We start from the raw sequence: 230686 nt of genomic DNA, 5'->3' as shown, positions 1-230686 counted from the left end.
CGCGCCTTCAGCGACGGCGGATAACGACTGCCCGCGAGCATCTGCACGTCATGATTGCATTCGAGCACGAGCGCATCGCAGCCACTCAGCACCGCGCTGATATGCGGCGTGGAGGTGCCCACGTCGGTGAGCACGCCAAGCCGGCTCGCGCCGTTCGAGAACACGTATTGGAGCGGTTCGCGGGCGTCGTGCGGAACGGTATAAGGGAGAACGCTGAGCTCTCCGATCGATACCGCCTCGTCGCCCCACAGCACCTGCAGGTCAACATCGGCTTCGTCGGCGCCCACCGCGCGCGCGGTGCCCCAGCTCATGTACAGCGGAATCGACCACTTGCGCGCCAGCGTCAATGCGCTGCCGATGTGATCGCTATGTTCATGCGTAATCAGGATCGCGTCGAGGTGCTCGGCACTCGCGCCGAGCCGCGTCAGACGCCGCTCGACTTCGCGCGCGGAAAAACCGCAATCGAGCAGCACACTCGTGGTGACCGCACCGCTGCGCGCCTCCACCAGCAGCGCATTGCCTTCACTGCCGCTGCCGAGACTTGCGAAGCGCACGACCCGCCTTAGTTCAGTTGCGCGTGCAGCAGCGACACGATGCGCTGCGCGTCCGACGACGTGTCGATCTGCCCATTCGCGTCGACGACCGCGACCTGCGTCACCGCGTCGCCCTTCGCGCGCACGTTGACGAGGAATTCCTGGCCCGGCTTGCGCGTCGAATTGCCGCTGTAGAACAGTTTGCCGAACAGGCCTTCTTTCTTCAGTTCCTGCATCGAATCCGCGTAGCGCACGTAGTAGATGCCCTTCTCGCGATCGCGGTTGTCGACCGTAAAGTTGGTGCGATCGAGCGCGAGGCCCACACGCAGCCAGGCACGGTCGAACGACTCCTGCAGATCGAGCGTCGACGCACCCGCGTTCTGCTCGATCGTGGTCGGCGCGGCGGCGGTGCGCGCGTCGGTCAGCAGCTGCTTCGATTGTGCTTCGGTCAGGCCGAACTTCTGCATCAGCTTGGCGAGAAACAGCGCCTCGAGCGCCGGATCACGCGGACGCTCTTCCCAGCGCGAAGACGTCTTGTCCTGCCCGGTCATCACCTCTTCCATCGCGCTGTGCGTGATCGAGATATCGGTCGCGCCGTCCGGACCGCGCGATACCAGCGTGCGGAAACTGTCGCGGGTGCCCGACGAATAGGCGAAGTCGATGACCTTGCCGATCGTGCGGCGGAACCAGTCGTCCGGAATGTTCGCGCGGTTTTCCGCCCAGTCGGTCGTCATGATGCCGGTGGCCGGCGCATCGGTCTTCAGCACGAAGCCGTTTTCCTGCCAGAACTCCTGCAGCTGCGGCCAGAGCTGTTCCGGGGAACGGCCGTCGACCACCAGCCAGCGACGGTCGCCGTCGCGCTCGATATGCATGCCGAGCGGATCCTGCGCGTTCGGCTGACCTTCGGTCGCGTTGCCGGCCGCCGTGACAGCGCGCGTCGGCGTGCCACCAAGCGCCAGATTGGCCGGCGGTGCCACATAGCGCTGGTCGTTCGGCGACGTGCTCAGATCGCTCGGCACGGCGAGCGGCGGCGCGCTCGAGGTCGCCTTGTAGTTGACGCGGTCGGAAGCGAACCAGTCGTTCAGCGTGTCACAGCCGGCGAGCGTCGACAGGGCAAGCGCCAGCGCCGCCATGCGGGTTGCGTGGAGGGAAAGTGCGGAACGTTTCATGAGGTCCTTCGTGATGCTGGAACGCGATGCCTCGTTCGATCTGCCGGGAACGTGGGCTGAAGCGACGTCGGTTAATGAAATGCCGGTGGCGGTCTTGCGTGGGCGGCGGGACGGTCTCGGCCCGTTCAGCCGAGCAGGCCCGCTTCGCGCAGCGCGCCGCGCACCACTTCGTGGTATTGCGCGTCGAGCGGCGTGAGCGGCAGGCGGATGCCGCCCTGCACACGCCCCAGTTGCTGCAGCGCCCACTTCGCCGGAATCGGATTCGCTTCGGCAAACAGGTACTTGTGCAGTGACAGGAGTTTCAGATGAATCTCGCGCGCGGTCTTCACGTCCGCGGCGAGCGCGGCCTTGCACAGTTCGCTCATTGCGCGCGGCGCGACGTTCGCGGTGACCGAAATATTGCCGTGACCGCCGAGCAGCATCAGCGCGATCGCGGTGGGGTCGTCGCCGCTATAGATGCCGAAATGCGCCGGCGCCGACTTGATCAGATGCGCGGCGCGGTCGATGTTGCCCGTGGCCTCCTTCACGCCGACGATGCCCGGCACCTGCGCGCAGCGCAGGATGGTCTCGTTGCTCATGTCGGCGACGGTGCGGCCCGGCACGTTGTACAGAATCACTGGCAGATCGACGGTTTCGGCGATCTTCGCGAAATGGCGGTAGATGCCTTCCTGGGTCGGCTTGTTGTAGTACGGCACGACCTGCAGCGTGGCATCCGCGCCGACGTCCTTTGCGTGTTGCGTGAGTTCGATCGCCTCAGCGGTGGAATTGGCACCCGCGCCCGCGATGACAGGAATGCGTCCAGCGGTGTGCTCGACCGCGGTCTTGACCATCAGCACGTGTTCTTCGACCGACAGCGTGGCCGACTCGCCGCTCGTGCCGACCACGACGAGCGCATTCGTGCCTTCCTCGACGTGCCAGTCGATCAGTTTGCGAAACGCCGGCAGATCGAGGCTGCCGTCTTCGAGCATCGGAGTGATGATGGCAGGAATGCTGCCGCGGATCTGAACGCCGTCCTGGTGACCGCTGTGGTTGCCGTTAGTCATGAAACGCCATGAATATGATCAGGTAAACCGCGATTGTAGCGGATTAGCCAGCCAACTCGTAACAAGGTGGCGCTGTTGCCCGTGCGGGATCATGCGCCCGGGCCGTTTCCCGAACCGCGCAGATGCGCTGAACGTAGGCCGGACGCGGCTCGGCGAGAAATCCGTCCTGAAATGCGATCACCCGCAGGTGGCCCCGCACGGTGTCGAGCAGCTCGCCAGGCGCGAGCAAAAACGCCGGATTGGAGGGTTTGCCGACGCTTTCGTTTCCTTGCGCGAAGGTCTCGTAAACCAGTACGCCGCCGGGCGCGAGCGCGCGCAGCAACTGCGGAAAAAGCGGCCGGTGCAGGTAGTTGGTGACCACGACGGCGGCGAACGCCGCATCGGCCGGTAGTGGCCACGTCGCGCCTTCGAGATCGGCCACGAGAGGTGTGACGAGCGGCGCGTCGCGCAGCAGGTCGAGAGCAGCCGCGTCGCGATCGATCGCGGTGACCGGATGGCCGAGCGACGCAAAAAAGCGCGCATGCCGCCCGGCCCCCGACGCGACGTCGAGCACCGCGCCGCCCGGCGCGATCAGGTGCGCCCAGTGACGCACCCAGCGCGACGGTTCACCGAGGCCATGCAAGCCACTGGTAACGGGCGTGCTCATCGCTGCACCGCGGTGCGTCGGGTGCGCATCAGTTGTACGACAGCCCCATCGCCTCACGGACGTCGCGCATCGTTTCGGTCGCGAACCGGCGTGCCTTGTCGCAGCCATCGGCGACGATCGCGCGCAACAGCGACGGGTCGTCCATGTACTTCTGCGCGCGCTCGAGCATCGGCTGCTGCTCGCGCAGAATCCCTTCGACGACCGGCTGCTTGCAATCGAGGCAACCGATGCCTGCCGAGCGGCAGCCCTTCTGCACCCACTCGTGGGTCGCTTCGTCGGTATAGACCTGATGCAATTGCCACACCGGGCACTTGTCGGGATCGCCCGGATCGGTGCGGCGCACGCGCGCGGGGTCAGTCGGCATCGTACGGACCTTCTTCGTGATGGTTTCCGCGTCTTCGCGCAGGCCGATCGTGTTGCCGTACGACTTCGACATCTTCTGGCCGTCGAGACCCGGCATGCGCGACGCCTCGGTCAGCATCGCCTGCGGCTCGACGAGGATGATCTTGCGCGAACCTTCGAGATAGCCGAACAGGCGCTCGCGATCGCTCATCGACAGGCTTTGCGATTCCTGCAGCATCGCCCGCGCGCGTTCGAGCGCTTCGTCGTCGCCTTCCTGCTGATACGCGTTGCGCAACTCGTGATACAGCTTCGAGCGCTTGCCGCCGAGCTTCTTCGCGGCTTCGTTCGCCTTCTCCTCGAAGCCCGGCTCACGGCCGTACAGGTAGTTGAAACGACGGGCGATTTCGCGCGTCATCTCGACGTGCGGCACCTGGTCTTCACCGACCGGCACGAGCGAGCCGCGATACAGCAGAATGTCCGCCGCCATCAGCACCGGATAGCCGAGGAAGCCGTAGGTGGACAGGTCCTTGTCCTTCAGCTTTTCCATCTGCTCCTTGTAGGTCGGCACGCGCTCGAGCCAGCCGAGCGGCGTGCTCATGCCGAGCAGCAGCGCCAGCTCGGCATGCTCGGGCACCTTGCTCTGGATGAACAGCGTCGCCTGCGCCGGATCGATGCCGGAAGCGAGCCAGTCGATCAGCACGTCCCACACGTTCTTTTCGATCACTTCGGGCGTTTCGTAGTGCGTTGTCAGTGCGTGCCAGTCGACCACGCAAAAGAAGCACGGGTATTCGGACTGCAGCCGCACCCAGTTTTTCAGCACGCCGTGATAGTGGCCGAGGTGCAACGACCCGGTGGGCCGCATGCCGGAGAAGATACGGTCTGGGAACATGGTTATTTAGAAAAGCGAAACAAGTGGAGTCAGAATTGCGGTGATCGCGCTATACCCGAGCGTCACGAGTGGCCTCAACCAGAAACGCGTGAGCGTACCCGTCATCACCAGCGCCATCACGATGAAAAAGCCGTACGGCTCGAGCCGCGACAACGCGATCGATTGCTTCGGCGGCAACAGGGCCATCACCACGCGGCCGCCATCGAGCGGCGGCAGTGGAAACAGGTTCAGCACGCCGAGCACGAGATTGACGCCGACGCCCGCGCCCGCCATGCGCGTGAAAAACGGTTCGTTGACATTGAGCCCCGCGAGCGCAACGCCGAACACGCCCCAGAACAGCGCCTGGATGAAATTGCACACGGGCCCGGCCGCCGCGACCCATAGGCTGCCCCAGCGCGGGTTGCGCAGATTGCCGAACGCGACCGGCACCGGCTTCGCATAGCCGAACACGAACGCGCCGCTCGTCGCGAAGTACAGCAGCAGCGGAATGGCGATCGTGCCGAGCGGATCGATGTGCCGCATCGGGTTCAGCGACACGCGGCCGAGCACGTACGCGGTGTTGTCGCCGAGCCAGCGCGCGACGTAGCCATGCGCAGCCTCGTGCAGCGTAATCGCGAAGATCACCGGCAGCGCGTACACCGCAATCGTCTGTATCAGGGAAGAATCCATAGCTCGCTATTGTAACAATGCGCTCGCGCGTGTCTGTCCGCTTTCGCTCACGACGCTCACGCCGTTTCCTCGAGACCGAACGGCGCGAGCGAGCCGCGCCCTGCCCGCACCAGCACCGGCTCCGAGCCGGTCAGATCGATTACGGTGGACGGCTCGCACACGCACGCGCCGCCGTCGATCACCAGATCGAGCTGCTTTTCGAGCCGCGCGCGGATTTCCTCGGGGTCGTTCAGCGGCTCGGTTTCGCCGGGCATGATCAGTGTCGAGCCGAGCAGCGGCTGGCCGAGCTCCTCGAGAATCGCGAGCGTGATCGCGTGATCCGGCACGCGCAGGCCGATCGTCTTGCGCGACGGATGCGACACGCGCCGCGGCACTTCCTTGGTGGCCTGCAGCACGAACACGTACGGACCCGGGGTCACCGACTTAAGCAGCCTGTACTGCCAGTTGTCCACCATAGCAAAATTGGCGAGCTCCGACAGATCACGCACGAGCAGCGACAGTAGTTGCTTTTCGTCGAGTCCGCGGATGCGCCGCAGGCGTTCGACCGCATCCTTGTCGTCGAGACGGCAGGCGAGCGCGTAGGTCGAATCGGTCGGCAAGGCGACCACGCCGCCGCCGTTGATGATCTGCACGGCCTGCTTGACGAGGCGCGGTTGCGGATTGTCGGGGTGAAGCCGAAAGTATTGGGACATGGAGACTCACGATGGCGGCAGACGAACTGCGGCGGATGGGCTGCGGCGAGCAGAGCGCGTGCCGCATCCAGCCGGCCCCCGCGCGCGCCGTGCCGCTCCGGCACGGCGCGCGGTCACAGCCAGCGTTCCCAAACGGGCTTCAGATCGGCGGGTAGCGGCGGCAGTGCACCGAGTTCGACGCGGCCTTCGCCAGGCGCATGGAAGTCGGAACCGCGCGAGGCCTCGAAGCCATAGCGACGCGCGACGTCCGCATATTCGCGGTACTGGTCGGGCGTGTGGCTGCCGGTCACGACCTCGATCGCCTCGCCGCCGAGGTCGATGAATTCGCCAAAGAACGCGTCGAATTCGAGTTGCGAATATGCGTAACGACCGGGATGCGCGACGATCGCGACGCCGCCCGCGGCCTGGATCCAGCCGAGTGCGTCGGCGAGCCTGGCCCAGCGGTGCGCGACGTAAGCCGGCTTGCCGTCGCCGAGATAGCGGTCGAACACTTCCTGGGTGTTTGCGCAGTGGCCGTGCTCGACCAGGAAGCGCGCGAAATGCGTGCGCGACATCATGTCGGGATTCGATACGTAATGCAGCGCGCCCTCGTACGCGTCTGGAATGCCGAGCGTGGCCAGTTGCTCGCCGATTGCTTCGGCGCGCGCGGCGCGGCCGTCGCGCGTGCGGGCGAGACCGTCGATCAGGATCTGGCTGCCCGGATCGATGCCGAGTCCGACGATGTGCACGGTGCGCCCCGCCCACGTGACCGAAATCTCGACGCCGCTCAGGTAATCCATGCCGAGAGCCTCGGCCGCGGTGCGCGCCTCGTGCTGGCCGCCCACTTCGTCGTGATCGGTGAGCGCCCACAGCGTCACGCCGTTAGCGTGCGCGCGGCGCGCGACGTCGGCCGGCGCGAACTGGCCGTCGGAAACGGTGGAGTGGCAGTGAAGATCGGCGTTCATCGTGGTCCTGGAAGGGTTCTGGGGGCATTTTACTGCAATGCAGTAAGGGGCCGCAGGGGTATCTCGCGACGCCAGTGCCGGTTGCCGGCGTGCCGCGAGGTCAAGACCAGTCAGCGCCGATCCCGCGAGCTCCGGGCGACCCACGAGCGCCGTTTCAAACGTAGCTTCAGGCGCGGTGTCAGGTGCAGAACCCCTCGATCAACGCGGCGATCTGCTCCGGCTGGTCGTGATGCAGCATGTGCCCCGCGCCGTCGATGATCTTCTCGCGCCAATCGGGAAACGCCTGGAAACGCGCCTTGAATTCGGCGAGCGGAATGTCGCCGGCGATCTGCGCGAGCGTCGGCGAGCCGGCGGCCTCGACGTGCAGCACCTTCGCGCTGACCTTACGCCACACCGCCATCACCTCGTCGAGGCGATACAGCGTCGGGCCGCGGACCTTGTGCGCCGGATCGGCGAGCAGCATGAAGCGCCCTTCGCCATCCGGCTTCGACCAGTGCTGCGCGAGAAATTGCGCACGCCGCGGATCGAGGCGCGGATTGGTTTTGATCAGGCGCGCGGCGACCTCGTCGAGCGACGCGTAGCGCTTGAGCTGCGGTGGATCGCGCAATTCGTCGAGCCAATTGAGCAGGCGCTTCGGCGCCTGCGCCGAATGCGATCGCGCGAGCCCGAAGCCTTCCAGATCGACCACGCGCCGTACCCGCTGCGGCCGCACGCCCGCATACAGGCACACGACGTTCGCGCCCATGCTGTGACCGACGAGGTTCACCTGGCCGTCGGGCGCGTAGTGGTCGATCAGCGCGTCGAGATCGCCGAGATAGTCCTGCACCCAGTAGCTGCCGCCGCCGCGCTCGGCGACCGGCCAGTCGGACAGACCGAAGCCGCGCATGTCGGGCGCGATCACCTGCCAGTCGCCACCGAGCGCATCGACGACGAACTGGAACGACGCGCCGACGTCCATCCAGCCGTGCAGCATGAACAGTATCCGCGCATCGGAATGGCCCCAGCGCCGCACGTGCAGCCGGACGCCGCGCGCGGCAACGAACTCAGAGCGGGATGTATTCATGAACGGCGCACCCGTAAAAAAGAATGGTCGTTCGATTATAGGAACAGCGGAGCAAGAAGTGGTAACGGTTTATTGACGCGATGCTCGGTCGTCCGTTGCCTGCATGGCTTGCTGCGCATCCTGACTCGCGAGCGCGGCGAGTTCGGCATCGTCGAAACCAGCGTCGCGGCGCGCTTCGAAATTGAACGGGCCACGCAGTTTCGGCGCGTGATACTGGTCGGCGAGACGCAGATAGGTGTGGTGCGGATCGAGGCCGTCCGCGTCGCATAGGTGCCGAAACCAGCGGTTGCCGATCAGCACGTGGCCGATTTCATCGCGCAGGATCACGTCGAGAATCGTCGCCGACGCGTGATCGCCGGCCTGCTGCAAACGCGCGCGGATCGGCGGCGACGCGTCGAGGCCGCGCGCTTCGAGCGTACGCGGCACGAGCGCCATGCGCGCGAGCACGTCGCCACGGGTGCGCTCGCACATGTCCCATAGGCCGCCGTGCGCCGGGAAGTCGCCGTACGCGTGGCCATATTCGGCAAGACGCGCGGCGAGCAGCGAGTAGTGATACGCCTCTTCGGCGGCGACTTTGAGCCAGTCGGTATAGAACCCGGCGGGCATGCCGGGGAAACGCCAGACGGCGTCGAGCGCCAGATTGATCGCATTGAACTCGATGTGCGCGAGCGCGTGGAGCAGCACTGCGCGGCCCTGCGGCGACTGCATGCTGCGTCGACCGAGTTGGCGCGGTTCGACCAGTTCGGGCCGTTCGGGGCGGCCCGGCAGGGCAGCGGGCTCGGCGAGATCGAGGCCGGAGTCACAAAGCGCGCGACCGTCGAGTACCGCAGCGTACAGCTCGCGGGCCGCCGCGGCCTTCGCGGCCGGATCCCGCTCGCGCAACGCGGCGAGCGCGGCGCGGCGCGCGCACGGCGGCTCGTCGTGAGAATTCGATGCGGGAGAAGCGACAGAAACGGGCGAAGCGGCGGACGTCATGACAAACAGATCGGCGTTGGAGGCGGTAAAGACGGCGGAAAGACGGCGGCTGAGCCGCGCGCGAGCGGCCGAGCGGCTCATGCACACAACCGTTTACAATACCCGATTCGACCAACCGGCGCGCTTTCGGGCACGCCCGTCAGTTGGCGACGCAAGACCGCCAACCTCGCACCGCGCCGGCTGCGCGCCGTCCCGCCCATGCGTGGCAACCGATCAGACCATCATCGTGCACAGGATCGGAGTCACCGAAGGCCCGGCTCTGACCAACAAGGAGACATTGTGACGATTTACAAGCTGGGCGAAGCCGCCCCGATCATTCATGAAAGCGTGTTCGTCGCGGATTCGGCGAACATCATCGGCAACGTAACGCTCGAGGAGAACGCGAGCGTGTGGTTCGGCGCGACACTGCGCGGCGACAACGAGCCGATCACGATCGGCGCCGGCAGCAACGTGCAGGAAAGCGCGGTGCTGCACACCGACCCCGGCTATCCGCTGACGGTCGAGTCGAACGTGACGATCGGCCATCAGGCGATGCTGCACGGCTGCACGATCAAGGAAGGCGCGTTGATCGGAATTCAGGCGGTGGTCTTGAATGGCGCGGTGATCGGCCGCAACTGTCTGGTCGGAGCGGGCGCCATCGTCACCGAGGGCAAGGTGTTTCCCGACAATACGCTGATCCTCGGCGCGCCCGCGAAGGCGGTGCGCGAACTGACGGAAGCGGATATCGCCAACATGCAGCGCGGCGCGGCAAGCTATGCCGGGCGCCGCGAGTATTTCAAGGCGCAGCTCGTACGCATCGGCTAGACGGCCGGCGCGCGGTGCGCAAAGGCGCGGCGTCATGCCGCGTCATTCCAGCGAGGAAAAGTTGTGAGCGACCAGTTGCAAAAATTCATGTTCAGCGCGGCGCCGGTGCGCGGCGAGATCGTTTCCCTGCGCAATACCTGGCAGGACGTGCTGACGCGCCGCGATTATCCGGCGCCCGTGCGAACGATTCTGGGCGAAATGATGGCCGCGTGCGCGCTGCTGTCGGCGAACCTGAAGTTCGACGGCACGCTCGTCATGCAGATTTTCGGCGATGGCCCGGTCAAGATGCTGGTCGTGCAGTGCAGCTCGAACCTGACGATGCGCGCCACCGCGAAGCTGTCCGGCGAAGCCGCCCATACGATCGACGACACGACCTCGCTCATCGATCTGGTGAACGCGAGCGGCTACGGCCGCTGCGTGATCACGCTCGACCCGACCGCCAAGCAGCCCGGCCAGCAGCCGTACCAGAGTATCGTGCCGCTGTCGGGCGTGGATGGAGCGCTGAAGTCGATCGCCGAGGTGCTCGAGCACTATATGCATCACTCCGAGCAGCTCGACACGCGCATGTGGCTCGCGGCGAACACCGAACGCGCGGTCGGCATGCTGCTGCAGAAACTGCCGGGCGACGGCGGCATCGTCCCGCATCCGGGCGAGCTCGACGCGGATACGTGGGAACGCGTGTGCACGCTCGGCGGCACGCTGTCGCACGACGAGCTGCTGAAGGAAGAACCTGAGACGGTGTTCCGACGCCTGTTCTGGCAGGAAAACGTCCAGCATTTCGAGCCGGTTACCGCGCGCTTCGAATGCACGTGCTCGCGCGAAAAAGTCGGCGCGATGCTGAAGATGCTTGGCCGCGATGAAGTCGACAGCGTGATCGAGGAACGCGGCCACGTCGAGATTCACTGCGAGTTTTGTAATCAGCGCTACGAGTTCGACCCGGTCGACGTCGCGCAACTTTTCGTGGCCGGCGGACTCTCACAAGGTGTGACGCCGGCGGCCGCGCAGCGGCACTAGACCGCGCTTTCGCCGAAGCGGAGTACGTGCCCGTGAACTGATCGGGCTCTTCACCGCAAGTCCTGACCGCGCCGCCCCATGCCTCGTCACGGCTCGGGCGGCGCGTTGCTTTTGAGCGCGGCGTCGATACTTTGGAAGGATGCATGCGGCGCTGCGCTTTGGAAGACGCTTGCTCGAGCCTCGGACCGATGGAGATTCGACCATGAAGCACACGCTTTCGTTGATGCTTGCCGTCCTCACGGGCAGCGCGGTGCTGGCCGGCTGCTCGATCGATCCGCGTGGCCCAGCGCCGATTCTGAGCCGTCTGCCGCCCGATCAGGCCGAAGCCATCAGTCATACGCAGACGCTGACACCGGAGGAACGCGCGCGCTATGACGCGATCGAGCAACAGGTCATGTTCGAACAGAATCAGACGATGGCCGCGGACGCCGCCGCGCAAGCCTGGTCGCGCTATTACTCGCGTTCGCCGCCCGTGAGGTTTTCCGCGGGCTTCTCGAGCGGCGGCTGGGGACGTGGCTGGGGAACCGGGATCGGCGTCGGGTTCGGGCCGTATTGGGGCTGGTAGGGCGAACACGGCAGCATAAAAACAAAAAAGCGCGGTTCAAGATGAACCGCGCTTTTTTTGCGCCTTCCTGCGAGGCCGATACGAAATATCGAACCTCAGTGCACCGGCTTCTTCTCCTTCGCAGCCGCTGCCTTCCCGCCATGCTTGCGATCCGGCTTCGCGCGCGACTCCGGATTCGGCACCACATGCAGCGGCGCGACCGACACCTCACCGCGCGTCGAGGTGTTCGCCGACGGCGTATTCGCCAACGGCAACGGCTGGTTCGGCGACACGAACTGCACGAACACTTCGCCGTCCTTGACCATGCCCATTTCGTAGCGCGCCCGCTCTTCGACCGCGGCCGTGCCATTCTGCAGGTCCTGCACTTCGCCCTGGATGCGCTCGTTGCGCAGCTTCGCGTCGACATTCTTCTGCAGTTGCTGCGCGAGTTGTCCCTGCAACTCATGCACGCGCAGCCAGCCGCCGTGCCCCCACCAGAGCGGGTACTGGATCAACGCCAGCAGAACGATCAGGACAGCAGTGACAAGCCGCATGAAGTAAGCACAATAAATACGCGCCGCCCTGCGCTATACGCAGGGCGGCGAGGTCAATCAGAAACGAAGGATAACCGGCTCATCGATCGGCGTGAACAATCTGGCGAAGACCGCTTAGCGCAGATTGTAGAAGGCCGACTTGCCCGGGTAGCTCGCGATATCGCCGAGATCTTCCTCGATACGCAGCAACTGGTTGTACTTCGAGATGCGGTCGGAACGCGACAGCGAACCTGTCTTGATCTGGCCGGCGTTCAAACCGACTGCGATGTCCGCGATCGTCGAGTCTTCAGTTTCGCCCGAACGGTGCGAAATCACCGCCGTGTAGCCCGCGCGCTTGGCCATTTCGATCGCCGCGAAGGTTTCCGTCAGCGTGCCGATCTGGTTGATCTTGATCAGGATCGAGTTCGCGATGCCCTTCTCGATGCCTTCCTTCAGGATGCGCGTGTTCGTCACGAACAGGTCGTCGCCGACCAGCTGGACCTTGTTGCCGAGCTTGTCGGTCAGCGTCTTCCAGCCTTCCCAGTCGCTCTCGTGCATGCCGTCTTCGATCGACACGATCGGGAACTTGTCGGCGAGGTTCGCGAGGTAGTCCGCGAATTCCGTCGACGACAGCTGCAGGCCTTCGCCCGCGAGCTGGTACTTGCCGTCGTGGTAGAACTCGCTGGCCGCGCAGTCGAGCGCGAGCAGCACGTCTTCACCGGCGCGGTAGCCTGCTTTCTCGATGGCTTGCAAGATAGTGGACAGGCATTCCTCGTTGCTGCCGAAGTTCGGTGCGAAGCCGCCTTCGTCGCCGACTGCCGTGCTCATGCCGCGGTCCGACAGGATCTTCTTCAGCGCGTGGAACACTTCGGCGCCGCAGCGCAGTGCTTCGCGGAAGCTCGGCTGGCTGACCGGCACGATCATGAATTCCTGGATGTCCAGGCTGTTGTTCGCATGCGCGCCGCCGTTGACGATGTTCATCATCGGCACCGGCAGTTGCATGGCGCCCGAGCCGCCGAAGTAGCGGTACAGCGGCAGACCGGCCTCCTCGGCCGCGGCCTTCGCGACGGCCATCGACACGGCCAGCATCGCGTTCGCGCCGAGGCGCGACTTGTTGTCGGTGCCATCGAGCTCGAGCAGCGTCTTGTCGAGGAACGCCTGCTCGGAAGCGTCGAGACCCATGATCGCTTCGGAGATTTCCGTGTTGATGTGCTCGACGGCCTTCAGCACACCCTTGCCGCCGTAGCGGCCGGCTTCGCCGTCGCGCAGTTCGATCGCTTCGCGCGAGCCGGTCGACGCGCCTGACGGTACGGCCGCGCGCCCCATCGTGCCTGACTCGAGCAGCACGTCGCATTCGACGGTGGGGTTGCCTCGCGAATCGAGAATCTCTCGACCGATGATGTCTACGATAGCACTCATGGTTTCCTCAAAGGATGACGTTGAATTCTTTACTGTGACCTTGCATCGCGCTGTCGAACCGGAGTTGGCGCTTTAGCGCCTACTCCGGTCCCATGCAAAGCGCCTGCCGGTCCCCCCGACAGACAACTCGCGCGCCGATACGTTCGACGACCATTATGCGAAAACGCCGCGGGTCGATTATCGAGTGCGATCGTGACACGCGGCGCACACCTGAATCAGTTGAAATCGCTTTCGAGGAACGGCCCGCGCTTGACGGCCCGGTCGAGCGTGACGAGCGTCTCGAGCAGCTCGGCCATGCGATTGAGCGGCACCGCGTTCGGCCCGTCCGACTTCGCTTGCGCCGGATTCGGGTGCGTTTCCATGAACACACCGGCGACGCCGACCGCGACCGCGGCGCGCGCGAGCACCGGCACGAATTCGCGCTGGCCGCCCGAGCTCGTGCCCTGACCGCCCGGCAACTGCACCGAATGCGTCGCGTCGAACACGACCGGCGCGTTGGTCTCGCGCATGATCGCGAGCGAACGCATGTCCGACACGAGGTTGTTATAGCCGAACGACACGCCGCGCTCGCACGCCATGAAACGGTCTTCGGACAGACCCGCTTCACGCGCGGCGTCGCGCGCCTTGTCGATCACGTTCTTCATGTCGTGCGGCGCGAGAAATTGGCCCTTCTTGATGTTGACCGGCTTGCCCGAGCGCGCGCACGCGTGGATGAAGTCGGTCTGACGGCATAGGAACGCGGGCGTTTGCAGCACGTCGACGACCGACGCCACCTGCTCGATCTCGTGTTCGGCGTGCACGTCGGTCAGCACCGGCAGACCGAGCTGGCGCTTCACTTCCGACAGGATGCGCAGACCTTCGTCCATGCCCAGACCGCGAAACGACTTGCCGCTGCTGCGATTGGCCTTGTCGTACGACGATTTGTAGATGAACGGAATGTTCAGCTTCGCGCAGATTTCCTTCAGGCGGCCGGCCGTGTCGATCGTCATCTGTTCCGATTCGACGACACAGGTACCGGCGATCAGGAAAAACGGCTTGTCGAGCCCGACGTCGAAATCGCCCAGTTTCATGCTTTCTCCTCGACCCTCGACTGCTGATGCGCGAGCGCCGCTTCGACGAACGACTTGAACAGCGGATGACCGTCACGCGGCGTAGACGTGAATTCAGGGTGGAACTGGACGCCGACGAACCACGGGTGCATGCTGCGCGGCAGCTCCATCATTTCCGGCAAATCCTCGCTCGGGGTACGGGCGCTAATGATAAGGCCACCGCCTTCGAGCTGGGGCACGAAACGGTTATTCACCTCATAACGGTGACGGTGGCGTTCGTTCACATCGGTGCCGTAGATCTCTTCGGCGAGCGTGCCGGGCTTGATCGGGCAGCGCTGCGAGCCGAGGCGCATCGTGCCGCCGAGATCCGACTCTTCGGTACGCTTCTCGACTCGGCCTTCGCGGTCGTACCACTCGGTGATCAGCGCGACCACGCGGTTCTTCGTTTCCTGATCGAATTCGGTGCTGTTCGCGTCCTTCAGGCCGACGACGTCGCGGGCGAATTCGATCACGGCGAGCTGCATGCCGAGGCAGATGCCGAGATACGGCACCTTCGCTTCGCGCGCATAACGGATCGCGGCGATCTTGCCTTCGGTGCCGCGACGGCCGAAGCCGCCCGGCACGAGCACCGCGTCGAGATGCTTGAGGCTCCCGACGCCTTGCGTTTCGATTTCTTCGGAGTCGATGTACTCGATATTCACGCGCGTCGACGTATGCATCGACGCATGACGCAGCGCTTCGATCAGCGACTTGTACGACTCGGTCAGATCGACGTACTTGCCGACCATGCCGATCGTCACTTCGTGCTTCGGGTTCTGCAGCTTCTCGACGAGGTCCGACCACATGGACAGGTCCGCCGCCTTCGGCGTGAGCTTCAGCTCTTCGCAGATGATCGCGTCGAGACCCTGGTCGTGCAGCATCTGCGGAATCTTGTAGATGCTGTCCGCGTCCCACACGGAAATCACCGCGTCTTCGGGCACGTTCGAGAACAGCGAGATCTTCGCGCGCTCGTCGTCCGGAATGCGGCGGTCGGCACGGCACAGCAGCACGTGCGGCGAAATGCCGATTTCGCGCAGCTTCTGCACGCTGTGCTGGGTGGGCTTGGTTTTGAGTTCGCCGGCCGTGGCGACCCAGGGCACCAGCGTCAGGTGCACGAAGCACGCGCTGTTGCGGCCGAGGCGCAGGCTCATCTGGCGCGCGGCTTCGAGGAACGGCAGCGATTCGATGTCACCCACCGTGCCACCCACTTCGACGATCGCGACATCCGGCTCGCCGCACGTCGCAGACGCCGCGCCGCGCTCGACGAATGCCTGGATTTCGTTCGTGATGTGCGGGATGACCTGCACGGTCTTGCCGAGATAATCGCCGCGGCGTTCCTTGCGGATTACCGACTCGTAAATCTGGCCCGTGGTGAAGTTGTTGGCCTTGCGCATCTTCGTGCTGATGAAGCGCTCGTAGTGGCCGAGGTCGAGGTCGGTTTCCGCTCCGTCTTCCGTCACGAACACTTCGCCGTGCTGAAACGGGCTCATCGTGCCGGGGTCGACGTTGATGTAGGGATCGAGTTTGAGGAGGGTGACTTTAAGACCGCGCGATTCGAGGATCGCGGCGAGGGAAGCGGCGGCAATACCCTTGCCGAGGGAAGATACTACGCCGCCGGTGACGAAAACATATTTGGTCATCGCTGGATGCTCGCGGGAAAAACGGATTATACCGTAAAGGATGGTCCCGACCCAGCAAAAAACGGCCGACCCACGCGTGCCGAGGCCGCCTCGCGTGGCAGCCGGCGCAGCGGTTTGGGGCCCGCTTAGTGCGCGCAGCACGTCAGGCGGTTCGCTCCAGCTCACGCAGCATGCGTTGCACCGCGCGCGCGGTTTCGATCGGCTTTTCCATCGGATACAGATGGCTGCCCTCGATCCACTCGACATGCCCGCCGGTCGCGCGTCGCGTCGCGTCGAGCCCGGCCTGGCGGATTTCCTTCGAGCGTGTCCCGGCGATGAACCCGACCGGCACCGGCGCGCCGCGCGCGAGCCGCGCGCCGAGCGTATGCGGCAGCGTCCGGTAGATCTGGTATTCGATGCGACGATCGAACGCGAGCACCCGGGTGCCGTCGGGCGAACTCTGCAGAATGCCGAAGTCGATGTAGTCGGACAGCATGCGCTCGTCCCAGCGCGCGAACGCGGGCTTCGAATGGAAGTGCCGCCATGCTTCGTCACGGCTCGTCCATTGCGTGCGCCGCTTGCGCGTCGCGGCGGCGGGCGACAGCCGCTCGTCGAGCCCGGTCCATTGCGACACGCGCAGCATGCTGCTGCGCCAGCCGGCGATCACCGGCGAGTCGAGCATCACGACGCCCCTCACCCACTGCGGCTTTTTCAGCGCCGCCATCAGCGACAGATAACCGCCGAGCGAATGCCCGACGAGCCACACCGGCTGCTCGTACTTGCGGGCGATATCGTCAAGCAGTTGCTCGACCAGATGGGGCCAGTCCTGCGTGACCGGAAAGCGCGGATCATGGCCGATCCGCTCGATCGAGCGCACGTCGTAGTCGTCGGAGAGCTCGGCGAAGATCGTCCGGTAAGTCGAGGCCGGAAAGCCGTTCGCATGCGAGAAATGGATGATGTTTTTCAACTGCGGCGATCTCCGTTGTGTTTTTTACGCGTGGGCGGTGCTTTGCCTGTGCCGCTGCTTATACCGCTGCTTGCGCCTGTTGTCTGCGCTGTTGCACTCATCGGGCCGCGACGCGCTCAGGGCTCCATCCAGTAGCGGCGCTGCGTGTCCCGATAGCGCTCGAGCGTGAGCGCGGCGCCCTCCTCACCGCGCGCGCCCGGATCGACGTCGACCCTCACGGCGCCATCGCGATCGCTGCGCCCGAGTTCGATATGACGCGCCGCGTAGCGCGCGAACACGCCCGCATTCGGATGATGGAAGCGATTCTCGTAGCCTACCTGAAATAACGCGATGGACGGATCGATAGAGTCGAGGAACGGCTCGGTCGACGACGTTTTGCTGCCATGATGCGGCACCATCAACACTTGCGCGCGCAGCATAGCGGGATCGCGCGCGAGCAGCGCGCGTTCGGTCGGCGCTTCGATGTCAGCGGTCAGCAGGGCCGTGAAACGCGGCGCGTTCGCACCGACGAACGCCGCCGCCTGGCTTGCGTTGGTGAGCGGCAACGTGCTGACCCTCAACACGCAGCAATGCTCGTTCGCCTTGCCCGTGAGTGCCCCGACGTCAGGCCACAGCACGGCGAACTCAACACCATCCCACTGCCAGCGCTGCCCCGCCACGCACGGCAGCGTCTGCGTGCCATGCTGTTTTGCCTTCGGCCACAGCGGATTGTCCGGCTCCAGAGCAGCCACCAGCTGACGCACCTCGATCGCATCGAAAACGGCAGGGGCGCCGCCCGCATGATCCGAGTCGGCGTGACTGATCATCAGCGTATCGAGCGTCGTCACGCCTTGCGCCCGCAGGAACGGCACCACCACGCGCTCGCCAGCGTGGCTCGATTCCGGACCGGGACCCGCATCGAACAGCAACGCGTGATGCGCGGTCTGCACGAGCACCGACGAGCCCTGCCCGACATCGAGCGCAGTCAGACGGAACGCGCCTGATGGCTCGGCGAGTGCGCCGCTTGCGCTGGGCATCAGCAGCGGCAGCCACGACAGCGGCGCCGCCCAGCGCAGTGGCCAGCCGCGCGGCGCGAGACACCACAGCACACCGAGCGCCGCCGCGGCCAGCGCCCACGCATGCGGCTGCGGCAGCCACCACAGCGTCCAGCGCGGTCCCGACGCCAGTTGCAGGCCGGCCGCGAGACCATCGAGCAGCGTGTGCGCGGCGCGCCACGCGAACGCATCGAGCGGCGCGGGCATTGCGACGCCCGCGAGCACCGTCGGCGTGACGAGCAGGCTCACCCAGGGAATCGCGAACGCGTTCGCGAGCGGACCGGCGAGCGGAATTTGCGCGAACCAGTAGGCGGTCAGCGGCGCCAGCGCGACCGTCACCGCGAACTGCGCGTGAGCGGCGCTGCGCAACCGTTCGGCGAGCACGCGCAGACGCCGGATCGATACGGGACGCGCCGCGCTGCGCTCCTCGTCTTCATGATGACGGGACGCCAGTGGAACCCGCACGCGCGGCCGCCCCGACATCGCGAACAGGATCGCGCCGACTGCGCAAAACGACAGCCAGAATCCGGCCGACACGACCGCCCACGGATCGACCAGCAGCACGAGCCCGAGCGCCCACGCGAGCACCGTGGAGCGCGCTAGCTGCCGGCCGCCGACGAACGCCAGCGCGACGAGCGCGGCCATCCACAGCGCGCGTTGCGCTGGCACGTTGAAGCCCGCGAGCGCGGCATGCAGTGCGGCGAACATCGCACCGGCCGTCACGCCGACGAGCTGCGCGGGCAAGCGCAGCGGCCAGTTGCGGCCGAGCCACCCCGAACGCCTCCAGATTGCCGCCGCGAGCCAGCCGGTCAGCCCCGCGACCAAGCCGAGATGCAAGCCCGAAATCGCCACCAGATGACTCGTGCCGGTGCCGCGCATCAATTGCCAGTCGGCGGGGCTCACTTCGTCCTGCGCGCCGATCGCGAGCGCGACGACGATGCCGCGATGCGGCGCATCGGCAAGCACCGTGTCGATACGCGCACGCAACCCGGCGCGCCAGCGGTCGACCAGCACGGCGAGCCCGCGCGCGTGACCGGTCAGGCGCCGCGCATGGTCCGGCACGCTCACGTAGCCGGTCGCGCGGACGTTGCGCGCGAGCAGACTCGCCTCTGCATCGCGCACGCCGAAATTCGCGTTGCCGTGCGGGCGCTTCAGGCGCACGGTCAGACGCCAGCGTTCGCCCGGTTCGAGCCGCGGCGCCGCGGCGTCGCGCGCGATCCAGGCTAGCTGGATCACGCGCGGGAAAGCGGCGAGCCGCGCACCGTTCGTATCGACGTCGAACAGGAAGCGCGCGCCTTTGTCGTCACGCGTCGGCAATCCCTTGATCGTGCCGACCACCTCGATATCGCGCCCTTCCCACTCGTGCGGCAGGCTCACCGCGAGCCGCGTTTGCGCGCGCACGGCCGCGTAGCCGAAGCCGACGCAGATCGCCGCGCACCACACCGCGCCCCAACCGGCCACCCGCCGCATGCGAGCGTCGCGCCATACGCGGCTAGCGAGCTGGTGCGAGAAGCCCCGCTCGTATTCGCGCTGGAGCGCCGCACCGGCCGCACCTGTCACATCTGTCACACCTGTCACACCCGCCGCCGCAGCCGCTGCGCCGCCACGCAAACCCCACACCGCAACGCCGGCCGCCGTGCAGCCGACCAGTATCAACGCGCACCATGCGCCTGTATCCGGCAACACCGCCTGTCGCTGCAGCCAGACCACGCCCAACGCAAATCCACACCAGACCGCCCTCATCCGCCCTCCGTACCCGTTGGCGCCGGGCCTCGTCACCGCGCCAGCGAACGGGCAGCAGCGAGCCCGCCGGGCGAGGGGATCGCCCGACGCGAACCCTTTCGATCAACGGAATCGATTATGCAGAGGAAAGCGCGAGTCGCGGCAGCGCGGCGAGCGCGTTAGCCGTTGTGCCAAGGGCGGCTGCGTCGGAAGTGACACCGCGCAGTCGCGCGAGGCTCGCGCCGATCGCCGGAATCTGCTCGGGTGAATTGCGCTGCCTGTACATCCACGACGGCGCGATATCCGGCGCGTCGGTCTCGACGACCAGCGCATCGAACGGCAGCTGTTCGGCGAGTCGCCGGATCTGCCGGGCGCGCTCGAACGTGAGGTTGCCGCCGAACCCAAGATGCATGCCCTGATCGATGTACGCCTGCGCCTGCTGGAAACTGCCATTGAACGCGTGCGCGATGCCGCGATGAATCTGATGCCGGCGCAGCCCTTTGATCACCTGATCCTGCGATTTGCGCACATGGCAGATGACCGGCAAATCGAATTCGCGCGCGAGCTGCAACTGGCCGTTGTAGAAAAACTGCTGGCGCGCATCGTCGAGACCGTCGACGAAATAGTCGAGCCCGATCTCGCCGATGCCGACGAAGCGCGGATCGTCGAGACTCGCCTCGATCTCCATGCGCAACAGGTCGAGGTCGGCATCGACGGCGTGCGGCGTGAACAGCGGATGAATGCCGAGCGCGTACGCGCCGCCGTCGACGCGATGCGCGAGCTCGCGCACCGCCGCGAAGTTCTGTCGCCCGATCGCCGGAATCACGATGCGCGACACCCCCGCATGGCGCGCGGACGCCGCAACCGCATCACGGTCGGCGTCGAACTCCGAAGCGTCGAGATGGCAGTGCGTGTCGATCCACATGGGTTATCTCGCTGGCAAGAGGACGGACCGTGCCGGCCCGCACTCAGACCGGCACTGGCGGCTCTTCGTGCAGCACGCCGTCGCGCAACCGCATGATGCGATCACAGCGGCCCGCCAGCTCCGGGTCGTGCGTGACGATCACGAAGCTCGTCTCGAGCGTGCGCGACAGTTCGAGCATCAGGTTGAAGACCGTGTCGGCGGTGCCGCCGTCAAGGTTACCGGTCGGCTCGTCGGCGAGCACGCAGGCGGGCTTCGTGACGAGCGCACGCGCGATCGCGACACGCTGACGCTCGCCGCCCGACAGCTCGCCCGGCCGATGCTTCGCGCGATGCCCCATGCCGACGCGCTCCAGCACCGCCATGGCCTCGCGGCGCGCGACTTCGGTCGTCTCGCGACGAATCCGCAGCGGCATCGCGACGTTATCGAGCGCGGAAAACTCCGGCAACAGATGGTGAAACTGATACACGAAACCGAGCGCGCGATTGCGCAGGTCGTTGCGCTCGCGCTCGGAGAGCTTCGTGAACGGCTTGCCGAGCACCGACACGTGGCCCGCGCTCGGGTCGTCGAGACCGCCGAGCACGTGCAGCAGCGTGCTCTTGCCGGAGCCCGACGCGCCGACGATCGCGAGCTTCTCGCCGCGCCGCACGGCGAGTTGCGCATTGTTGAGCACCTGCACGTTCAGCCCGCCCTGCACGAACGCTTTGGAAATGCCGGTGGCTTCGAGCACGAACGGATGCGACGCGGAGTCCTGAGCGGTCATGGATGAATCGGTTGAGGGATGGACGAGGCGGTCATTCATAGCGCAGCGCCTCCGCCGGACGGACCTTCGCGCCGCGCCAGCTCGGATAGAGCGTCGCGAGCGCCGACAGCACGAACGCGATGAGGCCGATGCGCGCGACGTCCGCCGGAACCAGCTCGGACGGCAGCTCGCTGATGAAGTACACCGACGGCGGCAGGAATTGCACGCCGAGCAGATGCTCGATCATCGGCACGAGCCACGGAATGCTCCACGCGATCAGACAGCCGAGCACGACGCCGGTCGCCGTGCCGATGAAGCCGATCGTCACGCCCTGCACGACGAAGATCTTCATGATCGAGCCGGGCTGCGCGCCGAGCGTGCGCAGGATCGCGATATCGGCCTGCTTGTTGGTCACCGTCATCACCAGCGACGACACAAGATTGAACGCGGCCACCGCAATGATCAGCGTCAGGATGATGAACATCATGCGCTTCTCGATCTGCACCGCCGAGAACCAGGTCTTGTTCTGCTGGGTCCAGTCGCGGATGTACAGATCGCCCGACAGCGTGCGCGCGAGCTGATGCGCGACTTCCGGCGCGCGCTGCATGTCGGTGAGGCGCAGCCGCACGCCGGTCGGTGCGGGCAGCCGGAACAGCGCCTCTGCGTCCTTGATGTTGATCAGCGCGAGCGTGCTGTCGTATTCGTAATGGCCCGACTCGAAGATGCCGACCACCGTGAACTGCTTCAGGCGCGGCAGCATGCCGGCCGGCGTGATCGTGCCTTCGGGCGCGACGAGCGTGATCTTGTCGTTCAGCTGCACGCCGAGATTGGCCGCGAGATCGGCGCCGAGCACGATGCCGAAGCCGCCGGGCACGAGGTCGGCCAGCTTGCCGCCCTTCATTTCCTTGCCGATGTCCGACACTTCAGGCTCGAGCGTCGGCTCGATGCCACGCAACGCGACGCCGCTCACCGCGTCCTGGCGCGTCAGCAGCGCCTGGGCCTCGACGTAGGGCGCCGCGCCGATCACCTCCTTGTTCTGGCGCGCCTCCTTCGCGGTCAGCTGCCAGTCGGGCATCGAACCGGTCGGCGAAAAGATCTCGACGTGCGCGAGCACCGACAGCATGCGGTCGCGCACCTCTTTCTGAAAGCCGTTCATCACCGACAACACGACGATCAGCGCCGCGACGCCAAGCGCGATGCCCGACATCGACACCAGCGCGATGAACGAAATGAAGCCGTTACCGGTCGTGCGTTTGCCGGCGCGTGTGTAGCGCCAGCCAATCTGCCATTCGTAGGGAAATTTCAAGCGAATCCTTTTGTGCGTTCTTCGACTGTATGTCGGGACCGGCGGACATCGACGTCCGCCGTGCGGCCCGAGCGTCGTGATCGTTGGGCTCGCGGCGGCGCGGATCGTTCCTCGCGCGCCCGGCCGCTGTGCGGCTCTGCCGGCGCATAGAGGCGCCGCGCCGCGGTGCGCCACCCTGCCGGGTCCGGCGATCAAGCGCGAAGTTTGCCACACAATGCCGCCGGCTCGTCCAAAGGACATGCCTCGGCCGCGCCATCGACGAACCGGCCGCGCTTCGTCGAAATACTCGCACCGTTTGCCCTACAATGCGCAGCATCATGCCTGCCGACCGCCTCCATCTTCTGCTGCCCTTCGCGCTGCCTGCCGCGGCCAACGCCTCCACCGCGCTTCACGACATCCAGTGTCCCGCTCTCGACAGGCTGATCGCGCGCGCGACGCTGATCGAACGCGTGATCGGCGAGGATTTTCAGCGCACGCTGCCGCACGAGCGCTGGGTCGCGCGACAATTCGGCGCGCTGCCCGACGGCGCCTCGGCCGCCGCCGACGAAGCCCCGCTCGCGCCCTACATGCTGCGCGCCGACGGCGGCGAACCCGGCAACGCGACGTGGGCCTGCGTGCAGCCGGTACACGTGCACATCGCGCACGACCACCTGGTGCTGATCGACCCGGCGTCGCTCAATCTGTCGGACGCCGAAGCGAGCAGGCTGCTCGCGCTCGCGCGTCCGCTGATCGAGGAACTCGGCGTGCGCATCGAGGCGCCCAAGCCAATCCGCTGGTATCTGTCGAGCGACGCTTTCGGTTCGCTCGCGGGCGCGTCGCCGTTGCGCGCGAGCGGCCGCAACATCGAGATCTGGTTGCCGCACGAAGCGCATTCCGGCGAACGCTCTCGCGCGTGGATGAAGCTGCAGAACGAAGTGCAGATGGCGTGGTTCGAGCATCCGGTCAACGAAGCGCGGGAGGCGCGCGGGCTGCCGGCCGTCAACTCGATCTGGTTTCACGCGCAAGGCGCCGCGCGGAGCGTGCGCAGTCCGTTCGCGCAGGTGCTGTCCGATGCCGCCGCAACGCGCGGTCTCGCGCTCAGCGCCGGGGTCGCGACAGGCGCGCCGCCGGCGTCGTATCGCGAACTGGCCGCGGCGCTGCGCGGCACCACCAACGGCAGCGGCGCAACGCTCGTCGAACTCGACCCCTTCTCCGCGCCCTACATCGAACAGGACTGGGCGCGCTGGAACCAGGCATTCGCCGCGCTGCAGACCGACTGGTTCGCGCCCGCGCTCGCGGCATTGCAGTCGGGCGAACTCGTCGAGCTCGGCCTCACGCTGTGCGGCGACACCGGCTCGGTGACGCTGACGGTCACGCGCGGCGATCTGCGCAAATTCTGGCGGCGGCGCGTGCTGGCCTCGCTTTTCATCGAATGATCCACGGCCCTTCCGCATGACCCGAATCGTTACACGCCCCTGCTCCCCCGTCGACGCCGAAGTGTTGACCCGCTGCGGCCTGCATCCGGTGCTCGCGCGCCTGTACGCAGCGCGCGGCGTGTGCCTGCCCGAGGACGTCGAAACCGGCCTCGCGCGGCTCGTGCCGCCAGCCGAACTGAAGGGCTGCGACGCGGCCGCCGCGCTGCTCGCCGACGCGCTCCAGCAGCAGCGCCGCATGCTGGTCGTCGCCGACTACGACTGCGACGGCGCGACCGCCTGCGCGGTCGCGGTGCGCGGGCTGCGCATGTTCGGCGCGCGCATCGACTACCTGGTGCCGAACCGCATGGAGCACGGCTACGGGCTCACGCCGGACATCGTCGAGCTGGCGGCGCGTAGCGCGGCCGGCAAGCCCGATCTGCTGATCACCGTCGACAACGGCATCGCGAGCGTCGACGGCGTCGCGGCGGCCAATGCCCTCGGCATCGACGTGCTCGTCACCGACCACCACCTGCCCGGCGACGAACTGCCCGCCGCGCGCGCAATCGTCAATCCGAACCAGCCGGGCTGCACATTCCCGAGCAAGTGCCTCGCCGGCGTCGGCGTGATGTTCTACGTGCTGCTCGCGCTGCGCGCCGAACTGCGCCGCCGTGGGGCATTCGGCGACGCGCTGCCAGAGCCGCGCCTCGACGGTCTGCTCGATCTGGTCGCACTCGGCACCGTCGCCGATGTCGTCAAACTCGACGGCAACAACCGGGTGCTGGTCGCGCAAGGTCTGCAGCGCATCCGCCGCGGCCGCATGCAGCCGGGCATCGCCGCGCTGTTTCGCGCCGCCGCGCGCGATGCGCGCAACGCGTCCGGCTTCGACCTCGGCTTCGCGCTGGGACCGCGCCTGAACGCGGCGGGACGGCTGTCTGACATGTCGCTCGGCATCGAATGCCTGACCACCGACGACGTCGGCCGTGCCTGGGAACTCGCGCAGCAGCTCGACACGATGAACCGCGAGCGCCGTGAAATCGAGGCCGGCATGCAGCAGCAGGCGCTGGACGACCTGTCGACGGTCGATCCCGACGGCGCGACCACGATCACGTTGTTCAATCCGGGCTGGCATCAGGGCGTGATCGGCATCGTCGCGGGACGGCTGAAAGAGAAGTTCCACCGCCCGTCGTTCACGTTCGCGCCGGCCGACGGTACCGGCGTGCTCGTCAAGGGCTCGGGGCGCTCGATCGCGGGCTTCCATCTGCGCGACGCGCTCGATCTGATCTCGAAGCGCGAGCCGGACCTGATCGTCAAATTCGGCGGCCACGCGATGGCCGCGGGCCTGACGATCGCCGCCGCCGACGTGCCGCGCTTCACCGCCGCGTTCGAGGCGGTCGGCCGCGAATGGCTGTCCGCGCAGGCGCTCGCACGCACGATCGAAACCGACGGCGAGCTCGAAGACGCGTACTTCACGCCGCAATTCGTCGAAATGCTCGACGCGGCCGTCTGGGGCCAGGGTTTTCCGGCGCCGGTGTTCTCCGGCGAATTCGAGGTCGCCTCGCAGGCGTTGGTGAAGGACAAGCACCTGAAGCTGCAACTGCTGCGCGGCCGCCAGCGCTTCAACGCGATCTGGTTCAATCACACCGACACGCTGCCCGCGCGCACCACCGTCGCCTACCGGCTCGCGAGCGATACATGGAACGGCGTGTCGCGCGTGCAACTGATCGTCGAGCACGCGGTGAGCTGAAATCTTCCGCAAAATCAATCGCGAACACGCGCTGGGTCGCCCGCGAGGCTCCGGCGCGGCGTGCCGATCGGCTATAATTTCTGCTTTTTACGCAGAATAGAAGATCGACATGGAAGCGGAACGTCTCAACGCGATCGAAGCCTCTCTGGCCGACCTGCGCAAGCGCGCGGACGACCTACGGGGGTATCTTTGACTACGACGACAAAGCACTGCGTCTAATCGAAGTCAACCGGGAACTCGAAGACCCGGACGTCTGGAACGACTCGAAGCACGCCCAGGCGCTCGGTAAGGAAAAGAAGCTGCTCGACGACACGGTCGGCAAGCTCACGTCGATCACGAACGACGTGCGCGACGCGCAAGACCTGTTCGAGATGGCACGCGAAGAAGCCGACGACGACACGCTGCTCGCCTGCGAGGGTGACGCCCAGGCCATCGAGGCACGCGTCGCCGACATGGAATTCCGCCGGATGTTCGCGAACCCGGCCGATCCCAACAACGCCTTTCTCGACATCCAGGCCGGCGCCGGCGGCACCGAGGCGTGCGACTGGGCGTCGATGCTGCTGCGCCAGTATCTGCGTTATTGCGAGCGCAAGGGCTTCAAGACCGAAGTGCTCGAGCAGACCGAAGGCGACGTCGCCGGCATCAAGAACGCGACGATCAAGATCGAAGGCGACTACGCGTACGGCTTCCTGCGTACCGAAACCGGCGTGCACCGGCTCGTGCGCAAGTCGCCGTTCGACTCGTCGGGCGGTCGTCACACGTCGTTCTCGTCGGTGTTCGTGTACCCGGAAATCGACGACTCGATCGAAGTCGACATCAACCCGGCCGACCTGCGCATCGACACGTACCGTGCTTCGGGCGCGGGCGGTCAGCACATCAACAAGACCGACTCCGCGGTGCGTATCACGCACATGCCGTCGGGCATCGTCGTGCAGTGCCAGAACGACCGCTCGCAGCACCGCAACCGCGCCGAAGCCATGGCGATGCTGAAATCGCGCCTGTATGAAGCGGAAATCCGCAAGCGTCAGGCCGAGCAGGACAAGCTGGAAGCCGGCAAGACCGATGTGGGTTGGGGCCATCAGATCCGTTCGTACGTGCTCGACAACAGCCGCATCAAGGATCTGCGCACCAACGTCGAAATCAGTAACACGAAGAGCGTGCTCGACGGTGACCTCGATCCGTTCATCAGCGCGAGCCTGAAACAGGGCGTCTAGGCGCGCACGGCGCCGCCCCGTTCACCGATCGGGACCGCGCCTTCTTCGTTGGCGCCTTTGCGTTGCTTCCACGCTATTTGTTCGCCGTTTTTCCAGTACCGCCTGAGGTTTTTACACTGACTGGCTTCCCGCCAGCGGAGCACTCCGCGGCGGGCCACCGAATACCAAATCATCATGACTGAACCGACCCAGCCGACTGTCGTGCCCGAAGCGGACGACAACAAGATCATCGCCGAGCGCCGCGAAAAGCTGCGCGAACTGCGTGAGCGAGGCGTCGCCTATCCGAACGATTTCCGTCCCACGCACCACGCTGAAGATCTGCAGGCGCAGTACGAGCACACCGACAAGGAAGCACTCGAAGCGAATCCGCTCGAAGTCGCGATCGCCGGCCGCATGATGCTGAAACGCGTGATGGGCAAGGCAAGTTTCGCAACCGTGCGCGACGGCTCGGGTCAGATCCAGTTCTTCATCACACCGGCCGACGTCGGTCAGGAGACCTACGACGCGTTCAAGAAGTGGGACATGGGCGACATCGTCGCCGCGCGCGGCGTGCTGTTTCGCACCAACAAGGGCGAGCTATCGGTGCGCTGCACGGAGCTGCGTCTGCTGTCGAAGTCGCTGCGTCCGCTGCCGGACAAGTTCCACGGTCTCGCCGACCAGGAAATGAAGTACCGCCAGCGCTATGTCGATCTGATCGTCACGCCGGAAACGCGCCGCACGTTCGTCGCGCGCACGAAGGCGATTTCGTCGATCCGCAAGTACATGGCCGACGCGAACTTCATGGAAGTCGAAACACCGATGCTGCACCCGATTCCGGGCGGCGCGGCGGCCAAGCCGTTCTCGACGCACCACAACGCGCTCGACATGCAGATGTTCCTGCGCATCGCGCCGGAGCTGTACCTGAAGCGGCTGGTGGTGGGCGGCTTCGAGCGCGTGTTCGAGATCAATCGTAATTTCCGCAACGAGGGCGTATCCGTGCGCCACAACCCGGAATTCACGATGATCGAGTTCTACGCGGCCTACACCGATTACAAGTGGCTGATGGACTTCACCGAGCAGTTGATTCGCCAGGCGGCGATCGATGCGCTCGGCACGGCCACCATCACGTATCAGGGCCGCGAGCTCGATCTGTCGAAGCCGTTCCATCGGCTCACGATCACGCAGGCGATCCAGAAATACGCGCCGCAATACACGAACGAGCAGCTCGCCGACGGCACGTTCCTGCGCGCCGAGCTGAAGAAGTTCGGCGTCGATGCGTCGCAGCCGCAGTTCCTCAACGCGGGCGTCGGCTCGCTGCAACTGGCGCTGTTCGAAGAGACCGCCGAGTCGCAACTGTGGGAGCCGACCTACATCATCGACTACCCGATCGAGGTGTCGCCGCTCGCGCGTGCGTCGGACAAGGTGGCAGGCATCACCGAGCGTTTCGAGCTGTTCATCACCGGCCGCGAAATCGCCAACGGGTTCTCGGAGCTCAACGATCCGGAAGATCAGGCCGCGCGCTTCAGGAAGCAGGTCGACCAGAAAGACGCCGGCGACGAGGAAGCGATGTTCTACGACGCCGACTACATCCGCGCGCTCGAGTACGGCATGCCGCCGGCGGGCGGCTGCGGTATCGGCATCGATCGTCTGGTCATGATGCTGACCGATAGCCCGAGCATCCGGGACGTGATTCTGTTCCCGCATCTGCGTCGCGAAGACTGAGCGACGCTGGGCGCGAGCGCTCGTTGTGCTTCGCGCGCAATGCGATGGTTTGAAGAGCGCCCGGTTGATGCCGGGCGTTTTTTTGCGCGCGTTTTCGCTTTGCGGGACCGTTTTCTGCTCCTCCTCGTTTGTAACCAGCGGTAAAAGCTTCACGACCGCGCGCAAGTCGCCGTGGTCGCAACAATCTTAAAAGCTTGCTGAGACCAAGGCGCGCCACGTAGAGGCGACCGATCCACACCCCTGGCCGCCACCGGGCCGGTTACAAATAGAAACGCTGCCCGGATCGAATTGCCCCACACTCAGTCTCACAAGAAGTCGGCTCTGTCAGAAACGGAGGCCCTACATGGACACCCCTACTCATCAACCCACGCAGCCACGTCGTCTTCATCCCTTGATCGCGGTGGCCGCCGGCGCGGTGCTCGTCGCGAGTCTCGTCGCTACCGCGGCGATCACCGGCGTGTTCCCGAAGGCGTCGGGCAACGGCGCACAGAACGATCAGACGCAGGCCGCGCAGGTCAGCACGCAAGCGCCGGGCGTCGTCGATTCGGCCGCGCCGGTCAAGCCATCTGCGCAACAGCGGCAGGATCAGGCTCAGCAAGCGGTGCCGGCCGCCCCTGCCGCCGCTCCGACCCAGCAGCAATACGCGCAGCAACAGCAGGCACAGGCCGCGCCGCAGTATGCGCCACAGCCCGAGCCGCAAGCGGCGCCGCAGTATGCGCAGCAGCCGGCGCCGCATGCCGCTTATTGCTCGACTTGCGGCACCGTCGTCGCGATCTCGGCGGTTCGGCATGAAGGACATGGCACCGGCATTGGCGCGGTCGGCGGTGCGGTGGCCGGGGGCGTCGTCGGTAATCAATTCGGCGCCGGCGGCGGGCGTACCGCGATGACGCTGCTCGGCGCGCTGGGCGGCGGGTTCGCCGGCAACTCGGTCGAAAAACATCTGCGCAGCACGACGTCGTATTCGGTGCGCGTGCACATGGAAGACGGCAAGACTCGCTACTTCACCTATAGCGAGGCGCCGCCGTTGCGCGACGGCGAGCGCGTGCGCGTTCAGAACGGCGGCCTCGTCGCCGACTGAGCTGAGCTCGGCGCCCAACGTTCGTCGACGCGCCATGAAAAAAGGCGATTCCATCGGAATCGCCTTTTCTTTGGAGTTCAATGCACCCGTTCGAACACGCGTTCAATAATCCGCGTCTTCGATCCATGCCGCCTGAATCGCTTCGAGAATCTTTTCGCTCGAACGGTTAGGATCGTCGTCGAAGCCTTCGAGCTCGGTCACCCAGCGGTGCAGGTCGGTGAAACGCACCTGCTGTGGATCGACGTCCTGATGCTTGTCCGTCAGAGCCATCGCGATGTCTTGCGTATCGGTCCACTTCATGGCGGCACCCTCCTGTTAGTGGTTTTCCTTCGCGTGATTGATCGAGTAACGCGGAATTTCGACGACCAGATCCTGCTCGTCCGGCATGACCGCCTGACACGACAGGCGCGAAGCCGGTTCCAGCCCCCATGCCTTGTCCAACAGATCGTCCTCGTCTTCCTCGGATGGCGTCAAGGCGGCGAAACCCTCACGCACGATTACGTGGCAGGTCGTGCACGCGCACGACTTCTCGCACGCATGCTCAATTTCGATACCGTTATCGAGCAGGTTGTCGCAGATGCTCTTGCCGGGAACGGCGTCGATCACCGCGCCTTCCGGGCACAGTTCGACGTGAGGCAGCACAACGATTTGAGGCATACAGTTTCCGTTTGGGTCTGAGGCACGGCGGCTGCCAGCAATGCCGGGTGCAGGCTCCGTACCATTTTACTGGCGCCGCGCGGACTTTTTAAGTCCGCGCGGGCGCGATCGGTGGTTCGTGGGGGGCGCAGTTCGTGCGTGGCCTGAGCGCGCGTCGCGTGCACGTTGCTGTCGCTACGCTCGCCCGTTCAGATCTCGTCGAGCTTGCGGCCCGACAGCGCGCGGCGAATTCCCTTGTTCATGCGGCGCGCGGCGAATTCGTCGGTGCCTTCGGCGAGCGCCTTCGTCGCAGCTTCGATCGCGCCGACGTCTTCGCCTGGCGCGACGTTGCGCAGCGCGGCGAGCAGCGCGTCGAGTTCGGCACGTTCGCTGTCGTCGAGCAACTCGGCGTCGGCGGCGAGCGCCGCGTCGGTCGCTTCGACGAGACGCTGCGCTTCGACCTGCGCCTCGCGCAATGCGCGCGCGCGCATGTCGATTTCAGCGGTCGAAAAGCTGTCTTCGAGCATGCGCGCGATGTCGTCGTCGGCGAGGCCATACGAAGGCTTCACGACGACCGATGCCTCCACGCCCGACGCCAGCTCGCGCGCAAACACCGACAGCAGGCCGTCGGCGTCGACCTGATAGGTCACGCGAATGCGCGCGGCGCCGGCGGCCATCGGCGGAATGCCGCGCAGCTCGAAGCGCGCGAGCGAACGGCAATCGCTGACGAGCTCGCGCTCGCCTTGGACGACGTGAATCGCCATCGCGGTCTGGCCGTCCTTGAAGGTCGTGAAATCCTGCGCGCGCGCGACTGGAATCGTCGAGTTGCGCGGAATGATCTTTTCGGTGAGGCCACCCATCGTCTCGACGCCGAGCGACAGCGGAATCACGTCGAGCAGTAGCCATTCGTCGCCTTCCGCCCCGCGGTTGCCGGCCAGCAGATCGGCCTGGATCGCGGCGCCGAGTGCGACGACCTGATCCGGATCGAGATTGACGAGCGGCGGCTGGCCGAAGAACGCCTCGACCGCGCGGCGGATCACCGGCATGCGCGTCGCGCCGCCGACCAGCACGACGCCCTTGATTTCCTTCGTGGTGACCTTCGCGTCGCGCAGCGCCTTTTTTGTCGGGCCCAGCGTGCGTTGCACCAGCGCGGCCGTGATGGTCTCGAAAGTGGCCTCGTCGATCGTCAGATCGAGCGCGGTGCCCTTGGCAAGCGTGAGCTCGAGGGTAGTTTGCGACGCGCTCGACAGCGCCTCCTTGGCCTCGCGCACGCTATCGAGCAGCAGGCGCACGTCGTGCGGCGCGAGCGTCTGCGACGCGATGCCGGCCTGTTCGAGCACATGGCGATATAGCGCATGGTCGAAGTCGTCGCCGCCGAGCGCGGAATCGCCGCCCGCCGCGAGCACTTCGAAAACGCCCTTGGTGAGCTTCAGGATCGACAGGTCGAAGGTGCCGCCGCCGAGGTCGTAGACCGCGTACAAACCTTCCGCGCCGTTGTCGAGACCGTAGGCGATCGCCGCAGCGGTCGGTTCGTTGAGCAGACGCAGCACGTTCAGCCCCGCGAGGCGCGCGGCGTCCTTGGTCGCCTGGCGCTGCGCTTCGTCGAAGTAAGCGGGCACCGTGATTACCGCGCCGACGAGCTCGTCGCCGAGCGTGTCTTCGGCGCGCTGGCGCAGCGTCGCGAGAATTTCAGCCGATACCTCGACCGGGCTCTTCACGCCGTCGACGGTGCGGATCTGCACCATGCCGGGTGCATCGACGAAGTCGTACGGCGCGTTTTCGGCGCCCTCCACCTCGGCCTTGCCGCGGCCCATGAAGCGCTTGACCGACACGATCGTGTTGCGCGGGTCGGTCGCGGCTTCGGCCTTCGCCCGGCGGCCGATGCGACGGCCGCCCTGCTCCAGGTAACGCACCACCGACGGCAGCAGCACGTGCCCGTCTTCGTCGGGCAGCACATCGGGCACGCCGCTGCGCACAGCGGCGACGAGGGAGTTGGTGGTGCCGAGATCGATACCGACCGCCAGACGCCGCTGGTGAGGCGCCGGCGCCATGCCGGGTTCGGAGATTTGCAGTAAGGCCATCTGGATCTTCTCGGGGACGTTGTGCCCCGTCCTGAATGTTCGCGTTGCTGGGGTGATGCCGCGGCTCGCGGCCGCTCTGGTTTTTTGTTTGTCGCCTACTACGTCGCTGCCTACTGTTGCTGCTTGCCCGCGCCGCGCTTTTGCGCGCGTCGCGCGAAACCGCGCTAGCCTTCGAGCCGCTCGATCTGGGCATCGATTTCCGACGCGACGCGTTCGATGAACATCAGCTGCCGCACCGCCTCGCCCGCCGCCTGATTCGCGCCGTGATCGAGCGATGCGCCGAGCTTGTCGAAGCGCCGACGCTCCTCGTCGCGCAACTCGATGAGCAGCGCGTCGAGCGCGTCGACGTTCTTCGCCGCGGCCGCGTCCTCGATGTTCTCGCGCCACTCCATCTGCTGCATCAGGAACGCGGGCTCCATCGCCGTGTTGTTCTCCGCGCCGACGTTGATGCCGCGCAACGACAGCAGATAGGTCGCGCGCTTGAGCGGATCGCGCAGCGTCTGATAGGCCTCGTTCGCGCGCGTCGCCCACTGCATCGCGATGCGCTTTTGCGCATCGCCGGCGGCCGCGAAGCGATCCGGATGCACCTGCGCCTGCACGGTGCGGTACGCGTGATCGAGCGTGCTCGCGTCGAGCGCGAATTGCGCCGGCAGACCAAACAGATCGAAGTGGCTGTCGTTCAGCGAGGCCATCGGATTAAAGTCCGTTGATGAAAACTGGTATGGAGATGTCGGGCCTTGTCAGGCGCGACCGGTTCAGTGGAGCGCGGATCAAACTAAAAAGGCGGCCCGCGCCGCCTTTTATCCGCCGCACGCGGAAGGTAACGAATCTAGACGCGGAACGACTCGCCGCAGCCGCATTCGTCTTTCACGTTCGGGTTGTTGAACCTGAAGCCTTCGTTCAGCCCTTCGCGCGCGAAGTCGAGCTCCGTGCCGTCGATATACGCGAGACTCTTCGGGTCGACGACGACCTTCACGCCGCCCGTCTCGAACACCTGGTCTTCCGGCGCGAGTTCGTCCACGTACTCGAGCTTGTAGGCGAGGCCCGAGCAACCGGTGGTGCGCACGCCGACGCGCAACCCGATGCCTTTACCGCGGCGGGTCAGATACCTCTGGACGTGCTGTGCTGCCTTTTCGGTCAACGTAATTGCCATAACGTTTCTCAGTTGCCAGAGTGCGCGGCGCGCGTGTTCGCGCCGCGCTCACCGGTTGCTTCTTTCTTACCCTGTTGCTCAGGCGGCCTTGCCGTCTTCGACAACCGCTGCTTCGCCGTGGCGCTGCTTGTAGTCGGCGACCGCTGCCTTGATCGCGTCTTCCGCGAGGATCGAGCAATGGATCTTCACCGGCGGCAGTGCCAGTTCTTCGGCGATCTGCGTGTTCTTGATCGACATCGCCTGGTCGAGCGTCTTGCCCTTCACCCATTCGGTGACGAGCGAGCTCGATGCGATGGCCGAGCCGCAGCCGTAGGTCTTGAACTTCGCGTCTTCGATGATGCCGTCCGCGCCGACGCGGATCTGCAGCTTCATCACGTCGCCGCAGGCCGGCGCGCCGACCATGCCGGTACCGACCGTGTCGTCGTCCTTCGCGAAGGAACCGACGTTGCGCGGGTTTTCGTAGTGGTCGAGGACCTTGTCGCTATAAGCCATGATTACACTCCTTGATTCGTTTCAACCTGCAATGCGATGAACGTTCGATGTCCGCTTCGTCCAGCCGGCGCGTCAGTGCGCGGCCCAATGGATGGTCGACAGATCGATCCCGTCCTTGTGCATTTCCCACAGCGGCGACAGATCGCGCAGCTTGGAAATCTTCGACTTCAGCAGGTTGATCACGTAGTCGATTTCCTGCTCGGTCGTGAAGCGTCCCACCGTGAAGCGGATCGAGCTGTGCGCGAGTTCGTCGTTGCGGCCAAGCGCGCGCAGCACGTACGACGGCTCCAGCGACGCCGATGTGCACGCCGAGCCCGACGACACCGCGACGTCCTTCACCGCCATGATCAGCGACTCGCCTTCGACGAAATTGAAGCTGATGTTCAGGTTGTGCGGCACACGCTTTTCCATGTCGCCGTTCACATACACTTCCTCGATTTGCGACAGGCCTTTCAGCAGCCGGTCGCGCAGCATGCGGATGCGCTCGTTTTCGGTCGCCATCTCTTCACGCGCGATACGGAACGCTTCACCCATGCCGACGATCTGGTGCGTGGCGAGCGTGCCCGAACGCATGCCGCGCTCGTGACCGCCGCCGTGCATCTGCGCCTCGATACGGATACGCGGCTTGCGACGCACGTAAAGCGCGCCGATGCCCTTCGGGCCGTAGGTCTTGTGCGCCGAGAACGACATCAGGTCGACCTTCAGCTTCTGCAGATCGATCTGGATCTTGCCGCTGGCCTGCGCCGCGTCGACGTGGAAAATGATGCCCTTCTCGCGCGTGATCTCGCCAATCGCCTCGATGTCCTGGATGACGCCGATCTCGTTGTTGACCGACATCACCGACACCAGAATCGTGTCCGGGCGCAGCGCCGCCTTGAACGCGTCGAGGTCGATCAGACCGTCGTCCTTGACATCCAGATAGGTGACTTCGAAGCCTTCGCGCTCGAGCTCGCGGGTGGTGTCCAGCACCGCCTTGTGCTCGGTCTTCACCGTGATGATGTGCTTGCCTTTGCTCTTGTAAAAGTGCGCGGCACCTTTCAGAGCGAGGTTGTCCGACTCCGTCGCACCCGAGGTCCAGATGATTTCGCGTGGATCGGCGTTCACGAGCGCGGCCACCTGCTCGCGCGCTTCCTCGACTGCGCGCTCGGCGGTCCAGCCATAAGCGTGACTACGCGACGCGGGATTGCCGAACTGCTCGCGCAGATACGGGATCATCTTGTCCACCACACGCGGATCGATCGGCGTCGTGGCGCTGTAGTCCATGTAGATAGGCAGATGGAGAGAGTCGTTATTCATCAATTGCTCCGGGGACGTCATGTGCTCTGGCTTCTGGGTTCGATATGGGCCTGCGGCGAGGGTTTTCTATTGCGTGCCGCGCTTCACGAACCGGCCATGTTGAAAACGGAATTGGGACCCTTGGGCGCCACGCGCACGGGTTCGGCCGCCGGCGCGTCGTTGCGCCTGTCGCGCAGCACGGCCGGCGTGCCTTCGCGCGAACGCTGCTGATCCACCAGATCCTTCAGCGAAACCGAATCGAGGTATTCGACCATTTTCTGGTTCAGCGTCGACCACAGCTCATGCGTCATGCAGTGGCCGTCGTGCTGCTTGGTGCCTTCGCATGTGCCCTTACCGCCGCACTGGGTGGCGTCGAGCGGTTCGTCGACCGCGATGATGATGTCGGCCACCGTCACCTCTTCGGCACGGCGCGCGAGATTGTAGCCACCGCCCGGTCCGCGCACGGATTCGACGATTTCATGACGGCGCAGCTTGCCAAACAGCTGCTCGAGATACGACAGGGAGATGTGTTGGCGCTGGCTGATACCCGCAAGCGTCACCGGGCCCTGCTCCTGGCGCAGCGCCAGGTCGATCATCGCCGTGACGGCGAAACGGCCTTTCGTGGTGAGTCTCATATGATGTGGGAACCGCAATTCTCGACAAGTTTGGTCAAGTATAAATACATGAGCGATTTAGTCAAGTATGGGCGGTAAATTTTGTGTCATTCGCTTAATTGATCGCCATACGTCGACGCCGCGCCCCAACCCGTGTGGTGCGTCTGCGTTCTTCGCCCGATGCCTACGCGAGCAACTGCGGGCGCAGCGCGGTGATCAGCCCGCGGCAGGCTGCTTCGCACTGATCGAGCACCAACTCGAAGCCTTCCGCGCCGCCGAAATACGGATCGACAACCTCTCGCGCGCTGCTCCAGCGGCCATCCGACTCAGGCACGAACTCCATCAGCAGACGGATCTTGTCGCGCTGTGCGGGCGGGCACAGTTGACGCAACGCGGCGACGTTTCGGTCGTCCATGGCAATCAGCAGATCGAAGCGCTCGAAGTCCGCGACCGTGATCTGGCGGCCGCGCAGCGCGTCGAGCGCATAGCCGCGCTGGCGGGCCGCGTGTTGCGCGCGTTCGTCGGGCGCCGCGCCGATGTGCCAATCGCCGGTGCCGGCCGAATCGATCAGGATGCAGTCCGCAAGCTTCGCCTCGTCGACCAGATGACGCATCACGCCCTCCGCCGTCGGTGAACGGCAGATATTCCCGAGGCAAACGAAACAGATGGACACAGTTTTCATCAGGGATTTTCGACGCCCGAGGCGCCGCGCGTGAGGTCGTCAGACAGTCAGCCGACTGCGCCGCGATTATACAAATCTCGACAGATTCGCGCCGAGCGGGGCGCAGCCAGCAAGATCAGCGGCTTCGGACCGTCGCGGTCCGCCGCGCCGGCTTACGATGCCTCGGCGAGCGGCGTCGCCGTGGCGGCACGCATCGGCTTGGCCGGCAATGCCGACGCCGTGTCGATCATGCCGTACGACACCGCGCGTGCGAGTTCGGCGGTCAGATGGTTGGCGTCGAGCGGCATCTGCGAAGCGCGCGAAGCGGTTTGGCCGTTGACGTGCAGAAAGGCGAGCACCGCGAGCGGTACAACGATGGCTAGGGGCCAGTACACCGATATTGTCTTTTTCATGATGTGTTCTTCAATTAGGGGCGCATGAGCTTATGACGCACTATGCCCTAACGAAATGCTATAGGAATTCACAATCGGGGAAAACCCGCCCGCGCGAGATAGATCGTTGCTTGATACGAAACAGTCAAGTGAGTCCTCTTTCGGGAACGATTGGCGCATCGCTGGCACACAAAGTAAAGCTTACAAACGCATACAAAGCCGCCGCGACGGACGGCGACAATGACGGTCTTATTCTTACCCTTACATTTCTTTGCACCACAAAATGAAACGCATTGCACCTCCCGTCGGCCTGATGGCCGCCGCGCTGCTCGGCGGCTGCGCGGTCTATCCGGACGGCACGCCGATGTACGGCAACGGCTACGGCGCCTATAGCGGCTACAACGGTTATGACGTTTCCGCATACGCGCCGGGTGCCGCGGTCGTGCCGCAAACCAATGTGTACCTGGGCTACGGCGATTACGGTCCGGGACGCTACTACGGCCCGGCGCCGGGCTCCGGCTATCGCGGCTATCCGGATCGCGGTCATCCGAACGACAACGACTGGCACCACGGCGATCACGGCAACGGTCATGGCAACAATGGCGGCGGTCCTGGACAACCGCACGGCGGCCCGCCGCCGCAGGGCGCAGCGGTCGGTCCGCACGGCCCTGGTGGCGCCAATGGCGGCCCGCACCCCGGCGCGGGCGGCCAGCCGCAAGCCGGCAACGGCGGCGGACGAGGCAACGATTTGGGGAGAAATGCGCCCGCGCGTCAGCCGGGGCAGATGACCGAACATTGAAGACGGAGCGGCGCTGAAGTATCCCGCCGGCTTCTTCGCCCGTTTCGACGGCTGCGCGAGCGCGCAGCCGTCAAACCAATCCCAATGCCGCCCGCTCAGCCAATATGGCTGCGCTGCGCGGCATACAACTCGCGGAACGTACGACCCACCGGCGCCGGCATGTCGCGCGTATCGGTCCAGCCCGCGCCGCCGAGCGGCAGTTTGGCGATCGACCGATTGCGCCCACCCATGCGCTCCAGCACGCGCACGGCGAGTTTGGTAAAGAGCGCATAGGCATCGGGATGCAGCGCGAGCCAGCCCCACAGCGCCAACCCGGCGCGCTCCTTCCACGGCCGCAGGTGTCGCTCCATCTGCTTTTCGCGCAGCTTGCGCAACAGATCGGACAGGGGGATACCGACCGGGCACACGCTATTGCATTCGCCGCATAACGTCGCCGCTTGCGGCAGGTCGAGCGCCTTGTCGATGCCGACATAGCTCGGCGTCAGCACCGACCCCATCGGCCCCGGATAGACCCAGCCATACGCGTGCCCGCCGACCTTCTGATACACCGGGCAATGGTTCATGCACGCGCCGCAGCGGATGCAGCGAAGCATCTCCTGGAAGTCGCCGCCGATCAGCCCTGTGCGGCCACCGTCGACGAGCACCACGTACATATGCTCGGGCCCATCCTGATCGCCCGCGCCACGCGGCCCGGTCAGCATCGAAAAATAGTTCGAGGTGGCCTGGCCGGTTGCCGAACGCGGCAGCAGGCGCATAGCCGTCGCGAGATCCTCGAGCGTCGGCAGCACCTTCTCGATGCCGGTGACAGCGACATGCACGCGCGGCATCACCGTGCACATACCTTCGTTGCCCTCGTTGGTCACGACCGCGACCGAGCCCGTTTCCGCGATGATGAAATTGCCGCCCGTCACGCCCATGTCCGCGCTCAGAAAATGCGGCCGCAGCATCTCGCGCGCCTCACGCGTCATGTCGGGAATCTCGGTGAGCCGCGGCCGGCCGTGCGTCTTCGCGAACAGGTCGGCGATCTCGTCCTTATCCTTGTGAACGACCGGCGCGATGATATGGCTTGGCGGCTCGTTGTCGTTGATCTGCAGGATGTATTCGCCAAGGTCGGTTTCGATCGACTGCACGCCCATCTGCCCGAGCACTTCGTTCAGGCGCATTTCCTCGGTGACCATCGACTTGGTCTTGATCACCTTCTTCACCTCGTGCTTGCGCGCAATGTCGCCGACGAGCCGCGCGGCCTCCTGCGTGGTCTCCGCGAACAGCACAGTCACGCCGCGCCGGGTCGCCTCGCGCTCGAAGGTTTCGAGCCACACGTCGAGATTCTCGAGCGCGCGATCACGGCGCTCCTTGAGCGCGGCCCGCGTCGCGGGGAAATCGATCGCGGTCATCGCGCTCGCGCGCGCCGACACGAACTTCGTGGACAGCTTGGTCAGGTTCTGCTGCAGGCGCTGGTCGGCGAGTTTCTGACCGGCGCGAGCCTTGAACTGCATCGATTGGACTTGCATGGCGCCCCTGATGAGATCGGATTGAAACGCGCGGCGCATTCGCGCCCGACGCAATGCGTGACAGACAAGATAAACGTGACGCGAACAATAGCGGTGTTCGCCACGCGGGGATTACACGTCGCCGGCCAGCACCTGTGCGATATGCAGCACGCGCGTCGTCGAGTCGCCGTTGCGGCGCAGCCGCCCTTCGATATTCAACATGCAGCCGAGGTCGCCGAGCACCACCGCACCGGCGCCGCTCGCGGCGATGTTCGTGCACTTTTCGTCGACGATCGCGGTCGAGATATCGCCGTATTTGACCGCGAAAGTGCCGCCGAAGCCGCAGCAATGCTCGCAGCCTTTCATCTCGGTGACCGCGACGCCGACCTGCGCGAGCAGTTCGCGCGGCTGTTCCTTGACGCCCAGTTCGCGCAAGCCCGAACACGAGTCGTGATAAGTCACCTGTCCCGCGAACTCGCCCGGTTGCAACTGCACCTTCGCGACGTTGACGAGGAAATCCGTCAGCTCGAACACCTTGCCGCGCAGGCGGCCGAAACGGTTCATCAGCTCGGGATCGTCGCGGAACAGGTCGCCGTAGTGCGCGCGGATCATGCCGCCACACGAGCCCGACGGCACCACCACATAGTCGAACTGTTCGAACTCGCGCAGCGTTTTCTCGGCAAGGTCGCGCGCGAGGCGGCGGTCTCCCGAGTTATACGCAGGTTGCCCGCAACAGGTTTGCGCGGGCGGCACTACGACCTCGAAACCGGCGCCTTCGATCAGCTTGATGACGGAGAAACCGATCTCGGGACGCATCAGGTCAATCAGGCAAGTGACGAACAATCCGACTCGCATGAGCCCTCCTTGCGGGGAAACGTCCCTGATTATCCGCTGTTTGCCGGTGCAATACCAACGGCCGGAAGGCATAGGAAGCACGCCGCGCCGGATTGGAAGCGCGCCTCGAAGCGTTCGCTTTTTTCACAATACGAGATACAATCAGTTTTCGCTGTTTGACGCATCCACCGATTCTCATATGAGCGATACGAACCCGGATCCCAAAACTTCGATCCAGGTGATCGAACGCATGATGCGCCTGCTCGACGCACTGGCGGCGCATAGCGACCCGGTCAGCCTGAAAGAACTGGCCATCCGCACGGAGCTGCATCCATCCACCGCGCACCGCATCCTGAACGATATGGTGATGTGCCGGCTGGTCGACCGTTCAGACCCCGGCACCTACCGTCTTGGCATGCGCCTGCTCGAACTGGGCAATCTCGTCAAGGCGCGCCTGTCGGTGCGCGACGCGGCGCTCACGCCGATGCGCGAGCTGCACCGCGAGACCGGGCAGACCGTGAACCTGTCGGTGCGTCAGGGCGACGAAATCGTCTATATCGAACGCGCGTATTCGGAGCGCTCGGGCATGCAGGTGGTGCGGGCGATCGGCGGGCGCGCCCCGCTTCATCTGACCTCGGTCGGCAAGCTGTTCCTCGCGGCCGACGAAGCCACCCGCGTGCGTGCCTACGCAACACGCACCGGTCTGTCGGGCCACACGCAGAACAGCATCACCGATCTCGCGAAACTCGAGCGCGAGCTGTCGCATGTGCGCCAGCAGGCCTGCGCGCGCGACAACGAGGAACTGGAGTTGGGCGTGCGCTGCATCGCCGCCGGCATCTACGACGATACCGGCAAGCTGGTCGCGGGACTGTCGCTGTCGGCGCCGGCCGATCGTTTGCAGGATTCATGGCTCGGGCAGTTGAGCCAGACCGCGTTGATGATTTCGGAATCGCTCGGCTACCGGCCGCAGCCACAGCAGGACCATGCGCACGGCGGGCACGGCTCACATGGCTCGCACGGCCAGCATTAGTGAAGGGGGCGGCCGCCCAACCGCCGTTGCACCCTTTGCCCTCCCGCCGGCGCCATGAAAAGAGCCTCGCATCCGCGAGGCTCTTTCTTTGCACGTCAGCTGCTGCCGGACTGACTACCACCGGCTGAGTATGCGTTGCGGCTTCAGGTACCCGGACCGCCGGCATCGGCGCTCGTGATACGCGGCTGGTCGCCGCCGTTGTCGAGCCACGTACGCAGACGCGTCGCGTCCGCGAAACGCGAGTACTTGCCCGACGAATCGAGCAGCACCAGGATCATCGGCCGGCCGTGGATGGTCGCCTGCATCACGAGACACTCGCCCGCTTCGTTGATGAAGCCGGTCTTCTGCAGACCGATGTCCCACGTCGGGTTGCGCACCAGCGCGTTCGTGCTGTTGTACGCGAGCGTGCGCTTGCCGGTGTACACCTCATAGCTGTGATCGGTCGAGAACTTGCGGATCAACGGGTACTGATACGCCGCGTTGACCATCTTCACGAGATCGCGCGCGCTCGACACGTTCATGCTCGTCAGACCGGTCGGGTTCTCGAAGTGCGTGTCGTTCATGCCGAGCTGCCTCGCCTTCGCGTTCATCGCCGCGAGGAACGCCGGACGGCCGCCCGGGTAGTAGCGCGACAGCGCCGCCGCCGCGCGGTTTTCCGACGCCATCAGCGCGATGTGCAGCATGTCCTCGCGCGACAGCACCGAGCCCACCGACAGACGCGAACCGGTGTTCTTCTCGTAGTCGCGGTCTTCGTCGGTGACTTCGATCTGATCGGTCATCGGCTCTTTCGAATCGAGCACCACCATCGCCGTCATCAGCTTGCTGATCGATGCGATCGGTACCACCGCGCGCGAGTTCTTGTCGAACAGCGTCTCGCCGCTGTTCTGGTCGATCACATAGGCGACGCTCGAGCGCAGCATCAGCGCGTCCGGCGTCTCGTGCAGACCAAACGCCTGGCCGACGCTCGGCTGGCGCGGCTCGTACGCGACGCGTCGCATCACCGAACGGTGTCGGCCGTTCGCCGTGAACGTGACGCGCTTGCGTTTGACGCCGGCGTGCGGGGCGTCTTCATCCGCCGCAGCGGCTTTCACGGCCTCACCCTTGCCGGCTTTCGCCGCATGGCTCGACACCTTTGCGGTGGCGGCCACCTGCGCAGGCTTCCTGGCAGTTTTAGCGTGTTTGGAAGTTTTTGCGGATGCAGCAGACGTAGCTGCAAAAGTGCTGACAGGCGTAGCGAACGCCGCTGCGACGGCCAGCGAGACGGCCACCGATAGAGCGGTGCTGCGCGCCGCGCCGTGGAGCACTTTTAGCGACGAAAACATGTCGGTTTTCATGGGTGTTCGATAGGGAGCGGCGAGAGGTTTCCGCAAGTGTAGTAAAGCAACGAAAAATTAGCAATTTGAAGCACTTATACGCGCTCCTTAAACCGGCTTGTCAGCTCCGATCGCGAAAACACGAATAAGTGCCGCGCCTCGATCGAAAAAAACGATCGTCGCCAGCAAGCCTCGCCATCGCCGCCCGGCCCAATCGAGCAGGTCATTGCAGGATAACGGCAATTTTGAGACAACCTTGATCCGGGGAAATACTGTCAGAGCACAGGCGGAAACTACTGCGCCGCGCCATGAAGGCGTTGCGAGCGTGCGACGGACTTTTTTAAGTGTCCGACGAAAGTCGCTAACGCGCGTTCGACTGCCATCGTTCTTTAACGTTCCTTGTCATCTTGTGGTTTACATCGAATTGATGATGATCGGTTTTTCAGGGAGAATTGCTGCCACACGGAAAAATAATCTCCCGACGGCCTGCTGAACGGTTGGTTTATGTCGCACCGGCACGGTGCAACGAGCAATCGTTCCGCGTCATATGAATGACATGCCTACTGTATAACCTATTGTTTTGTCGGCATTTTCTCAACATTGTGCGATGCACAAAAAACGCTTGACATTCCTTGTAGGCATCCTAAAATGGGAACCATTGCTGCGATGCACAATACATCGCGGTCCGGTGAGACGATGAACCTGCGTCTCGCCACCCACCCAATGCGGTCCGCACAGACCGGCCGCAATCCAGGAGCGTAAACCATGACTCTGCTGACCCCTGAGCAATTCGCCGCAGCCCAGAAAGCCAACTTCGAAACCCTGTTCGGCCTGACGACCAAAGCATTTGAAGGTGTCGAAAAGCTGGTCGAGCTGAACCTGCAAGTTGTGAAGTCGACGCTCGCCGAAAGCCAGGAAAATGCCCAACGCGCGCTGTCCGTGAAGGATGCGCAGGAACTGCTGGCACTGCAAGCAAGCCTCGCCCAGCCGGTGGCTGAAAAGGCGCTGTCGTATGGCCGCCATGTGTACGAAATCGTTTCGGCAACGCAGGGTGAATTCACCCGCGTCGCGGAAGCGCAATTCGAAGAGCAAAACCGCAAGGTTCAGGCGCTCGTCGAAAACGTCGCCAAGAACGCACCGGCCGGTTCGGAAACCGCTGTCGCCGTGATGAAGTCGGCTATCACCGCCGCCAACACCACGTACGAAACGGTCCACAAGGCAACCCGCCAGGCTGTCGAAATCGCCGAAAGCAACTTCAACGCAGCTGCAACGGCCGCTTCGAAGGCAGCTTCGCAAGCCGCTGCGCAAGCATCGCGCGCCGCCGCCAAGAAGGCCGTCTAAGCTTCGCGCGTCAACACGCAAGGCTTTATGCCTCGCATCGTCTTTCACGCCGGCCCAGCCTATGCGCTGCGCCGGCGTTATCGCAAGCAACAGCGTCGTGCCGTTGCCGCTTATACGGTTTGATGAGCCGAACGCTCCGATACGTTGCAATGGCGTATCGTTTGCCCGGCCGCCAAGCCGGGATTTTTTTGCCCGCCACTGGCCGCCACGAAAACAGAAACGGCGCAGAAACGGCGCGCTCCGACATGGAGCGCGCCGTTTTTCTTTGCCGTACGGCTCGACCGGCTTTGCCGCGCCCGCATGTCGTCATGCAGGCGCGGTGCACCGCGTTACTTCTTCTTGACGGGCGGCAGATCGGTACAGACGCCTTCATACAACTCGGCCGCCATGCCGATCGATTCGCCGAGCGTCGGATGCGGATGGATCGTCTTGCCGATATCCGTTGCGTCCGCGCCCATCTCGATCGCGAGACAGACTTCGCTGATCAGGTCGCCCGCGTTCAGACCGACGATACCGCCGCCGATCACGCGATGCGTTTCCTCATCGAACAGCAGCTTCGTGAAGCCCTCGTCGCGACCGTTGGCGATCGCGCGACCCGATGCGGCCCACGGAAACACCGCCTTGCCGAACTTGACGCCTTCGGCTTTCAGTTGGTCTTCCGTCTTGCCGGCCCAAGCCACTTCCGGATCGGTGTAGGCCACCGACGGAATCTGCAGCGCGTCGAAGTACGCCTTCTCGCCATGCGCGGCTTCCGCCGCCACGTGGCCTTCGTGCACGGCCTTGTGCGCGAGCATCGGCTGACCGACGATGTCGCCGATCGCGAAGATGTGCGGCACATTCGTGCGCTGTTGCCTGTCGACTTCGATGAAGCCGCGATCCGTCACCGCGACGCCGGCCTTTTCCGCGCCGATCCGCTTGCCGTTCGGCGAGCGGCCGACGGCCACCAGCACGAGGTCGTAGCGTTGCGGCTCGGCCGACGCCTGCTCGCCCTCGAACGACACGTAGATACCGTCGTCCCTCGCTTCGGCGGCGATGGTCTTGGTCTTCAGCATCACGTTCGCGAAACGCTTGCTGTTGTACTTCTCCCAGACCTTGACCAGATCGCGGTCCGCGCCGGCCATCAGGACGTCGAGCATTTCGACCACGTCGATGTTCGCGCCGAGCGTCGAGTACACGGTTGCCATTTCGAGACCGATGATGCCGCCGCCGATCACGAGCATGCGCTGCGGAATCTGGCGCAGTTCGAGCGCGCCGGTCGAATCGACGACCCGCGGATCTTCCGGAATGAACGGCAGCTTCACCGCTTCCGAGCCCGCTGCGATGATCGCCTGGTTGAACCTGACGACCTTCTTGCCGCCCTCGGTCTGCACTTCCATGTGGTTCGGATCGACGAACGCACCCGTACCGACCACCACTTCGACCTTGCGCGCCTTCGCCATGCCGGCGAGACCGCCGGTCAGCTTCCTGACCACGCCGGACTTGAAATCGCGCAGCTTGTCGAGATCGATCTGCGGCTTGCCGAACGTGATGCCGTGGGCGGCAAGATCAGCCGCTTCGTCGATGACGAGCGCGGTGTGCAGCAGCGCCTTCGACGGGATGCAGCCGACGTTCAGACACACGCCGCCGAGCGTCGGATAACGCTCGACCAGCACGGTCTTCATGCCGAGGTCGGCGGAGCGGAACGCGGCCGAATAACCGCCGGGGCCCGAACCGAGCACGAGCATGTCGCACTCGATGTCGGCGCTGCCCGAATAGCTGCCGGCTTGCGTAGCCGCTGCGGCGGCCTTCGGCGCCGCAGCGGCAGGCGCCGGCACGGGAGCCGCCTTCTCGGGCGCTTTCGGCTCCGCAGCGGCCGCAGCCGCGCCGCCCGCCGTTGCCTCGACGAGCGCGATGACCGTGCCCTGCGAGACCTTGTCGCCCGGCTTGATACGCACTTCCTTGACGGTGCCGGCGGTATCGCTCGGCACTTCCATCGACGCCTTGTCGGATTCGAGCGTCAGCAGCGACTGCTCTTTTTCGATGGTGTCGCCCGGCTTGATGTTGACTTCGATGACGTCGACGTCCTTGAAGTCACCGATGTCCGGCACTTTTACTTCGACGAGACTCATGGTGTCCCCTTCTCTTATTGATCGATGATGAGCGCGCCTTCGCGCACAGCGCACAGCGCACGTGAGCGCGAACGCGCGGACGGCGCGACGCGGATCGGTCGAAACCATCCGCGCCCGCGCCGGCGGACCTCACCAGCCGGTCAAAGAATCACACGCCGGAAATCGGCAAGAATCGAACCGAGGTATGCGTTGAAGCGCGCGGCTTCCGCTCCGTCGATCACGCGATGGTCGTACGACAGCGACAGCGGCATGGTCAGGCGCGGCTCGAACTGCTTGCCGTCCCACACCGGCTTCATCGCGCTGCGCGACAGGCCGAGAATCGCGACTTCAGGCGCATTGATGATCGGCGTGAAGTGCGTGCCGCCGATACCGCCCAGCGACGAGATCGAGAAGCAGCCGCCCTGCATCTGGTCCGGCTTCAGCTTGCCCTCGCGCGCGGCCTTCGACAGGTCGGCCATTTCCTTCGCGATGTCGACGAGGCCCTTCTTGTCCGCGTCGCGAATCACCGGCACCATGAGGCCGTTCGGCGTGTCAGCGGCAAAACCGATGTGGTAGTACTGCTTGAACACCAGGTTGTCGCCGTCGAGGCTCGCGTTGAAGGTCGGGAATTTCTTCAGGGCCGCCACGCAGGCCTTGATCACGAACGCGAGCATCGTGAACTTGACGCCCGCCTTCTCGTGTTCCTTGTTCAGCTTGACGCGCAGCGCTTCGAGCTCGGTGATGTCCGCTTCGTCGTTGTTCGTGACGTGCGGAATCATGACCCAGTTGCGATGCAGGTTCGCGCCCGAGATCTTCTTGATGCGCGACAACGGCTTCGGATCGATCGGACCGAACTTCGTGAAGTCGACCTTCGGCCACGGCAGCAGATTCAGCTCGCCACCGCCGGCGGCCGGCGCGGCCGCACCAGCCGGCGCCGCGCGCTGGCCCGTCATCACGCCCTTCACGAACGCGGTCACGTCGGCCTGCGTAATGCGGCCCTTCGGACCGGTGCCCTTCACCTGGCCGACGTCCACCCCGAGTTCGCGCGCGAACTTGCGCACCGACGGCGACGCATGGCTCGGATGACGCGAGCCGCCTTCTCCAGCCGGGATCAGCGGCGCCTGCGCGAGCGCGGACGGCGCGGCCGGTGCCGGGGTCGGCGTGGCCGGCGCGTCGAACGGCTTTTCAGTCGGCGCCTTCGCGGCCGGTGCCGGCGCAGCGCCGCCTTCCGCTTCGATCACGACGATGACCGAGCCTTCCGACACGGTATCGCCAACCTTGACCTTCACTTCCTTGACGACGCCGGCGGTCGAGCTGGGCACATCCATAGTCGCCTTGTCGGATTCGAGCGTGACGAGCGATTGTTCCTTCTCGACACGATCGCCGACCTTCACCGCGATCTCGATCACGGGGACGTCTTTGTAGTCGCCGATATCCGGCACCTTGATTTCCTGCACGCCGCCGCCTGCCGCCGCGGGCGCGGGCGCCGCAGCGGGAGCTGCCGCCGGCGCAGGAGCCGGAGCCGGTGCGGCAGCCGGCGCGGGCGCCGCGGCAGCGGCGTTGGCGCCTTCGAGCACGATGATCAGCGTGCCTTCGGACACCGCATCGCCGACCTTGACCTTCACTTCCTTGACGACGCCGTCGGCCGAGCTCGGCACGTCCATCGTCGCCTTGTCGGATTCCAGCGTCACGAGCGATTGCTCTTTTTCGACGGTGTCACCCGCCTTCACCAGCACCTCGATCACAGGGACGTCCTTGTAATCGCCGATGTCCGGCACCTTGACTTCGATCGCTTGACTCATTGTTAGTGTCTCCTGGGCCGCGCACGCCGCCGGCCCCTCGCGATGAGGAGCAAGCGCGTGCATCGTGGCACACGGGTGATGCCTTAGACGGTCATCGGGTTGGGTTTGGCGGGATCAAGGTTGTACTTCTTGAGCGCCTCGGCGACCACCTTGCGTTCGATCGTGCCTTCGTCCGCCAGCGCGTTCAGCGCGGCGACCGTGACCCAGTAGCGATCGACTTCGAAGAAGTGACGCAGCTTCTCGCGCGTGTCCGAACGGCCGTAGCCGTCGGTGCCCAGCACGACGAACTTCTGCGGCACCAACGCGCGGATCTGCTCGGTCAGCGCGCGCACGTAGTCGGTCGATGCGATGACCGGACCCGGCGCATCCTTCAACAGCTTCTCGACGTGCGACAGCTTCTTCTCTTCGGTCGGGTGCAACAGGTTCCAGCGCTGCACTTCGTGACCTTCGCGCGCGAGCTCGGTGAAGCTCGGCACGCTCCACAGGTCGGCGTTGACGCCCCAGTCGTTTTTCAGCAGGTCGGCCGCGGCGATCACTTCGTTGAAGATCGTGCCCGCGCCCATCAGCTGCACGTGCGGCGCCTTTTTATCGGCTGCGGTCTTGCTGAACGAGTACATGCCCTTGATGATGTCGGCCGCCACGGTCTCGCCCTGCGGGATCGCCGGGTGCTCGTAGTTCTCGTTCATCACGGTGACGTAGTAGTAGACGTCTTCCTGGTCGGCGACCATGCGGCGCAGACCGTCCTGCACGATGACCGCGAGTTCGTAGCCGAACGTCGGGTCGTAGCTGATGCAGTTCGGCACCGAAGCCGCCCACATCAGCGAGTGGCCGTCTTCGTGTTGCAGGCCTTCGCCGTTCAGCGTCGTGCGGCCCGCCGTGCCGCCCAGCAGGAAGCCGCGCGAGCGCATGTCGCCAGCGGCCCATGCGAGGTCGCCGATGCGCTGGAAGCCGAACATCGAGTAGAAGATGTAGAACGGGATCATGATCTCGCCGTGCGTCGAGTACGACGTCGCGGCCGCGATCCAGTCGGCCATGCCGCCGGCTTCGTTGATGCCCTCCTGCAGGATCTGACCGGTCTCCGACTCACGGTAGAACATCAGCTGGTCGGAATCTTCCGGGACGTACTTCTGGCCGTCCTGATTCCAGATACCGATCTGACGGAACAGACCTTCCATGCCGAACGTACGCGATTCATCCGGCACGATCGGCACGACGCGCTTGCCGAGCGTCTTGTCCTTCAGGAGGATGTTCAGGATCCGCACGAACGCCATCGTCGTGGAGATCTCGCGGCCTTCGCCCGTGCCCTTCAACAGCGGCTCGAATGCCGACAGTTCCGGCACCGGCAGCGACTCGGCCTTCTGACGACGCGCCGGGAGATAGCCGCCCAGGTCCATGCGTTTCTGACGCATGTACTCGAGTTCCTTCGAGCCTTCCTCGAACGTCAGGTACGGCACATCGACGATCTGCTCGTCCGTGATCGGCAGACGGAACTGGTCGCGGAACTTCTTCAGCTGCTCCACCTGCATCTTCTTCTGCTGGTGGGTGATGTTCATCGCCTGGCCGGCTTCGCCCATACCGTAGCCCTTGATCGTCTTCGCGAGGATGACGGTCGGCTGGCCCTTCGAATTCGTCGCTTCCGTGAACGCCGCGTAGATCTTGTGCGGATCATGGCCGCCGCGGTTCAGATTCCAGATGTCGTCGTCGGACCAGTCGGCGACCAGCGCCTTCAGTTCCGGCGTGTTGAAGAAGTGTTCGCGCACGAACGCGCCCGACTCCGACTTGTACGTCTGGTACTCGCCGTCGACGACTTCCATCATGCGGCGCATCAGCGCGCCCGACTTGTCGCGCGCGAACAGCGCGTCCCAGCGGCTGCCCCAGATGACCTTGATCACGTTCCAGCCGGCGCCGCGGAATTCGCTTTCGAGTTCCTGGATGATCTTGCCGTTGCCACGCACCGGACCGTCGAGACGCTGCAGGTTGCAGTTGATCACGAACACGAGGTTGTCCAGACGCTCGCGACCGGCCATGCCGATCGCGCCGAGCGATTCCGGCTCGTCCGTTTCGCCGTCGCCGAGGAAGGCCCAGACCTTGCGGCCGTCGGTCTTCGCGATGCCGCGCGCCTGCAGGTACTTCATGAAGCGCGCCTGGTAGATCGCCATGATCGGGCCCAGGCCCATCGACACGGTCGGGAATTGCCAGAAGTCCGGCATCAGCCACGGATGCGGATACGACGAGATACCCTCGCCGCCGACTTCCTGGCGGAAGTTGTCGAGCTGCTTGTCGGTCAGGCGACCGAGCAGGAACGCACGCGAGTAGACACCCGGCGACGAGTGGCCCTGCACGAACACGAGGTCACCGCCGTGCTCGGCCGACGGTGCGTGCCAGAAGTGGTTGTAGCCGACGTCGTACAGCGTGGCGGCCGATGCGAACGACGCGATGTGGCCGCCGACGTTGGTTTCCTTGCCGGCGCGCAGCACCATCGCCATCGCGTTCCAGCGGGTGTACGAGCGAATACGGTGTTCGATGTCCTGGTCGCCGGGGTTCTTGGCCTGGCGCGCGACCGGAATCGTGTTGATGTAAGGAGTGTTAGCGGAGAACGGCAGATGTTCGCCGTGCACGCGTGCGAATTCGATCTGTTTTTCGATCAGGTAGTGGGCACGGTCAGGGCCTACTGCAGAAATCACGCCATCCAGCGCTTCCAGCCATTCGCCGGTTTCCTGGGGATCGTCGTCTTTATCGGCGGCGACATATTTCATGACTTCGTCGGGTACAGCGGACATGCTCGTCTCCTAGGTATGGGGAACGCACTTTGAACAGACGACGCGGACGCAGGAACGGCCGCGGCAGCTCCGGCCGATTGTAATAAGGGTCCCGACGTCAGCGCAACCAAATTTTCAAATTACGAGATCAATTCTCATAATGCGGAAAATTGCTGCAACGCAACCTGGTTTGACTGCCGATCGACTGATCCGCCGGCTAGTTTGCACCGATTAACTGCACTTTCCGTGCTTTTTTGCGCCATTTGTCGGGGACGTGCTGAGCTACAATGCCACGCATGTTGACCGAACGGCTCTTCTCTCGCTCGGCGCGCACCGCGGGTTCGCCGGCGGATTCGTCGCCGTCCTCGCGCTGGCACCACGGACCCTGGTGGTCCAATTCCTATTTGCTGACGCCGCTCCTGTCGATCCTGGTGTTCCTGGTCGTCATGAGCCTGATTCTGTGGAGTCTGAACCGGCGCGAGCAGCAACAGCAGGAAGACACGCTGTACCGCAACGTCGCGTGGGCGCAGCAGCAGATCCGCCTGTCGATGACGGGCGCGCAAGAGCAGATCCAGGCACTCGCGCGCGACCTCGCCGCCGGCCATGCCGACGAGCATTCGTTCCAGGTGAGCACCACGGACATCATGCAGGGGCATCCTGAGATCCTCTACATGAACTGGTACACGGGCCAGCAGCAGCCGCGCTGGCCCAACGCCGCGCCGCCGGTGCTCGGCCAGCGGCTCGCGCGTCCGAACGACGCGCAGATGGACGAAGCTGTCAAGGCCGGCTTCGCCGAGGCGCGCAACACCCGCCGCCAGGTGTACTCGCCGCTCATCTACGACGACCTCGGCAACGGCTTCATCACGCTGCAAACGCCGATCTTCCGCGACCGCGATTTCCTCGGCACCATCGCCGCGGTGTTCTCGGTGGAAGGCATTCTGAAGCGCGACATCCCGCCCGAGCTGTCGGCCAAATACAAGATCTCGATCATCGACGCGAACAACCGCGAGTTGACCACCACGTCGACCCGCCCGCGCCTGCCGCGCGACATGTTCTACGACCTGCCGCTCGACCCGCCGGGCCAGGGCATTTCGGTGCGCGTGTACGCGTTCCCGCAGATCACCAACTTCACGAACAACACGCTGGTGTGGCTGGTGGCCGGCCTCTCCTGCTTCGTACTGTGGAGCCTGTGGAGTCTGTGGAAGCACACGCGCCAGCGCTTCGAGGCGCAGCAGGCGCTCTACGCGGAAGCGTTTTTCCGCCGCGCGATGGAAAACTCGGTGCTGATCGGCATGCGCGTGCTCGACATGCACGGCCGCATCACGCACGTGAACCCGGCGTTCTGCCGCATGACCGGCTGGGACGAAAGCGACCTCGTCGGCAAGAGCGCGCCGTTCGCCTACTGGCCGCGCGACGCGTACCCCGAGATGCAGCGTCAGCTCGACATGACGCTGCGCGGCAAGGCGCCCTCGTCCGGCTTCGAGCTGCGCGTGCGGCGCAAGGACAGCTCGACGTTCCACGCGCGGCTCTACGTGTCGCCGCTGATCGACAGCTCGGGCCGCCAGACCGGCTGGATGTCGTCGATGACCGACATCACCGAGCCGAAGCGCGCGCGCGAAGAGCTCGCCGCCGCCCACGAACGTTTCACGACCGTGCTCGAAAGCCTCGATGCGGCGGTGTCCGTGCTGGCCGCCGACGAAGCCGAGCTGCTGTTCGCGAACCGCTATTACCGGCATCTGTTCGGCATCCGCCCGGACGGCCACCTCGAACTCGCGGGCGGCGGCTTCGACGCCTCGCAGGCGTCGTCCGATTCGATCGACATGGTCGACACCTTCGTCGGCCTGCCCGCCGCCGCGCTGACTGAAAGCGCCGCCGACGCGCAGGAAATCTACATCCCCGGCATCCAGAAGTGGTTCGAGGTGCGACGCCAGTACATCCAGTGGGTCGACGGCCATCTCGCGCAGATGCAGATCGCGACCGACATCACGACCCGCAAGCGCGCGCAGGAACTCGCGCGCCAGCAGGACGAAAAGCTGCAGTTCACGAGCCGCCTGATGACGATGGGTGAAATGGCCTCGTCGCTCGCGCACGAACTGAACCAGCCGCTCGCCGCCATCAATAACTATTGCTCCGGAACCGTCGCACTGGTTAAATCCGGTCGAACGACGCCCGACAATCTGCTGCCGGTGCTCGAAAAGACCGCGCAGCAGGCGGTGCGCGCCGGCATGATCATCAAGCGTATCCGCGAGTTCGTGAAGCGCAGCGAGCCGAAGCGGCAGGCCACGCGGGTCGCGGATATCGTCGCGGACGCGGTGGGTCTCGCCGAAATCGAGGCAAGGAAGCGGCGCATTCGCATCGTTACCGATCTGCGCTCGCGGCTGCCGGTGATCTACGTCGATCCGGTGCTGATCGAGCAGGTGCTCGTGAACCTGCTGAAGAACGGCGTCGAAGCGATGGCCGAAGCGCGCCCGAACGCGGTCGACCCAGTCATCCGCGTGGTCGTGCGACTTGAGAGCGGCTTCGTCTGCATCAGCGTCGTCGACCAGGGGCCCGGCGTCGACGAAGCGACCGCCGAGCGTCTGTTCGAACCGTTTTACAGCACCAAGTCCGATGGCATGGGCATGGGGCTGAACATTTGCCGTTCGATTATCGAATCGCACCGCGGCCGTCTGTGGGTGGTCAACAACGTCGAATCCGACGGCCACATCACGGGCGCCACGTTCCATTGCAGTCTGCCCATTGGGGAGCCTGACGGCCCGAGCAACGGCGGGTCCGAGGCGCCGATACCACAAACCGTTACGGGAGAGCTATGAACAGCCCAGTCACCACACAGGAAACCGTCTTTGTCGTCGACGACGACGAGGCCGTGCGAGATTCGCTGCGCTGGCTGCTGGAGGCGAACGGCTACCGCGTTCAGTGCTTCTCGAGCGCCGAGCAGTTCATCGACGCATGGCAGCCGCATCAGCATCCGGGCCAGATCGCGTGTCTGATCCTCGACGTGCGGATGTCCGGCATGAGCGGGCTCGAGTTGCAGGAACGCCTGATCGCCGACAACGCGTCGCTGCCGATCATTTTCGTGACGGGCCACGGCGACGTGCCGATGGCGGTGTCGACGATGAAAAAAGGCGCGATGGACTTCATCGAAAAGCCGTTCGACGAAGCCGAACTGCGCAAGCTCGTCGAGCGCATGCTCGACAAGGCACGCAGCGAAAGCACCAGCGTCCAGCAGCAGCGCGCCGCGGCCGAGCGCCTCGGCAAGTTGACCGCGCGCGAGCATCAGGTGCTCGAGCGGATCATCGCGGGCCGCCTGAACAAGCAGATCGCCGACGACCTCGGCATCAGCATCAAGACGGTCGAAGCGCATCGCGCGAACATCATGGAAAAGCTGAACGTCAACACGGTCGCCGATCTGCTGCGACTCGCGCTGTCGAACAAGCCGCAAACGGCGCAGTAACAGAGGCACGGGCGGCCTTTCGTTCGGAGGGGCCGTTGGTACGTGGCCGCCATCCGTGGCGGTTGCGTCGCCGGTTCGCGACGGCCTGACCGACGCCGAGTCCGGCGTGCGGGTGGCGTGCGAGCGGCCTGCCCCGCCGCTCGCGGTGCGCTTCCTTGCCGCCACAGGACCGCCGCCTCACCTCCCGGACGCTCCCACGCGCGCCGCGCGCCCCGAATCCACTGCGAAAGCGCGCCCCCGCGCCGGTATAATGTCGGACTTCGCGGCGGCGCCTTGCCCGAACCGGCAGCGCGCCTGTCGCAGGGCGACGGGGCTCCGTCAGCCAGCCGAAGCGCGCCGTCGCGCGCCCCTCCGCGCGAGCGCTTCGCCCCGCCTGCCAAACCGTCTGTCCCGAGCTGATTCCCGATCCCAATCTCGACCCAACGTTCGACCGACCATGACTGCCAAACTGATCGACGGCCTCGCCCTCTCCAAGACCCTGCGCGCCGACGTCGCGGCGCGCGCCGCCGCCCTGACCGCCCGCGGCCATCAGCCGGGCCTCGCCGTGATTCTGGTCGGCGACAATCCGGCCAGCGAAGTGTATGTGCGCAACAAGGTGAAGGCCTGCCACGACAACGGCCTCGGTTCGTCGTTCGACCGCTATCCGGCCGATCTGCCCGAAGCCGACCTGCTCGCGCGCATCGACGAGCTGAATCGCGATCCGGCCATCCACGGCATTCTCGTGCAGCTGCCGCTGCCGAAGCACATCGACAGCCACAAGGTGATCGAGGCGATCGCGCCCGAGAAGGACGTCGACGGTTTCCACGTCGCCAATGCGGGCGCGCTGATGACGGGTCAGCCGCTGTTCCGTCCGTGCACGCCGTACGGCGTGATGAAGATGTTCGCGGCCTACGGCATCGATCTGAAGGGCGCGAACGCGGTCGTGATCGGCCGCTCGAACATCGTCGGCAAGCCGATGGCGCTGCTGCTGCTCGAAGCGGGCGCGACCGTCACGATCTGCCACAGCAAGACGCGCGATCTGGCCGCGCACACGCGCAACGCCGACGTCGTGGTCGCCGCGACCGGTCTGCGCAACATCCTGACCGCGGACATGGTGAAGCCGGGCGCGACCGTGATCGACGTCGGCATGAATCGCGACGACGCCGGCAAGCTGTGCGGCGACGTCGACTTCGCGGGTGTCAAGGAAGTGGCCGGCCATATCACGCCGGTGCCGGGCGGCGTCGGCCCGATGACGATCACGATGCTGCTCGTCAACACGATCGAAGCGGCCGAGCGCGAGGCGGACGCGGCCAAGGCGTAACCGCCGGGCGGTGAGCGCGAGGCGGAGTGAGGCGACTCATCCGTCTCGTCCACCGGGTCATCACCCGCCCTTCTCTCTCGCGGAACCACCGCCTCCTTACCGCGTCGCCGGATCCCACGGCCCACGCCCTGCCCCAACGCGCGCCCAACGCGCCGCAACATCTGTTAATTTGTCAGCCGATGGATTGGAATCGGCGCCCCGCGCCCCAATAATGTCCGTAGCCGGTGCCGCCATGCGCCGTGCGCCGGGCGTCGAGCGACCCCAGCACGAGACGGCACGCGCGAGCGCCGCACTGCCCCCTTCACCCGCGTCAGACAGGAAGCCTTATGTCCACTACCGCCACGCATCAAGACAACCCGCTCCTCGATTTTTCCGATCTGCCGCGCTTTGGCTCCATCCGACCCGAACACGTGACGCCCGCCCTCGACGTGCTGCTCGCCGACGCGGCGGCCGCCGTCGAGCGTGCCGCGCTGCCGGCCACGCCCGCGTCGTGGGCCGACGTCGTCGAACCGGTCGAGCGCGCCACCGAGCCGCTGTCGCGCGCGTGGAGCGTGATCGGTCATCTCAATGCCGTCGCCGATACGCCCGAGCTACGCGCCGTGTACGGCGAAAACCTGCCGCGCGTGACCGAGTTCTGGTCGAGCGTCGGCCAGAATCTCGCGCTCTACGAGAAGTACAAGGCACTGAACGCCAGCGACGAATTCGCATCGCTGAACGGCGAACGCAAGAAGATCCTCAGCAACGCGCTGCGTGATTTCCGTCTGTCGGGCGCCGAGTTGCCGGAAGACCAGAAGCCGCGTTTCGCCGAATTGCAGGAGCGCCAGGCGGCGCTGTCGAAGGCGTTTTCGGATCACGTGCTCGATGCGACCAACGCGTATGCGTACATCGTCGATGCGGGCAACGAAACGCAACTGGCGGGACTGCCCGAAGACGTGATCGAAGCCGCGAAGGAAGCCGCCGAGCGAGACGGCAAGACTGGCTACAAGTTCACGCTGCACTTCCCGTCTTATTTCCCGGTCATGCAGTACTCGGAAAACCGTCCGATGCGCGAAGCGATGTATCGCGCCTATGTGACGCGCGCGTCCGAGCTCGGCGCGCAATACGGCAACGGCAAGACCGAGTGGGACAACACCCAGGTGCTCGCCGACGAACTGAAGCTGCGCGCCGAAGAAGCGCAGATGCTCGGCTACGGCAACTTCGCCGAAGTGTCGCTCGCGCCGAAGATGGCCGAATCGCCGGCGCAGGTAATGGCCTTCCTCGAAGACCTCGCGACGCGCGCGCGTCCGCATGCCGAGCAGGACTGGAAAGAGCTGCGCGAATTTGCCGCGAGCGAACTCGGCATGACCGATCTGCAGCCGTGGGACATGACGTTCGCCGCCGAGCGCCTGCGCCAGAAGCGCTATTCGTTCTCGGAAAACGAAGTGAAGCAGTACTTCCCGGAAGACGCGGTGTTCAAGGGCCTGTTCAAGGTCACCGAGACGCTGTTTGGCGTGCGCATCCGCCGCGACGAAGCGGCCGTCTGGCATCCGGACGTGCGCTTCTTCCGCGTCGAGAATCAGGACGGCGGCCTCGTCGCGCAGTTCTATCTCGACCTGTATGCACGCGAAGGCAAGCGCGGCGGCGCCTGGATGGACGACGCACGCGGTCGTCACAAGCTCGCGCATGGCGCGGTGCAAACGCCGGTCGCGTATCTGACCTGTAATTTCTCGGCGCCGGTCGGCGGCAAGCCCGCCTGCTTCACGCACGACGAAGTGATCACGCTGTTCCATGAGTTCGGCCACGGCTTGCATCACATGCTCACGCGCGTCGATGAGCTCGGCGTGTCGGGCATCAACGGCGTCGAATGGGATGCGGTCGAGCTGCCTTCGCAGTTCATGGAGAACTTCTGCTGGGAGTGGGACGTGCTGTCCGACATGACCTCGCACGTCGATACCGCGAAGCCGCTGCCGCGCGAGCTGTTCGACAAGATGCTCGCCGCGAAGAACTTCCAGAGCGGCCTCGGCACGCTGCGGCAGATCGTGTTCTCGATGTTCGACATGCAACTGCATACCGGCTTCGACGCGAACGGCGCGAAGAGCGCCAACGAACTCGCGCGCGAAATCAACGAACGCTTCCACGTCGTGCCGCAAGCGCCGTTCTCGCGCTGGCCGAATACGTTCAGCCATATTTTCGCGGGCGGTTACGCGGCCGGCTACTACAGCTACAAGTGGGCCGAAGTGCTGTCGGCCGACGCGTACGCGGCGTTCGAGGAAGCCGCGCAAGCCGCGGGCAGCGTGCTCGATCAGTCGACCGGCATGCGTTATCGTCGCGAGATTCTCGAAGTGGGCGGCAGCCGTCCGGCGATGGAATCGTTCAAGGCGTTCCGTGGCCGCGAGCCGAATATCGATGCGCTGCTACGGCATAACGGCATGGCGCCGGGTGCCGCGCACTGAGCGATTGAAACGTCGCGATGATCGTTCGTTCGGCCCGGATGCGATGGCGCTGAATGAACGATGCCGATAGAAAAACCGGCGGTCTGCTCGCGCAGGCCGCCGGTTTGTCATTGATGCGCGAGATATGTCGCTACGCGCGATGCAGCTTGAAATCGACCTGCTCAGGCCGCCCTTCGAGCGATAACGACACGCTCGCGGCCGGCGCGCGGCCGACCACCCTGCCCCGGCTCACCACCACGAGCCGCGCGGCGCGCAGACGGATCGCCTCGAGCTCGTCGCGCGCATCGAGCACGACGAGATTGGCCGCGCATCCGGGCGCGATGCCATAGTCTTCCAGACCGAGAATGCGCGCCGCGTTCACGGTCACCGCGTCGAAACAGGCGTGCATGCCGTCGACGCTGGTCATCTGCGCAACATGCAGGCCCATCTGCGCGACTTCGAGCATGTCGGCCGAACCAAGGCTGTACCACGGGTCCATCACGCAGTCGTGGCCGAACGCGACCGTGATGCCCGCGGCCAGCATCTCCGGCACCCGCGTCATGCCGCGCCGTTTCGGGTACGTGTCGCTGCGGCCTTGCAGCGTGATGTTGATCAGCGGATTCGCGATCGCCGCGACGCCCGACTCGCGAATCAACGGCAACAGCTTGCTCACGTAGTAGTTGTCCATCGAATGCATCGACGTCAGGTGCGAACCGGCGACACGTCCGTGCAGGCCGAGCCGGTGCGTTTCGGCCGCGAGCGTTTCGATGTGGCGCGATAGCGGATCGTCCGATTCGTCGCAATGCATATCGACGCGCAAGCCCTTTTCGGCCGCGTACTCGCACAGCATGCGCACCGACTGCGCTCCGTCGGCCATCGTCCGCTCGAAATGCGGAATGCCGCCGACCACGTCGACGCCCATGTCGATCGCGCGCTTCAGATTATCGAACGCGCCGGCGCTGCGCAGCAGACCGTCTTGCGGGAAGGCAACCAATTGCAGATCGAGATACGGCGCGACGCGGCGCTTCACTTCGAGCAATGCCTCGACCGCGAGCAGACGCGGATCGCACACGTCGACGTGGCTGCGGATCGCGAGCAGGCCGCGCGCGACCGCCCAATCGCAATACTGCATCGCGCGTTCGATCAACGCTTGCTGCGTGAGTTCGGGCTTCAGCTCGCCCCATAGCGCGATGCCTTCGAGCAGCGTACCCGACGCGTTCACGCGCGGCAAACCGTACGACAGCGTCGCGTCCATATGGAAATGCGGGTCGACGAACGGCGGCGTGACGAGCGAACCGGCCGCGTCGATTTCGTCGCGCGCGCTCGCGGCCAGGTTCGGCTCGACGGCGACGATACGGCCCGCATCGATGCCGATGTCGATTGGGGACTGGTGATGCGGGGACAGCTGCGCGGCACTGCGCGGCAGCGTCGCGTGGCGGATGATCAGATCCATGTTCGCTCCGGTTGATCGCGTTCGGACTCGCTACGATTCTATCGGCGCCAGAAAAATGCGGGCACCGATGCGTACCGGCGCGCAGGCCGAAATCCGTACCGGCTGCGCGCGATACGACGCGCCTATACTCGCCGTTTCGGCCATGCATTGACGGAGCGTACAGATGAAAACGATCGGCGTGATCGGCGGAATGAGCTGGGAGTCGTCCACCGAGTATTACCGGCTGCTGAACCGCCACGCGAAGGCGCGGCTCGGCGGCCATCACAACGCGCGCAGTCTTCTGCTGACCGTCGATTTCGCGTCGATCGAGGCGAACCAGCGCGCCGGCGACTGGCACGCGCTCGGCGAACAGATGGCCGACGCCGCGCGCCAGCTCGAACGCGGCGGCGCCGATCTCGTGATTCTTGCGACGAACACGATGCATCGCGTGTGCGAATCGATCGAGCAGGCGATCACGGTGCCGTTCCTGCACATCGCCGATCCGACCGGCGCGGCGCTGCGCGCGGCGGGCGTCGAGCGGGTGGGCCTGCTCGGCACGCGCTACACGATGGAGCAGACGTTCTATATGGGCCGGCTGCGCGAGCGCTATGGACTCGACACGCTCGTGCCTGATGAGGACGAACGCGCGGACGTGCACCGCATCATTTACGACGAGCTATGCCACGGTAACGTGGCCGACGCGTCGCGCAAGGTTTATCAACGCGTGATCGAGCATCTGGCCGCGCGTGGCGCGCAGGCGGTGATACTCGGCTGCACCGAGATCACGCTGCTGATCAAGCCCGAAGATTCGGTGCTGCCGGTGTTCGATACCACTGCGTTGCATGCGCAGGCGGCGGTGGAGTGGGCGATCGGGGCGGAATGAAAATGGGCGCGGGGCTCTGGTTTTGCGCCGGAAGGAAAACAGATTCGCCTCCCTTTGGCGGTGAGAGAAGGCGCGAGTCGAAAGCGATAGATCGACACTCATAACGTCCCGTGCATACACATCGGACCGGATGGAACTGTCCGCGCCTTGCAACAAGCCGATTACTCGTTGAGGAGGCGCTGGATCTCGTCTAGAAAAGAGGCGACGGTGTAGCCCCACGGCTCGGGAGAAAATCCGCGCCCATACATCTGATCGAACGCAATGGCCAGATCGTGCGGGTGTTCGTTCCTGAACGAGTCTATTTCCCGAACTAAATTGGCGTAATCATGCGGACTGTCCTGCTTGTAACACGCTACTATTTCCGGGACGGTTTCTCCGAACAGGTCGAAGTCCTGGCCGAAATACGTTCTCATGAGGTGGTCCATTGCGGGATAGCGCTCTGACGAACTCATTTCTCTCTCATTCAAGGTAGGCGGTGAGGATGTAATAAGGCATGCCGTTGTAGGTTTCGTATTTCAGCGTGACGATGACGTTGTTCATTCGCGTAAGTTCGCCAGTAACCCGCGTCACTCCATAGCCGATGTCGCCAGAGACGACTTTGGTGACTGTGATCTTTGCGTTTCGAGTTGGGGACTGCACCCACGTCCTGATTCTTACGGCATTGGCCTGCACCGTTTCCGAAATGGCGCGTTCGGCATGCTCAAGGGTTATAAAGGAGGATACGATTTTTCGCTTTGGTTCACGTTTCAGCCGCGCCCTGAGCCATGCTTCGTTCTTACCAACATGCTTCTGGAGCGTGTGCCCTCCGAGCCTTGGATTGAGCGCTTTCCCTCGTGCATTTGCAGATGGATCCGGCCCATCGTAACGCTGGCCGCACGTGCTGCCTTGATCGAGCCAGCAAAGCCGAACGGCACGGCCATCTCGATAGACAGGCCGATCTGGTCTGCCATGTCAGGGCTGACCCGCATCGCCTCTGCCAGCTTCGCCGTGCCCTGCTGAGTCAAGGTGGCGGTATCGCGCCCTGTCCAGACCTGACGCAGGCCCGCCGCGGCCGTGTCCGAACCATGCGCCCCGAACACTACACACCCGGCCTTGCTTGCCATCGTCGGTTCGGGCAACACGCACAGCGCTGCCGCTCCGGCCATTTCAAGCACCCCGCCGACAACCTGCAAACCGCCCCACAGACGGTTGGAAAGCATTTCGGTCGGGCTAATCGACTGGCGAGCCAGTACGGCCGACAGTTGCGGGGCGCTCAGCACCACGCGCACGCTGTCTGAATCCTGTTCATATGACATCTGAAACCTACTCCTGGTCGTTGGGACGACCACGCTAACCGTCGGCTTAGAGATCGGATATGGGCGATGGATGATTCTTGCGTCACACCGGTCAACGAAGATTCGGATACTGACTCGCGCTCGGCGAACAGATGGCCGACGCCGCGCGCCAACTCGAACGCAGCGGCGCCGATCTCACGATCTTCGCATCGAACACGAGCCGGAAGATTCAGTGCTGCCCGGCTTCGATACCGCCGCGTTGCATGACGAGGCGGCGGTGCAGTGGGCGATTGGAGGAGAGTGACGATGGGCTCGAGGCCTCGATCCCGCGCGAATCGTGTTGCATCTATTTACGCGCGCACAGCATACGCAGCGAGCGCCACAAGCAAAACGTAGCGCCGAAAGTCAAAAAGCCCGCATGGCTTGCGCGATGCGGGCTTTCAACAATGCTTTGGTTGCGGGGGTAGGATTTGAACCTACGACCTTCGGGTTATGAGCCCGACGAGCTGCCAGACTGCTCCACCCCGCGTCAGAGAAAAAGACTATATCGGATCGCTGACACAACGTCAAATGTTGGCGCGAAATACATATCGAGTGCGATCGAGCAAGCGGCACATTCGCGCGGCGCGATGCGTCGCACGCGCTACGAAACATCGCAACGGCAAGTTGCACACTCCCCGCTCGCGCACGCGATAAGATGCGGGACTACCGCGAATCGGAGCAACTGGCCGGGACTTCATTCATCGAGCCGCCCTCGAGCGGCTCGGCTTCGAAAACGAAGGCCTCGCGCGTGCGTATCTGAAGATCGACGGCGCGTGAGCCGATCATGTGCTGACATCGCGAATCAACTCGCGCGACTGACGCCGATAGCCATGCAAGCGCCGCAGCGCGCCGCGCGGCCCTTGCTGTGCGACCACCGCCACCGCCTGAAACGCGACCGGCGCAAACACCAGCCCGAGCAAGGTCGCCGTCACGACGCCGCCGAACACGCCCGTACCGATCGACCGGCGGCTTTCCGCACCGCCGCCGCTCGCCAGCACCAGCGGCACGACGCCCAGCAGGAACGCCGACGACGTCATCACGATCGGGCGAAATCGCGCGCCCGCCGCGCGTATCACCGCGCGCGTCAGCGGCACGCCGCGTAGGCTCAGGTCGCGCGCGAATTGCACGATCAGAATCGCGTTTTTCGCGGACAAGCCGATCACTGTGATCATCCCAACCTTGAAGTAGACGTCGTTCGGCATGCCGCGCATCAGCATCGCCGCAATGGCGCCGACTACGCCAAGCGGTACGACCATCAACACCGCGAGCGGAATCGTCCAGCTTTCGTATAGCGCGGCCAGCGCCATGAACACCGCCAGCAGCGACAGTCCGAGCAGCAACGGCGTCAGCCGCGCCGCCGCGCGTTCTTCGCGCGCCGCATCGACCCAGTCGAACGCGATGCCCGCAGGCAAGCTCGCCGCGAGCCGCTCCATCGCCTCCATCGCCGCCCCCGAACTGACACCGCTCGCCGCACGGCCGTTCAGATCGAGCGACGGATAGCCGTTGTAGCGCGTCAATGCGACTGGCCCGATGGTCCAGCGGCGCGTCGCAACCGACGACAGCGGCACCATCGCGCCCGACTGGTTCGGCACCGACAACGCCAGCAGATCGGTTTCCGTCATCCGCGTCGACGCATCGCCCGCCACCAGGACGCGGCGCATCCGGCCACCCGCCGGAAAATCGTCGACGTAGTACGAGCCGAAGGTGCTGCCGAGCACGTCCGCAATCCGGTCGAACGATAGGCCGAGCGCGTACGCCTTCGCGCGGTCCACGTCGAGTTCGATACGCGGCGCGTCGGGCAGATCCTCGAAATGAATCGACGCCAGCGACGGATCGGCCTTCGCGCGCTCGGCAAGCTGGTCGCGGGCGGCCTTCAACGCGTCGCGGCCCAAGCCGCCGCGATCTTCGAGCCGGAACGTGAAGCCGTCCGAATGCCCCACGCCCGGCACCGACGGCGGCAATTGCGCCTGCACGTTGCCGTCGAGAATCCGGCTGAACGACCGGTTCAACGTGTCGCGCAGCGTCATCGCATCAACGCCGCGCTGGCCCCAGTCTTTCAGCGTGACGAATGACATCGCTACGTTCTGTCCGTTGCCCTCGAAACTCCAGCCGATCACGCTTGTCACGTTCGCCACCGCCGTTTGCATGCGCAAAATCGACTCGGTCTTTTCGACGACGGCGAGCGTGCGCGCCTGCGTCGCGCCGGCCGGCAACTGGATCATCACCTGCAGCTGGCCCTGGTCTTCGACGGGCAGGAAGCCGCCCGGCATCCGCCAGTACAACGCGCCGCACAGCAGCAGCAAGACGGCATACACCGCGAGCAGCGGCCCGACCCTGCGCATCGCGGCGGCCGTCATGGCCCGGTAGGCGCGCGACGCGCGATCAAAGCCCTGTTCGAAACGCGTCGAGAGGCGGGCGGCAACGCCACGCAAACCGCGTCGCGCGTCACGCTGACGGACCGATTGCGCAGGCGCGCTCAGCAGGTTCGCGCACAACGCGGGCGTCAACGAAAGCGCCATGAAAGACGACACCAGCATCGACGCAATCATCGCGACCGCGAATTGCCGGTAAATCCCACCGACGCCGCCAGGAAAGAACGCCATCGGCACGAACACGGCGGTCAGCACCGCCGTCACGCCGACGATCGCACCGCCGATCTGTTTCATCGCTTTCAATGTCGCGTCGCGCGGCGCCATGCCCTCTTCGTCCATCACGCGATGCACGCTCTCGACCACCACGATCGCGTCGTCGACCAGAATGCCGATCGCCAGCACGAGGCCGAACATCGTGAACACGTTGATCGACAAGCCGAATGCGTACATCGTGACAAACGCACCCATCAGCGTGACCGGAATCACCACTGTCGGCACCAGCGCGTAGCGCAGATCGCGCAGGAACAGCCACATCACGAGAAACACCAGCAAGATCGCCTCGGCCAGCGTGATCAGCACTTCGCGAATCGCAACGTTGACGAAGCGCGCGCTATCGAACGGCACCTGAACCGCGACGCCCGGCGGCAAACGGCTCGCCAGTTCCGCGAGCCGCGCCCGAATCGCGTCCGATGTTTCGAGCGCGTTGCCGCGCGGCCCGAGTTGAATCCCGACCGTCGCCGACGGCTTGCCGTTCAGGCGCGACCAGAACGTATAGTTGTCGCGGCCGATTTCGACCCGCGCGACGTCGGCAAGCCGCACTGCCGAGCCGTCGGGGTGCGCTTTCAGCACGACCTGGCCGAATTCCTCCGGCGACAGCAACTGCCCTTTGACGTTCACCGACGCGCTCAGCTGCTGGCCGTCCATCAGCGGCGCGTCGCCGAGTGTGCCTGCCGCGACGCTCGCGTTTTGCGCGGCAATCGCGGCGTTGACGTCGGACGCGGCGAGGCCGAATTCGCGCAGCTTCATCGGATCGAGCCAGACGCGCAACGCTTCGTCGGCGTCCCACAGTTGCGCGGAACCGACGCCCGGCGCGCGCTTCAGTTCGCGCATGATGTCGCGGCTGAGGATGTCGCTCAGTTGCGCGGAATCGCGCGTGCCGTCGGTGGATGTCAGCGCGACCAGCATCAGGAACGTGTTGGCGGCCTTGAAAACGCTGATACCCTGCTGCACCACCTGTTGCGGCAAACGCGGCTCGACCTGCTTGAGCCGGTTCTGCACGTCCATCATCGCGATATCGGGGTTGGTGCCGGGCGCGAAGGTCGCCGCGATTTCAAGGTTGCCGAGGCCGTCGCTGGCGGTTTCGTAGTAAAGCATCCCGTCGGCACCGTCGAGACTTTCTTCGATGATGCTGCCAACGTTCGCATCCACGGCTTCCGTCGATGCACCCGGATAGACAGCGTCGATCACGATTCGCGGCGGCGCGAGTCGCGGATATTGCGCGACCGGCAGTTGCGTCAACGCGAGCGCGCCCGCGATGATTACCGCAAGCGCCAGAATCCACGCAAACACCGGTCGGTCGATAAAAAAGGCGGCCAAGGCATGCTCACGCGTGTGGGTTCGGTGCGGGCGCGACCGGCGAAGCGAACACCGGCGCATCGGCGAAACGGGCCATATGGAATGCATCGACCAGCTTGCCGTCGCGCATCGCGAACGCTGGCGAGCGTCCTTCCTCGACGAAACCGAAGCGCTGGTACAGAGCGATCGCGCGGTGGTTGTCGACGAACACGGTCAACTCCAGCCGACGCAGGCCGAGCAGCGTATCCGCGCACTCGACGGCCGCCGCGAGCAGCGCCGTGCCGACGCCACGCCCGACGTAATCGTCATGCACGCAGAGACCGATTCCCGCGCAATGCGCCATCCGGTGCATGCGCGGCAACACGTCGATCATCCCGACCACGCGACCGCCCGCCTCCGCGCACAGTCCGAGCGTGTTCGCGGGCATTTTTTCGAGCCAGCTCCCGACCGTCGCGTTCGAGCGATACGGCGTCTGCAACGTGCCATGCCGCGCGCCGGGGCAGTTCATCAACGAAGTGATCGCGTCGAGGTCGGACACTTCGCGGGCGCGGATAATCACATGCGCCGTGTCGGGTTTCAACGAGACGTTCATACGGCCGCCTCGATTTCCGCTTGCAGATGACCCATCGGCGCGCGTAAGCGGCCCATGAACACCGAGTCGATCAGCATGCCGTCGCGCAGCACGGCGCCGCGAAGGGTCGCTTCGTGCGAAAAACCGAACTTGCGATACAGCGCAATCGCGCGATGGTTGTCGGCGAACACGTTCAGCTCGAGACGGCGCAGCCCGTACCAGTTGTCGGCGGCATCGATCAGTTCGGCCATCAGCCGCGTGCCGACGCCCTTGCCCTGCCAGTCGTCGTGCACGCTGATACCCAGCCAGCCGCTATGCGCGCGACGCAGCGCGCCCGGATGCAGATCGGCCGCGCCGACCAGCGTATCGCCCACCAGCGCTGCAATCGCCATCGACGGCGCCGCGAGCTTCGCGAGCCAGCCTTGAGCCTGCTGCAAGGTCGGATACGGACGCATCGGGTTCTGGCGCATCACACCGGGGCATGAACGCAGCGCGTGGAATTGCGCGGCGTCGTCAGGATGCAGCGGCCTGATGCTCATCTCGACCGGTTCGGCCCCGAACCGTGTCGTGCTCTCAAATATTGTCTTTGGTTCTGTCATTGTTATGGCGTTCGGTCTGTCATCGGAAACTCACTCACAGCGTCAGTTCGAACGAGCGTGCCAGCAAGCCGGGTAGTTTCCAGCCGCCGGTCTGCCGCTCGCCCTCCGTTCCATCGTTCAGCAGCAGTTCCGGCTGGGCGTCGAGACGTTCGAGTTCGCTCGACAGCAAACGGTACAGGCTGTCGTCGAAACGCATCGCGTCGACCGGCGCGACGATCTGGCCGCGTTCGACCCAGAACGTCGCGAAACGCGTCATGCCGGTCAACCGGCAATTCATCCGGTCAGAAAAATTCACGTACCAGAGATTGCCGACATACAGCCCGGTATCGAGTGCGGCAAGGATATCGGCGGCGTCGAGATCGCCGCCAGCCATCGCCAGCGACTCGGGCGTTTCGCTGGCGAGCGCGCCGTTCGGCGTCAATCCGTATTCGCGCGCGCTACGGGCGTTGGTCAGTTGCCCGGCGTTGCGGCCGTCGTGAATCAACGGCACGCTGTCGCGCTGATAACCGTCTTCGTTGAAGCGCGGCGTGATATTCAGGCTCAGGTCTTCGGTCATCGACACGCGCGGATCGAGCGCGACTTCGCCGCTGTGCAGCCGGTAAAACGGACTGCGCGCGGTGGCGTTCGCGCGCGCGGAAAACCCGCCCCACGACGCCGTGCCGAGCAGTTCCAGCATCGCCGCCGGCGCGAAATACGTGCGATACCGCCCCGGCGACAACGCGCGCGGCGTGTGTCCAAGCACCGGCAAAAGTGCGGCGGCCTGTTCTACCTTCGCGGCGAACACGCTGTCGTCCCAGTGGTCGCCGGTGTACGTGCTTTTGATCGCACGGCCGCTCGGGTCGTACAACGACCAGCTAAAGCTGAAGTTGCTGACTTCGTACCAGCCGCGACTGCCGTGCGACGACGCGAAGCCGCGCACCATCGAGCCACCTGCATGGAAGCCGACGAAATCGAGTCCGCGCGCGCTTTCGGTGGCGATCCGCAACAGTGCGTCGGGCGCGGGCAGCTTGCCGCTGCGGCGCGTCGATTGGGTCCATTGGGTGGCGTCGTACAACAGATGCGGGTCGTCGGGCGCATCGCGCAAGCCGTCGCGCAACGTATTCAGCGCATCGGCGATATCGCGCAGGTCCGTCGCCGGATCGCCGCATACCGTGAAGCTCGAATACGCCTGCCTGGCGCCGTCGATCAGGCGGACGGTCAGTTTGCCTTGCGACACCTGGCCGATCTGCCGAACCTTGCCACCGTTGAAGCGGATAAAGTCGGATTGCTCCGCCGACAGCCGCGTCAACGCCACTTCGTCGCCGCTGAGCAACGTGTCGATCGCATCGGCGAGCAGCGCGAAATGCGCGTGCCAATCCGGCGACTGCGCGTTCGAGGCGAAATCGAAGCCGCTCGATGCATTGACTGCATGGGTTGTAGTCATCGCGCGCCTCCGAATACATCGACATGCGTGAACACGCACGGCGGCGACGCATGGCCGACGCGCACCAGTTGCACCGGTTCGCCTTTGCCGCACATCGACGTGCCGAACACTTCGCGCGTGCCGGCATTGCCGACCGCGCTCAGACTGCGCCAGAAATTCGCGGATATGCCGCGATAATTCGGTTGCTTGACGATTTGCGTGAGCTTGCCGTTTTCGATCAACTGGCCGAACTCGCAGCCGAATTGAAACTTGTTGCGGTGATCGTCGATCGACCACGACGTATTGGTGCGCATCAGGATGCCGTGTTCGATGCCGGAAATCATTTCGCCCAGCGTGCTGGTTCCCGGTTCGATATTCAGGTTCGCCATCCGGTCGATCGGCGCGCGATTCCAGCTCGACGCACGCGAATTCGCGACGCCCGCCATCTTTGCGCGCTGTTGCGACAGCGCGCCACCGAGCGGACGTTCGAGCACGCCATCGCGAATCAGATACTGTTTGCGCGCTTCAGTGCCGTCGTCGTCGAATGCGTACGACGCGGCTTCTTCGCGCAACGACGGATCGAATGTCACGTTGAGCAGTTCCGAGCCGTAACGGTAAGTGCCGAACATCTCCGGCTTCACGAAACTCCATCCGGCGAAGTTGCGTTCGTCGCCGAGAATCCGGTCGAGTTCGAGCGGATGCCCGATCGATTCGTGAATCTGCAACATCATCTGATCGGGCATCAGCAGCAGGTCGCGCGGACCAGCCGGACAGTTCGGCGCGGCCAGCAAGGTCAGCGCGTCGGTGGCGAGCCGCACGCCTGCGCCGTCGAACGCGTAGCGGTCCAGCACTTCGACGCCGCCTTGCGCGAGCGTGCCGTAATTGCCGCCGAGCGTGCGCACCTGCGTGTCGCCGTTCGCGTGCGCCGCGACGCTCATTTCCGGCATCACGAGGCAAAAGCGCTGGTCGATTCGCGCGCCGTCGCTGGTCAGATAAACCTGTTCGGTGCGCGTGATCTGCACGGATGCCGTGCGCTCGACGATCCGGTCGTCGATTTTCGCGGCGGCGCATTCGTGCGCGAGACGCGCGAGCCATTCGCCGCGCGTCGGCAGCGGCTGGTCGGCATTGGGCGAGACATACGCGCCGCTGAGCGCTTCGCGCGACACCGCGCGATGGTCGATAAGCGATGCGCCGGCGCTCGCCAGCGCACGTTGCGTCGCGATATCGAGCGCAGCCTGCAAGCCCGCGATGGACAGATCCGTGCTCGCCGCATAGCCCGCGCCCGCGCCGGCCCACGCGGTCAGCATGGCGCCGCGTTCGCGCTGCGTGCGCAGCGGCTGCGCGACGTCGTTGCGCACTTCGTGGTCGTCGATCTGCTCATCGACAATCCGTAAGGACCAGAACGCCGCATTGCTCTTCAACGCACGGGCGGCCTGCGTCCAGCGCGATTCACTCATTGCAGCACCTCGGGTTCGTCGTGCTCCGGCGCGATCATCGACGCGGCGAGCAACGACTGCGTATAAGGATGTGACGGCGCATGCAGCACATCGAGCGTGTCTCCCGCCTCGACCACGCGGCCGTTCGTCATCACGATCACGCGATGCGCCATCGCACGCATCACCGCCAGATCATGGGTGATCAATAGATAGCTTAACCGGTACTTCTTCTGCAAGCCCGCCAACAACTTAAGCACCTGTTGCTGGATCGACACATCGAGCGCGCTGGTCGGTTCGTCGAGAATCAGCACTTCCGGTTCGACCGCCAACGCACGCGCGATCGCTATGCGCTGCCGCTGCCCGCCGGAAAACTCGTGCGGATAGCGCAGCATCGATTCTTGCGGCATGCCCACTTCTTCGAGCATCGTCCCCACCCGCGCGCGGCGCGTGCGCGCGTCGATTTCCGGCCGGTGCACCTCGATCCATTCCCCGACGATCTGCTCGACCGTCATGCGCGGCGATAGCGACCCGAACGGGTCCTGAAACACCACCTGCATCCGCGAGTACAACGCGCGGCGCGAGTTCGCGCCACGCAAAGCCGACAACGGCGCGCCGTCGATATGGATATGACCGGCGGCGGGCCGTTGCAGACCGAGCAGCGTCGCCGCCAGCGTCGATTTTCCGGAGCCCGATTCGCCGACCACGCCGAGCGTCTCACCGCGACGCAGCGTCAGATCGACCTCGTGCACTGCGCGAAACGTCGAACCGCTGAACAGCGAGCGCCAGCCTTTCGCGGCCGTCCGGTAATCGACCGCGAGGCCTTGCACCTCGAGCACCCGACGCGCGTGCGGTTCGATCGGCTCGATCTCGCGATGCGGTTCGCTGTCGAGCAAGCGCTGCGTGTAAGGATGCTGCGGCGCTGCGAACAGCGCCTGGGTCGTATTGGTTTCGACCAGCACACCCTTTTCCATTACCGCCACGCGTTGGGCGAAGCGGCGCACGAGATTCAGGTCGTGCGTGATCAGCAGCACCGCCATGCCGCGATCGGCGGCTTCCTGTTCCTGCAACTCGATCAGCAGATCGACGATCTGCTGACGCACGGTGACGTCGAGCGCGGTAGTGGGTTCGTCGGCGAGCAGCAGGCGCGGACGGCACGCGAGCGCCATCGCGATCATCGCGCGCTGGCGTTGTCCACCGGATAGTTGATGCGGGTAGCTGTCGATCCGCCGTTCCGGCTCGGGAATGCCGGTACGGCGCAGCAGTTCGATGCCGCGGGCGCGCGCCGCGTTCGACCACAAACCCTCGTGCAAACGCAGGCTTTCGGCGATCTGCTGACCGATCGTGAACAGCGGATTGAGCGCGGTCATCGGCTCCTGAAACACCATTGCGACGTCGGCGCCGCGAATCCCGCGCATCTGCTGCTCGGTTTTCTGTAATAGATCGACGCCGTCGAGACGGATCTGGCCGCTGGTCTGCGCATGTTCGACGAGGCGCAGGATCGACAGCGCCGTGACGCTCTTGCCCGAACCGGATTCGCCGACCAGCGCAACCCGCTCGCCGCGCCCGATCGTCAGATTCAGTTCGCGAACCGCGACCTTGTCGCCGAAACGGATCGAGAACGTGTCGATTTCCAGCAAAGGCTTGTGCAACGTCGCGTCGCCCATCACTTCCTCCCGCCGAACGCCGACCCGCGTGAACGGGCGTCGAGCGCATTGCGCAACGCGTCGCCCATGAACGTCAGCAGCAACAACGTGATCACCAGCGCGGCAAACGCAGATACCGAAATCCACCATGCGTCGAGGTTGTTCTTGCCTTCCTGAAGCAGTTCGCCCAGGCTCGGCGTGGGCGGTGCGACACCCAGCCCCAGAAAGTCCAGACTCGTCAGCGACAGAATCGCGGCGCTCATCCGGAACGGCAGGAAGGTGATCACCGGCGTCATGCTGTTCGGCAGCAGATGACGCCAGATGATCTGCCAGTTGCTCAAACCCATCGTGCGCGCGGCGCGAACGTAATCGAGCGAACGGTTGCGCAGGAATTCGGCGCGCACATAGTCGGACAACACCAGCCAGCCGAACATCGACAGCAGGATAAACAGCAGCCACAAACTCGGCTCGAAGATCGACGCGAAGATGATCAGCAGATACAGGTCCGGCATCGAACTCCATACTTCGATCAGGCGCTGCCCGATCAGGTCGGTGCGGCCGCCGTAAAAGCCTTGCAACGCACCCGCGAGCACGCCCAGCACGATACCCGACACCGTCAGCGCAAGCGCCATCAACACCGACAGCCTGAAGCCGTACAGCAATCGCGACAGCACGTCGCGGCCGTATTGATCGGTGCCGAGCCAGTTGGTCGCGGACGGCGACGCCGGAAACGGCCGCGTCGCGAAGTAATCGATCGTGTCGTAGTGGTAGTGATTCGGCGGGTAGATCGCGAAGTTGCCTTTCTCCGTCAACTGCTTGCGGATAAACGGATCGAGATAGTTCGCGCGGGTCGGAAAATCGCCGCCGAACATCGTTTCCGGATAGTCCTTCACGATCGGAAAATAGTCATGGCCGTCGTAACGGACCATCAGCGGCCGGTCATTCGCGAGCACTTCGCCGAGCAGGCTCAGCACGAACAGCGTCGCGAACACGATCAGGCTCCAGTAACCGAGCTTCTGCCGGCGGAAACGCTGCCATACGCGTCGCCCAGGCGACACGGACACCGGCAACGCGCCGGGCGGCAGCTTATCGGTCCAGGCTGTTGAACTGGATGCGGGGGTCGACGAGGACATAGCAGACGTCAGCAATAAGTTTGGTCACGAGACCAATCAGCGTGAACAGGAACAGCGAACCCAGCACGACCGGATAGTCGCGGCGGATCACCGAGTCATAAGACAGTTGGCCCATGCCGTCGAGCGAAAACAGCGTTTCGATCAGCAGGTTGCCGTTCAGGAAGGCGCCGATAAACGCGGCGGGCAACCCGGTCAGCAGCGGAATCGCGGCGTTGCGCAATACGTGCTTCCACAGCACGTCACGCTTGGGCGCGCCTTTCGCCCGCGCGGTCAGCACGTATTGACGACCAATCTCTTCGAGAAACGTATTCTTGGTCAGGATCGTGACGATCGCGAAGTTGCCAACCACCGACGCCGTCACCGGCAACACGATGTGCCATAGATAATCGAGCACCTTGCCGAACGCGCTGAGTTCGTCGAAGTTATCGGACGTGAGGCCGCGCATCGGGAAGACCTGCCAGAACGTGCCGCCGCCAAACAGCATCAGCAGCAGCACGCCGAACACGAAGCCCGGAATCGCGTAGCCGGTCAGCACCATCACGCTGGTGGCGGTATCGAAGCGCGAGCCATTGCGCACCGCTTTCGCAATCCCGAGCGGCACCGACACGATGTAGGTCAGCACGACCGTCCATAACCCGAGCGTGATCGACACGGGCAGTTTCGAGCGGATCACCGCCCACACGCTCTGATGGTGATAGTAGGACTGGCCGAGATCGAAACGCGCGTAGTCCCTCAGCATCTTCAGATAGCGCGTCAGCGGCGGTTTGTCGAAGCCGAACTGCTTCTTGATCTGCTCGATCTGCTGCGGATCGACGCCCTGGCTGCCGTGATACGCGCTGCCGCCGCCTCCGCCTTCGCCGCCGCGCTGCTGGCCGTGACGCAACTGCGTCATCATCTGTTCGACCGGGCCGCCCGGCACGAACTGCGTCACGAAGAAAGTCAGCGTAACGACGCCGATCAGCGTCGGGATCATCAGCAGCAGACGTTTGATGATGTAGATAAACATAAGCCCCTCACTTCGCAGCGGCGGTGTTGGCCGCAGCGGACGGCGTCTTGCGATACCAGTAGCTGACGATCCAGTCCTCGCCCTGGAAACTGACCGGCGTCACCGACGGGTAGCCGAGCGCGCTTTTGTACGCGATCCGCGTATCCGGCGCGAAATATTCGGGCACCATGTAATAGCCGTTGATCAGCACGCGGTCGAGCGCATGGGTCGCGGTTTCGAGTTCGTTCAGCGTGCTCGCGCGCATCACCGCGCGCACCAGCGCATCGACCGCCGGCGACCTCACGCCCGGATAGTTCTCCGAGCCGACCTGGGACGCCGATGCGCTGCTGAAACGACGCTCCAGTTCGGAACCGGGAATCGTCACGCGCAGATAGACGAACGTCGTCATATCGAACTCGAAGTTGTCGATCCGCTTCTGATACAACGCACTATCTATCTCGCGCATATGCGCGTCGATGCCGAGCAGTTGCAGGTTGCGCATATACGCCAGCAGTACGCGATCCATGCCAGGCTGATCGTCGATGATTTCGATCGACATCGGGTTGCCGTGCGCGTCGCGCAACTGGCCGTCGCGCACTGTCCAACCCGCTTCAGCGAGCAGGCCGCGCGCTTCGCGCAGGTTCTCGCGCAACGTGTGCGGCGCAATCGTGTCGGCCTGCCTGACCATTGGACCGAACACGGCCGCCGGCAAACTCGCGCGATACGGGTCGAGCAGCGCGAGTTCGGCAGCGGTCGGCGCGCCTTGCGCGGCGAACGGGCTATCGTCGAAGTAGCTGTTGGTGCGCCGGTACTGGCCGTAGAAGGTCATCCGGTTCAGCCAGTCGTAGTCGAATGCGAGTGCAAGGGCATGCCGCACCCGCACATCCGAAAACATCGGCCTGCGCGTGTTGAACATCAGCCCCTGCATCTGCGCGCCGTGATCCGGAAAGACTCTGCGCTGCAACACGCCGTTCTCGAAGTTCTTGCCGATATAACGGCGCGCCCATTGCATCGAACTGTATTCGACCATCACGTCGGTATCGAGCGCTTTCAGCGATTCGAGCTGCGTGTAATGATCGTGATAGAGCTTGAACGCGACGCGCGCGAAACGGTACATGCCGCGCCGCGACGGCAAATCGGCGGCCCAGTAAGCCGGATTGCGACGGTAGACGATCTGCGTGTCGTTCTTGCGCTGCTCGATCAGATACGGGCCGCTCGACACCGGCGGCACGTTGGTCAACTGATCGAACGCGATGCGCGTGCCGTTGGCTTGCATTGCCCACTTGCGCGAGAAAACCGGCAGGTCGCCTGCGATCAACGGCGCGTCGCGTTCCACGTGCCTGAAGTCGAAGCGCACCCGCGACGGGTCGAGCACCGTGGCGCGGCTGATCACCGCGAACTGCGAGTTGAACAGCGGCGATGCCTGCGGGCTGGTCAGCGTATCGAACGAATACTTGACGTCGTCGGCGGTGATCGGATCGCCGTTCGAAAAGCGCGCTCGCGGGTCGATATGAAACACCGCTGATTTGCCATCCGGCGCCACCTCGACGTCGTCGGCGATCAATGCGTATTCCGACGCGAGTTCGTCCCAGCTGCGCTGCATCAGCGTATCGAACATCAGATGCAGGATGTCCGGCGCCGGCGCACCACGCGTCAGGAACGGATTCAGCGAATCGTAGCTTTGCGCTTCGTCGTAGTTCTGGAAAACCAGCGTGCCGTCGGTCGGCGCATTCGGGTCCGCGTAATCGAAATGCGTGAACCCGGACGGATACTTCGGCGCGTCGTATTGCGCAATCGACGCCCTCGCGAACGCGGGCGCCGTCGTCAACGGCACGACCAGCAGCCCCGCGACGAGCGTCACCGCAACCCGCGCCGCGAGCATCTTAACGACGCGCGCGCGCGGGCCTCGAAACCTGTCGGTTGTCATCATGCGTGTCTGGACGCAATCGGCTCGTAGCCGATGCGCGATGCTTCGAAACCGCGCGGGCGGCGGCGGGTAGCCATCGCTCGCGCGGTTCCGGGTTGAAGGCCGGATGGGTAAATTGCGAAGGCCGGAAGTTCGCGTCGAAGCTGAGCTTATTCGTCGTCGTTACTCGTCGTCGTTACTCGTCGTGGTTACTCGTCGTCGGGCGGTGTGGTCTTGAACGAGAACTGAACTTCGCCGACATACGGCTCGGCATTCTTCTCGCACTTGTACGCCTTGCCTGCGGCAATCACGGCTTCGTTGAACACCGACGTCGGCGGCGTGACGCGCATGATCTTCACGTCGCTGACCTTGCCGTCCGTACCGATCGTCAGATGCGCGATCACGTCCGCCGAAATACCGTCCGTCAATGCCTTGCGCGGAATCACCGGCTGCACCGACTGGCAATGACCGCGGCCGTCCACCACGCCGTGCAGCGCGGGCGGCGCCGGCGGCGCGGCCGGTGCCGGTGCCGGAGCAGGTGCCGGCGCAGGCGTCGGCGAGGCGATCGCCGGAGCGTTCGGAGCCGGATTCGCCGTGGGCTGGATCACCGGCTGCGGCGTCGGTCGCGGCGGCGGCGGCGTCGGAGTCGGCTTCGGTATTTCGTGCTTCGGCTGCGCTTTTGGCGGCGCCGGCGGCGGCTCCAGCTTCTTCACCTCGGGCGGCGGCGGTGGCGGAGGCGGCGGCGCAATCTGCACGCGCATCTCCTTCGGCGGCGGAGGCGGCGGCGGCTGGAACTTCATGTGCGACACGCCCAGAATCACCAGCGCCTCGACCAGCACCGCAACGCCGAGCGCCAGCTTCATGGGCATGCGACCTTGATGCGCCGGCGTCGTCGATGCCCAGAGTGCACCGTCCAGGCGGTTCTGCGGATCTTTCATGTCGATGGCCGGTGAACTCATGTCGTCGGGTTCGTGGCCAATGCAACCGAACTGATGCCCGCCGCGCGCACCAGGTCCATCACCTTGACGATATTCTTGTAGCTCGTGCCTTCGTCGCCGGCAATCGCGACATCTACTTTCTTCGAGTCGTGAACCAGACCTTGCAGACGCGCGGTCAGTTCGTCGGGCGTCACGGGCTTCGAATCCAGATAGATTTCGTCCGTCTTCGTCACCCCGATCGATACCTTGATGGTCTGCTGCAACTGCTCGGCGGTGCTCGATTGCGGCAGGTCGAGCTTGATGCCTGCGCCCTGGATCATCTTCAGCGTCGCGAGCATGAAGAACACCAGCAGGAACATCATGATGTCGATCATCGGGATGATCTCGATGCGCGCTTTCTCTTCACCGCCGAGGTAATGGCTGCGATGGTTTCGCATGGTCCGTCTCCTTGAGTGCCGGCGTCAGACTGCGAAGCGCGATACGAGCAGCGACTTGATGAGGTCGAACTGGTTGACCGTCATCCGGATACGCTTGTTGAAGTAGTTCAGGAAGATCACGCAGATGATCGCGATGGTCAGGCCGCACGCAGTGGCCGTCAGCGCGTGACCGATGCCGCCCGTCACACCGTTCGGGTTCGCGGTGCCGCTGGTGCCGAGCACGTTGAACGATTCGACCATGCCGATGATCGTGCCAAGCAGACCCAGCAACGGGCCGAGCGTCACGGCCGTATCGAGAATCCACAGGTTACGGTCGAGACGCGGCAACTGGAACATGATCGTTTCCTCGATCTCGCGTTCGACCACGGCTTCGCTCTTGCCCTTCACTTTCATCGCCGACTTCACGAGTTCGCCTTGCACGGTCTGCTTGTAGTGCTCGGCCACTTTGGCGGCATCTTCGGGATTGGCTGCATCGACGAGTTTCAGGTCATGTTCGAGGGTCTTGCCGGCACGCACGGCACGCGAGAAGAACATGAATCGTTCGATGATGATCGCGATGCCGAGCAGGAAGATGAACGCGAGGAGAGGGATCAGACCCATCGACTGGATCGAGTAGTTAATGAGGGTATTCAGCACTGCGGACTCCGGTTAGTACAGGCTCAAGCGGCCGTTGAATAACGGTAGGTTTCGAGATGCCGGCTGCCTTGTGAGTCGCCGGCTAAAGGCCCGCCATCTATGCAAAGCCCGTACCAGGTCAGGCGACTGGTTTCTCCGTAACGAACGTCGCCAGTCCTTTACAAGGGACGCTTTGCCTTTTATTTCATGGACTTGCCGAGCGCGACAAAGATCTCGCATGCCCGCGGCTTGCGTGGCGCTCGCGCACGCATATAGCAAAACAAATTGATTTTTGTAATTAGAGTAAGTCCGTTTTCCAAGACTGATTCTGCCAAAGCCTTTAATTCTCTATTGCAGAAATGGTGCGAAAAGTCGCACTTGAAGCGTTTTGGTGCAATCTCAGAATACCCATAGACAATTTCATTACATATACCTTTCATATTACTTTCGATTTAGTATGGCAATAGGCACCAATTGAAGACCAGCTACCACCCACAAATGCCTACGCATAGCGCGAAGCAACCTTACAGAATCGCTTTCTTACACTTATTACCGTTCATTTCAACGGCACATTAATCGCCCAGAATTAGGGAATTTAATTGCCATGGATCATTTTTTATTTAATGCACCAATTCTGTAATTAAGCATTCTTACGGTGCGTAAGCTGCACCAAATGGTAATTAAAATAAGCCGTCTAACTTTATTTTTTTCTAATGGAAACTTTCCTGCGTTCTGTTACGCGCGAGGAATGCCTTATTTCCAGGCACTACCCGCGCGACACAATTTTTCGTAACTCTGAATTCCTAAGCAAATCAATCGCTTCGATGCATTTGCGGAGGCCGCTCAAGGCCTTTCCGACGGTCCGCGACCTCACACATGGCATATCTCGTGCTCTTGCTGCGCTCGCTTCAAGACCAAGGCGCGCGCGTCCGACACGATCGGCGACGCACCCTGGACGGGATGTGCGGGACGGCGCGGGGATGCGCCGGACAGCGAAGAACTCGCTGACGTCAACGCACTGCATCGCACGCGCAACTCGCGCCTGCGTTTGCGTGATCGTTCAACGGAAGTGGCCTTAACAACAAGAAGGAGCGCAAGTGAAACAAAAGCGATTGGCCTCAGCCATCAAAAGAATCATTGGTGCCGAGCTGGTGTTGACAGCGGCGTTCGTCCCGCTGGCACACGCACAAAGCCAACCTGATACAGCGGCCGTTCCGACGGCCGCAAGCACGCCAGCGGCGACTCCCCCCGCCGTCAGCAAGCTCGAAAAAGTAGAAGTCACCGGTTCGCTGATCCGCACATCGGACAAGACCGGCAACGTCGAAGTCCAGACCGTTACAGCAAGGGAAATCCAGCAAAGCGGCTACACGACCGTGGCCGACTTCCTGCGCGGCATGTCTGCCAACTCCGCGTCCAGTTGGGGTTCAACCACGATGAACGGCACGGCGCCGGGCGGCTCGGGGATCGCATTGCGCGGTCTGTCCGAGAAGTACACGCTGGTGCTGGTCGACGGCCAACGCGTCGCGAACTACGCACAGGCGGTGAACTTCACCGACACGTTCTTCGACGTCAACACGATCCCGCTGAACATCGTCGATCACATCGAAATCGTGAAGACGGGCGCCGTGTCCGCATACGGTTCCGACGCGATTGCCGGCGTGGTCAACATCATCACGAAAAAGAACTTCCAGGGTCTTCAGGTCGACGGGCAGCTCGGCAAGGCACAGCATCCGGGTAACGCTCAGGGCAACTTCAGCGTGCTCGGCGGCTTCGGCGACCTGAACTCGGATCGTTTCAACGTGACGGCAGCCGCCAGCTACTATCGCGATTCCGGTTCGACGCTCGACCAGCGCGACATGACCAAAAACGAAGACTTCAGCCAGTACCCAGGTGGGTCGGCGGGTCCTCTGGGTCCGAACCAGCAGTCATTCTGGCAACTGCCGGACGGCTCGACCGCCGCGTTGAGCCCATGCCCTCCGGGCAGCACTAACGCGGCGGGCGCATCGTGCGTGTACAAGAACGCGAACACGTACTCGCTGATTCCACAGACGACGCGTCTGAACGCGAAGGTGCGTGGCACCTTCAAGATCAACGACGACATACAGGCTTACGCCGACTTGTGGGCGAGCCGCAACGAGACGGTCCAGTACTTCGGCAGCCCGGCCATCAGCAGCGTGTCGAACGTGTTCAATCCAGTGACCGGCTCGGTGTCGCAACTCGACCGCACGGTGTCGGCGCTGAATCCGTACAACCCGTACGGTGTCGATACGCCGATCAACCTGACCTTCCCGGGCATTGCGCAGCGCGCAGACACGGCATCGACGTTCTGGAAGGCCTCGACGGGCGTGAAAGGTTCGTTCACCACGCCGAAGGCCGGCGACTGGGACTGGTCGGTGGACTACGGTCATTCGCAGAGCACGGTCGACACGACGTACTCGAACATGATCAACACGGCCGCGCTTGAAAACCTCCTCGGCCCGAACGGCGGCTACAACTTCGCGAACCCGGCATCGACGCCGAACGGTCTGAACGGCCTGTTCCAGAACGACTACCAGCAGGCGATCTCGAAGCTCGACAGCGTGACGGCGAAGACCTCGACCGGCAATCTGTTCAACCTGCCGGCTGGCCCGGTCGGCATCGGTTTCGGTACGGAATTCCGTCACGAAAGCTCGCTGATCAACCCGCGCACGTACTCGTCGCAAGGGATCGTCGTGCCGGCGAACGTTCAGTCCGTCGACGGCGAACGCAACATCGCGGCTGTGTATTACCAGATCGATATTCCGATCATCCACAACCTGACGTTCACGCAAGCGGGCCGCTATGACCACTATAGCGACTTCGGCGGCGCGTTCTCGCCGAACTTCGCACTGCGCTTTCAACCGGTCCAGATGCTGACGACGTACGCGTCGTACAGCCGTGGTTTCCGCGCGCCGACGCTGATCGAAAACTCGCAGGCAACCTACCTGGCTCACCAGAACCTCGTCGATCCGAACGACCCGAGCGGCGTGCCGACCAAGCACTTCACGACGGAACAGATCAACGGCAATCCGAACCTCCAACCGGAGCACACGAAGAACTACAACATCGGCTTCCAACTGTCGCCGGATACGTCGACCGATATCGGTGCAGCGTTCTACAAGATTCATATCGACGGCGTGATCGGTACCGACGATCCGAATGCCGTGCTGGATGCCAACGACCCGTCGAGGGTCGTGCGCAATCCTGACGGCACGATCCGCTACATCTCGCAACAGTTCATCAACCTCGGCTCGCTGGATACCGACGGCTTCGACATGAACTTCCGCAAGTCGGTCGGCACGAAGTACGGCACGTTCACGCTGTCGGGCGACTGGGCGTACGTGTGGCACTTCAAGCTGAACAGCCCGGGCGCTGCAACGCAGGACTTCGCGGGTAACAACCTCGCGCTGCTGCAACCGTTCGGTGCGTCGAATCCCCGCTGGAAGGGCAACACGAGCCTGACTTGGGATTACCGCAAGATGACCACGACGCTGAGCTGGCAGTACACGGGTCCGTACACCAACGCAGTGGCAGCCGAGTTCGGCGACGGTGGCACGGGTTCGGTGGCGTCGTATAGCCAGTTCAACCTGATGATGACGTATCGCGGCTTCAAGAACTGGACGATCTATGGTGGCATCCAGAACATCTTCGACAGGACGCCGCCGTTCGACGTGGAGTGGCAATCAACGCCGGACATCACCGGCTACGACCAGTCGCTGTACACGAATCTGGGCCGCTTCTTCCAGATTGGCGCGACCTACCGCTTCTGATCGTCGCAGCGGGCTTGATCGCAGGACCGTAGGTCTCCTCTTGCCTCTTCTTCGTTGTTGAAGAGGATTGGCGGCGGTGCCTCGCGCACCGCCAGCTTTTTTGCTATTCGGATGCCACTTGAAATACGCAATGAAACCGATTCACGCCACTCGGGCGGCGTTGGCCGCGTTGGCGCTCGCCCTTCTCTCTCCCGCCCACGCCGTGACGATCCCGCCCGGCGTCGCGCTCGCAGCCACCCAGGAACTCACGCGGCAAACACCCGTCGAGGCAGAATCGATCGACCCCGCGCATATCGAATCCTGGGCCGCTAATACCATCGGCCTCGACCTGTTCGAAGGTTTGACGCGAATCGCCGCCGACGGTGCGGTCGTGCCGGGCGTCGCGCAATCGTGGAGCCGCAGCGCGCCCGATACATGGATCTTCAAGCTGCGCCACAACGCGCGCTGGAGTAACGGCGAGCCGGTCACGGCCGCCGATTTCGTCTATTCATGGCAACGCGTGGTCGATCCGAAGACCGGCTCGAAATACACGATCCTGGTCGAGTTCGTGAAGAACGCGAAGGCGATTCTGGCGGGCAAGGCGCCGCTCGCGAGTCTCGGCGTGCGCGCGGTCGATCCGTACACGGTAGAGGTCAGGACCGAAGACCCGACCGCGTTCTTTCCGCAACTGACTGCAATGTCGACGATGGCGCCGGTGAACCGCGCGACGGTCGCGAAGTACGGCGACGAATGGACCCGTCCCGGCCACATGGTCAGCGACGGTGCGTATGCGTTGAGCGACTGGCAACCGGGCAACCGTCTCGTGATGGTGAAGAACGACAAGTACTGGGATGCGAGCAAGGTCGCGATCACGAAAGTCACCTATCTGCCGATCGAAAGCGACGAAACGGCAATGCGGATGTATCAGGCCGGCCAGTTTGATTACACGTATACGATTCCGTCCGGCATCTATAACCAGGTCAGCAAGCAGTTCGACTCCGAACTGAAGACCGGGATGTTTATCGCCACCTACTACTACTCGCTGAACAACGCCGACCCGGCCTTCAGGGACAAGCGCGTGCGCGAGGCGCTGTCCATGGTGATCGACCGCAACCTGCTGACGTCCAAACTGACCGCAAGCGGCGAGTTGCCGCTGTACGGCCTGATTGCAAAAGGCACGCAAGGCGCGGCGCAATTCCAGCCCGACTGGGCCGCGTGGCCGATGGCGAAGCGCATCGAAACCGCGCGAGACCTGCTGAAACAGGCGGGCTATTCCGCTGCAAAGCCGTTGACGTTCACGCTGACATACAACACCAACGACCTGCACAAGAAGGTCGCGCTATTCACGACGTCGGAATGGCGCACCAAGCTCGGCGTCAACGTGAAGCTCGAAAACGTCGAGAACCGCGTGCTGCTGAAAATGCGCCACGACGGCAAGGTGCAGGCGTCCCGCGACGGCTGGTTCGTCGACTACAACGACGCGATGTCGTTCTTCGACCTGATCCGCTGCAACAGTGTGCAGAACGACCAGCACTACTGCAATCCGAAGGTCGATGCGTTGATCGATCAGGCGAACCAGCAGATGGACGAAGCGAAGCGCACCGCGATGCTAACGCAGGCGCACGACATCGCGATGAACGACTATCCGCTGATTCCGATGTTCCAGTACTCGGCGGTGCGGCTCGTGAAATCGTATGTGGGCGGCTATTCGCCGACCAACTACGTCGATCAGCGGCAGTCGCAGGACATGTACATCATCAAGCACTGAGCGCAAGGAGCCTTGCCATGCTGGCTTATACATTGCGCCGCGCGTTATGGGCGATCCCGACGATTCTCGCCGTGATCACCGCGTGCTATCTGCTGCTGCACCTGACGCCCGGCGGCCCGTTCGATTCGGAGAAGCATCTGTCGGCGGCCGTGCTTGCCAATCTCGACGCGAAATACCACATCGATCAGCCGCTGTGGAAGCAGTATTTGCTCTACATCGACTCGCTGCTGCACGGCGATCTCGGCGCGTCGTTCCGTTACACGGACTGGTCGGTCAGCGAACTGGTGTGGAAAGCCCTACCGGTCAGCCTCGGCGTCGGCGGCATTTCGGTGCCGATCGCGCTGGTGATCGGTGTGGCGCTCGGCACGGTTGCGGCGGTGCGCCGCAATGGCGTGATCGACTACGGCGTGATGTTGCTCGGCAATCTCGGCAGTGTGGTGCCGCCATTCATCCTCGGCCCCGTGCTGGTTTGGGTCTTCGCGATCCTGATCAAGCGCGGCGAGCATGGTCTGCTGCCCGCTGGCGGTTGGGGTGACGGCGACTGGCACTACCGCGTATTGCCGATCGTACTGCTCGTGATCATCAACGTATCGACGATTGCGCGCGTGATGCGCGGCAGCATGATCGAAGTGCTGTCCGGCAATTTCATCCGGACCGCGCGCGCGAAAGGTCTGGCCGGCCGCACCATCGTCTTGCGTCATGCGCTGAAACCGGCGCTGATGCCGGTCGTATCGCTACTCGGCTCGCTGTGCATTTCGTCGATCACCGCTGCGGTCGTCACCGAATCCGTATTCGCGCTGCCCGGTCTCGGGCAACTGGTCGTGAACGGCGCGATCAATCGCGACTACACGCTGGTGCTCGGTCTGGTCGCATTGATCACGGCAGTCGCGGTCCTGTTCAATCTGCTGGTCGATCTTGCTTACGCATGGCTCGATCCGCGCATCCGGTACTGACATGAAGATCCGTCTATTCAACCTGGCCGCGCGTGCGTTCGTCGCGCCGCCGGCCGATGCGGCGTCCGCAGGCGGTTGTGTGTCCGGCGGCATCGTCACGAAGACTTCGCGCGGACCGTTCGCGATTGCCGGCATGCGCTTTTTGCGTAATCGCGCGGCATTTGCAAGTCTCGTGATCCTGCTGCTGATCGTCGTCGCATGCTTTGCGGGGCCGCTGTTTCTGCCCAACAATCCGGTCGACAGCGACTGGGGATCGATCAGTCTGCCGCCGTCGTGGCTCGGCATGCATCTGTTCGGTACCGACGAACTCGGTCGCGACCTGCTCGCGCGCACGCTGGTGGGCGGGCGCGTATCGCTCGAAGTCGGGTTGCTCGGCACGCTGGTGTCCGGACTGATCGGCGTCGCGTGGGGCGCGACAGCCGGCTTCATGGGCGGACGCGTCGATGCCGTTATGATGCGCGTCGTCGACATGATGTACGCGATTCCGTACATGCTGATCGCGATCATGATGATGACGCTGTTCGGCCGCGCATTCTATCTGGTCGTGCTGACCATCAGCGCGTTTTCGTGGCTCGATATGGCGCGCGTGGTGCGCGGTCAGACGCTGTCGCTGCGTTCGCGCGAATTCGTCGATGCGGCGCGTGCGACTGGCGTCAGCACCCGCGCCATCATCGCGCGGCATATCGTGCCGAACCTGATCGGCGTGGTGGTCGTGTATGCCACCGTCACGGTGCCGTCGATCGTGCTGACGGAATCGGTGCTGTCGTTTCTCGGACTCGGCGTCCAGGAGCCGATGACGAGTTGGGGCGTGCTGATCGAAGACGGTGCCCAAAAACTCGAATCGATGCCGTGGCTGCTGCTCTGCCCAGCCGTCATGCTGTGCGTGACGCTTTATTGCGTGAACTTCGTCGGCGACGGTTTGCGCGACGCTCTCGACCCCAAGGATCATTGACATGGCGCTACTCGAAGTGAAGGACCTGAGTGTGCGCTTCACGCGCCGCGAAGGACCGCCGGTCGATGCGGTCCAACGCGTGTCCTTTTCGCTCGACGCGGGCAGCACGCTGGGCATCGTCGGCGAATCCGGGTCGGGCAAGAGTCAGACCGTGATGGCGCTGCTCGGTTTGCTGTCGTCGAACGGCAGCGTGTCGGGCACCGCACTGTATCGTGGCGAAGACGGCGGCGATCTGCTGACGATGAACAACGCAGCGCTGAACAGGATTCGCGGCAACCGGATCGGCATGGTGTTTCAGGACCCGATGACGGCGCTCAATCCGTTTTTGACCATTGAACGGCAGATGACGGAATCGCTGCAATTGCACAAGAAGCTGTCGCGTCGCGAAGCACGTCGGCGTGCCATCGAGATGCTCGACACGGTGCGGATTCCCGATGCCGCACGCCGCATCGGCATGTATCCGCATGAGTTTTCCGGTGGTATGCGGCAGCGCGTGATGATTGCGATGGCGTTGCTGTCCGAACCGGAAATTTTGATTGCCGACGAACCGACTACCGCGCTCGACGTCACCGTTCAGGCGCAAATCATCGAATTGCTGCGCGAACTGAATCGCGAGCGCGGCACGGCAATCGTCCTCATCACGCACGACATGGGCGTGGTCGCCGGTTTGTGCGATACCGTGATGGTGATGTATGCAGGGCGCACGGTCGAGCAGGCAGACGCGCGCGCGCTGTTCGCCGCGCCGACCCATCCGTACACGATCGGCCTGTTGAACGCGCTGCCGCGCATCACCGACGACGACGACCGCCCGTTGCAAACCATTCCGGGCAATCCGCCTTTGCCAGGGCAAATCGGCGCGGGCTGCGCGTTCGCACCGCGTTGTTCGTTTGCAGACGATACTTGCCGCACCACAGTGCCGTCGCTCGACGCGCGTAGCGATCTGGCGGGTGCATTGCGCGCGTGCCACCGTCCGGTTCCAGCCATTCTGGGGGCCGTTCGATGAACCAACATTCCGCTTGCAACAGTACCGAACCGCTGCTGTCGGTGAACGAACTGAAGGTGCATTTCAGCGTGCCGCGCGGCAAATTACCGTGGTCTGGCAAGGCCACGCTGCGCGCTGTCGACGGCGTGTCGTTCGATGTACGGCGCGGCGAAACCGTCGGGCTGGTGGGTGAATCCGGTTGCGGCAAGTCCACGCTCGCGCGCGCGATCGTCGGTCTTGCGCCTGCGTCGGGCGGCAGCGTCAAGCTTCATGGCGTCGAAACCGTGCAAGGCGCGAAGCGCGATCTCGGCATCTTGCGGCGCGACGTGCAGATGATCTTTCAGGACCCGCTGGCGTCGCTCGATCCGCGCATGACGATCGAGCAGATCGTCGCGGAGCCGTTGATCACGCATCGGCCCGATGTCGCGCGCGCCGATGTGCGCGCTCGCGTGCTGACCATCCTCGAACGCGTCGGCCTGAATGCGCAGCATCTGCGGCGCTATCCGCATGAGTTTTCGGGCGGGCAATGTCAGCGCGTCGGAATTGCACGGGCATTGATCAGCGAGCCGCAACTCGTGATCTGCGATGAACCGGTGTCCGCGCTCGACGTGTCGATTCAAGCGCAAATCGTTAATCTATTGCGCGACTTGCAACGCGAACTGTCGTTGTCGCTGCTGTTCGTCGCGCACGATCTGGCCGTGGTGAAAGCAATCAGCCATCGCGTGATGGTGATGTATATGGGGCGCGTGATAGAGTTCGGCGAAAAACGCGCGCTGTACGCGGCACCTGCGCATCCCTATACCCGTGCATTGCTGTCGGCCGTACCGGTTCCCGACCCGACCGTCGAGCGCGCGCGACGGCATCTGCTGCTTCAAGGCGAGATTCCGTCGCCCTTGCAACCGCCGTCGGGATGCGCGTTCCGCACGCGCTGCCCCGCCGCAATCGACGCATGCGGCGATGCGCAACCGCAAGCGGTTTCCCGGCAAGGTGATGCACGGCGGGTTGCGTGCATCCGGGTTCCCGTTCCTACCGAATAGCGCCTGTTTCATGGGCGGGAGTTCAACAACCGGGACAGCGGCGAAAGCCCACGCTCGACCGGCCCGAGCTGATGGCCTCGTGATGGGCCAAAAGCAAAAAGCCCGTTCAAGTTCCCATGAACGGGCTTTGTCTGGCGGAGTGGACGGGACTCGAACCCGCGCCCCCCGGCGTGACAGGCCGTATCATATAGGCTGCGACGCCGGACTGGCATGGCGTGTGACTCCCGAGTAACGGAACACCACTCGTGAAATGGTATATCGATACGTATATCAGGACCACATCAAGTAAAATATTTATTGAAAATCAACAGCTTGTGCAACCGATGAAAATCGCCACCTGGAACGTCAACTCCCTCAAAGTCCGCCAGCAACACGTCATCGACTGGCTCGCGAGCAGCGGCACCGACGTGCTGTGCCTGCAGGAACTGAAGCTTCCCGACGAAAAATTTCCGCGCGCCGAACTCGAGGCGGTCGGCTATCGAAGCTGGTACGCGGGTCAGAAAACCTATAACGGTGTCGGCATTCTGGTGCGCGAAGGTTTGAACGTCGACGAAAGCAGCATCGTGCGCAACATCCCAGGTTTCGAGGACCCGCAGCAGCGCGTGATCGCGGCAACCATCGACGGCGTGCGCATCATCTCCGCGTATTTCCCCAACGGCCAGGCGCCCGGCACCGACAAGTTCGCGTACAAGCTGCGCTGGCTCGACGCGCTGCACGACTGGCTCGCAACCGAGATGACGCTGCATCCGAAGCTCGCCTTGCTCGGCGACTACAACATCGCGCCCGACGATCGCGACGTGCACGATCCGAAGGCATGGGAAGGTCAGAATCTGGTGTCGCCCGAGGAACGCGCGGCGTTCGTGCAGCTGATCGGCCTCGGCCTGCTCGACGCGTTCCGCCAGTTCGAGCAGCGGGAAAAAATCTATTCGTGGTGGGACTACCGGATGATGGCGTTCCGTCGCAACGCGGGACTGCGCATCGATCACATCCTGCTGTCGAAGGCATTGGCCGACATCTGCTCGGCGTGCGACATCGACAAGGTGCCGCGCAAGTGGGAGCAGCCGTCGGATCACGCGCCAGTGTTCGCGCAGCTGGGCTGATCCGGAATACAGCGACGAAACGAGGCAGCGCTGCCTCGCGTCCCTATTGCTTCAAGCGCCGCCCAGCACACCCCACAAGAACCCGAACACCATCGCATCATGCTCGGCCTGCTCCAACTCATCGGAGCCGCCGTGGCCGCCTTCCGTATTCTCCCGATACCACACGTGCTGCGCGCCCAGCGCCTGCATGCGCGCGGCCATTTTGCGCGCATGGCCGGGATGCACGCGATCGTCGGCGGTCGACGTCGTGAATAGCACCGGCGGATACGCGACACCCGCCGCGAGGTTGTGATACGGCGAATACGCGGCGAGCGCACGCGCTTCATCGGGTTCGTCGGGGTCGCCGTACTCGTCGATCCACGAGGCGCCCGCATGCAGCAGGTGATAGCGGCTCATATCGAGCAACGGCACCTCGCAGACGACCGCGCCGAATAGCTGCGGCCGCTGCACCATGCAGGCGGCCACGAGCAAACCGCCGTTGCTGCCGCCCTGAATGCCGAGCTGCGCGGCGCTCGTCACGCCGGTCGCGATCAGCGCCTCGGCGACCGCGATGAAATCATCGAACGCGCGCTGGCGATGCTCGCCTTGCGCCGCCGTGTGCCAGCGCGTGCCGAACTCGCCGCCGCCGCGAATATGCGCGACCACGTACACGCCGCCGCGTTCGAGCCAGCCGATGCCCTGCCCCGTCAGATAGCTCGGCAGCAGCGGAATCGCGAAGCCGCCATAGCCGCTCAGCAGACATGGGCGCGGCGGGCTTTCATCGCCCGGCGACGACGGCGCTTCCTTCGGCCCAATCACCGTGTAGGGTACGCGCGTGCCATCGGCCGATACCGCATGTCCGCGCGTCACCGCAACGCGCGTCGCGTCGAACTGCGTCGGCCAACGGTCGAGCAACTCCCATTCGCCGGGCTCCTCGAGCGCGAGATCGGAGAGCCAGTAGGCGGGCGGTTGCAGATAATCGTCGGTGTCGACGAACACTTCGTCGTTCAGTGTCGACTCGACCGGCGACACGTCGACCTGCGCATCGCCGCGCGACGCGAATACGCGCTCACGCCACTGCCAGGTGCCGTCCTCGCGCTGCGACGGCGTCCAGATCAGCGTCTTGCCGCGCACGTCGTCGAGATACGACACGATCAGATGATGGCACGTATGCGACCACTCGCAGGCCGAGGTCAGCGGCGTCGGCGTGAAGAGCGGCGTCACGTCGCGCTCGCCGCGCAGAAACGCGTCCTCGCGAATCGCGAGCAGCGCGCCGCCCGGATAGCGCGCGAGATTGCCGTCCCACTCGCATTCCCAATCGAGCCGCGGCTCGAGCAACAGCCAGCCCTGCCACGCCCCCACCGCGACGTGCGATGGCACTTCGTAACGATGCCAGGCGTCGCTAGCGTCGTCGAGGTAATACGTGTGCGAATCGAAAAAGTCGACGCTGCTCGTCACCGTATGCCGGCGATCGACCGGATCGTAATGCGCCTCCACGCCGATGTCGCCAAACTCGCCGCGAAACACGACGGGCGCATCGGCGAGCGCCGTACCGCGGGTCCAGCGCCGCACGTCGCGCGGATAACCGGAGCGCGTCAGCGTCTTGCGCCCATTGTCCCAGCCGACGTACAGCGTATCGCGATCGATCCACGACACCGTGTGCTTGCCCGCCTTCGCAATCGCGAAGCCATCGTCGACGAAACGCCGCGCGTCGAGATCGAACTCGCGCACGACGAGCGCATCCGAACCGCCCGGCGACATCGTGATCAGCGCGCGGTCGCCGTCCGGATAAAGGATATCGAGATCGACGCAGACCCACGGCGTGCCGTCGGCCGCGCCGAGCGCGTCGAAGTCGAGCAGGTTCTGCCACACCGGCGCGCCGTTGCGCCATGCGGCCCACACGGTGCGTCGCCAGATACCGCGCGGATTGCGCTCGTCCTGCCACAAATCGTAGGCCCAGTCCTTCCAGCGATCCGGAATCACCGGACGCTCGCGCGGCAGATAGGCATCGGCGAGCCGCCGTCTGAGCGTGTCGAACGACTCGCCGCTGCACCACGCCACGCGGGTGCGCGCATTCTGCGCGTCGACCCATGCGAGTGCGTCAGCGTCGTACAGCTCTTCGAGCGACAGGAAAGGATCGGGGGAAAGCGGCCACTCGAACGGGGCGGGAGAAGCTGAAGAAGCTGGCATCGTCGGCTGTTGGATCGGAACAGCGTTGATTATGCCTCGTGCGCGGTGGTTGACGGTTTGCCGCGGGGCGCGCTGCAACAACGACGAAGGCGGCCTGAGCCGCCCCCGCCTGCCATGCAGCATCGCTCAGAACGAGCGTGTCAAGGCTCCAGATTGAGCTCCTGAAATTGTTGCACAGGCTAGAACGCGCTTGTACACTGGAACCAAAGCCTGATAAGGGTTTCCGGCGTGATTCTTTACCACGTGGATGTACCACAGACCATTTCAAAAAGACCGCGAAAAATGAGCGAACATGTAGTTAAACGGGGCAACCGATATTATTACCGGCGCCGCGTCCCGGTTGATTTAGTCGATGCTTTCGGCAAGTCCGAACACCAGCAAGCGCTAGGCAGTGCGAAACGTTCAGAGGCGGACAAACTAGCCCGTCAAGCGGCTGTCGAGCTTGATCGCATCTTCGATAAGCTCCGCGCTGAATTGAACGCGCCCAACGTTCCGGTCTCGGCAACGCCGGACTATGGGCCGATCGCACGGGAGGCGGCTGAGGACGCTGAGCTAGATATGTATGCGTCCGCCGCTCTGTTTGAGGAGCCTCTAGACGTTCAATTCGCCAACCATGATGAGCAACTAGCGCGGGAGGCTCGCCAAGCCCAACGCCGACAGCAACGCGTGGCGGATATGAAAGAGGCTATACGCGGAGTATTAGGCGATACCAATGGACATGCGCCCCACATCGTTACCGCGCTGGCAGCGCTCGTAGTGCCCCCGCAAGCTCCCACCAAGGCCGCGCCCGCCCCACTGGAAACGCGGCCTATGGACCGCTCGTTAGACACGCTGGCGCGCCTATGGGAGAAAGACCGACAGCCAGAGTCGCGCGCGGCCCTCGCATTCCATCGCGCGGTGGACCGTTTCCACGCAAAGATGGGGCGCGTTGCCGTGCCTCGCATCACTAAGGCGCAAATCGTTGCCTTGAAGGACGCGCTAGAGGCGGAAGGAGTTGGGCCTACCTCTGTCGATCAAACGCTTAACAATCTCCGTACGCTTTTCACCTACGCAATTGGCAAGGCATGGATAGAGACCAACCCCGCAACAGGCGTTAAGCGCGAGGGCAAGAAAAAGCACGCGCGAACCGCGCGCCCTCCTTTCGACCTGGCTACGCTTAACCGCATATTTGCACACCGCATCTACACGGAGGACTACCGGCCCGAAGCGGGACGCGGAGAAGCCGCGTATTGGCTCCCTTTGCTTGGCCTATACACAGGCGCACGTGTTGAGGAGCTTTGCCAGCTAAGCCCGGATAACGTACATGAGGAGAGCTACCGGGACGACAGCGGTAAAGAGCGCAAAGCATGGGTAATGCAATTGATCAACAGCGAAGAACACGGCCAGAGCGTTAAGAACTCGTATAGCGTCCGCCGTATCCCGGTCCACCAGGAGCTTATACGCTTAGGTTTTGTGAAGTACGCGCGGGCGCAAACGGGTAAGCCCCGTATATTCCACGAATTACGCAAGGACAAGTACGGCGTAGAGTCCTCGCTTTGGTCCGCGTGGTGGATTCAAAGAATGTTACGGGCCGAGTGTAAGCCCACTAGCCCTAAGATGGTCTTTCACTCGTTCCGCCACACATTCAAGGACGTATGCCGTGAATGCGGCATTACCAAGGAGATAGCGGACGCGCTGCAAGGCCATAGCGAGGGAGACGCGTCAAGCAACTACGGCGGGGAGTTTTTCCCGTTGCGTCCGCTTGTGGGGGCTATGGCGTCCTACGCGATACACGGATTGAAGCTACCCGGCTAGCGATCAATCTCGACAGGCAAGCAACGCGTCTACCTGTTCAATCGGAATGAGTCCGCATTGGTTGTAGCGGAGCTTACCCGCGTCCATCAATTTGCGCACGGTGGGGCGGCTCAAGTTGAGCATTTCTCCCGCTTGCTTTGCCGTAGCCTGGCTCGGTCTTGGGTGGCGACCCGCGTAGATCGAAACGGCCCTAACAGCCATGTCGATAGCTTCCTGCTCGGTCACGTAGCCTCCCTCGGGCGCTCCGCCTCGACAGATAGGTGTATGACCTCGCAAAGCTTCACGGCCTCACCGAGGACGGCCAACAGGTACCACTGCGCGTCGCGGGCGGCCACAACCCGCATCCAAGTCTCGTGTAACGGCTCAATCTGCGATAGAAGTTGCTTGTACCGCTCACCGCCTGCCCTGTTGACCTCCTCTAACTTCCTATCCTTGTCTGGGTCGTACTTCGGGTCCAACTTGCGGCGGACGCTAACGTAAGATTCCTCAAGTGGTTGCATGATCGTGGAAACCTCGTCAAAGCGGGACATAAGATTATTCTTCTCATGCTCCAGTTTTCGTACTTCCTCACGCGTTAGCTTTGGACGGTCCCTAATAGCGTCTACCGCCTTCCGTATCGATGCGGGGCCAAATAATGAATAGTCGATGTCGCTCACGGTCTCTCCTAGTGAAAGACCAAGTTTAGTCATCCAACGCGCAAACGCGTAAACTTTAATACGGAGTACATATTATCTGTAAGCCGTTTTGCGCAACCGTTGACACAGCCGATTGCGCGCTAGCTACGGACGAGCAAAGGCCACCGCGCGTGTTTCAGAGCGGCGGACGGTTACAACGTGACTGAATTGGGCTCGGCGACCCTGTCGGCAGTTGACACCAGCCAATTTATTTCCGATGGGAGCTTACAGAATTCGCGTGCATCTCATCCCGCAAGCTTTGCACATCGTAAGCGTTTTTATCCGCTTTCTGAATCAACTGTCCAAGCTTTGCGCTGTCTTCCTTTACATCTGATTTTAGGTCCGATAAGTCGTGGCTCATCCCCCAAAAGAAAAGAACGACAGAAATGAGTACAACGATTATCCCTATGACCCCGCCCGCATATCCTACGATTCTGTCAGTAGTCCACTTGCCGGCATCCGACTCACTAGGACCCTTTGGAGGCGGCGCGGGGACGTAATTCAAGCCATACGGCGCGAACCCCGTACCGGGCTCAACGTTGACACGCGCATCCGGCGAAGTCTCCGACGTGCCTAGATTCCCTCGTAAGGGCGTATTGGGGCGCGACGGTATTGCCGGGCTGTTATTTCTGCTTCGCCCCATTTCCCTTAAGTCCGAGTCCGTCCATCTCTGAATTGAATTTCACCAACTCTCTTTTGAAGGCAAAAAAATGCCGCTCCATTTCTTCCGTCACATTTTTTGTATTAATCAACGGCGAATAGTACGTCTGGTAGTCAAAATTGGAGTTAATAAAACCTTCCGCTGGGGCGGTGGCGTCTATCGCACTATCGTATATTTGATAGATGCAATTAGTGAACGCACCTTTAGCAGCATCCAATTTCCCCTTACCGGAATGAGTACGACTTTCAAACTGCAACGTAAAATTTGCTGGATAGTCGTGCACTGGCAATCGGGTAATCTTAGAGATTAGATCGCTACTGCCATCCCCTGACGCTTTGTAGCGATGTTCGGCAACAATTCCGATACGACGGATGTTATCGAGTTTCAAAACACCTTGAATAACACCCCAAACCCTCTTAAAATCCCCAAACGCGGCCTCCAAGTCGATGTTCCCATTCTGCTTCTTATATACGTCCCTTGTGATCACCACATTATCACGATCTACGTAAAGGATATTACCTTGCTCTTGGTCCATCAAGCTGACCACACCCGCTGGAGACGGATCGGCGATTAGAGTGTAAAAAGTCTCGGGTAAAGCTGAACCGCGCGCATCCATCAGAGTGTCAATAAGTAGCCCGCGCATTGATTCCACGCGGAACGCGCGGTTTCCGGGACGGAATCCCAGAGTCAGCTTTTTAACGATCGACACAAAGTCCCCGACGTGAGAAGTTTAGCGTGACAGCGTACACTCATTGCTGATCCGCAGCAATGCCGGACCGGGGGTCTGCGCCGCGAGCGCAGACCCATTGAACGGTGTAATGAGCTAATCGCAATCGCGCACAATTCCCGTATCAACTGTCTCAAACATATCCGCCAGTACGTCCTCGTCCGCTATTCGCTGTGCGGCTTGCTCCTGAGCTTGCTCGATTACCACCTTACGGGCCGCCTCGTCCCACTCGGCCTTACGGATTAGCTCAAGTACCCTAGCTTGGTCATCCCTGGATACTGACTCTTTGAGCCATACCCATATGGAGATTAGCTTTCCGTTGACCTTGACGCGTACCCGGCCCTCATGCCGCTGTATCGTCCTAGCCTCACCTCGGTAATGGGCCACGTTCCCTATAAAGTACACCCTATGGATACCCTCTCCAAAAGCTGATTCAGAGGCGTTTCCGCTTTCGGGCCTCCCCGCCAAAACCAGCTTACGCAACTTGGTTAGCGTATCGTCCGCGTCACTAGGAAAGTATCCGGCCTGGCGCAATAGCTCGTGCATGGGCTCTTTCTGGTAGCTCTCAAGCGGCGCGTACCATACCTGCTTATCGACCGCCTCCCCTTCCGCCCCGATGGCGCGCAGAGCGATTGCAATCAGGTATTCATGGCGGGCCGGGACGGTCATACCGTCTACCGCGTCCTGGTGGGCCAGATATGCTCGCAGCAATTCCAGGGGCACGCGGGAGCTACCTGTAAAGGCCGGGAGGTGAATCAATTTATAGGGCAAGCGGGGCGCTCCAGCCTTGCGGCCAATCTGAGCACTCAACTCCTTGACCCGCTCCTTGATATACCGCCGGATATCCTCCTCCGCCTGCCTAACATAGGCCGACTCTCTGGCCCGCTTATCCGCCGTGCTCATGTATTCTCCCCCGAACGTCCACTACCTTATTCTTTCTTCTATAAAGAATAGTAGGAAAGTATCCATGATACCACGTCAATCCATCAAAACCCAATACTGACAAGGGTTTCAGAGAATTCCACCGATTACGCACCGGTATCCAGCGAGATATCCGCCCCGCCAAATTCGAAGGTAACCGGGGCGCACGCCCGTGCATCCCCTTTGCTAACCCATAGTTGGACCGCTCTTTTACTGGTAACGGCTTGTATTCGCTCCAAGCGTAGCCCGTCTTTATCAATACCCTTAACCAAAATATCAATAATACGAGGTAGCTCCGCGTACCATTGAACGTCACTCATCGGGCCGATACTAGTATTATCCATTTGCATTCCTAAAATTCTATTTTGACAACGTTGTTCCGGCAACGGTTAAATCTAAACACAATGGGGTACGCGTTTTTACGAGCCGATACGGTCTATCTCTCATCTTCACATACGGTCTGCAATCATAGAAACAAACCGCAGCATCATTAGCCTCTTTCCTGCTACTGAATACCTGTGAGCTAAGCATAAAGTGAATACAACGTATCTTCCATCCTGTTAATCTCATATGATTGCCCTCTGTTATTACCAGCTACCATCTATCGGATATCCATCCGGTCCGAACCCACGTTTAACCTTAAACCCTCGGTCTCTATTGGTCTTATCCACATGACACAGATTACATAGATACTGCAAGTTAGCATCATCATTAGACCCGCCTTGCTCCAATGGCTTAACGTGGTCTACTACACCGCGTAGGTCCACCCGTTTGCATGCTTGGCATGTATATTGGTCTCGCTGCTTGATTCGATCCCGTATCTTTCCCCAAGCGTGGCCGCTAAGGTCATCGATACGTGGTGCGCTCGTTGCTGCTAAGCGCTGCTTTTGCTTGGTCGTTAATGGCTTGCCATTACGTTTAATCGAGTTACTTACAGCACAGCCAGGACAACTCCATTCCATGCCAGCATGTCCCGGCTCAGGCCATTTGTGCTTAGCGCATTCGTATTGGTGTTCCAAAGATTAATTCTCCTATTTCGTAAAATAGACGCAAAATGGGTTGACGGAAGGAATATGCTGGTATAGAGGGGGGGTATTGAGAATTGCAAAGGTTAAAACCCGCAGCGCCGACAGGTTCCCTTCGTTTTAACCAATGACGCAATTTATGCTCTTTTTTTCGAGGGCAATCGGGATTAGCGGGGTATTTATCCCTGAATATCCCATATCGCTAGGTTGGCAACTCCGTAGGGTTACCCGTAGCAAATTGCCTATCGGCCTCAAGCTCACATTCGTTCTCACGAACCAGCCAAAACCACAGGCCGGGGATTAGCCCAGAGCGGACGGTCTCCCCGTGCGTTTCCCACAAATTAATGCGGGTCTCGGCGGGTGATTTCTGGACCTCGTACCGCCCTCGTGCATTCCGCTTGAGGCCCAACCCTAGACGGCGCGTAAGCTGCGCCTCCTGCCTTGCCAATCGCTCTACAGCGGCATGTACCGGGTTAGGTTTCGGCGACCCCGTCGCCGTGGGGACCGTAAGCGGCGCGCCCTTGGCCTCGGCTCGTGCATCGTCCATCTGCGCGCGCACCTCGGCCAGGCTCTCCGCCAAGATCCGGTCCGCGTCCGTCCATTCCGTGCGCTGCGCCTTGATAGCTTTAAGGTGCGTCGCTGCGCTGCGCTGTTTGCTCCTAGCTCGTGCCATTAGTGGACCTCCCTGTTATTAACGCCGGTCTCAACGGCGCAAAGCTCCTGGGCAATCCGGCTAATCTCGAACCACTGACGGGCGCTACGGAGCAATTCCGCCTCGTCATTCGGTCTACGGCGCGTGAGGCCGCACAGCCGCTTGTACTCAACCAACTCACGATTACCTTCCCGCATAGAAGCTTGAGCGATGCTCAGCAGGCGTCCGAGCTTTCCAAGACGACAATCCACGGCCCTTACGCAGACTTGATCGGCCTCCGCAGCGCTGCGGAACTGCCACTGCATACCTGGGCCATAGGTCCGGTTAATAAGCTCAGTTCTCAGCCAGTTATTGTCTTTGCTGCCGCGCTTTCCGCCCGTTACATGGTCCGGGCGAATGCTGATTCTCTGGCATGCGTCCAGTAGGTCACGGCGGCTCATTGCTCCTCACCCTCAAAGCTGGCCACCAACTCCGCAACGGCGTCACGCGGCACGCCAAGCTCACCGGCTAGACGACTAAGACGGGCGTAGATTCGGGGATTGACTCCCGCCGTTACCGTTCGGTCCAGTTCTGCCCCGGCCAGTACGAACCGGGGTTTATGTGCGTTGGCAAGCTCGAAAGCGCGGCGGCGGAACACGGAAGCTACCGTCAATCCATCTGCATTGGCCCTTAGGTGCAACGAGCGCATAGCGGAAGCGCTAATTCGCAATGTGATATCGGGGTTATGAATCACTCAACCTCCGCGCCCGCGATTTCGATAGCCAGCAAGCGGAGCTTAGCCATATCTCGAATCTGCTCAAACTGCGCCACGGATTTACGGTGGTCGATAATTTGCGCCTCAGAGGCGGACACAATGCGGTTAAGCTGCTCGTCGGAAAAATTGGCGTCAATAATGAATTTCATCTTAGTCGTCCTCAATAAGTCAGGCGGAGATTTCCGCCCGTGAATGTGTTAGTTACAAGTTACAGCTTGTGCGGCCTCAGCGCCTTAAAGCCCGACCAGCCCGATAAGCTCAGCCCGCAATTCCGCTTTGCGCGCCTCGCTAGGGCGGTTAAACACTACTTCCCGCCAAATAGCTGCGGCCCGATGCCCCACGTTTGCTGCGGCTTGCTCCTCGGTCTGACGAGGCGTGGCAATACGCATTTTCGAAATGTCTGGTACTGCTGGAATAAATAGTTTGCTCACGATGTCCTATCCTTAGTGTTATTGGAGAGGCCGAGGCCCCTCCCGTGTCTTACGCGACGTTCAATGCAACCGGATTAACCAACAGTTTCACGTCCGCATAACGGGTAACACGGAAAGCGGTAGTGTTAGTGGTGAACATCGATTGAGCCGCCATTGAGCCGGTGGGCGCGCTATCCATAACGATATTCGCTTGGTCCGAATGCTCGATAACCATTGCACCGTTATATACGGCGGTACGCTTAACGTCAGCGAGCAGAAGAGTCCCGCTAGGCGCGGCCAGTACCGGCAAGCAGGCCAGGCCATTCCAGAATCCGCCGTTAGGTGATACCTGAGTTTCAGCAGCGGAGCGCAAACCGCCGAGAGTTTCCGGCGAGCCGATCCAAACTGCTCCGCGCAAATCACCTGGGAACGAAGCGTAAGCGGCCTTAACGGTCGTCTGTGCGGTACCGGCGGCGGCAACCATCGCATCAATAACAGCCTTATCTACAGCGTTATTAGCCGCGTTGGTAAGGTTGCTCTCCACCCAGGCCAACACCTCAGCGCTAGCGAGTGCCAAGAGTTCATTATTCATGGCGACGATAAGCCCGAACTTACGCGCGCTATCCAGCACAAAATCACTGGCCGGAGCCGCAGCCGGATACATACCGCCCTCAGGAATCTCCACAGCCGACAACATAGCGTTCTGGGTCAGAGCACGGACTCCCGGAGGGAGATTCGGCGCGCCCATCGCAACAAACATTTCCACCAGCGAACGAGTAACGACAGGGGCCAACACTTGAACGCCTGGGGCCTGCGATACGTATGCAACGTCAGTACCTGCAACCGTGTACGGTGCGACGGCGGACTTAGTAATATCGGCCTGAATGGCCCGCATTTCCGTAAGCGATTTATAAACCGATTTGCCCGATACGCCCGCGTAGCTCTTAGCTACTGCGTCGCGCATGTATGGCGGCAATTTGTTAGCGCCCAACGCCTTTGCAATAACTAGGCTGATTTGTTCGCTACGCGTCAGCACAGCCGGGTTAAGCGAGTTAAGGTCAATCTCGTGCGACTTCAGGGTAGCAGCGAGTTCGATAGTATTTTTAATATACGACATATGTAGCAATCCTAATTAGGTTGGGGTTAAGGTAGCCTGAATTATTACCGCAAGACGGATTAGGCCATTCGGCCCGCCTGCTAAATGTTGGGTGGCGTTATTTCTGCGCTATGCTTGGAAGTATCACCAAGCCCGTACGCCGCTGTAATGCCTGTTCCGCTTGTTGCTCCTCGCTGGGGAATAACGCCCGCATATCCTCGTACTGCTTCATGTTGCTATGCTGGCTGATATCAAACAGCCTTGGCTCGTCCCCTAGCCAAACTAGTTTTACCCTGTCCGGGTTTTCTGCCGAATACTCGATTACTCGCTTAATGTAGTCCACTTTATCTCTATGTTTCCTGGTCTCTCGTTTCCGTTTAGCTTGCGCACGCATCCGTTTAACTAGTGCCCTAATCAGCTTTTGCATTAATACTTTGCTCCTTTACCTGCTACCGTCATTCAATACACCCCAAAGAACAACCAACCCGTAATAGGATTGGGGTAACTCAGGCCGGAGGTGCTACTGTAGGTCCAATAGATTCCGTTAGAGTCAATTGTGATAATCGGCGGAGGCGTTTGGTTAGATATGTGCTTAAACATAAAGTCAGGCTGGAAAGACCAAAACGGTATTCCGTCCGACATATCGCACGCCGCACTACCGGTAAATCCTTTCACCTGCGCGTAGCCCTTAATGCGACCAATACGGTCTGACGTATCTAACAGCGCGACGCCTGACGCATTAAATATTTGGAGACCCGCTGGCATTACTTAATTTTGTCCGCGAGTTTTTCCGCTTGTTCGCGCAGCAGATCACAAACGGACCTATCTAGCTCCACGGCCAACAAGCGCAAGCTTTTAAGGGTGGCTGGCGTTACGCGCAGCGAGATTACCCGCGTGCCGTCCTCAGCGTACGGGCGGGTTACGGTGTTGCGATGAACCTTTGTCATAAGTACTCCTATTGATTGTTTACAAAAAGATATGCACGGTCTCTCCTGTGTCTCCTCCGGGAAGGGACTCAGGACAAACCACGCGCGGGGTGTGAGGTGTTTCTCTCGGTCTGTGTGAGAGGGAATGTAGCGGGCGCTTACGCGGCTCTCTCCTCATTTAATACGTGGGGAGTGGATTTTGTCGGGTCAGCTTGTTGAGCCTACAATTCGCTAGTATAATTTGTCGGCTCAAATCAGATAGACCGAGGACGCATGACTAAGAACCGCAGCAAGCGGGTTTTCACAGACGAGGAGGTCCGGGTTATTCGGGCCACGGACGTAAAAGTCGGGGTGCTGGCCTGTATGTTCAGTGTCAGCCGTGCGGTATTGCTGGACGTGCAGTCCCGGAGGTCATACGAGGAGGTAACCGGGGACGCGGGTGATTTCAAACTAGCAGCCGTCGCACAGGAACACTGCACGCGGCACGGCAAACAACCCAAGCCGCTCCCCACGAACTACCTAAAAGGTCTGGCCCGTGAGGCCGTAGCTGCAGAAGCCGCCAAGCCCGTAACCGTGCTGATAGGCGGGGCGCTGGTGGAGATTGAACCGCAGTTCAAACCAAAGGGTACGAAGAATCACACGAGGGCGGAGCTAGCCGCGATACAGGAGGAGGCCATGGCTAGCGAAGTGTTTGCCGAGTGGGACGGTAAGTCGGTCATACGCAGCCCCGAGGAGTTGGAACGGGAGGCCAAACGACTAGAAGCGCTCGCAGCCGCGCTCCGGGTCCATCAAAGGGATTTCGTAGGGCCTCCATGCTACAGGCGACGGCTAGACGTAAGGCCGGACCCACAGGCGGAGTTTAGTAGCCTGGTTTATCGGCGAGTGGGAGAAGTCGGCGGGTGGGATTTCCGGGACAGAGAACACCCTGTAACCCGCGACAAGCTCAACAGTCAGATAACGTGGTATCAGCTTTATCGGTTCTATACCCGGGAGGGACAGTACTTGCTCAACCCTGCAATACTGGCACGGCAACTGACCAACCCGGAACCTGAGTCGGACCAAGAGCCGGACTACGGCGGTCCTGAGACTAAGTTTGAGAAGGCTGAGATTAAGGCGCAGACCGCGCACATGAAGTACGGGGATAGCTGGAAAGGATAGGTGATGACGGCGCGGTCCGGCGTGGGCCGCTCTGTGTTCGTCACCTTCACCGCAAATAAAGCGCAACCTCAAAAGGAAAACGGGACAAGCCTCTCAGCCTGCCCCGCCAATTTCCACCATTGGTGGAATACCTCCCCGCCCCGCTGTCGCCCTAATACCCTGCCACGGACAAGCGAGCCTCCACCTCTGTGCAAATACCGTCCACAATTCCGCTGTGGTACGGCTCCGCCCATCCAGGACGGCGGGCTAACACTCCCTCCGAGAGACCAACCAGCACGTCCGCAGGGCCGGTTACCTCATCGCGAGTCGCATGGTCGAGCATTACAGCCTTGGCGTCCCACCAGTCTTGGATTACCACCCGTTCCCCGGACCCTAACCGGTATTCCTTGCCCGCCTGCGGCACCTCGACTCGTGCGGCGACAGCGCGGCCTCGGTCATACCCCCGGTTATGTACGTCAATCATTCTCATGCTTTGGTCGTCCTCGTTGTGATGCGTGACTCTAGCCGGTAGCCTCTAGGCCCAATCCGGCGATTACGTTGGCCTTTCGGGTTCTTTTCTCTGCTCGCCTACGCCGCTTACAGTGTCGCCATCATAAACATAAAGATGGCTATGTTAAATAGCGCACACAGACATGTTCGTCATATCGAAATACCGTAAAGACGGCTACGAGTAATAAGCATACCCGTGCTAGACTGGTTCGGACTAAACGTAAAGAGGGTTACGACAATGCCTAGAGGTAGACCACAGAAGGCCCCGGCCCGAGCGCTCAACGTGCGGGTAGAGGTATCCGATTTAGACAAGCTCGCGTTACTGCAAACGATCACAGGGACGCCCACGGCTGAGGTAGTCCGGGACGCCCTTAAGCGCTATATCAAGAGCAACGAGGGCAAGCTAAAGGAGGCCGGGGAAAAGCTGGCGAGCGGGAGCTATTGGACGACCGGTGAGGGAGATTGACGGGTGCGCGGACTGTACCACAGACAGTGCCCACGCACCGCAGCAAAACAAAGATAAGTCATTGATTTTATTATGGTTCTAGGTTTAGCTCCTGAATCTTGCGCGTAATCGTATTGCGCCCGATGCCGAGCCGCTCGGCCGCCTCGACCTTGCGGCCGCGCGTGAAGTCGAGCGCCTCGCGGATCACGGCCGCTTCGAAGCGGCGCGCGAGTTCGTCCATCACGTCGGCCGCGTTTTCGCGCAGCATGCGCGCGACTTCGGTGCGCAAGCCGCCTTCCCATGCGCTCAGCGCGGTGGCGACCGACGCACCGGCCGCCCCACCCGGATGCACGAGCGCGCCGCCGTTCGTGCCAGCGAGCGGCACGCCGCCCGCGATTCCCGCATGGGTCGCCACGGTCCCATCCGTCGTCGCGCCGGCAGCGGCGCCCGCACCAGGCTCGCTCCCGGCGCCGTGCGCGGGACCGAGATCGGGCGGCAGATCCTTGGTTTCGATCGTCTGCGCGGGCGCCATCACCGTGAGCCAGTTCGCGAGGTTCTCGAGTTGCCGCACGTTGCCCGGAAACGGCAGCGACGCGAGATACGCGACCGCCTCCTCGGACACGCGCTTCGGTTCGACGCCGAGATCGCGCGCACTCTTTTGCAGGAAATGCCGCGTCAGCAGCGGGATATCCTCGTTGCGCTCGCGCAACGCGGGCAAGCGCAGACGGATCACGTTCAGACGGTGATACAGGTCCTCGCGAAACAGTCCCTGCCGCACGCGCGATTCGAGATTCTGGTGCGTCGCCGCGATCACCCGCACATTCGCGCGCAACGGATTGTGGCCGCCCACGCGATAGAACTGCCCGTCCGACAGCACGCGCAACAAACGCGTCTGCAGATCGAACGGCATGTCGCCGATTTCGTCGAGAAACAGCGTGCCGTTCTCGGCCTGCTCGAAGCGTCCCTGGCGCATCGCCTGCGCGCCGGTGAACGCCCCGCGCTCATGACCGAACAGTTCGGACTCCAGCAAATCCTTCGGAATCGCGGCCGTGTTCAACGCGATGAAGGGGCCGTTCGCGCGTGGGCTATGTCGGTGCAGCGCACGCGCGACCAGTTCCTTCCCGGTGCCTGATTCGCCGGTAATGAGCACGGTGGCCGCCGAATGCGACAGGCGGCCGATCGCGCGAAACATGTCCTGCATCGCGGGCGCCTGGCCGAGCATCTCGGGCGCTTCGGCGACGCGGTCGTCCCACGTCTGCTCGCCGCGCATGCTTTCGTCGACCGCGCGGCGAATCAGCTCGACGGCCTTGTCGACGTCGAACGGCTTCGCCAGATACTCGAATGCGCCGCCCTGGAATGCGGCGACCGCGCTATCGAGATCCGAGAACGCGGTCATGATGATGACCGGCAAGCCCGGCACCTTGTCGCGTACGGTTTGCAGCAGCTCCAGCCCGGAGCCGCCAGGCATGCGGATATCGGAGACCAGCACCTGCGGGCTGTCGTGATCGAGCGCGGCCGACGCTTCGCGCACGTTCGCGAAGCTGCGCGTCGCGAAGTTCTCGCGCGCCAGCGCTTTCTCGAGCACCCAGCGAATTGATTGATCGTCGTCTACTATCCAGATCGGCTTCATATAGGTCGGTCAGAAGTCTTGAGGTGCTTGTGTTATCTAGAGATCGAGCGGCAGCAGAATCTGAAACTCGGTATGGCCCGGCCGGCTGTCCACCTCGATCAGACCTTCGTGCTGCTGCACGAAGGTCTGCGCTAGCGTGAGACCGAGACCGCTGCCGTCCTCGCGCCCCGACACGAGCGGATAGAAAATGCGGTCGCGAATCTCTTCGGGAATGCCTGGGCCGTTGTCGATGATATGCAAGTCCAATGCCAGCTTGCACAGGCGTTTTGAAATCGTGACCTTGCGCGCGATGCGGGTGCGCAATTCGATGCGCGCATCGCCCTGCGAGATCCGCTCGCGCAACGCCTCGGCCGCATTGCGCACGATGTTCAGCAGCGCCTGGATCAGCTGCTCCTTGTCGCCGCGCAGATCCGGCACGCTGACGTCGTAGTCGCGCTCGATCGTCAGGCCGCGCGGAAACTCCGCGAGAATCACCTGACGCACGCGCTCGCACACCTCGTGAACATTCACGTCGCCGACGATATGCGGATGCCGGTGCGGTTCGAGCAAGCGGTCGACCAGCGTCTGCAGACGGTCCGACTCCTTGATGATGACCTGGGTGTACTCGCGCAACTCGTCGCGCTGACGTTCGCCGAGTTCGAACTCGAGCAGTTGCGCGGCGCCGCGAATCCCGCCCAGCGGATTCTTGATTTCGTGCGCGAGATTGCGGATCAGATGCTTGTTGACGGCCGTCAGGTCGTTGATGCGCTCTTCGCGGTCGGTGCGCAGATGCCGCTCGTTCTCGAACAGTTCGAGCAACACGTAGTCCTGCGCGCTTTCCAGAAAACCGACGATCGCATGCACGTGCAGCGGCTCGTGGCCGGGACGCTCGAGCACGGCGTCCAGATGCGTCGCGTGAAAACGGTGTGCGGCGATCGCGGTGATCGTCGCGACCAGTTCGTCCGCGTTCGAGAAGATGTCCGGCCACGCCATCTGCGTGAGTTGCTTGCGAGACATCTTCAGCATCGACTCCGCCGACGGATTCGCGAACGCGACGCGCAGCGTGCGCTTCTCGAGCACCAGCAAGACGGTCGGCAGCGCCTCGAAGCCCGGCAGCAAGCCAGAACTCACGAGCTGCATGTCGTCCGACAGCGTCTGTTCGTGTCCTTTCCTTGCCTTGATCAGATTCTTGAGAACCATCTTGCAGTCTGGCCGGTAGGAGATGGTGATAAATCAGGAGTGCTGCTTTATTGTGCTTCACCGAATGCCGTGTTGCCCGCGCGCGGCCGGCCATGCGTGCGGCCTAACGAAAAAGGGACGGCGCCGCCGTCCCTTCGTGACCGATCGCGAGCGTCGGGCAAAGCGCTTCGCCGGGTGAAGGGCGAAGCGCCATGGCCGCTTACAGCGAGTAGTACATTTCGAATTCGATCGGGTGCACCGACTGACGATAACGCTGCAGTTCCGTCGTCTTCAGTTCGATGTACGCGTCGAGCATCGCATCCGTGAACACGCCGCCGCGCGTCAGGAACTCGCGGTCCGCGTCGAGCGAGTCCAGAGCCTGGTCGAGGCCCGCGCACACGGTCGGGATCTTTGCATCCTCTTCCGGCGGCAGGTCGTACAGGTTCTTGTCGGCGGCTTCGCCCGGGTGAATCTTGTTCTGCACGCCGTCCAGACCCGCCATCATCAGCGCGGAGAAGCACAGGTACGGGTTCGCCAGCGGGTCCGGGAAGCGCGTTTCGATACGGCGGCCCTTCGGGCTCGACACGTGCGGAATACGGATCGATGCCGAACGGTTGCGAGCCGAGTAAGCGAGCTTGACCGGTGCTTCGAAGTGCGGCACGAGGCGCTTGTACGAGTTCGTACCCGGATTCGTGATCGCGTTCAGCGCGCGAGCATGCTTGATGATACCGCCGATGTAGAACAGCGCGAATTCCGACAGACCTGCGTAGCCATTGCCTGCGAACAGGTTCGTGCCGTCCTTCCAGATCGACTGGTGAACGTGCATGCCCGAACCGTTATCGCCGACGACCGGCTTCGGCATGAACGTTGCCGTCTTGCCGTACGTGTGCGCGACGTTTTGGATGATGTACTTCAGTTGCTGCGTCCAGTCGGCGCGCTGCACCAGCGTCGAAAACTTCGTGCCGATTTCATTCTGGCCCATGCCCCCCACTTCGTGGTGATGCACTTCGACCGGAATGCCGATCTGTTCGAGCAGCAGACAGATTTCCGAACGGATGTCCTGGAACGAATCGACCGGCGCGACCGGGAAGTAGCCGCCCTTGGTGCCCGGACGGTGGCCGGTGTTGCCGCCTTCGAATTCCTTCGCCGACGACCACGGTGCTTCTTCCGAACCGATCTTCACGAAGCAGCCCGACTGATCCGTGTTCCACTGGACCGAGTCGAAAATGAAGAATTCCGGTTCCGGACCGAAGTACGCGGTGTCGCCGAGGCCCGAACTCTTCAGGTACGCTTCTGCGCGCTTCGCGAGCGAGCGCGGGTCGCGCTCGTAGCCCTTGCCGTCAGCCGGTTCGACGACGTCACAGGTCAGCACGAGGGTCGATTCTTCGTAGAACGGGTCGATGAAGGCCGTGTTCGCGTCCGGGACCAGCAACATGTCCGATGCTTCGATGCCCTTCCAGCCGGCAATCGACGAACCGTCAAACGCATGGCCGCTTTCGAACTTGTCTTCATCGAATGCCGACACCGGCACCGAAACGTGTTGTTCTTTGCCGCGCGTGTCGGTGAAACGGAAGTCGACAAACTTGACGTCTTCGTCCTTGACGAGTTGAATGACGTCGGCCACGGATTTACTCATAACCTATCTCCTGATTAACAATTTCGGCGGATTCAGCCGCCGCCCAATCTAGCTGACCCATCCCGGCACGTCCACTTATATGGCGTCGCGGGCGGAAAATTCTGCCGGGATAAATCGATCGGCACCAATAAAGCAGATAGTGTGCCACCTCTGGACCCCGGATGGGCCAATCCGGCGCACACATTGCGCCGCTTATGTTTGCCGGCCACGCACGAGGCGAGAGCAGCCTCGCAGACAAACGTGCAGGCACCGCAACGCACCAATTTCGCGCATTCACCGCTTTGGAAACGACGATCCATACCATGTTGGTGCATTCAGCAGAAAATGCACCATATTTGCGCATTGAGGTTGGGATGGCGCCCGCGACTGCCCGGCGCCGTCCAGTCTACACAGGTCTGTGCGCTGCCTGCAGCGCGCTAGAATGATCATTTGGTCCGAAGGAGATTGACGCTCATGAGCACGCTCGAACAGCTTTACGCGAAGGCGGACGCCCGCCGCACCGAGAACCAACTGCCCTACGCGGGCGCGGTATCGCCGGCCGAGGCGTTCGAACTGCTGGAACTCGATCCGCGCACGCGTCTCGTCGACGTGCGTACCCGCGCCGAGCTCGACTGGGTCGGCCGGCCGGTGATCGGTGATGGCCAATACGCGCATGTCGAATGGACGCGCTATCCGGGCGCGGTGCCCAATCAGGAGTTCGTGCAGCAACTCGCGCAGGTCGCCTCGCCCGACACGCCGGTGCTGTTCCTGTGCCGCAGCGCCGCGCGCTCGAAGCTCGCCGCGATCGCCGCGACCCAGGCCGGCTTCACGAAGGCGTATGACCTGCTGGAAGGCTTCGAAGGCGACAAGGACGGCCAGGGGCATCGGAAGACGGTGTCGGGATGGTGTTTTCGCGGCTTGCCGTGGATCGGAGCCTGATGACGCGTGGCGCACTGCCCGCATCTACGGAAGCCCGTGGCGCGGCGCTGAAGCAGGCCGATTGAAACGGTTCGCGCCGACCACGCATTGATTGCATCGTCGGCGCGGGTTGTGACACTGCGATGTCGCGGTTCGTGCCAACCTAACCCTCAGGCGCGGACCGCTTGTTTTGTCGAGCGCCGCGCGCGCGGCGCTCCATTGTGTTCAGGGCGCGGCCGAAATCCCGAACACGTGCAACTTGCCCGCGCTGACCTGTTTCGGCAGCGTGATGCTCGTCACGAGCTTGCCCGGCGGCATCGCGATGGTCTGCCCCACCGCCACCGCGTTATCGAGCGGGCCGCCAGACAAGACGAAGCTCGCGCCATTGAAGGAGAACGGTTTGCCCGGCGCCGCGCCCGCCGCCGTCAAGGCCTGCGACGAGTAGCTGAACAGCGAGCCGTCGAAGTCCGCACCCAGACCATCGGTATCGGTGCTGCCGTCGCTGCCGATGCCGTGGTTGTTGAATGCGTCGGCCACATTCCGCGCGAGCGGCACCCGATACGAAGGGGGTGCGTCCGCCGCGCTCGTCCCCCCACTGGGAGGGAGACGAACCCATCACGAAGTTCAGCGTGGCGCCGCTGGCGAGCGCCTCGATGTCGAGCCACGAACCATGGTGGGCCGCACCGTTGACGCTCAGGCTCTGCACATACTTCGCGCTGGGCGCACCGGGCGCATGGATACGCAGCGTCTTGCCGTTGCCCAGATGAACGGTGATCGACGCAAACTGCGGACTGCCGATCGCGAGACCGCCGACACCCGGTATCCCCGGATAAAGACCCAACGCCCCCCACACGTACCATCCCGACACCGCGCCGAGGTCGTCATTGCCGGGCAAACCGTTCGGCCCTGTGCCGAAGGCGTTCGCCATGATCTGCTGGACCACGTTCTGCGTGCCCGACGGCGAACCCGCCCAGTTATATAGCCACGGCAATATAGCCACGGCACCTCGAAGGTCGGTTCGTCGCCCATATAGAAATTGGGCAGACTCATCCCCGCGTTCAACACCGTAAAGAACGCGTTCAGGCGCGACACCGCCGCCGTGTTGCCGCCCAGTTGCGCAAACGGTCCGACCGGGTTGAACGGCGCCATCCACGTGTACTGCCCGGCATTGCCTTCGACATAGTTGTTGGTGCTGCTCTGCGTCTGTGCAATCCAGCTTCCGTCCGAGTTGCGCGCGGCGATCAGAGGCGGCAGCAGCGACGCGTTAAGCAGGTTCTGCCAATAGGCCGAGCGGCTCAGCAGCATCTTCTGGATCGTTGAATTGCCCAGTTGGCCGGCAAACTGCGAAATGGCACAATCGCTGCTCGCGTATTCGAGCGTCGACGATGCCTGCCCCCATTCGCCATTCGTGATGTAGCCGAACGGCAGATAACTGGCACGGCCGCCGTTCGTGGTCACGCCATTGCACGCCGTTCCGGGAGCGTTGGCCATCTTGATCATGTGCTTCAGCGCGCCCGAGGTATCGAACGCTCGCGCGCCGAATGCATAGGCGCCCGCCACGATCAGCGAGCCGGCGTCGCCGGGCATCACGCCATCCTCGACGGTGTCGTTGACCCAATGCGGAATCGCGCCGCACTGATCCGCATCGTTGACTAGCGACTGCGCCATATCGCTGGTTTCCTGAGGAAACAGCGTGGCTTTGAGCGCAATCAGCGAGCGATAGATGTCCCAGCCCGAAAAGCTGGTGTACTGCGCCGCGTGGCCCGCGCTAACCGTATGGACCTGCTGGTCGAAGCCGATATATTGGCCGTTGGAATCGCTGAATACGCTCGGCGCCCACCGCGCGTGATAGAACGCCGTATAAAACTTCGTCAAGCGCAGCCGTGTCCTGACTACTTACCTGAATCGTATTGAAGGCCCGCTCAGCTTCACGGCTTACCCGTGGCCGCTGCCGCCGCTGCCGCCGCCGCTTCAGGCTCGACGATATCGCCACCGAGCAGATGCACCCCCTCTCGCAGTTTCACGAACGCCGCGGCGACGGCTTCCGGTTCACCCTTCACACCCAGATCGATGTGATGCCGCGCATACACGCCGCCGCGCTCCGCATCCCCGACGCTCGGCAGACTGAACACCCGCACGCCCGGAAAATCGCGCTCGATTTTCTCCATCAGCGGCGTCACGCGCGACTCCGGCAACTCGAACACCAGCAGCGATTTTTCAGCGTGCGGCGTCGTGTGATGCAGATGCGCGTACTGCGTGTCGAGCACCCACTCGATCATCGGCCAGGCCATCACCGGGAAACCCGGCACGAAATGGTGTTGGCGGATCGAAAAGCCCGGAATCTTGTTGTAGCCGTTCGGAATGATGTCGGCGCCCTGCGGGTACGTGCCCATATTCAGGCGATGCCGGTTCTCGGGCGAGTTCAGATCGAGCGGCGCCGGCGAGTTCGCCGGATACATGTCGCGGATACGCTCCTGAATCAGCTTCGCGGCTTCCGGATGCAACTCGAGCGGCACGCCGAGCGCGGCCGCCGCGCACTGGCGCGTGTGGTCGTCCGGTGTCGCACCGATACCGCCCGTCGAGAACACGATGTCGCCCGACGCGAACGTGCGCCGCAGCGTCGCCGTGATGCGCTCCGGATCGTCGCCGATGTACTCCGCCCAGCCGAGCGACAGCCCGCGCCCGCGGAGCAACTCGATGACCTTCGGCAGATGCTTGTCGACGCGTCTGCCCGACAGGATTTCATCGCCGATGATGATGACGCCAAATGCCATTGCCGCCTCTTTCGTTTGATCAATAGGGAACCGGCGCGACCTCGCGCGCGCCACCAGGCGCTTCCGCCCGCATGCGCTGCAGCGCGCGCAGGCAGTAGTTGCCGAACCATAGCGCCGAGAACACGAGGATGAACGCGTAAATCCAGATCGTCACCGTCGTGATCACCGGGAACAGCACAATCAGCCATACCGACGACGCCCACAACAGCGTCGGCAGCGAACCAAGCAGGCCGCTCACGATACCGATCAGCAGCAACGGCAGCCGGTGGCGCCGCACCAGTTCGCGCCGCTCGTCGCGCGTCGCATGCAACGAGAGCGCGTCGTAGGTCATCACGCGATACGTGAGCCATCCCCACAGCAGCGGCGGAATCAACGCGAAGAACGGCGGCACGAGCCACAGCGGCAACGTGACGATCAGCAGCGCCAGACACAGCAGCGTGGTCCAGAGCGCCTGACCGAGGCTACCGTACCACGTTCCGCCGTGGCGCATCTCCAGCCCGGCGAACTGGCGGGCCGCGAGAAAGCGGATCACGGCCGGCATCGACAGCATGGCGATCAGCAGCAGCACCGTGACGACGATCAGCGGGATCGCCATCGCAACCACGATGAACGGCGCGATGACCGCGTGCAGCGTCGAAAAACCGAGCACGTCGAACAGATGATAAAGCGTTGCGGTGAAGGACCAGTCGTCGAGCCAGGTGCGGGTCGCGCCGGTCAGCGTCTGCCAGAAGAACCACAGGAGTACGCCCCAGCCGACCGTCGCGACGATAAACGGTTTGAAGGTCAGCCAGAGCATGCGCGGATGCAACGCGCTTGCGAGTGCGCGCCCAAACGAGCGCAACAGATCATTCATGCGAGCCAGTGCCTGCGAACGAAACGATGGACGGGAGAATCGCGCCGCGCCCGGGCCAGGCATGCTGGGGCACTGGAGGGTGCGCTCGAACGTGCACAGCATAAACCAGGGGACGCGCGGCCGGCGGAAGTGAGCAGCGCGGCGGAGTGCGCGCTCGAATGGATCCGCAATGGACTCAGAACGGACTCTGAACCGACTCAAACGGCAGCGGTGTCGTTGCCGGGTGCGCGGCGCTTCGATACGAGGCGATGCGCGATGCGCACGAAGGCGAACCAGTGCTGCGCCCAGAATCCATCGCCATAGCGGCGGCCTTCGAGCTGATCGCTGATACCGGTCGGCTCAATGTCGCGGCTCCACGACACGCTGCGGAACAACATGTCCCACCACGGGAACAGCACGCCGAAATTGCAACCGTAATTGAGCCCTTCGTGACCGTACCCGATCGCGTGGTGACGGCGGTGGAACGCCGGGCTGACGAGCAGCCGCTCGCCGAGCCAGCCGTAATACAGGCGGATGTTCGCGTGCTGCACGCTTTGCGCGAGATTCGTGATCGCAACCAGCACGACGAACTGCGACGGCGGCACACCGATTGCGAGCGCGATCATCGCGAAGAACGACGCCTGCAGCAGGTCGTCGAGCAGATGGTTGCGATCGTCGGACCACAGCGACATCTGCCGCTGACTATGGTGTACCGCATGCAGTTCCCACCACACGCCGAAGCGGTGCTGCCAGCGGTGATACCAGTAGCCGGCGAAATCGAGTACGAGCAGATACGTGACGAACGTGACGAGCGGCTGCGTGGTCACGCCGGGCCACAGGTTGTCGAAATTCAGGTTCGCGATGCCGTGCAGCCGCAGCCAGCCTTGCACGTTGTCGAAGAACGGTTGCAGCGCGAAGAAAAAGAACAGGTTCAGAATGCCGAGCTTGGCGATCCACGTGTACAGCACGTCGACGCGCACGGCCTTGCGGTTCTCCCATTGCTCGACCGGGCGCAGCGCCTCGAGCGGACGCAGGATCGCGTACATCGCGAGCACCTCGAGCACACCGACGATGACCCAGTACAGGCTGTCGTAGGTGTCCTCGTCGTAGTCCATCAGATTGAACCGGAACAGCAGCGGCTGCACCACGTCGACGTACAGCCACGTCTGCGCGGCTGAAACGAAGCTGTCGAGTGAGGAGAAAATCAGATGGAACATGATGCTGGCCTGTTACTTCATCCTTGGTGGCTCGTGGCGTCCTGGCTCTGCCCTGTTGCCCTCAGGCACTGTCGGGCGCCCTCAGGCCCCTCAAGCGCCGTTCGGCGCCGTCACCGGCGCGCGGTCGAAGAAATAGATGCCGTGCGGCGAGCGGCCCACCGCAATGGTCTGGATCAGCTTGCGCGTGTTGAGATCGATGATGCCAACGTGCTTCGCGAAGCGGAAGGTAACCCACAGATAGCGTTTGTCGGCGGAAAGTTCCATATCGTCCGGTCCCGGCATCAGGCCGGTGATGTCGCCGACGTTGGTGAGCGTGTCTTCGTCGATGATGCTGATCGTGCTAGCGACGCGGTTCGACACCGCGACATGCTTGCCGTCGGCGAGCGAGCGGAAATTGTGAGCGCCCTTGCCCGTGTGAATCGTCTTGACGACCTTCTGGTTGCGCCAGTCCACCACGGCGACGCAGTCCTCGCCGGTCATGCCGACGAGCAGGTACTTTTCCCCCGGCGTCATCCACAGACCCGCGGGCACCTTGCCGACCTTCATCTTCCATTTGACGGTTTGCGTGGCCAGGTCGATGGCGGCGAGCTCGCCCGAGATCTGCAGCGAGACGAACACCGTCTTGCTGTCATTCGAGAACGCCATGTGGCTCGGCATCACCGCGAGCGGCAGCCGTGAAGCCAGCGTCATCTGGTTTTTCGGGTTGTCGTAGTGATAGATGTCGAGTCGATCGAGCCGCAGTCCCGTAGTGACGAGCCACTTGCGATCAGGCGAAAAACCGATCTGATAGGGATCTTCGATGTTCTCGACCCAGCGCTGTAACTGCCCCGTTTTCGGATCGACGAACATCAGGCTGTTCGACACCGAATTGGCGACGATCAGCGAGGAATTGTCCGGCGTGGCCATCAGGTGATGCGGTTCCTTGCCCGTGGGCACGGTGCCGATGACCTGGCGGCTGTTCTCGTCGATCAGGCTCAGCGTGGCCTCGCCGGAATTGAGCACGATCACGTTATTGGCGTGCGCCGCCGGAGAAAAAAAGCCTGCGGCGGCGACCAGCCCCGCGGTCGCGGCGAACGTGGCACTCAAGCCGGGAAGAAAAAATTTACGCATGAAAACTCGCTTCGGAGAACAACGGTCATTGTAGAACGTTTGCCGGTCCGGGCGGTTGACGTAAGTCACTGGCGACGACCGAAAAATGACGGGTGCGATGAAGCGCGGCCGCGTGCGGGAGGTTTCGTCTGCCACGTCCGGTTTGATGCTCGCGCCGCGGGTTTTTCGAGTGAGGAATCAATGTGCTCTCCCTGTCAGGGTCAATCATGCATCAGCCACACGTTAAAATCGCGCAAATGATTAGCGGGAACAATAAGAATACTCCTCTTTCCTTATCAATAAAAACCTAGCCGTATTAATATATTTTTTAGCCCAATTGAATTTCGGAGTTGGCTGATATCTGAATTGCACGCGGACATCGGAGAATTCTCCATACGCGCCGCCCCGGTAGCGCCTCCCCCATGAATCCCGAGCGTACATCTCCGGGCTGACGCGCGCTCGGCCAAATAACGCAAGCCTTACCAATGACCGGCGTTTTTGTATTTTCAATATTTTCAAACCCACCAGGCAATAACTTCACGTCAAAGTCGGAATAAGCGCTGCGTGCCACTAACCACAATAATGCGGAGGATTTTTAATTGATGAACAAGAATATTTCGATAATTCGCCATACCACGTCTCAAATAAAAGTCGCAGCGCCGCGAACTGCCTGCCTGCAAACACACCGTGCTTCCGCGCGCCAGAAAAGCATCGCCCGGGCGGTTCGAAGTACCGCGGGTGTTGCAATAGCGGCGGCGGCCCTTTACCTCACGGAAGCGACAGGCGCGGGCGTCGATTCCGTCGAGGTAGGCACGGCCAGCGCGCCCGGCGACATCGCGGTCGCGATAGGTGCACAGGCCACCGCAAGCGGCAACTCATCGCTGGCGGTCGGCTCGCAGGCGAACGCGCAAAACGACGGCGCGATCGCGGTAGGGGCGAACGCCACGGCGCAGGGCGATAGCGCCGTCGCCATGGGCCTCTCCTCTTCCGCACAAGGCGAAGGCGCGAGCGCCTTCGGGCCTTATGCGAATGCGCAAGCGGAACGCGCGACCGCGCTCGGTCTGAACGCGTCGGCGCTTGGCGTCGACTCGGTCGCAGCGGGCTCCGGTTCAATAGCGGCGGACTCGGCCGCCTCCGCGTTCGGCTCCCTATCCACGGCAACCAGCGTCGGATCGACCGCGCTCGGCTATGTCGCGCAGGCCGGAGGCGCCAACTCGCTCGCCGCCGGAGCATGGGCCTCGGCGCTCGCGGACTCGAGCGTCGCGCTTGGCAGTAATGCCGTCGTCAGCGGCGTCGGCGCCATCGCCCTCGGCGTTGCCGCGCAGGCACGCGGCGCCTACGCCAGCGCAATCGGCTTCGGTGCAACGGCCGCGGGAGCCGGCGCGATCGCGCTCGGCAGCAACGCAAACGCGAGCGCCGACAATAGCGTCGCGCTAGGCGCCAACGCCAGCACCACGACGGACCTGTCGCAAAGCGCGTTTGTGCCCGTGGGAACGGGCGCCACCCCGATCGCGGCCTCCAGCGCGACGGGCGAAGTCTCGCTCGGCTCGGCGAACAACGAGCGTCGCCTGACCAACGTCGCCGCGGGCGCCGCGCCCACCGACGCGGTCAACGTGAGCCAGTTGAGCGCGGTCGACAACAAGGTCGATGCACTCGCTCAAAGCAGCGCGCTGCATTACTTCAGCGCTGCTGACCCGGCCGACGGCTCCAACGAGGCGCTCGCAGACGGCACGCACGCGCTTGCCGCGGGCAGCAACGCCAGCGCTATGGGCAGCAACGCAAGCGCATTCGGCACCAGCGCCAGCGCCAGCGCAACCGACTCGACCGCGATCGGCGCGGGCGCCGTCGCCGGCACGGCCGACGCGACCTCGCTGGGCGCGTCAGCGTCGGCCTACGGCTCCGGTGCGACGGCGCTCGGCTCCAACGCCACGGCGAACGGCGCCGGCGCCCTCGCGCTCGGCTCCGGTGCCAGCGCAGCCGCCGACAACGCACTTTCGCTCGGATCTAACTCGAGCGCGCTAGTTGCAAACTCCGTCGCGCTCGGCCAGGGCTCGATCGCCGATCGCGCGGGTACCGTGTCGGTCGGTTCAACGGGCAACGAGCGCCAGATCACCAACGTCGCGGCTGGCACCGCCGACACCGATGCGGTCAACGTCGCCCAGCTGAAAGCGGTGAGCGACCAGAGCAGCGCGACCGCAGCGAAGCTCGACGGCGCGGTCATGTACGACACGAACGCCGACGGCAGCATCAACCGGAACAGCGTTACGCTCGGCGGCGATACCACGGAGGGCACCGTCATCCACAACGTCGCAGACGGCATACAGGCGTCCGACGCGGTCAACCTCGGTCAGCTGAACGCGGCGCTCGAAGGCGCGATCAATAACGCGACGATCGGCTCGGCCGACGCGTTGTTCAGCGCGGCAGGCGATAGCGCGACTGAGAGCGCGCAGGCGTCCGGCGCGCACGCGATTGCGGCCGGGGCGAACGCGCGGGCAAGCGGCGTCAACACGGTCGCCGAGGGTGCGAACGCAGAGGCGGCCGGCACGAACGCGATTGCCGTCGGAGCGAATGCACAAGCAAGCGGCACCAACGCGGCAAGCATCGGAGCGAACGCCATCGTCAGCGGCAACAACGCGACGGCGGTCGGTGCCGCAGCCAGCGCGAGCGCCGACAACTCGGTGGCGTTAGGCCAGGGCTCCGTCGCCGACCGAGCGAACACGGTATCGGTTGGCGCGGCGGGCCAGGAACGCCAGATCGCCAACGTCGCGACCGGCGTGCGAGGCACCGACGCGGTCAACGTCAATCAGTTGCAGCAAAGCGTGAGCGGCGCGATCAGCGCGTCGAATCGCTATACCGACGACCAGATCCGCTCAGCCCGTCGGGACAGCTACGGGGGCACGGCATCGGCGCTCGCGATGGCAGCTTTGCCGCAAGCGGTCCTGCCGGGACACGGCATGGTCGCCATGGCGGGTGGCACGTACGGCGGTCAATCTGCGCTCGCAATCAGCGTGTCGCAGTTGTCGGACACCGGCAAATGGATCTACAAGGTCCAAGGCAGCACCGACTCTCGCCGACAGTTCGGCGCATCGATCGGCGCGGGGATGCATTGGTGAAATCAGCTCGAGCGAACGTATCGGACCGAGTCCGGCCGCGACGGCGCTCAGAGGACGCTCGGTGTACCCCGCGCGCACCGGTGCGCGGGCCCGCTCATCGGCGGCGGTGCACACCCAGTGTCCAGCGTCCGCGAGCGAGCGCCCTGGCTTTAGCGCTGCATCGACTCCCACACCTTGTGCAGGCGCTTCACCGAAACCGGCATCGGGGTGCGCAACTCCTGCGCAAACAGCGAGATGCGCAATTCTTCGAGCAGCCAGCGGAATTCCGCAAGCCGCGGATCCACGACGCCGCCGCGGTGCGACACCGCGCGCTGATAGTGCTGCAGCAGCGGCTGGAATTCGGCGAACTGGCGCGCGTCGCGTATGGCGTCCGCGCGCAGCTTGTCGATACGCAGCGCCATCCCCTTCAGATAACGCGGGAAATGTGCGAGTTGGGCATACGGCGTATCGACGACAAAACGCTTGCCGATCAGCGCATCGAGCTGATTCTGCAGATCGGTGTACGCGGCCGCGAATGGCTTCGCCTGCAGGAGCTTCTTCGTCAGGCTCGTGTATTCGCCAAGAATCTGACCGACCAGCCGCGAAATTTCCTGCGCGAGCAACGTGAGGCGGCTACGCCCTTCGTCGCGGCGGACATGGAAGCTCGCATCGTCGTCGGGCAGCGGATCCTGCAGACACGCGCGGTCGAGTGCGGTGTCGACCAGCTGATCGCGCAGTTCCTCCTGCGTGCCGCGCGGCATGAACTGCATGGCCATTTCGCGCAGGCCCGGCAGATTCTTCTCCAGATACTTGATTGGCTCCTTCAACTGCAGCGCGAAGAGCCGACGCAAGCCCGCCCGATGAATCCGCGCGGCTTCTTCCGGCGAATCGAACACCTCGACGTCGCAATGGGTGCCACGGTCCACGAGCGCCGGGTAGCCAAACAGCGTCTGACCACCGCGGCGAATTTCGAGCAACTCGGGCAACTTGCCGAAATTCCACGTGGTCAGGTTTTCATAGAGCGCGGTGGCTGGTGCGCCTTCGGGTGTCGCGGGTTGCGGCGCGGCCGCGCCCTTGCCGCGCAACGCGCCACTCTGAGCCAAATCTGGAGAGCGTGCAGGTGCCGCAACACCGCCGCCGCCCGCGTCGGCCAAGGCGGCGCCCGCCGCGCCCGAAACGAGCTTCTGGAAATGCTGCTGCGCCTGAGCGCCGAGCTCGGCGCGCAGTTGCGACAAATTTCGCCCCATCGCGAGTTGCCGGCCATGTTCGTCGATGACCTTGAAGTTCATGAACAGATGTGCGGGCAGCGTCTCGAGCTTGAAGTCGGACTGCTTCATCGTGACCTGGGTCTGCTCGCGCAGGTCGGCGATCAGCGCCTCGAGCAAGCCTCCTCCTCCGAAGCGCTGTGCGCCGTGCCGTTCGGCGAAGCCCGCCGCGTACTCGGGGAGCGGCACGCAATGCCGACGCAGCTTTTGCGGCAGCGACTTCAGCAGCATCTGCGCCTTTTCTTTCAGCATCCCGGGCACGAGCCACTCACAGCGGCGCGCGTCGACCTGGTTCAGCGCGTACAGCGGCACTGCGAGCGTCACGCCGTCGCGCGGCGTGCCCGGCTCGAAGTGATAGGTCAGCGCCATCTCGATGCCCGCCATCGTCAGCCGCTTAGGGAACAGATCCGTCGTGACACCCGCCGCCTCGTGCCGCATCAGATCGTCTCGGGACAAATACAACAGCCGCAGCTTGTCCTCCGCCTGGCCGCTCTTTTCGACCTCGTCGCGATACCAGCGCTCGAACGCGGCGCCGGTATGGATGCCGTCCGGCAGCGCCTGATCGTAGAACGCGTAGATCAATTCGTCGTCGACCAGCACGTCCTGGCGGCGCGACTTGTGCTCGAGCTGCTCGATGTCGGCGAGCAGCTTGCGGTTGTGCGCGAAGAACGCAAGCTTCGTGTCGAACTCCCCTTCAACAAGCGCACCGCGAATGAACAGCTCGCGCGCCCGCGCCGGGTCCTGCTTGCCGAATGCGACGCGCCGCCGGTGATAGATCGGCAGGCCGTACAGCATCGCGCGCTCGAACGCGGACACCTGCGCTGCGCGCTTTTCCCAATGCGGCTCGGACAACGACTTCTTGAGCAGATGCGCGCCGACCTTCTCGACCCACTCCGGCTCGATTTTCGCGATACAGCGCGCGTACAGACGGCTCGTTTCGACGAGCTCGGCGGCCATCACCCACTTGCCTGCCTTTTTCACGAGCGCCGAGCCGGGCCACAAATAGAACTTGATGCCGCGCGCGCCGAGGTAGTACGGCTCGTCGTCGGCTTTCAGGCCGATGTTGCCGAGCAGACCGGTCAGCAGCGCCAGATGGATCTGCTCGAATGTTGCCTCCGCTTCGTTCAGCCGCCAGCCGTGCTCGCGCACCACCGTCAGCAGCTGCGAGTGGACGTCGCGCCATTCGCGCAGCCGCAGTTGCGACAGGAAGTTCTTGCGGCACTCGTCCTGCAGCTGCCGGTTCGATTTCTTGTGCGCGATCGCTTCGTCGAACCAGTTCCAGATCTTCAGCCACTGCAGGAATTCGGAGCGCTCGTCGGCGAACCGGCGATGCGCCTGGTCCGCCTGCTCCTGCGCTTCGATCGGGCGATCGCGCGGGTCCTGCACGGACAGCGCACTCGCGATGATCAGCACTTCCTTCAGCGCCTGCTGGTCGCGCGCGGCGAGGATCATGCGGCCGACGCGCGGATCGAGCGGCAGTCGCGCGAGTTCGCGGCCGAGCGGCGTCAGGTGGGTGTCGTCGTCGACGGCGCCGAGCTCGTTGAGCAACTGGTAGCCATCGGAAATCGCACGGCCCGGCGGCGGTTCAATAAACGGGAAGGTTTCGATCGCCGTCAGATGCAGCGACTTCATGCGCAGAATCACCGAAGCAAGCGACGAGCGCAGAATTTCCGGATCGGTGAAGCGCGCGCGGCCCTGGAAGTCGCTGTCCTCATACAGACGAATGCAGATGCCATCGGCGATCCGGCCGCAACGCCCCGCGCGCTGGTTCGCGGCGGCCTGCGAAATCGACTCGACCTGCAACTGCTCGACCTTGTTGCGATACGAGTAGCGCTTCACGCGCGCAAGGCCCGTGTCGACCACGTAGCGGATGCCGGGTACCGTCAGCGAAGTTTCGGCGACGTTGGTCGCGAGCACGATGCGGCGCGCGTTCGACGCGCGGAACACGCGCTCCTGCTCGGCGGCCGAGAGCCGCGCGAACAGCGGCAGGATCTCCGTGTGGGGCGGATGATGTTTGCGCAGCGCCTCGGCGGCGTCGCGAATCTCGCGCTCGCCGGGCAGGAATACCAGTACGTCGCCGGGGCCTTCGCGGCACAGTTCGTCGACGGCGTCGACGATCGCCTCCATCAGATCACGATCAGTCTCGCGCTGCGTCTTCGGGCGCTCGCGGCCAGACGAGGTTGCACCCGAGGTCCCTTGCGCCGCCTTGACCGCCGGGCTGTCCTCGACGACCGGACGGTAACGTACCTCGACCGGATACATCCGGCCGCTCACTTCGATCACCGGCGCGGGTTTGTCGTCGCTGCCGAAATGACGCGCAAAACGGTCGGCGTCGATTGTCGCCGAGGTGACGATCAGCTTCAGGTCGGGACGCTTGGGAAGAATCTCCTTCAGGTAGCCGAGCAGAAAATCGATGTTGAGGCTGCGCTCGTGTGCTTCGTCGATGATCAGCGTGTCGTAGGCTTTCAGCAGCGGATCAGTCTGCGTTTCCGCAAGCAGAATGCCGTCGGTCATCAGCTTGACCGATGCGCCCGGCGCGAGGTTGTCGTTGAAGCGCACCTTATAGCCGACCACTTCGCCGAACGGCGTGCCGAGTTCCTCGGCGATACGGCGCCCGGTCGCCGACGCGGCGATCCGGCGCGGCTGCGTATGGCCGATCAGACCATTGCCGCCGGCACCGAGACCACGGCCAAGCGCGAGGCAGATTTTCGGCAACTGCGTGGTCTTGCCCGAGCCGGTTTCGCCCGACACGATCACGACCTGATTCTGCGCGATCGCCCGCGCGATCTCGTCGCGACGACCGGAGACAGGAAGCGCTTCGGGGAACGTGACCGGTGGAATCGGATTCGGCTCGACGACCCGCAACAGCCGCGCTTCGCGCGGCGCGCGAGGTTGTTCCTTGCGCGGCTCGCCCGATTGTTTGTCGCGCGATCCGTGACGTTGCTCGCCGCGGGTCGATCCGCGTTGCTCGCTACGTGGCCCGCGATCTCCCTGTTCGTTGCGAGACGCACGACGCTGTTCAACACGAGGCGTGTCCGAGTGCGCGTCGCGGATTTCATTGCGCTGCTCGCTTTGCCGCGCATCACCTCCCTCGTCGCGAGCCTGCTGGCCATGCTCACCGCGAGGCGCGGCCGAAGGCGTATTGCGGCGCTCGCCTTGCGGCCCGCCCCCCTGCCCGCTTTGCGGCCCATCGCTCTGCTGCTCACGGGCCGCGTTATGAAGCGCAGTACGGAATTGGCCAAGCTGCTCGCTCAACGAAGCGCCACGTTGCTCGCCACGAGCCCCACCGCCCCGCTTCGCACCAGACGCGTCATCCGATTCATCGCGGGATTCACCGCGCCGTTCGTCACTCGCGCCAGCGTGCTCTTCGCGACCTTTTCGACCTGCACCGCCCCCTTCAGGCGGCACCTTTCGCGCAGACGCGCCCGCCCCCCGACGCGCGTCACGCGCCTGATCGGGTTTCGCATCCTGCGCTGGGCGGCGCATCGTGTCGCCCGGGTTGGCCGGCTCGCCGGCCGACGCCGGTTTCTCGTTCGCCCCAGCGGGACTTTTGGGTACATTCGACATGGGGGCGCATTATAATCCCCGGCATGAATTCCCAAACCGACCTCGTCCCCGCGCCCGCGAGCGTCCCGGCCCCCGCCGACTCGCCGGAAACCCTCGCCCAGCACGCGCAATTCGTCGACTGGATGCGTTCCGTCGCCCCGTATATCCACGCGTTCCGAAACAAGACATTCGTCGTGGGTTTCGGCGGCGAAGTGGTGCATCAGGGGCTGCTGAATGCGCTCGTGTCCGACATCGCGCTGCTGCAGGCAATGGGCATCCAGATCGTGCTCGTGCATGGCTCGCGCCCGCAGGTCGAGGAGCAGATGAGCCTGCACGGCGTCGAATCGGAGTTTTCACACGGCATGCGCATCACCGACGCGCGCGCGCTCGAGTCCGCGAAGGAGGCGGCCGGCGAAGTGCGTCTCGACATCGAAGCCGCGATCAGCCAGGGTCTGCCGAACACGCCAATGGCGCACGCGCACATCAGCGTCGTATCGGGCAACTTCGTGACGGCGCGCCCCGTCGGCATTCTGGACGGCGTCGACTTCCAGCACACGGGCCTCGTGCGCAAGATCGACGCGGATTCGATCCGACACTCGCTTGCGAGCCGCAAGCTCGTGCTGCTGTCGCCGCTCGGCTTCTCGCCCACCGGTGAGGCATTCAATCTGTCGATGGAAGACGTGGCCTCGGCCGCGGCGATCGCGCTGCGCGCCGACAAGATCGTGTTCCTGACCGAAACGCCGGGCCTGATGGAAACCGGCGAAAGCGGCACCGAGCTGATCCGCGAACTATCGCTCGACGACGCCTACAAGCTGCACGAAAGCGGCGAAGTGACCGGCGACGCCGCGTTCTACCTGAAGCATTCGATCCGCGCCTGCCGCGGCGGCGTGCCGCGTGCGCACATCATCCCGTACGCGCTCGACGGCAGCCTGCTGCTCGAACTGTTCCTGCACGATGGCGTCGGCACGATGATTTCGTACGAGAACCTCGAAAGCCTGCGCGAAGCAACGCCGGACGACGTCGGCGGCATTCTCGCGCTGATCGAGCCGCTCGAAACAGACGGCACGCTGGTACGGCGCGGCCGTCACCAGATCGAACGCGATATCGACCATTTCTCGGTGATCGAGCACGACGGCGTGCTGTTCGGCTGCGCGGCGCTGTATCCGTATCCGCAGGAGCGCATCGGCGAAATGGCGTGCCTGACCGTCGCGCCCGAAGCTCAAGGCACCGGCGACGGCGAGCGCCTGCTCAAGCGCATCGAACAGCGCGCGCGGGCACGCGGCCTCACGCGCATTTTCGTGCTCACCACGCGCACCGAACACTGGTTCCTGAAGCGCGGCTTCGTCAAGGTTACGGTCGACGACTTGCCCGAAGACCGCCGCCGACTCTATAACTGGCAGCGCAAATCGCTCGTGCTGATGAAACAGCTTTGAGTACTTCGTGATCGCCCCCATCTGATCCGAACCGGCGTCTGCCCGCCCCACATCGATTACAGGAGAAGCACAGCATGACTCGTATGGTTCAATGCGCGAAGCTCGGCAAGGAAGCCGAAGGCCTCGATTTCCCGCCGCTGCCGGGCGAACTCGGCAAGCGGATCTACGAAAGTATCTCGAAGGAAGCCTGGCAGAGCTGGTTGAAGCAGCAGACCATGTTGATCAACGAAAACCGCCTGAACATGGCCGATCCGCGCGCGCGGCAGTATCTGATGAAGCAGACCGAAAAGTTCTTCTTCGGCGAAGGCGCGGATACCGCGTCGGGCTACGTGCCGCCGTCGGCCTGAGCTTGCCTCGTCCGGGACGACACAACGTGTCGCCCGAACCGGATGAACGCACGCCCACAATCCGCGCCGCGAGCGCGGATTTTTTTCGCGCCAACATCGGCCGCGCATCACGCCCGCCGCTCGCATCGTCTTCGCCTCAAAAAAGCGCTCGCCAATGTTCTAAGCGGTCCGTTTTTCAGGGCCGTTCCGACCCCGCCAGATCTCCCGTCCCGCAACGGCTCGAGTCACATTGGCGGCCCTACCTCGCACCACCGATTTGCATGATCCTCTGGCATCGTGCTAACATGTGCCCTCGTTTCAGCCGCAATTCACCTTCATTCGTGTTCTTTCAAGTTGGTTCATCGTGTGTTTGTCCGCGCACGCGCCATCCTGAATTGAACTGTTTTTAAACAAGAAGGCTCGTCGGTCGTTTCCCCGCCTAAAGCGGAAAATTCAAGACCGGCCTTTTTCGTTTCAAGCCTTCAGTGGCGCATGGGTCAGTTTCCCGCCAGCCCCGCGTCCCTCATGCATCTGCCCCCCTTCCACGGCCACGCAGGTGCAACAGTCAGCACGATCTAGTCGAGTGTTTTTTCGCGAACTTACCGCGAGGCACGGGCGTTTGCTTCTTTTCGCCATCCGTTGCGCCGCCGGATAACCGGTGCCGCGAACAGCCTCGCCTTGCTCACGAAATTACACTTTCCGGCAACCGTGGCGGAACGCATCACGAGTTTCGTCGCAGTCATTGGAGTTTCAACCTTGACCGCTTCCAGCAACGGCTTCTGGCGACATCACAAACCGGAACAGCGTCTTTCCCTCGACGACATCACCGTCGTCGATCACTCCCTCCTGAAACGGGCCGTCGGCGCCATGGCGCTCGGCAACGCGATGGAATGGTTCGATTTCGGCGTATACAGCTACATCGCGGTCACGCTCGGCAAGGTGTTCTTCCCCTCGTCGAGCCCATCGGCGCAACTCATTGCGACCTTCGGCACGTTTGCCGCGGCGTTTCTCGTGCGGCCGATCGGCGGCATGGTATTCGGGCCGCTCGGTGACCGCATCGGCCGTCAGCGCGTGCTGGCAATGACGATGATCATGATGGCCGCGGGCACCTTCGCGATCGGCCTGATCCCCAACTACGCGACGATCGGCATTCTCGCGCCGGCGCTGTTGCTGCTTGCGCGCCTCGTGCAGGGCTTCTCGACCGGCGGCGAATACGGCGGCGCCGCGACCTTCATCGCCGAATTCTCGACCGACAAGCGCCGCGGCTTCATGGGCAGCTTTCTCGAGTTCGGCACGTTGATCGGCTACGTGCTCGGCGCGGGCACGGTCGCGCTGCTGACGGCGACGCTGTCGAACGACGCGCTGCTGTCCTGGGGCTGGCGCGTACCATTCCTGATCGCCGGACCGCTCGGCCTGGTGGGTTTGTACATCCGCATGAAGCTCGAGGAAACGCCCGCGTTCAAGAAACAGGCCGAAGAGCGCGAAGCCGAGGACCGCGCGCTGCCCAGCCAGTCGTTGCGCCAGCTGCTCGTGCAGCAGTGGAAGCCGCTGCTGCTGTGTGTCGGCCTCGTGCTGATTTTCAACGTGACCGACTATATGGCGCTGTCGTATCTGCCGAGCTATCTGTCCGCCACGCTGCACTTCAACGAAACGCACGGTCTGTTCCTCGTGCTGCTCGTGATGATCCTGATGATGCCGATGACGCTCGCCGCCGGCCGTCTGTCCGATGCGATCGGCCGCAAGCCCGTGATGCTGCTCGGCTGCGTCGGTCTGTTCGCGCTGTCGATTCCCGCGCTGCTGCTGATCCGGATGGGCACGGTGCTGCCGGTGTTCGGCGGTCTGATGATTCTCGGCGTGCTGCTGTCATGCTTCACCGGGGTGATGCCGTCGGCGCTGCCGGCGCTGTTCCCGACCCGGATCCGCTACGGCGCGCTCGCGATCGGCTTCAATATCTCGGTGTCGCTGTTCGGCGGCACGACGCCGCTCGTGACCGCATGGCTCGTCGACCGGACCGGCAATCTGATGATGCCCGCCTACTACCTGATGGGCGCATCGCTGATCGGCATCGTGTCGGTACTCGCGCTGCGCGAAACCGCGCGCAAGCCGCTGCTCGGCTCAGGTCCGTGCGTCGCGACGCGCGCTGAAGCGCACGCGGTGCTGCGCGGTGAGCGCGAGGCCGAGGAGATGGATGAACGGTTCGCGGCGGCTGCGACCGCGCGTGCCTGACCTGCGCAGTCATCACGTCAGGCGTAGTTTCTGAAGCGGGCCGGCGACATTCGCCGGCCCGCTGTTTTACGTCAGCAGCGAATCGAACGTCGCGCCAACCTGCGCGCCTTCGACGGTCAGCATGCCCGCGCACACCGGCAGCTTGAAGCGCCGCGGCCCCGCGCTGCCCGGATTGACGTACAGCACGCCGTCGCGCTCGGCGATCGACGGCTTGTGCGAGTGGCCGCTCACCACGACGCGAATGCCATCGTGCTGCGGCACGCAGCCCAGCTCGGCGATGTCGTGCACGACCAGAATCGTCACCTGCTGGATCGTCAGCCGCGCATGCGTCGGTAGAGACGCGGCCCAGTCACCGGTATCGTTGTTGCCGCGCACCGCGGTCAGCGGCGCGATCCGCGCGAGCGCGTCGAGCACGTCCGGGTTGCAGATATCGCCCGCGTGAATGATCGCGTCGCAGCCGTCGAGATAGCGCAACGCTTCGGGACGCACGAGGTTGTGCGTATCCGAGATGAGCCCGATGCGGGTAGCGGTCGAAGGTGAGCGATGTGAAGCCATGCGCAGTCTCACTCGGTCTGCGGCTGCGCCAACTCTCGCGCCGCCGCCTGGGCACGGCGCTGCCCAGCCAGCAGGCGCCGCGTCAACCCCTGCACGACGACCGACACCACCGCCGCGCACGCAAACCCCGTCGCCACACCGTACTGCGGCAGCAGCATCGCCGTCGCCGCGAAGAACGCCGCGAACGAGCCGCGCCCGACCACCATGCCGCGCATCAAGAGCGCCACGAAGTCCGCGCCATGCGCACGCTGCGCCGACACCGCGAGCACGATGCCGAGCAGCGGAAACACCGACACCACGCCACTCCACGCGGCGCCCATCGATGCCGAAGCAGCCGTCACCGCGAGCGTCAGCAATGCGCCCGCGAGCATCCGCACGGCCAGATCCGCACGCCCGACGCGCGCCGCCGGCACATGGCCCGTCGCGCGCGGCAAGCAGCTCTGCGACACCGCGACGGCCGCGCACGCCGCCGCCAGCGCCCACTCAAGCGAGCCGGGCATCCGCACGATCAGCAGTCCCGCGCCGAGCCAGCCGGCCATGCCCGCGACCAGTGCGAGCGGCCAGTCGAAGCGTCGGCAGCTCCATCCATAAGCAAGATTGAATGCCTCGGATGCGGCGATCGCCGCAACCGACGCCGCCGACGCCTGCGCCGCGAACGCCGGCCCGCGCTCGACTGCGAGCAGCAGCATGATCGGTCCGGCGACGACCGGCAGTCCCGCGAGCCATCCCGCGACCGACGGCCCCCAGACGCGCGCGGCCGCCGTCAGCGCGGCGAGAAAGGCCGGCACCAGCACGAGCTTCAGCGCGAGCAGCATGCTCAGGCCTCCAGCACGTGTTCGATGCGACGGTCCGGTACGAACCACCATGCGGCGGCGAGCGCGTACAGCACGGCCGTCGCCCACGGCACGACGAACGCGAGCCCGATGCCGGTCAGGTAAATGACGACGGAGACCTTGCCCTTGAAGTCGTTGCCGAGCGCCTTGGCCAGCGTCGAGTCGTGTCCATGCTGCGAAATCAGCGTGCGCGTCAGGATGAAATACGCGATCGCCGCCATGAACAGCACGATGCCGTACATCGCGGTCGGCCACGCGGCCAGATGGTTTTCGCCGACCCAGTGCGTCACGGCCGGCAAGAGGGATAGCCAGAACAGCAGATGCAGGTTCGCCCACAACACCTTGCCGTTGAGCTTCTGCACCGCATGGAACATGTGATGGTGATTGTTCCAGTAAATGCCGACGTAGACGAAGCTCAGCACGTATGCGCAGAACACCGGTACGACCGGGCGCAGCGCCGCGAGGTCGTGGCCTTCGGGCACCTTCAGCTCGAGCACCATGATCGTGATGATGATGGCGATTACGCCATCGCTGAAGGCTTCGACGCGTCCCTTGCCCATGCGAGTTCCGAAGATCAATGCGGTGGGGCGCACAGCCCGCCTTCGCCTTGCGCGCGGGCCGCGCCGCTGCCGATTATCGGTGATGGTGTGAGGATTTGTCGATGCGCGAGAGCCGGCCGCGCGGATGGCTCGATCCGCCGCGGCTCACGGGTAATGGACGGCGAGCCACACGCTCGGCTCGGTGTCGCTCGTCCATGCGACGCGGTGGCGGGAATGCGCCTCGATCAGCACGTGATCGCCGGGCTTCATCGGATGCGGCTGGGGGTCGTTGTCGAATTCGAGCATCGCCGCGCCGGTGAGCAGCACGACCCATTCGGCGCGCGGGCTGTCGTACCAGAAACCGGGCGGACTCGCCTGCCCGGTCGAGACGATCCGCTCGATCGTCACGCCGCCCCGCTCGACGAGCGCGTCGACCTGCTCCTCGGGCGTCGTCCCCAACTGCGCGACGAGGTCGAACAGATTGCCGCTGTTACGTGCGGGTTTGAGCGAGCTTGTCATCAGCGTGTCGCGCCAGCGTCAAGGCAGTTCATTGCATCGGCTTGAGCCCATCGAGCAGCGTCGGCACCAGTTCGCTGATGGTCGGATGCACGTGCATCGCGTATTGCAAAGTCGGATACGGCGCGCCCGCGGTCATGATGTCGACGAACGTATGGATCGCCTCGTCGCCCTCGATGCCGTGAATTGCCGCGCCGAGTATCTGTTTGCTGTTCGCATCGACGAGCGCCTTCATGAAGCCGTCGGTCTCGCCACGCTCGCGCGCACGGCCCACGCGCGACATCGGCATCGTCGCGATCAGCGCTTCGCGGCCGCTGTTGCGCACCTCCTGCTCGGACAAGCCGACGCGCGCGAGCGGCGGATCGACGAACACCGCATACGTCATGATCCGCGTGTCGACGCTGCGCGCGCCGCCGTCGAGCAGGTTCGCCGCGACGATCTGGTAGTCGTCGTAGGACGTATGCGTGAACGCGCCGCGGCCGTTCACGTCGCCGATCGCCCACACGCCCGGCACGCTGCTGCGCAACTGGCCGTCGACGATGATCGTGCCGTGCCGGTCGGTCTCGATGCCGGCGACGTCGAGGCCGAGGTCGTCGGTATTCGGCCTGCGGCCGGTGGCCAACAGCAGATGCGACGCCTCCATGGCTGGGATGTTCTGCTCGAAGCCGATGCACACGTCGTTCGCGCGATGCGCATGCGGCTCGACGCGCGTCGGCTGCACGCCGAAATGAAACTCGACGCCCTCGCGCGCGAGCACCTTCTGCACCGACTCCGCGAAATCGGCATCCTCGCGGTTCAACACGCGCTCGCCGCGCACCAGCACGCTGACGCGGCTCCCGAAGCGGCGAAACACCTGCGCGAATTCGAGCGCGATATAACTGCCGCCGACGATCACCAGATGATCCGGCAACGCGGTCAGTTCGAGCAGCGTCGAGTTCGTGTAGTACGGAATCCGCTGGATGCCTTCGAGCGGCGGCACGACGGCGCGCGTGCCGGCGTTGATGAAGATTTCGAACGCGCTGAGCTCGTCCAGCAATTCGCCGTCGCGCCCGCAGATAGCGAGCGTGCGTGCGCCGGTGAAGCGCGCGTGGCCGTTGAACACCGTGATGTTTTCCGTGCCGCGCAGCCATTTTTCGACGCCGCTGCGCGACTCTCCGATGATCCGGTCCTTGCGCGCCTTCACGGCCGCCAGATCGACGCCGACCGAACCCACCTGCACGCCGAGCTCCGCCGCATGGCGCGCCACGTGCGCCGCGCGGGCGCTCGCCACATAGGATTTGGTCGGCGTGCAGCCGACGTTCACGCAAGTGCCGCCAAACTCCGCGCGTTCGATCACCGCGGTGCGGCGCCCGCTTTGAGCGAGGCGCACGGCGAGCGGCGAACCGCCTTGTCCGGTACCGATCACGACTGCGTCGAAGTGCTGTGGCATGGCAACTCTCCCCGGCTGGGTGCAGGTCGTAGCATCTTACGCTCAGTGCCACGCGCTGCCATGTCATGTCTGATTGTGCGGGCGCTTTGGCGACGGCCCCTCTTCCCACGCGCCGCGCGCGAGGCGGCGCCAATCAGTTGGGATTACTGCGTATGCTGCGCGGGAAATCTCAGGCGTGGCAATGAACCGCGCAAATCAACTCGCGCGAACGTTGCAGTGCGGCCTGCGCGCCGCGCGCCGCGAACACCCAGCCGACCTGGCCGAGATTGAAGTCCTGCGACACCATCACCTGCATCAGCGCGACCATCGGCAGTACGACCGCTGGCCGGTAAAGCTGGTTTCTGATCAACTCTGACATGACAACCCCCAAACGCGGGGTGCCGCTTCGGCACCACGCACCAATAATGTTTCGATGGGGGAATTTTAGGGAGTGCGTCGCCGCCGATAAATAGCGGCAACGCGAAGTCACTTGTTCGGCAATCTGAACAATCGCGTCAGGACGCCTTCGCCATGCCGATCAGCTGCGCGTCGTACAGCGTGCGCGCATACGCGCTCGCCCCGACCGGCCGGCTGTACAGGTAGCCCTGCTGCTTGTCGCAATCGATCGCGCGCAGGAACGCCGCCTGCTCGGCGGTCTCGACGCCCTCGGCGGTGACGTTCATGCCGAGCGAGTGCGCCATCGCGACGACCGCCTGGGTGATCGCGACCGAATCGCGATGATCGGGCAGCCCCGCGACGAACGACCGGTCGATCTTCAGGTTATGCAGCGGAAAGCGCTTCAGGTACGACAGCGACGAATAACCGGTGCCGAAATCGTCGACCGAGACGCGCACGCCCATTGCGTTCAGCGCGCTCAGCATCGGCAGCACGGTATCGCTGTCGCTCATCAGCAACCGCTCGGTGATCTCGAGTTCGAGCGCGGCCGGTTCGAGCCCGGACTGCGCAAGACAACGTTCGATGCGCTCGAGCAGCCCGTCGTTGAACTGCCGCGGCGACAGATTGACCGCGACGATCAGATGCGGCGCGAGCGAGCGCCGCCACTGCGCGACCTGCTGGCAGGCGTGCTCGAGCACCCAGTCGCCGATCTCGACGATCAGCCCGGCATCCTCGGCGACCGGAATGAATTCGCCCGGCGACACGTTGCCGAGCTCGCTGTTGTACCAGCGCAGCAGCGCTTCCGCACCGATCGTGCGGCCGCTCTGGCTATCGACGATCGGCTGGTACACGAGGCTCAGCTCGTTGGCCGCGAGCGCGCGCCGCAGCGACTGTTCGATCGTGAAACGCCGCTGCAGATGCTGGTTCAGCTCGGCGGTGAAGAACTGGAAGTTGTTGCGGCCGCGCTGCTTCGCGTGATACATCGCCGAATCGGCGTTGCGCATCAGCGTCGCGACGTCCTGGCCGTCTTCGGGAAACAGGCTGATGCCGATCGACGCGCCCAGGTAGTACTCGTTGCCCGCCACCGCGAACGGCACCGCGATCATGTCCAGAATGCGGTGCGCGAGGCCGATCAGCTCGCCGGTATTGCCGTACGCACTGGCGACGATCACGAACTCGTCGCCGCCGACGCGCGCCAGCGTGTCGGCGCACCCGACACAGGCCGACAGCCGTTCGGCGACCCTGCACAGCAAGGCGTCGCCGGCTTCGTGACCGGCGGTGTCGTTGACCTTCTTGAAGCCGTCGAGATCGACGAACAGCACGGCGACGCTGGTGAGCTCGCCGTCATGGTCGCCGGCGGCGCGCGGCGCGAACAGGTCGCGCATCCGCTCGGTCAGGTAGGCGCGGTTGTAGAGGCCGGTCAGCGAATCGCGCGTGGCGAGGTACTTCAGCTGGCGCTGCGCCTCGCGCACCGGCCCGATGTCGGAAAACGAAATCAGCACGGAGTCCGGCTCGCTGTCGCCGGGCCGCAGGATCGGCACGACGTTCTGCGTGATCCACACGACTTCGCCGCCGATCAGTTCGAGGCCGACCGTCACGCCGAGCATCGGCTTGCCGGTCGCAAAGACCTGCGAGACCGGACGGTTGACTTCGCCGATGACCGAGCCGTCCTCGCCGAACGCGCGTGTCATCACGGTCCGCATGCTGCTGCCGACGACCTCCGGTGTCACGTGCAGCATGCGCTGCGCACTCGGATTGCAGGCGAGCACGATGCCGGTGCGCGACTGCACGACGATGCCCTCGCTGAGATGATCGACGACCAGCCGGTGACGCTCCTCGCTATGCGCGAGGCGCTGCGCCATCACGTCCTGATGGACCGCAAGGCCGACGCTGCTGCCGATGTCGCGCAGCATCGCCTCTTCTTCGGGGGTCGGACAGCGGGTGGCGCGGTAGTAGACGGCGAACGCGCCGAGCACAATGCCCGCGTCGTTTTTGAAGGGCACGGACCAGCATGCGCGCAAGCCGTGCGGCAACGCGAAATCGCGGAAGTTTTCCCACAGCGGATCGGATTCGATGTCGTCGACGATCACCAGACGCCGCTCGAACATCGCCGTGCCGCACGAGCCGACGCGCGGACCGATCGCCGCGCCCTCGATCGCGGCGCTGTACGCGGGCGGCAGCGACGGCGCGCCGCCGACGCGCACATGCACGCCGTCCGGGTCGAGCAGCAGGATCGAGCAGCACGCGCCGTCGCCGAGCAGCGCCTCGGCGCGACGGCAGACTTCGTCGAGCAGTTCAGGCAGCGGCGTGTTGCGGGTGATCAGCCGCAACACGCTGCGCTCGGACGCGAGTACCTCCTCGGCCCGTTCCGGCCGGTAGCGGCCGCCCTCCGACGCAGCTGTCGTCGTGCCACGTGATGTTGCTTCGCAAAGCATAGTTGCGCCCCCCAAACCCAACATCGGCAAGTTAGTGTACGCGGCACACCGGGGTTTACGCTAAGTCCAGCGTGAAAATCTGCCATGCATCGCGTGCGGACGGCTCCGGTGTGGCGTGCCAGCATCGGTTGATGCCGGTACGACGGGCGACGGCAGTGCTGGCGCCGTCTGTTCGTGGCCCGCAGGCGCCGCAGCGGCTCGACGCTGGGCCGGCCGCGGCAGACTGCGACGGCCCATTTGGTTCGGCGGCGGATGCCCGGCGCCCGGTCGCAGCGGCGGGGGCGGCGCATGACGCGCAATTGCGCGCCGGCGGCAGTTGCGCCGGGACGCTCAGCCGGCGGCCGACGGCTCGCCGCCCTCGCTCGTGCCGAACAGCTCCGCGCAAAGCTGCGCGCCGATTTCACTCAGCGACGCGGCTCCGGTGCCATCGTCGTGGCACATCGTATCGACGAGACCGCTTCCCGAGAGCGCCGTCAATTGCCGCCGCAAGCTGCTCATCGGCACGCCGGCCTGCTTCGACAGCTTCGCGAGCGACCACGCGCGCCAGGGTGTCTCGCGATGCGCGCGCCATAGCTGCGCGAGTATCGCGGCGAGTTGCGGGTCGATGTCGTCGTCATCCATGTCGGTCTACCTGTCGTGATGTGTCGTTTTGCATCGCCGTAGCGCCTGTCACGCCATCGTCGTAGCCAGCTCACCGAGCGTCTTCAACGCCGCTTCGGCCTGCGCGGTCCACGGATAGCTGTAGTTGAGCCGGATGAAGTGCCGAAAATCGTTGCGCGTCGAAAACATCATCCCCGGCCCGACCGTGATCCCGCGTTCGAGCGCCGCCTGATAAAGCCGCATCGAATCGATCGCAACGGGCAACTCGACCCACAGTACGTAGCCGCCCCGCGGCGTCGACACGCGCGTGCCGACCGGGAAAAAGCGCAGCACCAGCGCGCTCATGATGCTCGCCTGCTGCCGGTACACGCGGCGCAGGTGCCGCAGATGACGGTCGTAGCCGTCCTGACGCAAATAATCGGCGACCGCGATCTGGGGCACCGACGGCGTCGTCAGCGTATTCAGGAACTTGAGCTTCTCGACCTGCGCGCGATAGCGCCCCGGCAGCGCCCAGCCGATCCGGTACGACGCCGTCAGGCTTTTCGAAAACGACGCACAGTGCAGCACGAGCCCCTGGGTGTCGAAGGTCTTCAGCGTCGACGGCCGCGTGTCGCCGAAATACAGCTCCTGGTAGACATCGTTCTCGATCGCCGGAATCTCGTGCGCGGCCAGCAGTTCGACCAGTTGCCGCTTGCGCTCGTCGGACATGCAGAAACCGAGCGGATTCTGGAAATTCGGCATCACCATGCACGCGGCGATCTTCTGCCGCGCGATCGCCTTCGCGAGCGCGTCGATGTCGATGCCGTCGACCGGATGCGTCGCCACCTCGATCGCGCGCATGCCGAGGCGCTCGATGGCGTGCAGCATCGCGTAGTAGGTCGGCGACTCGACCGCGACGGTGTCGCCCGGCTTGGCGACCGCCTGCAGGCTCAGGTTGATCGCCTCGGTCGCGCCGAGCGTGATCACGATTTCGCCCGGATCGACCGGCAGACCGTTTTCCGCATAGCGCCGCGCGATCTGTCGGATCAGCTCGGGGTTGCCCGGCGGCAGATCGTCGATCAGATTCCAGCTCGCGTGCCGCCGCGCGATCGCGTTGGCGTACTGGTTGATGCGCCGCCACGGGAACAGCGACGGATCGGGATACGGCGAGCCGAACGGCACGGCGTCGTGCGCGCGGATGCTGCGTAGCGTCGACAGCACGAGCCGGCTCACATCGACCGTCGCGGGCACCGGCGGCGGCGCGGACTCGCGGCCCGCGCGGGCCGCGGCGGGCGCCGGCACAAGCGCCCGCGCGGCCGCGTCGCGCACGAAATAGCCCGACTGCGGCCGGCTCTCGACGATGCCGCGGCTCTCCAGCAGCGCATACGCGTGCAGCACCGTCTTGATGCTGACGCCGTGCTGCTGGCTCGCCTGACGCACCGACGCAACCCGCTCGCCGGCCGCGAACACGCCGCGGCGCACGGCTTCGGTGATTTCGTCGGCGAGTTTTTCGTAGAGCTTCATGCGATTCGGGTGGATTCGGGCGGCTTCAGGCATCGTCGCGCAACTGTACTCCTATTCTTTCCGATTTTCTGTATCCAACGTGGTTTGTGGAACACAGTACGCTCTCCAGCATTGGGCTGTAAAGCCCGTCGAATCTGTCCACCGCCACGTCATGAAGAACGAAACACAAGCCGAAGCCCGCATCGAGCCGTACAAGCACCCCGCCGCTGGCTGGGGCGCGCTGAAGTATGTCGCCATCAATCTGCTCAAGGAAAAGGTCGCGGGCGGCAACTACCGCACGCTGCTCAAGCAGAACCAGCCTGACGGCTTCGACTGCCCCGGCTGCGCGTGGCCGGATCGCGAGCACGCGTCGACATTCGAGTTCTGCGAAAACGGCGTGAAGGCCGTGGCCGCCGAGGCCACCGGCAAGCGCGTGACGCCCGCGTTCTTCGAGCGGCACAGCGTCACGGAGCTGATGATGCAATCCGACTTCGAACTCGAGCAGCACGGCCGCCTGACCGATCCGCTCGTCTACGACGCCGCGCGCGACCGCTATGTGCCGATCGGCTGGGACGACGCGTTCGCGCTGATCGCGAGCCATCTGAAGCGTCTCGACGATCCTGACCGCGCCGCGTTCTATACCTCGGGCCGCGCGAGCAACGAAGCCGCGTTCCTGTACCAGCTGTTCGTGCGCATGTACGGCACCAACAATTTTCCCGATTGCTCGAACATGTGCCACGAGGCGACGAGCCGTGGCCTGCCGCACACGGTCGGCATCGGCAAGGGCACGGTCACCCTCGATGACTTCGAACACGCGGATACGCTGCTGATCTTCGGCCAGAATCCGGCCACCAACCATCCGCGCATGCTCGGCGAGCTGCGCGAATGCGCGAAGCGCGGCGCCACGATCGTGTCGATCAATCCGCTGAAGGAGCGCGGCCTCGAACGCTTCGCGAGCCCGCAGCATCCGGTCGAAATGCTGACGATGGGCAGCACGAAAATCAGCTCGGTATTCACCCGTCCGAAGGTCGGCGGCGATTTCGCGCTGATCAAGGGCGTCGCCAAACGCGTGCTCGAACTGGATGACGAAGCGCTCGTGTCGGGCCTCGAGCGCGTGCTCGACTTCGGCTTCATCGCCCAGCACACAGTCGGCTTCGCTGCCTTCGCCGACGATCTGCGCGCCGAGCGCTGGGACACGATCGTCGCCGAGGCAGGCGTGCCGCTCGATGAGGTGCTGAAGCTCGCCGATATCTACGTGAAGGGCCGCGCGGTGATTTCGACCTGGGGCATGGGTCTCACGCAGCACAAGAACTCGGTCGCGACGGTACAGCTGCTGTCGAATCTGATGATGATGCGCGGCAATATCGGCCGGCGCGGCGCGGGGCTGTGCCCGGTGCGCGGCCACTCGAACGTGCAGGGCGACCGCACGGTCGGTATCGAGGAAAAGCCTACTGAAGCGTTTCTCGACAAGCTCGGCGCAGCCTACGACTTCGCGCCGCCGCGCGAGCACGGACTCGACGTCGTCAACACGATTCAGGCGATGCGCGACGGCAAGGTGAAGGTGTTCATCGGGCTGGGCGGCAATTTCTCGATCGCGACGCCGGACACGCCGCGCACGTGGGACGCGATGCGCGCATGCGATCTGACCGTGCACGTGACGACGAAGCTCAATCGCAGCCACCTCGTGCATGGCCGCGACGCGCTGATCCTGCCGACGCTCGGACGCACCGAGATCGATGTACAGAACGGCGTGGCACAAGGCGTCAGCGTCGAGGATTCGATGAGCATGGTGCACATCTCGTATGGGATGAACAAGCCGGCGTCGGACAATCTGCTTTCCGAAGTGGCGATCGTCGCGCGCATGGCGCATGCGACTTTGGGCAGCGGCAAGGTGGACTGGCTCGCCCATGCGGCCGACTACGCGCTGATTCGCGAGGGCATCGCGAAGGTGATCGACGGTTTCGACGACTACAACGAGCGTCTGAAGAAGCCGGGCGGCTTCCATCTCGGCGTCGCATCGCGCGATCGCATCTGGAAAACGCGGAGCGGCAAGGCACAGTTCATCGTCCACGCGATCGCGCTCGACACGCCGATTCACCAGGCGAAGAAGCAACATGGCGAACGCCTGATGACGCTGATGACCACCCGCTCACATGATCAGTACAACACGACGATTTACGGTCTCGACGATCGCTATCGCGGCGTCTACGGACAGCGGCGCGTGCTGTTCGCCAACAAGGACGATCTCGCGATGCTCGGGTTCGCGGCTGGTCAGCGCGTCGATATCACGAGCGTGTGGGCCGATGGCATCGAGCGACGCGTGGACGGTTTTCTGCTCGTCGAGTACGACATTCCGCGCGGCTGCCTCGGCGCTTATTATCCGGAGACGAATCCGCTGGTGCCGCTCTCCTCGGTCGCAGATGGCGCGGGTACGCCGACGTCGAAGTCGATTCCGGTGTTGTTGACGGCGTCGATGGTGGAGGATGCCGCGGAACTGGCGGCTTGAAGTCAGCTCCGTTTGTCGCGCCTGCCGCGCCTGCCGCGCGGCGTACCTCACACGGTCTTCTTCGCCAGATCGCGATGTGTCAGATACAGACGTAGATCGAATTCGATCTGGTGATAACCCGGCTGCATGAACTCGCACAGACGATAGAACGCTTTGTTGTGATCGCTCTCCTTCAGATGAGCGAGTTCGTGCACGACGATCATCTTCAGAAACTCCGGCGCCGCGGCCTTGAATAACGACGCGATGCGGATTTCCTTCTTCGCTTTCAGCTTGCTGCCCTGCACGCGCGAAATGCTCGTGTGCAGGCCGAGCGCGTGACGCATCACGTCGAGTTTGCCGTCGTAAGTGACCTTGTCGATCTGCTCGGCGTTGCGCAGGTGTTCGCGTTTGAGTTCCGCGCAGTACTCGTAGAGCGCGCGGTCGGTTTGCACCTCGTGCGTGCTCGGGTACTTCTGCGCGACGTAGGAGCCGAGCTGATCGGCGGCGATCAGCTTTCTCACCTTGTCTTGCAGAGGTGCGGGGTAGCCGGTGAGGTATTTGAGGGGGGACATGAAGGCGGAGTGAGGTTGGCGGGACCGATCTTACGCATAGTCGCGCTGATGGACAAGGTTGGGCATTTTCCGGATGCCGCTCCGTTCGAAGTACCGAAGATTCGTGAAGCGCTTTTTTCTGTTTCATCGAAAGCCGCGGCGATTTTGGGCTGTCGCCCATGTAAGGACTGCCTGTCACACGGTAATCATCTGACTGCTGTCAATCCCAGTCACCCGGACGGCGAACGCATTCTGTCCGTCCAGTATGATCCGGCCACCTCGAGAAGTAGCGCCGGGAATTCGGACAGGCCGGTAAGTGGAAAAGCTGGGACGTGAGTCGGTCATAATGGCCGGCAACAAGGAACCAGAAGATGACGAAACGCAACCGACGGACACACTCACCGGCGTTCAAGCAGGGATCGCTCCACAGGTGATGTCCTGAGCGATTGGCCTGAAAGCTCATGGGCCGTAAGCGCAAGCAACCCACCGACCTGATCGGCGAGAACGGATTCGGCCAGTGGCGCGCAAAGCGCAAACTCCGGCGAGGATTGGCGCGAACGCGATCTGGAAATATCCCTTGAACGGGGGAGCGAGAGGGGGTGATGCGGGAGGGAGCACGGCTGTTCGGCAACAACCAATCGCCTTCCGGCACTGGGCGACAAGGGGTTTTCACCTGGATATGCCGCCCCACTGCTGCCGGGCAACGCGGACTGGATTTTTTCTTTGCGGGCGGTCTACGCCACTTTCTGAGTCCTTGAACAAAAACCCGAGCGCGGCCAGCGTAAACGCGAAGCGTTGCGTCGCACACGTATCGCGGAAAATGCACCCATGGGCGCTAATATGGATGACCGTGATTGGCAGAGAGAAAATGCTCTATGAACCCATCGGTCATCTCCGCATTGTCCGCACTCGTCGGCGCCGCCATCGGCGGCCTGACTTCCGTTCTTGCCACATGGCTGACCCAACGCACCCAGGTTCGCGCGGAGTGGCGAGCGCATGACCGCGTGCGGCGGCAGGAGCTCTACAAGGAGTTCATCGAGGAAGCCACGAAGTGCTATGTCGACGCGCTGCAACACAACGAGCCCGACCTTTCCTCGCTCGGCAATCTCTACGCGAAGATCAGCCGCATGCGCGTCCAGTCGTCGCGCGAAGTCGCAGATGAAGCCGACGTGATCGGACGCAAGATCGTGGACACCTACCTTGCGCCGGACAAAACCTTCGTCGAGATTCGCGAGATGCTCGCGGATGGCTCGATCGACATCCTCGCCACATTCGGCGACGTGTGCCGCACGGAATTCGAATCGCTGCGCGCACAGCAGTTCTGAATCCTATATATGCGCCGTTCAACGCGACTTCAGTTCGACGGGCGGATCGGCGCGATAACCGCCGCCGAGCGCCTTCGTCAGTGCAATCTCCTGACTAAGCGTCTGACCGTTGAGTGTGAGCAGCGCAACCTGTTCGGCGATTACCGGCTGGCGCGCTTCGAGCGCCGCGAGCCGGCTCGTCAGTCCGCGTTGATAGGATGCTTCGGCGCTGTCCCGCGCAAACGCAACCGATTCGATCCGTTGTTTCTGCAACCCGGTCTCCGCATCGAGGGTCTGCAAACGGCTGCCTGTCTGCGCGACATCGCGTACCGCGTTGAGGACGGCCTGGTTGTACTGCTCGATCAACAGGTTGCTCCCCTCGCGTGCGCCGCTCAGGTTTGCGTTGAGCCTGCCGCCGTCGAAGATCGGTAAGTACAGGCCCGGAATCAGGTTGATCTGCTGGCTTGCATGCGTGAAGAGGTCCGCGAGATGCAATGCGTTGAAGCCGAAGAACGCCTCGATGTCGAAACTCGGATAGAACGCCGCTTTCGCTGCGTCGATCCGGTCGAACGATGACTCTACATACCATCGCATCGCCTGCAGGTCGGGCCGCCGGGCGAGCAGTTCGTATGAAAGCGTCGCCGGCAGGGCCGCTTGCGAGCGCGGCAGCGCGACGGGCTCGATCGCCGGCAAGCCGTTGGCTCCCGCGCCGACCAGCGCTCGCATCGATTCGCGAAACTGCTTGATCTGCCCTTGCGCCGACACGATCTGCCGTTCGATGGCCAGTTGCTGCGCGCGGCTTTCTTCCAGTAACGTACGGGCTTCGAGACCCCGCGCCGCACGTGATTCGTGTGCCTGCACCGCGAACACCGCGACATCGTGCGATTCATTCAGCAGATCGATGAGCTGATAAGTCGTTTGAATGCCGTAGTAAAGCTGCGCGACATCCGTCGAAATTTCGAGTTCGACGGCGGCCGTCTCGGCGAGCCGCGCATTGCTCACACCAAGCGATGCGGCGACCTGCGCGCGCTGCTTGCCCCAGATGTCGACGTCCAGGCTTGCGCCAAGCCCGACGATGCCTTCGGTGTACCAGGGACCCGTCAGCCCCAACGCCGGTTCGTTCATCGCGAACGGGCCGATAAAGCCGTTCGCCGAGACATGCTCGCGATTCAGCGACGCCAGCGCGGCCACCTGAAGGCTCGACCCCGTTCTGACAAGCTCGACGTCCGACTTCGCCTGCGCGACGCGGGTTCGCGCAATCACCATCGTCGGCGCATCGGCGAGCGCCTGATCGATAAGCGCGTCGAGCTGCGCATCGCGATAGCGGTCCCACCAGCGCGCCGCGGGCCAACCCTCTCGCGCAAGATGGATGTCGTCAGCAAGATTGATCTGCTCGGGCGCGATCTCGGTATAGGGCGTGCCGTTGTGATGGATCAGCGCGCAACCCGACAGCGCGAACGATATCCCCGCGACGCATACGAAGCATCGACGCCATTGCCAGGCACGCAAACCCGATAGCGTATTCATGTTCGTACGGCCTGTGAAGAGCTCGCCGCGACGGGTGCCTCGCTGCGCCAGTCCGGCAGGCCTGCGACCTGCCGCGACAGATCTTCCGCGGCGACGATGAGCGGCTGATCGGCCGGTTCGACGGCCTGGGCAACGATCCCGATGCGTTGCGGGGCGTACGCCACGGGCGGGCTGATGACAAGCCCGTCCGCGTAACGGTTGACCTCGGCGCAAGCCTGTTCCTGAGCCGCCCGAACTGCGCCCACGGCCTGCGGGCTCGATGACCCCGCCTGAGCCACCAGCGCCTTGTGCAGTGCATCGCCAGCGAGCATGATCTCGCGCCCCTGCGCGAGGACGGTTTGTGCACGCAGCGTCAGTTGGGCCTGTTCCGCTTCCTGCCAGCCGGGCTCGAGTGCGACGCGCGACAGCGTCGCTTCGCAATCGGCCAGCACGGCCCACGCCTGCAACTGGCGCTGCGCATACGGCAACTCATCCCGTTCGTCGCTGCCAGCCTGTGGCGCGCATAGCTGGGCGGCAATCGCACGCAGCATCGTCGCGAGTTTCTGCCGCAACACGTCGCCCTCGCCCTCGCGCCAGAACGACATCTGCACAAAAGTCGCCACACCGACGCCCAGCAGAATGCCGACCAGCCGGTCGCGTATTTCAGTCAGATTGATGGTTGGACCGAACTGTTCGAACAAGGCGAGCGAGAAGGTGAAGATCAGCTGGACGCCCGCGTAGCCGATCCGTTCCGAACCGGCCGAGATCCATGCCCCGAACGCGACGACAGGCAGCGTCATCAGCAGCAGACCGACAATGTCGTCGAGATGAGGAACGACGAACACGACCATGAACAGCGCCAGCGCGCTTCCGATGGCAGCACCGGCCACCCGCAGCAACGCGCGCTGCGCCGATGCGCCGAGGCTCGGCAGCGCGACGATCACGCAAGTCAGCATGATCGTGTGGACGCCCTGCCAGTCGACGGCGTTGTAGAACACGTAGCAGGCCAGCACGGCGAGCAGCGTCTTCAGCGAAAAGCGCGCGTACGCGGGATTGGTCCATGCGTCGGGCGCGAGCATCGGCTCGCTCGCGGGCGGCTTGCCGGGTTCGACATCGCTTGCGGTGAGATCGGCGAATGCGCGCAGCGCCCGCTGCAATTCGGCCGCGGCGGGAAACGTATCGGCGGCAGCGCGTTCTTCGGTTGTTGCCGTGCTCACGTAGCGATACGGCTCGTCTGTCAGCACCGCTTCGTCGAGCGCGCGGCAGTTCGTGTGCAACTCGCGCAACATCGCCAGTTGCGCTGCCGACGCGCCCGGCCAACCGGGCGGCAGGTCACTCGCTCCGCGATAAAGACGCGACACTGTTGCAATGCATGCAAGCTGCAGCGCCTGATGCTCGCGATAGTGGGCGTCACGCATCGTCGTGAACCGGAGCAGCTTCTGCAGCGTCAGCGCGCCTTGCTGGAGGGCCGCCAGCGTGATCGGCTCGGCGTGCCTGGTGCCGTCGATCAGTTGCGTCAGGCGCATGTCCAGCGCCGCCAGTTGTCGATGGATTTCCGCCTTGAGCTGCAATTGCGGTTCGGCGGGCAACAACAACGTGTTGACCACGAGCGTCAGCGCGATCGGATAGTTAACGGCGACCCACACCCACAACACCGCGCGGATCAGCAGATCGGCCTGATCGGTCCGGTCGACGAAGCTCTGCACATAGATCACGACGATGGCGACTATGAAGAACACCACACCGATCTTGAGCACGCGTAGCAGATACACGCTGCCGAAGAACAGCAGGCTCGCGACGACGATGCGCAGCAACGGATAGCCGAATGTAAACTTCATCAGCAGGATCGACAGACCGATGCCGAGCGTCGATCCGACGATGAACATCAGGCCTACCAGCCGCGTGACCACCACGTTCGCCTGTGTCACGTAGAACACCACCAGCAACGACAGCGCAAGCTCCGGCACTTCGAGCGTCATCGACGCGACGATCACGATCGCGCTCGTCAACATGCAACGCAACATCACGTTGACGCGACCGGGGAAAGGCGCGAGCTCGCGGCTGAGGAACACGCCTGCATCGCGCAGTGTGACGGGCAGGTAGTCGGCGGCGGCCATGTGCGATCCTCAATGGCGCTCGCCGTCGTCGCCGCGCCCGGGGTGCAGAACAGCCACCGCCGATGTCCCGACGCGAAACAGCTCCGGGTTCGGATTGTCGACGCGGATCTTCACTGGGAAGCGCTGCGCGACGCGGACCCAGTTAAGCGTGCGTTGAATGCGCGGCAACCCGCCCTGCAACGCAAGGCCGGCTTCATCGGACGCGACGCCATAGCTGATCGAATCGACCCTGCCGTGGAAGCGCTGGCCCGTGTCGCTCATCAGGTAAACCATGGCGGGCGTCCCGGTCCGGATGCCTTTGAGCTCTGTCTCGCGAAAGTTCGCGACCACATACCAGTGGCGCGTGTCGATCAATGTGAAGACGGGTTTGAGCGCGGACGCGAACTGCCCCGTCGATGTTTTCAACGACACGATGCGTCCGTCGAACGGCGCCCGCACGGTCGAATATTCGAGGTTCAGCTCGGCAATCGAGATTTCCGCCATGACGACGGCACGCTGCGCAACCAGCGCGTCGACGCCGCTCACGGCCGCTGCCGCCTGTTGCGCCTGCAGTTGCGCGGCGCTGAGTTCGGCCTGCGTGGCACGTTGCGCGGTACGCGCACGATCGACGTCCTCCGCCGATACATAGCCGTGCGACAGCAGCGGCTCCATGCGGTGCAGCGTATCGGACGCCTGGCCGGCAGCGGCTCGCGCGCGCTCGACGGCCGCACGCACCGACTGCGCGTTGTACTGCTGCGCATTGACCGTGCGCTGGGTCAGCTCGATCTGGCGGTCGAGCGCGACGAGGGATGCCTTGCCCCGCGTGAGCGCATCCTGATAAGGACGCGGATCGATGCGGAACAGCAGATCGCCCTGCTTCACCGCCTGATTGTCGTGCACGGGCAGCTCGACGATGCGCCCATTGACCTCGGGCACGACGTCGATCGTATCCGCATAAACATAGGCATCGTCGGTGCGCGGCGAGCGGTCCAACTGGCGGATGACAAACACCGCCAGCAACAGTGTCACCACGACAAGAATGATGGCCGGCCATGCTATCTTCTTCGTTCTGCTGGCAGTTATCGCCATCGCATCTACCTGAGAAGATTCAATGTTGGAACAACATCAACCACACAGCGAGTGAAAGGAAGGCGAAGAGCGTGGGATATACCACGGCTGAAGGCCACATCAGTTGGTCGACCTGCCAACGCTTGAGAACCAGATAGATGACGACCGTGAGCACGACGCCCGCGACGATACAGAACAGCCAGTCGGGAAAGTATGCGCCGAGCACGCCAATGGACGGCGAGTTGGCACACCCGCCCGTCAGAGGGACAGCCGCCAGGGCAACAACGACTGAACGCGGCACACGTTTTGTTCTGAAGAACGGCATGTGGTCGCTCCAAAGTCGCTCGCGTCATCAGGATTTGCATCACCAATCCGAGCCTTTCGCGCGCGGTTCTACCCAATCGCAAGGACTTGGAAAGAGCTAGACGTCGCGGTATACCCTATTATCTCGGGGACGCCCACGACCGCCAGCGTGATGTCTGCAATGATGTCGCGCGGCAGTTGTGCGGGGTCGATGGGCAGAAGTCTCTGCAGGAACGCAATGCGATGCAGATGAGAATCCGTGGAAGCCGCTGGTTTCATGTCGTCTCCACCCGCGCTGTGAGCTTGCCGACCAGCGCATCCGCCACGATCTCATCGACGATAACCACGTTGGATGCCCCCGCACTCTCGAACAGCCCCTTTCTCAAGGGATTTTCGCCGGGCACGATGATCGCGAGCGAGGCATTCAGCGAATGCGCCAGCAAGGTGATCGCCAGATTGTTATTGCTGTCGGGCGTCGTCACGACCAGCGCCTTGGCGGTGTCCAGCCGCGCGCGCCTGAGCACGTCGTCGAACACGCCCGGAGAACCGAGCACAACCATATGGCCGCGATCCGCCGCGCGGTCCGCCTGGTCCTGATCGCCCACGAGGACAAGCACCGTCTGTCGCGCTTCGCGCAACCGGTGTGCGACCAGTTCGCCAAGCGAATGGAACCCAACCAGGACCACATGATTGGCGAGATGTACGAGCCTGCCTTCCATGACCCTATTCTCCCGATAAGCCATCACATCGTCGCCCGATAGCATGCCGGTGAGCCTCGAAACCGCGAATCCGCCGATCAGCAGCGTCGCGAACATGGCTAGCAGCATAAAGATCTTCTGCGGCTGATTGAACTCGGTAAAATCACCGAGTGTCGAGACGAGATTGACCCCGTCCCAGAGGGCCGCGAACACTTTATCGGGAATAGAGGCATTGGACTGATCGAGCAGGACCAGCCCAACAGCGGCGGCGCCCAGCAGCAGAACGAGCAGGCCGACGGTATGGCGCGCACGGCGGCGCCATTCGCGAATACGGATGCCCCCAAGACGCGGCTCATCGACACGGAATATCCACATCATTACCTCGGGTAGGTATGCCGATGGAGACGACAGCGAACCCAATGCCAGATAATCACGCTCGCCTTGCGGATCAGTTGCCTATAGTCAGTCAAAAGTCTCTCGACAGGCCGCGCTTGGGACGCATAGCGTCATTCCTTTCCTCGCAAGCGCAGCAGGCCCATCAGAACCTCGTCGCGGTACGTCGCAAGGTCCTCCTGTAAGGAGCGTGACTGAATCTCCTCGTGCACCCCCTTGATGATGGTCGCGCGAACGTCAGGCGTCAGTTCCGGCGTACCGAGTACATGCCACCACGCCGTCAACGGGCCGGTGAACTGTTCGAAGAAATGCTCGATGCCACCCTGACCGCCGCCGAGGTGATACAGAAGACTCGGCCCCATGATCCCCCAGCGCAAGCCCGGGCCCCACGAAACGGCGGCATCGGCGTCGGCCACGCTGACCACACCCTCCGCGATCAGATGGACCACCTCGCGAAAGAGTGCCGCCTGCAGACGATTGGCGACATGGCCCGGCACCTCCTTGTGCAGGCGTATCGTCCGCTTGCCCAGGCCGCGATAGAACGCGCTGACGCGTTCTATCGTCTCTTCTGAGGTCTTCGCGCCGCCGACGATCTCGACAAGCGGAATGAGATGCGGCGGATTGAATGGATGGCCGATCACGCACCGCTCAGGGTGGTTCGGGCAAGCCGACTGAATCTCGCTCATCGTCAAGCCCGACGAACTCGATGCAATGATCACGTCCGGCGCCAAGGCCTCATCGAGACGCCGGTAAAGATCTTTCTTGAAGTCGATTCGCTCCGGACCGTTTTCCTGAATCAGATCGCTGCCGGCGATGGCGGCATCGAGGTTGTCGGTGAATTCCAGCTTCGACGGGGCAGCTCCCGGGGCGAGGCCCAGATGCTCCAATGCAGGCCAGGCGGCCGAGATGAAATCGTCGAGCTTTTTCTTTGCGTCGGGGGCGATGTCGGTGGCGACCACCTCCAGGCCTTTCGCAAGGAACAGCGCAGCCCAGCTCGCGCCGATAACACCCGTCCCAATGATCGCGACGCGTTTGATTGGCTTGGCCATGACAGATGAACTCCGGTAATTTTAAACAAACGCACTGAAACCGGTGACCGCCTTGCCGACGATCAGCGAATTCATCTCGCGCGAGCCTTCATAGGAGTACAGCGCTTCCGAATCGGCAAAGAAGCGGGCTACGTTGTAGTCAAGCACGATGCCGTTGCCGCCCAGAATCTCGCGAGCCGACGCCACCGTTTCGCGCATGCGCACCGTGCAGAAGGCCTTGGCAAGCGATGCATGCTGGTCCTTGAGCTTGCCCTGGTCCTGCAACTGCGCCAGCCGCACGACCAGGCACTGCGACGCGGTGATATTTCCCAGCATCTTCGCGAGGTGATCCTGGATCATCTGGAAAGACGCAATCGGTCTGCCGAACTGCTCGCGCGTCTGCGCATACTTCAGCGCATGTTCGTACGCGCCCATGCTGCAGCCGACCGCCTCCCACGCAACGTACTGCCGGGTCAAGCGGAGCACGCGCGCGGTGTCGCGGAACGACAGATCGCCTTGCAGGCGGTTTTCTTCGGGCACGCGGCAGTTATCCATCGTGATGACGCCGTTCTGCACCACACGCAGCGCAACCTTGCGCTCGATCTTCTCGACGGAAAATCCCGGCGTGGTCTTGTTCTCGACGATAAAACCCTTCACCTGATTGTCGGCGACGTCCCGCGCCCAGATAATCGAGACGTCGCACCACGGCGAATTGCCGATCCAGCGCTTCTGGCCGTTGAGGACCCATGTATCGCCTTCGCGTTTGGCCGTCGTCAGCAGGCCCCCGCCGGCACCGGAACCGACGAGCGGCTCGGTCAACCCGAAGCAGCCGATCTTCTCCATCCGCGCCATCGGTGGCAGCCACTTCTGTTTCTGCTCTTCCGATCCGCCCAGGTAGATCGAGCCCATCGCGAGGCCGCTGTGCACACCGTAGAACGTCGCGATCGATGCATCGACCCGCGCGATTTCCATTGCGATGAAGCCGTCGAGCAAGGTGCTGCCTCCCGGGCAGTCGTAGCCCTTGAAGCCGATTCCGGCAATGTTCAGCTCGCGGATACCGGGAATCAGATCGAACGGAAACCGGTCCTCAGCCCAGTACAGGTTGATGACCGGGGCGACGCTCGTTTCCATGAAATGGCGCACCTTCTTGAGGATGGCCTGCTCTTCCTCGCTCAGAATGTCGTGGATCTGATAGAAGTCGCTGTCGGGTGCAGGCAGCGACGGTTGGGAAGTCTTCGTCTCGGGCATGGCGATCTCGCACAGTGGGTCTGGACAACGTCTACGCAAGGTAGTTGTAGACGACCTCGGCATTCCCGAGAGACAGATCCGTCAGGATATGGACAGCTGACAGCACCTCGAGAACGGGAAGCTTCGCGACGGGTGCAAAGCAGTGTGGGTGCAGTTCCAGGGATGCGGGTCCCGACCAGGCGCCCTTCACTGTCAGATCGTCGACGTGGTATTTGACGATCTCGCAGACCCGCGCGGTGCCGTTCACATTCGGCAGGATCTTCAGCAAAAAGCCTGGCGCTTCGAGCGACTTCCTGACGCCGACGAGATCGAGCTCGGCGTATTTGTAGGCCATCGTCGCGGTGGCGATGCGTACGCCGTTATAGTCGAGCGTGCCGACCAGGGCGTCCTTGCGCACCTCGAGCTTCGGTTGCGCCAACACCTTCGGAAAACCCAGCAATTCGCGGCCGGAGGCAATGCCCGCTTCGCTGTCGAGATACATCGCGTGCGTGAAGCCGCCCGCCACGCCGTTGAACGTCACGGGAATGACCTGGCCGGATTCGGTGTACGAGCCGAGTCCGCTCGAGTCGGGCATGTTGATGAATTCGTATTTGACAATCGGCTCGGTCGGCTTCAGCGGCGCCGGCACCACGCGGGCAAGCGCCTCCGGATCGGTGCGATAGGTGATGATCACGAATTCGCGGTTGACGAACCGGAACGGACCCTTAGGATAGGCGGGACTCGTCAACGGCATGGTATAGGCGGTCGAGCGTACTTCGTCTTCAGTCATGTGCATCTCCGTGTGTGCTGCAGCGCGACGTATGCGAAGCCGGGCGGTAGGGTGCCTGGTCCGGCGCCTGGATGCGCTACCTCATGATTTGTCTTCAAAGCGGGCGACGGCGCCGCCATCGTTCAGCCGCGCAATGTCGGCGTCGTCGAATCCCAGTTCCTTCAGGATTACCGCGCCGTGTTCGCCGAGCCGGGGCGCGACGGAGGGTTCGACCTTCGGTGCACCATGGATCTGAATGGGGCTGCTGACGGTACGGGCACCTGCTCTTCCGGCAACTTCGAGCGGCACGACGATACCGTTGGCCGACAGTTGAGGATCGTTGATGATCTCTTGCGCGATCTGCACGACGCCGAAAATCACGCGGCCCGCGCTCAGCACTTCCTTCCAGTGGGAAAGCGGTTGACTCGCAAAGATCGGATCAAGAATCTCAACAAGCTGTGCAGCATTGGCCGTGCGCTTGTCGTCGGTGAAACGCGGATCTTCGAGTAGCTCTGGCCTGCCGATCGTCTTCACGAATCCGGGCCAGTCCTTGCGCTGCGCAGCAACAAGGAGAATCCAGCGATTGTCCGACGTCTGGTACGGATTGAGCAGCGCATTGGGTGGAGACTTACGGTTATGTTGCGCGAAGAAATGGCCGCCATTGAGGCCGCCTTCGACCCACGCTGCCGCCGCCCAGATACCGTTTGCGATCAGTGAAGTCGAGACGTGGCTGCCCTTGCCCGTCGTCGCGCGCACATAAAGCGCTGTGACGATCGCCGCATAGAGCGTTGTCGCAGTCGCGTGGTCGCCGATGCCGGGTATCGGAAGCGTCGGCGGGCTTCCGGCATCATGCGTCACTTCCATCAGGCCCGAGCGTGCCCAATAGGCGGTCACGTCGAACCCTGGTGTATCGGCCTCCGGCCCCTCGGAGCCGTACCCTGTAATATCCGCGTAGATCATCTTCTCGTTCAGCGGCGCGAGATCTTCATAAGTGACGCCCAGAGAGGCCTTCACGCGAGGAGGAAAATTGACGACGACAACATCGGCCCAGTGCACAAGGCGCTGCATCACTTCTTTCGCGCGGGGAGACTTCAGATCGATGGCAATGCTGCGCTTGTTGCGGTTCGTCAGTTGCCACGCGTAGTTGACGTCGCTGGTTGGATTCGGCGGCATCGCCGAAAAAAAGCGATAGACGTCACCCGTACCGGGGGGTTCCACCTTGATGACGTCGGCGCCAAAATCGGCAAGGATCGTCGCCGCGGCCGGGCCCGCAATATAGCTTGCCAGATCGAGTACTTTCAGATCCGAGAAGATGTGGTTGCCGGTAGTCATCTAGTCATCTCCATGAATTAGGACTAACCTGGTCGCGTGGGTTACGCGCTGTATTTAAAACAGTAACGACGCTCGTATGGACAGTCGCTATTCATCGGCCGGTGAACTTTGGTGGCCGCTTTTCGAGGAATGCTTTAGTGCCTTCCGTCTTGTCTTCAGTGGATGCGCACAGCGCAAACAAGGCTCCTTCAAGGGCGAGTCCCTCAAACAGCGAGCCGTCGAGTCCGCGATTGACGGCCGCAATGGCGTAGCGCACCGCGAGGGGTGCATTCACGGCGATCTGCGCGAGAATTTCTTCTGCACGCGCGAGAAGCTTCGACGGCTCGACGATTTCGTTAACAAGGCCGATTCGAAGCGCTTCTTCGGCGGTGATCATCTCGCCGGTGAGAATGAGTTGCAGTGCGATTCCCTTGCCGACAAGGCGCGCAAGACGCTGTGTCCCGCCAAAGCCCGGAATGAGGCCAAGTTTGATTTCGGGTTGCCCGAATTTCGCAGTTGATGTTGCAAGTCGGATCGTGCAGGCCAATGCGGTCTCACATCCGCCGCCAAGCGCAAGACCGTTGACCGCTGCAATGACCGGCTTGCCGAGGCTTTCGACGAGACTGAGCAAGGCCTGCCCGTCACGTGTGTGCTGCTCGGCCTCGACGGGTGTCGCGCTCGCAAGTTCGCCGATATCCGCTCCAGCAATAAATGCGCGATCACCTGCGCCAGTGACGATGACACCGCTGACCTGAGAATCATCCCGAGCGGCTTCGAACGCTGTCCTCAACTCGCTGATGGCTCGCTGGTTCAATGCATTGAGAACCTTGGGGCGATTCAGCGTGACGTAGGCGACAGCACCTTTCTTTTCAAAGACGATCGTTTCAAACGATTCCGGGGTAAGTGACTGAACCATGGATCTCAACACTCCGCATGAACGTTAAAAATGATCTACGATCCTTTTGCGATCGCCAGAATTCCAAGTCCGTAGTTGCGCGCAATCCTTCTTTTCGCTTTTTCTCGGTTCCAGTGCCCGCTATCTCGCACACGTGGCGCGTAAGCCTCCCGCCGACCATCGGGGGGTTTTTTTGCGATGCGCGGTCAAGTCCATGAGATTAGTTTAGAAATACGCCTCGCACAAAACCATGCTACGAACGGCTAGTCTTACTAACGAATTGGCATTGGATTCTCATACATTTGTATATCTTGACCATGAACAATGTAGTGGTCTAATTGTTGGTCTTTCGCTGCAGGCTCAGGGGTCCTATGAGCGCCTTGTAAGCGCACAGTGGGACGCGCGCGACTGTGTCGTAGAGACGTGCTATTCCAGCGAGGGTACCGATGACTTACCTGAACGGCGGCATGCGGAACGACTCGCGCCAGCGCGCGCACACCGCAGCAACCATGCAGACGACGCGCGAAACATTGCAACTTCTGGGCCCCACGCTGTCAACCCGATCTTTCCGAATGCGGCTTAACGCCAAGCGCTTCTGCCTTTCTGACGAGATCCGCTACCGAGCGCGCGGCCATTTTTTTCATCGCTTGTCCACGATGAATCTTTACCGTAATTTCGCTGAGTTTCATTTCCGCGGCAATCTGCTTATTCAGCAGGCCGGCCACGACGAATTCCATGACCTGTTTTTCTCGTCGCGTCAATGAATCATGGGAAATGCGGAGGGCGGCAATTGACTGTTCGGCCAGAAGCCGCTCGCGGTCACGTGTCAACGCATGAGTGACAGCATCCAGCATGTCCTGGTCGCGAAAAGGTTTGGCGAAAAAATCGAGAGCACCTGCTTTCATGGCCTTGACCGACATTGAAATGTCACCGTGCCCGGTCATGAAAACGATCGGCATGCGAAGCGCGCTCTTTGCAACCTCCTCCTGAAATGCAAGACCGCTCTCGCCCCGCAGCCTGACATCGAGAATCAGGCAACTAGGTGCGTCATACCTCGGAAATGCCAGAAATTCCGGAGAAGATGCGAACGTTTCAACGTGTAGCCCGACAGAACGCAGCAGGGTGCCTAGCGCGAGTCTCATCGCTTCTTCGTCGTCGACAATGTACACCACCGATCGCGCGCCTTCGCTAGTGTCTTTGACCGAACTCAAATCTTGTCCCGAACTCATCAACGTCTCCCTATCGGCACAATGCGCGGCAAGGTTCTGCATACCGATACCGTTCTGATACCTTCATGCCGCAATGAACGCTTCTCGCTCAATCCGTTTTCTTTTGGATACGGCAAGATCCGCTGGTGCATCCTGTCGGGCTCCGGAAGAAGACGGTCTAATGTCAAATCGGTCTGCTCGTCGTTGCTTGACGTATGTTGTCGACAACAGTGTCGACCGAAAGTGAATCACTAGAGATGCTGCAGCGCACCTATTGGGGTGCACGTTTGGTTAACTCCCGGAAGTCGATTTGTCCTCGCGCGTTATCCGGACGACCGATAATCGCAGGCAGGCCGAGTTGGAAGGTCGCGCCGTGGCCTGGCTTGCTGGACACCCACATCCGTCCTCCGTGAGCTTCGGCAATCGATTGGCAGATTGACAATCCCATGCCGAGACCGTTGGGTTTCGTCGTGAAGAAAGCATCGAATAGTCGTTCTGTATTCTCCGGATCAATTCCCGACCCTGAGTCCTGAACCGCGACGACCAGGTTTCCATCCTCATCCATGCGTGACTCAATGAGCAGCTCACGGGGCCGACCATGAATGCCGTCCATGGACTGAATGCCGTTCATCATAAGATTTATGATCACCTGCTGAAGCTGAACCCGGTCGCCCAGCAACGGGGGCAGCCCATAGGCAAGTTTGAGGCAGAGCGATACCTTGTGATTAAAAACTTCACGCTGAGTCAGGCAGACGACGTCATTGATTACGTCGTTGAGGTCCAGTAGCGTTTTCTGAGGAGAATCCTTCTTGGCCAGCGTGCGGATATGATGAACAATTTTGCTCGCGCGCCGGCCTTCGCCAATCATGCGCGTGATGCAGGACTGCACCTCCGCCAGTTCCGGGCTCGGGTGCCCCAGCCATCGCAGACAGGCCTCGCCGTTTGTGACAATCGCGGCGAGCGGCTGGCTGACTTCGTGGGCGATCGATGCGCTCAGTTCTCCCAGTGTCGTCACGCGCGTAACACGCGCGAGTTCTGTCTGTGCCTCATGCAACTTTTGCGCTGCAAGCTTCGTCGCGGTCACATCCATTATTGCGCCCACAAACCGCCGCTTGCCGGGTTCATCGGTCAGCACATGGGCGACGACGTGGAGATGCTTGACGGAGCTGTCCGGCATCAGCAGACGATACTCACAATCAAATTGCTGTTCGCCGCTCGTCGCCTTATCGATCACTTGCCTGAAGAGGGCAACATCGTCGGGATGCACGCGTTCGAGCGTTAACTCGACCGTGGGGATGATGTCCGGGTCGTATCCAAAGATCCTGAAGCTTTGCTCGGACCAGAAAATCTCTCCGCTCGCTGGGTTCCAGCCGAAACTGCCGGTGAGGCTCAATTGCTGGGCTTCAGCCAGGTAGGCCGCCTGACTTCGGCGCAGCGCGTCTTCGGCGCGCTTGCGCAGCGTAATGTCATTGTTGGTTTCGAGAACCGAGACGGGGTGTCCGTTCGCACTGTGCTGCAATGACCAACGGCTAGCTACCACGACTTGCGAACCGTCCCGTTTGGCATGAACGAGTTCACCTTCCCAGCGCCCCGTCTTCAGCAACGTGTTCATGATGTCGTCAATAGAGACGGGAAAGCGGGTTTGCAGGAGGTGGTGGGAAGTCCTGCCGAGTGCCTCACCCTTTTCCCATCCATAAAGCTCCTCCGCGCCGCGATTCCAATAGGTGATCACGGCGTTCATGTCGCGAACGAAGAAAGAGTCGTGGGACAGATCGAGGAGGCGGGCCTGCTCGCGTGCTGCTTTCCCGAGCCAACGTACGCGTCTCACAAGTGTGGTGATGGCGAGTGACGTGGTTAGAAAAGCAATCAGCGCTGCAACATCGCGTAACTCAGCTACCCGAAAGTCGAAGATCGGCTGCGTAAAGAAAAAAGTAAGGCAGCCAACGGCGGTTATCGAGAAAACTGCAGAGGTAATGAAGCTGTCCATTAACGACAGCAACACAATGACAATCAGATAGACAAATCCCGTTGTGCCAAGGCGAGCCTGAAGGTGGAAGCAGACCCCGGTCGCAGTCGCCATGGCAAAGCCACCGGCTAACCAAAGCCAGGCCAGATAACGTAATCGGGCAATCTGGTCGACCGAGGTATCTGATCGAAACGGCCGACGCTTTGGAAGGCAACGGAGCCGCTCCGACTGCTCGACCAATTCCGCGAAGAAATTCATGGGGTATCGTGATGTCAACCGGGGTGAACTGATCTCTGTTGATAGCTTGAGCCGTTGTGCCCGTGGGTCGTAAGTCATCCGCCGATGGAACTGCCGCCACCCGAGGAGGTGACGGTAAGTCGTCCCGCTTTGTTTTCTGGTAGATCAATGCGAGGCCCGGCGTTCTGAGCGAAGCACAAACGTTTCGGCTAACTTTCGCTTTTCTGCTGCGCTTCGCTTCGGCATCACAACGATTCGTCAAATGTGAAGGAAGCCTGCCTTGCTTGCCCGATTCGCCGACTATGACCCTTGCAGCCACAAGTTTAGATGTGGCCTCGCCCGCCAGATTGACTGATCGTGCCATTCATGCGCGAAATATGGTCTGTAAGTGCCACAGCAGACCATTGCCGGCCTGGCAGGCTTCAGTGATGTACGCCTTTCCTCGGATCAAGTCGTCCCCGCGCCGGAACGCTCAGCGAAGGGCATCCATCACGGGTCGAGGATTCGCAAAGGTTCGCACCTTATGTTCGGATCACGACGCTGCTCAGGAAACCTGATTGACCGGGCGATCTCAGCGTCCTAATCTTTGCGTAATCACCATAAGAGGCAGAATATGTCGAGTGTCGCGCCACCTTCGATTGCGCGGTTGTCGACGCAAGATGTGCCGCAGGTGCAGCGGCTCGATTACTGGGCCGACGTTCTCGCCTCCGCCATCGTGCCGATGGCGATTGATTGCCAGTCGCCACATCAGTTCGAGGCGAACCTCTTGAGCGCCCCGCTCGGTATGATTACGGTAAACGCCATATCCGGATCAGCACACGCCGCCCTGACCACGCCACGGGAGATTGCACGGAGTCGGGGTCGTTCATTTCACCTCGTCATGAGCCGCAACCATCCGTGGACGACGACGCACCGCGGGCAGGCGCGACTTCTGCCCGGCGAGTTGGTACTTTTTGATTCGCAGCTTGAATTCGAGATGAATTGTCCAGATACGTACGACTTCCTGAATTTGACGCTCCCACCAGAATGGCTAGCCACGTGGGGCTCGAACGTAGAAGGGCTGACCGGTCGGAGAATTTCAGCAGACTCCGGATGGGGGCGAGTGCTGTCAAGCTATGTGAGCCAGCTCTCGCCGGAGTTTGCGCTTTGCGCGCCACTGGCCGAATCCGTGCTCGCCGATCAGGTCGGTGGGTTGCTTGCGCTTACGGCCCACGAGCTTTCAGGCCAATCGCTCAGGACATCACCTGTGGAGCGATCCCTGCTTGAACGGATTCACGAGTGCATCATGCAGCGTCGTACTGAGCCGCAGTTGACTGCAAGCGACATCGCGGCAGTGTTGAATGTGTCGCTTCGCACTTTGCACCGGGTTCTGGCAAGCAGCGGCGAGACGTTCGGTCAACTGTTGCTGAAAACCAGGACAGAAGCGGCCGTGCGTATGCTCCAGTCACGGGCATTTGATCACGTAACAACCGCTGAGATCGGCCGACGCGCCGGATTCTCGGATGCGTCGCATTTCGTCCGCGTGATTCGCCAGAGGACCGGCCGCACTCCCCGGCAGCTTCGGCAAGGCCGAAAAGTCAACGAAGGCGCAGGCTAGCGCACGCGGCTTCATCACCGCGTCAGGTTTGCGTAGTAAGAAGCGGCAGCGGCGATCTCATCCGGCGTCATATTGCGCGCAATGTTGCGCATCTGCTCCGAGATATCGTTATGCCGCTCGCCCGACGCGAACGCCTGCAGCTGCGCCTGCGTATAGGCCGCCGGCAAGCCGTCGAGCCAGGGGCTGCCCGCCTTGTTGTCGATCCCGCCATGGCACGTCGCGCACGCCGGAATATTGCGCAGCGGCGCGCCATGCAGGACGATCCCGGGGGCGCCCGCCGCATCGAGGCCCTGCGCCAGCCTCGGTCGCGGCAGCGACGCGTAGTAGGCGGCCAGATCGCGCATGTCCTGGTCGCTCAGGTTCGCCGCCATCGGCGCCATCACGGCGTTCGCACGTGCGCCGCTCTGGAAGTCCTGCAACTGCTTGTAGACCATGATCGCATACTGCCCCGCCAGATTCGGCGAGTTCGCCCCGCTCATGCCGCGCTCGCCGTGGCACATCGTGCAGCGCAGCGATAGAGTGGCGCCCCGTCCGATCGATAGCCGCGTCGCCCCCGCGAGCAATTGAGGCGTCACTTCCACCTTGCTCAACCGCACGTGCGGCGCCACCGGCGCCTCGTTGGCCAGCCAATGCTGCGGCACCCCCGCCGCGCTACAGATCGCATTCCAGAGACCCTGGAACTGCGCATCGCGCTGCACCGACGGCAGCCATACGAAGCCCACCGCCACGCCGAACACGAACACCGCGGCCGTGGCGATGACGCTCGTCTTCAACCAGCGATTGCTCCACGAGAACAGGCGTTCTTCGCTCATCGCCGGGCTCCAATCGGAATTACCGGGACGGTGTCGCCTCTTGCCATCAACTGCGCGATCGGATAGCCGTAGTTGAGCACCGTCAGCGCAACCATCAGCGTGAGCCACAGCGCGAAGCCGTTGAGCGCCACCGGCACCGTACGCGGCTCGTGCACCGCGGTACTGAAGCGGTATTCCTCGGGCTCGGCGGCTTCGCTGCGATGCCCTTGAATCAGAATCACGAAGAACACGATCGCCGAGAGCACGAGGATGAAGCCGCCGATCGCCGACATCACCACCCAGATCGCCTGCGCCGCGATCTCCGGGTCGGTGTAGTCGTAGTACGCCATGCGGCGCGGCATGCCCAGAATGCCGACCCAGTGCCACGGGAACGTCAGCACGATCATGCCGATGAACCACAGCCACAGCTGCAGGCGCATGAGCCTCCAGTTCGTCATCGCGCGGCCCGTGATCTGCGGCCACAAGTCGTAGGCGATCGCGAAGTACATGATGACGATCGCGCCAGCGTAGATCAGGTGGAAGTGCCCGGTAATCCACTGCGTGTTGTGGATCGTCAAGTCGAGCTGGTAGCTCATGTTGATGAGGCCACCCGCGCCGCCGAAGCCCAGCATCACAAACGAGAGCGCGAGCGCTAGCATCTGCGGGTTGTCCCACGGCAGCGCGCGAAGCCAGCCGAACGCGCCCTTGCCGCCGCGCAGGCGCGCGGCAATCTCCACCGATGCACAGATCGTGAACACCGTCAGAAGCGTGGGCACCGCCACCAGCGCCGTGAACACCGACTGCAGGAACTTGAAGCCCGAGCCCACTTGCGGATCGGCGAACAGGTGGTGAATGCCAATCGGCATCGCCACCACGAGAAACAGGATGAACGCAATGCGCCCCATCATATCGCTGTAGAGCCGCCCGCCGATCGCGCGCGGCACGATCGTGTAGAACGCGATATAGGCCGGCATCAGCCAGAAATAGACAATCGCGTGAAGCGTCCACGAGAAGAACACGCGCGCAAGGCCCGCATCGATCGTCGTCTTCCAGCCGAAGGCGACCGGCAGGATCTGGAAGATGATTTCGAGCGCCGCGCCCACGGCGGTCCACCCCCACAGATAAGCACCCGCCACGGTCGCGAACATCGGCAGCGGCACCGGCGTGCCGGGGTTGTCGCGCTTCCACGCCGCGAGGTTCACCGACATCAGCGCCACCCATATCCACGAGCCCACCACCACCAGCACCACGCCGAGGTAATAGAACACGCTGCCGATCATCGGCGGATAGAACGTGTAGAGCACCGAGGCCAGCCCGAGCGCGACCGTGATCGAGGCCATGACCGCGCCCGCCGCCACCAGCACGAACCCGAGCCACGCCCAGCGCACACCGATGAGCGTGCGCTTGAGAGAAAGCTCGGTGACCGCATAGCCGAAGCCCATCGCCACGAGCGTCGGGAACACGTAGCCCATGAAAGTGCCGTGCTCGGTCACAGAGCGGTAGTAGATTTCGGAGTCCTGCAGCCACGCGTGCAGCGGGCTGCGCACATACATCTGCCACGCGCCGAGCAAGAGCGCTGCGCCGAAGACGCCGAACGCCAGCCAGAAATGCGAGAGCACGAGTCGCTTGTTATTTAACACAGCTGAGTCTCCGCGAATTGGCGGCCATTTGCATGAACCTGGCCTTGTCGATGACCTTCACATGCGCCCACATCCCCTGGTGGCCCGTGCCGCAATATTCGTGGCACGGCATCAGGTGATCGCCCGGCTCCGGGAAGGTGGTGCTGAAAGTGGAGATATAGCCGGGCTCAACCATCGAGTTGATGTTGGTATGGGTGACGAGAAAGCCGTGCACGACGTCGGCGCTCGTCGCGCGAAAAGTAATCGGTGTTTCAGCGGGAACCAGCAGGCACTGCGGCGTGAACGAGTACTGCTGCGCGATGATGCGCACGGTGACTGAGCCGTCGGACTCGAGAGCGCTGCCGAGATTGCTCTCGATAAATTCGCCTGCGATGTTCAGCGTTTCAGGCCGGATCGTCTCGACGCGCGAGGGCGGCATCGCCGCCCAGTGCAGTCCGGTGAAGATCACCACTGCGACGGTGCTCGCGATGAGCAGCACCGCGAGTGCTGCCCAGCGGCGCTCGATGCGCGCGGCGACTTCAGCGGCGGTGTGCGGGTCGGGAACGGTAGGGTTCGACATGGCGCCATCTGGTTCGATGAGGGGTTCGCTTATTGGATGACGCCGCGCGGCAGGAACACCAGGAAGTAGAACGCGTACCACATGCCAATCACGATGGCCGTCGCGATGCCCGCCACCGCGATCGCGCCGCGCGGGCCGCTGCTGACGACCTGGTCGACGCGTTCTGCTTCGTCGCGGGAAGCGGCGCCGTCGTCGCCTGGAGGAAGGGGGGATTGGATCATCACTGCCTCAAAAGAGCGGTGCCGGGCGCAACTCGTTGACTTCCTTCACGGTCACGGGTGTGCCGTGATTGCCCCATGCCGTGCGGATGTAGGTCACCACGGCGGCCACTTCTTCGTCCGACAGGGTCTGGGCGAACGGCGGCATGCCGTACGGCATTGGATTCTTGCTGGTGCCCGGCGCATAGCCGCCGTTCAGGACCATGCGGATCGGATTGACCGACGAGCTCATCTGGATCGACTGGTTTTCGGCGAGCGGCGGGAAGTTCGGCAACTTGCCCTGCCCCTGCGCAGCGTGGCAGATCGCGCACTGGGCGTCGTAGATTTTCTTGCCGAGCGGCGTCAGACGATTCTCTTCCTCGGTCATCGCGGCGCCGGGCGGGTTCTGCTGCGCTTCGCCGGAGCGCGCCGGCAACGCCTTGAGGTAGACCGCAACCGCGCGCACGTCGTCTTCGGAAAGGTACTGGAAGCTGTCATAGACGACTTCGGCCATCGGCCCGTACACCGCACCGCGCCGCGACACACCCGAGTGCAGCAGGTCGACGATGTCGTCGATGCTCCAGTCGCCAAGGCCGGCTTCCTTGTTCGAGGTCAGCGACGGCGCATACCAGTTCTGCATGGGAATCAGGCCGCCTTCGAACTGCTTCGAGGGGGAGTTGCCGCCCAGCGCGTTGATCGCCGTATGGCACATTGTGCAGTGGCCAAGCCCTTCGACAAGATAGGCGCCACGATTCCATTCGACCGACTGCGTCGGGTCCGGCTGATACTCGCCCTCGTGCATATACAGCGCGCGCCAGCCGCGCAGCAACTGGCGCTGGTTGAACGGGAAGCGCAGTTCGTGCGGACGGTTCGGCTGATGGATCGGCGGCACCGATTGCAGATACGCGTAGATTGCATCCGAGTCGGCCCGCGTGATCTTCGTATAGGACGCGAACGGCATGGCCGGATACAGCAGCGAGCCGTCGCGCGACTTGCCGGTATGCATCATCCGGTAAAACTCGTCGGCACTCCACTTGCCGATGCCGTCGACCTTGTCCGACGAGATATTGGGCGTATAGAGCGCGCCGAACGGCGTGTCCATCGGCCGGCCACCGCCGAACAGCTTGCCAGCGGGCTGGGTGTGGCAGGCGATGCAATCGCCGGCGCGGGCCAGATATTCGCCGCGCGCGACGATGTCCGCGCGGCTGTCTACCGGCGTGCCGGCCTGCGCGACGGAAACGCCCAACAGCGCTGCGGCGCAAAGCAGCAATCCGGCAAGTGCGGTGACGGCGGTGGGCTTTCGGAAACTGGGCACTTCGCAGCCTCGGCTAGTGAGAAACGCTGCCGCAAGCAAGCGGCATCTTCAAGGTGCCCGCAGCGGCGGGCTGCGGATCGGCAGGCGCGGGCTGCGCGGCGAGCCACGCCGCGATCGCAGTGATGTCGCTGTCGCTCAAATGCGTCGCAATCGTGTGCATGCAGTCCGGCGCCACGGTGCGGCGCGTGCCATAGCGGAACGCGCCCAGTTGCGCGCTGATGTAGTCGGCGTGCAACCCCAGCAGCCCTGGAATCGCCGGCTCCATGCCGGTCAGCGCCGCGCCGTGACAGCTGGCGCAGGCGGACACGCCGCGCGCGCGGTCGCCGTCGCTCACGAGCGACTTGCCGAGCGCGAGCGTCTGCGCGCCGACGCTCGCGGTGGCAGGCACGGGATAAGGCGGACGCTCGGCGGCGAAGTAGTCCGCGATCTGGCGCAGATAGGCGTCGGGCAAATAGGCCAGCAGATAATTCATCGGCGGGTACTTGCGGCGGCCATCACGAAACGCCAGCAACTGGTTGTACAGATAGCCGGCCGGCTTACCGGCAAGGCGCGGGAAATAGTCATTGTCGGTGCCTTCACCGTGCGCGCCGTGACAGGCCGCGCAGCCCATGACGCGAGCCTGCAGGGTGTCGGGCGCCGCCTCGGCGTTGGGGCTCGAGACGTGCGTCGGTTCAGCGGACATCGCGCACACCGAATACAGCGCGACGATGGACAATGCGATGCGATTCGTCACCAGTTTCCTCGTACGGATTGCCTTGGCTGAAGCGAAGTTGACCTTCGCCGTGTTTGCCTGACCGCCTTTCTTCTAGCGCCGCCCCACCACCCTCGTGCGTCTGCGCGCTGCCACAAAATCAACTTAGGTTTTCAAGAAAACAAAGCCCGTTCTACGAACGGTTGGCATACACCTGCATAGCTACGGCAAACTCATACTTGTCCCGAGTGACCCGACAGTCTAAAACCGACGACCCAGCACTCTTCATACGCGACAAGCGCTACGGCAACGAGCACGAAGTACTCCATTTCCAGCGCCCCACTTGCGAGCATCGCACCGCCTACGGCTGGCCCAGCGCGACATTGAGCCAATGCGCCATGGCAGCGGCGCCAACCGGCTTCTCGAGCAAAACCAGTGCGCCGTTCGCCTGGATTTCCGCCTGCAGCGAAGCGGTCGGAAACGCAGTGATGAAAATGATCGGCGGCGCAGCTCCTAGTCCGAGAAGGTGAGTGTGCATGGCAACCCCCGACATGCCGGGCATCCGCACATCTGAAATCAGGCATGACGTGTCGCCGACGTGGCCAGACCGCAGGAATTCCTCCGCCGACGCAAAGGTGCGCACACTCCAGCCCAGGGAACGCACGAGGCTAGAAGTCGCCAGACGAACCGCCTCATCGTCATCGACTATCGTAACTATCTGGGAGGTATCCAAACGGAGGACCCCGGTCTTTCGGGAAATGGGACACAAAAGCGCGATCAATTACGAGCACGTCCATTACAGCAAGCGTAGTTCGGAGCAAACCAAACGAGAATCATACGAACGTATAGCGCATCGAACATGTGACGGCTACCCGAAAAGACGGGCACGCTCACTGATCGACAGGTATGGTCGATTCATACTTTCGTGTGGGTGCTCGAACCGGTCACCTAAACACTACGCAACAATCGGGCACCGGATCTCATCGTCATGTCATTCGCTATTGAATGCAGACTCGGCTCAGATCGACGGTCCTTCGATAGATGTTCTTGTTCAGCCATGGCACGAACGTGTACTCGTCGTATGCGTTGCTGCCGATAAAAATCCAGTTATGCAGAGCGTTCAACATGACGGCATCCTCGAATCAACCCATCCCAGTGTGACTAACTGCGCACGCGCTAACTACGTCGCGACATGCACCACTAAAAACGGCGTTCAAATACTTCCTCGGTGTGCGGTTTTTCCGATGGCGTTGCGCGAAGGTATTCCGCGCAAGCGCAAACAACAATCGCGGTTTTTCCTACGCATTCGACCAATGAGATGAACACGATCAAAGTTGACTCTTTGAACTCCAATGGCAACATCGGTGCGATGGCTATCACGCTCGTGCCGCAGAGGAACGAAGATTGCCCGGGCGAAGCGGACATCCACGACAGCCGCAAAACCTTCCCCGATAACGATCAGTCTTGCCACAACGGCAGCAGGCAGCGTGGCATCATTGTTTCCCATGCCGAACTCCGATGGCACTTCGATCAACGAATACCAGCAGACAAAAATAATCAGGGGCGTGGCGGTCGTTTCCGAAGCCAATCGCGGCATGTCCGAGGCGAACGGACTCGATACGCGCTTTGAAGAAAAGTGGTCGCCATTGAGGTTGGCCCACTCACACCCTATGTCTTGCTCGATCATCAGTCGCCTCCTTCTGAAGTCGTTTGACCTTCCCGAAAGACGGTTCATGGAAATTGAACCGAGCAACCGTACCGGCCATGCAATCATGGTTAGGCAAACAGGACCGGCAAAGCTATTCTACGAACGGTTGAGATAGTCCCCGCATAGGCGTTGGGAACTCATACGTGGGTATATCCCATGGGCTACGAGAGGCAGTGGATGGCAGCCGATGCCCGCAGTCGGAATAAGGACTCGCGCGACGTTCAAAGGAGGAATGGACGGGCGATGCCAATTCTCGATAAACATGACGAAACGGTATGCCGCATCATGAACATATGATGCATTTCCTCGGAATACGCCGGAAACAAAAAACCCGCCATGCTTACGCTATAGCGGGTTTCAAGGTTTCTTCGGAACTACAGGGACCACTAGATGGTGCCGGGGACCGGACTTGAACCGGCAAGCCCGAAGGCGGCGGATTTTAAGTCCGCTATGTTTACCAATTTCATCACCCCGGCAGAGGTGGCAATCGCGCGTGGTCGCGAATTCTACCATCGCCTCGCAGCAGCCCCAAAAAAGCGCCCGACACCCGCATTCATCCCAAAGTCACAAACGTTGCCGATAATCCGCTCACGAAAACGATTACAGCGGGCCGAAAACCGATGACGCCGACGATCAAGGATGTCGCCGCCCACGCGGGCTTTTCCATCGCCACGGTATCGCGCGCGATCAACGCGCCGCACACCGTGAACCCCGTCACGCTCGACAAGGTACGTCAGTCGATCGACGCGCTGAACTTCCGCCCGAGCCCGCTCGGCCGGCAATTGCGCGGCGAGCGCACGCGCCTCGTCGGTGTCGTTCTGCCGACGCTCGCGAACCCGGTGTTCGCCGAATGCCTGCAAGGCATCGACGATCTCGCGTCCGCGCAAGGCTATCGGCTGATGCTGATGACCACGCAGTACGACGTGGACCGTGAACGTCACGCAATCGAAACGCTGCGCGAGCATCGCGTCGAAGGACTGATCCTGACCGTCGCCGATGCCGACACCCATCCGCTGCTCGACGAACTCGACCGCGACGGCCTGCTATACGTTCTGATGCACAACGACACGGTGCGCCGCCCGTCGGTGTCGGTCGACAATCGCCTCGCCGCCTACGACGGCGTGCGCCGGCTCATCGCGCACGGCCATCGCCGCATCCTGATGCTGGCCGGCTCGTTCGCGGCCTCGGATCGCGCGCGTCAGCGTCATCTCGGCTACACGCAGGCGATGCAGCAGGCCGGCCTCACGGCCGCGCCCGCGCTCGAAGTCGATTTCAACGCCGACGAACTCGCGCCGTCCGTGCTCGCGCACCTGACGCACGGCGCAAACCGTCCGACCGCCCTCTTCTGCAGCAACGATCTGCTCGCGATGGTCGTGATGCGCGGCCTGCGCCGCGCGCGTCTGAGGATTCCGCAGGACATGTCGATTCTCGGCTTCGACGGCCTCGCAATGGGCGAACTGCTGTCGCCGGCGCTCGCGAGCATCTGCGCGCCGAATCGCGAAATCGGCTGCGCGGCGTGGCAGCGCCTGCTCGCACGCATCGGCGGCGCGCGCGACGAGCGCGCGTTCTGCGCAACCTCGCGCGCGTTGACGCTGCCGCATAGCTTGCGCAAAGGCGCGACGATCGCGGCGCTCGGGTCGCACGCGAATCTCGACGGAGCGTCGCCGACCCACGTCCCGAGCGCTGCGGCCGCCATCGAAAAGCCGCTCGCATAAGAAGCCCAATGAAGGCACGCGCATACGCGCGCCCTAGCTGTTATCCCCAACCCGCGCAACCCATCCGACACAGGGAGACCCGCAGTGCCCCGCTCAACCTCACGCTTCGCATCCTCGCTCATACCGCTGTGGCAAAAACTCGCGCGCGCCGCCGCGACCGCACTGCCGGCGAGCCTGCTCGTCGCCGGCGCGGCGCTCGTCGCGCTCGCGCCGCAAGCCGCGCGCGCCGACGAAACCGCGATCTGCTACAACTGCCCGCCCGAATGGGCCGACTGGGCGAGCCAGATCAAGGCGATCCAGCAAAAGACCGGCATTCGCGTGCCGTTCGACAACAAGAACTCGGGCCAATCGATCGCACAGTTGATGGCCGAGCAGAAAAGTCCGGTCGCCGACGTCGTGTATCTCGGCGTATCGTCGGCGTTCCAGGCCAAGGACAAGGGGCTGATTCAGCCGTACAAGCCCGCGCACTGGGACGACATTCCCGCCGGCCTGAAAGACCCGCAAGGCTACTGGTTCACGATCCACTCGGGCACGCTCGGCTTCTTCGTCAACAAGGACGCGCTCGAAGGCAAGCCGGTGCCGCGCTCGTGGGCCGATCTGCTGAAGCCCGAATACAAAGGCATGATCGGTTATCTCGATCCGTCGAGCGCATTCGTCGGCTATGCGGGCGCGGTCGCGGTGAACCAGGCGCTCGGCGGCACGCTCGACAACTTCGAGCCGGGCCTCGACTGGTTCAGGAAGCTCAAGGCCAACGCGCCGATCGTGCCGAAGCAGACCGCGTACGCGCGCGTGCTGTCCGGCGAAATTCCGATCCTGCTCGACTACGACTTCGACGCGTACCGCGCGAAGTATAAGGATCACGCGAACGTCGAGTTCGTGATTCCGCAGGAAGGCACGATCTCGGTGCCGTACGTGATGAGCCTCGTGAAAGGCGCGCCGCACGAAGCGAACGGCAAGAAGGTGCTCGATTTCGTACTGTCCGACGAAGGCCAGAAGCTGTGGGCGCAGGCGTATCTGCGGCCGGTGCGCGCGAGCGCGATGAGCGCCGAGACGGCTGCGCAGTTCCTGCCCGCGAGCGAATACGCGCGCGCAAAGCCGGTCGACTTCGCGAAGATGGCCGACAAGCAGTCGAGCTTCGGCGAGCGCTATCTCCAGGTGATGCATTGAACGAAGTCACGTTCCCGCTGCGCTGGCGCATCGCCTTGCTCGCGCCCGCGCTAGCGGTCTTCATCGCGTTCTGGCTGCTGCCGATGGTCGCGCTCGCGCAGCTCTCCGGCGGCGGCCATGCGTTCGCGACCTATCGCGCAATGCTGACGAATGCGCGTTACATGTCGAGCCTTGGCGCGACCGTCGTGCTGGCGGCGGCGGTCACGGCGGCCACGCTGGTGCTGTCGGTGATCGCGGGGCTGCTGCTCGCGCGTCGAGAGTTCGCCGGCAAGCGCACGCTGCTCGCGCTGCTGACGTTTCCGCTCGCGTTTCCGGGTGTCGTCGTGGGCTTCATGGTCATCATGCTGGCGGGACGTCAAGGGTTGATCGGCGCGCTGTCGCTGAAACTCGCGGGCGATCGCTGGGTGTTCGCGTATTCGATGAGCGGCCTGTTTCTGGGCTATCTGTACTTCTCGATTCCGCGCGTGATCGTCACCGTGATGGCTTCGGCGACCAAGCTCGATGCATCGCTCGAAGAGGCCGCGCGCTCGCTCGGCGCATCGCCGTGGCGCATCATGCGCGACATCGTGTTGCCGGCGCTGTCGCCCGGACTGATCGCGGCGGGCGCCGTGTGCTTCGCGACCGCGATGGGCGCGTTCGGCACGGCGTTCACGCTCGCCACCGACATCGACGTGCTGCCGATGACCATCTATACCGCGTTCACGCTGAACGCGAACATGGTGACGGCCGCGGGCCTGTCGATCGTGCTGGGCATCGTCACGTGGGCAGTGCTGGCGATCGCGCGCAGCGCGAGCGGTTCGGGCGTGGCGGCGAGCGCGTGAACGGCGCGTCGCCGGAGCCGCGCGTTCGCGAACGCAACGACTACCTACCTATGAACTCAATCACCGCCCCTTCGCCGTCTTCGCAACCGGCAGCGGGACCGCGCGCGCGACGCGCGTGGCCTGCCACGCGAACATGGCTCGCCGCGGGTCAATGGTTCGTCACACTACTGCTGTGCGCGTTCCTGATCGTGCCGGTCGTCATGTCGATCGTCGCGGGGCTGACGGTCAACTACTTCAAGGGCGTGTCGAGCGGACTCACGCTGCGCTGGCTCGTCGAAGTGTGGACCCAATATCACGACTCGGTGTGGCTATCGCTCGAAGTCGCCGCGGCGACGCTCGTCGTCACGCTGCTGACCGGCGTGCCCGCGGGCTATGTGCTCGCGCGCAGCAAGACGCGCTTCGCACGCATCGTCGAAGAGTTTCTGGTGCTGCCGATCGCGCTGCCCGGCCTCGCATCGGCACTCGCGCTGCTGGTGATCTACGGCGGCTTCACGGCGTTTCGGATGAGCGCGGCGTTCATCGTCGTCGGGCATGTGGTGTTCACGCTGCCGTTCATGGTGCGCGCGGTCGCGGCGGTCTGCGCGAGCAGCGATCTGCGCACGCTCGAAGAAGGCGCGGCGAGCCTCGGCGCGAGCTTCTTCACGCGCTTCGTCACGATCGTGCTGCCGAACGCGCGGCCAGGCATCGTCGCGGGCGCGCTCGCGGTGCTCACGCTGTCGATCGGCGAATTCAACCTCACGTGGATGCTGCACACGCCCGACACGAAGACGCTGCCGGTCGGCCTCGCCGACACCTACGCGTCGATGCGCATCGAGATCGGCAGCGCGTACACGATCCTGTTCTTCATCATGACGATGCCGCTGCTCGTCGCGATGCAATGGCTCGGCGTCGATGCGACCGGCCAGCGCAGCGCGTCGAAGAAGCGCGGCGCCGCCTCTTCCGCGAAGCCCATCGACACACCATGAAACTGACCTCGGTTCCCATCACGCTCACGCAGTGCGCCAAAACGTTTCGCGGCACGCGCGTGCTCGAACCGCTCGACCTGACGATCGGCGCGGGCGAAACCCTCGTGCTGCTCGGACCGTCGGGCTGCGGCAAGACGACGACGCTGCGCCTGATCGCGGGCCTCGAAACACCTGACGCGGGCGGCCGCATCGCATTCGGCGACGACGACGTGACCACGCTGCCGATCGAAAAACGCGCGGTCGGCATGGTGTTCCAGAGCTACGCGCTGTTTCCGAACCTGACCGTGCGCGGCAACATCGGCTACGGTCTGAAGATCAAACGCGTGCCGGCCGCAGTCGCGCGACAACGCGTCGACGAACTGCTCGGCATGATGCGGCTCATCGCGCACGCCGACAAACCGATCGATCAACTGTCGGGCGGCCAGCGTCAACGTGTGGCGCTCGCGCGCGCACTCGCGGTGCAGCCGCGCGTGCTGCTGCTCGACGAACCGCTGACCGCGCTCGACGCGCGTCTGCGCGACGCATTGCGCGGCGAGATGAACGCGCTGTTGCGCGAACTCGGCATCACGACCGTCTACGTGACGCACGATCAGGCCGAAGCGATGGAGCTCGGCGATCGCATCGTCGTGATGAGCGCGGGACGCATCGAGCAGATCGGTTCGCCGCGCGACATCTACTATCGTCCGGCCAATCGCACGGTCGCGCAGTTCGTCGGCACGATCAACCGTGTCGCGGGCGAGCCGCGCGACGGCATGCTGGCGACGAGCGGCGGCGCCGTGCCGTTGCCCGCGCATGCGTCGAACGCACGCGGCGCGCACGAAATCTTCTTTCGCCCCGAGGATGCCCGGCTCACCGACCCCGCGCTCGCGCAGCTGCGCGGCCAGATCGAAAGCACCGCGTTCCTCGGCGAACGCACGCGTCTGACGATTGGCGGTGCCGCGCCCGAGCCGCTCTTCGTCGACGTCGCGGGCCGCATCGAGCTTGCGCGCGGCACGCCGGTCGGCATCTCGATCGAGCCGGACGCACTGATTGCGCTATCGTAGGTAAAAACAGCGCCGCATCCTGGCGCCCGACACGAAGCAACCCGAAGGACCTCTGTCATGCTGCTGGCTCAAATTAGCGACCTGCATATCAAGCAACCCGGCGCACTCGCGTATCGCCGCGTCGATACCGCCCCCTACCTCGCGCGCTGCGTCGACGCGCTCAACGCGCTCACACCGCGCCCCGACGCGGTGCTGATCACCGGCGACCTCGTCGATCAGGGCGACCCCCAGCAGTACGCGCGCCTGAAAACACTGCTCGCGCCGCTCGCGATCCCCTACTTCCTGATGGTCGGCAATCACGACGAACGCAACGCGCTGCGCGCGGCGTTTCCCGAGCGCGAGGAATTGCTGAGCGGCGGCGAGTTCGTGCAGTACGCGCTCGACGTCGGCCCGCTGCGCGTGATCGCGCTCGATTCGCTGGTGCCCGGTTCGAGCGCCGGCATGCTGTGCGACACGCGGCTCGCGTGGCTCGAGCGGCAGCTCGATGCGGCGCGCGGCAAGCCGGTCGTGGTCGCGCTGCATCACCCGCCGTTCGCGTGCGGCATCGGGCACATGGACGAGATCCGGCTCGACCGGGCGGCGTCGCACAAGCTCGCGGCGTTGATCGCTCAGCATCCCAACGTCGAGCGCGTGCTCTGCGGGCACGTGCATCGGTCGATGTTCGTGCGCTTCGGCGGCACGATCGCGAGCGCGATTCCAGCGCCCGCGCACCAGGTGGCGCTCGATTTTCGCGAGGACGGACCGTCGGCGTTCGTGATGGAGCCGCCCGCGTATGCGCTCCATTACTACGATCCGGCGACGGGCATCGTCACGCATCATGCGTATGTCGACGCGGCCGACGGCCCGTATCCGTTCTACGACGCTGGCGCGTTGATCGACTGAACCGCCGGACACACTTCGCAACCGCCTGATACCGGATGCGCGGGCGAGCCTCGCGCGGCCGTCAGCACGAACCCCGCCGCTCCGGTATGATCGGCACGCTTGAGGACCGCGCATGGGCCGGTCCGTCGATCCGCCCCTGTCATGTCCACTTCCGACGCTTCCACTTCCGCTTCCTCCGCCCGGTCGCTGCGCGGCGTGTTGCTGCTGCTCGCGACGATCGCCGGTGTCTCGGTCGCAAACATCTATTTCAACCAGCCGCTGCTCGATAACTTCCGCCAGTCGTTTCCGGGCAGCGCGTCATGGGTCGGCGCGGTGCCGGCCGTCACGCAGCTCGGCTACGCCGCCGGCATGCTGTTGCTCGCGCCGCTCGGCGATCGCTTCGACCGGCGTCTGCTGATCCTGCTGCAGATCGCCGGCATGTGCGTCGCGCTCGTCATTGCGGCGTCGGCACCGACGCTCGCGGTGCTGATCGTCACGAGTCTCGCGATCGGCGTGCTCGCGACGATCGCGCAACAGGCGGTGCCGTTCGCGGCCGAACTCGCGCCGCCGTCCGAGCGCGGCCACGCGGTCGGCACCGTGATGAGCGGCCTGCTGCTCGGCATCCTGCTCGCCCGGACCGCGGCGGGCATCGTCGCCGAATACTTCGGCTGGCGCGCGGTGTTTGGCGCATCCGTCGTCGCGCTGCTCGCACTCGCGGTCGTCATCATTTTGCGTTTGCCGAAGAGTCAGCCGACCTCGACGTTGCCGTACGGCAAGCTGCTCGTGTCGATGTGGCACCTGGTCACCGAGCATCGCGCGCTGCGCGAGGCGTCGCTGACCGGTGCGGCGTTGTTCGGCGCGTTCAGCATTTTCTGGTCGGTGCTCGCGCTGCTGCTCGCGGGCGCGCCGTTTCATCTCGGGCCGCAGGCGGCAGGGCTGTTCGGTATCGTCGGCGCGGCCGGCGCGCTGGCCGCGCCGCTCGCCGGCAAGTTCGCCGACCGGCGTGGACCGCGCGCGATCATCACCGTGTCGCTCGTGCTGGTCGTGATCGCGTTCGTGATCTTCGGTGCGTCGGCGAAGAGCATCGCGGGACTCGTGGTCGGCGTGATCATTCTCGACATCGGCGTGCAGGCCGCGCAGATTTCGAATCAGTCGCGCATCTACGCCTTGAAGCCCGATGCGCGCAGCCGCGTGAATACCGTGTACATGGTCGCGTATTTCATCGGCGGGGCGCTGGGCTCGGGTGTCGGCGCGATCGTGTGGCCGGTGTTCGGGTGGGTCGGCGTGACGATCGCGGGGATCGCGTTTGCCGGGCTCGGCGCGTGGAATCATTTGCGGTTGCCGGCGCGGGCTGGGCATTGATATCAGCCGGAGGATCGTCTGTAATGAATGACACGTGGCTCGATCTCGCTCGGTTCATCCGCGAAATGCGCACTCCCGCCGGGCTGCCTCTCGACGACAAGCTGACCCGTGACATGGATCTGTATCACGATCTGGATTGGGAGCCGGCGAAAATCGTCGAGGTGATGCAGGCATGGGCTGACCGCTTCCACGTGGACCTGCGCGATTTCGACGTCGCTTACCACGTTCCATCCGCCAACATGCGAAAGCGCGACATCTTTGTGGCCGCGTTGAAGTCCCCGTTCAGTTCCAGCGCGCGAGAATTGCTCGGCGGACGTTCGCTTACCCTTGGGATGCTCGAAGAAGCGATGAAGCGCGGAGTGTGGAAACAGGACTAGAAACGCCAACTACGGTCGAGTCGTTACACCCCGCCACCCCTCCCCAACGCATACTCATGCAGCGCATCGAGCACGCGATCGAACTCGAACGATTTGTCGTAAAAGTGCCGCACGCCATACTGCTCGCAGCGCTCGCGGTACGCGGGCAACGCGTGATTGGTCAGCACCGCCGCGAACATCGAATCGATCAGCCCCTCGCGCTGCAGATACGCGAGCACCGGCACGCCCGAGCCCTGCTTCAGCTGCAAATCGACGATCACCGCGTCGAACGCTTCGTCGCCGAGCAGCGCGATCGCCTGATCGGCGGAATCGGCATAAGCGGCCACGCGCAGCAGGCCCGACGCATCGATCGCCTCCACGAGGCTGCGGCGGATCAGCGGCGAATCCTCGATCAGCAGCACGCGCAACGGCGCGCGGCTGGCTGACTCGGTAGCGGGGTTCGGTTCGCTGTTCATCGGGATATCTCGATCGTCCGTCATTCGATCAGGCCATTCTTGATCGCGTAATACGTGAGGTCCGCGTTGTTCGCGAGACGCATCTTCTCGAGCACCCGCGCGCGATACGTGCTCACCGTTTTGACCGACAGATGCAGCTCTTCGGCAATCTCGGTCGGCAACTGGCCGGCCGCGAGCTTGCAGAAGATCTGGAATTCGCGCTCCGACAGCGCTTCATGCGGACGCCCCGCGGCAGGCTTGTCGAGATTGTCGGCAAGCGCGTCGGCGACCGCCTCCGACAGATAGCGATGCCCGCGCGCGACCGAGCGGATCGCGCGCACGATTTCTTCCGGCTCGCAGTCTTTGTTCAGATAGCCGTTCGCGCCTGCGCGCAGCAGATTGATCGCGTACTGGCTCTCGGGATAGCCCGATAGAATCAGCACGCCCTGCTCGGGACGCACCTGCTTGATCACACGCAACGTATCGATGCCGTTCTTGTCCGGCATCGCGATGTCGAGCAGCACGACGTCGAATGCCTGCTCGCGCACGAGGCAGATCGCTTCCTCGCCGGTGGCGGCCTCGGCGGCGACGCACATGTCCGGCTCGTCGGCGACGAACTGTCTGAAACCACCTCGAACGATCGCATGATCGTCAGCTATCAGCACTCGAATCATCGGTTGGGTTCCGTGCAAAGGGAGTCGCTCCGATGCGGACATGGTAATGATCCGGGGCCACGGCCGGACGCGGAATGCGAGGGCGGCTTCGCACCGCAACTGCCGGCATTCCCGACTTCGCCCGCCACCCGGTCCTTCGACGCATCCCTGTCGCCTGCTGCGCTACTCGCGCCCCGCGAGCAGATCCGCCATATCGTCGGCATGCTCTTCTTCGACCGCCAGAATCTCCTCGAACAGCCGGCGCGTGGTCACATCCTTCTCGCCGAGATACCGCACGATCTCGCGGTACGTGTCGATCGCGATGCGCTCCGCGATCAGGTTCTCGCGAATCATGTCGGTCAGATCGGTGCCTTCCTTGTATTCCGAATGCGCGCGTGCCTTGATGCCGTCCGGCGCGAAATCCGGTTCGCCGCCAAGCTGCACGATGCGCTCGGCGATGCGATCGGCGTGCTCCTGCTCCTCGGTTGCGTGCTCGGCAAATTCCCTCGCGACTGCTTCGGAATTGATGCCCTTCGCCATGAAGTAATGGCGCTTGTAGCGCAGCGTGCAGACGATCTCGGTGGCGAGCGCGTCGTTGAGCAGCTTGAGCACCGTCTCGCGATTCGCGCCATAGCTCTGCGTGACCGGACCATCCGACATATGCTTGCGCGCGTCCTCGCGGATCTTCATGATGTCCATCACGAACGTGTCGCCAGATTGCTTCGTCATCGAACTTCTCCTTTATCCGGTATTGGCTGAATCGCGCATCAGCACGAATCGCGCCTGATGCGCCCAGGGTGGAATGACGGCGCGCTTCGAACGCGGGCGCCTCAATCGGGGATTCAAACGCCGCGCGCTCACGCGCCTTGTTGACTACCTGTTCCTACGTTGCGTACTTCGCTGCCTACCTCATGTTGCGTTCATCCGGCTCGCGCGGCTAGGTTCGAAACACGCCGAGCAGCAACGTGACCACGAACACGACGAGAAAGATGTAGAACAGGATCTTCGCGATTTCGGCCGCGCCGGCCGCGATGCCGGTAAAGCCGAATACGGCTGCGATGATCGCAATCACGAAGAAGACGATGGCATAGTGAAGCATGGCATTTCTCCCTTTTGTTGGCCTTCCAATCGACTACCAGCAAATCGCTCGCCTGCTGTGAGGGCGCGGCTTGCCGCCACCGCGATGGCCGCGCTAATCGATCATTTTCTTCGTCACGACGAAGCCCAGCACGAGGAACACCACGCACAGCACGACAAAGACGAAGAACAGGAACTTCGCGATCGCCGCCGCGCCGGCCGCGATGCCGGTGAAGCCGAGAAGACCGGCGATCACCGCGACGACCGCGAAGAACAGTGCCCACTTCAACATGATGGCTTCCTCCCGAAACATTGCATGAACGATCGGGTCCATGCTATCGATGCGCGGCGCCGCGCGCATTCCGACGCTCGCCGTTTTTCGTGTGAGAATCCGCTTACATTGGATTACGACGACATTACGCGCGCGGCTTCGCGCGATGCCGGTGTCGATGCCGCTGTCGATGCCCTCTTTCTGGAGCCGAAAGTGTCGAATCTGCAGAACCCGCCGGAACAACCTGGCGCGCGCGCCACGGCGCGGCTCGCCGAGTGGATGCGCAATCGCAGCTGGGCGATCGCGATGACGGTGGCGATCGTGATCACGGTGGGAGGCCTCGTGATTCTGGAGACCGCGCGTCAGCGCATCACCGCCGAGTATGAGACCGCGCTTGAAGCGCGCGACGTCACCGTGCGACTGAGCACACTCGCGAGCGAGCTGTCGCGCCTCACCGCGCAACAAAACCAGTTTCTTCTGACGAAGGACGACGCATCCGCCCACGCGTTCTGCGCGAGCGCCGCGCGCATCCGCGACACCACCCAGCAGTTGGACCACTTCTATCGCGGCGGCCGCGCGGACAGCGCGGAACTCGCGAGCTTCACGCAGATTCTCGCGCTGATCGACGCGCGCATCGGCGCGGGCGCCGCCGCGATGCAGCACGCCGCGCCGCATCCGCTCGATCTCGGCGCATGCGGGAGCGCGAGCGACGTCAACCCGGCGGACGCGTCGTTGATCGACAGTACGCTCGCGCTGCTGCGCGACAACGAGGAGCGCCGCGCTCAGCACGCGCTGGCCGCGAGCCGCGCCGACCAGCGGCTCTCGACGCTGTGCGCGGCGGGTCTGTCGGCGCTGAACATCGTGCTGTTCATCCTGCTGTTTCGCAATCTCGGCATCCAGATCGACCGGCAGGCGCGCGCGCAGCGTCAGTTGATCACGCAGCAGGAGGAACTCGACCAGCTCGTCAACGAGCGCACGCGGCAGCTCGAAGCGCTCGGCTGGCATCTGCAGGCGGTCAGCGAAAACGAAAAGACCCAGCTCGCGCGCGAGTTGCACGACGAGCTCGGCGCGATTCTGACCGCATGCCGGATGGACGTCGCATGGGCGCGCCGCAAGCTGAAGGACAGCGAGCCGGACATCGCCGACAAGCTGCAGCGCGCGCTCGCCAATCTCGACCAGGGCATCGCGTTGAAGCGGCGCATCATCGAGGACATGCGGCCGACCGTGCTGGCCAATTTCGGGCTCGTTACCGCGCTGCGCACGCTCGCCGACGAAGCCGCGCAGCGCAACAACTGGACGCTCGAGCTGCACCTGCCCGCCGACGATATCCAGCTCGACGAGCAGACCGAAATCGCGCTGTTTCGGGTCGCGCAGGAATCGCTGACGAACGCCGCCAAGTACGCGCGGGCCTCGAAGGTCGGAATCGCATTGCGGGTCGGCGACGGCGAGGTCGCGCTGCATATCGCGGACAACGGCGTCGGCATCATGCCGGCCGACCTGAAGCGCACACATACGCACGGCCTGCTCGGCATGCGTCAGCGCGTGGCCGCGCATGGCGGGCGCTTCGAGATCCGCCGTGGCGCGCAAAACGGCACCGACATCGACGTCGTGATGCCGAGCGCGAGCGCCGCGACGCCTTCGGTCGATCAGCCGCCGACGTCGCCGGCCACGCCGCCCACTTCGTCGCAAAGCCCCGTCTGACAGATGCTCGCCGCAGCGCCCCCAAGCCGTTGTAGGAGTGCGCCGACGCAAACAGCGGAGCACGCCTACGACAAAATCGCGGCACGGCCGACAGCGCCGCCCCCCGCCCTTTTTTTACCATGCAATCAGACCGGTTCGAAACCGGATCGAGACCTGATCGACTGGCATGGCCCCGGTCGGACGACATCAACCGATGCATTCTCGACAAGGAGAAGTTTCATGACTCGACTGATCGCTTTGCTTGTGCTCGCAGGAACTGCCATGCTTGTCACCGGCTGCAACACGATGGCGGGCGCCGGCGAAGATATTTCGAAGGGCGGCCACGCCATCACGAACGAGGCGGAAAAGGCGAAATAAGCCGGCACATGGCAGCAGGATTTGCAAAGCCCGTCGCGGGATGCCGCTGCGGGCTTTTTTTTCGTGAATGATTGCGTGCTGGCTGGCACTCGACGCGACGCGTTGGTGCGCGAGCGCGGCGGCCTGAAGCCGCCTGTCGCCGCGCAACCGGTGCGGCAGATCTGGCTATTGCAGCGCACGGCCGGCAAGCTCGGCGCGGGCCTCGGCAAGACGTCGGGCTGGGTGCATCGCGCGACGCTCGCGCGCAACGGGGTGCAAATGCTCGGCGGCGTCGAGTATCGGGAGATCAGCGCGCGCGGTCTCAGAATCGCGCGTGACGGTGCCGACGCATGGCTCGACGTCCATACGATCGTCGTGTGCGCGGGGCAGGAGTCGTTGCGCGAGCTGTTGCCGTCGACGGTCGATCGCAACCACGGCAGCGGCGGCCCGCGTTTTCATGTGATCGGCGGCGCGAAGCTCGCGACCGGGCTCGATGCGAAGCGCGCGATCCGCGAGGGCGCGGAGCTGGCGGCAAGGCTTTGACAGCGGGCGCGGTTCGACGAGAACCGCGCCGCTATCAGGCGCTGCGCTTCTTCCGGTAATCGAACCAGAAAGACAGGCCGACGCTGATCAGAATCACGATCGTCGCGATTACCGTCGAGCGGGTGACCGGCTCGCCGAGCAGCAGCGCGCCCAGCGCGACCGCGACGACCGGATTCACGTACATGCAGCTGCTCGCGATGATCGGGCTCGTGTGGCGAATCAGATAACCGTAGGCGACGTACGCCGCCATCGTCCCAATCAACATCAGATACAGGAACGCGACGAGAGGCAGAAAATGCAGCTCGAGCATCCGCTCGCCCGACGCCCACGCGACCAGCGTCGACATCGCGCCGCCGAGGCCGATCTGCAGCGAGGTCGACAGAAACAGGTCCGACGGCAGCTTCAGCTGCCCGGCCAGATGCGCGCCGCCGGCCCAGAACAGCGCGCCGCACAGAATCGCGAGACTGCCGCCCGTCGAGCCCGGCGTGCTGTCGCCGTGACTCAGAATCACGATGCCGGCGAGCCCCAGCCCGACCGCGAACCATTCGCAGCGGCCGATCTTGCGTCCGGCGACGGCCGCGATCACGGTCGCGAACAGCGGCACGGTCGCGACCATCACGGCCGCGGTGCCGGTGCCGACCGTGCGCATGCCGTAGGCGAGCATGCCGCTCGACAGACCCACCAGCATGGTGCCGACGAGGCCCGCGTTGCGGATTTCGGCGAAGCTCGGCCAGATCGGCTTGCGGCGCGCGGCGAACACGAACAGACCGATGCCGGCGAACAGGTTGCGCAAGCCCGACATCAGCAGCGGCGGGAACGAGCCGAGCGCGACGTGCACGCCGAGGTACGTCGAGCCCCACACCAGATAAACGACGGCAAGCGCGAGCGCGATCCGCCCCTTGCGCGACTGCGGCAGACTCAGCGGCCAGCCGCGCGGAGAAAAAGCTGAACGTTGCAGCGACATGCTTCAGTCCGCCGTCGCCACTCGACCCGCGCGATGCGCTCGATGCCCGCGAGGCGCCGAGCCTGCGTCGATACCTTTCGGGCGGGATGGCGGGCACCGCATCGGCGATGCGGTCGGACGGGCGAGGCTGGCGGACATGTCGGTGGAACGGTAAGACGATGGGCGGCGCCGGAAGCGCCAGAAACGGCGGTGGCGGCCGCGCCGGTCAAAACGACACGATGCAACGCGGCCGCGCTGCGCGGCGGCAAGGTTGGCAAAGCCGCGGCGCGCACCGCATTATGCAGTAAGCGCCGAGAACACCACGCGAGAGAATCGTAACTTTTGGGTTTCCTGCAACAGAAAAGCCGGGGACGCATCCCCGGCCTGCGGTCAGTGTCGGATCCGTTCGATGCGCGGCCGTGCATCGGCAGGATCGCCAGGCACCCTCGGCGCCGACTCAGTTGCCCATCGTGCCCGACGCCTCGTGTTTCATCGCGTCGCCGCCCTTTTTCATCGAGTCGTGCTTCATCGTGTCCTTTTTCATGCCGTCCTTCGACATGCTGTCTTTGGGCATCGAATCTTTCGACATCGCATTCTTCGACATCTCATCGTTCGACATCGCGCCGCTCGCCTGCGCGAAGGCCGCGCCGCCGCTTGCCAGCATCAACAATGCGATCGTGGTAACTGCAATCTTCTTCATGGGATGACTCCTTGGTGGTGGATGAATCGAAGCCGGCGAGAGCCGGCGTGCTTCCGAAGCCGCTGCCGCAAGCGCGCGTGCGCCCGCATGCGTCAGGAGCCTCCGAACCAGTTGTAGCCCTGGTCGACCCAATAGCCGCCGGGATACGTGTTGGTGACGAATATTTCGACGATGTGCTTCGGATTCTTGTAGCCGAGCTTGGTCGGCATGCGCAGCTTCATCGGGTAGCCGTATTTCGCGGGCAGCCGTTCGCCGTCGTAGGAAAACGTCAGCAGCGTTTGCGGATGCAAAGCGGTCGGCATGTCGATGCTTTCGAAGTAGTCGTCCGCGCATTTGAAGCCGACGTACTTCGCCGTCGTGTCCGCGCCGACGCGCCGCAGAAAATCGCCGAATGGCGTGCCGCCCCAGCGGCCGATCGCGCTCCAGCCTTCGACGCAGATATGTCGCGTGATCTGCTCCGCGTGAGGCAGCGCGTACAGCTCGGGCAGCGTCCACACGCGCTGGCCGGTTACGAGACCGCTCAGCTTCAACTGATAATCTGAGCCGTCGACGTGCGGCACGTCGTCGATGCCGTAGTACGCGTTGAATGGAAACGGCCGCGTGATCTGCGCTTCGGTGTAGGTCGGCGCGAGCTGCTTCGGATCGAACAGCGCGGCCTGCGCGCGATCGTTCAGCCGCGACACGGCTGTCAGGAAACGGTTCACGGAAGCGTCGTCGGTCAGCGAGCAGCCGGTCAGCATCGACAGGCCGCCGAGCGTCAAGAGCTGCTTGCCGAACAGGCGTCGCGACGGCATCGCCAGTTCGCGCTTCGCATCGAGCAGGATCGATGCGCGGTCGAGCTTGTGGCTCACACGATGTGCGGATGGGTCCGCTGGTTTCTCTATCGGCTTGTTCATGATTCGGTATCCGTTTGGAATTCGCGTTGCGATTTCATGAGCGTGAGCGTGCGCGTGGGTAGCCGCGGGCTCAACGTCCGCGCAACATCGCGAGCAACGAGCGCGGCACGAGCGCGACCATCGCCAGATGCACGGCGAGAAACGCGGCCAGCAGCGACATCGCGCTGAAGTGCACGATGCGCGCGTTGTCGTAGCCGCCCATCAGTTCGCGCAGCAGCGGAAACTGCACCGACTTCCAGATCGCGAGCCCCGATAGCACGAGCACGATCAGATCGGCGATCGCGAACAGGTAGGCGAATTTCTGCACCGCGTTGTAGACGCGCAGATCGCCATGCGACAGCTTCCCGCGCAACGCGGCGACGAAATCGCGCAGTACCGCGCGCGGCGTCAGCGGCAGGAACTTGCGCACGAAACGCCCGCTCGCGAGATTCAGCGCGATATACATGAGGCCGTTGAACACCAGCAGCCACATCGCCGCGAAGTGCCATTGCAGCGCGCCGCCGAGCCAGCCGCCCAGCGTGATCGCGGTCGGGAAGCTGAACGCCGGGAAGATCGGCGACGCGTCGTAGATGCGCCAGCCCGACAGCATCATCACGATCGCCGCGAGCGCATTCAGCCAATGCGTGATGCGCAGCCACAGCGGATGAATGACGCCGCGCTTCGGCGCGGTGGGCGCGGCGGGTGCACTGGGGCGCAAGGCGTGGGGTGTGGACATGGGGCTCTCCTCGAGCAGCGGTAGTGAATGCGGCGCGCGCGATGTCGATCAACGGCACGCGGGAAGGTCGGTCGCTTGCAGCACGTCGCCGCTCGCGTCGCTTTCGACGAACGCGACCACGCCGAAGCGGTCGGCGGCGTTGGCGCCCGGATCGGCTTGCGCATCGACGCTCGCAGCGTGTACATCGATGTCCTGATGAATCCGCGCGTGACCGGAGACGAGTGGCACGGGCCCGAACCAGGCGCGCACGACGCGCTCGTGATGCAGCGTCGCGCCGCGGTTTTCGCCCGCGCCGACCTGCGTCGTCAGCGCGTTCTCGTAGATCGCGAGATAGGCGCTCAACGCACCCGTGGCGGCGGCTGCCGTCGTGCTGAACTGCGCATCGACATCGAACGCGCCGGGCGCACGCGGGCTCAGCGCAAGTGCGACGCTCGCCTGGGCGGGTTCGGCGACGAGCTCGTCGATGCGGCGCTCGAAACTGTCGCGTTGCGACCAGTCGCGCAGCTCGCGGCCCGCGACGAACACTTCCGGCGTATAGAGCGTGTGCGCGCCCGCGAGACGCGTCAGCGTTTGCTGACGTTCGGTGAAGCGATGCTGGGAAAAGCGGTCGGTCCAGCCGAGGCTGTTCCAGTAGTCGACGTGCAGCGCGAGCGGCACGATGCCGTGCGCCGCGCCGTCGCTTTTCCATTGACTGAGCCAGCGGTCGGCGGGCGGGCAGCTATCGCAGCCCTCGCTGCTGTACAGCTCGACGAGCGCGACGCGGTGCGCGGGGCTGTGCGTGGCGCATAGGGGCCCGGCCGCGTCGGCCGCACTGATGCCAGAACCGCTCAGCAGAAAAAGCGCGAGGCCGACGGCGGGCGTCGAAAAAGTCGTAAAGCGCTGAAGCATCGAGCGATTGTGCGCGGTCGACATGACGTGCTCCGATCGTAATCTGCACGTTTGTCGAGCCGCGCGGCCGGTTATGACAAGCCTCTTTTAATTTTTTTTTCCGGCACGGGATGAGCCAGCCAAAGCTCGCCCGCGACTCAGTCGTAACTGACCACCACCGTCACGCGCGTGTCCGTATCGGTGCGCTTCGCGTTCAGCGACAGTACGCCGCCCGCGCGATCGACCGCGTAGTGGCCGTCGCGGGCCGTCGCGACGCGCCCGGTGCCATCGACGAAACGCGCCGCCACCAGATCGCGCGACTGCGTGCCGCCGTTCACTTCGAGCGCGACATCGGCCCCGCTGACGACGCCCGGCGGCGCGCTGAACGTCACCGTGCGCGAGAAGCGCTGACCCGCCACGCTCGCGCTACCGACGGCGACGCCAGGGGGCGCCGTATCCACGCTGATCTGCATCGGCGGTGCAACGATCATCCCCACGAACCGGATCACGCCGCCCGTCACCGTCGATGCCGCCGGCGCCGCCAGCGGCGCGGCGAGCAATGCCACCACCGCGACTGTGCGACCGAACGTTCGCCACCGCCTGCTTTCCGCTTTCATGTGCACCTCTTTGTCAATCGGCGCGAGTCGCCTCGCGCCATTCACGCGCCATCCCGCGAATCGCTTCGCCGGAGTGCGGCCTTCGCTGCACTTTGTTTAACGGCAATCCTCTGACTGGCTTGAACGCAATGCGGACCACACCGCTTTCTTCTCGCACCGCACAAAAACGGTCAATCGACGGGCGCGACGTCGCAAACGGAGCTGCGTGAGACAGCGTGCTACCATCAAACTTTCGTCTCGCTGCTGCCGCGCGGCCTCACGCTTTGTCGCCCGGCGCCTCTCGATCGCTCTTCCCCAACACCTGGTCGTTTTGCCCGTGACTTCTCTGCGTCGTCCGACTTTCCGTGCTCTCGCCCGCTTGCGCCCATGCCGCGCAGGCGAGTGCGCGCGCGCGGGCGTCGCGTCGCACGGCCCCGGCGAGACGTCCCGAACGGTCCCGCTTCACGCCGCCCGGCGCCCTCGCTGACGCAGCCCGCCAATTCCCAGGGCCGCGTCGCCGGGCACCGGGCTCTCCCATTCGTCCACTCATCCGCCGACCACCCCATGGGTCGTTGCACGCGGCCATCCATGACCGCCTTATCCGGAGTCCTGATGATGAAGAAGATCAAAACCTGCTACCTGACCGAACTCGACGTGACCCGCCTCGAGAAATACGCGGCCACCGACGCCAAGTTGCAGCACATGCTCGACGATGTGCTCGAACGCGCGGTGATCGTCGACTCGCACGACATCCCCGCCGACGTCGTCACGATGAACTCGCAAGCCACGCTGAGCGACACGGCGAGCGGCGAACAGATGACGTGGACCGTCGTCTATCCGCCCAACGCCGATTTCGCGCAAGGGCGCCTGAACGTGTTCTCGCCGGCTGGCCTCGCGCTGCTCGGCGCGCGCCGCGGCGAGAGCATCCGCTTCACGCCACCCAGCGGCGATCAGAAAGTGCTCAAGCTCGACAAAATCCTGTATCAGCCTGAAGCCGCCGACGATTTTTCACTGTAAGGCGGCCGTTCCCTCGCTGTAAGTTGCCCTGTCTGATGCGGTCTCGATTCAAGCATAGGAGATGTCTGGGGTCTCATCCGGACCAGTTTTTTGAATCATTCAGACAGGTTGCCAAACCGCGGGCGGGCGGTGTATCGTGTGCGCTGCTAACGCGGGGGTCCTGCGTAGCGCGGAGCTGGAGGTCCGTGTTGCGTGGGTGAGAAATACCCTTTGAACCTGATCTGGATAATGCCAGCGCAGGGAAGCGTACGGATTTCGCTCCAGCCTCAAGGGCCTCACCTCTGCGCGATTTCCGACTACTTCCATCTCGGTCTCCTGCTTAGCCGCCCCACTTTGTACGGAGACTTACATGAACGCCAACCCGAAGTTTATTTCCGCCGAAGCCCACGTGGACGAGGCCGCCGTCGCGCCGTTGCCGAATTCGCGCAAGGTCTACGTGACCGGCTCGCGCCCCGACATCCGCGTGCCGATGCGCGAAATCTCGCAGGCCGACACGCCCGACAGCTTCGGCGGCGAAAAGAATCCGCCGATCTACGTGTACGACACCTCGGGCCCCTACTCCGACCCGGACGCGGAGATCGACATCCGCGCGGGTCTGCCCGCGCTGCGCGAGGCGTGGATCGAGGAGCGCGGCGACACCGAGCCGCTGACCGGTCTGTCGAGCAGCTTCAGCCGCGAGCGCGCCGCCGATCCGGCCACCGCGCAGCTGCGCTTTCCGGGACTGCATCGCACGCCCCGCCGTGCAATTGCCGGCAGGAACGTGACGCAGATGCACTACGCGAAGCAAGGCATCATCACGCCGGAAATGGAATACATCGCGATTCGCGAAAACCAGCGCCGTGCCGAGTACCTCGAGACCCTGAAGACGAGCGGCCCGAACGGCGCGAAGCTCGCCGCGATGATGGGCCGTCAGCACCCCGGCCAGGCATTCGGCGCGAGCGCGTTCGGCCCGAACGGCCTCACCGAAATCACTGCGGAATTCGTGCGCGAGGAAATCGCGCGCGGCCGCGCGATCATCCCGAACAACATCAATCACCCGGAAAGCGAGCCGATGATCATCGGCCGCAACTTCCTCGTGAAGGTCAATGCGAACATCGGCAACTCGGCGGTGACATCGTCGATCGGCGAGGAAGTCGACAAGATGACGTGGGCGATCCGCTGGGGCGGCGACACGGTGATGGATCTGTCGACCGGCAAGCACATTCATGAAACACGCGAATGGATCATCCGCAACAGCCCGGTGCCGATCGGCACGGTGCCGATCTATCAGGCCCTCGAAAAGGTCAACGGCAAGGCTGAAGACCTCACCTGGGAAATCTTCCGCGACACGCTGATCGAGCAGGCCGAGCAAGGCGTCGACTACTTCACGATCCACGCGGGCGTGCGTCTGCAATATGTGCCGCTCACGGCGAACCGGATGACCGGCATCGTGTCGCGCGGCGGCTCGATCATGGCGAAGTGGTGTCTCGCGCATCACAAGGAAAGCTTCCTGTACGAGCATTTCGAAGAGATCTGCGAAATCATGAAGGCCTACGACGTGGCCTTCTCGCTCGGCGACGGCCTGCGTCCCGGCTCGATCTACGACGCGAACGACGAAGCGCAACTGGGCGAGCTGAAGACGCTCGGCGAACTCACGCAGATCGCGTGGAAGCACGACGTGCAGGTGATGATCGAAGGTCCGGGCCATGTGCCGATGCAGCTGATCAAGGAGAACATGGACCTGCAGCTCGACTGGTGCGACGAAGCGCCGTTCTACACGCTCGGGCCGCTGACCACCGACATCGCGCCGGGCTACGACCACATCACGTCGGGCATTGGCGCCGCGATGATCGGCTGGTTCGGCACCGCGATGCTGTGCTACGTGACGCCGAAGGAACACCTCGGTCTGCCGAACAAGGACGACGTGAAGACCGGCATCATCACGTACAAGCTCGCCGCGCATGCCGCCGATCTCGCGAAGGGTCATCCGGGTGCGCAGGTGCGCGACAACGCGCTGTCGAAGGCGCGCTTCGAATTCCGCTGGGAAGACCAGTTCAATCTCGGTCTCGACCCGGACAAGGCGCGCGAATTCCACGACGAAACGCTGCCGAAGGATTCGGCCAAGGTCGCGCATTTCTGCTCGATGTGCGGCCCGCACTTCTGCTCGATGAAGATCACCCAGGACGTACGCGAGTTCGCCGCGCAACAAGGCGTCACCGACGACGAAGCGCTGAAGAAAGGCATGGAAGTAAAGTCGATCGAGTTCATGAAGCAAGGCGCGGAGATTTATCAGCGGCAATGAGCGGGTTGCGCGATTCGCGCGAACCAGCACTGCAGTATCGAAGCCCGCCGGCATGGCGGGCTTTTTTATTCCACCGCATCGAGCAGGCACGTTGCGTGCTGAGAGAAGGGAAACATCTGTTTCCAACAACGAGCGGAGTCAGCATCATGAAATCGATCCGTCATCTCGGTACTCGTCTTGGTACGGTCGCAGCCGCCCTTTCACTTGTCGCGGGTCTCGCGGCATGCGGCGACATGTCCCCACGCACACGCGATACCGCGATCGGCGCGGGTGTCGGCGGCGCGGCCGGCGCGGCGATCGGTGGCAGCGGCTTGTCGACGTTGGGCGGCGCGGCGGTAGGCGGTGTCATCGGTAACCAGGTCGGCAAGTGAGCGGCAAGTGAGCGTTGCGTCCGATGACGCGTCTAACGATTCATACAGGACAGCAAACGATTTTTTCGGACCACGATCCGGACTGCCGAGGGCGGCGGATGCGGTGCGCCCTCGTCCCGGCAACGCGCGTGGAAATAGGCTGAAATATGCGGTTGCAGTTTTGCCACAGCGCTGCCGCGGCAAGAGCGTAAGCTCCTCGTAACGACGTCGCGCAAGGCGGCATCGGTTCATCGAGGAGCGCGCCATGAAGTCCCGCGTCGTCACCCATCTTTGCGTGGTGCGCCTCTCGACGCCACGCGATTCGTCCAGTTTTTCCGCGAGGTTCGCGCGTCCCGCCACCGCGATTTGCGTGCTCGCCTCGAGTCTCTTTTTGGCAGGCTGCTATTACCCCGCCGGCTACTATCCCGCCGGCTATTACCCGTCGTACTATTCGACCGCGCCCGCGACCACAGCCGACCAAACCGCGCCGGCGACCGATCAACAGCAGCCGCCTCAAGCCCAGGCGCAAATGCAGGTCGCACCGCAAGACATGCCGCCCGGTTATGCGGTCCCCGCGCCCGGTTATGCGGCGCCGCCGGTTTATCCCGCCTACTATCCGCCGCCGGCTTATCCTTATCCCGCTTATTACGGCTACCCCGCCTACTACGGACCGTCGATTGCGATCGGCATTGGCGGTTATTGGGGCGGCCATTGGGGCGGTCATGGGGGCGGCCACTCGCATTGACCTGTCCTCTTTCGTCGCGGAGCGTGCACGCGCCGGCACTTCAACTGCCGGCGCGCGCGCTTCTTCATGAGTCGTTTTTCCGCGCGTATCGCCCTCCGCCGCGCATACCTCGCCCGTACTTTCCCGGCTTGACGCGCCGGTACGGCGCTCTATCCTTGGAAGGTTTCATGCAGCACCCGCTTAAATCGCGCGACGCCGCTTTGTCGAGGTCACTTGCGAGCGTCCGCCGAATCAGAGCGACGCGCCGTCATGCGCAATCCCCCGCGTCGAATTACACAACAACGAAGGAGACGTGATGTTTCATCAACTACTCACTCCGGTTGGCAATGCGCTTTTTCCGTCGTTCATCGTCGCCGCGCTGCCGATCATCGCCGTGCTCGCGCTGCTCGGCTGGGCGCGCAGGCCCGCGTGGCAAGCGTCGCTCGCGGGGCTGATCATCGGTTTGATCGTGGCGATTTTCGTCTGGCAGTTTCCGGTCGGGCTCGCGTTCAACTCGGTCGCGGCTGGCGTCGTGTTCGCGATCTGGCCAGTGATGTGGATCGTGGTCACCGCGATCCTGCTGTACAACATCGCGCAGCGCTCGGGACGCTTCGAGGCCTTCCGCCTGTGGATGATCGACAACCTGCCGAACGACCGGCGCATCGTGCTCGTCGTGGTCGGCTTTTCGTTCGGCGCGCTGCTCGAGGGCATTTCGGGTTTCGGCACACCGGTCGCGATCACGAGCTCGCTGCTGATCATGCTCGGCTTTCCGACGCTCGAAGCGCTGACCTTCACGCTGATCTTCAACACCGCGCCGGTCGCGTTCGGCGCGCTCGGCGTGCCGATCACGGTGCTCGGCGCGGTCACGCATCTGCCGTCCGATGTGCTCGGCAAGATGGTCGGGCGGCAATTGCCTTTCTTCGCGGTCCTGCTGCCCTTCTATGTGATCGCCGTGTACGCGGGCTTTCGCAACATGCTGCGGATCTGGCCGGTGCTGCTGGTCGCGGGCCTGAGCTTCGCGCTGACCCAGTTCGTCGTCTCGAACTTCATCAACTACAGCCTGACCGACGTGCTGTCGTCGCTGGTTTCGCTGATCCTCACCGTTGCTTTCCTGCGCGTCTGGAAGCCCGCCGTCGATCCGAAATTCGCGGTCAACGTCGATCGCATCAGCGAGGTGCGCGGCAAGATCGGCGGCGCACAGGGCTGGTATCCGTGGATCATCGTGTCGATCGTCGTGATCATCTGGACGATCGCGAGGATCTTCACGATCGGCGACATCAAGGTGTCGTGGCCCGGTCTCGACAAGGCCGTGTTCATCACGCTTTACAACACGCCGTACGGCGCGGTCTGGGACTTCCAGCCGCTCTCGACCGGTACCGCGATCCTCGTCGCCGCGCTCATCACGGCGTTCGTCGTACGGCTCTCGCCCGCCGAGTTCGGCAAGGCGATCTCCGATACGTGGGTGCAAACGCGCATCGCGATCCTGACCGTGGCAACGATCGTCGGCCTCGCTTACCTGATGAACTACTCGGGACTCACCTACACGCTCGGTCTCGGCGTTGCGTCGGTCGGGCCGCTGTTTCCGCTCGTGTCGGCGTTCCTCGGCTGGGTGGCGGTGTTCCTGTCGGGCAGCGATACGTCGGGCAATGCGCTGTTCGGCAATCTGCAGGTGGTCGCGGCCAACCAGCTCAATCTGAATCCGGTGCTGATGGCGGCGACCAACTCGTCGGGCGGCGTGATGGGCAAGATGATCTCGCCGCAGAACATCGCGACCGGCGTCGCGACCACCGAGTTGAAGGGCAAGGAAGGCGTCGTGTTCGCCAAGACCTTCAAACATTCGATTCTGCTGACGGTGCTGCTTGGCGTGCTCGTCTGGGCGCAGCAGAACGTCCTGCCATGGATGATTCCGCATTGAGGTCGCGCCAGTAACGGCGCAATGCAATTCACATCTTTTCGGACGGCCGCCCGCGCATCGCGGGCGCCGTTTCCGATCCCATCCCCACTGCCGTTCCGCCTGATCGCAATTTTTCTCACATATCGGCGAGAATTGCTCGTTTGGCGCGCGCCCTCGCAGCGCTTACCATCTACCTCATCGGACGCGGCCGTCTCCCGGATCTTGCCGTTTCATCCTGTACTGAAACGATTCGCGCGATCGCACTGTTACGATGAGCTGGCGTCCCGACTCAACTGCGCGCGGCGCCATTCCAATGAAAACCAGAAACCTGCTGCAACTGCTGATCCTCGCTGCCCTGTGGGGCGCATCGTTCCTGTTCATCCGCGTCGGCGTGACCGACTTCGGCGTCGCGCCGCTGATGGCGCTGCGCGTCGGCATCGGCGCGCTCTTTCTCGCGATCGTGCTGATCGCGCGACGGCCGCTGCAACAGTCCGCCACCGTGTTGCGCACGCACGCAGTGCCGCTGCTCGTGGTCGGTATCGTCAATTCGGCGGCGCCATTCTGCCTGTTCGCGTATGCCGAGCTGACACTGTCGGCGGGCGTCACGTCGGTGATCAATGCGTGCGCGCCGCTGTGGGGCGCGCTGGTCGGCTTCCTGTGGCTGCGCGACCGGCTCAGCGCACTGCGCACGCTCGGTCTCGTGGTCGGCTTTCTCGGCGTGCTGATGCTCGTGTGGGATCAGATCGCGGCGCCGGCCGGCTCGGCCGCCTCGCCGCTGAGCGTCGCGCTCGCGGCCGGCGCCGCGCTCGGCGCCACGCTGCTCTATGGCATCGCCGCCAACTACACGAAGCGTCACCTGACTGGCGTCGACGCGCTGACCGTCGCGACCGGCACGATGATCGGCGCGACGATCGTGCTGCTGCCGCTCGCGGTCATCTACTGGCCCGCCGCGCCGATCTCGCTGCGCGCGTGGGGCGCGGTGATCGCGCTCGGCGTCGCCTGTACCGGCATCGCGTACATGCTTTTCTTCCATCTGATCGCAGTCGCCGGGCCGACGCGCGCGATCACCGTGACCTTCGTGATTCCGATCTTCGGCATTCTGTGGGGCGCGTTGTTTCTCGGCGAGACGGTGTCGCCCGGCATGCTCGAAGGGTGCGCGGTGATTCTGGTCGGCACCGCGTTGGCGACCGGCGTAGTCAAGCGCTTGCCGTGGATGGGGACGCGGCGCGCGGATACCTGAGCGCACGGAGTCAATCGGCAACCGCGTCGGGTCGCGGCTTGCCGATCCGGTCACGTTACATCGGCTCACGTGCGCGCCGTTCGCGCGTCAAATGCATAGTCAAAAAAAACCGCCCGGATTTCTCCGGGCGGTTTCGTCGAACCGGCGGCGTCGGCCGCGAGGCTCTCGTATCAGTGCAGCTGGTCGGCCATCAGGCTCATGATCTGCTTGGCCTGCGAGCTTTCGTCGAGCTGACCCTTGTCGTCGACCACGGCCACGCGGGTCTGGTTCGGCGTCACGGCGCGCACGTTCACGCGATACTGCCTGGCGACCTTCTCCTTCTTGCCGTGGAAGACCTGGCTCCAGAAGCCCTGCTCGGCCGACGACATATCCTTCGGATCGACGTAGCGCACGAAATAGAGGCCGCGGCTCATGTCGCGATCGTCGACCGTGAAATTGCTGCGATCGAGCGCGAGGCCCACGCGCAGCCACGCGCGGTCATACGGCTCGGCGAGTGTGAGTTCGGTCGATGAGAGCTGCGCCGACGTGTTGTTGGCCGAATCCGCGTCCGGCATAGGCGGTTGCGCCGCGAGCGCGACGTTCTGCGCGACAACGGCGGCCGTCGCCGACTTCGCACCCGCCGTCGCCGCGTTCGGCGCGATCTGCGTGCCCGCGGGCGACAGCTCGGCGTTCTGTGTGCCACCCGCGTTGCTACCCGAATCGGCCCGCGCCAGCGAGACCATCAGGCGCTTCAGGTATTCCTCCTCGAGCGCCGGGTCGTTCGGCTTGGGTTGCCACTGGGTCGACTCGTTGTTCGTACCGGTGATCGCCTCACGCATGCCTTTCTGGCTGACGAACACATAGGTGCCGCCGTTCGGCGCCGCTTCGAGACGCGTGCGGAACTTGTTGCGCTCCGAACTCACGTAGCTGTTGCCCATCGCCTTCGACAGCGTGTTGCGGATAAAGCCGTCGTTGATCTGCGCGTGGGTTTCGTTCCAGTCGGTTTCCATCACGCCCTTGTCGCGCTGGTCGACGACGAGCAGGAAGCCCTGCTCCTGCCAGAAGCGGCGGATTTGCGGCCAGGCCTGATCGGGCGTTTTATTGTCGATCACGAGCCAGCTCTCGGTGCCGTCGCGCTGGATGTGGATGCCCTGGACGGGCGGCACGACCGCGACCGCGTCGCCGGCCGGCGCCTGTGCCTGCACCTGTTTCAGCGTGGACAGCGAGGTTTCGCCGCCCTGCGGCGGCAGCGAACGCTGATCGGCCGTCTCGTCGATCATGTTCGGCGGTACGGCAAGCGATACCTGCTTCGAACGGGAGTCGCTCCTATAGTCGATTTTGGTCGGCGACGAGGTGCCGCAGCCGGCGACCAGCCCGCCTGCCATGAGCACTACTGCAAACCGCTTGGTGAGACGAAAATCAGTCATGTTCGGGGAATCCTTCCGCTACGCCACGGCAAGTTTCCGTGGATCAACCCAACATTTTACCGGTCCCGGCGAGGCCTGTGCAAAAACTGGGGTTTGCCCGCGAATCGCCGCATGCCACGGCTACGAAGCGACCACGGGAAAAAAGTCCGCGCCCATCATGCTATTTGCCTTCTTATGAGGTAAATTTAACACTCAATAACACTTTCGGGTTGACCTTGGGAGTATTCCCAAGTCTTTGCCGGAGGCCCGCCGAATAAGGGCTTCCGGTCTGCATGCGGCTTGTTTTTAAACATGGCGCGCGGTCCTGTCCGCCGCGATGTGCAAAGACCAGAAAAAACCAGCGCCAGGTTAATCGAGTTATCTCAATAAAAAATCCGGCGCCGAACGAGGAAGGCCTCATGTCCCAGTCCTGTCTCAATCCATCCGCGATCGCCTCGGCGATCGCCGTCGTCGCGTGCTGCGCGAGCTTCGGCGCGCATGCCGAATTGGGCGGCACGATGCCGAGCCAGGTGGTGTCGGGCGCGAGCGCGCCGCGCACGCTGCTCAATGGCGCACTGCGCGAGCGCACGTGGACCGACGCTGGCAATACGACCATCAACGAATACGCGACCAGCACCGGCCTGATCGTCGCCTACGCGTGGCAAGGCCCGACGATGCCGGATCTGCACGCGCTACTCGGCAAATACGGCGACTCGTACAAGACAGGCGCCGCGGCGGCGGCCGGCAGCGGCAATCTGCATTCGTCTCGGGTCACGCGCGCCGACGTGATCGTCGAGTCCGGCGGACCGATGCGCGGCTACGTCGGCCGCGCGTGGCTGCCGGCGGCTTTGCCCGCCGGCGTCACCTCCGACGACATCCAGTAACGCGTGCGCCCCGCACGCGTCGCTCGCGCCCCCTTCACGCCTGAGTTCCACCCGACGGATCGCCACGCCATGAAATCCGCCTTGCGTTTCCATGCCCTGCTTCTGATCGTCTGCGCGGCCCTCGTCGGCTGCGGCGGCGGAGGCGGCAGTTCCTCGTCCAGCTCGTCCGGCTCGGGCTCGACGCCGTCCGCGACCGCGCCGACCTCGTCGACCAGTTCCACGAGCGCGTCGAACACGACGCAGAGCGCGAACGTGCCGCAATCGACCACGCCCAACGTGCAGCTGGTCACGGTCGGCGTATCGCCCGGCAGTACGCGCAACATGCTGACGACGAGCGTCACCGTCTGCCAGGCCGGCACCAGCAACTGCGCGACGATCGACGACATCCAGGTCGACACCGGCTCGAACGGCCTGCGCATCCTCGCATCGGCGCTGCCGACGACCCTGTCGCTGCCGAGCATCGCCGCGGGCGGCGGCGTGAGCGCCGAATGCGCGGTGTTCGGCAGCGGTTATGCGTGGGGCTCGATCCGCAACGCGGACGTACGCATGGCTGGCCAACAGGCGTCATCGATTCCGATCCAGGTAATCGCCGACAGTGCGCTGCCCGCCGCACCCACCGACTGCGCGAACTCCGGCGCGTCGCTGCTGACGGTGTCGAGCCTGCACTCGAACGGGATCCTCGGCGTGGGCCTGTTCCCGGTCGACTGCGGCAACGGCTGCTCGAACTCCGCATTGCCGCGCTGGTACTACAGCTGCACGACGAGCGGCTGCACCGCAACCGCGCAGCCGCTCGCACAGCAGGTGACCAACCCGGTCAGCAGCTTCCCGCTCGACAACAACGGCGTCGTGATCGACCTGCCGGCCGTCGCCGATGCGGGCGCGGCCAGCGTGTCGGGCTCGTTGATCTTCGGCATCGGCACCCAGTCGAACAACACGCTGACGAGCCCGAACGTCCTGAAGGCGAACGCCGCGACCGGCTACGTGACGACGAACTCGGGCGGTCAGACCTATGCGGTGAGCTATCTCGACAGCGGCTCGAACGGCCTGTTCTTCCACTCGACGCAGTTCCCGTTGTGCGGCTTCTGGTACTGCCCGACTTCGACGCAGTCGGCGAGCGCGTCGATCTCCGGCATCGATGGCGTGTCGAGCACGGTGTCATTCGACATAGCCAATTCGAGCACGCTGTTCTCATCGTCGAACAACGCGTTCGACAATCTCGCCGGCAATTCGAGTCAGGGCTTCGGCTGGGGCTTGCCGTTCTTTTACGGCAAACGCATTTACACGGCGATTGCGGCGCGCAATACGTCGGCCGGCCAGGGGCCGTATTACGCGTTCTGAGATTGATTGGGTTGGATGCGCAGCGATGGCGCGGAACGCGGACGGGAACTCAGCCCGCCGCGCTGGCCGGTTGCGCGGCCGGCGCGGCCAGCTTTGCCGGCGCGAGCCAGCGGAATACGTCCAGCTCTTCGCCGTGGAACGTGCACTCGGCGGCGGCCGGCGTGCTGACCCTCTTCGGCTCGGCCTGCTTCGCGGCCACGTTGACGTCCGTCGCCGCTTGCGATGCCGATGCCGCGAGCGGCGCGGAGACCGCCACCTCGGACGCGCTTAGCCGATGCTCGATCGTCCCCTCCACCACGACGCGCGAGCCGCGAATCGCGGCCCCGCGATGCGTGACCCGCAGCGTATCCGACGACATCCCCGACGACGCCTCGGCCAGCTTGCTGCGCATCAATTGTTCGCATGCGCCCGAGTTGCGGGTACCGATCGTGCAGGCCGCCAGCAGCGCCGCGGCGCTCGCGACACAGGCGATAGAGAGAAGGCGAATCTTCATCGATGTTCCGTTGTTCCAGGCCTCGGTCATTGTAGCTTACGACCCCATCGCCCGGCTTAGCGGCCGCCTGCCGCTTGACCTTGATGCGGCGCATCGGCATTGTGTTGACCGGTCGCACGCTCGATGGCGCAGCCGGCAGCCCGGTTGCCCACATTGCGCGGCGAATTCAAAACGACTCTACCCCCGGTAACGATCTCGGCTTCTTCATGCTCAGCCTCGTCCTGCTCGCGATCGTCGCCTACGCCGCGACCAATATCGACAACCTGTTCGTGCTGCTCGGCTTTCTGACCGAAACGGGCGTGGAGCGGCGCCGCGTGGTTGCGGGACAGTACGCGGGCTCTTTGATCCTCGTCGCCGCGGCGCTCGTGCTCGCGGCCTTGCTCACGCGCCTGCCGGCCGGTTATGTGGGCCTGCTCGGCTTGCTGCCGATCGTCGTGGGCCTGCACAAGGCCTGGCAGCGCTTCGGTCCCGGCCACGCGCGGCGCAACGCCAGCGAAGATAGCGAGGACAGCCGCGCAAGCGCTCCGCCATCCGTTCGCGGCTCATCGAGCTGGACCGTCGCGAGCGTCGCCATCGCCAACGGCTCGGACAACCTCGCCGTCTACGTGCCGCTATACGCGAGTCGTACGCCCGCCGAGAACGCGCTGGTTTCGCTCGTGTTCGTCGTGATGATCGGGCTCTGGTGCGCGGGCGCGGCATGGCTGGTCGACCATCCGTTGCTCGGCGCGCCGATCCGACGATACGGCTCGGCGCTGCTGCCGCTGATCCTCCTCACGATAGGCGTATCGGTGATTGTGAACAGCGATACGTTGCGACTTTTGTCCGGCGCGTGATCAACGCGGGGCGTCGACGAAGACTGCGCGGCACGCACCGGCTTCAGCTTGCCGCCTTCAGCGTCGTAGTCTTCGTCTGCCGATCCTGCTTCGCCAGTCTCAATTCGCCGGCTGGGTCGGTTGCACGTAAGTACGCAGGCCCGCCAGCGGCGCGCCATAGCCGCCCGCGCTCGCGTTGTTCGGCAAGCCGTTGACCAGTTGCGCACGCGGATCGGTCGGATTCAGATTCAGCTCGCCCGCCTGCTGGTTGCCATGCGTCGGATACTCGCTGCCGCGCGCCGCCTGCGGGATCAGACGCGTACTGTTCTGCGGCGCGTTCATGTCGTTCTGCGCGCTGAGCCCCTGCGCGCCGGCCTGCCCGACGAACCCACATGCCAACGCCGCGCACGCGCAGATCCTCGCGAGGCTGGATATCTTCGCTACCCTTTTCATGTTCACCTCCTGCTCTGTGAATTGACGACGCCTCGTGAGCTCACCCCTGAATCGAGTGCCGCGCGAGCGTCCCACGGCACCTTCCATACGAGCGGCCGCTCGCCCCCTTCTGCAGCCGAGCAGGCCGCGGCCCACTCCACCTCGGCCCTTGACGCTTTCTCAATAATATGTTCCTATTGCGCACTATGTACCGCGCCCAGACCACCCTATCGCTACTACTAGCCCGCTCTACCGGGCTAGGTCTGCTGCTGCGCGCGTCCGCTTCTCTCTGATACACCGAAGCATCGCTTGAATCCCCAGTAACTGACCCAGCCCCGGTTTCCGACCGGCGGCCCAGTATCGCGTTTTCGTCGTCCGGTCGACACCCATTCCACGGTCTCTCCCCCGGATGATGAAAATGTTGAAAAACCCTGCTACCAAGTACCGTTCGTTCAAGCCGATCAATTTGACGGATCGCCAGTGGCCGTCGCGCACCATCACGCGCGCGCCGATCTGGATGAGCACCGATCTGCGCGACGGCAACCAGGCGCTGTTCGAGCCGATGAACGCCGAGCGCAAGATGCGCATGTTCAAGACGCTGGTGCAGATCGGCTTCAAGGAAATCGAAGTCGCGTTTCCGTCGGCGTCGCTGACCGATTTCAACTTCGTGCGCGAGCTGATCGAGGGCGGCCATATTCCCGACGACGTGACGATCGAAGTGCTCACGCAGGCGCGCGACGATCTGATCGAGCGTACTTTCGAATCGTTGCGCGGCGCCCCGCGCGCGATCGTCCATCTGTACAACGCGACCGCGCCGGAATTCCGCAAGATCGTGTTCGGCCTCGAAAGGAGCGGCGTGATCGAACTCGCGCAGAAGGCCGCGCGCACGATGAAACGCCTCGCCGACGCGCAACCGGACACGCACTTCACGCTGCAATACAGCCCGGAAGTGTTCAGCGGCACCGAACTCGAATTCGCGAAGGAAGTCTGCGACGCGGTGTTCGACATCTGGCAACCGACGCCCGAGCACAAGGCGATCGTCAATCTGCCGGCCACCGTCGAAATGGCCACGCCGAACGTCTACGCCGACCAGATCGAATGGATGCACCGCAATCTCGCGCGCCGCGACTCGCTGATCGTCTCCGTCCACCCGCATAACGACCGCGGCACGGCCGTCGCGGCCGCGGAGCTCGCGGTGATGGCTGGCGCGGATCGCGTCGAAGGTTGTCTGTTCGGCAACGGCGAGCGCACCGGCAACGTCGACCTCGTCACGCTCGCGTTGAACCTGTACACGCAGGGCGTCGACCCCGAGCTCGATTTCTCGAACATCAACGAAGTCGCGCGCACGGCCGAGGAATGCACGCAGTTGCCGGTGCATCCGCGTCATCCGTATGTCGGCGATCTCGTCTTCACCGCGTTCTCGGGCTCGCACCAGGACGCGATCAAGAAGGGCTTCGCCGCGCAGAAGCCGGACGCGATCTGGGAAGTGCCGTACATGCCGATCGATCCGAGCGACCTCGGCCGAACCTACGACTCCGTGATTCGCGTGAACAGCCAGTCGGGCAAGGGCGGTATCGCGTACCTGCTCGAGCAGAGCTACGGCGTCGTGTTGCCGCGCCGCCTGCAGGTCGATTTCAGCTCGGCCGTGCAGCGCTTCACCGACCAGAGCGGCCAGGAAGTCACGCCCGCGCAGATCTGGGAACTGTTCCAGCAGGAATACGTGCGCACGGCCGAGCCGGTCCGCTATATCAGCCACAGCCTGTCCGAGCATGACGGCCGCGAGCACATCAAGCTCAACGTCGAAATCAACGGCACGCCGCGAGTGCTGGGCGGCGCCGGCAACGGCCCGCTCGACGCGCTGATGCACGCCTTCGACGTGCCCGTGCGCATCCAGCACTACGAGGAACGCGCGCTCACGCAGGGCGCCGATGCGCGCGCGATCGCGATCGCCGAAATGGCCGGCGCCGATGTGGCCGGCGGCGCGTTCGGCGTCGGTGTCGATGCGAACCTGATCACCGCGTCGATCCGCGCGGTGATCAGCGGCGTGAACCGCGCGTATGCACGCGTGAACACGGATGCCCAGGAGCGCTTCTTCGACGCCGCGCTGAGCGACGCGACGGTGTGAGGCCAGCGTCTGCCGCGTCGAACGTGCGGCACGCCGCAGGTTCGACGGGCTGACGACAACCAAGAAGGGGCGTTTCGACGCCCCTTCTTTTTTAATGTGGATTTATCCGCGTCAACGTTTCGGCCGACGGTCAATGAAACACGTCCCGGCCGAAGTACTTCAGCGAAATCCGCTGATACGTACCGTCTTTTCTCATGCCGGCGAGCGCTTCGTCGATCGCCAGGCGCAGCTTCGGATTGCCCTTGCGGATCAGTACGGCCGACTTGTCGCTGCTATCGGGCGACGTATCGACCGCGACGACCTTGATCCTCGCCTCGGGCTCGCGCTTCCTGTAGTCGAGAAACGACAATGAATCGTTGACGGTCGCGTCGACGCGGCCCGCGAGGAGCAGCTCGATCGATTCGTCGAAGCCCTGCGCCGGAATCACCTGCGCGCCGTGCGCGGCCGCGATCCTGCCGACGTTGCTGGTCAGCGTATTGGCCGATTTGCGGCCCTTCAGGTCGTCGAAAGATTTGATCGTCGTGTTGCCCGATGCGACGATCAGCACCGCGTGCGACGTGATGTACGGGTCCGAGTAATCGTATTTGAGCTTGCGCTCGTCGGTGATCGCGACCTCGTTGATCACCGCGTCGTAGCGATTGACGTCGAGACCGGCGATCAGTCCTTGCCATTTGCCTTCGATGAATTGCGGCTTGACGCCGAGACGCTGCGCGATCGCGCTCCCAAGCTCGACGTCGAAGCCGGTCAGCTTGCCCGCGTCGTCGTGGTAGGTGAACGGGGCGTACGTACCTTCGGTGCCGATCCGGAACACGCCCGATGCCTTGATCCGCGCGAGATCGTCGGCACTAGCCGGATGCGCGAGTGCTGCCTGCAACAGCGCAATCATCGCAAGTGAACGAATCGGCTTCATCGGACGGCTCCGTCTGAGTGCCTGCGCAGGTGGCGGACTGCCGCGTTTGGCGGGGAGTGCCGGCGTGCGGCCGGCTGTGTGGGCCGACTGTAGCAAACCGTCCGCGATTTTCAAAGCGCTTCGCGCGCGGTGCGTCGATCCGCACAGGTCAGCCGCTGCGCTCTTCCGTCAAGCAGATGGCGCAGGCAAACAGGCCCCGCAAGCGCTCATGCTTTCACGAGCCTTTGCGGAGCCTTTTCGCGCAGCTTTCGGTGTGGGTCGGCGTGTCGGCGCGCCGCTCAGTACGTCTCCAGATGCAGCCGCCCTTCCCGCTTCAGCTTCGCCCACAACGCTTCCCAATCGAGCTGATGCTGCTCGCCGATATCCTTGAGCGCCTGCAGCACACCGTCCTCCATGCCCTTGAGGCCGCACACGTAGATATAGGTGTTGTCGTCCTTCAGCAGGTTCGCGACGTCGGCCGAACGTTCGCGCATTGCGTCCTGCACGTAGCGCTTCGCCTGTCCCGGCGTGCGCGAAAACGCGAGCGTGGTGTCGATGAAATCCTTCGGCAGATTCGTCAGCGGTCCAAAGTACGGCAGCTCCTCCTCGGTACGCGCGCCGAAGAACAGCATCAGCTTGCCGGTCGCGCCTTTGAGGCGCTTGCGGCGGCGATACTCGGTCATCGCGCGCATCGGCGCGGAACCGGTGCCCGTGCAGATCATCAGCAGATGCGAGTTCGGATGATTCGGCATCAGGAAGGTGCTGCCGAACGGACCGATCACGTTGACCACGTCGCCCTTCTTCAGATCGCACAGATAGTTCGAGCACACGCCGTCGATCGCGTCGCCGTGCTGCTGCGACACCCGCTTGACCGTCAGCGACACGTTGTTATAGCCGGGCCGCTCGCCATCGCGCGGACTCGCGATCGAGTACTGGCGCGCGTGATGCACGCGGCCGTCGGCGGCAGCTCCCGGCGGCAGAATGCCGATCGACTGGCCTTCGAGCACCGGAAACGGCATCGAGCCGAAATCGAGCACGATGTGATGGATGTCGCTCGACGTCGCGCTGTCGGTGAGCCGGTAGTTGCCGACCACCGTCGCGGTGGTAGGCGCCTTATGCGTGTAGAGATTCACGTACGGCTTCGCGGCCGACCACGGCGGCACGAGCGCGCCGCGCACGGTATCCACTTCGATGCCGTCCGCTTCGGCGGCGCTGTCGCCCGCGGTAGACGCGGCCACCGGTTCTTCAGCCGGCACCGCCATCGTGTTCTGCTCCGGCAACACGTCCCACGTAAACTGCTCGTCGATCGAATACGCGTCGGCCTTCAGCACGGTGCGCCAGTTGTCGATCGCGCCGGTCGGGCACGGCGGCACGCAGGCCATGCAGCCGTTGCAGACATCGGCCTTCACGACGTAGTTGTTGTCGTCGTGCGTGATCGCATCGACCGGACAGGTCTCTTCGCAGGTATTGCAGCGAATGCAGATCTCCGGATCGATCAGATGCTGCCGCAGAACTTCGACCGATACTGGCCCGTTCATGACTTCCTCCACCTGGTAATACGGCGCGCGTGCAGCGCGCCTTTCGTGCTTCGCCTGCTTCAGTTGAAGCGCACGTATTCGAAATCGACCGGCTGACGGTTCACGCCCATCGCGGGCGGCGCGATCCAGTTCGCGAACTTGCCCGGCTCGGCGACGCAGCCCATCAGCGAAGCGACGAACGCGCGGTCTTCCGGCGTGGCGAGCCAGTTCGCTTCGTTGGCGGCCCATTCGGCTTCGCTGAGCACGCGGCCGTCCGGCGACACCCGCGTGCCGGCGAACGTGCCGATCTGCCGGTTGAACGCCTTGTGCGGCACCGTCATGCGAAAGTCGACGCCGGCCTTCTCGAGCACCTTGTTCCAGCGCCCAACGCCCGCAACCGAGTCCTTGATGTAATCGTCGCGCAGCACTTCGTTCATCGCGTTGAGCATCGGCACTTCGCGCTCGACGAGCTTGCCGTCCTGCACGTCGAGCAGCTTGTAAGCATGCTCGTTCAGGCGATGATCGTCGTCGCGCTTGCCTTCCTCGTAGCGGCCCTTCAGACCCGAGCTATAGAACGTCGCCGCGTTCGACGAATGATCGGCGCCGAACAGGTCGATCGTGACCGAGTAATGGAAGTTCAGATAGCGCTGGATGGTCGGCAGATCGATCACGCCCGCCGCGCGGATCTTCGCGACGTCGTCGGTGCCGAGTTCGTTCATCACCTGAGCGGTGCGCTGGATCACGCGCGACACGCCCGATTCGCCGACGAACATGTGATGCGCTTCCTCGGTCAGCATGAACTTCGTCGTGCGCGCGAGCGGATCGAAGCCCGACTCCGCGAGCGCCGACAACTGGAACTTGCCGTCGCGGTCGGTGAAGTACGTGAACATGTAGAACGCGAGCCAGTCCGGCGTTTTCTCGTTGAACGCGCCGAGAATGCGCGGGTTGTCCTCGTCGCCGGAGCGGCGGCCGAGCAAGGCTTCGGCTTCCTCACGACCGTCGCGGCCGAAGTAGCGATGCAGCAGGTACACCATCGCCCACAAGTGACGGCCTTCCTCGACGTTGACCTGGAACAGGTTGCGCAGATCGTACAGCGACGGCGCGGTCAAACCGAGGTGACGCTGCTGCTCGACCGAGGCCGGTTCCGTATCGCCCTGCGTGACGATGATGCGGCGCAGGTTCGCGCGATGCTCGCCGGGCACGTCCTGCCACGCGGCTTCGCCCTTGTGCTCGCCAAAGTGGATCGTGCGATCCTGCTCGCCCGGCGTGAGGAAAATGCCCCAGCGGTACTCGGGCATCTTCACGTAGTCGAAGTGCGCCCAGCCGCCCGCATCGACGCTGACCGCGGTGCGCAGATACACGTCGTAACCGTGCGAGCCTTCCGGGCCCATCTCGCCCCACCATGACAGAAAGTTCGGCTGCCATTGTTCGAGCGCGCGTTGCAGCGCGCGGTCGTCGGCGAGGTTGACGTTGTTCGGAATCTTTTCGCTGTAGTTGATCGAGGACATGGTCGGTTCCCTGGGTCAATTCCCTGTTCGGAAGCTGCAGTGGCGAGAGGCGCGTATCGGCAGGCGGCGTCGTTTAGTCGGAGTGAGCGCGGCGCATCTCACACGCGCGACACATCGAATTGCGCCTTGCTGCCCTTGCCGTACACCTTGAGCGCACCCTTCTCGCCCACTGCGTTCGGCCGGTTGAAAATCCAGTTCTGCCAGGCGGTGAGACGGCCGAAAATGCGCGTCTCCATCGTCTCCGGCCCATTGAAGCGCAGATTCGCTTCGAGGCCGGTCAAGGCATCGGGCGACATCGCCGCGCGTTCTTCGAGTGCGATGCGGATTTCGTCGGCCCAATCGATATCGTCAGGCGACGCGGTGACGAGACCGAGGCGCTCCGCGTCGAGCGCCTTGACCGGCTGGCCGATCAGCGCGCGCGCCGCGTCGAGCGGCTCGGCTTCCTCGTAGAAGCGCCGCGCGAGCCGCGACTGATGCGTCACCATCGGATACAGGCCGAAGTTGACTTCCGACAGCGTGATCGCCGGCTCCTCGTCCTCGTTGTCGGGCAGCGCGGCCATGTAGGTGCGATCGGCGGCGAACGCGAGTTCCGCGAACGTGCCGGCGAAGCATGAACCCGGCTCGATCAGCGTGAAGATGGAGCGCGACGACACGTCGAGGCGCGCGAGCGTGCGACGCAGCATGCCGATCGTTTCGCGCACGAACCAGTGATCCCGGTGCTGCAGCAGCGTCGCATCGACCGCGAGCAGGTGGCGCGCGTCGCCTTCGGTCTTGAACACCCAGGTGCCGATGTCGAGCGCGTTGGTGCGCATCGAGAGGATCGCGTCGTCGAGTTCGCGCGCGAATCGCAGCGGCCACCAGTTGGCGCCAGCCGCGGCGATCGCGGCGAGGTCGGTCGGTTGCCCGCTCTGTGGCGCGCGCGCGGTGAAGGTCGCCATACGTTTCGCGCGATCGATCGTGACGTCGACCGTCTGATAGCTGAGGCCAGCTTCGCGATCCGTGCGTTCGATGCGCGTGAGCGCGACGCCCGGCGCTCCGGCCGGACGATCGCTGTGCGCGCCGAGTTCGAGCGCACGCGCCTGAATGGCCTGCTCGAACTGGTTCGGCTTCACGACTTCGTCGACGAGACGCCAGGCCTTCGCGCGTTCGCCGCGCACGCCCTCGACCACCGTGCAGAAGATATCCGCGCGATCGTGGCGCACCTTGCGCTTGTCGGTCACGCGCGTGAGTCCGCCGGTGCCGGGCAGCACGCCGAGCAGCGGCACTTCCGGCAGAGACACCGAAGAGGAACGATCGTCGATCAGATAGATTTCATCGCAGGCGAGCGCGAGTTCATAACCGCCGCCCGCGCACGCGCCGTTCACCGCGGCGAGAAACCTCAGCCCCGAATGGCGCGACGCATCTTCGAGCCCGTTGCGCGTTTCGTTCGTGAATTTGCAGAAGTTGACCTTCCACGCGTGCGATGACAGCCCCAGCATGAAGATATTCGCGCCCGAGCAGAACACCCGGTCCTTCAGGCTCGTCACCACCACCGTGCGGACTTCCGGATGCTCGAAGCGAATGCGCTGAATCGCGTCGTGCAGCTCGATGTCGACGCCGAGATCATACGAATTGAGCTTCAGCTTGTAGCCGTCGCGAATGCCGCCGTCCTCGGCGATGTCGATGCCGAGCGTCGCGACCGGACCGTTGAAGCTGAGCTTCCAATGCTTGTACTGCGACGGGTCGGTGCGATAGTCGACCGGCGCGGCCTGAGCAACGGCGGTGGGTGCTGTGGACATGGGGCGTCTCCTGACTGGACGATGCAATCTGTTTTTTGAACAATAGTGCATCGTCACGCCAGCGTAAAGCACTTTAGTGCATTTTTACGGGGAAACCCTGGCGCCCGCGATCGGTCAGTTCACGCGCGCCTCGTCGGGGGCTTCCGCCGCGAGACGCGCGGCGAGACGGTCGCGCAACTGCAGGTACGCATCGGCGAGCGTCCTTTCGCTGGTGTCGAACGACATGTCCGCGCGTCCGTACAGCTCGGCGCGCCCGGCGAGGATGCGCTTCAGGTCGTCCATCGCCTCGCGGTTGCCGGACATCGGCCGCAGATCGCCTTGCGCGACGACGCGGCGCATATGTTCCTCGGGCGTCGCCTGCAACCACACGGTGAAGCAGTGCGACAGCAGCACGTTGAACGTGCCCGATTCCGACACGAGCCCACCCGGCGACGCGATCACCGCGTGCGGATGCTCGTGGATCACCGCCTCCAGCGCGCGTTGCTCGTAGCGTCGATACGCGCTCGCGCCGTACAGCGAATGAATCTCCGACGGCGGACAGCCCGCGAGCTGTTCGATCACGCGCGTGAGCTCGATGAACGGCACCTTGCGCTCCTGCGCGAGCATGCGCCCGAGCGTCGACTTACCCGCGCCGCGCAGGCCGATCAGCGCGATGCGGTCCTTGCGGTGCGGGTCGCGCGGCGCCTGCGCGAACATCTCGGCAAGCGCGATGCGCGCGCGCTGCAGTGCCGCCTGGTCGCGCCCCTGCAGCAGCTCGCGGATCAGCAGCCATTCGGCGGACGCGGTGGTTTCGTCGCCGATCACCTCGGCGAGCGGGCAGTTCAGCGTGGCCGCGAGCTGCCGCAGCACCAGCACCGACGCATTGCCGACGCCCGATTCGAGGTTCGCCAGATGCCGCTCCGACAAACCGGTTTCGGCCGCCAGCGTCTTGCGCGTCATGCCGCGGCGCGCGCGCAGCAGACGCACACGCTCGCCCATCGCGGTCAGGAACGGATCGCGTTCTTCGCGCTCGCCGCCACGTTCGGCCGTGCGTTCACCCGCGCGCTCGGTGCGTTCGGCGCGGGCCGCGTCGTCGTCGGTTTCGTCCAACGGTGCGGGAGGGTACTTTTGATTCATGTTTTGCGACCTCGTGACTACGATACATGTACTATAGTGCTTGACACGCACCAGGTGAACGGTTTAATTTTCGCCAAAAGCTGATCCAATCACAAACACAGTCGCGCGCCGCCTTGGCATTCCGGCCGCGTCACGGAGACGGCGCCGCAATACGCATGCACCCAAGTTCCGGCGGCCGGCGGCCGGCCTGCGTGAGCGCGCTTCTGGAGGCTCGCATGTCCCCACACGAATTCCGGCGCCTGATCGCAGGCGTCACTGGGCAAGTCGCCGGGCAGCCGCTCGACGCCGCGCTCGCGGACTGGCTGAACGACACCTGGGCCGCCGACAGCCCCACCTTTCACGAACTCGCGAACGCATGCCGCAGCGGCGTCGCCAAAGGCTGGCTGTGCAACCGCGAGGCCGGCGGCATCCGCTACGGCCGCATCTTCACGGCGCTGCCCGACACGCACGGCTTTTCCGTCGACGTCGTCGACATGCAGGACATTGCCGGTCCGCACCACGTCCATCCGCACGGCGAGATCGATCTGATCGTGCCCCTCACCGACGGCGCGACGTTCGACGGCCATCCGGCCGGCTGGTGCGTGTACGGCCCCGGCTCGGCGCATCGTCCGAGCGTCGCGAACGGCCGGGCGCTGGTGCTGTATCTGCTGCCGCAAGGGGCGATCGAATTCACGCGCGCGTGAGCCGCGAGCAGATCACGATCACACAAGAGCCGGACCGTGTCCATGGATGGAGGAAACATATGGAAGCCCTGCTGGAAACGAGCGCGCGCGAGCCGGTTGCGCCGCCGCCCCCGCTGTTCAACTTCGCGAGGCATCTGTTCCAGTTGAACGAAGCGCGCGCGAGCAAAGTCGCCTATATCGACGACTACGGCGCGATGACCTACGGCGAACTCGAACAGCGCGCGCGGCGCTGCGCCAGCGCACTGCGTGCGCTCGGCGTACATCCCGAGGAACGCGTGCTGCTCGTGATGCTCGACACCGTATCGCTGCCGGTCGCATTTCTCGGCGCGCTTTACGCCGGCATCGTGCCGGTCGTCGCGAACACCTTGCTGAGCGCCGCCGACTATACGTACATGCTGACGCACAGCCACGCGCGAGCGGTGATCGTATCGGAACCATTGCTACCTAACGTGACGGAGGCGCTGAGCAGCATCGACGACGACGGCTGCCAACCGATCGTCTCGCAGCCTCACGCCTCCACCGAAGCGCCGCTCGCGGCGCCCCGCTTCGAAACGCTGGTCGACACCGCGCTACCCGCCGGCAAAGGCTGTGCAAGCAACGCGGACGACGTCGCGTTCTGGCTTTATTCGTCGGGCTCGACCGGCAAGCCGAAAGGCACCGTCCATACGCACGCGAATCTGTACTGGACCGCCGAGCTGTATGCGAAGCCGGTGCTCGGCATCGTCGAGAGCGACGTGGTGTTTTCGGCGGCGAAACTGTTCTTTGCATATGGGCTCGGCAACGCGCTGACGTTTCCGCTGTCGGTCGGCGCGACCGCGATCCTGATGGCCGAGCGCCCGACCGCCGAGGCGATTTTCGCGCGCCTCGTCCGGCACCGCCCGACCGTGTTCTACGGCGTGCCGACCTTGTACGCGAACATGCTGGTGTCGCCCAACCTGCCCGCGCGCGCCGACGTCGCGATCCGCGTGTGCGCGTCGGCCGGCGAGGCGTTGCCACGCGACGTCGGCGAACGCTTCACCGCGCACTTCGGCGCCGAGATTCTCGATGGCATCGGCTCGACGGAAATGCTGCACATCTTCCTGTCGAATCGCGCGGGCGAAGTCGAATACGGCACGACCGGGCGCCCCGTGCCGGGCTACGAAGTCGAGTTGCGCGACGAAGCCGGGCGGCCGGTGCCCGATGGCGAAGTCGGCGATCTGTTCATCAAGGGGCCGAGCGCGGCGCTGATGTACTGGAGCAATCGCGAGAAAACGCGCGCGACGTTTCTCGGCGAATGGATCAGAAGCGGCGACAAATATCGGCGTCTCACGAACGGCTGCTATGTCTACGCGGGCCGCAGCGACGACATGCTGAAAGTGAGCGGCCAGTATGTGTCGCCGGTCGAGGTCGAGATGGTGCTCGTCGCGCATCCGGCGGTGCTCGAAGCGGCGGTGGTCGGCGTCGATCATGGCGGGCTCGTGAAAACGCGCGCGTTCGTCGTGCTCAAGCGCGACTTCATGCCGTCCGACCTGCTCGCCGAGGAACTGAAGACCTTCGTCAAGGAACGGCTCGCGCCGCACAAGTACCCGCGCGATATCGTGTTCACCGACGATCTGCCGAAGACCGCCACCGGCAAGATTCAACGCTTCAAGCTACGCGAACAGTCATAGGTGATTCATTGATGCAGAACCGAGGTACCGCCCCTGCCACTTCCTCCGCGAGTGCCGCCAGCCGCCTTGCCGAACTGCCGGCGAGCGCGTCGCATGGACCGCTGCGCATCGAGTACCGCTGGGTCAACGAGCAGGCGAATGCTCAGCAGGACGATTCGCCGATCGCGGTATTCCTGCACGAAGGTCTCGGCTCGATCGCGATGTGGCGCGACTGGCCGCAGACGTTGTGCGCGCGACTCGGCATGCGCGGGCTCGTCTATTCGCGGCCAGGCTACGGACTCTCGACAGCGCGTGCATCTGACGACAAATGGCCGGTCGATTTCATGACCGCCCAGGCGCGCGACATCCTCCCCACCCTGCTCGACGCGCTCGATATCGACCTGCGCCAACGCCAACGCATGTGGGTGATCGGTCATAGCGACGGCGGCTCGATCGCGCTGCTGTATGCGGCGCTGTACCCCGATGCGCTCGCGGGCGCGGTCGTGATCGCGCCGCACGTATTCGTCGAAGACATCTCGGTGCAAAGCATCGCCCATACGAAGCAGCTTTACGAAACCACCGATCTTCGCGCGAAGCTCGCCCGCTATCACGCGGACGTCGATTCCGCGTTCTACGGCTGGAACGATATCTGGCTCGACCCTGCGTTCAGGCGCTGGTCGATCGTCGAGGCGCTCGCGCCGATCCGTCGACCGCTGCTCGCGATCCAGGGCCACGACGACAACTACGGCACGATGGCGCAGATCGACACGATCGCCGCGCGCGTGCCGCACGCGCAACTCGTGAAGCTCGACGCATGCGGACACTCGCCGCATCGCGACGCGCCCGCCGCACTCAACGACGCCATCGCGGCGTTCGTGCGCGCACAACGATAAGCGGCGCCCGTCTGTTACCGATACTTCATAAAAATTACACGGATCGGCGATTATGCTGCTGCATCGCTGACCTCGGCACATCGATTGCGAGGCATCCCTTCCCCGCCAGGAGACAGTGCCATGCCCTTCGTGTCGAAGCCGAGTCGTGCGCCCCGTCGCAAACGTTTGACGGGCGCCATCGCGGTGATCGCGCTGTGCGCGCTAGCGGGAGCGTGCAGCGACGACGCCCCGCCCGCCAGCACGAATACGATCAGTTCAACCGACCATTCCGCCGCTAATCCCGGCGACCCATCGATCGCCCCGCCGCCGGCCGACTCCGCGCCGCCGACGCTGACGATCCAGACACCGGCGGCACCCGCATCCGAAGCCGGCACGGCGCTGTCCGCCACCTCGCCGCCGCTGGCCAGCCCCGTCATCCATACCGTCGATTGAGAATCGCGCCGCGCGCGGCGGCTAGCCCGCCTTCGCGCGTCCGACGCAGCATGGCCGTTTCAGTACCGCAATTTGTCGTCCCCGTGCCTTTCTCCTCCACCGAAGATCAAAGCCACCACCGCCCCAACCATGACCTCAAACAATCGTCGTGATTTTCTGCGCTCGGCCGCGCAAGCCGCCGGTTCCTTCACCGCGTTGAGCATGCTGCCGCCGGGCATCCGCAATGCGCTCGCGATTCCGGCCAACAACCGGACCGGCACGATCCGCGACGTCGAGCACATCGTCGTGCTGATGCAGGAGAACCGTTCGTTCGACCACTACTTCGGCACCCTCAAAGGCGTGCGCGGCTTCGGCGACACGCGCGCGATCAACCTCGCGAACGGCCAGCCGGTGTGGTATCAGCCGCAAACCGCCGATGCCAGCGGTGCCAGCTACGTGCTGCCGTTCCGTCCGGGCGCGCCGAACCTCGGCCTGCAATTCCTGCAGGATCTCGCGCACGACTGGGGCTCCACGCACGCCGCATGGAACGGCGGCCGCAACGATCAGTGGGTACCGTCGAAAGGCGCGACCACGATGGCCTACCTGACGCGCGACGACATCCCGTTCCACTATCAGCTCGCCGACGCATTCACGATCTGCGACGCCTACCACTGCTCGCTGATGGGCCCGACCGATCCGAATCGCTACTACATGTGGAGCGGCTGGGTCGGCAACGACAGCAGCGGCGGCGGTCCGGTAATCGACAATTCGGAACTCGGCTACGGCTGGTCGACCTACCCCGAAGTGCTGCAGAACGCGGGCATCTCGTGGAAGATCTATCAGGACATCGGCACCGGGCTCGACGCGAACGGCTCGTGGGGCTGGACGCAGAACGCGTACATCGGCAACTACGGTGACAACTCGCTGCTGTATTTCAATCAGTACCGCAACGCGCAGCCGGGCAACCCGCTATACGACAACGCGCGGACCGGCACCAACGCGGCCAACGGCGACGGCTACTTCGACATTCTGAAGCGCGACGTGCAGAACGGCACGCTGCCGCAGGTGTCGTGGATCGTCGCGCCCGAAGCGTACAGCGAGCATCCGAACTGGCCGACCAACTACGGCGCGTGGTACATCGATCAGGTGCTGCAGATCCTCACGTCGAACCCGGACGTGTGGAGCAAGACCGTGCTGCTGATCAACTACGACGAAAACGACGGCTTCTTCGATCACATCGCCGCACCGTTCGCGGCCGCGTCGAGCGCGAACGGTTTGTCGAGCGTCGACATCACGAACGAAATCTATGCGGGCGACGCGAAGAACGTCGCCGGGCCGTACGGGCTCGGACCGCGCGTGCCGATGCTGGTGGTCTCGCCGTGGTCCAAAGGCGGCTACGTGTGCTCGGAAGTGTTCGACCATACGTCGGTGATCCGCTTCATCGAAAAGCGCTTCGGCCAGCAGCACAATCTCGGCGAATCGAACATCACGCCGTGGCGTCGCGCGGTGTGCGGCGATCTGACCTCCGCGTTCAACTTCGCGAATCCGAACGCGTCGGTGCCGTCGCTGCCGGGCACGAGCGGCTACGTGCCGCCCGACCAGAACCGTCACCCGGACTACGTGCCGCAACCGCCGACGGTGCAGACGGTGCCGAAGCAGGAAGCGGGCGTGCGCCCGGCGCGCGCGTTGCCGTACGAACTGTTCGTGCGCGTCGAGGAAGGCTCGAACGGCAAGCTGACGATGCGCCTCGTCAACACGGGCCGCGCGGGCGCGGTGTTCCTCGTGTACGCGGCCAATAGCGCCGACGCGCCGCGCAGCTATACCGTCGAAGCGGGCAAGCATCTGCAGGACGCGCTGCTGCTCAACGCCGACGGCAGCTACGACTTCAGCGTGCACGGGCCGAACGGCTTCCTGCGCCGCTTCGCGGGCAAGGTGGTCGCACGGAACTGGTGGAATGGTTCGGACACCGCACGGCCGGCCGTCGCCGAAGGCTACGATGTCGCGAACGGCAATCTGCAACTGCGGCTCGAGAACGTCGGCAGCGCGCGTTGCCAGTTCACGATCGTCAACGCGTACGACGCGAGCCATGTGATCAAGCATTCGGTACGCGGCGGCGACACCGACAATCTGTACCTCGATCTGCGCAACGCATACGGCTGGTACGATCTCGCGATCACCGTCGATACGGACCCGACGTTCGCGCGCCGCATCGCCGGTCATGTCGAGACGGCAAACAACAGCATGAGCGATCCGGCGCTGGGCGGCTGAGCGTCGCTGTAACCCAACGCTGCAAAAGCAACGGCCGCTGGCTCTTCGAGCACAGCGGCCGTTTTTCATCCAGCTCTCGAACGCAAGCCCGCAATCGCGCGCGCGTCTACGATTCGAAATCGAGCCCGCCGATCAACGTAACCGGCTCACCCTGCGTGTGCGTGGAGAAATCGAGTTCGCGCGCCTGGGTCCACGCATTGAGCTTGCGCGGCAGCGCGGCCAGATATCTGGCGAAACGCGTCGCGCCCTGCTCGCCCATCAGCCTTTCTATTTCGTCGCTGTCCCAGGTCAGATACAGATTCAACGGATGCGGGTAATGACCGAGCTCATCGAGCGGCGTGGCATGAATCCGCACGCGGGTGGGCTGACCCTGTTCGCCATGCGGCAACACGTCGGTGTGCACGGTCTTGGCGATACACGCGGCGATCGCCTCGGCAATGCGCGGCGCGAACTCCTGGTCGAAACGCATTGCACTCTCGGGGCGCATCCAATCTCTCCGCTGTGATTCCCATCGTGGGTTGGTCATCGTAGCAGACTCAGTTTTTCGCCGGTGGGATCGCGTCCGGACCGTGCGTCAGCGCCTCGCGCAGCGTCTTGCGGATCACCTTGCCGGTGGCCGTCATCGGCAGGCTTTCGACGAAGCGAATCTCGCGCGGATATTCGTGCGCGGCCAGACGCGTCTTCACGTGCTGCTGGATCTCGCGTACGAGTGCGTCGTCGCCGACGAAACCCGCTTTCAGCACGACGAACGCCATCACGATTTCGGTGCGCTCGCGATCGGGGGCGCCGACCACGGCCGCCATCGCGACGGCCGGATGACGCAGCAGCGAATCCTCGATCGACGCCGGCCCAATCCGGTAACCGGCGCTCGTGATCACGTCGTCGCCACGACCGACGAAGCGAATGAAGCCGTCCGCGTCGCGCGTGCCGAGATCGCCGGTCAGCAGAAACCTGCCGCGGAATTTGTCGTCGGTGGCCGCAACGTTGCGCCAGTAGCCGAGAAACATCACCGGATCGGGCGCGGCCACCGCGATATCGCCGATCGCGCCGGGCGGCAGCTCGTTGCCGGCGCCATCGACGATCGCGACATGGTGCCCCGGCACCGCGCGCCCGATCGCGCCGAAGCGCGGCTCGAACAGCGCCGCGCACGACGACACCACGACGTTGCACTCGGTCTGCCCGTAGAACTCGTTGATCGTCACGCCGAGTGCGTCGCGCCCCCAGCCGATCAGTTCCTCGCCCAGCGATTCGCCGCCGCTCGCGACCGATTGCAACGCGAGACGCAGATGAGCGGGCCGCTCGACGCCGCGCATCATCTTCAGCGCGGTCGGCGGTAGAAACGCATGGGAGACCGCGTGACGCGCGAGCAGATCGAACGCGGCGTGGCCGTCGAATTTCGCAAAACGGCGCGCCAGCACCGCGACACCGTGATGCCACGATGGCAGCAGCACGTCGAACAGCCCGCCGATCCACGCCCAGTCAGCGGGCGTCCACATCAGCGTCGCGCGCGCGGGAAAGCCCTGCTGCGACATCTCGACGCCGGGCAGATGCCCGAGCAATACGCGATGCCCGTGCAACGCGCCCTTCGGTTTTCCGGTCGTGCCCGACGTATAGATGATGATCGCCGGATCGTCCGCGGCGGTGTCGGCCGGCGTGAACTCGGCGCAAGCGCCATTCAACGCCTGCCAGAACGACCGCACGGGCGCGTCCGATGCTTCGTCATCCTGTTCGATATCGACACTGAACACGTGTCGCAACTCGGGCAGCGCGCCGCGAATTTCGTCGATCTTTTGCACGCCGGCGTGATCGGTGATCAGCGCGAGCGCGCCGCTGTCGCCGAGCCGATGCTCGATCGCGTCCACGCCGAACAGCGCGAACAGCGGTACCGCGACCATGCCGGCCTTGTAGGCCGCGAGATGCGCGATGGCCGTTTCGATCGATTGCGACAGAAAGATGCCGATGCGCTCGCCGCGCCGCGCGCCCGCCGCGAGCAGCGCATTGGCGAAGCGGTCGGACAGGGCTTTCAGTTCGTCGAACGTATAGCGGGTCGCGCGCCCGCCGGCGTCTTCGTAGATCAGCGCGAGACGCCCCGAGCCATCGGCCCACCTGTCGCATGTGTCGACGCCGATGTTGTAGCGCGGTGGAATACGCCACGCGAATCTGGCCGTGAGCGAATCGTAAGTCTCGCCGTCGAGGTTCATCGGGTCTCCTGGATATCGTCGTTGTCGCTGCATGGCGTGATGCATGGTCCGTCGCTTGCTGCCTCTGCGCGCACGACCGATGTTCCGCAGTTTAGCCCACGACCTTGCGCACTCGGTTGATGCATTGCCGTGCGCAACTGAATTCGCCAGATACGACATAGTCCCGCTCATAATCGCCGACTCGTGGCGCTGAACTCAACGTTTTGCGACAACTCCTGTGCGATTCAAGCCCTTTACATCTGACCTGTGCCGTGCCCGTCTAGGATCGTTACACAGGTTCGGCGCGCATGTTGCGCCGCACGATCGCTACCGGATGACATATGCGCAAGGCAAGGTTTGCATCGTTCTGGCATGGCCCGGAGCTTTCTCCCTACGAGATCGCCTGTCTGAATTCGTTCACGCTGTACGGCAGCGAGGTCGCGCTCTATAGCTACGAGCCGATCGACACTCTGCCGCCCGGCGTGATCGCGAAGGACGCGACCACGATACTGCCGCGCGACTCGCTGAACGACTTCCCGATTCACGGCGTGCCGTCGATGCAGCATTTCACCGACTATTTCCGCTTCGTGATGTTCACGAAGACCGATGAGATCTGGGTCGATACCGACATGCTGCTGCTACGCGATTTCGATCTCAACGCCAAGGGCGATCTGATCGGCCGGGAAACCCAGTCGAGCATCTGTAATGCGATTCTGAGGCTCGATCCGGATCAGCCGCGCTTGCACGAGGCGATCGAACGGGTCGAAGCGATGAAAGGCCGGGCACTGAAGTGGGGCGACACCGGCCCGCGTCTGCTGACCGCCATCTACGGCGTGAAGGCCGGTCTTCCCGAAAGCCTGTTCTATCCGGTGCACTTCAACGATTACTACAAGGTGTTCCTGCCGCGCTATTTCGACGAGTGCGCGGCGCTCTGTTCCAATGCGTACACGCTGCATCTGTGGAACAACCGGGTGGTCAAGATGGGCCTGTTCAAGCGCATCGGCCCCCCCGTTGGGTCGCTCCTGCACCACGTGTTCGAGCAAACCGGCGCCAACACGCTGTTTCGCGAGTTTTATCCGGCGAGCGTGATGCAGGCGATGATCGACAACGCGGTGGAGAAAGTCGGTAGCGACGAAGGCGTGCGCAAGCTGCTGCGCGTCGGCGTGCCGATGGTCACGACGGCCATCGCGCGCAGACTCGGCGCCTGAGTTCGCAGCTTCAGTTCGCGCCGCCCCTGCCCGAGCCCTGCGCCTGCTCCAGCACGAAGTCGATGAACGTCGCCGCCGCGCGCGTGTGATGCCGATTCGGCATGTACAGCATGTACATGTGCGTGCCGAAGATGCTGAGCCGCCAGGCATCGAGCGCGGTCAGCACGGCGCCGAGCTTCAGATCGTCCTGCACCACGTAGTCGGGCACGAGTCCGACACCGAGACCGGCCAGCACCGCCTGGCGCAAAAATAGAAAGTTTTCCGAAATAATCGTCGGTTCGAGCAGGACTTCATGACGCTCGTCGCGCAGATACGCGGCGAGCCGCAACTGCTTGCCGATCACGGCCGCGGTAATCAGCGGCGCGGTGCGCAGGTCGTCGAGCGTCGCGGGCATGCCGTGTGTCCGCGCGAATTCGGGGGATGCGCAGGCCACGTACCGGACTGGCCCCATGTCCCGCGCGACGAGGTTTTGCGGCGGCTCCGACATCACGCGCACCGCGATGTCGATCTCGTCGCGCATCAGATCCTCGACACGGTTCTCGAACATCACATCGAGCACGATACCCGGATACAGCCGCTTGAACGCGATCAGCCAGTCGGACATCACGAGCTGGCCATAGCCGCTCGGCACGCTGAGCCGCACGCGCCCCTGCAGGCTCTGGCCCAGTGTCGTCACCGACTCGCGCGCGGCCAGCAGCGCGTTGCGGATCGTGCGGCCGTGCTCGTAGAGCCGCAGACCGATCTCGGTCGGCTCGACGCGACGCGTGGTGCGTCGCACCAATTGCAGGCCGACCGAACGCTCGAGCTGATTCAGGTGATAGCTGACGTTCGCGCGGCTCATCTTGAGCCGGCGTGCCGCTTCGCTCAGATTGCCGGCGTCGAGGATATCGACGAGCAGGGTCAGCGAGTTGACGTCCATCGCCCAGTCTTTGTCAAAATAATTTTGACAGTCTGTCAATCAACGGTGTAATTGTCAATGAACGTTGACCACTCCAGAATGGGACGATCCGGCGCGCCTCGCCATCCTCAAACGGAGACACCTACGATGACCCTTTCCTCCTCAGCCGACGTCGTCACGCGCGAATTGCACGGCAAGGTCCTGCTCGTCACGATCGACCACGCGCCGGTCAACGCGCTATCCGCCGACGTGCGGCGCGGCCTGCTGGCCGCGATCGAAGCCGCCGACGCCGACCGCGCGGTCGAAGCCGTGCTGATCGTCGGCGCGGGGCGCAACTTCATCGCCGGTGCCGATATTCGCGAGTTCGGCAAGCCGCCGGTGCCGCCTTCGCTGCCGGACGTGTGCAACCGCATCGAGGCATGTACGAAACCCGTGATTGCCGCGCTGCATGGCGCGGCGCTCGGCGGCGGGCTCGAAGTGGCGCTCGCCGCGCATTACCGGATCGCCGTCGACGGCGCGAAGCTCGGCCTGCCCGAAGTGCAGCTGGGTCTGCTGCCTGGCGCGGGCGGCACGCAACGCACGCCGCGTCTGATCGGCGCGCCGGCGGCGCTCGACCTGATGCTGAGCGGCCGTCACGCGAGCGCGAAGGAGGCGCTCGCGCTCGGCCTCGTCGACCGTCTCGGCGACAGCAGCGACATCCTCGCCGAAGGGCTCGCTTACGCGCACGAGCTGCTCGCCGCGCACGCGCCGGTACGCCGCACGCGCGACGCCGCCGCATTGATCGATCGCGCCGCGAGCCGCGCCGCCGTCGCGAAAGCGCGTGACGAAACCGCGAAGAAAGCGCGCGGCCTGTTCTCGCCGCTGAAAATCGTCGATGCCGTCGAAGCCGCGATCGAACAGCCCTTCGAGGAGGGCTTGAAGCTCGAACGCAAGCTGTTCCTGCAATGCCTCGACAGCCCGCAGCGCGCCGGCCTGGTTCACGCATTCTTCGCCGAGCGCGAAGTGCTGAAGGCGCCCGAAACGCGCGACGCGAAACCGCGCGCGCTCGAGGCGATCGGCGTGATCGGCGGCGGGACGATGGGCGCGGGCATTGCGGTCGCAGTGCTCGACGCGGGGCTGCCCGTCACGCTGATCGAACGCGACGAAGCGGCGCTCGCGCGTGGCCGCGCGCACATCGACAAGGTCTACGACGGGCTGATCGCCAGGGGCCGCCTCACCGCTGAGAAGAAAGCCGCGACCATGGCGCGCTGGAGCGGCAGCACGTCGTACGATGCGCTTGCTCACGCCGACCTCGTGATCGAAGCCGTGTTCGAAGATCTCGACGTCAAAAAGGCCGTATTCGCCGAGCTCGATCGCGTCTGCAAGTCCGATGCGGTGCTCGCGACCAACACGTCGTATCTGGACATCGACGCGATCGCAGCCAGCATCTCGCGCCCCGCCGACGTAATCGGCCTGCACTTCTTCTCGCCCGCCAACATCATGAAGCTGCTCGAAGTCGTGGTGCCGAAGCAGGTCAGCGCCGACGTCGTCGCGACTGCGTTCGAGTTCGCGAAGAAGCTGCGCAAGACGCCGGTGCGCGCCGGCGTGTGCGACGGCTTCATCGGCAATCGCCTGCTTGCCGTGTACCGCGCCGCCGCGGACGCGCTGATGGAAGACGGTGCATCGCCGTATCAGATCGACGCGGCGGTGCGGGCGTTCGGCTTGCCGATGGGCCCGTTTCAGGTGGTCGATCTCGCGGGCGGCGACATCGGCTGGGCGGCGCGCCAACGCCGCGCGGCCACGCGCGACCCGAACGCGCGCTACGTACAGATCGCCGACCGCCTGTGCGAGCGCGGCTGGTTCGGCCACAAGACCGGCCGCGGATTCTATCTGTACCCCGAAGGGTCGCGCGGCGGCATGCCCGATCCCGAAGTCGAGGCGATCATCGACGCCGAGCGTGCGCGCGCGGGCATCACGCCGCGCAGCTTCACCGACGAGCAGATCATGCGCCGCTATCTGGCCGCGATGATCAACGAAGGCGCGAACGTCGTCCACGAAGGTATCGCGCTGCGCCCGCTCGACGTCGACGTGACCCTGCTGTACGGCTACGGCTTTCCGCGCTACCGCGGCGGTCCGATGAAATACGCGGATCGCGTCGGCCTGCCGACGATTCTCGCCGACATCCGCGAGTTCGCGAAGGAAGACCCGCTGTTCTGGCGGCCGTCGCCGCTGCTCGTCGATCTGGTCGAGCGCGGCGCGGATTTCGCGAGCCTGAACACGACGTCCTGAACCACCACGAACACTGACGGAACGACTGCAATGGATCTGAACTTCACCTCCGAGGAAGAAGCGTTTCGCGCCAGCGTGCTGGCGTTTCTGCGCGACAAGCTCCCGCGACGTCTCGCCGGCAAGGTGCACGGCGGGCGGCGTCTGACGCGCGACGACATGGCCGAGTGGCACGCGATTCTGAACGCGCAAGGCTGGCTCGCGAATCACTGGCCGAAAGAGTACGGCGGCCCGGGTTGGAGCGCAGTGCAGAAATTCATCTTCGAAAACGAATGCGCACTCGCCGGCGCGCCACGCGTCGTGCCGTTCGGCGTCAACATGCTCGGGCCGGTGCTGATCAAGTACGGCAGCGAGGCGCAGAAGCGTCACTGGCTGCCGCGCATTCTCGATGGTTCCGACTGGTGGTGCCAGGGCTATTCGGAGCCGGGCGCGGGCTCCGATCTCGCGTCGGTCAAGACGACGGCAGTGCGCGGCAAGGACGCGCAGGGCGAGCACTACCTCGTCAATGGTCAGAAGACGTGGACCACACTCGGTCATTACGCGAACATGATTTTCTGCCTCGTGCGCACCGCGACCGACGTGCGCAAACAGGAAGGCATCAGCTTTCTGCTGATCGACATGAACACGCAGGGCGTCGAAGTCCGGCCGATCATCACGCTCGACGGCGAGCACGAGGTCAATGAAGTGTTCTTCACCGACGTGCGCGTGCCGGTCGGAAATCTCGTCGGCGAAGAAAACAAGGGCTGGACCTACGCGAAATATCTGCTTACGTACGAGCGCACCAATATCGCCGGCGTCGGCTTTTCCGTCGCCGCGTTCAACCGTCTGCGCAAGATCGCCGCGACACAGCTGCGCAACGGCCGGCCGCTCGCCGAGGATCCGGCGTTCGCGGCACGCATGGCGCGCGTCGAGATCGATCTCGAGAACATGAAGACGACCAATCTTCGGGTGATCGCGGCCGTGGCGGGCGGCGGCGTGCCAGGTGCCGAGAGTTCGATGCTGAAGATTCGCGGCACCGAGATCCGTCAGGAGATCTCGTCGCTGACGCGGCGCGCGATGGGCGCTTATGCGCAGCCATTCGTCGAGCAAGCGCTGCACGAAGGCTTCGACTGCGTGCCGGTCGGCCCCGACGAAGCCGCCAGTGCCGCGTCGCAGTACTTCAATAATCGCAAGCTGTCGATCTTCGGCGGCTCGAACGAAATCCAGAAGAACATCATTTCCAAAATGATCCTCGGACTGTAAGAGGCGCACGTCATGAATTTCCAGCACACCGAAGACCGCCGCATGCTGGCGGATATGCTGAATCGGTTTATCAGCGAGCAGTACGGCTTCGCGACGCGCGATGAAATCGCACGCTCGACGCAAGGCTTCAGCACCGAATTGTGGGCACGCTTCGCGGAGCTTGGCGTGATCGGCGCACTGTTCGACGAAGCGAGCGGCGGTTTTGGCGGCGGCGGGTTCGATATTTCCGTGGTGTTCGAGAGCATCGGCCGCGGGCTCGTCGTCGAACCGTTTCTCGATACGCTGGTCGTCGGCCGGGCGATCGCTCGCAGCGGCAGCGACGTGCAGAATGCGGCGCTGGGTTCGTTGATCGACGGCTCGCGGATCGTTGCGCTCGCGCATGGTGAACCGGACAGTCATTACGAGCTTGCCCGGGTCGCGACGACGCGCGCGCGCCGCAGCGTAAATGGCAACAGCGGCGTGTGGACGTTGCACGGCGCAAAGGCCGTCGTTCAGCATGGCGAGCATGCTCAGGCGTTCCTCGTCTCGGCACGCACGAGCGGCGAGGACGATGCCGAAGCCGGCATCACGCTGTTTCTGGTGCCGAGGGACGCGGCGGGTGTGAGGGTGCGCGGCTACCGCAAGATCGACGGAGGACGCGCGGCCGAAGTGACGTTCGACGACGTCACGCTCCGCGACGACACCGTGCTCGGCTCAGTGGATCACGGCTTTGCGACGCTCGAATATGCGGTGAGTTGCGGCGTGCTCGCGCTGTGCGCGGAAGCGGTCGGCGCAATGGACGTCGCGAAAGACTACACGCTCGACTATCTGCGCACGCGCAAGCAGTTCGGCGTGCCGATCGGCAGCTTCCAGGCGTTGCAGCATCGCATGGCCGATTTGCTGCTTGAAATCGAGCAGGCGCGCTCGGCGGTGATCAACGCGGCGGCGGCGCTCGACGGCGAACGAAACGCGCGCGAGCGCGCGGTGTCGGCGGCGAAGTACAGCATCGGCCGGATCGGCACGCGAGTCGCGGAGGAATGCATCCAGTTGCACGGCGGGATCGGTATGACGTGGGAACTGCCGCTCGCGCATTACGCGAAGCGGCTCGTGATGATCGATCATCAGCTTGGGGATGAGGATCATCATCTGGAGCGGTTTGTGGCGTTGGGGGCTCAAGGGCGGTGATTCGTGTGCGCTTGCGAATGCGAACGCGTGCCGGTGACAAGTCTGCCAGATTGCACTCGCCTATCCTTGAGGAGCTGAGCCTGCCAAACGAATCAAAAAAAAGTTGAGCGATGCCGGATGGACTGCATTGCGGATGCACGTGGGCGCTGTCCTTCGCTACGACAACGACGTAGCGAACAATTGCACCTTCGGGATAGGCACACCTGCGTACTTTGGCCGATGCACCAATGACGAAATGCGGCGGCCGGTGACCTTGGCAGATGTCAACGCTCAACTCGCAACAAGGGTTCGCGCCGCGGAGGGTGCCGTCAAAAGCCGAGTTACGGATCATGAGCTAACGCGGCGGCGGTTCGACGCTCTCGTGAGCTATACCTAAGACGGGTGCAACCGGCGCCCGACAGGCGTTAGCTGTAGCAAATCGTGGGCAGAACGATGAAGTCGCAATCGAGATGGCACGCAACGTCTATGTACATCCTCGCGATGCCCACGGGCGACGGCTACCGGCAGTGCGAGTGCCAGGCCTGGTAAATCGCTGCCGCGAAGAAGCGGCGCCGTTCCTGATGCAGGGCCGGCAATGAGACGGCTGTGTGTCGCGCTTGCGCTTGTTAGCAGTTCGGCACTGGCCGCCGCATCCAATCCAGCCGACGTCATCGCAACCCGCAGTGGACTGCCCGCCAGTGAGGTCGACGCGGCCCTGTCGCATTGCGAAGCGAATCAGATGAGCATGAATCTGTGCGCGTGGCGCGATCAGATCGTCGCAGAGCACAAGCTGGAGCAGGTCGTCCAGGGCAAGGCCGCGGTGTCGGCGAGTTGCAAAGCGGCGGTCGAGAAGAGGCTCACCGCGTGGAAAACGCGCCGTGACGCCAATTGCAAAAAATCGGCTTCGCGAGAATGGGGCGGCGGGTCGATGCTGCCCACGGCGGTCGCGATGTGCAAGACAGCCGAAACCGAGCGCATGAGCAAAGCAATCGAGGCTTCGGGATGCAGATGAGCGTGGGCGAAGCGTTGACAGCGGGAAACGCTGCCCCGCGCGACGGGCAAGAAAAAAGGACTTACGGCTTTCACCGTAAGTCCTTTTGATCTTTTTGGTCGGGGCGAGAGGATTTGAACCTCCGACCACCTGCACCCCATGCAGGTACGCTACCAGGCTGCGCTACGCCCCGAACAGAAGAAAAATTATAACAGACACTTCATTCGATTAGAACCGCTCGACACGAACAAAGCGAACAAGTCCATGAACTAGTGGCCCAGCAGATCGATTACGTTCTGCAGTTCCTTGCGTAACTTCTCGACATCGATCGCAACCGTTGCCGCCGATGCCTGCACCTGACCCGCGACTCCGGCGGTAGCCTCACCCTCTTCGACCACCGCATCCGGCCCACCGCCGCCATGCGAATCGAGCCGGTTGCGCGCCCCGTTGATCGTAAAACCCTGCTCGTACAGCAACTCTCGAATCCGCCGGATCAGCAGCACCTCGTGATGCTGATAATACCGACGATTGCCGCGCCGCTTGACCGGCCTCAACTGGGTGAACTCCTGCTCCCAGTAACGCAGCACGTGAGGCTTTACCCCACAAAGTTCGCTGACCTCACCAATCGTGAAGTACCGCTTCGCCGGAATCGGAGGCAAGACGACTTTTTCGATCGTCGCTGTCATCGTCAGTTAGCCGTGATGGGTTGCCCGAAAGCGCGCCAGTCAATCAGCGCGCGAGAAGCTCGCTTCGGCGCCGTTTTCGACGAGCGCCTTCAGTTTTTGACTTGCATGAAACGTCACCACGCGACGTGCCGCAATCGGAATCGCCTCGCCCGTCTTCGGATTTCTGCCGGGACGCTGCGGCTTGTCGCGCAACTGGAAGTTGCCGAAGCCCGACAGCTTCACGCTGTCGCCGCTCTCGAGCGCATCGCGGATCACCTCGAAGAAAGCCTCGACCATGTCCTTCGCTTCCCGCTTGTTGAGCCCGACATTGTCGAACAGCAACTCGGCAAGTTCCGCCTTGGTGAGTGTCGGCGTTTCATTGGAAACGACGGCGGATGATGTCGGAATATCTCGAATCATGGCGCTGCGTTGCGCCGTAAGAAGGGCTTCGAAATCACTCGAGTTCATTTCATTCATATCTATCAAATGGCGCGCCAAGCGTAAAACAATGGATGCGGAAACAGCCGTGCAATTGTTAAATGCGGGTTATCCGCGCAACCGTGCGCCATATACTCGAGCTAGACGTTCCACCAGAGTTTGAATAGCCAGATCGACCGTTTCATCCTGAAGGGTTCCGCCAGTATCTTGCAAGGTCACCCGGAACGCAAGGCTTTTCTCGTGCGCGGCCAGACCACCGGAAGTGTTTGATTTTGGACGAAATTCGTCGAAAAGTGCAACCTTCTGGACAGCCTTGCAGGCCGGTTCGGACTGGGCCTTCTGAAGCTCGTCGAGCAGCGCCTGAACCTCGATTTTCTGATCGACGACCACCGCGATATCACGTCGTACCGGCGGGAATTTTGAAACTTCCGACGGAATCGGCAATACCCGTTGCATTAATGCTTCCGCTTCGATTTCAAACAGAATCGGCGCATGCGGCAAATCATATTTTTGCATCCAGCGCGGATGCAATTCGCCAATCCAGCCCACTGCGCGACCATTCAATTCGATCCGCGCGCTGCGTCCCGGATGCAGCGCCGGATGCTCGGCCTGTACGAACCGCGCGACCGCCGGTGCGACCAGCGCTTCGAGGTCGCCCTTCACGTCGAAGAAGTCGACGGCACGCGTCGGTGCGCCCCACTGCTCGTCGAGCGCGGGCCCATAGGCGAGCGCGCCGATCATCTTCGGCTGCGCGAAACCTTCGACGGTCAGCTCGCCGGCCTTGATCGACGGATCGTGCAGGAATACACGACCTGCTTCAAACACGCGCACGCGGTCCGCCGCGCGACGGTTCAGATTCGTGCGCAACACATGAATCAGGCTGCCGAACAACGTCGTGCGCATCACCGACAGCTGGCTCGCGATCGGGTTGATCAGACGCACGGGGTTGCTGTTGCCTGCGAAGTCCCGCTCCCACTCGACGTCGACGAAGCTGAAGTTCACCGTTTCCGCGTAGTCGCGCGCGGCGAGCGCATGACGGATCGCGTGGATGGAGCGTTGCGTCTCGTTGGTCGCGCGCATTTCGCTGGTCGCGACCGGCGGGCGCGCCGGAATCTTTTCGAAGCCGTGGATACGCGCGACTTCTTCGATCAGATCCTCTTCGATTTCGATATCGAAGCGGTACGACGGCGGCATCACCGAGAACGTATCGCCGTCACGCTCGAACGAGAGGCCGAGGCGCGTGAAGATCTGCGCGATTTCATCGACACCGATCGCGACGCCGATGATGCGGTTCGCGCGCGAAACGCGCATCTTCACGGGCGCGCGCTTCGGCACGTTGACGATCTGATCGTCGACCGGACCCGCTTCACCGCCGCAGATGTCGAGGATCAGCTGCGTGATGCGCTCGATATGATCGACGGTCGTCGCGTAGTCGACGCCGCGCTCGAAGCGATGGCCTGCATCGGTCGAAAAGTTGTACTTGCGCGAGCGACCACGAATGCTGTCGGGCCACCAGAACGCGGCCTCGAGATAGATGTTGGTGGTGTCGAGCGTGACCGCGGTGCTGTCGCCGCCCATGATGCCCGCGAGGCTTTCGATATGCTGCTCGTCGGCGATCACACCGACCGTTTCGTCGAGCTCGACCGTGTTCCCGTTCAGCAGCTTCAGCGTTTCGCCCTTGCGGCCCCAGCGTACGTCCATGCCGCCGTGGATCTTGTCGAGATCGAACACGTGCGACGGACGCCCCAGCTCGAGCATCACATAGTTCGAGATGTCGACGAGCGCGGAAATGCTGCGCTGGCCGGAGCGCTCGAGACGCTCGACCATCCATTGCGGCGACTTCGCGCGCGCATTGACGCCGCGGATCACGCGGCCCGAGAAACGGCCGCACAGATCGGGCGCGGAGATTTTCACGGGCAGCGTTTCGTTGAGCGCGACCGGAGCCGGCTTGATTTCGAGCGGACGCAGCGGCGCTCCGGTAATCGCCGACGTTTCTCGCGCGACGCCGAATACCGACAGACAGTCGGCCTTGTTCGGCGTCAGCTTGATTTCAAAAACGGTGTCGTCGAGATTGAGCGTGTCGCGGATGTCCTGGCCGATCGGCGTGTCTTCCGGCAGGATCATCAGACCGCTGTGATCTTCGGAGAGCTTCAGCTCGCGCGCCGAGCACAGCATGCCCTGGCTTTCCACGCCGCGCAGCTTCGACAGCTTGATCGCGAACGGTGCGCCGCCCTCTTCGGCCGGCGGCAGTTGCGCGCCGACCAGCGCGACCGGCACCTTGATGCCGGGCGCAACATTCGGCGCGCCGCACACGATGTTCAGCGTCGCGCCGGTGCCAGCGTCGACCTGACACACGTTGAGCTTGTCCGCATCCGGGTGCTTGACGACTTCCAGCACCTGGCCGACGACGATCTTCGAGGTCGGCGGCGCGGCCGTCCGCAGGTCTTCGACTTCGAGACCCGCCATCGTCAACGCGTGCGACAGCTCGTCGGTAGTCAGTTGCGGATCGACAAAAGTTCTGAGCCAGGATTCCGGAAATTGCATGGTTCTGTGTACGTTGTGATCAGGTTAGGTCCACGTCCGGCAGATGCTTCGTAAAGCCCGGTGGTCTTGCGCCGGTTCAGCGAGCTCTGCCGGGGACGCTCGCGGCGCGCACCAGGTGCGCTGCCGCGATTTATGCTTCGTCGCGCTCGCGCGCGCCGGGTCACGCGAATTGACGCAGGAAACGCAGGTCGTTTTCGAAAAACAGGCGCAGGTCCTGCACGCCGTAACGCAGCATCGTGAGACGCTCGAGGCCACTGCCGAAAGCGAAGCCGATGTAGCGCTCCGGGTCGAGACCCATGTTGCGGATCACAGTCGGATGCACCTGGCCGGAGCCCGAAATTTCGAGCCACTTGCCCGCGTTCTTGCCCGTTTCGAACTGCATGTCGATCTCGGCCGACGGTTCGGTGAACGGGAAATACGACGGACGGAAGCGCACGAGAATGTCGTCACGCTCGAAGAATTTCTTCAGGAAGTCGGTATAGACTCCCTTCAGGTCCGCGAAGCTGATGTTCTCGTCAATCCACAGGCCTTCGACCTGGTTGAACATCGGCGAATGCGTCGCGTCGCTATCCACGCGATACGTGCGGCCCGGCACGATCACCTTGATCGGCGGCGTGTTGGTGCGCGCGTAGCGCACCTGCATCGGGCTCGTATGCGTGCGCAGCAGCAGCGGGCGGCCGTCGGCATCCTTGCCGTCGACGTAGAAGGTGTCCTGCATCGAACGCGCCGGATGGTTTTCCGGGCTGTTCAGCGAGGTGAAGTTGTACCAGTCGGTTTCGATCTCGGGGCCGTCGGCCACGTCGAATCCGATCGTACGGAAAATCTGTTCGACGCGCTCCCAGGTGCGCATCACCGGGTGCAGGCTACCCGCATTGGCGCCGCGGCCCGGCAGCGTGACGTCGATCGCTTCAGCAGCGAGACGCTGGTTCAGAAGTGCGTCGGCGAGCGCCTGACGACGTGCCGTCAGCGCGGCCTCGACCTGTTGCTTGACGAGGTTGATCCGTGCGCCTTCGGTCTTGCGCGTTTCGGGATCGAGTTTGCCAAGGCCCTTCAACAGCTCGGTCAGCGCACCCGCCTTACCGAGAAAGCGCGCTTTCTCGTTCTCGAGGGTGGTGACGTCGGGGGCTTCTGCGAAGGCTTTTTGCGCGTCGGCGACAATCTGGTCCAGATCCATTGATCCCATCATTTCAACGTCAGTGTTCTATCGAAACAAAACTGGTTCTACCAACAAAAACGGGGCTCGGTGAGGAGCCCCGTTTTTGTTGCAGCGTCACCGAGACTACCGGATGTTCGCTGCAACGAACCACGCAGTTTTAATTGCCAGAAGCGCAATCAGGCTGCAACGGCGGCTTTCACCTGCTGAACGATCGCAGCAAAAGCAGCCTTGTCGAACACAGCCATGTCGGCCAGCACCTTACGGTCCAGTTCGATCGACGCCTTCTTCAGGCCGTTGATGAACACGCTGTACGTCATGTCGTGCTGACGCACCGCCGCGTTGATACGCGTGATCCACAGTGCGCGGAACACACGCTTCTTGTTGCGGCGGTCGCGGTAGGCGTATTGGCCTGCGCGCATGACCGCCTGCTTGGCGATGCGATAGACGTTATTGCGACGGCCGCGGTAACCCTTGGCCAGCTTGATGATCTTCTTGTGACGGGCCCGTGCGGTAACCCCACGTTTTACTCGAGGCATGTTTCGCTCCTATGAGTGTCGGTTAAGGGTTAAGCGAACGGCAGCATTGCGCGAACGGAGTTCAGATCGGAATCGTGAACTGCCGTGGAGCCGCGCAGATGGCGTTTGTTCTTGGTGGTCTTCTTGGTAAGAATGTGACGCTTGAAGGCCTGACCGCGCTTGACGGTACCGCCCGGACGCACCACGAAGCGCTTTGCAGCGCTCTTCTTGGTCTTCATCTTCGGCATGACAACTCCATTATTAGATGGACTTGGGTGTGCGGTCGGCCAGATGGCCATTTCCCGCCCTTCGAAACCCATTCCACTTGGTATGCAGACCGCCGATACCGCCAGCGGCCGCTTTTCGGGAACCACTGCGCACTTGCATGCGCGACGTTCCGAAACCTTCCGACACCAAGCCGGACACCCAGCACAGCATCAAACAACCTTGCGCCGCCGGAGCGCGCGCCACATGGCACGCCGTCGCTCCGGCCAACTGCTTCGCGCTTACTTCTTTTTCTTCGGAGCGAGCACCATGATCATCTGGCGCCCTTCCATTTTCGGCATCTGCTCGACCTGACCGACTTCGTCGAGGTCGGTGCGCAGGCGTTCGAGCATGCGCATGCCGATTTCCTGGTGAGCCATTTCGCGCCCACGGAAACGCAACGTGATTTTCGTCTTGTCGCCGTCTTCGAGGAAGCGGACGAGGTTGCGCAGCTTGACGTTGTAATCACCGTCGTCGGTACCTGGGCGGAATTTGACTTCCTTGACCTGGATGACCTTCTGCTTGAGCTTGGCCTCGTGTTGCTTCTTCGCTTCCTGGTACTTGAACTTGCCGTAGTCCATCAAGCGGCAAACTGGCGGAACCGCTTGCGGAGCGATTTCGACCAGATCTACGTCCTGCTGTTCCGACATGCGGAACGCATCAGCGAGTTTCACGATGCCGAGCGGTTCGTTCTCGACGCCGACCAGTCGCACCTCGGGTGCTGTAATTTCACCGTTGATGCGGTGCGCAGACTTATCAGTAGCGATGTTACGTTTCCTCTAAAAATTAAAAAAAACGAGCCGGGTACCAAGTGGCTCAGTTGAACGACTGCACGTCCTGGCGCAGACGCTCAATGAAGGCGTCAACAGGCATTACACCCATATCGACACCACCACGGGCACGCACGGCTACCGTTTGCGCTTCACGCTCCTTGTCGCCGACCACCAACAGGTAGGGGACCTTTTCCAGCGTGTGCTCGCGTATTTTATAGCTAATCTTCTCGTTGCGCAAATCGGCCTCGACTCTAACCCCTTGTTTTTGCAACGATTGGGCTAGCGCCTGCGCGTATTCGGCCTGACTTTCCGCAATATTCATCACGACGACCTGCATCGGCGCGAGCCAAGCGGGCATTGCACCAGCATGGTGCTCGATCAGAATCCCGAGGAAGCGCTCCATCGATCCGACGATCGCCCGGTGCAGCATGATCGGGCGACGGCGACTGTTGTCTTCGGCAACGTATTCGGCACCCAGCCGCTCCGGCAATACCATGTCGAGCTGCAGCGTCCCGCACTGCCACGAGCGGCCGAGCGCGTCCTTGATGTGATACTCGACCTTCGGGCCGTAGAATGCACCCTCGCCGGACAACTCTTCCCACGTGACGCCGCAGGCCGTCAGCGCCTCGCGCAGTCCCTGCTCCGCGCGATCCCAAGTTTCGTCGGTGCCGGCGCGCGCATCCGGGCGCAGTGACAGCTTGATCTCGACGTTATCAAAGCCGAAGTCGCGGTAGACGCTCATTGCCAGCGTGTTGAACGCGATCGATTCGCTGATGAACTGATCTTCGGTACAGAAAATATGCGCGTCGTCCTGCACGAAGCCGCGCACACGCATCAGTCCATGCAGCGCGCCCGACGATTCGTTGCGATGGCACGAACCGAACTCCGCGTAACGCAGCGGCAGATCGCGATACGAGCGCAGACCGTGATTGAACACCTGCACGTGACCGGGGCAGTTCATCGGCTTGATCGCGTAGTCGCGCTTTTCCGATTCCGTCGTGAACATGTTTTCACGATAGTTCTGCCAGTGGCCCGACGCTTCCCACAGCGAGCGGTCCATGATCAATGGCGTCTTGATTTCCAGGTAGCCGGCGTCGTTCACGCGACGGCGCATGTACTGCTCGACTTGCTGCCACAGCGTCCAGCCGCGCGGATGCCAGAACACCATGCCCGGCGACTCGTCCTGCATGTGGAACAGGTCGAGCTGCTTACCAAGCTTGCGATGGTCGCGCTTCTCGGCTTCTTCGAGCATGTGGAGATAAGCTTCCTGGTCTTCCTTCTTCGTCCAGGCCGTGCCGTAAATGCGCTGCAGCTGCTCGTTCTTCGAGTCGCCACGCCAGTACGCGCCCGCGACTTTCATCAGCTTGAAGACCTTCAGCTTGCCGGTGGACGGCACGTGGGGGCCGCGGCACAGGTCCGTGAAGGCGCCATGCGAGTACAGTTTGATTTCGTCGCTAGCGGGGATCGATTCGATGATCTCGGCCTTGTACTTTTCACCGATGCTCTTGAAGTACTCGACCGCTTCGTCGCGGGACACCACGCGACGCGACACCGGCTCGTCCCTCTTCGAGAGTTCCTGCATGCGCTTTTCGATCTTTTCGAGATCTTCCGGCGTGAAAGGACGGTTATAGGAGAAGTCGTAATAGAAACCGTTGTCGATGACCGGGCCGATCGTGACCTGCGCTTCCGGGTACAGATCTTTCACCGCGTACGCAAGCAGGTGCGCCGTCGAGTGGCGGATGATATCGAGACCGTCTGCGTCCTTCTCCGTGACGATGGCGAGCGCCACGTCGTGATCGATCAGCATGGACGTATCGACCAGCTCCCCGTCGATCTTGCCGCCGAGCGCGGCTTTCGCGAGACCGGGGCCGATCGAGGCGGCCACTTCGGCGACGGTCACCGGATGCTCGTACTGTCGAACAGAACCGTCAGGCAAACGTATCGAAACCATTGCGTTCTCCGTGGTGCCGACCGGCGGCGGCACATACAACCAGGGTCAAAAAGATAAAAAAAATGCGGCCCCGCTTTCGAGGGGCCGCATTCACATTTTATGCAAACTTCACTGGCGAAAGTGGTCCTCGACTAGCGTCGTTCCGAAGTGGTTTCGGTCAACGTTCGCGGTGTCATAACCGTATTCGCCTTTTTGCGCTCAAAGCGCTTACTGCAGTTTGCGAAACCCCAGCGAGGCCGGAATTTCATTTTCGTTGGTAGGCTCGATTGGACTCGAACCAACGACCCCCACCATGTCAAGGTGGTGCTCTAACCAGCTGAGCTACGAGCCTGAAGAAACGAGAGTATATGGGGTATAGCGCAGCTTGGCAAGTACTTTTATGCGGCGACTTTAATCCGTCGCGCCACTAGCGGGGCTTTTTCCAACCGCCCGCGCCTCAGTTCTTGCGCGTCGCGCGCACGACACCCGTGATCTCGCCCAGCAGCGTGCACGCGCGCTGAATCTGCGCGGAGCTCGACACCTCGACGGTAAATTGCATGAACGCGGCATTACGGCGCGATTGCGTCTTTACGCCGATCACGTTCATCTTTTCCCGCGCGAATACTTCGGAGATATCGCGCAGCAGACCTTGCCGGTCCGTCGCCTCGATGCTGAGGTCGACCGGGTAGACGGAATGGCCGCGGCCGCTCATCACGTCCGCCGACCACGCCGTCTGAAGCACGCGCTCCGGCGCGCGCTCCGCCATCCGGCGGAACGTCGCGCAATCGCTGCGATGAACCGACATGCCCTTGCCTCGCGTAACGAATCCGCAGATGTCGTCGGGCGGCGCCGGCCGGCAGCAGCGCGCGAGCTGGGTGAGCAACGCATCGACGCCGACCACCAGCACCCCCGTAGATGCGCCGCGCGCGACGCTCGCGCCGCTGCTGCGTTTCTCGAACTTCTCCGGCGCATCGACCTCGGGCTCGGGCGGCGGCGCATCCTGCAACGCCTGCTCGACGAGCCTCAGACTGAACTCCTCCTTGCCGACCACGGAGAACAGGTCGTCGGTGGTCTTGAAACCGAGCCGCGCGGCCAGTTGATCGAGATTGACCGAGGTCTTGCCTTCGCGCTGCAGGGTTTTTTCAACCATCGCGCGACCGTTCGCGATGTGCTCCTGTAACTCCACCGCGTTGAACCATGCGCGCACCTTCTGCCGCGCGCGCGGGCTTTGCAGATAGCCAAGTTGCGGATTAAGCCAGTCGCGCGACGGACCGCCCTCCTTCACCGCCACGATCTCGACCGTCTGGCCGTTCTGCAGCGGCGTGTTGAGCGGCACCATCGCGCCGTCGACCCGCGCGCCGCGGCAACGATGCCCAAGCTCGCTGTGCAGGTGAAACGCGAAGTCGATCGGCGTCGCGCCGTGCGGCAACGGAATCACGCGCGCCTGCGGCGTCAGCACGTAGATGTGATCGTCGTCGAGCGTGGCCTGGCGCAACTGCTCCCACGGCTGTGCCGAGCCCGCTTCGCCATGCTCGCCCTCGGAGACTTCGTCCTTCCACGCGAGCAGCTGTCGCAGCCAGGCGATCTTCTCGTCGTATTTCTCGCTCGCGGTGAACGTGCCGCCATAGCCGCGCGCACCCGCTTCCTTGTAGCGCCAGTGCGCGGCCACGCCGTATTCGGCGAAGCGATGCATTTCCTGCGTGCGGATCTGCACTTCGAACGCGCGGCCGTCGTCGCCGATCACGACGGTGTGCAGCGACTTGTAGCCGTTCGGCTTCGGCCGGGAGATGTAATCGTCGAACTCCTTCGGCACCGGCTGCCACAGGTTGTGCACGATGCCGAGCACGGTGTAGCAGTCCTTGATGTCCGGCACGATCACGCGAAACGCGCGCACGTCGTACAGCTCGGCGAAGTCCAGCTCCTTGCCGCGCATCTTGCGCCAGATGCTGTAGATATGCTTCGGCCGACCGCTCACTTCCGCGCGGATATGCGCGGCGGCCAGCTCCTGCTGCAGGCGTTCGATCGCCTGCGCGACATAGCTCTCGCGCTCGACGCGCTTCTCGTCGAGCAGTTTCGCGATGCGCTTGTAGGTGTCCGGCTCCTCGAAACGGAACGCGAGGTCCTCGAGCTCCCACTTCAATTGCCAAATACCGAGGCGGTTCGCGAGCGGCGCGTAGATATCGAGCGTTTCGCGTGCGACGTCGGGCGACGGCGTGAGCTTCGCGGCCGCGTAATAACGCAGCGTTTGCAGCCGCGACGCGAGGCGGATCAGCACGACGCGAATGTCCTGCGCAAACGCGAGCAGCATTTTGCGCAGCGCCTCGACCTGCACGCGGCGCGCAGCCTGCGCGTCACGCCCGGCCTCAGGCATCGCGTTTTGCGCCGCGCGCAAACTGACCGTGCCGAGCCGCAGCAGCTTGCGTACGTCGCCGACCAGTTGGGCGACTTCTTCGCCGAAGTCGTCGGCGATCACGCGCTCCGGATCGCGCAGATGCGGTGTCAGCGCAAACAGCGCAGCGGCCAGCACCGCCGGCGGATCGACGTTGAGCTTGCGCATGATCGACGCGGTGCCCGCCGCGTGATCCGCGAGCAATTCGCCCGACGACAGCCGCACCTCGCCCGCATGTTCGCGCACGAACGCCATCGCTTCGTCGAAGGAACGATGGGGATGAGGCGCGCTCGGAACGGTATCGGTGTTCATGGTGCGACGGCCCGCCGGGCCAGACGATTCAACGGAAAATCAACCACGGTGCTGCCGGACGGCCGCGACTCAGTCGCGCTGCGCCGCGATCACGACGATTTCGACGAGGCACTTCGGATTCGCAAGCTTTGCCTCGACGGTCGCGCGCGGCGGCGTGTCGCCCTGCGCGACCCACTCGTCCCACACGGCGTTCATGCCGGCGAAATGCGCCATGTCCGAGAGATAGATCTGCACCGACAGCAACAGCGACTTGTCGCTGTTCGCTTCGGCGAGCAGACGGTCGATGTGGCCGAGCACTTCGCGCGTCTGGCCGGCGATGTCCTGATCGTCGTCTTCGGCGATCTGACCCGCGAGGTACACGGTGCCGTTGTGCACGGCCATTTCCGAGAGACGCTTGCCGACGTGATAACGAATGACTGCCATGAAAAGTCCTGAGCTGAGGGGTTAATCGAACTACGTCCCACACGACACTGCCGATGAAATCGTCATGCGGAACTCAATATTATGACGCGTTCGCGGCCTGACCGATGAAGAACTCCCTCGCGAGCGCGATCTGGTCCGCCGCCAGGAACGCCGGCGCATGCCCGACGCCGGCGATCTCCACGCTCGATGCGGCACGCGCGGTCGACACCATCTTCGCGACCGTTTCACGCGACAGCAAATCCGACTGCTCGCCGCGCACCACCAGCACCGGCCCCTGGAACGACGCGAGCGAATGCCACAGCGCCGCCTCGCCGAGCTTCGCCGCTTCCTCGGTGACCGCCGCGAACGGCTGCGCGATGCGCGGGTCATAGCGCAGCACCCATGCGCCGTCCTCTTCGCGCAGCAACGGCGTATTGATTTCGCGCCATTCGTCCGGAGTCAGCGGTCCGAAGCTCTGCGCGAGCTGCGCGGCATAGTCAACGCCCTGCTGCAGCGTTTCGAAGCGTGCGGGCTTGCCAAGGTAATCGCCGATGCGCTTGACCGCGACCGGCTCCAGATGCGGCCCGACGTCGTTCAGCAGCAGCTTGCGGATTGGCGTGTCCGGCAGGCCGGCGAGCCCCATGCCGATCAGGCCGCCCATCGAGGTGCCGAACCAGTCGACGGTGTCGACGTCGAGCCGCGCGATCAGTGTGACCATGTCGGCGACGTACTGCGGCACCGCGTATAAGTTGGGGTTCGCGAGCCACGACGACAAGCCCCGGCCAACCACGTCCGGGCACACCACGCGATAGGTGTCCGCGAAGTTGGCGGCGAGGCGGTCGAAATCGCGCCCCGATCGCGTGAGTCCGTGCACGCACAGCAACACTCGGGGATTGTCCGGGTCGCCCCACTCGGTATAGGCGACGCGATGCAGGCCGGCAGCGCTCGCGCACCGCACGTAACGTTGACGCGGCGCGGGCCGCCCGGTGGTGGAAGCGGAATTCGTTGCGGTCATCTGGTGTCCTTGCAAAGACGCTGCGGATTGGGCTGCAAACGATTGTAAACCGCTTCGTCGCGCGGCAAGCATCGGCCAGAAGGCTTAGGAAGGTCGATCCAACCGTCCGGCGCATCCGCCGCCGTGCGCCAAAAACAGAACGGGCGAGACTCACGTCTCGCCCGTCCGGAACACACCGTTGCCGCAGCGCGGTCGCGCCGACGCGCGCAGCGGCGTTTCAACCCGCGTCAGCTCACCGCGCTCACATCGAGCGGCGCGCCGGTTTTCGCCTTGATTTCGTCGACGCTCACACCCGGCGCGAGTTCGGTCACTTTCAAGCCGTTTTCGGTCACTTCGATCACGCCGAGATCGGTGATGATCTCGTCGACCACACCCACGCCCGTCAGCGGCAGCGTGCATTCTTCGAGGATCTTGTGCTGATCGCCCTTCGCGACGTGCTCCATCAGCACGACCACGCGCTTGACGCCCGCGACCAGGTCCATCGCGCCGCCCATGCCCTTGATCATCTTGCCCGGGATCATCCAGTTCGCGAGATCGCCCTTCCTGCTGATCTGCATCGCACCGAGAATCGCGAGATTGATGTGGCCGCCGCGAATCATCGCGAACGAATCCGCCGAAGAGAAAATCGACGAACCGGGCAGCGTCGTCACCGTTTGCTTGCCGGCGTTGATCAGGTCGGCGTCGACTTCGTCTTCGGTCGGCGACGGGCCGATACCGAGCAGACCGTTCTCCGACTGCAGCCACACTTCGACGCCCGCCGGCACGTGGTTCGCGACCAGCGTCGGCAAGCCGATGCCGAGGTTCACGTAAAAGCCGTCCTGCAGTTCCTTCGCCGCGCGCGCGGCCATTTCGTCACGAGTCCATGCCATGATCAGTCTCCTTTCGCGCGGACGACGCGTTGTTCGATGCGTTTTTCCGGATGCGCATTCAGCACGATGCGCTGCACGAAGATGCCGGGCGTATGGATCGCGTCCGGATCGAGCTCGCCCACTTCGACGATCTCTTCGACTTCCGCGACGGTGATGCGGCCCGCCATCGCGCACATCGGATTGAAGTTGCGCGCGGTGCGGCGATAGATCAGGTTGCCGGCCTTGTCGGCCTTCCACGCCTTGACGAGCGCGACATCGGCGGTCAGCGAATGTTCGAGCACGTAGTGGTTCTCGCCGAACTGGCGGGTTTCCTTGCCCTCGGCGATCTGCGTGCCGTAGCCGGTGTTCGTGAAAAACGCCGGGATGCCCGAGCCGCCCGCGCGCAGCTTCTCGGCGAGCGTGCCTTGCGGCGTGAATTCGAGCTCGAGTTCGCCGGCCAGATACTGGCGCTCGAACTCCTTGTTTTCGCCGACGTACGACGAGATCATTTTCTTGATCTGACGCGTCTCGAGCAGCAGGCCGAGGCCGAAACCGTCGACGCCCGCGTTGTTGCTGATGCAGGTGATGCCCTGCACCTTCGAATCGCGCAGCGCAGCGATCAGCGCCTCAGGAATGCCGCACAACCCGAAGCCGCCGACGGCGAACGTCTGCCCGTCCTTGACGATGTCCTTCAGCGCCTCGGCGGCGCCTGGATAGACCTTGTTCATCTGTATGTCCCTTCCTTTATGGAAACCCGAAACGTGTACGCAGGCCGCCGGATCATTGCGGCTGATATCGCAACGGGTGAACTTCACGTCGCCTCACGATACCGCTACGTCATTCTAGTCATCCGCGGCTTGAGCCGCGTTGTCATCCGCCCGAAAGAGTACGCTGAGCCCGCCATGCGGCACAATACGCACAAATACATAAGTAC

At 63.6% G+C, this 230686-nt stretch carries 200 protein-coding genes, 4 tRNA genes, 4 pseudogenes and 1 riboswitch (1 of these 209 cut by a window edge); of the genes and pseudogenes, 66 read left to right on the top strand and 142 right to left on the bottom strand.

The annotated features are described in order from the left end of the window. The 10 genes from F6X40_RS02275 to F6X40_RS02230 form a co-directional block, all read right to left on the bottom strand. Positions 1-554 carry the 5' portion of an MBL fold metallo-hydrolase gene (locus tag F6X40_RS02275; protein WP_187626674.1) on the bottom strand. It extends 220 nt beyond the left edge of the window, so the window shows 554 of its 774 coding nt (coding positions 1-554); the start codon lies at positions 552-554; its stop codon lies beyond the left edge, outside the window. Positions 555-562: 8 nt separating this feature from the next. After that, entirely contained in the window at positions 563-1702 is a 1140-nt protein-coding gene (gene bamC / locus F6X40_RS02270; protein ID WP_187626673.1) for an outer membrane protein assembly factor BamC, read from the bottom strand. A gap of 125 nt (positions 1703-1827) precedes the next feature. Further along, entirely contained in the window at positions 1828-2745 is a 918-nt protein-coding gene (gene dapA, locus F6X40_RS02265) for a 4-hydroxy-tetrahydrodipicolinate synthase (protein ID WP_090800745.1), read from the bottom strand. A gap of 43 nt (positions 2746-2788) precedes the next feature. After that, on the bottom strand, positions 2789-3391 hold the full coding sequence (locus F6X40_RS02260) for a class I SAM-dependent methyltransferase (protein ID WP_090800746.1): 603 nt from the start codon (positions 3389-3391) through the stop codon (positions 2789-2791). A 28-nt stretch (positions 3392-3419) separates the two neighbouring features. After that, positions 3420-4622, bottom strand: a complete 1203-nt coding sequence (locus tag F6X40_RS02255; protein WP_090800748.1) for a tryptophan--tRNA ligase — start codon at positions 4620-4622, stop codon at positions 3420-3422. Between the two features lie 6 nt (positions 4623-4628). Beyond that, positions 4629-5291, bottom strand: coding sequence for a site-2 protease family protein (locus F6X40_RS02250; RefSeq protein ID WP_184067599.1), 663 nt, complete (start codon positions 5289-5291; stop codon positions 4629-4631). A gap of 56 nt (positions 5292-5347) precedes the next feature. Further along, positions 5348-5983: an L-threonylcarbamoyladenylate synthase gene (locus tag F6X40_RS02245; RefSeq protein WP_090800752.1), complete on the bottom strand. Its 636-nt coding sequence runs from the start codon at positions 5981-5983 to the stop codon at positions 5348-5350. Positions 5984-6096: 113 nt separating this feature from the next. Further along, a complete protein-coding gene (locus tag F6X40_RS02240) occupies positions 6097-6927 on the bottom strand; it encodes a 3',5'-nucleoside bisphosphate phosphatase (RefSeq protein WP_187626672.1) in 831 nt (276 codons plus the stop codon). 178 nt (positions 6928-7105) lie between these two features. Next, positions 7106-7990, bottom strand: a complete 885-nt coding sequence (locus F6X40_RS02235; RefSeq protein ID WP_187626671.1) for an alpha/beta fold hydrolase — start codon at positions 7988-7990, stop codon at positions 7106-7108. Between the two features lie 69 nt (positions 7991-8059). Beyond that, positions 8060-8965 carry a ferritin-like domain-containing protein gene (locus tag F6X40_RS02230; RefSeq protein WP_187626703.1) on the bottom strand — a complete coding sequence of 302 codons (906 nt, stop codon included), beginning with the start codon at positions 8963-8965 and terminating at the stop codon, positions 8060-8062. Between the two features lie 279 nt (positions 8966-9244). On the opposite strand from F6X40_RS02230, the gene F6X40_RS02225 reads away from it, so the two are divergent. The 3 genes from F6X40_RS02225 (at position 9245) to F6X40_RS02215 (ending at position 11348) form a co-directional block, all read left to right on the top strand. Next, on the top strand, positions 9245-9769 hold the full coding sequence (locus F6X40_RS02225) for a gamma carbonic anhydrase family protein (protein WP_184004143.1): 525 nt from the start codon (positions 9245-9247) through the stop codon (positions 9767-9769). A 63-nt stretch (positions 9770-9832) separates the two neighbouring features. After that, positions 9833-10783, top strand: a complete 951-nt coding sequence (gene hslO / locus F6X40_RS02220) for an Hsp33 family molecular chaperone HslO (protein ID WP_090800759.1) — start codon at positions 9833-9835, stop codon at positions 10781-10783. A 202-nt stretch (positions 10784-10985) separates the two neighbouring features. Continuing rightward, positions 10986-11348 (top strand): hypothetical protein, encoded by a 363-nt coding sequence (locus F6X40_RS02215; protein ID WP_184067588.1) that lies wholly within the window; start codon positions 10986-10988, stop codon positions 11346-11348. 95 nt (positions 11349-11443) lie between these two features. Here F6X40_RS02215 and ftsB read toward each other — a convergent pair whose 3' ends face one another. The 9 genes from ftsB to F6X40_RS02170 form a co-directional block, all read right to left on the bottom strand. Next, entirely contained in the window at positions 11444-11881 is a 438-nt protein-coding gene (gene ftsB / locus F6X40_RS02210; protein WP_187626670.1) for a cell division protein FtsB, read from the bottom strand. A 114-nt stretch (positions 11882-11995) separates the two neighbouring features. Continuing rightward, complete coding sequence (gene eno, locus F6X40_RS02205; protein WP_184067582.1) at positions 11996-13279, bottom strand: phosphopyruvate hydratase; 1284 nt, start codon at positions 13277-13279, stop codon at positions 11996-11998. A gap of 215 nt (positions 13280-13494) precedes the next feature. Continuing rightward, complete coding sequence (gene kdsA / locus F6X40_RS02200) at positions 13495-14349, bottom strand: 3-deoxy-8-phosphooctulonate synthase (protein WP_187626669.1); 855 nt, start codon at positions 14347-14349, stop codon at positions 13495-13497. Beyond that, the gene (locus tag F6X40_RS02195; protein ID WP_184022401.1) at positions 14346-16007 is read right to left on the bottom strand and encodes a CTP synthase; all 1662 of its coding nucleotides are present in this window, start codon (positions 16005-16007) and stop codon (positions 14346-14348) included. Before F6X40_RS02195 ends, kdsA begins: the two co-directional genes overlap by 4 nt. A gap of 142 nt (positions 16008-16149) precedes the next feature. Further along, complete coding sequence (locus F6X40_RS02190; protein ID WP_187626668.1) at positions 16150-16953, bottom strand: alpha/beta fold hydrolase; 804 nt, start codon at positions 16951-16953, stop codon at positions 16150-16152. Between the two features lie 116 nt (positions 16954-17069). Further along, entirely contained in the window at positions 17070-19730 is a 2661-nt protein-coding gene (locus tag F6X40_RS02185; RefSeq protein ID WP_187626667.1) for a DNA internalization-related competence protein ComEC/Rec2, read from the bottom strand. A gap of 115 nt (positions 19731-19845) precedes the next feature. Further along, positions 19846-20634: a TatD family hydrolase gene (locus F6X40_RS02180; RefSeq protein WP_184067570.1), complete on the bottom strand. Its 789-nt coding sequence runs from the start codon at positions 20632-20634 to the stop codon at positions 19846-19848. Positions 20635-20677: 43 nt separating this feature from the next. Further along, positions 20678-21394, bottom strand: a complete 717-nt coding sequence (gene lolD / locus F6X40_RS02175; protein WP_409340030.1) for a lipoprotein-releasing ABC transporter ATP-binding protein LolD — start codon at positions 21392-21394, stop codon at positions 20678-20680. Between the two features lie 31 nt (positions 21395-21425). After that, positions 21426-22679, bottom strand: coding sequence for a lipoprotein-releasing ABC transporter permease subunit (locus F6X40_RS02170; RefSeq protein ID WP_184067564.1), 1254 nt, complete (start codon positions 22677-22679; stop codon positions 21426-21428). A gap of 305 nt (positions 22680-22984) precedes the next feature. On the opposite strand from F6X40_RS02170, the gene F6X40_RS02165 reads away from it, so the two are divergent. The 5 genes from F6X40_RS02165 (at position 22985) to F6X40_RS02145 (ending at position 29810) form a co-directional block, all read left to right on the top strand. Next, positions 22985-24094, top strand: a complete 1110-nt coding sequence (locus F6X40_RS02165; protein ID WP_187626666.1) for a regulator — start codon at positions 22985-22987, stop codon at positions 24092-24094. 16 nt (positions 24095-24110) lie between these two features. Then, positions 24111-25817: a single-stranded-DNA-specific exonuclease RecJ gene (gene recJ / locus F6X40_RS02160; RefSeq protein WP_187615441.1), complete on the top strand. Its 1707-nt coding sequence runs from the start codon at positions 24111-24113 to the stop codon at positions 25815-25817. A gap of 109 nt (positions 25818-25926) precedes the next feature. Then, positions 25927-27031 (top strand): peptide chain release factor 2 gene (prfB, locus tag F6X40_RS02155; protein WP_187626665.1). Its coding sequence is split into 2 segments (ribosomal slippage): positions 25927-26007 and positions 26009-27031, totalling 1104 coding nucleotides; the frame shifts between segments, so codons are not numbered across the junction. Positions 27032-27205: 174 nt separating this feature from the next. Further along, complete coding sequence (gene lysS, locus F6X40_RS02150; RefSeq protein WP_184048852.1) at positions 27206-28732, top strand: lysine--tRNA ligase; 1527 nt, start codon at positions 27206-27208, stop codon at positions 28730-28732. Positions 28733-29075: 343 nt separating this feature from the next. Beyond that, complete coding sequence (locus F6X40_RS02145) at positions 29076-29810, top strand: glycine zipper 2TM domain-containing protein (protein ID WP_187626664.1); 735 nt, start codon at positions 29076-29078, stop codon at positions 29808-29810. A 102-nt stretch (positions 29811-29912) separates the two neighbouring features. On the opposite strand, the gene iscX is transcribed toward F6X40_RS02145, so the two are convergent. From iscX to F6X40_RS02095, 10 genes are all read right to left on the bottom strand, one after another. Continuing rightward, positions 29913-30110, bottom strand: coding sequence for a Fe-S cluster assembly protein IscX (iscX, locus tag F6X40_RS02140; protein WP_027198111.1), 198 nt, complete (start codon positions 30108-30110; stop codon positions 29913-29915). 15 nt (positions 30111-30125) lie between these two features. Continuing rightward, entirely contained in the window at positions 30126-30467 is a 342-nt protein-coding gene (gene fdx / locus F6X40_RS02135) for an ISC system 2Fe-2S type ferredoxin (RefSeq protein ID WP_090800789.1), read from the bottom strand. A gap of 188 nt (positions 30468-30655) precedes the next feature. Next, on the bottom strand, positions 30656-32527 hold the full coding sequence (hscA, locus tag F6X40_RS02130) for a Fe-S protein assembly chaperone HscA (RefSeq protein WP_187626663.1): 1872 nt from the start codon (positions 32525-32527) through the stop codon (positions 30656-30658). 164 nt (positions 32528-32691) lie between these two features. Further along, complete coding sequence (gene hscB / locus F6X40_RS02125; RefSeq protein ID WP_090800792.1) at positions 32692-33219, bottom strand: Fe-S protein assembly co-chaperone HscB; 528 nt, start codon at positions 33217-33219, stop codon at positions 32692-32694. Positions 33220-33356: 137 nt separating this feature from the next. Next, positions 33357-33680 carry an iron-sulfur cluster assembly protein IscA gene (iscA, locus tag F6X40_RS02120; protein WP_184022376.1) on the bottom strand — a complete coding sequence of 108 codons (324 nt, stop codon included), beginning with the start codon at positions 33678-33680 and terminating at the stop codon, positions 33357-33359. A 78-nt stretch (positions 33681-33758) separates the two neighbouring features. Further along, a complete protein-coding gene (gene iscU, locus F6X40_RS02115) occupies positions 33759-34172 on the bottom strand; it encodes a Fe-S cluster assembly scaffold IscU (RefSeq protein WP_184022374.1) in 414 nt (137 codons plus the stop codon). A gap of 72 nt (positions 34173-34244) precedes the next feature. Further along, positions 34245-35468 carry an IscS subfamily cysteine desulfurase gene (locus F6X40_RS02110; protein WP_187626662.1) on the bottom strand — a complete coding sequence of 408 codons (1224 nt, stop codon included), beginning with the start codon at positions 35466-35468 and terminating at the stop codon, positions 34245-34247. Positions 35469-35551: 83 nt separating this feature from the next. After that, complete coding sequence (iscR, locus tag F6X40_RS02105; protein WP_184067539.1) at positions 35552-36082, bottom strand: Fe-S cluster assembly transcriptional regulator IscR; 531 nt, start codon at positions 36080-36082, stop codon at positions 35552-35554. A gap of 163 nt (positions 36083-36245) precedes the next feature. Then, positions 36246-36743 (bottom strand): low molecular weight protein-tyrosine-phosphatase, encoded by a 498-nt coding sequence (locus tag F6X40_RS02100; protein ID WP_187626661.1) that lies wholly within the window; start codon positions 36741-36743, stop codon positions 36246-36248. Positions 36744-36895: 152 nt separating this feature from the next. Next, positions 36896-37135, bottom strand: a complete 240-nt coding sequence (locus F6X40_RS02095) for a hypothetical protein (protein ID WP_184067533.1) — start codon at positions 37133-37135, stop codon at positions 36896-36898. Positions 37136-37397: 262 nt separating this feature from the next. Between F6X40_RS02095 and F6X40_RS02090 the strand changes: the two genes are divergently transcribed. After that, positions 37398-37913: a hypothetical protein gene (locus tag F6X40_RS02090; RefSeq protein WP_187626660.1), complete on the top strand. Its 516-nt coding sequence runs from the start codon at positions 37398-37400 to the stop codon at positions 37911-37913. Positions 37914-38008: 95 nt separating this feature from the next. On the opposite strand, the gene F6X40_RS02085 is transcribed toward F6X40_RS02090, so the two are convergent. Together F6X40_RS02085 and F6X40_RS02080 are read right to left on the bottom strand one after the other, a co-directional pair. Beyond that, the gene (locus tag F6X40_RS02085) at positions 38009-39424 is read right to left on the bottom strand and encodes a lactate utilization protein B (protein WP_184022364.1); all 1416 of its coding nucleotides are present in this window, start codon (positions 39422-39424) and stop codon (positions 38009-38011) included. Positions 39425-39535: 111 nt separating this feature from the next. Next, entirely contained in the window at positions 39536-40258 is a 723-nt protein-coding gene (locus F6X40_RS02080; RefSeq protein WP_184067525.1) for a (Fe-S)-binding protein, read from the bottom strand. A gap of 178 nt (positions 40259-40436) precedes the next feature. On the opposite strand from F6X40_RS02080, the gene F6X40_RS02075 reads away from it, so the two are divergent. Further along, positions 40437-41267 carry an IclR family transcriptional regulator gene (locus tag F6X40_RS02075; protein WP_090800805.1) on the top strand — a complete coding sequence of 277 codons (831 nt, stop codon included), beginning with the start codon at positions 40437-40439 and terminating at the stop codon, positions 41265-41267. A 143-nt stretch (positions 41268-41410) separates the two neighbouring features. Here the strand turns inward: F6X40_RS02075 and pbpG are convergent, their stop codons facing one another. After that, positions 41411-42601 (bottom strand): D-alanyl-D-alanine endopeptidase, encoded by a 1191-nt coding sequence (pbpG, locus tag F6X40_RS02070; RefSeq protein WP_187626659.1) that lies wholly within the window; start codon positions 42599-42601, stop codon positions 41411-41413. Positions 42602-43345: 744 nt separating this feature from the next. Between pbpG and F6X40_RS02065 the strand changes: the two genes are divergently transcribed. Beyond that, positions 43346-43921, top strand: coding sequence for a phasin family protein (locus F6X40_RS02065; RefSeq protein ID WP_013089827.1), 576 nt, complete (start codon positions 43346-43348; stop codon positions 43919-43921). Between the two features lie 329 nt (positions 43922-44250). Here the strand turns inward: F6X40_RS02065 and lpdA are convergent, their stop codons facing one another. From lpdA to aceE, 3 genes are all read right to left on the bottom strand, one after another. Beyond that, complete coding sequence (lpdA, locus tag F6X40_RS02060) at positions 44251-46029, bottom strand: dihydrolipoyl dehydrogenase (protein ID WP_187626658.1); 1779 nt, start codon at positions 46027-46029, stop codon at positions 44251-44253. 140 nt (positions 46030-46169) lie between these two features. Continuing rightward, a complete protein-coding gene (gene aceF / locus F6X40_RS02055) occupies positions 46170-47810 on the bottom strand; it encodes a dihydrolipoyllysine-residue acetyltransferase (protein ID WP_187626657.1) in 1641 nt (546 codons plus the stop codon). Between the two features lie 83 nt (positions 47811-47893). Then, complete coding sequence (aceE, locus tag F6X40_RS02050; protein ID WP_187626656.1) at positions 47894-50590, bottom strand: pyruvate dehydrogenase (acetyl-transferring), homodimeric type; 2697 nt, start codon at positions 50588-50590, stop codon at positions 47894-47896. Positions 50591-50865: 275 nt separating this feature from the next. Between aceE and fixL the strand changes: the two genes are divergently transcribed. From fixL to F6X40_RS02030, 4 genes are all read left to right on the top strand, one after another. After that, a complete protein-coding gene (gene fixL, locus F6X40_RS02045) occupies positions 50866-53382 on the top strand; it encodes a PAS domain-containing sensor histidine kinase (protein ID WP_221309019.1) in 2517 nt (838 codons plus the stop codon). Then, positions 53379-54023, top strand: coding sequence for an oxygen response regulator transcription factor FixJ (gene fixJ / locus F6X40_RS02040; RefSeq protein ID WP_062129599.1), 645 nt, complete (start codon positions 53379-53381; stop codon positions 54021-54023). The genes fixL and fixJ overlap by 4 nt, the downstream gene beginning before the upstream one ends. A gap of 436 nt (positions 54024-54459) precedes the next feature. After that, a complete protein-coding gene (gene folD, locus F6X40_RS02035; RefSeq protein ID WP_090800818.1) occupies positions 54460-55323 on the top strand; it encodes a bifunctional methylenetetrahydrofolate dehydrogenase/methenyltetrahydrofolate cyclohydrolase FolD in 864 nt (287 codons plus the stop codon). Positions 55324-55649: 326 nt separating this feature from the next. Then, the gene (locus F6X40_RS02030; RefSeq protein ID WP_184057356.1) at positions 55650-57755 is read left to right on the top strand and encodes a M3 family metallopeptidase; all 2106 of its coding nucleotides are present in this window, start codon (positions 55650-55652) and stop codon (positions 57753-57755) included. A 130-nt stretch (positions 57756-57885) separates the two neighbouring features. Here the strand turns inward: F6X40_RS02030 and F6X40_RS02025 are convergent, their stop codons facing one another. Then, positions 57886-59187, bottom strand: coding sequence for an amidohydrolase family protein (locus F6X40_RS02025; protein ID WP_187626655.1), 1302 nt, complete (start codon positions 59185-59187; stop codon positions 57886-57888). Positions 59188-59350: 163 nt separating this feature from the next. On the opposite strand from F6X40_RS02025, the gene F6X40_RS02020 reads away from it, so the two are divergent. Beyond that, positions 59351-60049, top strand: coding sequence for an aspartate/glutamate racemase family protein (locus tag F6X40_RS02020; protein ID WP_184057359.1), 699 nt, complete (start codon positions 59351-59353; stop codon positions 60047-60049). Positions 60050-60210: 161 nt separating this feature from the next. Here the strand turns inward: F6X40_RS02020 and F6X40_RS02015 are convergent, their stop codons facing one another. Both F6X40_RS02015 and F6X40_RS02010 read right to left on the bottom strand, forming a co-directional pair. Next, a complete protein-coding gene (locus F6X40_RS02015) occupies positions 60211-60501 on the bottom strand; it encodes a contact-dependent growth inhibition system immunity protein (protein ID WP_184022332.1) in 291 nt (96 codons plus the stop codon). Between the two features lie 7 nt (positions 60502-60508). Continuing rightward, positions 60509-61344: pseudogene (locus F6X40_RS02010) on the bottom strand (RNase A-like domain-containing protein). A 116-nt stretch (positions 61345-61460) separates the two neighbouring features. Between F6X40_RS02010 and F6X40_RS43430 the strand changes: the two are divergent. Continuing rightward, a pseudogene (locus tag F6X40_RS43430) lies at positions 61461-61553 on the top strand (aspartate racemase); the annotation flags it as partial. 222 nt (positions 61554-61775) lie between these two features. Here F6X40_RS43430 and F6X40_RS02005 read toward each other — a convergent pair. The 13 genes from F6X40_RS02005 to F6X40_RS01945 form a co-directional block, all read right to left on the bottom strand. Then, positions 61776-61852 (bottom strand) — tRNA-Met (locus tag F6X40_RS02005). A 295-nt stretch (positions 61853-62147) separates the two neighbouring features. Continuing rightward, positions 62148-65333, bottom strand: coding sequence for a multidrug efflux RND transporter permease subunit (locus F6X40_RS02000; protein WP_187626654.1), 3186 nt, complete (start codon positions 65331-65333; stop codon positions 62148-62150). Between the two features lie 7 nt (positions 65334-65340). After that, a complete protein-coding gene (locus tag F6X40_RS01995; protein ID WP_187626653.1) occupies positions 65341-65904 on the bottom strand; it encodes a GNAT family N-acetyltransferase in 564 nt (187 codons plus the stop codon). Beyond that, complete coding sequence (locus tag F6X40_RS01990) at positions 65901-66422, bottom strand: GNAT family N-acetyltransferase (protein WP_262421339.1); 522 nt, start codon at positions 66420-66422, stop codon at positions 65901-65903. The genes F6X40_RS01995 and F6X40_RS01990 overlap by 4 nt, the downstream gene beginning before the upstream one ends. A gap of 94 nt (positions 66423-66516) precedes the next feature. Further along, positions 66517-67905: a TldD/PmbA family protein gene (locus F6X40_RS01985; protein ID WP_262421338.1), complete on the bottom strand. Its 1389-nt coding sequence runs from the start codon at positions 67903-67905 to the stop codon at positions 66517-66519. Continuing rightward, a complete protein-coding gene (locus F6X40_RS01980; protein ID WP_187626651.1) occupies positions 67902-69341 on the bottom strand; it encodes a TldD/PmbA family protein in 1440 nt (479 codons plus the stop codon). The genes F6X40_RS01985 and F6X40_RS01980 overlap by 4 nt, the downstream gene beginning before the upstream one ends. Continuing rightward, positions 69338-70984 carry an ABC transporter ATP-binding protein gene (locus F6X40_RS01975; protein WP_187626650.1) on the bottom strand — a complete coding sequence of 549 codons (1647 nt, stop codon included), beginning with the start codon at positions 70982-70984 and terminating at the stop codon, positions 69338-69340. The genes F6X40_RS01980 and F6X40_RS01975 overlap by 4 nt, the downstream gene beginning before the upstream one ends. After that, positions 70984-72096, bottom strand: a complete 1113-nt coding sequence (locus tag F6X40_RS01970) for an ABC transporter permease (protein ID WP_090800836.1) — start codon at positions 72094-72096, stop codon at positions 70984-70986. Before F6X40_RS01970 ends, F6X40_RS01975 begins: the two co-directional genes overlap by 1 nt. Beyond that, positions 72050-73102 (bottom strand): microcin C ABC transporter permease YejB, encoded by a 1053-nt coding sequence (locus F6X40_RS01965; RefSeq protein ID WP_090800838.1) that lies wholly within the window; start codon positions 73100-73102, stop codon positions 72050-72052. The genes F6X40_RS01970 and F6X40_RS01965 overlap by 47 nt, the downstream gene beginning before the upstream one ends. Positions 73103-73109: 7 nt before the next feature. Further along, positions 73110-75008, bottom strand: a complete 1899-nt coding sequence (locus F6X40_RS01960; protein ID WP_187626701.1) for an extracellular solute-binding protein — start codon at positions 75006-75008, stop codon at positions 73110-73112. Between the two features lie 188 nt (positions 75009-75196). Further along, positions 75197-75946, bottom strand: coding sequence for an energy transducer TonB (locus F6X40_RS01955; RefSeq protein WP_187626649.1), 750 nt, complete (start codon positions 75944-75946; stop codon positions 75197-75199). Next, positions 75943-76362, bottom strand: coding sequence for an ExbD/TolR family protein (locus tag F6X40_RS01950; RefSeq protein WP_121320625.1), 420 nt, complete (start codon positions 76360-76362; stop codon positions 75943-75945). The genes F6X40_RS01955 and F6X40_RS01950 overlap by 4 nt, the downstream gene beginning before the upstream one ends. A 24-nt stretch (positions 76363-76386) precedes the next feature. Further along, on the bottom strand, positions 76387-76998 hold the full coding sequence (locus tag F6X40_RS01945; protein WP_090800844.1) for a MotA/TolQ/ExbB proton channel family protein: 612 nt from the start codon (positions 76996-76998) through the stop codon (positions 76387-76389). A 1076-nt stretch (positions 76999-78074) separates the two neighbouring features. Between F6X40_RS01945 and F6X40_RS01940 the strand changes: the two genes are divergently transcribed. The 7 genes from F6X40_RS01940 to xth all read left to right on the top strand — a co-directional run bounded on the left by F6X40_RS01940 (position 78075) and on the right by xth (position 87536). Beyond that, positions 78075-80765 carry a TonB-dependent receptor plug domain-containing protein gene (locus F6X40_RS01940; protein ID WP_187626648.1) on the top strand — a complete coding sequence of 897 codons (2691 nt, stop codon included), beginning with the start codon at positions 78075-78077 and terminating at the stop codon, positions 80763-80765. 130 nt (positions 80766-80895) lie between these two features. After that, complete coding sequence (locus F6X40_RS01935; RefSeq protein ID WP_187626647.1) at positions 80896-82512, top strand: peptide ABC transporter substrate-binding protein; 1617 nt, start codon at positions 80896-80898, stop codon at positions 82510-82512. 17 nt (positions 82513-82529) lie between these two features. Next, positions 82530-83465, top strand: coding sequence for an ABC transporter permease subunit (locus F6X40_RS01930; RefSeq protein WP_187626646.1), 936 nt, complete (start codon positions 82530-82532; stop codon positions 83463-83465). A 1-nt stretch (position 83466) separates the two neighbouring features. Continuing rightward, entirely contained in the window at positions 83467-84417 is a 951-nt protein-coding gene (locus tag F6X40_RS01925) for an ABC transporter permease subunit (RefSeq protein ID WP_222945966.1), read from the top strand. Position 84418: 1 nt separating this feature from the next. Further along, positions 84419-85420 carry an ABC transporter ATP-binding protein gene (locus F6X40_RS01920; RefSeq protein ID WP_187626645.1) on the top strand — a complete coding sequence of 334 codons (1002 nt, stop codon included), beginning with the start codon at positions 84419-84421 and terminating at the stop codon, positions 85418-85420. After that, positions 85417-86436 (top strand): ABC transporter ATP-binding protein, encoded by a 1020-nt coding sequence (locus tag F6X40_RS01915; protein WP_184067462.1) that lies wholly within the window; start codon positions 85417-85419, stop codon positions 86434-86436. The genes F6X40_RS01920 and F6X40_RS01915 overlap by 4 nt, the downstream gene beginning before the upstream one ends. 323 nt (positions 86437-86759) lie before the next feature. After that, positions 86760-87536: an exodeoxyribonuclease III gene (xth, locus tag F6X40_RS01910; RefSeq protein WP_187626644.1), complete on the top strand. Its 777-nt coding sequence runs from the start codon at positions 86760-86762 to the stop codon at positions 87534-87536. A 51-nt stretch (positions 87537-87587) separates the two neighbouring features. On the opposite strand, the gene F6X40_RS01905 is transcribed toward xth, so the two are convergent. Next, complete coding sequence (locus F6X40_RS01905; protein ID WP_187626643.1) at positions 87588-89705, bottom strand: prolyl oligopeptidase family serine peptidase; 2118 nt, start codon at positions 89703-89705, stop codon at positions 87588-87590. 282 nt (positions 89706-89987) lie between these two features. Between F6X40_RS01905 and F6X40_RS01900 the strand changes: the two genes are divergently transcribed. Beyond that, entirely contained in the window at positions 89988-91499 is a 1512-nt protein-coding gene (locus F6X40_RS01900) for a tyrosine-type recombinase/integrase (RefSeq protein WP_187626642.1), read from the top strand. Between the two features lie 3 nt (positions 91500-91502). Here the strand turns inward: F6X40_RS01900 and F6X40_RS01895 are convergent, their stop codons facing one another. From F6X40_RS01895 to F6X40_RS01840, 12 genes are all read right to left on the bottom strand, one after another. Next, positions 91503-91724 carry a helix-turn-helix domain-containing protein gene (locus F6X40_RS01895; RefSeq protein ID WP_316251780.1) on the bottom strand — a complete coding sequence of 74 codons (222 nt, stop codon included), beginning with the start codon at positions 91722-91724 and terminating at the stop codon, positions 91503-91505. Next, positions 91721-92155, bottom strand: a complete 435-nt coding sequence (locus F6X40_RS01890; protein ID WP_187626641.1) for a hypothetical protein — start codon at positions 92153-92155, stop codon at positions 91721-91723. Before F6X40_RS01890 ends, F6X40_RS01895 begins: the two co-directional genes overlap by 4 nt. Positions 92156-92796: 641 nt before the next feature. Then, positions 92797-93543 carry a hypothetical protein gene (locus tag F6X40_RS01885; RefSeq protein ID WP_187626640.1) on the bottom strand — a complete coding sequence of 249 codons (747 nt, stop codon included), beginning with the start codon at positions 93541-93543 and terminating at the stop codon, positions 92797-92799. 114 nt (positions 93544-93657) lie between these two features. After that, entirely contained in the window at positions 93658-94464 is an 807-nt protein-coding gene (locus F6X40_RS01880) for a hypothetical protein (protein WP_187626639.1), read from the bottom strand. A gap of 125 nt (positions 94465-94589) precedes the next feature. Beyond that, on the bottom strand, positions 94590-94826 hold the full coding sequence (locus F6X40_RS01875; protein WP_187626638.1) for a hypothetical protein: 237 nt from the start codon (positions 94824-94826) through the stop codon (positions 94590-94592). Positions 94827-95069: 243 nt separating this feature from the next. Continuing rightward, positions 95070-95444, bottom strand: coding sequence for an HNH endonuclease (locus F6X40_RS01870; protein WP_187626698.1), 375 nt, complete (start codon positions 95442-95444; stop codon positions 95070-95072). A 735-nt stretch (positions 95445-96179) separates the two neighbouring features. Beyond that, a complete protein-coding gene (locus F6X40_RS01865; protein ID WP_187626637.1) occupies positions 96180-96599 on the bottom strand; it encodes a hypothetical protein in 420 nt (139 codons plus the stop codon). 289 nt (positions 96600-96888) lie between these two features. Next, positions 96889-97062, bottom strand: a complete 174-nt coding sequence (locus F6X40_RS01860; RefSeq protein ID WP_187626636.1) for a hypothetical protein — start codon at positions 97060-97062, stop codon at positions 96889-96891. An 84-nt stretch (positions 97063-97146) separates the two neighbouring features. Continuing rightward, positions 97147-97344, bottom strand: a complete 198-nt coding sequence (locus F6X40_RS01855) for a hypothetical protein (protein WP_187626635.1) — start codon at positions 97342-97344, stop codon at positions 97147-97149. 49 nt (positions 97345-97393) lie between these two features. Beyond that, positions 97394-98440: a hypothetical protein gene (locus F6X40_RS01850; RefSeq protein WP_187626634.1), complete on the bottom strand. Its 1047-nt coding sequence runs from the start codon at positions 98438-98440 to the stop codon at positions 97394-97396. Between the two features lie 97 nt (positions 98441-98537). Beyond that, positions 98538-98846 (bottom strand): hypothetical protein, encoded by a 309-nt coding sequence (locus F6X40_RS01845; protein ID WP_187626633.1) that lies wholly within the window; start codon positions 98844-98846, stop codon positions 98538-98540. A 337-nt stretch (positions 98847-99183) separates the two neighbouring features. Continuing rightward, positions 99184-99366 carry a hypothetical protein gene (locus F6X40_RS01840; RefSeq protein ID WP_187626632.1) on the bottom strand — a complete coding sequence of 61 codons (183 nt, stop codon included), beginning with the start codon at positions 99364-99366 and terminating at the stop codon, positions 99184-99186. Between the two features lie 252 nt (positions 99367-99618). Between F6X40_RS01840 and F6X40_RS01835 the strand changes: the two genes are divergently transcribed. Continuing rightward, a complete protein-coding gene (locus tag F6X40_RS01835) occupies positions 99619-100503 on the top strand; it encodes a hypothetical protein (RefSeq protein WP_187626631.1) in 885 nt (294 codons plus the stop codon). A gap of 1025 nt (positions 100504-101528) precedes the next feature. On the opposite strand, the gene ntrC is transcribed toward F6X40_RS01835, so the two are convergent. The 3 genes from ntrC to glnA all read right to left on the bottom strand — a co-directional run bounded on the left by ntrC (position 101529) and on the right by glnA (position 105861). Then, on the bottom strand, positions 101529-103067 hold the full coding sequence (gene ntrC, locus F6X40_RS01830) for a nitrogen regulation protein NR(I) (protein WP_184070931.1): 1539 nt from the start codon (positions 103065-103067) through the stop codon (positions 101529-101531). A gap of 36 nt (positions 103068-103103) precedes the next feature. Continuing rightward, a complete protein-coding gene (glnL, locus tag F6X40_RS01825; protein WP_187626630.1) occupies positions 103104-104246 on the bottom strand; it encodes a nitrogen regulation protein NR(II) in 1143 nt (380 codons plus the stop codon). A gap of 199 nt (positions 104247-104445) precedes the next feature. Continuing rightward, the gene (gene glnA, locus F6X40_RS01820) at positions 104446-105861 is read right to left on the bottom strand and encodes a type I glutamate--ammonia ligase (RefSeq protein ID WP_184070936.1); all 1416 of its coding nucleotides are present in this window, start codon (positions 105859-105861) and stop codon (positions 104446-104448) included. Between the two features lie 453 nt (positions 105862-106314). Between glnA and F6X40_RS01815 the strand changes: the two genes are divergently transcribed. Next, a complete protein-coding gene (locus F6X40_RS01815) occupies positions 106315-106779 on the top strand; it encodes a rhodanese-like domain-containing protein (RefSeq protein WP_184022229.1) in 465 nt (154 codons plus the stop codon). 204 nt (positions 106780-106983) lie between these two features. On the opposite strand, the pseudogene F6X40_RS01810 reads toward F6X40_RS01815, so the two are convergent. The 5 genes and pseudogenes from F6X40_RS01810 to F6X40_RS01790 all read right to left on the bottom strand — a co-directional run. Then, a pseudogene (locus F6X40_RS01810) lies at positions 106984-108685 on the bottom strand (GH92 family glycosyl hydrolase); the annotation flags it as partial. A 1-nt stretch (position 108686) separates the two neighbouring features. Beyond that, a complete protein-coding gene (locus F6X40_RS01805) occupies positions 108687-109532 on the bottom strand; it encodes a competence/damage-inducible protein A (protein ID WP_184070938.1) in 846 nt (281 codons plus the stop codon). A 19-nt stretch (positions 109533-109551) separates the two neighbouring features. Further along, a complete protein-coding gene (locus F6X40_RS01800) occupies positions 109552-110385 on the bottom strand; it encodes an EI24 domain-containing protein (protein WP_187626629.1) in 834 nt (277 codons plus the stop codon). Between the two features lie 197 nt (positions 110386-110582). Beyond that, positions 110583-111581 (bottom strand): sterol desaturase family protein, encoded by a 999-nt coding sequence (locus F6X40_RS01795; protein ID WP_187626628.1) that lies wholly within the window; start codon positions 111579-111581, stop codon positions 110583-110585. Positions 111582-111671: 90 nt separating this feature from the next. Then, a complete protein-coding gene (locus F6X40_RS01790) occupies positions 111672-112691 on the bottom strand; it encodes a beta-propeller fold lactonase family protein (protein WP_187626627.1) in 1020 nt (339 codons plus the stop codon). A gap of 581 nt (positions 112692-113272) precedes the next feature. Between F6X40_RS01790 and F6X40_RS01785 the strand changes: the two genes are divergently transcribed. Beyond that, complete coding sequence (locus tag F6X40_RS01785; RefSeq protein ID WP_187626626.1) at positions 113273-115783, top strand: YadA family autotransporter adhesin; 2511 nt, start codon at positions 113273-113275, stop codon at positions 115781-115783. 149 nt (positions 115784-115932) lie between these two features. Here F6X40_RS01785 and hrpA read toward each other — a convergent pair whose 3' ends face one another. After that, on the bottom strand, positions 115933-120594 hold the full coding sequence (gene hrpA / locus F6X40_RS01780; protein ID WP_410452371.1) for an ATP-dependent RNA helicase HrpA: 4662 nt from the start codon (positions 120592-120594) through the stop codon (positions 115933-115935). Between the two features lie 23 nt (positions 120595-120617). Here hrpA and argA point away from each other — a divergent pair, with 23 nt between their 5' ends. The 3 genes from argA (at position 120618) to proP (ending at position 124558) form a co-directional block, all read left to right on the top strand. After that, positions 120618-122006, top strand: a complete 1389-nt coding sequence (argA, locus tag F6X40_RS01770) for an amino-acid N-acetyltransferase (RefSeq protein ID WP_184070952.1) — start codon at positions 120618-120620, stop codon at positions 122004-122006. Between the two features lie 74 nt (positions 122007-122080). After that, positions 122081-122353, top strand: coding sequence for an oxidative damage protection protein (locus tag F6X40_RS01765; protein ID WP_026225286.1), 273 nt, complete (start codon positions 122081-122083; stop codon positions 122351-122353). Between the two features lie 735 nt (positions 122354-123088). Then, on the top strand, positions 123089-124558 hold the full coding sequence (gene proP, locus F6X40_RS01760) for a glycine betaine/L-proline transporter ProP (protein ID WP_090800879.1): 1470 nt from the start codon (positions 123089-123091) through the stop codon (positions 124556-124558). Positions 124559-124624: 66 nt separating this feature from the next. Here the strand turns inward: proP and F6X40_RS01755 are convergent, their stop codons facing one another. From F6X40_RS01755 to F6X40_RS01715, 9 genes are all read right to left on the bottom strand, one after another. After that, positions 124625-125113: a metallophosphoesterase family protein gene (locus tag F6X40_RS01755; RefSeq protein WP_187626623.1), complete on the bottom strand. Its 489-nt coding sequence runs from the start codon at positions 125111-125113 to the stop codon at positions 124625-124627. 8 nt (positions 125114-125121) lie between these two features. Beyond that, positions 125122-125928 carry a hypothetical protein gene (locus F6X40_RS01750; protein ID WP_187626622.1) on the bottom strand — a complete coding sequence of 269 codons (807 nt, stop codon included), beginning with the start codon at positions 125926-125928 and terminating at the stop codon, positions 125122-125124. Between the two features lie 2 nt (positions 125929-125930). Next, positions 125931-126506 (bottom strand): TMEM175 family protein, encoded by a 576-nt coding sequence (locus tag F6X40_RS01745; protein WP_187626621.1) that lies wholly within the window; start codon positions 126504-126506, stop codon positions 125931-125933. A gap of 144 nt (positions 126507-126650) precedes the next feature. Next, positions 126651-127004, bottom strand: coding sequence for a cupin domain-containing protein (locus F6X40_RS01740; protein WP_184070961.1), 354 nt, complete (start codon positions 127002-127004; stop codon positions 126651-126653). Between the two features lie 28 nt (positions 127005-127032). Next, complete coding sequence (locus F6X40_RS01735; RefSeq protein WP_187626620.1) at positions 127033-128430, bottom strand: FAD-containing oxidoreductase; 1398 nt, start codon at positions 128428-128430, stop codon at positions 127033-127035. A gap of 169 nt (positions 128431-128599) precedes the next feature. Beyond that, positions 128600-128788 (bottom strand): hypothetical protein, encoded by a 189-nt coding sequence (locus F6X40_RS01730; protein WP_062129896.1) that lies wholly within the window; start codon positions 128786-128788, stop codon positions 128600-128602. 136 nt (positions 128789-128924) lie between these two features. Beyond that, the gene (locus F6X40_RS01725; RefSeq protein WP_187626619.1) at positions 128925-131240 is read right to left on the bottom strand and encodes a putative bifunctional diguanylate cyclase/phosphodiesterase; all 2316 of its coding nucleotides are present in this window, start codon (positions 131238-131240) and stop codon (positions 128925-128927) included. 330 nt (positions 131241-131570) lie between these two features. Beyond that, on the bottom strand, positions 131571-131861 hold the full coding sequence (locus F6X40_RS01720; RefSeq protein WP_184063836.1) for a helix-turn-helix domain-containing protein: 291 nt from the start codon (positions 131859-131861) through the stop codon (positions 131571-131573). A 48-nt stretch (positions 131862-131909) separates the two neighbouring features. Continuing rightward, on the bottom strand, positions 131910-133343 hold the full coding sequence (locus tag F6X40_RS01715) for a PLP-dependent aminotransferase family protein (protein WP_187626618.1): 1434 nt from the start codon (positions 133341-133343) through the stop codon (positions 131910-131912). 151 nt (positions 133344-133494) lie between these two features. Between F6X40_RS01715 and F6X40_RS01710 the strand changes: the two genes are divergently transcribed. Next, positions 133495-135828, top strand: a complete 2334-nt coding sequence (locus F6X40_RS01710) for an FdhF/YdeP family oxidoreductase (protein ID WP_187626617.1) — start codon at positions 133495-133497, stop codon at positions 135826-135828. Positions 135829-135875: 47 nt separating this feature from the next. On the opposite strand, the gene F6X40_RS01705 is transcribed toward F6X40_RS01710, so the two are convergent. Beyond that, on the bottom strand, positions 135876-136379 hold the full coding sequence (locus tag F6X40_RS01705; protein WP_090800896.1) for a M48 family metallopeptidase: 504 nt from the start codon (positions 136377-136379) through the stop codon (positions 135876-135878). Between the two features lie 854 nt (positions 136380-137233). Between F6X40_RS01705 and F6X40_RS01700 the strand changes: the two genes are divergently transcribed. Continuing rightward, the gene (locus F6X40_RS01700; protein ID WP_184070978.1) at positions 137234-137683 is read left to right on the top strand and encodes a hypothetical protein; all 450 of its coding nucleotides are present in this window, start codon (positions 137234-137236) and stop codon (positions 137681-137683) included. An 18-nt stretch (positions 137684-137701) separates the two neighbouring features. Here the strand turns inward: F6X40_RS01700 and F6X40_RS01695 are convergent, their stop codons facing one another. From F6X40_RS01695 to F6X40_RS01640, 12 genes are all read right to left on the bottom strand, one after another. Next, positions 137702-139189, bottom strand: a complete 1488-nt coding sequence (locus F6X40_RS01695) for an MdtP family multidrug efflux transporter outer membrane subunit (RefSeq protein ID WP_187626616.1) — start codon at positions 139187-139189, stop codon at positions 137702-137704. Continuing rightward, positions 139186-141285: an FUSC family protein gene (locus F6X40_RS01690; RefSeq protein ID WP_187626615.1), complete on the bottom strand. Its 2100-nt coding sequence runs from the start codon at positions 141283-141285 to the stop codon at positions 139186-139188. Before F6X40_RS01690 ends, F6X40_RS01695 begins: the two co-directional genes overlap by 4 nt. 9 nt (positions 141286-141294) lie before the next feature. Next, positions 141295-142353 (bottom strand): multidrug transporter subunit MdtN, encoded by a 1059-nt coding sequence (gene mdtN / locus F6X40_RS01685; protein WP_187626614.1) that lies wholly within the window; start codon positions 142351-142353, stop codon positions 141295-141297. 19 nt (positions 142354-142372) lie between these two features. After that, entirely contained in the window at positions 142373-142657 is a 285-nt protein-coding gene (locus F6X40_RS01680) for a YtcA family lipoprotein (RefSeq protein ID WP_184070986.1), read from the bottom strand. A gap of 253 nt (positions 142658-142910) precedes the next feature. Then, the gene (locus tag F6X40_RS01675; RefSeq protein WP_262421337.1) at positions 142911-143711 is read right to left on the bottom strand and encodes an NAD(P)-binding protein; all 801 of its coding nucleotides are present in this window, start codon (positions 143709-143711) and stop codon (positions 142911-142913) included. A gap of 128 nt (positions 143712-143839) precedes the next feature. Continuing rightward, entirely contained in the window at positions 143840-144775 is a 936-nt protein-coding gene (locus F6X40_RS01670) for a 3-hydroxyacyl-CoA dehydrogenase NAD-binding domain-containing protein (protein WP_187626613.1), read from the bottom strand. Positions 144776-144796: 21 nt separating this feature from the next. Further along, positions 144797-146002, bottom strand: a complete 1206-nt coding sequence (locus tag F6X40_RS01665; protein WP_187626612.1) for an acyl-CoA dehydrogenase family protein — start codon at positions 146000-146002, stop codon at positions 144797-144799. Between the two features lie 31 nt (positions 146003-146033). Beyond that, positions 146034-146771, bottom strand: coding sequence for an acetoacetate decarboxylase (locus tag F6X40_RS01660; RefSeq protein ID WP_187626611.1), 738 nt, complete (start codon positions 146769-146771; stop codon positions 146034-146036). A gap of 81 nt (positions 146772-146852) precedes the next feature. Continuing rightward, positions 146853-148082 (bottom strand): CaiB/BaiF CoA transferase family protein, encoded by a 1230-nt coding sequence (locus tag F6X40_RS01655; protein WP_187626610.1) that lies wholly within the window; start codon positions 148080-148082, stop codon positions 146853-146855. Between the two features lie 91 nt (positions 148083-148173). Then, complete coding sequence (locus F6X40_RS01650) at positions 148174-148977, bottom strand: enoyl-CoA hydratase-related protein (RefSeq protein ID WP_187626609.1); 804 nt, start codon at positions 148975-148977, stop codon at positions 148174-148176. Between the two features lie 533 nt (positions 148978-149510). Beyond that, entirely contained in the window at positions 149511-150185 is a 675-nt protein-coding gene (locus F6X40_RS01645) for a response regulator transcription factor (protein WP_187626696.1), read from the bottom strand. A 250-nt stretch (positions 150186-150435) separates the two neighbouring features. Next, on the bottom strand, positions 150436-152388 hold the full coding sequence (locus tag F6X40_RS01640; RefSeq protein ID WP_187626608.1) for an ATP-binding protein: 1953 nt from the start codon (positions 152386-152388) through the stop codon (positions 150436-150438). A gap of 592 nt (positions 152389-152980) precedes the next feature. Between F6X40_RS01640 and F6X40_RS01635 the strand changes: the two genes are divergently transcribed. Next, complete coding sequence (locus tag F6X40_RS01635; protein WP_187626607.1) at positions 152981-153964, top strand: helix-turn-helix domain-containing protein; 984 nt, start codon at positions 152981-152983, stop codon at positions 153962-153964. Between the two features lie 14 nt (positions 153965-153978). Here the strand turns inward: F6X40_RS01635 and F6X40_RS01630 are convergent, their stop codons facing one another. From F6X40_RS01630 to F6X40_RS01590, 10 genes are all read right to left on the bottom strand, one after another. Then, the gene (locus F6X40_RS01630; protein WP_187626606.1) at positions 153979-154776 is read right to left on the bottom strand and encodes a c-type cytochrome; all 798 of its coding nucleotides are present in this window, start codon (positions 154774-154776) and stop codon (positions 153979-153981) included. Beyond that, positions 154773-156395: a cbb3-type cytochrome c oxidase subunit I gene (locus tag F6X40_RS01625; protein ID WP_187626605.1), complete on the bottom strand. Its 1623-nt coding sequence runs from the start codon at positions 156393-156395 to the stop codon at positions 154773-154775. The genes F6X40_RS01630 and F6X40_RS01625 overlap by 4 nt, the downstream gene beginning before the upstream one ends. Then, a complete protein-coding gene (locus tag F6X40_RS01620; protein WP_187626604.1) occupies positions 156385-156954 on the bottom strand; it encodes a cytochrome C oxidase subunit II in 570 nt (189 codons plus the stop codon). Before F6X40_RS01620 ends, F6X40_RS01625 begins: the two co-directional genes overlap by 11 nt. 29 nt (positions 156955-156983) lie before the next feature. Next, entirely contained in the window at positions 156984-157175 is a 192-nt protein-coding gene (locus tag F6X40_RS01615; RefSeq protein ID WP_187626603.1) for a hypothetical protein, read from the bottom strand. A 7-nt stretch (positions 157176-157182) separates the two neighbouring features. Continuing rightward, the gene (locus F6X40_RS01610) at positions 157183-158466 is read right to left on the bottom strand and encodes a c-type cytochrome (RefSeq protein ID WP_410452363.1); all 1284 of its coding nucleotides are present in this window, start codon (positions 158464-158466) and stop codon (positions 157183-157185) included. 13 nt (positions 158467-158479) lie between these two features. Then, a complete protein-coding gene (locus F6X40_RS01605; protein WP_187626694.1) occupies positions 158480-159148 on the bottom strand; it encodes a c-type cytochrome in 669 nt (222 codons plus the stop codon). Positions 159149-159518: 370 nt separating this feature from the next. Further along, complete coding sequence (locus F6X40_RS01600) at positions 159519-159890, bottom strand: response regulator transcription factor (RefSeq protein WP_184071019.1); 372 nt, start codon at positions 159888-159890, stop codon at positions 159519-159521. A gap of 265 nt (positions 159891-160155) precedes the next feature. Then, positions 160156-160284: a hypothetical protein gene (locus tag F6X40_RS42080; protein WP_260336567.1), complete on the bottom strand. Its 129-nt coding sequence runs from the start codon at positions 160282-160284 to the stop codon at positions 160156-160158. 86 nt (positions 160285-160370) lie between these two features. After that, entirely contained in the window at positions 160371-160844 is a 474-nt protein-coding gene (locus F6X40_RS01595; protein WP_187626602.1) for a hypothetical protein, read from the bottom strand. A 412-nt stretch (positions 160845-161256) separates the two neighbouring features. Further along, a tRNA-Leu gene (locus F6X40_RS01590) sits at positions 161257-161341 on the bottom strand. Between the two features lie 144 nt (positions 161342-161485). Between F6X40_RS01590 and F6X40_RS01585 the strand changes: the two genes are divergently transcribed. From F6X40_RS01585 to F6X40_RS01550, 8 genes are all read left to right on the top strand, one after another. Continuing rightward, positions 161486-162580 carry a substrate-binding domain-containing protein gene (locus F6X40_RS01585; RefSeq protein WP_187626601.1) on the top strand — a complete coding sequence of 365 codons (1095 nt, stop codon included), beginning with the start codon at positions 161486-161488 and terminating at the stop codon, positions 162578-162580. A gap of 84 nt (positions 162581-162664) precedes the next feature. Next, complete coding sequence (locus tag F6X40_RS01580) at positions 162665-163747, top strand: ABC transporter substrate-binding protein (RefSeq protein WP_187626600.1); 1083 nt, start codon at positions 162665-162667, stop codon at positions 163745-163747. Further along, positions 163744-164568: an ABC transporter permease gene (locus tag F6X40_RS01575; protein WP_187626599.1), complete on the top strand. Its 825-nt coding sequence runs from the start codon at positions 163744-163746 to the stop codon at positions 164566-164568. Before F6X40_RS01580 ends, F6X40_RS01575 begins: the two co-directional genes overlap by 4 nt. A 50-nt stretch (positions 164569-164618) precedes the next feature. Continuing rightward, positions 164619-165533 (top strand): ABC transporter permease, encoded by a 915-nt coding sequence (locus tag F6X40_RS01570; protein ID WP_184071028.1) that lies wholly within the window; start codon positions 164619-164621, stop codon positions 165531-165533. Continuing rightward, positions 165530-166576 carry an ABC transporter ATP-binding protein gene (locus F6X40_RS01565; RefSeq protein ID WP_187626598.1) on the top strand — a complete coding sequence of 349 codons (1047 nt, stop codon included), beginning with the start codon at positions 165530-165532 and terminating at the stop codon, positions 166574-166576. The genes F6X40_RS01570 and F6X40_RS01565 overlap by 4 nt, the downstream gene beginning before the upstream one ends. 57 nt (positions 166577-166633) lie before the next feature. After that, positions 166634-167458: a phosphodiesterase gene (locus F6X40_RS01560; protein ID WP_184071032.1), complete on the top strand. Its 825-nt coding sequence runs from the start codon at positions 166634-166636 to the stop codon at positions 167456-167458. A gap of 141 nt (positions 167459-167599) precedes the next feature. Continuing rightward, positions 167600-168799 carry an MFS transporter gene (locus F6X40_RS01555; RefSeq protein ID WP_184022067.1) on the top strand — a complete coding sequence of 400 codons (1200 nt, stop codon included), beginning with the start codon at positions 167600-167602 and terminating at the stop codon, positions 168797-168799. Between the two features lie 23 nt (positions 168800-168822). Then, positions 168823-169176, top strand: coding sequence for a DUF1493 family protein (locus tag F6X40_RS01550; RefSeq protein WP_187626597.1), 354 nt, complete (start codon positions 168823-168825; stop codon positions 169174-169176). Between the two features lie 23 nt (positions 169177-169199). Here the strand turns inward: F6X40_RS01550 and F6X40_RS01545 are convergent, their stop codons facing one another. The 5 genes from F6X40_RS01545 to F6X40_RS01525 form a co-directional block, all read right to left on the bottom strand. Continuing rightward, complete coding sequence (locus F6X40_RS01545; protein WP_018421103.1) at positions 169200-169631, bottom strand: response regulator; 432 nt, start codon at positions 169629-169631, stop codon at positions 169200-169202. A gap of 20 nt (positions 169632-169651) precedes the next feature. After that, positions 169652-170284, bottom strand: coding sequence for a response regulator transcription factor (locus tag F6X40_RS01540; protein ID WP_187626596.1), 633 nt, complete (start codon positions 170282-170284; stop codon positions 169652-169654). A gap of 162 nt (positions 170285-170446) precedes the next feature. Next, positions 170447-170992, bottom strand: coding sequence for a bacterioferritin (locus tag F6X40_RS01535; protein ID WP_184048002.1), 546 nt, complete (start codon positions 170990-170992; stop codon positions 170447-170449). Positions 170993-171200: 208 nt separating this feature from the next. After that, a complete protein-coding gene (locus F6X40_RS01530) occupies positions 171201-171362 on the bottom strand; it encodes a DUF1328 domain-containing protein (protein WP_006052455.1) in 162 nt (53 codons plus the stop codon). 93 nt (positions 171363-171455) lie between these two features. Then, positions 171456-171632 carry a DUF1328 family protein gene (locus F6X40_RS01525; protein WP_129961306.1) on the bottom strand — a complete coding sequence of 59 codons (177 nt, stop codon included), beginning with the start codon at positions 171630-171632 and terminating at the stop codon, positions 171456-171458. A gap of 24 nt (positions 171633-171656) precedes the next feature. Between F6X40_RS01525 and F6X40_RS01520 the strand changes: the two genes are divergently transcribed. The 3 genes and pseudogenes from F6X40_RS01520 to fadH all read left to right on the top strand — a co-directional run. Further along, on the top strand, positions 171657-173312 hold the full coding sequence (locus tag F6X40_RS01520; protein ID WP_262421336.1) for a sensor histidine kinase: 1656 nt from the start codon (positions 171657-171659) through the stop codon (positions 173310-173312). A gap of 219 nt (positions 173313-173531) precedes the next feature. Further along, a complete protein-coding gene (locus F6X40_RS01515; protein ID WP_184022056.1) occupies positions 173532-173669 on the top strand; it encodes an entericidin A/B family lipoprotein in 138 nt (45 codons plus the stop codon). A 96-nt stretch (positions 173670-173765) separates the two neighbouring features. Beyond that, positions 173766-174191 (top strand): annotated as a pseudogene (fadH, locus tag F6X40_RS01510) (NADPH-dependent 2,4-dienoyl-CoA reductase); the annotation flags it as partial. Between the two features lie 34 nt (positions 174192-174225). On the opposite strand, the gene F6X40_RS01505 reads toward fadH, so the two are convergent. The 6 genes from F6X40_RS01505 to F6X40_RS01480 form a co-directional block, all read right to left on the bottom strand. Continuing rightward, positions 174226-175155 (bottom strand): EamA family transporter, encoded by a 930-nt coding sequence (locus tag F6X40_RS01505; RefSeq protein WP_187626595.1) that lies wholly within the window; start codon positions 175153-175155, stop codon positions 174226-174228. A 436-nt stretch (positions 175156-175591) separates the two neighbouring features. After that, positions 175592-175834 (bottom strand): pentapeptide MXKDX repeat protein, encoded by a 243-nt coding sequence (locus F6X40_RS01500; RefSeq protein WP_187626594.1) that lies wholly within the window; start codon positions 175832-175834, stop codon positions 175592-175594. A gap of 92 nt (positions 175835-175926) precedes the next feature. Next, complete coding sequence (locus F6X40_RS01495; RefSeq protein WP_187626593.1) at positions 175927-176730, bottom strand: molybdopterin-dependent oxidoreductase; 804 nt, start codon at positions 176728-176730, stop codon at positions 175927-175929. Between the two features lie 70 nt (positions 176731-176800). Further along, on the bottom strand, positions 176801-177445 hold the full coding sequence (locus F6X40_RS01490; protein ID WP_184022043.1) for a cytochrome b/b6 domain-containing protein: 645 nt from the start codon (positions 177443-177445) through the stop codon (positions 176801-176803). A gap of 48 nt (positions 177446-177493) precedes the next feature. Further along, a complete protein-coding gene (locus F6X40_RS01485; protein WP_187626592.1) occupies positions 177494-178357 on the bottom strand; it encodes a DUF1223 domain-containing protein in 864 nt (287 codons plus the stop codon). A gap of 113 nt (positions 178358-178470) precedes the next feature. Then, on the bottom strand, positions 178471-178929 hold the full coding sequence (locus F6X40_RS01480; protein ID WP_187626591.1) for a hypothetical protein: 459 nt from the start codon (positions 178927-178929) through the stop codon (positions 178471-178473). A gap of 594 nt (positions 178930-179523) precedes the next feature. Here F6X40_RS01480 and F6X40_RS01475 point away from each other — a divergent pair. The 6 genes from F6X40_RS01475 (at position 179524) to F6X40_RS01450 (ending at position 186414) form a co-directional block, all read left to right on the top strand. Further along, positions 179524-179925, top strand: coding sequence for a GreA/GreB family elongation factor (locus F6X40_RS01475; RefSeq protein WP_187626692.1), 402 nt, complete (start codon positions 179524-179526; stop codon positions 179923-179925). A 143-nt stretch (positions 179926-180068) separates the two neighbouring features. After that, positions 180069-180186, top strand: a riboswitch (TPP riboswitch). Between the two features lie 88 nt (positions 180187-180274). Continuing rightward, positions 180275-182206: a phosphomethylpyrimidine synthase ThiC gene (gene thiC, locus F6X40_RS01470; RefSeq protein ID WP_090800936.1), complete on the top strand. Its 1932-nt coding sequence runs from the start codon at positions 180275-180277 to the stop codon at positions 182204-182206. A gap of 146 nt (positions 182207-182352) precedes the next feature. Next, positions 182353-182577, top strand: coding sequence for a glycine zipper 2TM domain-containing protein (locus tag F6X40_RS01465; protein WP_184047976.1), 225 nt, complete (start codon positions 182353-182355; stop codon positions 182575-182577). A 244-nt stretch (positions 182578-182821) separates the two neighbouring features. Further along, positions 182822-183301, top strand: coding sequence for a hypothetical protein (locus F6X40_RS01460; protein WP_187626590.1), 480 nt, complete (start codon positions 182822-182824; stop codon positions 183299-183301). Between the two features lie 295 nt (positions 183302-183596). Beyond that, a complete protein-coding gene (locus tag F6X40_RS01455) occupies positions 183597-185195 on the top strand; it encodes an L-lactate permease (protein WP_187626589.1) in 1599 nt (532 codons plus the stop codon). A gap of 292 nt (positions 185196-185487) precedes the next feature. Then, entirely contained in the window at positions 185488-186414 is a 927-nt protein-coding gene (locus tag F6X40_RS01450) for a DMT family transporter (protein WP_260321352.1), read from the top strand. 170 nt (positions 186415-186584) lie between these two features. Here the strand turns inward: F6X40_RS01450 and bamC (F6X40_RS01445) are convergent, their stop codons facing one another. Continuing rightward, the gene (gene bamC / locus F6X40_RS01445; RefSeq protein ID WP_187626588.1) at positions 186585-187820 is read right to left on the bottom strand and encodes an outer membrane protein assembly factor BamC; all 1236 of its coding nucleotides are present in this window, start codon (positions 187818-187820) and stop codon (positions 186585-186587) included. Between the two features lie 398 nt (positions 187821-188218). Between bamC (F6X40_RS01445) and F6X40_RS01440 the strand changes: the two genes are divergently transcribed. Together F6X40_RS01440 and F6X40_RS01435 are read left to right on the top strand one after the other, a co-directional pair. After that, on the top strand, positions 188219-188683 hold the full coding sequence (locus tag F6X40_RS01440; RefSeq protein ID WP_187626587.1) for a DUF2844 domain-containing protein: 465 nt from the start codon (positions 188219-188221) through the stop codon (positions 188681-188683). 69 nt (positions 188684-188752) lie between these two features. After that, positions 188753-190021 carry a DUF3443 domain-containing protein gene (locus tag F6X40_RS01435; RefSeq protein ID WP_187626586.1) on the top strand — a complete coding sequence of 423 codons (1269 nt, stop codon included), beginning with the start codon at positions 188753-188755 and terminating at the stop codon, positions 190019-190021. 49 nt (positions 190022-190070) lie between these two features. Here F6X40_RS01435 and F6X40_RS01430 read toward each other — a convergent pair whose 3' ends face one another. Continuing rightward, positions 190071-190514 (bottom strand): hypothetical protein, encoded by a 444-nt coding sequence (locus F6X40_RS01430; protein ID WP_187626585.1) that lies wholly within the window; start codon positions 190512-190514, stop codon positions 190071-190073. A 206-nt stretch (positions 190515-190720) separates the two neighbouring features. Between F6X40_RS01430 and F6X40_RS01425 the strand changes: the two genes are divergently transcribed. Further along, complete coding sequence (locus tag F6X40_RS01425) at positions 190721-191347, top strand: cadmium resistance transporter (protein ID WP_187626691.1); 627 nt, start codon at positions 190721-190723, stop codon at positions 191345-191347. 99 nt (positions 191348-191446) lie between these two features. Here the strand turns inward: F6X40_RS01425 and F6X40_RS01420 are convergent, their stop codons facing one another. Then, on the bottom strand, positions 191447-191779 hold the full coding sequence (locus F6X40_RS01420) for a hypothetical protein (protein WP_187626584.1): 333 nt from the start codon (positions 191777-191779) through the stop codon (positions 191447-191449). Positions 191780-192176: 397 nt separating this feature from the next. Here F6X40_RS01420 and leuA point away from each other — a divergent pair, with 397 nt between their 5' ends. After that, the gene (gene leuA / locus F6X40_RS01415; RefSeq protein ID WP_187626583.1) at positions 192177-193883 is read left to right on the top strand and encodes a 2-isopropylmalate synthase; all 1707 of its coding nucleotides are present in this window, start codon (positions 192177-192179) and stop codon (positions 193881-193883) included. Positions 193884-194013: 130 nt separating this feature from the next. On the opposite strand, the gene F6X40_RS01410 is transcribed toward leuA, so the two are convergent. The 5 genes from F6X40_RS01410 to F6X40_RS01390 all read right to left on the bottom strand — a co-directional run bounded on the left by F6X40_RS01410 (position 194014) and on the right by F6X40_RS01390 (position 200691). After that, on the bottom strand, positions 194014-194793 hold the full coding sequence (locus tag F6X40_RS01410) for an amino acid ABC transporter substrate-binding protein (RefSeq protein ID WP_187626582.1): 780 nt from the start codon (positions 194791-194793) through the stop codon (positions 194014-194016). 278 nt (positions 194794-195071) lie between these two features. Then, complete coding sequence (boxA, locus tag F6X40_RS01405) at positions 195072-196310, bottom strand: benzoyl-CoA 2,3-epoxidase subunit BoxA (RefSeq protein WP_187626581.1); 1239 nt, start codon at positions 196308-196310, stop codon at positions 195072-195074. Between the two features lie 59 nt (positions 196311-196369). Continuing rightward, positions 196370-197797 (bottom strand): benzoyl-CoA 2,3-epoxidase subunit BoxB, encoded by a 1428-nt coding sequence (gene boxB / locus F6X40_RS01400; RefSeq protein WP_187626580.1) that lies wholly within the window; start codon positions 197795-197797, stop codon positions 196370-196372. A gap of 98 nt (positions 197798-197895) precedes the next feature. Then, on the bottom strand, positions 197896-199575 hold the full coding sequence (gene boxC, locus F6X40_RS01395) for a 2,3-epoxybenzoyl-CoA dihydrolase (protein WP_187626579.1): 1680 nt from the start codon (positions 199573-199575) through the stop codon (positions 197896-197898). A gap of 114 nt (positions 199576-199689) precedes the next feature. Continuing rightward, complete coding sequence (locus tag F6X40_RS01390; RefSeq protein ID WP_187626578.1) at positions 199690-200691, bottom strand: helix-turn-helix transcriptional regulator; 1002 nt, start codon at positions 200689-200691, stop codon at positions 199690-199692. A 215-nt stretch (positions 200692-200906) separates the two neighbouring features. On the opposite strand from F6X40_RS01390, the gene F6X40_RS01385 reads away from it, so the two are divergent. From F6X40_RS01385 to F6X40_RS01365, 5 genes are all read left to right on the top strand, one after another. Beyond that, positions 200907-201374 carry a DUF4863 family protein gene (locus F6X40_RS01385; protein WP_187626577.1) on the top strand — a complete coding sequence of 156 codons (468 nt, stop codon included), beginning with the start codon at positions 200907-200909 and terminating at the stop codon, positions 201372-201374. Positions 201375-201433: 59 nt separating this feature from the next. Continuing rightward, complete coding sequence (locus tag F6X40_RS01380; protein WP_187626576.1) at positions 201434-203023, top strand: benzoate-CoA ligase family protein; 1590 nt, start codon at positions 201434-201436, stop codon at positions 203021-203023. 11 nt (positions 203024-203034) lie between these two features. Then, positions 203035-203895 (top strand): alpha/beta fold hydrolase, encoded by an 861-nt coding sequence (locus F6X40_RS01375; protein WP_187626575.1) that lies wholly within the window; start codon positions 203035-203037, stop codon positions 203893-203895. Positions 203896-204015: 120 nt separating this feature from the next. Beyond that, entirely contained in the window at positions 204016-204327 is a 312-nt protein-coding gene (locus tag F6X40_RS43425) for a hypothetical protein (protein ID WP_409340054.1), read from the top strand. Between the two features lie 129 nt (positions 204328-204456). After that, entirely contained in the window at positions 204457-206574 is a 2118-nt protein-coding gene (locus tag F6X40_RS01365) for a phosphocholine-specific phospholipase C (RefSeq protein ID WP_187626574.1), read from the top strand. Positions 206575-206680: 106 nt separating this feature from the next. On the opposite strand, the gene F6X40_RS01360 is transcribed toward F6X40_RS01365, so the two are convergent. Together F6X40_RS01360 and F6X40_RS01355 are read right to left on the bottom strand one after the other, a co-directional pair. After that, a complete protein-coding gene (locus F6X40_RS01360; RefSeq protein WP_090800962.1) occupies positions 206681-207061 on the bottom strand; it encodes a DUF5594 family protein in 381 nt (126 codons plus the stop codon). Positions 207062-207110: 49 nt separating this feature from the next. Further along, a complete protein-coding gene (locus tag F6X40_RS01355; protein ID WP_187626573.1) occupies positions 207111-208775 on the bottom strand; it encodes an acyl-CoA synthetase in 1665 nt (554 codons plus the stop codon). A gap of 320 nt (positions 208776-209095) precedes the next feature. On the opposite strand from F6X40_RS01355, the gene F6X40_RS01350 reads away from it, so the two are divergent. Next, the gene (locus F6X40_RS01350) at positions 209096-209962 is read left to right on the top strand and encodes a hypothetical protein (RefSeq protein WP_184071094.1); all 867 of its coding nucleotides are present in this window, start codon (positions 209096-209098) and stop codon (positions 209960-209962) included. Positions 209963-209972: 10 nt separating this feature from the next. On the opposite strand, the gene F6X40_RS01345 is transcribed toward F6X40_RS01350, so the two are convergent. Beyond that, positions 209973-210881 (bottom strand): LysR family transcriptional regulator, encoded by a 909-nt coding sequence (locus F6X40_RS01345; protein ID WP_184071096.1) that lies wholly within the window; start codon positions 210879-210881, stop codon positions 209973-209975. A gap of 126 nt (positions 210882-211007) precedes the next feature. On the opposite strand from F6X40_RS01345, the gene F6X40_RS01340 reads away from it, so the two are divergent. The 5 genes from F6X40_RS01340 (at position 211008) to F6X40_RS01325 (ending at position 216522) form a co-directional block, all read left to right on the top strand. After that, a complete protein-coding gene (locus F6X40_RS01340) occupies positions 211008-213128 on the top strand; it encodes a 3-hydroxyacyl-CoA dehydrogenase NAD-binding domain-containing protein (RefSeq protein ID WP_187626572.1) in 2121 nt (706 codons plus the stop codon). A 30-nt stretch (positions 213129-213158) separates the two neighbouring features. Further along, on the top strand, positions 213159-214367 hold the full coding sequence (locus F6X40_RS01335) for an acyl-CoA dehydrogenase family protein (RefSeq protein WP_187626571.1): 1209 nt from the start codon (positions 213159-213161) through the stop codon (positions 214365-214367). Between the two features lie 12 nt (positions 214368-214379). After that, complete coding sequence (locus F6X40_RS01330; RefSeq protein ID WP_187626570.1) at positions 214380-215531, top strand: acyl-CoA dehydrogenase family protein; 1152 nt, start codon at positions 214380-214382, stop codon at positions 215529-215531. Positions 215532-215664: 133 nt separating this feature from the next. After that, positions 215665-215907: a glycoside hydrolase family protein gene (locus tag F6X40_RS43420; protein ID WP_410452381.1), complete on the top strand. Its 243-nt coding sequence runs from the start codon at positions 215665-215667 to the stop codon at positions 215905-215907. Between the two features lie 198 nt (positions 215908-216105). After that, the gene (locus F6X40_RS01325) at positions 216106-216522 is read left to right on the top strand and encodes a lysozyme inhibitor LprI family protein (protein WP_187626569.1); all 417 of its coding nucleotides are present in this window, start codon (positions 216106-216108) and stop codon (positions 216520-216522) included. A 95-nt stretch (positions 216523-216617) separates the two neighbouring features. Here F6X40_RS01325 and F6X40_RS01320 read toward each other — a convergent pair. From F6X40_RS01320 to F6X40_RS01250, 15 genes are all read right to left on the bottom strand, one after another. Next, positions 216618-216694, bottom strand: a tRNA-Pro gene (locus F6X40_RS01320). Between the two features lie 76 nt (positions 216695-216770). Further along, positions 216771-217187 carry a MerR family transcriptional regulator gene (locus F6X40_RS01315; protein ID WP_184071104.1) on the bottom strand — a complete coding sequence of 139 codons (417 nt, stop codon included), beginning with the start codon at positions 217185-217187 and terminating at the stop codon, positions 216771-216773. 39 nt (positions 217188-217226) lie between these two features. Then, a complete protein-coding gene (locus F6X40_RS01310; protein WP_090800976.1) occupies positions 217227-217643 on the bottom strand; it encodes an integration host factor subunit alpha in 417 nt (138 codons plus the stop codon). 69 nt (positions 217644-217712) lie between these two features. Further along, positions 217713-220148, bottom strand: coding sequence for a phenylalanine--tRNA ligase subunit beta (pheT, locus tag F6X40_RS01305; protein ID WP_184071106.1), 2436 nt, complete (start codon positions 220146-220148; stop codon positions 217713-217715). Positions 220149-220308: 160 nt separating this feature from the next. After that, entirely contained in the window at positions 220309-221322 is a 1014-nt protein-coding gene (gene pheS / locus F6X40_RS01300) for a phenylalanine--tRNA ligase subunit alpha (RefSeq protein WP_008918800.1), read from the bottom strand. Between the two features lie 158 nt (positions 221323-221480). Further along, entirely contained in the window at positions 221481-221840 is a 360-nt protein-coding gene (gene rplT / locus F6X40_RS01295; protein ID WP_006052502.1) for a 50S ribosomal protein L20, read from the bottom strand. A 29-nt stretch (positions 221841-221869) separates the two neighbouring features. After that, positions 221870-222067: a 50S ribosomal protein L35 gene (rpmI, locus tag F6X40_RS01290; protein WP_006052501.1), complete on the bottom strand. Its 198-nt coding sequence runs from the start codon at positions 222065-222067 to the stop codon at positions 221870-221872. A 258-nt stretch (positions 222068-222325) separates the two neighbouring features. Beyond that, entirely contained in the window at positions 222326-222850 is a 525-nt protein-coding gene (gene infC, locus F6X40_RS01285; protein WP_075643713.1) for a translation initiation factor IF-3, read from the bottom strand. Positions 222851-222899: 49 nt separating this feature from the next. Then, a complete protein-coding gene (gene thrS / locus F6X40_RS01280) occupies positions 222900-224807 on the bottom strand; it encodes a threonine--tRNA ligase (RefSeq protein WP_187615528.1) in 1908 nt (635 codons plus the stop codon). Between the two features lie 254 nt (positions 224808-225061). Further along, positions 225062-225138, bottom strand: a tRNA-Val gene (locus F6X40_RS01275). A 105-nt stretch (positions 225139-225243) separates the two neighbouring features. Further along, a complete protein-coding gene (locus F6X40_RS01270) occupies positions 225244-227487 on the bottom strand; it encodes a RelA/SpoT family protein (protein WP_187615529.1) in 2244 nt (747 codons plus the stop codon). A gap of 69 nt (positions 227488-227556) precedes the next feature. Further along, a complete protein-coding gene (locus F6X40_RS01265) occupies positions 227557-227910 on the bottom strand; it encodes a RidA family protein (RefSeq protein WP_187626568.1) in 354 nt (117 codons plus the stop codon). A 79-nt stretch (positions 227911-227989) separates the two neighbouring features. Beyond that, positions 227990-228904, bottom strand: coding sequence for an alpha/beta fold hydrolase (locus F6X40_RS01260; protein WP_187626567.1), 915 nt, complete (start codon positions 228902-228904; stop codon positions 227990-227992). 227 nt (positions 228905-229131) lie between these two features. Further along, positions 229132-229773, bottom strand: coding sequence for a CoA transferase subunit B (locus F6X40_RS01255; protein WP_184021841.1), 642 nt, complete (start codon positions 229771-229773; stop codon positions 229132-229134). 2 nt (positions 229774-229775) lie between these two features. Continuing rightward, entirely contained in the window at positions 229776-230480 is a 705-nt protein-coding gene (locus tag F6X40_RS01250; protein ID WP_090800989.1) for a CoA transferase subunit A, read from the bottom strand. Positions 230481-230686 lie beyond the last annotated feature (206 nt).

This window comes from Paraburkholderia sp. UCT31 (assembly GCF_014397655.1).
GTDB lineage: Bacteria > Pseudomonadota > Gammaproteobacteria > Burkholderiales > Burkholderiaceae > Paraburkholderia > Paraburkholderia tuberum.
Note: the sequence above shows the minus strand (reverse complement) of the source record. Positions and strands in the feature narration are given on the sequence as shown.

Bases quoted from the DNA above. Each gene is read 5' to 3' on its own strand.
- F6X40_RS01345 (WP_184071096.1), bottom strand. From the start codon at position 210,881: ATGGACGTCAACTCGCTGACCCTGCTCGTCGATATCCTCGACGCCGGC.
- F6X40_RS01645 (WP_187626696.1), bottom strand. From the start codon at position 150,185: ATGAGTTCGGGACAAGATTTGAGTTCGGTCAAAGACACTAGCGAAGGC.
- F6X40_RS02110 (WP_187626662.1), bottom strand. From the start codon at position 35,468: ATGAATAACGACTCTCTCCATCTGCCTATCTACATGGACTACAGCGCC.
- F6X40_RS02260 (WP_090800746.1), bottom strand. From the start codon at position 3,391: ATGAGCACGCCCGTTACCAGTGGCTTGCATGGCCTCGGTGAACCGTCG.
- F6X40_RS01620 (WP_187626604.1), bottom strand. From the start codon at position 156,954: ATGTCGAACCCTACCGTTCCCGACCCGCACACCGCCGCTGAAGTCGCC.
- F6X40_RS01560 (WP_184071032.1), top strand. From the start codon at position 166,634: ATGCTGCTGGCTCAAATTAGCGACCTGCATATCAAGCAACCCGGCGCA.
- F6X40_RS02090 (WP_187626660.1), top strand. From the start codon at position 37,398: ATGAAACGCATTGCACCTCCCGTCGGCCTGATGGCCGCCGCGCTGCTC.
- F6X40_RS01710 (WP_187626617.1), top strand. From the start codon at position 133,495: ATGAAGAACGAAACACAAGCCGAAGCCCGCATCGAGCCGTACAAGCAC.
- pheT (WP_184071106.1), bottom strand. From the start codon at position 220,148: ATGCAATTTCCGGAATCCTGGCTCAGAACTTTTGTCGATCCGCAACTG.
- glnA (WP_184070936.1), bottom strand. From the start codon at position 105,861: ATGAGTAAATCCGTGGCCGACGTCATTCAACTCGTCAAGGACGAAGAC.
- F6X40_RS02145 (WP_187626664.1), top strand. From the start codon at position 29,076: ATGGACACCCCTACTCATCAACCCACGCAGCCACGTCGTCTTCATCCC.
- F6X40_RS01865 (WP_187626637.1), bottom strand. From the start codon at position 96,599: ATGAGCCGCCGTGACCTACTGGACGCATGCCAGAGAATCAGCATTCGC.
- F6X40_RS01420 (WP_187626584.1), bottom strand. From the start codon at position 191,779: ATGAAAAGGGTAGCGAAGATATCCAGCCTCGCGAGGATCTGCGCGTGC.
- F6X40_RS01350 (WP_184071094.1), top strand. From the start codon at position 209,096: ATGCGCAAGGCAAGGTTTGCATCGTTCTGGCATGGCCCGGAGCTTTCT.
- F6X40_RS01930 (WP_187626646.1), top strand. From the start codon at position 82,530: ATGCTGGCTTATACATTGCGCCGCGCGTTATGGGCGATCCCGACGATT.
- F6X40_RS01315 (WP_184071104.1), bottom strand. From the start codon at position 217,187: ATGACAGCGACGATCGAAAAAGTCGTCTTGCCTCCGATTCCGGCGAAG.
- F6X40_RS01630 (WP_187626606.1), bottom strand. From the start codon at position 154,776: ATGAGCGAAGAACGCCTGTTCTCGTGGAGCAATCGCTGGTTGAAGACG.
- hscB (WP_090800792.1), bottom strand. From the start codon at position 33,219: ATGGCCTCGCTGAACGACAGCCACTTCGATCTGTTTGGTCTGCCGGCG.
- F6X40_RS42080 (WP_260336567.1), bottom strand. From the start codon at position 160,284: ATGTTGAACGCTCTGCATAACTGGATTTTTATCGGCAGCAACGCATAC.
- F6X40_RS01460 (WP_187626590.1), top strand. From the start codon at position 182,822: ATGAAGTCCCGCGTCGTCACCCATCTTTGCGTGGTGCGCCTCTCGACG.
- F6X40_RS01335 (WP_187626571.1), top strand. From the start codon at position 213,159: ATGGATCTGAACTTCACCTCCGAGGAAGAAGCGTTTCGCGCCAGCGTG.
- F6X40_RS01585 (WP_187626601.1), top strand. From the start codon at position 161,486: ATGACGCCGACGATCAAGGATGTCGCCGCCCACGCGGGCTTTTCCATC.
- F6X40_RS01500 (WP_187626594.1), bottom strand. From the start codon at position 175,834: ATGAAGAAGATTGCAGTTACCACGATCGCATTGTTGATGCTGGCAAGC.
- F6X40_RS01785 (WP_187626626.1), top strand. From the start codon at position 113,273: ATGAACAAGAATATTTCGATAATTCGCCATACCACGTCTCAAATAAAA.
- F6X40_RS02075 (WP_090800805.1), top strand. From the start codon at position 40,437: ATGAGCGATACGAACCCGGATCCCAAAACTTCGATCCAGGTGATCGAA.
- F6X40_RS02025 (WP_187626655.1), bottom strand. From the start codon at position 59,187: ATGGATCTGATCATCCGCCACGCGACGCTGCCGCGCAGTGCCGCGCAG.
- F6X40_RS01735 (WP_187626620.1), bottom strand. From the start codon at position 128,430: ATGCCACAGCACTTCGACGCAGTCGTGATCGGTACCGGACAAGGCGGT.
- lpdA (WP_187626658.1), bottom strand. From the start codon at position 46,029: ATGAGTCTCGTCGAAGTAAAAGTGCCGGACATCGGTGACTTCAAGGAC.
- F6X40_RS01965 (WP_090800838.1), bottom strand. From the start codon at position 73,102: ATGTTTATCTACATCATCAAACGTCTGCTGCTGATGATCCCGACGCTG.
- F6X40_RS01835 (WP_187626631.1), top strand. From the start codon at position 99,619: ATGACTAAGAACCGCAGCAAGCGGGTTTTCACAGACGAGGAGGTCCGG.
- hrpA (WP_410452371.1), bottom strand. From the start codon at position 120,594: ATGTCGAATGTACCCAAAAGTCCCGCTGGGGCGAACGAGAAACCGGCG.
- F6X40_RS01550 (WP_187626597.1), top strand. From the start codon at position 168,823: ATGAATGACACGTGGCTCGATCTCGCTCGGTTCATCCGCGAAATGCGC.
- F6X40_RS01955 (WP_187626649.1), bottom strand. From the start codon at position 75,946: ATGAGTTCACCGGCCATCGACATGAAAGATCCGCAGAACCGCCTGGAC.
- iscX (WP_027198111.1), bottom strand. From the start codon at position 30,110: ATGAAGTGGACCGATACGCAAGACATCGCGATGGCTCTGACGGACAAG.
- F6X40_RS01765 (WP_026225286.1), top strand. From the start codon at position 122,081: ATGACTCGTATGGTTCAATGCGCGAAGCTCGGCAAGGAAGCCGAAGGC.
- bamC (WP_187626588.1), bottom strand. From the start codon at position 187,820: ATGACTGATTTTCGTCTCACCAAGCGGTTTGCAGTAGTGCTCATGGCA.
- F6X40_RS01850 (WP_187626634.1), bottom strand. From the start codon at position 98,440: ATGTCGTATATTAAAAATACTATCGAACTCGCTGCTACCCTGAAGTCG.
- F6X40_RS01615 (WP_187626603.1), bottom strand. From the start codon at position 157,175: ATGATCCAATCCCCCCTTCCTCCAGGCGACGACGGCGCCGCTTCCCGC.
- lysS (WP_184048852.1), top strand. From the start codon at position 27,206: ATGACTGAACCGACCCAGCCGACTGTCGTGCCCGAAGCGGACGACAAC.
- F6X40_RS01655 (WP_187626610.1), bottom strand. From the start codon at position 148,082: ATGACTACCGGCAACCACATCTTCTCGGATCTGAAAGTACTCGATCTG.
- F6X40_RS01920 (WP_187626645.1), top strand. From the start codon at position 84,419: ATGGCGCTACTCGAAGTGAAGGACCTGAGTGTGCGCTTCACGCGCCGC.
- F6X40_RS01635 (WP_187626607.1), top strand. From the start codon at position 152,981: ATGTCGAGTGTCGCGCCACCTTCGATTGCGCGGTTGTCGACGCAAGAT.
- F6X40_RS01605 (WP_187626694.1), bottom strand. From the start codon at position 159,148: ATGTCCGCTGAACCGACGCACGTCTCGAGCCCCAACGCCGAGGCGGCG.
- folD (WP_090800818.1), top strand. From the start codon at position 54,460: ATGACTGCCAAACTGATCGACGGCCTCGCCCTCTCCAAGACCCTGCGC.
- F6X40_RS01680 (WP_184070986.1), bottom strand. From the start codon at position 142,657: ATGCCGTTCTTCAGAACAAAACGTGTGCCGCGTTCAGTCGTTGTTGCC.
- F6X40_RS01670 (WP_187626613.1), bottom strand. From the start codon at position 144,775: ATGGCCAAGCCAATCAAACGCGTCGCGATCATTGGGACGGGTGTTATC.
- F6X40_RS43420 (WP_410452381.1), top strand. From the start codon at position 215,665: ATGCACGTGGGCGCTGTCCTTCGCTACGACAACGACGTAGCGAACAAT.
- F6X40_RS02080 (WP_184067525.1), bottom strand. From the start codon at position 40,258: ATGCGAGTCGGATTGTTCGTCACTTGCCTGATTGACCTGATGCGTCCC.
- F6X40_RS01435 (WP_187626586.1), top strand. From the start codon at position 188,753: ATGAAATCCGCCTTGCGTTTCCATGCCCTGCTTCTGATCGTCTGCGCG.
- F6X40_RS01715 (WP_187626618.1), bottom strand. From the start codon at position 133,343: ATGAAGCTCTACGAAAAACTCGCCGACGAAATCACCGAAGCCGTGCGC.
- F6X40_RS01440 (WP_187626587.1), top strand. From the start codon at position 188,219: ATGTCCCAGTCCTGTCTCAATCCATCCGCGATCGCCTCGGCGATCGCC.
- iscU (WP_184022374.1), bottom strand. From the start codon at position 34,172: ATGGCTTATAGCGACAAGGTCCTCGACCACTACGAAAACCCGCGCAAC.
- F6X40_RS02020 (WP_184057359.1), top strand. From the start codon at position 59,351: ATGAAAACGATCGGCGTGATCGGCGGAATGAGCTGGGAGTCGTCCACC.
- F6X40_RS01985 (WP_262421338.1), bottom strand. From the start codon at position 67,905: ATGACTACAACCCATGCAGTCAATGCATCGAGCGGCTTCGATTTCGCC.
- F6X40_RS01540 (WP_187626596.1), bottom strand. From the start codon at position 170,284: ATGATTCGAGTGCTGATAGCTGACGATCATGCGATCGTTCGAGGTGGT.
- F6X40_RS01475 (WP_187626692.1), top strand. From the start codon at position 179,524: ATGAAGAAGATCAAAACCTGCTACCTGACCGAACTCGACGTGACCCGC.
- F6X40_RS02180 (WP_184067570.1), bottom strand. From the start codon at position 20,634: ATGTGGATCGACACGCACTGCCATCTCGACGCTTCGGAGTTCGACGCC.
- F6X40_RS02240 (WP_187626672.1), bottom strand. From the start codon at position 6,927: ATGAACGCCGATCTTCACTGCCACTCCACCGTTTCCGACGGCCAGTTC.
- aceE (WP_187626656.1), bottom strand. From the start codon at position 50,590: ATGTCCGCTGTACCCGACGAAGTCATGAAATATGTCGCCGCCGATAAA.
- F6X40_RS02250 (WP_184067599.1), bottom strand. From the start codon at position 5,291: ATGGATTCTTCCCTGATACAGACGATTGCGGTGTACGCGCTGCCGGTG.
- F6X40_RS02100 (WP_187626661.1), bottom strand. From the start codon at position 36,743: ATGAAAACTGTGTCCATCTGTTTCGTTTGCCTCGGGAATATCTGCCGT.
- F6X40_RS01325 (WP_187626569.1), top strand. From the start codon at position 216,106: ATGAGACGGCTGTGTGTCGCGCTTGCGCTTGTTAGCAGTTCGGCACTG.
- F6X40_RS01640 (WP_187626608.1), bottom strand. From the start codon at position 152,388: ATGAATTTCTTCGCGGAATTGGTCGAGCAGTCGGAGCGGCTCCGTTGC.
- F6X40_RS01815 (WP_184022229.1), top strand. From the start codon at position 106,315: ATGAGCACGCTCGAACAGCTTTACGCGAAGGCGGACGCCCGCCGCACC.
- F6X40_RS01375 (WP_187626575.1), top strand. From the start codon at position 203,035: ATGCAGAACCGAGGTACCGCCCCTGCCACTTCCTCCGCGAGTGCCGCC.
- rplT (WP_006052502.1), bottom strand. From the start codon at position 221,840: ATGCCTCGAGTAAAACGTGGGGTTACCGCACGGGCCCGTCACAAGAAG.
- mdtN (WP_187626614.1), bottom strand. From the start codon at position 142,353: ATGGCGATAACTGCCAGCAGAACGAAGAAGATAGCATGGCCGGCCATC.
- F6X40_RS01790 (WP_187626627.1), bottom strand. From the start codon at position 112,691: ATGCGTAAATTTTTTCTTCCCGGCTTGAGTGCCACGTTCGCCGCGACC.
- xth (WP_187626644.1), top strand. From the start codon at position 86,760: ATGAAAATCGCCACCTGGAACGTCAACTCCCTCAAAGTCCGCCAGCAA.
- F6X40_RS01995 (WP_187626653.1), bottom strand. From the start codon at position 65,904: ATGAACGTCTCGTTGAAACCCGACACGGCGCATGTGATTATCCGCGCC.
- F6X40_RS01390 (WP_187626578.1), bottom strand. From the start codon at position 200,691: ATGAATCAAAAGTACCCTCCCGCACCGTTGGACGAAACCGACGACGAC.
- F6X40_RS01870 (WP_187626698.1), bottom strand. From the start codon at position 95,444: ATGGAATGGAGTTGTCCTGGCTGTGCTGTAAGTAACTCGATTAAACGT.
- F6X40_RS01565 (WP_187626598.1), top strand. From the start codon at position 165,530: ATGAAACTGACCTCGGTTCCCATCACGCTCACGCAGTGCGCCAAAACG.
- F6X40_RS01730 (WP_062129896.1), bottom strand. From the start codon at position 128,788: ATGTCAGAGTTGATCAGAAACCAGCTTTACCGGCCAGCGGTCGTACTG.
- iscR (WP_184067539.1), bottom strand. From the start codon at position 36,082: ATGAGACTCACCACGAAAGGCCGTTTCGCCGTCACGGCGATGATCGAC.
- fixJ (WP_062129599.1), top strand. From the start codon at position 53,379: ATGAACAGCCCAGTCACCACACAGGAAACCGTCTTTGTCGTCGACGAC.
- F6X40_RS01960 (WP_187626701.1), bottom strand. From the start codon at position 75,008: ATGACAACCGACAGGTTTCGAGGCCCGCGCGCGCGCGTCGTTAAGATG.
- F6X40_RS01700 (WP_184070978.1), top strand. From the start codon at position 137,234: ATGAACCCATCGGTCATCTCCGCATTGTCCGCACTCGTCGGCGCCGCC.
- F6X40_RS01480 (WP_187626591.1), bottom strand. From the start codon at position 178,929: ATGAAAGCGGAAAGCAGGCGGTGGCGAACGTTCGGTCGCACAGTCGCG.
- F6X40_RS02015 (WP_184022332.1), bottom strand. From the start codon at position 60,501: ATGAGTTCGTCAGAGCGCTATCCCGCAATGGACCACCTCATGAGAACG.
- F6X40_RS01555 (WP_184022067.1), top strand. From the start codon at position 167,600: ATGTCCACTTCCGACGCTTCCACTTCCGCTTCCTCCGCCCGGTCGCTG.
- F6X40_RS01360 (WP_090800962.1), bottom strand. From the start codon at position 207,061: ATGCGCCCCGAGAGTGCAATGCGTTTCGACCAGGAGTTCGCGCCGCGC.
- F6X40_RS01310 (WP_090800976.1), bottom strand. From the start codon at position 217,643: ATGAATGAAATGAACTCGAGTGATTTCGAAGCCCTTCTTACGGCGCAA.
- F6X40_RS01900 (WP_187626642.1), top strand. From the start codon at position 89,988: ATGAGCGAACATGTAGTTAAACGGGGCAACCGATATTATTACCGGCGC.
- F6X40_RS01950 (WP_121320625.1), bottom strand. From the start codon at position 76,362: ATGCGAAACCATCGCAGCCATTACCTCGGCGGTGAAGAGAAAGCGCGC.
- F6X40_RS01270 (WP_187615529.1), bottom strand. From the start codon at position 227,487: ATGAACACCGATACCGTTCCGAGCGCGCCTCATCCCCATCGTTCCTTC.
- F6X40_RS01265 (WP_187626568.1), bottom strand. From the start codon at position 227,910: ATGGCAGTCATTCGTTATCACGTCGGCAAGCGTCTCTCGGAAATGGCC.
- glnL (WP_187626630.1), bottom strand. From the start codon at position 104,246: ATGGTTCTCAAGAATCTGATCAAGGCAAGGAAAGGACACGAACAGACG.
- F6X40_RS02030 (WP_184057356.1), top strand. From the start codon at position 55,650: ATGTCCACTACCGCCACGCATCAAGACAACCCGCTCCTCGATTTTTCC.
- F6X40_RS01465 (WP_184047976.1), top strand. From the start codon at position 182,353: ATGAAATCGATCCGTCATCTCGGTACTCGTCTTGGTACGGTCGCAGCC.
- F6X40_RS01725 (WP_187626619.1), bottom strand. From the start codon at position 131,240: ATGCTTTGCGAAGCAACATCACGTGGCACGACGACAGCTGCGTCGGAG.
- F6X40_RS01530 (WP_006052455.1), bottom strand. From the start codon at position 171,362: ATGCTTCACTATGCCATCGTCTTCTTCGTGATTGCGATCATCGCAGCC.
- F6X40_RS01250 (WP_090800989.1), bottom strand. From the start codon at position 230,480: ATGAACAAGGTCTATCCAGGCGCCGCCGAGGCGCTGAAGGACATCGTC.
- F6X40_RS02245 (WP_090800752.1), bottom strand. From the start codon at position 5,983: ATGTCCCAATACTTTCGGCTTCACCCCGACAATCCGCAACCGCGCCTC.
- F6X40_RS01505 (WP_187626595.1), bottom strand. From the start codon at position 175,155: ATGTCGCTGCAACGTTCAGCTTTTTCTCCGCGCGGCTGGCCGCTGAGT.
- F6X40_RS01975 (WP_187626650.1), bottom strand. From the start codon at position 70,984: ATGGGCGACGCGACGTTGCACAAGCCTTTGCTGGAAATCGACACGTTC.
- F6X40_RS01840 (WP_187626632.1), bottom strand. From the start codon at position 99,366: ATGACAAAGGTTCATCGCAACACCGTAACCCGCCCGTACGCTGAGGAC.
- F6X40_RS01410 (WP_187626582.1), bottom strand. From the start codon at position 194,793: ATGAAGCCGATTCGTTCACTTGCGATGATTGCGCTGTTGCAGGCAGCA.
- rpmI (WP_006052501.1), bottom strand. From the start codon at position 222,067: ATGCCGAAGATGAAGACCAAGAAGAGCGCTGCAAAGCGCTTCGTGGTG.
- pbpG (WP_187626659.1), bottom strand. From the start codon at position 42,601: ATGAAAACCGACATGTTTTCGTCGCTAAAAGTGCTCCACGGCGCGGCG.
- F6X40_RS01255 (WP_184021841.1), bottom strand. From the start codon at position 229,773: ATGGCATGGACTCGTGACGAAATGGCCGCGCGCGCGGCGAAGGAACTG.
- F6X40_RS01805 (WP_184070938.1), bottom strand. From the start codon at position 109,532: ATGGCATTTGGCGTCATCATCATCGGCGATGAAATCCTGTCGGGCAGA.
- boxC (WP_187626579.1), bottom strand. From the start codon at position 199,575: ATGTCCACAGCACCCACCGCCGTTGCTCAGGCCGCGCCGGTCGACTAT.
- leuA (WP_187626583.1), top strand. From the start codon at position 192,177: ATGTTGAAAAACCCTGCTACCAAGTACCGTTCGTTCAAGCCGATCAAT.
- F6X40_RS01970 (WP_090800836.1), bottom strand. From the start codon at position 72,096: ATGTCCTCGTCGACCCCCGCATCCAGTTCAACAGCCTGGACCGATAAG.
- fdx (WP_090800789.1), bottom strand. From the start codon at position 30,467: ATGCCTCAAATCGTTGTGCTGCCTCACGTCGAACTGTGCCCGGAAGGC.
- F6X40_RS02165 (WP_187626666.1), top strand. From the start codon at position 22,985: ATGCGCAGCATCATGCCTGCCGACCGCCTCCATCTTCTGCTGCCCTTC.
- F6X40_RS02215 (WP_184067588.1), top strand. From the start codon at position 10,986: ATGAAGCACACGCTTTCGTTGATGCTTGCCGTCCTCACGGGCAGCGCG.
- ftsB (WP_187626670.1), bottom strand. From the start codon at position 11,881: ATGCGGCTTGTCACTGCTGTCCTGATCGTTCTGCTGGCGTTGATCCAG.
- boxA (WP_187626581.1), bottom strand. From the start codon at position 196,310: ATGAACGGGCCAGTATCGGTCGAAGTTCTGCGGCAGCATCTGATCGAT.
- lolD (WP_409340030.1), bottom strand. From the start codon at position 21,394: ATGACCGCTCAGGACTCCGCGTCGCATCCGTTCGTGCTCGAAGCCACC.
- F6X40_RS01425 (WP_187626691.1), top strand. From the start codon at position 190,721: ATGCTCAGCCTCGTCCTGCTCGCGATCGTCGCCTACGCCGCGACCAAT.
- F6X40_RS01260 (WP_187626567.1), bottom strand. From the start codon at position 228,904: ATGACCGCAACGAATTCCGCTTCCACCACCGGGCGGCCCGCGCCGCGT.
- F6X40_RS01430 (WP_187626585.1), bottom strand. From the start codon at position 190,514: ATGAAGATTCGCCTTCTCTCTATCGCCTGTGTCGCGAGCGCCGCGGCG.
- F6X40_RS01490 (WP_184022043.1), bottom strand. From the start codon at position 177,445: ATGTCCACACCCCACGCCTTGCGCCCCAGTGCACCCGCCGCGCCCACC.
- F6X40_RS02255 (WP_090800748.1), bottom strand. From the start codon at position 4,622: ATGTTCCCAGACCGTATCTTCTCCGGCATGCGGCCCACCGGGTCGTTG.
- F6X40_RS01845 (WP_187626633.1), bottom strand. From the start codon at position 98,846: ATGCAAAAGCTGATTAGGGCACTAGTTAAACGGATGCGTGCGCAAGCT.
- F6X40_RS01755 (WP_187626623.1), bottom strand. From the start codon at position 125,113: ATGGCTTCACATCGCTCACCTTCGACCGCTACCCGCATCGGGCTCATC.
- F6X40_RS01455 (WP_187626589.1), top strand. From the start codon at position 183,597: ATGTTTCATCAACTACTCACTCCGGTTGGCAATGCGCTTTTTCCGTCG.
- F6X40_RS01935 (WP_187626647.1), top strand. From the start codon at position 80,896: ATGAAACCGATTCACGCCACTCGGGCGGCGTTGGCCGCGTTGGCGCTC.
- F6X40_RS01925 (WP_222945966.1), top strand. From the start codon at position 83,467: ATGAAGATCCGTCTATTCAACCTGGCCGCGCGTGCGTTCGTCGCGCCG.
- F6X40_RS43425 (WP_409340054.1), top strand. From the start codon at position 204,016: ATGCCCTTCGTGTCGAAGCCGAGTCGTGCGCCCCGTCGCAAACGTTTG.
- F6X40_RS01915 (WP_184067462.1), top strand. From the start codon at position 85,417: ATGAACCAACATTCCGCTTGCAACAGTACCGAACCGCTGCTGTCGGTG.
- F6X40_RS02235 (WP_187626671.1), bottom strand. From the start codon at position 7,990: ATGAATACATCCCGCTCTGAGTTCGTTGCCGCGCGCGGCGTCCGGCTG.
- F6X40_RS01595 (WP_187626602.1), bottom strand. From the start codon at position 160,844: ATGATCGAGCAAGACATAGGGTGTGAGTGGGCCAACCTCAATGGCGAC.
- F6X40_RS01380 (WP_187626576.1), top strand. From the start codon at position 201,434: ATGGAAGCCCTGCTGGAAACGAGCGCGCGCGAGCCGGTTGCGCCGCCG.
- F6X40_RS01740 (WP_184070961.1), bottom strand. From the start codon at position 127,004: ATGACAAGCTCGCTCAAACCCGCACGTAACAGCGGCAATCTGTTCGAC.
- boxB (WP_187626580.1), bottom strand. From the start codon at position 197,797: ATGTCCTCGATCAACTACAGCGAAAAGATTCCGAACAACGTCAACCTC.
- F6X40_RS01330 (WP_187626570.1), top strand. From the start codon at position 214,380: ATGAATTTCCAGCACACCGAAGACCGCCGCATGCTGGCGGATATGCTG.
- F6X40_RS01795 (WP_187626628.1), bottom strand. From the start codon at position 111,581: ATGTTCCATCTGATTTTCTCCTCACTCGACAGCTTCGTTTCAGCCGCG.
- F6X40_RS01750 (WP_187626622.1), bottom strand. From the start codon at position 125,928: ATGCTGCTCGCGCTGAAGCTCGTGCTGGTGCCGGCCTTTCTCGCCGCG.
- F6X40_RS01570 (WP_184071028.1), top strand. From the start codon at position 164,619: ATGAACTCAATCACCGCCCCTTCGCCGTCTTCGCAACCGGCAGCGGGA.
- F6X40_RS01880 (WP_187626639.1), bottom strand. From the start codon at position 94,464: ATGAGCACGGCGGATAAGCGGGCCAGAGAGTCGGCCTATGTTAGGCAG.
- F6X40_RS01675 (WP_262421337.1), bottom strand. From the start codon at position 143,711: ATGATGTGGATATTCCGTGTCGATGAGCCGCGTCTTGGGGGCATCCGT.
- F6X40_RS01525 (WP_129961306.1), bottom strand. From the start codon at position 171,632: ATGTTGAAGTGGGCACTGTTCTTCGCGGTCGTCGCGGTGATCGCCGGT.
- F6X40_RS01450 (WP_260321352.1), top strand. From the start codon at position 185,488: ATGAAAACCAGAAACCTGCTGCAACTGCTGATCCTCGCTGCCCTGTGG.
- thrS (WP_187615528.1), bottom strand. From the start codon at position 224,807: ATGGTTTCGATACGTTTGCCTGACGGTTCTGTTCGACAGTACGAGCAT.
- F6X40_RS01745 (WP_187626621.1), bottom strand. From the start codon at position 126,506: ATGGGCAAGGGACGCGTCGAAGCCTTCAGCGATGGCGTAATCGCCATC.
- F6X40_RS02230 (WP_187626703.1), bottom strand. From the start codon at position 8,965: ATGACGTCCGCCGCTTCGCCCGTTTCTGTCGCTTCTCCCGCATCGAAT.
- F6X40_RS01365 (WP_187626574.1), top strand. From the start codon at position 204,457: ATGACCTCAAACAATCGTCGTGATTTTCTGCGCTCGGCCGCGCAAGCC.
- bamC (WP_187626673.1), bottom strand. From the start codon at position 1,702: ATGAAACGTTCCGCACTTTCCCTCCACGCAACCCGCATGGCGGCGCTG.
- F6X40_RS01980 (WP_187626651.1), bottom strand. From the start codon at position 69,341: ATGAGTGAATCGCGCTGGACGCAGGCCGCCCGTGCGTTGAAGAGCAAT.
- F6X40_RS01905 (WP_187626643.1), bottom strand. From the start codon at position 89,705: ATGCCAGCTTCTTCAGCTTCTCCCGCCCCGTTCGAGTGGCCGCTTTCC.
- F6X40_RS01695 (WP_187626616.1), bottom strand. From the start codon at position 139,189: ATGAATACGCTATCGGGTTTGCGTGCCTGGCAATGGCGTCGATGCTTC.
- fixL (WP_221309019.1), top strand. From the start codon at position 50,866: ATGTTGACCGAACGGCTCTTCTCTCGCTCGGCGCGCACCGCGGGTTCG.
- ntrC (WP_184070931.1), bottom strand. From the start codon at position 103,067: ATGAAGCCGATCTGGATAGTAGACGACGATCAATCAATTCGCTGGGTG.
- argA (WP_184070952.1), top strand. From the start codon at position 120,618: ATGAATTCCCAAACCGACCTCGTCCCCGCGCCCGCGAGCGTCCCGGCC.
- F6X40_RS01535 (WP_184048002.1), bottom strand. From the start codon at position 170,992: ATGACGAAGCAATCTGGCGACACGTTCGTGATGGACATCATGAAGATC.
- hscA (WP_187626663.1), bottom strand. From the start codon at position 32,527: ATGGCCTTACTGCAAATCTCCGAACCCGGCATGGCGCCGGCGCCTCAC.
- F6X40_RS01650 (WP_187626609.1), bottom strand. From the start codon at position 148,977: ATGGTTCAGTCACTTACCCCGGAATCGTTTGAAACGATCGTCTTTGAA.
- F6X40_RS02195 (WP_184022401.1), bottom strand. From the start codon at position 16,007: ATGACCAAATATGTTTTCGTCACCGGCGGCGTAGTATCTTCCCTCGGC.
- F6X40_RS01990 (WP_262421339.1), bottom strand. From the start codon at position 66,422: ATGAGCATCAGGCCGCTGCATCCTGACGACGCCGCGCAATTCCACGCG.
- recJ (WP_187615441.1), top strand. From the start codon at position 24,111: ATGACCCGAATCGTTACACGCCCCTGCTCCCCCGTCGACGCCGAAGTG.
- F6X40_RS01520 (WP_262421336.1), top strand. From the start codon at position 171,657: ATGAACGATCGGGTCCATGCTATCGATGCGCGGCGCCGCGCGCATTCC.
- F6X40_RS01495 (WP_187626593.1), bottom strand. From the start codon at position 176,730: ATGAACAAGCCGATAGAGAAACCAGCGGACCCATCCGCACATCGTGTG.
- iscA (WP_184022376.1), bottom strand. From the start codon at position 33,680: ATGGCAATTACGTTGACCGAAAAGGCAGCACAGCACGTCCAGAGGTAT.
- F6X40_RS01355 (WP_187626573.1), bottom strand. From the start codon at position 208,775: ATGAACCTCGACGGCGAGACTTACGATTCGCTCACGGCCAGATTCGCG.
- thiC (WP_090800936.1), top strand. From the start codon at position 180,275: ATGAACGCCAACCCGAAGTTTATTTCCGCCGAAGCCCACGTGGACGAG.
- F6X40_RS01800 (WP_187626629.1), bottom strand. From the start codon at position 110,385: ATGAATGATCTGTTGCGCTCGTTTGGGCGCGCACTCGCAAGCGCGTTG.
- F6X40_RS01720 (WP_184063836.1), bottom strand. From the start codon at position 131,861: ATGGATGACGACGACATCGACCCGCAACTCGCCGCGATACTCGCGCAG.
- F6X40_RS01385 (WP_187626577.1), top strand. From the start codon at position 200,907: ATGTCCCCACACGAATTCCGGCGCCTGATCGCAGGCGTCACTGGGCAA.
- F6X40_RS01690 (WP_187626615.1), bottom strand. From the start codon at position 141,285: ATGGCCGCCGCCGACTACCTGCCCGTCACACTGCGCGATGCAGGCGTG.
- F6X40_RS01660 (WP_187626611.1), bottom strand. From the start codon at position 146,771: ATGACTGAAGACGAAGTACGCTCGACCGCCTATACCATGCCGTTGACG.
- F6X40_RS02065 (WP_013089827.1), top strand. From the start codon at position 43,346: ATGACTCTGCTGACCCCTGAGCAATTCGCCGCAGCCCAGAAAGCCAAC.
- F6X40_RS01705 (WP_090800896.1), bottom strand. From the start codon at position 136,379: ATGTCCCCCCTCAAATACCTCACCGGCTACCCCGCACCTCTGCAAGAC.
- F6X40_RS01665 (WP_187626612.1), bottom strand. From the start codon at position 146,002: ATGCCCGAGACGAAGACTTCCCAACCGTCGCTGCCTGCACCCGACAGC.
- F6X40_RS02095 (WP_184067533.1), bottom strand. From the start codon at position 37,135: ATGAAAAAGACAATATCGGTGTACTGGCCCCTAGCCATCGTTGTACCG.
- F6X40_RS01515 (WP_184022056.1), top strand. From the start codon at position 173,532: ATGACTCGACTGATCGCTTTGCTTGTGCTCGCAGGAACTGCCATGCTT.
- F6X40_RS01860 (WP_187626636.1), bottom strand. From the start codon at position 97,062: ATGAAATTCATTATTGACGCCAATTTTTCCGACGAGCAGCTTAACCGC.
- pheS (WP_008918800.1), bottom strand. From the start codon at position 221,322: ATGGATCTGGACCAGATTGTCGCCGACGCGCAAAAAGCCTTCGCAGAA.
- dapA (WP_090800745.1), bottom strand. From the start codon at position 2,745: ATGACTAACGGCAACCACAGCGGTCACCAGGACGGCGTTCAGATCCGC.
- F6X40_RS01875 (WP_187626638.1), bottom strand. From the start codon at position 94,826: ATGGATAATACTAGTATCGGCCCGATGAGTGACGTTCAATGGTACGCG.
- F6X40_RS01340 (WP_187626572.1), top strand. From the start codon at position 211,008: ATGACCCTTTCCTCCTCAGCCGACGTCGTCACGCGCGAATTGCACGGC.
- F6X40_RS01545 (WP_018421103.1), bottom strand. From the start codon at position 169,631: ATGAACAGCGAACCGAACCCCGCTACCGAGTCAGCCAGCCGCGCGCCG.
- F6X40_RS02185 (WP_187626667.1), bottom strand. From the start codon at position 19,730: ATGAGGGCGGTCTGGTGTGGATTTGCGTTGGGCGTGGTCTGGCTGCAG.
- F6X40_RS01485 (WP_187626592.1), bottom strand. From the start codon at position 178,357: ATGTCGACCGCGCACAATCGCTCGATGCTTCAGCGCTTTACGACTTTT.
- eno (WP_184067582.1), bottom strand. From the start codon at position 13,279: ATGAGTGCTATCGTAGACATCATCGGTCGAGAGATTCTCGATTCGCGA.
- kdsA (WP_187626669.1), bottom strand. From the start codon at position 14,349: ATGAAACTGGGCGATTTCGACGTCGGGCTCGACAAGCCGTTTTTCCTG.
- F6X40_RS02085 (WP_184022364.1), bottom strand. From the start codon at position 39,424: ATGCAAGTCCAATCGATGCAGTTCAAGGCTCGCGCCGGTCAGAAACTC.
- aceF (WP_187626657.1), bottom strand. From the start codon at position 47,810: ATGAGTCAAGCGATCGAAGTCAAGGTGCCGGACATCGGCGATTACAAG.